Origin of the sequence: Thermobifida alba, from assembly GCF_023208015.1 — a bacterium.
Lineage (GTDB): Bacteria > Actinomycetota > Actinomycetes > Streptosporangiales > Streptosporangiaceae > Thermobifida > Thermobifida alba.
Genome location: NZ_CP051627.1, coordinates 4734545 through 4903256, shown reverse-complemented (window position 1 = coordinate 4903256; position 168712 = coordinate 4734545). Strand labels below are relative to the sequence as shown.

The 168712-nt window shown below is 72.1% G+C and carries 133 protein-coding genes, 3 tRNA genes and 1 pseudogene (1 of these 137 only partly in view); 48 read left to right on the top strand and 89 right to left on the bottom strand.

The features are described 5' to 3' along the window. Positions 1–40: 40 nt before the first annotated feature. From drmD to FOF52_RS21820, 3 genes are all read right to left on the bottom strand, one after another. Complete coding sequence (drmD, locus tag FOF52_RS21830; RefSeq protein WP_248591764.1) at positions 41–3181, bottom strand: DISARM system SNF2-like helicase DrmD; 3141 nt, start codon at positions 3179–3181, stop codon at positions 41–43. A gap of 151 nt (positions 3182–3332) precedes the next feature. Then, positions 3333–3578, bottom strand: coding sequence for a DUF397 domain-containing protein (locus FOF52_RS21825; protein WP_341849703.1), 246 nt, complete (start codon positions 3576–3578; stop codon positions 3333–3335). A 5-nt stretch (positions 3579–3583) separates the two neighbouring features. Further along, complete coding sequence (locus tag FOF52_RS21820) at positions 3584–4438, bottom strand: helix-turn-helix domain-containing protein (protein WP_248591762.1); 855 nt, start codon at positions 4436–4438, stop codon at positions 3584–3586. A 140-nt stretch (positions 4439–4578) separates the two neighbouring features. Between FOF52_RS21820 and FOF52_RS21815 the strand changes: the two genes are divergently transcribed. From FOF52_RS21815 to FOF52_RS21790, 6 genes are all read left to right on the top strand, one after another. Beyond that, positions 4579–4950 carry a hypothetical protein gene (locus FOF52_RS21815; protein WP_248591761.1) on the top strand — a complete coding sequence of 124 codons (372 nt, stop codon included), beginning with the start codon at positions 4579–4581 and terminating at the stop codon, positions 4948–4950. Further along, a complete protein-coding gene (locus tag FOF52_RS21810; RefSeq protein WP_248591760.1) occupies positions 4950–5453 on the top strand; it encodes an ATP-binding protein in 504 nt (167 codons plus the stop codon). Before FOF52_RS21815 ends, FOF52_RS21810 begins: the two co-directional genes overlap by 1 nt. A 928-nt stretch (positions 5454–6381) precedes the next feature. Continuing rightward, positions 6382–7299, top strand: coding sequence for a hypothetical protein (locus FOF52_RS21805; protein ID WP_248591759.1), 918 nt, complete (start codon positions 6382–6384; stop codon positions 7297–7299). 197 nt (positions 7300–7496) lie between these two features. Continuing rightward, complete coding sequence (locus tag FOF52_RS21800; protein ID WP_248591758.1) at positions 7497–8861, top strand: hypothetical protein; 1365 nt, start codon at positions 7497–7499, stop codon at positions 8859–8861. Next, positions 8858–9436 (top strand): hypothetical protein, encoded by a 579-nt coding sequence (locus FOF52_RS21795; RefSeq protein WP_248591757.1) that lies wholly within the window; start codon positions 8858–8860, stop codon positions 9434–9436. The genes FOF52_RS21800 and FOF52_RS21795 overlap by 4 nt, the downstream gene beginning before the upstream one ends. Then, positions 9433–11373 carry an AAA family ATPase gene (locus FOF52_RS21790; protein WP_248591756.1) on the top strand — a complete coding sequence of 647 codons (1941 nt, stop codon included), beginning with the start codon at positions 9433–9435 and terminating at the stop codon, positions 11371–11373. Before FOF52_RS21795 ends, FOF52_RS21790 begins: the two co-directional genes overlap by 4 nt. Here FOF52_RS21790 and FOF52_RS21785 read toward each other — a convergent pair. The 3 genes from FOF52_RS21785 to FOF52_RS21775 are packed head-to-tail and all read right to left on the bottom strand — an operon-like array spanning position 11325 to position 12405. Then, the gene (locus FOF52_RS21785; RefSeq protein WP_248591755.1) at positions 11325–11828 is read right to left on the bottom strand and encodes a DUF6082 family protein; all 504 of its coding nucleotides are present in this window, start codon (positions 11826–11828) and stop codon (positions 11325–11327) included. The two genes, FOF52_RS21790 and FOF52_RS21785, sit on opposite strands and share 49 nt — an antisense overlap. Further along, positions 11782–12222: a DUF6879 family protein gene (locus FOF52_RS21780; RefSeq protein ID WP_248591754.1), complete on the bottom strand. Its 441-nt coding sequence runs from the start codon at positions 12220–12222 to the stop codon at positions 11782–11784. The genes FOF52_RS21785 and FOF52_RS21780 overlap by 47 nt, the downstream gene beginning before the upstream one ends. After that, on the bottom strand, positions 12223–12405 hold the full coding sequence (locus FOF52_RS21775; RefSeq protein WP_248591753.1) for a hypothetical protein: 183 nt from the start codon (positions 12403–12405) through the stop codon (positions 12223–12225). 287 nt (positions 12406–12692) lie between these two features. Between FOF52_RS21775 and FOF52_RS21770 the strand changes: the two genes are divergently transcribed. From FOF52_RS21770 to FOF52_RS21760, 3 genes are all read left to right on the top strand, one after another. After that, positions 12693–14795, top strand: a complete 2103-nt coding sequence (locus FOF52_RS21770; RefSeq protein WP_248591752.1) for an McrB family protein — start codon at positions 12693–12695, stop codon at positions 14793–14795. Beyond that, positions 14795–16036 (top strand): McrC family protein, encoded by a 1242-nt coding sequence (locus FOF52_RS21765; protein ID WP_248591751.1) that lies wholly within the window; start codon positions 14795–14797, stop codon positions 16034–16036. Before FOF52_RS21770 ends, FOF52_RS21765 begins: the two co-directional genes overlap by 1 nt. Positions 16037–16600: 564 nt before the next feature. Continuing rightward, positions 16601–17311 (top strand): YoaK family protein, encoded by a 711-nt coding sequence (locus FOF52_RS21760; RefSeq protein WP_248591750.1) that lies wholly within the window; start codon positions 16601–16603, stop codon positions 17309–17311. A 368-nt stretch (positions 17312–17679) separates the two neighbouring features. Here FOF52_RS21760 and FOF52_RS21755 read toward each other — a convergent pair whose 3' ends face one another. The 16 genes from FOF52_RS21755 to FOF52_RS21680 all read right to left on the bottom strand — a co-directional run bounded on the left by FOF52_RS21755 (position 17680) and on the right by FOF52_RS21680 (position 49657). Then, a complete protein-coding gene (locus FOF52_RS21755; RefSeq protein ID WP_248591749.1) occupies positions 17680–19440 on the bottom strand; it encodes a fatty acyl-AMP ligase in 1761 nt (586 codons plus the stop codon). A gap of 50 nt (positions 19441–19490) precedes the next feature. Further along, positions 19491–20852: a cytochrome P450 gene (locus FOF52_RS21750; RefSeq protein ID WP_248591748.1), complete on the bottom strand. Its 1362-nt coding sequence runs from the start codon at positions 20850–20852 to the stop codon at positions 19491–19493. 262 nt (positions 20853–21114) lie between these two features. Further along, on the bottom strand, positions 21115–22257 hold the full coding sequence (locus tag FOF52_RS21745; protein ID WP_248591747.1) for a fatty acid desaturase family protein: 1143 nt from the start codon (positions 22255–22257) through the stop codon (positions 21115–21117). A 16-nt stretch (positions 22258–22273) separates the two neighbouring features. Beyond that, positions 22274–24889 carry an aminotransferase class III-fold pyridoxal phosphate-dependent enzyme gene (locus FOF52_RS21740; RefSeq protein ID WP_248591746.1) on the bottom strand — a complete coding sequence of 872 codons (2616 nt, stop codon included), beginning with the start codon at positions 24887–24889 and terminating at the stop codon, positions 22274–22276. Beyond that, on the bottom strand, positions 24890–27988 hold the full coding sequence (locus tag FOF52_RS21735) for a type I polyketide synthase (RefSeq protein WP_248591745.1): 3099 nt from the start codon (positions 27986–27988) through the stop codon (positions 24890–24892). Between the two features lie 5 nt (positions 27989–27993). Continuing rightward, positions 27994–33282 (bottom strand): type I polyketide synthase, encoded by a 5289-nt coding sequence (locus FOF52_RS21730; RefSeq protein WP_248591744.1) that lies wholly within the window; start codon positions 33280–33282, stop codon positions 27994–27996. Beyond that, on the bottom strand, positions 33279–33554 hold the full coding sequence (locus FOF52_RS21725; RefSeq protein ID WP_248591743.1) for an acyl carrier protein: 276 nt from the start codon (positions 33552–33554) through the stop codon (positions 33279–33281). Before FOF52_RS21725 ends, FOF52_RS21730 begins: the two co-directional genes overlap by 4 nt. Positions 33555–33643: 89 nt before the next feature. Further along, positions 33644–34636, bottom strand: a complete 993-nt coding sequence (locus FOF52_RS21720) for an SDR family NAD(P)-dependent oxidoreductase (RefSeq protein WP_248591742.1) — start codon at positions 34634–34636, stop codon at positions 33644–33646. Beyond that, positions 34633–35772 carry a hypothetical protein gene (locus FOF52_RS21715; RefSeq protein WP_248591741.1) on the bottom strand — a complete coding sequence of 380 codons (1140 nt, stop codon included), beginning with the start codon at positions 35770–35772 and terminating at the stop codon, positions 34633–34635. The genes FOF52_RS21720 and FOF52_RS21715 overlap by 4 nt, the downstream gene beginning before the upstream one ends. Beyond that, positions 35769–36290 carry an SRPBCC family protein gene (locus tag FOF52_RS21710; protein ID WP_248591740.1) on the bottom strand — a complete coding sequence of 174 codons (522 nt, stop codon included), beginning with the start codon at positions 36288–36290 and terminating at the stop codon, positions 35769–35771. The genes FOF52_RS21715 and FOF52_RS21710 overlap by 4 nt, the downstream gene beginning before the upstream one ends. A gap of 41 nt (positions 36291–36331) precedes the next feature. After that, positions 36332–38401 carry an MMPL family transporter gene (locus tag FOF52_RS21705; RefSeq protein WP_248591739.1) on the bottom strand — a complete coding sequence of 690 codons (2070 nt, stop codon included), beginning with the start codon at positions 38399–38401 and terminating at the stop codon, positions 36332–36334. 402 nt (positions 38402–38803) lie between these two features. After that, a complete protein-coding gene (locus FOF52_RS21700) occupies positions 38804–39181 on the bottom strand; it encodes a transposase (protein ID WP_248591738.1) in 378 nt (125 codons plus the stop codon). A gap of 458 nt (positions 39182–39639) precedes the next feature. Further along, complete coding sequence (locus tag FOF52_RS21695) at positions 39640–41775, bottom strand: DEAD/DEAH box helicase (RefSeq protein WP_248591737.1); 2136 nt, start codon at positions 41773–41775, stop codon at positions 39640–39642. After that, positions 41772–43109, bottom strand: coding sequence for a BREX system ATP-binding protein BrxD (gene brxD / locus FOF52_RS21690; protein WP_248591736.1), 1338 nt, complete (start codon positions 43107–43109; stop codon positions 41772–41774). The genes FOF52_RS21695 and brxD overlap by 4 nt, the downstream gene beginning before the upstream one ends. Next, positions 43110–45866 (bottom strand): BREX-2 system phosphatase PglZ, encoded by a 2757-nt coding sequence (gene pglZ, locus FOF52_RS21685; protein ID WP_248591735.1) that lies wholly within the window; start codon positions 45864–45866, stop codon positions 43110–43112. Continuing rightward, entirely contained in the window at positions 45863–49657 is a 3795-nt protein-coding gene (locus FOF52_RS21680; protein ID WP_248591734.1) for a BREX-2 system ATPase PglY family protein, read from the bottom strand. Before FOF52_RS21680 ends, pglZ begins: the two co-directional genes overlap by 4 nt. A gap of 348 nt (positions 49658–50005) precedes the next feature. Between FOF52_RS21680 and FOF52_RS21675 the strand changes: the two genes are divergently transcribed. The 4 genes from FOF52_RS21675 to FOF52_RS21660 all read left to right on the top strand — a co-directional run bounded on the left by FOF52_RS21675 (position 50006) and on the right by FOF52_RS21660 (position 62960). Further along, on the top strand, positions 50006–56425 hold the full coding sequence (locus FOF52_RS21675) for a hypothetical protein (RefSeq protein ID WP_248591733.1): 6420 nt from the start codon (positions 50006–50008) through the stop codon (positions 56423–56425). Further along, on the top strand, positions 56422–58689 hold the full coding sequence (locus FOF52_RS21670) for an MBL fold metallo-hydrolase (protein ID WP_282573788.1): 2268 nt from the start codon (positions 56422–56424) through the stop codon (positions 58687–58689). Before FOF52_RS21675 ends, FOF52_RS21670 begins: the two co-directional genes overlap by 4 nt. Before the next feature lie 216 nt (positions 58690–58905). Beyond that, a complete protein-coding gene (locus FOF52_RS21665; protein ID WP_248591732.1) occupies positions 58906–61428 on the top strand; it encodes an McrB family protein in 2523 nt (840 codons plus the stop codon). Next, positions 61425–62960 (top strand): McrC family protein, encoded by a 1536-nt coding sequence (locus FOF52_RS21660; protein WP_248591731.1) that lies wholly within the window; start codon positions 61425–61427, stop codon positions 62958–62960. Before FOF52_RS21665 ends, FOF52_RS21660 begins: the two co-directional genes overlap by 4 nt. Before the next feature lie 486 nt (positions 62961–63446). Here FOF52_RS21660 and pglW read toward each other — a convergent pair whose 3' ends face one another. Beyond that, positions 63447–67724, bottom strand: a complete 4278-nt coding sequence (gene pglW / locus FOF52_RS21655; RefSeq protein ID WP_248591730.1) for a BREX system serine/threonine kinase PglW — start codon at positions 67722–67724, stop codon at positions 63447–63449. Positions 67725–67854: 130 nt separating this feature from the next. Beyond that, positions 67855–68478 carry a dihydrofolate reductase family protein gene (locus tag FOF52_RS21650; protein ID WP_248591729.1) on the bottom strand — a complete coding sequence of 208 codons (624 nt, stop codon included), beginning with the start codon at positions 68476–68478 and terminating at the stop codon, positions 67855–67857. A gap of 364 nt (positions 68479–68842) precedes the next feature. On the opposite strand from FOF52_RS21650, the gene FOF52_RS21645 reads away from it, so the two are divergent. Then, complete coding sequence (locus tag FOF52_RS21645) at positions 68843–69763, top strand: type IV toxin-antitoxin system AbiEi family antitoxin domain-containing protein (RefSeq protein WP_248591728.1); 921 nt, start codon at positions 68843–68845, stop codon at positions 69761–69763. Positions 69764–69795: 32 nt separating this feature from the next. On the opposite strand, the gene FOF52_RS21640 is transcribed toward FOF52_RS21645, so the two are convergent. Next, on the bottom strand, positions 69796–70980 hold the full coding sequence (locus tag FOF52_RS21640) for a 3'-5' exonuclease (RefSeq protein WP_248591727.1): 1185 nt from the start codon (positions 70978–70980) through the stop codon (positions 69796–69798). Positions 70981–71313: 333 nt separating this feature from the next. Here FOF52_RS21640 and FOF52_RS21635 point away from each other — a divergent pair, with 333 nt between their 5' ends. The 6 genes from FOF52_RS21635 to FOF52_RS21610 all read left to right on the top strand — a co-directional run bounded on the left by FOF52_RS21635 (position 71314) and on the right by FOF52_RS21610 (position 76460). Next, the gene (locus FOF52_RS21635; RefSeq protein ID WP_248591726.1) at positions 71314–72717 is read left to right on the top strand and encodes a dihydrolipoyl dehydrogenase family protein; all 1404 of its coding nucleotides are present in this window, start codon (positions 71314–71316) and stop codon (positions 72715–72717) included. Positions 72718–72865: 148 nt separating this feature from the next. Next, entirely contained in the window at positions 72866–73153 is a 288-nt protein-coding gene (locus FOF52_RS21630) for a hypothetical protein (protein WP_248591725.1), read from the top strand. An 88-nt stretch (positions 73154–73241) separates the two neighbouring features. Next, the gene (locus FOF52_RS21625; RefSeq protein ID WP_248591724.1) at positions 73242–74162 is read left to right on the top strand and encodes a helix-turn-helix transcriptional regulator; all 921 of its coding nucleotides are present in this window, start codon (positions 73242–73244) and stop codon (positions 74160–74162) included. 248 nt (positions 74163–74410) lie between these two features. Further along, complete coding sequence (locus FOF52_RS21620; RefSeq protein ID WP_248591723.1) at positions 74411–74950, top strand: hypothetical protein; 540 nt, start codon at positions 74411–74413, stop codon at positions 74948–74950. Positions 74951–75010: 60 nt separating this feature from the next. After that, the gene (locus tag FOF52_RS21615) at positions 75011–75547 is read left to right on the top strand and encodes a hypothetical protein (RefSeq protein ID WP_248591722.1); all 537 of its coding nucleotides are present in this window, start codon (positions 75011–75013) and stop codon (positions 75545–75547) included. 166 nt (positions 75548–75713) lie between these two features. Then, positions 75714–76460 (top strand): hypothetical protein, encoded by a 747-nt coding sequence (locus FOF52_RS21610; RefSeq protein WP_248591721.1) that lies wholly within the window; start codon positions 75714–75716, stop codon positions 76458–76460. Positions 76461–76504: 44 nt separating this feature from the next. Here the strand turns inward: FOF52_RS21610 and FOF52_RS21605 are convergent, their stop codons facing one another. Continuing rightward, positions 76505–77254 (bottom strand): SDR family NAD(P)-dependent oxidoreductase, encoded by a 750-nt coding sequence (locus FOF52_RS21605; RefSeq protein WP_248591720.1) that lies wholly within the window; start codon positions 77252–77254, stop codon positions 76505–76507. A 126-nt stretch (positions 77255–77380) separates the two neighbouring features. After that, the gene (locus FOF52_RS21600) at positions 77381–77806 is read right to left on the bottom strand and encodes an OsmC family protein (protein ID WP_248591719.1); all 426 of its coding nucleotides are present in this window, start codon (positions 77804–77806) and stop codon (positions 77381–77383) included. A 405-nt stretch (positions 77807–78211) separates the two neighbouring features. Between FOF52_RS21600 and pfkB the strand changes: the two genes are divergently transcribed. From pfkB to FOF52_RS21580, 4 genes are all read left to right on the top strand, one after another. Continuing rightward, entirely contained in the window at positions 78212–79198 is a 987-nt protein-coding gene (gene pfkB, locus FOF52_RS21595) for a 1-phosphofructokinase (RefSeq protein ID WP_248591718.1), read from the top strand. A 96-nt stretch (positions 79199–79294) separates the two neighbouring features. Then, positions 79295–80206, top strand: coding sequence for a DUF72 domain-containing protein (locus tag FOF52_RS21590; RefSeq protein WP_248591717.1), 912 nt, complete (start codon positions 79295–79297; stop codon positions 80204–80206). A gap of 125 nt (positions 80207–80331) precedes the next feature. Next, positions 80332–80910: an LURP-one-related family protein gene (locus FOF52_RS21585; protein ID WP_248591716.1), complete on the top strand. Its 579-nt coding sequence runs from the start codon at positions 80332–80334 to the stop codon at positions 80908–80910. A 65-nt stretch (positions 80911–80975) separates the two neighbouring features. Continuing rightward, complete coding sequence (locus FOF52_RS21580; RefSeq protein WP_248591715.1) at positions 80976–81443, top strand: hypothetical protein; 468 nt, start codon at positions 80976–80978, stop codon at positions 81441–81443. A gap of 6 nt (positions 81444–81449) precedes the next feature. On the opposite strand, the gene FOF52_RS21575 is transcribed toward FOF52_RS21580, so the two are convergent. The 4 genes from FOF52_RS21575 to FOF52_RS21560 form a co-directional block, all read right to left on the bottom strand. Next, entirely contained in the window at positions 81450–82331 is an 882-nt protein-coding gene (locus tag FOF52_RS21575; protein ID WP_248591714.1) for an Fpg/Nei family DNA glycosylase, read from the bottom strand. Positions 82332–82444: 113 nt separating this feature from the next. Beyond that, on the bottom strand, positions 82445–85237 hold the full coding sequence (locus tag FOF52_RS21570) for an AAA domain-containing protein (RefSeq protein WP_248591713.1): 2793 nt from the start codon (positions 85235–85237) through the stop codon (positions 82445–82447). An 824-nt stretch (positions 85238–86061) separates the two neighbouring features. Further along, positions 86062–87153, bottom strand: a complete 1092-nt coding sequence (locus FOF52_RS21565; RefSeq protein WP_248591712.1) for a hypothetical protein — start codon at positions 87151–87153, stop codon at positions 86062–86064. Positions 87154–87356: 203 nt separating this feature from the next. Continuing rightward, positions 87357–88814 carry a PucR family transcriptional regulator gene (locus FOF52_RS21560; RefSeq protein WP_248591711.1) on the bottom strand — a complete coding sequence of 486 codons (1458 nt, stop codon included), beginning with the start codon at positions 88812–88814 and terminating at the stop codon, positions 87357–87359. A 174-nt stretch (positions 88815–88988) separates the two neighbouring features. Between FOF52_RS21560 and gabT the strand changes: the two genes are divergently transcribed. From gabT to FOF52_RS21545, 3 genes are all read left to right on the top strand, one after another. After that, positions 88989–90335 carry a 4-aminobutyrate--2-oxoglutarate transaminase gene (gabT, locus tag FOF52_RS21555; RefSeq protein WP_248591710.1) on the top strand — a complete coding sequence of 449 codons (1347 nt, stop codon included), beginning with the start codon at positions 88989–88991 and terminating at the stop codon, positions 90333–90335. A 133-nt stretch (positions 90336–90468) separates the two neighbouring features. Further along, complete coding sequence (locus FOF52_RS21550; RefSeq protein ID WP_248591709.1) at positions 90469–91275, top strand: carbon-nitrogen hydrolase family protein; 807 nt, start codon at positions 90469–90471, stop codon at positions 91273–91275. A gap of 222 nt (positions 91276–91497) precedes the next feature. Then, positions 91498–91749, top strand: coding sequence for a hypothetical protein (locus tag FOF52_RS21545; RefSeq protein ID WP_425265566.1), 252 nt, complete (start codon positions 91498–91500; stop codon positions 91747–91749). Between the two features lie 354 nt (positions 91750–92103). On the opposite strand, the gene FOF52_RS21540 is transcribed toward FOF52_RS21545, so the two are convergent. Continuing rightward, complete coding sequence (locus FOF52_RS21540) at positions 92104–93606, bottom strand: CoA-acylating methylmalonate-semialdehyde dehydrogenase (RefSeq protein WP_248591708.1); 1503 nt, start codon at positions 93604–93606, stop codon at positions 92104–92106. 77 nt (positions 93607–93683) lie between these two features. Beyond that, positions 93684–94973: an aspartate aminotransferase family protein gene (locus FOF52_RS21535; protein ID WP_248591707.1), complete on the bottom strand. Its 1290-nt coding sequence runs from the start codon at positions 94971–94973 to the stop codon at positions 93684–93686. Between the two features lie 114 nt (positions 94974–95087). On the opposite strand from FOF52_RS21535, the gene FOF52_RS21530 reads away from it, so the two are divergent. Continuing rightward, positions 95088–96698, top strand: coding sequence for a PucR family transcriptional regulator (locus FOF52_RS21530; RefSeq protein ID WP_248591706.1), 1611 nt, complete (start codon positions 95088–95090; stop codon positions 96696–96698). 115 nt (positions 96699–96813) lie between these two features. Continuing rightward, positions 96814–97308, top strand: a complete 495-nt coding sequence (locus FOF52_RS21525) for an Lrp/AsnC family transcriptional regulator (RefSeq protein ID WP_248591705.1) — start codon at positions 96814–96816, stop codon at positions 97306–97308. Between the two features lie 22 nt (positions 97309–97330). Here FOF52_RS21525 and FOF52_RS21520 read toward each other — a convergent pair whose 3' ends face one another. Together FOF52_RS21520 and rlmN are read right to left on the bottom strand one after the other, a co-directional pair. Continuing rightward, positions 97331–97798, bottom strand: a complete 468-nt coding sequence (locus tag FOF52_RS21520) for a VTT domain-containing protein (RefSeq protein WP_248591704.1) — start codon at positions 97796–97798, stop codon at positions 97331–97333. 19 nt (positions 97799–97817) lie between these two features. After that, positions 97818–98915: a dual-specificity RNA methyltransferase RlmN gene (gene rlmN, locus FOF52_RS21515; RefSeq protein ID WP_248591703.1), complete on the bottom strand. Its 1098-nt coding sequence runs from the start codon at positions 98913–98915 to the stop codon at positions 97818–97820. Between the two features lie 191 nt (positions 98916–99106). On the opposite strand from rlmN, the gene FOF52_RS21510 reads away from it, so the two are divergent. Both FOF52_RS21510 and FOF52_RS21505 read left to right on the top strand, forming a co-directional pair. Next, positions 99107–100189, top strand: coding sequence for a suppressor of fused domain protein (locus FOF52_RS21510; RefSeq protein WP_248591702.1), 1083 nt, complete (start codon positions 99107–99109; stop codon positions 100187–100189). A 56-nt stretch (positions 100190–100245) separates the two neighbouring features. Beyond that, positions 100246–100602, top strand: coding sequence for a hypothetical protein (locus FOF52_RS21505; protein WP_248591701.1), 357 nt, complete (start codon positions 100246–100248; stop codon positions 100600–100602). Between the two features lie 78 nt (positions 100603–100680). Here FOF52_RS21505 and FOF52_RS21500 read toward each other — a convergent pair whose 3' ends face one another. The 5 genes from FOF52_RS21500 to rpsB form a co-directional block, all read right to left on the bottom strand. After that, entirely contained in the window at positions 100681–101640 is a 960-nt protein-coding gene (locus FOF52_RS21500; RefSeq protein WP_425265510.1) for a phosphatidate cytidylyltransferase, read from the bottom strand. Positions 101641–101643: 3 nt separating this feature from the next. Beyond that, positions 101644–102201 (bottom strand): ribosome recycling factor, encoded by a 558-nt coding sequence (gene frr / locus FOF52_RS21495; protein WP_248591700.1) that lies wholly within the window; start codon positions 102199–102201, stop codon positions 101644–101646. A 55-nt stretch (positions 102202–102256) separates the two neighbouring features. Next, positions 102257–103015, bottom strand: a complete 759-nt coding sequence (gene pyrH / locus FOF52_RS21490) for a UMP kinase (protein ID WP_248591699.1) — start codon at positions 103013–103015, stop codon at positions 102257–102259. Positions 103016–103152: 137 nt separating this feature from the next. After that, positions 103153–103989: a translation elongation factor Ts gene (tsf, locus tag FOF52_RS21485; RefSeq protein WP_248591698.1), complete on the bottom strand. Its 837-nt coding sequence runs from the start codon at positions 103987–103989 to the stop codon at positions 103153–103155. A 56-nt stretch (positions 103990–104045) separates the two neighbouring features. Then, positions 104046–104906, bottom strand: a complete 861-nt coding sequence (rpsB, locus tag FOF52_RS21480) for a 30S ribosomal protein S2 (protein ID WP_248591697.1) — start codon at positions 104904–104906, stop codon at positions 104046–104048. Between the two features lie 143 nt (positions 104907–105049). On the opposite strand from rpsB, the pseudogene FOF52_RS21475 reads away from it, so the two are divergent. Next, positions 105050–105640, top strand: a pseudogene (locus tag FOF52_RS21475) (peptidoglycan DD-metalloendopeptidase family protein); the annotation flags it as partial. Positions 105641–105706: 66 nt separating this feature from the next. On the opposite strand, the gene FOF52_RS21470 reads toward FOF52_RS21475, so the two are convergent. The 17 genes from FOF52_RS21470 to FOF52_RS21390 all read right to left on the bottom strand — a co-directional run bounded on the left by FOF52_RS21470 (position 105707) and on the right by FOF52_RS21390 (position 121982). Beyond that, positions 105707–106630, bottom strand: coding sequence for a tyrosine recombinase XerC (locus tag FOF52_RS21470; protein ID WP_248591696.1), 924 nt, complete (start codon positions 106628–106630; stop codon positions 105707–105709). Between the two features lie 158 nt (positions 106631–106788). Beyond that, positions 106789–108672 (bottom strand): DUF4153 domain-containing protein, encoded by a 1884-nt coding sequence (locus FOF52_RS21465; protein WP_248591695.1) that lies wholly within the window; start codon positions 108670–108672, stop codon positions 106789–106791. Positions 108673–108882: 210 nt separating this feature from the next. Continuing rightward, positions 108883–109239, bottom strand: coding sequence for a RidA family protein (locus FOF52_RS21460; RefSeq protein WP_248591694.1), 357 nt, complete (start codon positions 109237–109239; stop codon positions 108883–108885). 23 nt (positions 109240–109262) lie between these two features. After that, a complete protein-coding gene (gene dprA / locus FOF52_RS21455; protein ID WP_248591693.1) occupies positions 109263–110435 on the bottom strand; it encodes a DNA-processing protein DprA in 1173 nt (390 codons plus the stop codon). Next, positions 110432–111967: a YifB family Mg chelatase-like AAA ATPase gene (locus tag FOF52_RS21450; protein WP_248591692.1), complete on the bottom strand. Its 1536-nt coding sequence runs from the start codon at positions 111965–111967 to the stop codon at positions 110432–110434. Before FOF52_RS21450 ends, dprA begins: the two co-directional genes overlap by 4 nt. Positions 111968–111969: 2 nt before the next feature. Then, on the bottom strand, positions 111970–112344 hold the full coding sequence (locus FOF52_RS21445) for a YraN family protein (RefSeq protein WP_248591691.1): 375 nt from the start codon (positions 112342–112344) through the stop codon (positions 111970–111972). 127 nt (positions 112345–112471) lie between these two features. Continuing rightward, positions 112472–112849: a hypothetical protein gene (locus FOF52_RS21440; RefSeq protein ID WP_248591690.1), complete on the bottom strand. Its 378-nt coding sequence runs from the start codon at positions 112847–112849 to the stop codon at positions 112472–112474. A gap of 84 nt (positions 112850–112933) precedes the next feature. Beyond that, entirely contained in the window at positions 112934–113257 is a 324-nt protein-coding gene (locus FOF52_RS21435) for a DUF2469 domain-containing protein (protein ID WP_248591689.1), read from the bottom strand. 134 nt (positions 113258–113391) lie between these two features. Continuing rightward, complete coding sequence (lepB, locus tag FOF52_RS21430; protein WP_248591688.1) at positions 113392–114225, bottom strand: signal peptidase I; 834 nt, start codon at positions 114223–114225, stop codon at positions 113392–113394. A 275-nt stretch (positions 114226–114500) separates the two neighbouring features. Continuing rightward, the gene (gene rplS, locus FOF52_RS21425; RefSeq protein WP_248591687.1) at positions 114501–114845 is read right to left on the bottom strand and encodes a 50S ribosomal protein L19; all 345 of its coding nucleotides are present in this window, start codon (positions 114843–114845) and stop codon (positions 114501–114503) included. Between the two features lie 164 nt (positions 114846–115009). Further along, positions 115010–115798, bottom strand: coding sequence for a tRNA (guanosine(37)-N1)-methyltransferase TrmD (gene trmD, locus FOF52_RS21420; RefSeq protein ID WP_248591686.1), 789 nt, complete (start codon positions 115796–115798; stop codon positions 115010–115012). Between the two features lie 21 nt (positions 115799–115819). After that, positions 115820–116332: a ribosome maturation factor RimM gene (gene rimM / locus FOF52_RS21415; RefSeq protein WP_248591685.1), complete on the bottom strand. Its 513-nt coding sequence runs from the start codon at positions 116330–116332 to the stop codon at positions 115820–115822. A 159-nt stretch (positions 116333–116491) separates the two neighbouring features. After that, entirely contained in the window at positions 116492–116734 is a 243-nt protein-coding gene (locus FOF52_RS21410; protein ID WP_248591684.1) for an RNA-binding protein, read from the bottom strand. A 1-nt stretch (position 116735) separates the two neighbouring features. Further along, the gene (rpsP, locus tag FOF52_RS21405) at positions 116736–117176 is read right to left on the bottom strand and encodes a 30S ribosomal protein S16 (protein ID WP_248591683.1); all 441 of its coding nucleotides are present in this window, start codon (positions 117174–117176) and stop codon (positions 116736–116738) included. A 250-nt stretch (positions 117177–117426) separates the two neighbouring features. Beyond that, the gene (gene ffh / locus FOF52_RS21400) at positions 117427–119025 is read right to left on the bottom strand and encodes a signal recognition particle protein (protein ID WP_248591682.1); all 1599 of its coding nucleotides are present in this window, start codon (positions 119023–119025) and stop codon (positions 117427–117429) included. A 94-nt stretch (positions 119026–119119) separates the two neighbouring features. Continuing rightward, positions 119120–120283 carry a LolA-like protein gene (locus FOF52_RS21395; protein ID WP_248591681.1) on the bottom strand — a complete coding sequence of 388 codons (1164 nt, stop codon included), beginning with the start codon at positions 120281–120283 and terminating at the stop codon, positions 119120–119122. A 379-nt stretch (positions 120284–120662) separates the two neighbouring features. After that, entirely contained in the window at positions 120663–121982 is a 1320-nt protein-coding gene (locus tag FOF52_RS21390) for an ammonium transporter (RefSeq protein ID WP_248591680.1), read from the bottom strand. A 339-nt stretch (positions 121983–122321) separates the two neighbouring features. Here FOF52_RS21390 and FOF52_RS21385 point away from each other — a divergent pair, with 339 nt between their 5' ends. Genes FOF52_RS21385 through FOF52_RS21375 form a run of 3 tightly spaced genes read left to right on the top strand, consistent with a single transcriptional unit; the run spans position 122322 to position 124567 of the window. Next, a complete protein-coding gene (locus FOF52_RS21385) occupies positions 122322–122831 on the top strand; it encodes a GbsR/MarR family transcriptional regulator (protein WP_248591679.1) in 510 nt (169 codons plus the stop codon). A 28-nt stretch (positions 122832–122859) separates the two neighbouring features. Then, the gene (locus FOF52_RS21380; RefSeq protein ID WP_248591678.1) at positions 122860–123780 is read left to right on the top strand and encodes an ABC transporter ATP-binding protein; all 921 of its coding nucleotides are present in this window, start codon (positions 122860–122862) and stop codon (positions 123778–123780) included. Next, positions 123770–124567, top strand: coding sequence for an ABC transporter permease subunit (locus FOF52_RS21375; RefSeq protein WP_248591677.1), 798 nt, complete (start codon positions 123770–123772; stop codon positions 124565–124567). Before FOF52_RS21380 ends, FOF52_RS21375 begins: the two co-directional genes overlap by 11 nt. Before the next feature lie 39 nt (positions 124568–124606). Here the strand turns inward: FOF52_RS21375 and ftsY are convergent, their stop codons facing one another. The 13 genes from ftsY to recG form a co-directional block, all read right to left on the bottom strand. Then, positions 124607–125788 (bottom strand): signal recognition particle-docking protein FtsY, encoded by a 1182-nt coding sequence (ftsY, locus tag FOF52_RS21370; RefSeq protein ID WP_248591676.1) that lies wholly within the window; start codon positions 125786–125788, stop codon positions 124607–124609. Between the two features lie 74 nt (positions 125789–125862). Next, positions 125863–126912 carry a FecCD family ABC transporter permease gene (locus FOF52_RS21365; protein WP_425265565.1) on the bottom strand — a complete coding sequence of 350 codons (1050 nt, stop codon included), beginning with the start codon at positions 126910–126912 and terminating at the stop codon, positions 125863–125865. 32 nt (positions 126913–126944) lie between these two features. After that, entirely contained in the window at positions 126945–127871 is a 927-nt protein-coding gene (locus FOF52_RS21360; RefSeq protein ID WP_248591675.1) for an ABC transporter substrate-binding protein, read from the bottom strand. A 338-nt stretch (positions 127872–128209) separates the two neighbouring features. Further along, positions 128210–131761, bottom strand: coding sequence for a chromosome segregation protein SMC (smc, locus tag FOF52_RS21355; protein ID WP_248591674.1), 3552 nt, complete (start codon positions 131759–131761; stop codon positions 128210–128212). A gap of 535 nt (positions 131762–132296) precedes the next feature. Continuing rightward, a complete protein-coding gene (locus FOF52_RS21350) occupies positions 132297–132488 on the bottom strand; it encodes a kinetochore protein SPC24 (RefSeq protein ID WP_248591673.1) in 192 nt (63 codons plus the stop codon). 347 nt (positions 132489–132835) lie between these two features. Next, positions 132836–133111, bottom strand: a complete 276-nt coding sequence (locus FOF52_RS21345; protein ID WP_248591672.1) for an acylphosphatase — start codon at positions 133109–133111, stop codon at positions 132836–132838. Between the two features lie 45 nt (positions 133112–133156). Beyond that, positions 133157–134047: a bifunctional DNA-formamidopyrimidine glycosylase/DNA-(apurinic or apyrimidinic site) lyase gene (gene mutM, locus FOF52_RS21340; RefSeq protein ID WP_248591671.1), complete on the bottom strand. Its 891-nt coding sequence runs from the start codon at positions 134045–134047 to the stop codon at positions 133157–133159. A gap of 4 nt (positions 134048–134051) precedes the next feature. Next, positions 134052–134774, bottom strand: coding sequence for a ribonuclease III (gene rnc / locus FOF52_RS21335; RefSeq protein WP_248591670.1), 723 nt, complete (start codon positions 134772–134774; stop codon positions 134052–134054). A 272-nt stretch (positions 134775–135046) separates the two neighbouring features. Further along, complete coding sequence (gene rpmF, locus FOF52_RS21330) at positions 135047–135223, bottom strand: 50S ribosomal protein L32 (RefSeq protein ID WP_248591669.1); 177 nt, start codon at positions 135221–135223, stop codon at positions 135047–135049. Between the two features lie 180 nt (positions 135224–135403). Continuing rightward, the gene (locus tag FOF52_RS21325; RefSeq protein ID WP_248591668.1) at positions 135404–135952 is read right to left on the bottom strand and encodes a YceD family protein; all 549 of its coding nucleotides are present in this window, start codon (positions 135950–135952) and stop codon (positions 135404–135406) included. Positions 135953–136164: 212 nt separating this feature from the next. Then, positions 136165–136659 carry a pantetheine-phosphate adenylyltransferase gene (coaD, locus tag FOF52_RS21320; protein ID WP_248591667.1) on the bottom strand — a complete coding sequence of 165 codons (495 nt, stop codon included), beginning with the start codon at positions 136657–136659 and terminating at the stop codon, positions 136165–136167. 66 nt (positions 136660–136725) lie between these two features. Continuing rightward, entirely contained in the window at positions 136726–137307 is a 582-nt protein-coding gene (gene rsmD / locus FOF52_RS21315; RefSeq protein WP_248591666.1) for a 16S rRNA (guanine(966)-N(2))-methyltransferase RsmD, read from the bottom strand. Between the two features lie 158 nt (positions 137308–137465). Then, entirely contained in the window at positions 137466–139664 is a 2199-nt protein-coding gene (gene recG, locus FOF52_RS21310; protein WP_248591665.1) for an ATP-dependent DNA helicase RecG, read from the bottom strand. Positions 139665–139992: 328 nt separating this feature from the next. Here recG and rpmB point away from each other — a divergent pair, with 328 nt between their 5' ends. Then, positions 139993–140181, top strand: coding sequence for a 50S ribosomal protein L28 (rpmB, locus tag FOF52_RS21305; protein ID WP_248591664.1), 189 nt, complete (start codon positions 139993–139995; stop codon positions 140179–140181). A gap of 310 nt (positions 140182–140491) precedes the next feature. Here the strand turns inward: rpmB and FOF52_RS21300 are convergent, their stop codons facing one another. Further along, entirely contained in the window at positions 140492–141184 is a 693-nt protein-coding gene (locus FOF52_RS21300; RefSeq protein WP_248591663.1) for a cellulose binding domain-containing protein, read from the bottom strand. Positions 141185–141426: 242 nt separating this feature from the next. Beyond that, on the bottom strand, positions 141427–142389 hold the full coding sequence (locus tag FOF52_RS21295) for a thiamine-phosphate kinase (RefSeq protein WP_248591662.1): 963 nt from the start codon (positions 142387–142389) through the stop codon (positions 141427–141429). Between the two features lie 140 nt (positions 142390–142529). Between FOF52_RS21295 and FOF52_RS21290 the strand changes: the two genes are divergently transcribed. Then, the gene (locus tag FOF52_RS21290) at positions 142530–142769 is read left to right on the top strand and encodes an Lrp/AsnC family transcriptional regulator (RefSeq protein WP_248591661.1); all 240 of its coding nucleotides are present in this window, start codon (positions 142530–142532) and stop codon (positions 142767–142769) included. Positions 142770–142791: 22 nt separating this feature from the next. Then, positions 142792–143262 (top strand): DUF3515 domain-containing protein, encoded by a 471-nt coding sequence (locus FOF52_RS21285; protein ID WP_248591660.1) that lies wholly within the window; start codon positions 142792–142794, stop codon positions 143260–143262. A gap of 81 nt (positions 143263–143343) precedes the next feature. Here the strand turns inward: FOF52_RS21285 and FOF52_RS21280 are convergent, their stop codons facing one another. Continuing rightward, entirely contained in the window at positions 143344–144021 is a 678-nt protein-coding gene (locus FOF52_RS21280) for a DUF3105 domain-containing protein (RefSeq protein ID WP_248591659.1), read from the bottom strand. A gap of 99 nt (positions 144022–144120) precedes the next feature. Here FOF52_RS21280 and FOF52_RS21275 point away from each other — a divergent pair, with 99 nt between their 5' ends. The 6 genes from FOF52_RS21275 to FOF52_RS21250 all read left to right on the top strand — a co-directional run bounded on the left by FOF52_RS21275 (position 144121) and on the right by FOF52_RS21250 (position 152156). Then, on the top strand, positions 144121–144789 hold the full coding sequence (locus FOF52_RS21275) for a DUF305 domain-containing protein (RefSeq protein ID WP_248591658.1): 669 nt from the start codon (positions 144121–144123) through the stop codon (positions 144787–144789). A 175-nt stretch (positions 144790–144964) separates the two neighbouring features. After that, complete coding sequence (locus FOF52_RS21270) at positions 144965–146416, top strand: cytochrome ubiquinol oxidase subunit I (protein ID WP_248591657.1); 1452 nt, start codon at positions 144965–144967, stop codon at positions 146414–146416. A gap of 9 nt (positions 146417–146425) precedes the next feature. After that, the gene (gene cydB / locus FOF52_RS21265; RefSeq protein ID WP_248591656.1) at positions 146426–147454 is read left to right on the top strand and encodes a cytochrome d ubiquinol oxidase subunit II; all 1029 of its coding nucleotides are present in this window, start codon (positions 146426–146428) and stop codon (positions 147452–147454) included. Between the two features lie 19 nt (positions 147455–147473). Then, complete coding sequence (cydD, locus tag FOF52_RS21260) at positions 147474–149285, top strand: thiol reductant ABC exporter subunit CydD (RefSeq protein WP_248591655.1); 1812 nt, start codon at positions 147474–147476, stop codon at positions 149283–149285. Continuing rightward, positions 149282–151069 carry a thiol reductant ABC exporter subunit CydC gene (cydC, locus tag FOF52_RS21255; protein WP_248591654.1) on the top strand — a complete coding sequence of 596 codons (1788 nt, stop codon included), beginning with the start codon at positions 149282–149284 and terminating at the stop codon, positions 151067–151069. The genes cydD and cydC overlap by 4 nt, the downstream gene beginning before the upstream one ends. Before the next feature lie 250 nt (positions 151070–151319). Continuing rightward, complete coding sequence (locus FOF52_RS21250; protein ID WP_248591653.1) at positions 151320–152156, top strand: EI24 domain-containing protein; 837 nt, start codon at positions 151320–151322, stop codon at positions 152154–152156. Between the two features lie 84 nt (positions 152157–152240). Here FOF52_RS21250 and FOF52_RS21245 read toward each other — a convergent pair whose 3' ends face one another. From FOF52_RS21245 to FOF52_RS21225, 5 genes are all read right to left on the bottom strand, one after another. Further along, positions 152241–153359: a D-alanine--D-alanine ligase family protein gene (locus FOF52_RS21245; RefSeq protein WP_425265564.1), complete on the bottom strand. Its 1119-nt coding sequence runs from the start codon at positions 153357–153359 to the stop codon at positions 152241–152243. A 65-nt stretch (positions 153360–153424) separates the two neighbouring features. Then, complete coding sequence (locus tag FOF52_RS21240; RefSeq protein WP_248591651.1) at positions 153425–154645, bottom strand: trans-sulfuration enzyme family protein; 1221 nt, start codon at positions 154643–154645, stop codon at positions 153425–153427. A 65-nt stretch (positions 154646–154710) separates the two neighbouring features. After that, complete coding sequence (locus FOF52_RS21235; protein WP_248591650.1) at positions 154711–155274, bottom strand: DUF3995 domain-containing protein; 564 nt, start codon at positions 155272–155274, stop codon at positions 154711–154713. A 132-nt stretch (positions 155275–155406) separates the two neighbouring features. Further along, on the bottom strand, positions 155407–156417 hold the full coding sequence (locus tag FOF52_RS21230) for an NAD(P)H-dependent glycerol-3-phosphate dehydrogenase (RefSeq protein ID WP_248591649.1): 1011 nt from the start codon (positions 156415–156417) through the stop codon (positions 155407–155409). Next, positions 156414–157166: a lysophospholipid acyltransferase family protein gene (locus FOF52_RS21225; protein WP_248591648.1), complete on the bottom strand. Its 753-nt coding sequence runs from the start codon at positions 157164–157166 to the stop codon at positions 156414–156416. Before FOF52_RS21225 ends, FOF52_RS21230 begins: the two co-directional genes overlap by 4 nt. A 162-nt stretch (positions 157167–157328) precedes the next feature. Between FOF52_RS21225 and cofC the strand changes: the two genes are divergently transcribed. Beyond that, the gene (cofC, locus tag FOF52_RS21220; RefSeq protein WP_248591647.1) at positions 157329–157994 is read left to right on the top strand and encodes a 2-phospho-L-lactate guanylyltransferase; all 666 of its coding nucleotides are present in this window, start codon (positions 157329–157331) and stop codon (positions 157992–157994) included. Between the two features lie 68 nt (positions 157995–158062). Here cofC and FOF52_RS21215 read toward each other — a convergent pair whose 3' ends face one another. The 4 genes from FOF52_RS21215 to leuC form a co-directional block, all read right to left on the bottom strand. Continuing rightward, positions 158063–158341, bottom strand: a complete 279-nt coding sequence (locus FOF52_RS21215) for an HU family DNA-binding protein (protein ID WP_248591646.1) — start codon at positions 158339–158341, stop codon at positions 158063–158065. 77 nt (positions 158342–158418) lie between these two features. Then, positions 158419–158688 (bottom strand): SCO5555 family protein, encoded by a 270-nt coding sequence (locus FOF52_RS21210; protein ID WP_248591645.1) that lies wholly within the window; start codon positions 158686–158688, stop codon positions 158419–158421. Next, on the bottom strand, positions 158667–159254 hold the full coding sequence (gene leuD / locus FOF52_RS21205; protein WP_248591644.1) for a 3-isopropylmalate dehydratase small subunit: 588 nt from the start codon (positions 159252–159254) through the stop codon (positions 158667–158669). The genes FOF52_RS21210 and leuD overlap by 22 nt, the downstream gene beginning before the upstream one ends. Before the next feature lie 30 nt (positions 159255–159284). Next, the gene (leuC, locus tag FOF52_RS21200; RefSeq protein ID WP_248591643.1) at positions 159285–160682 is read right to left on the bottom strand and encodes a 3-isopropylmalate dehydratase large subunit; all 1398 of its coding nucleotides are present in this window, start codon (positions 160680–160682) and stop codon (positions 159285–159287) included. Between the two features lie 202 nt (positions 160683–160884). On the opposite strand from leuC, the gene FOF52_RS21195 reads away from it, so the two are divergent. Further along, complete coding sequence (locus FOF52_RS21195) at positions 160885–161559, top strand: IclR family transcriptional regulator (protein WP_282574083.1); 675 nt, start codon at positions 160885–160887, stop codon at positions 161557–161559. Between the two features lie 33 nt (positions 161560–161592). Here FOF52_RS21195 and FOF52_RS21190 read toward each other — a convergent pair whose 3' ends face one another. The 6 genes from FOF52_RS21190 to FOF52_RS21165 all read right to left on the bottom strand — a co-directional run bounded on the left by FOF52_RS21190 (position 161593) and on the right by FOF52_RS21165 (position 165875). Then, on the bottom strand, positions 161593–162714 hold the full coding sequence (locus FOF52_RS21190; RefSeq protein WP_248591641.1) for a PQQ-dependent sugar dehydrogenase: 1122 nt from the start codon (positions 162712–162714) through the stop codon (positions 161593–161595). Positions 162715–162917: 203 nt separating this feature from the next. Further along, positions 162918–162993, bottom strand: a tRNA-Glu gene (locus FOF52_RS21185). Between the two features lie 121 nt (positions 162994–163114). Further along, positions 163115–163187, bottom strand: a tRNA-Glu gene (locus tag FOF52_RS21180). 61 nt (positions 163188–163248) lie between these two features. Beyond that, a tRNA-Gln gene (locus tag FOF52_RS21175) sits at positions 163249–163320 on the bottom strand. 131 nt (positions 163321–163451) lie between these two features. Further along, positions 163452–164885 carry a glutamate--tRNA ligase gene (gltX, locus tag FOF52_RS21170; protein WP_282573785.1) on the bottom strand — a complete coding sequence of 478 codons (1434 nt, stop codon included), beginning with the start codon at positions 164883–164885 and terminating at the stop codon, positions 163452–163454. Positions 164886–164894: 9 nt separating this feature from the next. Beyond that, a complete protein-coding gene (locus FOF52_RS21165; RefSeq protein ID WP_248591640.1) occupies positions 164895–165875 on the bottom strand; it encodes a TetR/AcrR family transcriptional regulator C-terminal domain-containing protein in 981 nt (326 codons plus the stop codon). Between the two features lie 259 nt (positions 165876–166134). On the opposite strand from FOF52_RS21165, the gene FOF52_RS21160 reads away from it, so the two are divergent. After that, on the top strand, positions 166135–167451 hold the full coding sequence (locus tag FOF52_RS21160; protein WP_248591639.1) for a DUF418 domain-containing protein: 1317 nt from the start codon (positions 166135–166137) through the stop codon (positions 167449–167451). Between the two features lie 206 nt (positions 167452–167657). Next, positions 167658–167948, top strand: a complete 291-nt coding sequence (locus tag FOF52_RS21155; protein ID WP_248591638.1) for a hypothetical protein — start codon at positions 167658–167660, stop codon at positions 167946–167948. A gap of 6 nt (positions 167949–167954) precedes the next feature. Here FOF52_RS21155 and FOF52_RS21150 read toward each other — a convergent pair whose 3' ends face one another. After that, a protein-coding gene (locus tag FOF52_RS21150; RefSeq protein ID WP_248591637.1) for a fumarylacetoacetate hydrolase family protein crosses the window boundary here: on the bottom strand, positions 167955–168712 show its 3' portion. The gene runs 40 nt beyond the window's last position; the window shows 758 of its 798 coding nt (coding positions 41–798); the start codon falls outside the window, past its right edge — the gene reads right to left on this strand; its stop codon occupies positions 167955–167957.

Here is a 168712-nt window from a genome sequence, read left to right as displayed (position 1 = left end):
GCTCAGCTCGGCTCTCCGTTTGAGCCGAGCTCCGGCCGCATCAGTTCCGCTTGGCCAGTGACGCGGGCACCAGGAAGGTGACGGCCGCCGGGAACCACCGGGGTTCGGGGTCGGCGTAGCGCCGCCGCAGGGCGGCGGTCTCCTGCTCCTTCTGCTCGGGGATGCCCTTCAGTTTAGCGCGTAGCGCCTCACGGTCGCGGTGGAGCTGGTCGCGTTCGGAGTCGGAGAGCTCGAAGAGGCTGGCCTGCTGCCACACGGGTTCGTCGGAGAGTACCTTCCTGATGGAATCGGCCAGTTCGTCGAGCACCTTGCCGATGGCGACGACCTCTTCGTCGCAGCGCCTGGCGATGGTCTTCTTCAAGCTTTCGGCACGCTGCTCGGCCCGCCTCTTCAACGCCCGGTTCAGCGGGTCGGCCAGGCCTGGCCAGAGCGCGATCAGACGCTCCCGCATCGATTCGGGCACCGGCTTGTCGGTGGCCGCTGCCAGCCACTGCTCGACCGTCTCCTCCTTGACGCGGGAGAACCGACCACTTTCGATGAGTCCGCCCGCCACGAGCACCTCCTCGTGGAGGCGGCTGCCCTCCGCCCCGGTGATGACGACACGGCCGTGCGCGACCACGGCGGGCACCCGCAGGAGGTCAGAGTCCACGATCCGGGCGGTGACCCGGGCCAGCCGCTCACCGTCGGACCACAACTCCCGGCGCAGCAGTGTCAGGCACAGGTCCACCAGGCGGTGCTTGAGATGCAGCAGCACCAGGTCGTTGCGGCCCACGACGGCGTCCGGGTCGAAGGTGACCGGCCGCTCCTCGCCGGTGACCGGGTGCATGAGCCCGTCGTTGCGGGCGCTCGCCCAGGCTCCGGCCAGATCGGGCAGGCGGAAGCAGCGCGCCGCCACTCCCTCGGGCGGCTCCACCTCGACCAAGTCCTTGCGGTGCGCCAGCCGCAGCCCGGTACGCACCACCTGTTCCAGGGTCTCGGGGGTCAGGTCGAGGCGTGTCCGGCTGCCGGTGAGTTCGTCGCTGAGCTTCTCCAACCGGCTGCGGATGTCGCGTTCGATGCGCAGCCGTGCTCTGGTCGCCTTCCGGGCGATCTCGGCGTCGGTCTGCGCCCAGTCGGTGCGGCGGCCCAGCATCTTCTGCTCCACCTGGACCGCGATGACGTCCCCGGCGCTGCCGAGGTCCTCGCGGATGCGGTCGACCTTCTCGGCGGCCATCCGCAGGAACCCCAGCTCGTCCTCCAGCGATCCGGTTTCGGCGTTCTCCCAACCGCGCGGGACGAAGTGCAGCACGTCCACCTGGTCCGCGGGCTGGCCGTGCCGGTCGATGCGGCCGTTGCGCTGCTCCAGGCGGTTGGGGTTCCACGGGATCTCCCAGTGCAGCAGCCGGTGGCAGCGCCGCTGGAGGTTGATGCCCTCGCTGGCCGCGTCGGTGGCGACGAGGATGCGCAGGTCGTCGAGTTCCGGGTCGTCGGTGAAGACGTTCTTGATCCGTTCGCGCTCCTCGACGTCCTGCCCGCCGTAGAGCAGCGCGATCCGCCGCCCGCCCGGTCCGCCGTACCCTGCGGCCAGGAGCTGTTCGTGCAGCCACCGCTGGGTGTCGCGGTACTCGGTGAAGACGATGACCCGTTCGGTGGTCCACTCCGCGTCTGTTCCCGGCCGCCCGTCCGCGAACAGGACGGGGTCGAGCCAGCGGCGCAGCGCGGCGAATTTCGCGTCGGGGCCGTTCTTGGCCTCAGCCGCCCAGTCCCTGAGCCGGTACAGTAGGCGCCGCTCGTGGTCGCTGAGCGGCGGGGCGCCGCGCCGAGCCGTGCGCAGCGCCTCGGCCTCGGCCTGCCGGTACTCCTCATCGTGTTCGGCGGTGGCCTCCAACTGCTCCGCCATGGGCACCAGAATCCGCTGCACGGTCGGCGCGGGCAACGGTTCACCGTCGTCCCTGGCCGTCATGGTGTCCAGATGGGTGGTGACGGTCTCGAAGAACGCCTTGGGTGAGGAGAACAGGCGCTTCTTCAGCAGGGTGGTGACGAAGTCGGCGGCGTGCCGCCCGCCCGGTCCACCGCGCCGGCGGCGGCTCTCGGCGTACTCGTTGAGCAGCGCCAGCGCCTCGCGTTCGGCTTCGCTGTGGTCCACCTCCAGGTAGGCGGGCTTACGTTCGGGGAACCGGCTGCTGCCGTCCCAGCGGGGCGGCAGGTCCCGTTTGAGGCGGCGGACCATGGCGCGGGCGAGTTGCTCGCGGGTGGGTTCCACACCCCGCGCGAACCGCTGGTCGTCCAGCAGTTCCAGCAGCGCGGTGAAGGACTCCCTGTAGCCGTTGTGCGGGGTCGCCGACAGGAACAGCCGGTGCTCGCAGTGCGGGGCAAGCTCCCGGATGGCGAGGGTGCGCAGCGAGTCCACCGCGTACCTGCCCCGCCCCGAGGGGGCGCAGGTGTGCACCTCGTCCACCACGAGCAGGTCGAAGGCCCGCGGATAGCCGGGTGTTTCGGGCAGGAACTCGCGGAGCATGCGGCGCGGGCGCTCCCGCTTCAACCAGTCGATGCTGACGATGAGCCGCGGGTAGTGGGTCCACGGGTTGGCGTAGAGCCCACGCTCCCGACGCAGCCGCTTGACCAGGGCCGTGTCGACCACGCGGAAGTCCAGCCCGAACTTGTCGCGCATCTCGTCGCGCCACTGGGTGGTGAGCCCGGCCGGGCAGACGATGAGCATGGTGCGGGCGCGGTGCCGCAGGCTCAGCTCCTGCATGACCAGGCCTGCCTCGATGGTCTTGCCCAGACCGACGTCGTCGGCGATGAGCAGGTTGGTGCGGGGCATGGACAGCGCCCGCACCACCGGTTCGAGCTGGTACTCCTCGATCTCGATACCGGAGCGGAACGGCGCCTGGAGAGCGGTGGTGTCGGCAGAAGCGATGGCCCCCCACCGCACCGCGTGCAGGAAGGCATCCAACTCGGCGGGTTCGTCGAAGCCGCGCGCCGGATCGGGCAGCGTTGTGGTCTCGTGGATCCGGGTGCCCGGCTCCAGTTCCCACAGCACCTCGATGCGATCGTCGGCCGCGTCGTCCTCGATGCTGATCAGGGAGACGACGTGCTGGGCCTTGGTCGTAGCCTTGGTCGCGTCGCTGGACGCGATGGACCCGACCCGCACCTCGGACACCACCCAGGTGCGGTTGCGGACTGTGACGAGCTTCCCCACCTCAAGGTCTGTCGTGGTGGACGGCTCTTCTGGAACGCTGTGGGCAGGGGCGGCTACGGTCATGGAAGCCTCGTCATACGGGGGATGGGGTGGGGAGTTCCGTCTCCTGTCTTATCAAGAGGATCCGCCGGAAAGCGACCGTTCGCCCAATTCAGAGCTGACCGGCACGCACGGAGCGGACAAACGCCTCCCACTCGGTGGAAGGGAAGGCCAGCACGGCGGCGTCGGGGTGCTTGGAGTCACGGAGGGCGGTGGTGCCGGGAAGGTTGGCGACTTCGACACAGTTGTTGTTGACACCGCTGTGACTACTCCTGCGCCAGTGCGGGAGAGAGACTTCGACACAGTTTTCATTGACTCCGCTGTAGCTGCTCTTCCGCCATGCCTGCTGCTTGGACACTCGACTCACTCTTCCAGGGCTTGGATGACGTCGTTGATGAACGCCAGCGATCGGGCTGGACTTAACGCCGATCCCTGTGCTCCGGCGAAGATGGTGTTGAGTTGCGCAAGCTCGTGATCTCCCTCGACGTAGAGGCTGGAAGTCGGTGTCTCGACGTGACCGATGCTCGCGTCCATCGGGTCAGGGAACTCCATGATGACAAAGCTCCCTACGGTCGCGGGATGCGCACCCTCCTCGAAGGGCAGCACGGAGATGTTGATGTTGTGCCGTGCTGCCATATGGGTGAGGTGCCGCAACTGTTGGACCATGACTCCGCGCGAACCAACCACACGCCGCAAGGCCGCTTCGTCGACGATCACCCAGTACTCAGGCGGGTCCACTCGATTGAGGATCTCCTGACGCTTCATCCGGCCTTCAAGACGCTTCGCGATCTCCTCATCGGAGCGGACCAGGTTGGCTCGGAAGATCGCCTCAGCGTAAGCCGGTGTCTGCAAGAGGCCGGGGATCACCTGACACTCGTAGGTCTTGATGACCGATGCTTCTGCCTCAAAGTCCGGCAACCCGCTGGGCAGTAGATCCCGGTACTTCGACCACCAGCCTCGTTGGTTGCCGAGTCGCGCGCACTCGTGCAGAGAGGCACGCATCTCCGGGTCATCCACCTTGTAGTAGTTGAGGAGCGCGTCCAAGTCTTCGGGCGTCACCTTCTTCCGCTCGCCGGTCTCGATCTTGGACACCTTGGTCTGTTGCCAGCCGAGCTTCTTAGCCACCACAGCGGTGGTCTCTCCCCTGGCCTCCCGGTACTTGCGCAACTGGGCGTTGAGCCGCCGTCGCCGGACGCTCGGGCTGTAGGTGGGCTGCATGCGCGGCATTCTAACTGTCCTCAGATTTTAGGTTAAACCTGATCTGCCTCTTGACTGTAAGGTTAAACCTAGTCAATATCGAAGCTGTCAGACGTTCCCCACCCTCTCAAGCAGAGGAAGGTTATGTAGGAGGTTTCACCATGTCCGTAACCAACCCCCCGCCCACCAGGCCCCCAACTCCGCAGGTCAACGCCCTCCAGGCCAACCCCCGTGCCGAGCTCCTCACCCGGCTCGCTGAGGCGGTCCGGTCCCTCGGGGGAACCGCCCTCGTCGCGCTGTCCGCCACCGCGCACCCGGTGCTCTACGTCCGCGCGTCCACCCGGCTGGTGCCGGTCGTGGTGGTGGAGGACGTCTCCGGTCACCGGTGGTTCATCTGGGGCCGTACCGGATCCGCGCACGTGACGAAGGTCGAGGAGGCCGCCGCCGCGCTGTGCGGGCACGACCGGCCGCCGGTCCGCTCCCGTGTCAACCTGGTGGCCGCGCGCCGCGCCCTGCTGCGGGGAGCGGCCTGATGACCGACACCCTCAACCCCCGCGACGGCTCCGAGCCTGGTTCCGGCCGCCTGTGTGTGGTCTCGGAGTTCTGGGAACTGCCCGGCGACCCCGCACTCTGTGCGGATCTGCGCCACCGCGTCCGTGCCAGCCTGGCCGGCTTTCCCCGCGTACTCGACGACGCCGAACTGGTGGCCGCGGAGTTGTTCGCCAACGCCTGCCGCCACTCCCGCAGCGGCGAGGGCGGCAAGGTGTCGGTGAGCCTGTCCGGCCTGCGCACCGGCCTGGTCCTGGTCTCGGTCGCCGACCAAGGCCCCAAACCTGACCCGCGCACCGGCCGCCCCCGCATCCCGCAGGCCCGACCAGCCGATGACCCGCTCACCCCGGACGGTCGGGGACTGCGCCTGGTCGCGGCCCTGGCCACCGACTGGGGCCACTGGCCCACCGAAAACGGCGGCCACACCGTCTGGGCCGTCTTCGAACCCCCCTTGCCCGCCTTCACCCACCTCCCCCACCGCCCCTAACCCCCGCACCCCCTGGTTCCCCACCACCAAGGACCCACCACCCCCGATGATCTTGACACCGTGGGGGCCATATCCGCCCGTTATCGCCCACTCACGTCAACATCAACACCCACCCCAGGGGGCGAGCCTCCACGCAGCCGCACCGCGTCAGCCGTCCGCGCCGCTCGCCCCACCCACCCTCGGGCACCTCGCACCCCGGGCCTTCCCACACCCCCTGGAGACGCCCGCCTTCCCAACCCCTCCCCCACCCCAGACCAGGTCAAGGCTGCCGGGCCTCCCGGCCGAAGACCACCCGCATCCGTGAAAGCCCACCCATGCCCACACCCGACACCAACCCCGCACCCCACCCGCCTGGAGCACCCAAAGCCGAAAACCCACACGTCTGCTTCGGCCGCGAGGCGCGGCAGCCTTGACCGCCGCTCCGGTACCGGAGGGACTCAACCCCCTCCCACCCAAAAACCCCGCCCTCCACCCCTGGGAGGACTCAACCCCCTACCACCCAGGAAGCCAGCCCTCCACCCCCGGAAGGACTCAACCCCCTACCCCCCAAAAACCCCGCCCCCCTGGGAGGACTCAACCCCCTCCCACCCAAAAACCCCGCCCTCCACCCCTGGGAGGACTCAACCCCCTACCACCCAAAAACCCCGCCCTCCACCCCCGGAAGGACTCAACCCCCTCCCACCCAAAAACCCCGCCCTCCACCCCCGGAAGGACTCAACCCCCTACCACCCAAAAACCCCGCCCTCCACCCCCGGAAGGACTCAACCCCTCACCGCCCAGGAACCCCGCCCCAGGCCCCGGCCTTCCCCCCTCCCCAACACCAGCCGCCTGGAGACGCCCGCCTTCCCAACCCCTCCCGCACCCCAGACCAGGCCAAAGCTGCCGGGCCTCCCGGCCGATGCCCACCCGCAACCGTGACAACCCGTCCATGACCACCCCCGATCTTGACGCCATGCCCAACCTCGACGCCGAACCTGACCCCAGTGCCATGCCCGACACCACACCCGCCGCCCCCGCCCCCGGCCCCTTCGACCCCCGCCACGAACCCCTACGGTTCGGCTACACCCTCACCGAACTCGACGACATCGCCGCAACCGCCGCCGCCACCGTCCACCACCGCAGCCACCTCAACCGCGACATCCGCGTCCAAGCCGCCTGGGAGGCCATCACCACCCACCTCTACGCAACCGACCAGGCCCCCACCCGCCACACCCTGCTCACCCTCGCCTGGACCGCCATCCGCCACGAAGCCCGCGCCGACTGCACCTTCCGCGGCTGGCAGCCCGGCTACCACGCGACCACCCGCCCCGGCTTCGAACGCTACTGGGCCTTGGCCGCCAACCCGCATCCCAACCCCGAGGCGGCCGTGGTGGACCGCCTCGCCCTCGCCCAGATCTGGCCCCGCCTACGCCCCCGCCACCGCCAACTCCTGCTCGCCCTCGCCGCCCACGACGACTACACCCAAGCCGCCCAGGCCGTGGGCCTGAAGTACCACAGCTACCTGTCCGCCCTCTCCCGAGCCCGCCGGGCCTTCCTCGCCCTGTGGCACGAACACGAGACCCCGTCCCGCCCCTGGGGCCACGACGTGCGCGGCAAACAGCCCACCACCCGCACCGTCACCGGCACCGTCCTGCGCCTGCGCCAACGCCGCAAAGCCCAACGCACCACCCCGCCCCAACCCTCCGGCCGCCGCAGAAAAGACATCGGCATCCCCGACACCGAACTCGCCCGCCGCTACCAAGCCGGCGAACCCCTCGCCGCCATCGCCCGCTCCGTCGGCCTCAGCAAAACCACCGTCCACACCCGCATCCAACCCCACCTCACCCGCCCCCACCCCCAGAACTGACCGGCGTTCCCGGGCCTCGACCGAACGCCCGCAGTCCTCGGCTCTGCATCTCTCTTTCCGAACAATTCAGAACACTCCTCCTGTTCTTTTTGTCCGCAAACCCAGAAACAGTCGGCACAGAATCCGCACCCTTCTACCCCTTTCGCCGTTTTCTGGGGATCATGGCCGTGTTCGTCGAAAAGCACCGAGGATGGCCATTGGACAACGCGGTCGAGGAACCCCCAGCCCCCGAACCCGTCGAAGACTCCGGCGCCGAGACCTACAGCCGCTACCGCTGGCAGGCCCGCGCAGCCGTCATCGACGCACTCAGGATGGTGGCCAGGGACGTCGAGGACGAACGAGCAGGGCGAGAACCCCCGGAACGCCGGATCGTCTGCGAACGCTTCGAGGACTGGGTGGTGTTCGACGGCGGCAACCGCGAATTCGTCTCGGCCAAACACCGAGAGCTCAGACGCGGCCCCTGGACTTTCTCCACCGTCGTCGATGACGGGGGCTTGGGGCACCTGTTCCGCACCTGGAACGAATTCGGCTCGGCAGTCCGCTGCCGCCTGGTGAGCAACATGGCCCTCCAGTCCGGAAAAGGCGACGTGCTGCCCGAGGTGTGCCGCCGACTCGGTTCCTCAATCCCGGACTCGGGCGATGGGGAGAAGATCTCCCACGCTGTGCGGAGCGTCGCCCAGCAGCTGATGGCGTTGAAACCAGAGACGACAGGTCTCCCCGAATCGGAGAGAACCCCGGCCCCGGGAAAGCGGAAACCCCGCGAACCCTCCCCCTGGCTGCTGGAGCGGACGCGGACTTTCCTCGGCTGTCTCTCCTTCGACCTGGAGGTTCTCGACCGGCAGCGAATCGCCTCCCTCGGAGCCCACGCCTACGTCAAACCCATGCTCAAACAGCTCGGGCTTCCCGAAGCTGATCCCGAGGCCATCTGGACCGCTGTCTTCGGCCTGGTGGACCCGTGCATGGAAGCGGCAGCAGAGACCGCCTGGGGAGAACTGGAACCCGTTCGCCCGGTCTTCTCCGCCGACCCGCTCTCCGACGAGAAGCGCACCGTCACCTCCCGGCAGGTGAGACAGGCCATCGTCACCGCGGCCTCCCGTCCCCGCGGCTACCGCCCCGTCCCCAGACTGGTCCCCAGGACCGTAGCCGGGGTGAAGATGCTCTGGGGCGGCTGCGGTCGCACTGCGATCGCACAGGCTGAGCGGCACATGGCTGCCTGGCGGCGGGTACGGGACAACGACGTTCCCCACCTTGCCGAGGAGATCGAGGAATACCAGGACGACCTCGCCGACCTGTTCGCTCGGTTGGAGAGCCGGACACGTGCCCACACGGTTCCCGGCGTCCAGTACGGCGCGGCCCTGTGGAGCGAACTACTGGAAACCCCAGACGACCAGCTTCCCGCCCCGCCAGTCGCCCTCAAGCGCAAACACGTCACCGGAGCAGTGGCTGACCTGGCCGACCGCTGCCTCCTGGATTTCGGCGGCGACGACGACGTCGATCCGAAAGCCGAACTCCACTCCGCGTCAGGGGAAAACATCCGCCGCTTGGCAGGAGGCGCCCGGTGAACGCCCGCTCCCGTGAGCACCGCCGAACGGCCGACGCCGCTCGGCGGCTCGCCGGACACGAACTCCGCATCCTGCTCATCGTGGCCGCGGCCGCCGAAACACACCCCGGGGGCATGACCGACGCCCTCACCCGCCTCGCCAAGTTCGACTTCCTCGTCCGCCACCCCGCGTTCGCCGCCGAGGCCCTCGACGGCCTCTCCCCGGACGACCCCCGACTGCACCTCTCCGAAGACGACGCTCCCCGGCGGGAGGACCGGTTCCTGCTCCCGTACCACTACGGCCCCTGGGACGAGCGGTACCTTCCGGTGGTCGGCGCGCTGATCGGCCGCGATCTGCTCACCGCCCGCCCGGTCTCCCTGTCTCAGATCTCTCGGGACCTGGTGCTGCTCCCCACTCCCTCCGGAAGGACCCTCGCCGAAGAAAGCGCCCGCTCCACCGTGTGGCGAGCGGTCGCCGACCGCTGTACGGCAGTCATCGACGCCGCCGGCTCCCTCAGCGCAGAGCAGCTGACCGCACTCATCGCCACTCACCTGCCCTGGTCCGGAACGCACCCCCTCGGAGAGGCGAACCGATGAGCACCCGATTCCGCGTCAACGCCATCGAGATCCACACCGACGCTTCCGACTCCCCCGACATCCGACGCTTCCCCCACCCTCTCACCGTCCTGACCGGCCCCACCGGAACAGGCAAGAGCACCGTCTTCGAACTGCTCCGCTTCGCCCTGGGAATGCGCCACCAAACCACCACGGTCATGAGCCGAGTCAGTTCCGTGACCGTGAATCTCACGGTCGGAAACGATGAGGTGAGTCTGAGCCGCCGTTTCCGTTCCCCGACCGAAGGCGAGAAAACCGTCACTGTCCGCAGAGGACAGCAGACGGACACCTACCCCGTCGAGTCCGAAGACGGCAGCGCGACCATCGGTTCCAAGCTGATGGAGTGGCTAGAGATTCCCACCGACGTGACCGTGCCGCACTCCGACAAGAGGATCCGCATCACCTTCGAGCACGTCTGGTCTTTCCTGCACACTTCCCAGTTCGAGATCGACCGCAGCATCGCACGGCACGATTCCCCCTCGAACGAGACCCGCCGCAGACGCGTCTTCGAGCTTCTCTTCAAGCTGATCAACCCAGAACGGTCCCGCCTGGAAGACCGGATCAAGAAGACGGAGAAAGCTCTGAAGCAGGCGAAGGAGCGGCACGGGGCGACCACTGACGTGATGAGACGGGCCCAGCTCCGCAGCCACGAGAAATTGCAGCACGATCTCGCGCAGAAAGCACGGAGGAAGAGGGAGCTCACCAGGGAACTGGACCAGCTTCGCGCACAGACAGCCGTGACCGACGACCGAGTGATCGCGTTGCGTCGCCTGCTCGCCGATGTCCGCCGCCGCCATCGGCAGGCCCGCGAGGCACTGGAGGCCCTGCAACTGGCCCAGGACAACCGTAGAGCTCGCCGGGAGCAGCTCCAGAACGTCATCTATCAGTTGGCCAGGGAGCAGGATGCCGGACACCGCCTCGCCGACATCGAATTCGTCCGCTGCCCCCGGTGCGCACAGCACCTCCCCGAAGAGCGGGCGGACGCAGGCACCTGCCCACTGTGCCTGCAACCGGAACCCGACGACAGCGACTCTCCCCGGAGCCGCGCACACCGCCGAAACTCCGACCACGGCAACAGTTCCCTGTTCTCCGACAACCCCACCGCCCAAATACACCAGTTAGAACAGCAGACATACGAACTCCACACCCTTCTGCAGCAGGGGAAGCAGGAGGAGGAACTACTCGAATCCCACCTTCGAGAACTGGAACTCGAAGCTGCCCGGCTCAGCACCGAGATCGATGATCTGAGCAGAAGCATCACCAACCCCAGGGTCGACGCGCTCGTCCTCACGACGCAGAAGCTGGCCCAGGTGACCGAACAGCTCCGCAACGACGAGGCAGAAATGAAGCTGTGGCAGGAGATCGAGGAGCTGAAGAGAGCCGAACAGGAACAGAAAGAGACCATAGATTCCCTGGAAAGCCGCCTGAAGAGCCTGGAAGAGGAGGACTGGGACTCCGTAGACACGACAGTCCACAAGTTGAGCGAACGGTATGCGGCGCTCTTGGGGGACATCGGCGCTCCCAACGTGGAGCAGGCCTACATCAACACGAAGAACTACCTCCCCTACATCAACGGCAAGAAATTCGACCAGTTCAGCATCGGCGGCAGCGGAATGCGGACGATTTTCATCGTCGCCTACTGGCTGACCCTGCTCGAATTCTCGTTGGAGCACTCCAACCTGAGGTTCCCGGCGTTCCTGCTGCTCGACAGTCCGCAGAAGTCCCTGGGGCCGCACGACCGGCTCAGCCGGAAACTGTACGAGCGCCTGGCCGGGATCACCGACTCCTACGGCGACCGGGTGCAGATCATCGTCCTCGACTCCGAACTCCCCGAAGGATTCGCCGCGCCTCCCGGGTACGAGAGGATCGACTACGACAATCCCGGAATCCGCGGCATCCCCCTGCACCATCCCGAGTGACCGGCAAGGCGGCACAGCGAGACCACGTCATCCCAGATCCGATGATCTTGGTCCTGGGGCCATGTCCGACCGCCGGCTATGCCCCCAGGGCCAAGGCCGTGTCGGTCACTTCCGATGAAGTCCTCGGCCTCGTCGCCGCCGGTCACCGCGATCCGGGCCTGCCGGGCCTTGGCCCAGAAGGCGTACATGTGCGGGCCGGTCATGAGGCGGCGGAGCGCACCGCGTAATTCGTCCAGCTCGATGGTCCTGGTCTCGTAGGCGACCTTCTGAAGATTGAGGACGAGATTGCAGTAGCGGTCCCTGCGGTTCTCCCCCACCCCCGGGTACAAATCGGGCCAGACCTGGAGCAGCTCCTCGTCGTCGATCGCCGTCTTGACCAGGTCGGTGTGGATCTGGCGCAGCGCCACCTCACTGCTGCGCAGCTGGTCCTCCAGGGCGGCGCTCAACGGCGACACCCGGCAGCGGCGTGCCGGGGTCGGCCCGCACCACCTCGGTGGTCTCGCCCATGCGGGCACGAATCCGGTAGGCCGGCAGCTCGTAGCGGAGGTAGTCGGTCAGCGGTTGGCGCAGCACCCGGATGCGCGCGAACTCGATGCCCCGCGACCGCACGTCCGCATACAGCGGCCGGTCGGCCTCGGCCTCCTCCCGCAGCAGCTCCACGGCCCGGTCGTGCTCGCCCTGTTCGTAGGCGCGCTGGGAGGCGCTGTTGACGTTCTCCCGGTAGGACTGCCAGCACTCGACCTTGAGGAACCGCTTCCCCAGCCGCGCCCAGGCGTGGGAGAACGCCGAGGCGAAAGCGTCGAGGTCGAGCCGTTCCCCACGATCCACTGCCCAACCGGGTGGTCGCACCTACTCCTCCGGAATACCGTTCCTGGCCGCCACCAGGGTGTTGCGTGGAATGCGGACGATCCGTTCGTTCGGCGCGCACCTGGCGTCGGGCAGCGGAGCCTCACCGAGTTCCTCGGTCGCGTCCACACCGATGACCGCGAAACCTCCGTCATCGGACTCCCCGCTGTCCGGCGGTCCGCTCACCCCGGTGGTGCCACCGAACTCCTTCGATCGGTGGCTGGTCCCCTGGAACCAGGCTGCGGGGGACCACTCCCGCTGGGCGCGATCGGCGTCAGCGATTTCGACCAGGTGCTGTTCCGGTGAAGCCTACGGGCCGACCGGACCCACGCGAACGTTCCGAATAAAAGACCTTCGTATTCCCCTCCACGGCTGTCCGAAATTCTCCATCGGATGTCGCGGCCGGGAATCTCGGGAAAAATGGCGGGAACCGCATTCCCCCGAGCGTTCCGACAACCGTGTTGGAGTCCCCCATGCTGACACCGAACAAACGGGTGCGGGCCACGATCGCCCGTACCGCACTGGAGATCCTGGCCGGTCTGGACGACGGCGAGAAACTCCACAAGGACACGCTGTGGACCCTCGTCGAGCAGCGCTACACGGACCTTGCCGAGGACTGGGCGGCTCACGTCAGCAAGGGGGAACCCCGTACCAGTCTCGTGTGGGGTTCCTCCGAACTGGCCGCCATCGGCTGGCTGGCCAAGGACGGCTGGGGCAACTGGCAGGCCACCGGCGCGGGGCGGTGGTCGCTGACGGAGTATCCGGACCTGGAGACGTGGTCGGCGGCCGTCGACCAGCGCTACCAGGGCTGGAACAGGAACCGGCCCCGGTTCGAGCAGGCGGAGAAGCTGCTCTCCCTGCTCCCCGAGGGCTCCTGGGTGGCGGCCGACACCCTCGCCGGCCAGCTCGGGGTTTCCGAAGAGCTCCTGGTGCAGCGGTTCTACCGGATGCGTCCCGAAGGCTGGCACCGACTCCTCAATGGTGAGGGGACGATCCCGAAGGAGGCCCGCCTCACCCCGAACGAACGGGCCGAGGCCGAGAAGCTCCTCGTCGAGAGCGGCACCGCGGGGCCGGACGGCCGCGCTCCCTCCCACCAGCGGCTCGACCGCGCCGACCTGGCGCAGTACCTGGACGCCGGCGACACCTCCGACTCCGACGAGGCCAAGCGCCGTGCGTGGCTGGTGCGCGGTTCCAACGTGCAGGGCGAGAACCTGGTGCGCTCCCTGTGGCTGCCGCGGGGCGTGTGCTCCCTGGCGGCCTCCCGGCTGCGGGAGCTGCCCGCCGGAAGCAACCGCGAGGACGTGCAGGCCGCGGTCGCCGAGGACTACGCGCACCTGAGCGCCGCCGAACGCTCCCGGCTGGCCGTGGAGTACCACGCCTTCCTCACCCGCATGCGCGGCGGCGACATCGTGCTCACCAACGACGGCTCCGCCGTCTACATCGGCGTCGTCGACGGTCCCGCGGGCTTCACCGCCAGCAGCGACAACCGCGCCAACCTGCAGCGCGCCGTCTCCTGGCGCAACCCGCACAGCCCGCTCGACTACGCCGACGCGCTGCCCGCCGACGCCGCCAACCGGATAGCCAACCCCGACACGACCGTCGTCGACCTCACCGAGTTCGTCGGCGACCTGGAGAAGCTGCTCGGCGAGGAACCCGAGCAGCCCGTCACCTCGCGGCCGTTCACCCTGCCCGACGCCACCGAGGCGCTGGCCGCAGAACTCCACCTGCCCGCGGAGTGGCTGCAGGAGTGCGTGGAACTGCTGCGCGACCGGCCGCAGCTGGTGTTCTACGGCCCGCCCGGCACCGGCAAGACCTACGTCGCCCAAGCGCTGGCCAAGCACCTGACCGGCGGCAAACCGGAGAACACGCAACTGGTGCAGTTCCACCCCGCCTACTCCTACGAGGACTTCTTCGAGGGCTACCGGCCGCGTCCCGGCGGCGACGGCCAGGCCGGCGGGTTCGAGCTGGTGCCGGGCCCGCTGCGCACCCTCGCCGACGCCGCCCGCAAACACCCCGACGAACCGTTCGTGCTGGTCATCGACGAGATCAACCGCGGCAACCTCGCCAAGGTCTTCGGGGAGCTGTACTTCCTGCTGGAGTACCGCGACCGGTCGGTCAACCTGCTCTACGGCTCCGACGGCGGCCTCGGCTTCACCCTGCCGAAGAACCTCGTCCTGCTCGCCACGATGAACACCGCCGACCGCTCCATCGCGCTCATCGACGCCGCGATGCGCCGCCGGTTCTGGTTCCGGGAACTGCACCCCAGCGCCGAACCGGCCGCCGGGGTCCTGGAGCGCTGGATCGCCGCCCGCGTGTCCGCGGGCCTCCCCGTGCACGGGGACGCGGCCCGGCTGCTGGCCGCCCTCAACGAACGCATCGAGGACCGCGACTTCCGCGTCGGCCCCGCCTACCTGATGCGTGCGGCCGTCCACGAGCACCCGCGCGGCCTGGAGCGGGTGTGGGAGCACCAGCTCCTGCCGCTGCTGGAGGAGCACCACTACGGTGACGACACCGACGTGGCCGGACGGTACGGGCTGGCCGCGCTGCGGAAACAGCTCGCCGGGGACGAGGACTGATGCCTCCGCTGGTCGTCTCGGTCACCGAGAACCGGTCGTGTTCCGGAGTGCGCCTGACCCCCGAACAGTACGAGGTCCTGCACGCGTCGGAACTGGTGTCCTCGGTGCGGAAGCAGCCGGACGGCACCTGGACCGTGACCGTGAAGCAGGGGGTGGCGGGCGCGGCCGTACTCGGCCGGGGAACCGGCGCGGTGGAGCTTCGCATCGAACCGAAGCTGCCGATCAAGCGGCTGCTGTTCCTTGTCGGCTACGCCCGGCGCGGCGTGGACTGGCGGATCGACGAGGTGCCGGTGGACGCCGAACCCGGCCTGCTGCCCGCCCTCGCGCACGTGTTCGGGCGGATGGCCGACCGCGTCCTCGCCGAGGGGGTGCTCATGGGCTACCGGTCGGTCGAGGAGCCGCTACCGGTGGTGCGCGGCCGCATCCGGGTGGCCGAGCAGGTGCGCCGCCGGTTCGGGGTCGCGCCGCCGGTGGAGGTCGGCTACGACGACCACACCCCCGACATTCCGGAGAACCGCATCCTGCTGACCGCCGCCCTCCGCCTGCTGGCCCTGCGGGGGATCGGCGATGCGGCGCGGTCCCTGCTGCGCCGGGTGCTGATCCGGCTGGACGGGGTCACCCCGCTGCCTCCCGGATCGTCCCCGGCCTGGCAGCCCACCCGGTTGAACGCCCGCTACCACTCCGTGCTCAGCCTGGCCCGCCTGGTGCTGGACGGCGAGTCCTGCGAACTGGAGGACGGCACCCGGGTGCGGGTGGAGGGCCTGGTCCTGACCATGTGGCAGGTCTACGAGGACTTCGTGACCCGGGCCGTGGCCGACGTCCTCGAACCGCACGGAGCACGCTGCCTGACCCAGGACACCCGGTTCCACCTCGACCGGGCACGGACGCTGCAACTCAGACCGGACCTCGTGGCCGAACGGAGCGGACCGGACGGAACCGTGCGCCCGTTCGCCGTCCTGGACGCCAAGTACAAGCAGGAGGCTCCCCGCGAGGACCTCTACCAGGTGCTGGCCTACTGCACGGTCCTCGACCTGGCCGAGGGGCACCTCGTCTACGCCGCGGACGCCAAGAATCCCGCGGCCGCCGACACCGTCCGCCGCGTCCACCGCCTGAACACTCCGGGCGGCATCACCGTCTACCAGCACGCCCTGGACCTGGACCGTCCCCCGGAGGAGGTGCTGGCGCAGATCCGGTCCATCGCGACGCGGATGCTCGGCGGCTCCCAGCCCCAACGCCGGTGATCTTTGCTGCTGAAACCACCAGCACCGAATACGGCTCCAGCACCAGATCTGCGGTCCATGCCCGGTGCGCACCCGTGAGGCGTCCTCACCGAAACTCACGTCTCGGACGTGGTGCGGAGCCTCGTTACGTCAGCGTTGACGCCCAGCCGCGCCGGTCGAAGCGCGCTGACCTGTTCGGCGCTCAGACTGGCGCCCCAGAAGGCACGGGATCGCGTGATGCGGCCGGTGGTCGTCTTCCCAGGGCCGGATTCGCACCTCGAAGTGACCCTGTGGCCCCGGTAAGGACCCCTGTGGTCGAAAAGCGGCGGCCTGTAGCGGCCACCTGGGCGGGCGACCCGTCCGTGCCCGGCTGCGGTACCGCGGATCGACGTCGCCGCGGACGAGGAGAGCTACCAGGACGGGCTCTCCTCGGACGGTACGGCGGCAGTTGTCGACGATCCCCGCCTCGACGGCACGCCCAGGGTGTTCGACCTGCGGACGGGAAACGAGGCCGCCGACGGGTCGGGGCCCGCAACGGTTCCCTTCCGGGATTAGCCCGCCCCGCGGCGCGGGCAGTGGCAGCGCATGACCAGTCAGTCTCCTGCGGCCCAGGCCCGGCTTCCCGGACTGCTGCTCGCGCTCACCTTCTCCACCGGAATCGTCGACGCGGTCAGCTTCCTCGGGCTGGACCAGGTCTTCACCGGCAACGTCACCGGCAACGTGCTGCTCCTCGGTATGGCGGCAGCAGGTTCCCCCGGTCTGTCCCCGCTGCGGCCCGCGGTGTCCCTGGTCGCCTTCGCGGCGGGCGCGACCCTGGCCGGGCGGGTGCTGCGGGTCGCGCCCGCCGCCTGGACGCACCGCACCACCGTGCTGTTCGCCCTGGTCGGTGCCATGCTCCTGCTCTGCTCCGGGGTCTGGCTGGGGTGGGGGGAGCGGCAGGGGGTGCTGTCGGCCGTGGTCACGGCGGCGCTCGGCCTGGCCATGGGCGCTCAGGCCGCCACGGCGCGCCGTCTGGCCGTGGCGGACCTGAACACGGTGGTGGTCACCGTGGCGTTCACCGGCCTGGCCGCCGAGTCGCCGCTGGGAGAGCGCACCCACCGGCGGTGGCGGCGCAGGGCGGGCTCCGTCGTACTGCTCGGCGCGGGCGCGGTCACCGGGGCGCTGCTGCTTCGCATCCATCCCGGCCTGGGCCTGCTGCTGTCCGCGACCGTTGTCCTGGCCGTGGCCGCGGCCGGCACCACGCTGGTGCCCCCCGCCCCGGAGGGCCCGGCACCCCACCGCCAGAACCCGCCCTGATCGAGGCGCCGGCAGAAGGGCCTGGGATGCTTCCCGGTCCCCCGCCGCCAAAGGCGGCCCGACCCGAAGCCCGCAGGAAACAAGGCGAGGAACGCAGCACAACCAGCAAACACGTGACGAGGAGAACCCGGGCACGTCTGCTGGAAGGATGCTCTGCCGGGCCAGGGGCAGCGGGGGCCGGGCTCTGTGGAGCCGGCTCTGGAAAGGCTGCCGGGCGTGCCAGGCCTGGAACGCCACGCCCGGTTCCCGGAAGCCTCCGGCAAACGCCTCTCAGGACCGGGAGAAGGCTGCCCCGCCCGGTCCGGGTGGGGCAGCCTTTCCCCAAAGTCCTGCCTGGGCTGTTCGGCGGTTCCGGGCTCTCTTCCGGGTCACGGGTTCCGGAGGCGGGCCAGCGCCTTGGTGAACTCCCCTGCGAGGTACCGGTCCCGGCACGCGCCCCGCTGGAGTTTCCCGCTCGTGGTCTTGGGGATCTTGCCGGGCCGGGTGAGGACGACGTCGTACACGTCGATCTCGTGGGTCCGGCGGATGCTCCGGGCGACCTCGGCCACGGCCGCGGGCAGGTCGGTGCCCGCGATCCGGTCGGCCCGCAGTTCGGCGACCACCACGAGGCGTTCCTCCTCACCGGGGGTGACGGCGAACGCTGCCACGTGGCCGACCCGGACCGGAGGCAGGGCCTGCTCCACGGTGTTCTCGATGTCCACCGGGTAGTGGTTGGTGCCGTGGATGATGAGGAGGTCTTTGAGCCTGGAGGTGATGTAGAGCTGCCCCTCGTGGACAAAGCCGAGGTCTCCGGTACGGAGCCAGTGGCGGTCCTTGACGGGGTCGTCGCGCAGTTCGGCTTCGAAGGTCTCCTGGGTCTCGCCGGCTCTGCCGTAGTAGCCCCGGCACACGTTGGGTCCGTGGACCCACACTTCGCCGACGTGCCCGTCGGGAAGGGCCGTCCACTGCTCCGGGTCGACGATCCGGACCTCCTGGAAGATCGGTGCGCCGCAGCCCACGAGGGAGGCGGCGTTCTGCCCCTGCCCCTCCTCCTTACTGACCGGTACCGCCCGGCCCGTGTTCAGGGCGTCCCGGTCGAAGTAGCGGCTGTCGGCCCCCTTGCCCACCCTCTGCATGGTGACCGGGAGGGTTGCTTCGGCCAGACCGTAGCCGGGCAGGTGGGCCCGGGGGTTGAAGCCGTACCGGGAGTAGACCTCGCTGAAGCGCCTCAGTGATGCCTCCCGGATGGGTTCGGCCCCGTTGACCAGGGCGCGCAGCGACGACAGGTCGAGGCCTGCGCGCTGCTCCTCGGGAACTCTGCCCACCGCGAAGTCGAGGCCGAAGTTGGGGGAGGCCGTGACGGTGCTGCGGTATTCGGAGACCAGTTTCAACCAGCGCACGGGGCGGTGCACGAAGGAGTAGGGGTCGAAGTACACGGCGTGCGCGCCGTAGGCGAGCGGGGTGGCCACGGTGAGGACCAGGCCCATGTCGTGGAAGAACGGAAGCCAGCTGACGATGTTCTCCCCGGGTTTCAGGGAGAGGAAGGTGTTGATCTGGGCGCAGGACGTCCACAGGTTGGCCGCGGTCACTTCGATGCCCGCGGGGTTCCGCGTCGACCCGGACGTGTACTGCAGGTAGGACGGTTCGTCCTGGTCCTGCTGGACGGGGTCGAACGGGGCAGGGGCCAGGTCGGAGGTGGTGATGACCCGGCCGGTGTCGACCTGCTCGGACAGGCGTTCCAGGGCGGGGAGGGAGGCGGTCGTGGTGATGCTGCCGACGGGTTTGCAGTCGGCGTAGACCGACACCAGCCGGGTGTCGGATCGGCGCAGGTCGGGGGCGTACAGCGGGATCCCGATCACCCCGGTGTAGAGGCAGCCGAGGAAGGCTGCGATGTAGTCGAGTCCCTGGGGGAGCAGCAGGGCGACGCGGTCGCCCGGTGCGGCGCACCGGGACAGTGCCGCGGCCGCGGCCGCGGCCCGCGTGTCGAGTTCGCGGTAGGTCAGGGTGTGCCTCACGCCTTCTCGGGTGGTGCCGTAGTCGACGAAGGTGCAGGCGGGTTCGTCGCCCCGGGTGGCGGCCCAGTGGCGGAAAGCCTCAACGAGGGTTGTTCCGGGGGGAGGGGAGAGTTGGGGGTCGCTGGTTCCGTACACGGCTGTCCTCTCGGATCGGTGGGGATTCTCGGGGAGGATGGGGGCTGGGTTCAGCGCCGTGTCACCCGGGCGGGGATTCCGCCTCGGGGGCGGAGGTTGATCAGCAGCAGTGGTTCGACCGGCCTGTCAGAGCACAGTTCCACGTCGACCCGCTGGGCCAGGGTGACGGTGAGGAGATGTCCCTCCATCAGGGCCAGGTGGCTTCCCACGCAAACGTGGTGCCCCGCGCCGAACGGCAGGTAGGACTGTTTGGGGAGGACGCGTTCGCGTTCCTTGGTGAAGCGGTCCGGGTCGAAGCGCTCCGGGTCGGGGTAGAGCTCTTCGCGCCGGTGCAGGGTGTAGGTGGAGATGAACACCTGGGTTCCCCGGGGGACATGGAATCCTGCCACGGTGGTGTCCCGTACGGCGGTGCGCATGAGGACCGCCCCCGGGGGGTAGAGGCGCATGGCCTCTTTGAACACGCGCAGGGAGTAGGGCAGGGAGGCGAGGTCGGCGAAGGTGGCCGGGCGGTCGCCGAGGACCGTGTCGATCTCTGCTCGGACCCGGGCGAGGACTTCGGGGTGCTGGGCCAGGAGGTAGAGGGTCCAGGCCTGCGCGTCGGCCGATGTTTCCTGGGAGGCCCCCCACACGGTGATCACTTCGTCGAGGAGCTGCTCCTCGGACATGGTGGTCCCGTCCTCGTAGCGGGCCTCCATGAGCAGGGTGAGCAGGTCACTGTAGGCTCCGGGATTCCTGCGGCGCTCTTCGACGAACGCGCCGAGGCGCTGCCGGACGTAGGCGATCTCTGCCCGGGCCCGCAGGTTCCTCGGGGTGGGGACCCGCATGGGGATGGGGAACAGGCTGGTGAGGGCGTACATCTCCCATTCGAAGACGGTGGTGATCGCGTCGGCGATCGCCCGGTCGTCCTCGATCCGCGAGCTGAACAGCAGGCGGGTGACGATGTTCATCGTCAGCGAGTTCATCTCGTCGAGGAGGTCGACTTCCGCCCGGTCTCCCCAGGTGTCGATGAGGTGTTCGGCTTCTGCCACGATGTGGTCCGCGTGCCGGCGCACGTTGCGCGGGGTGAAGTGCGGCAGGATGAGCCTGCGCTGCCTGGTGTGGAGTTCCCCTTGGCTGATGAGCAGCCCTTTTCCCATGACGGGGCCGAGTGCGTTGACCTGTCGGCGTCCTTTGTCGAAGTCGTCGGCTTTTTCGATGAGGACGTCGCGGATGGCGTCCGGGGAGTCGGCGACCGCGAAGGTCTGTCCTGCGACTTTGAAGCCCGCCAGGCCCGGCGAGTCCCGGCTGACCCGGGTGAGGACGCCGAGCAGGTCCCGGCGGAGGTGCCGGGCCCATCCCAGCACGGGAGGCCCGGGGAGCACCGGGAAGGCCTGGTGGGGGGCGGGGGGTACCGTCCTCCGGCTGGTCACCATGGTCGTCTCCTTGGGGTTGCGGGATGGGGGGTGTGGTGGCTCCGGTCCCTCTGCTGTCGGGTGGTGGTGCCCGCCCGCTGGCGGTGGGGGCGGTTGCTGGCGTGGTTGTGCCCCCAAACCGCCCGGGAGCGCTCCCAAGCCGGAGCTGCGCGGAGGGGTCCCGGTCCCGTTCCGGGGATGCGGCCCACCCCTCCGCGCCGCCGGCCGGTGAGCGCACTCCCCCGCCCGGGCCGCACCTTCGGAGGGGGATCGCACGCACCGGTCACTGGGCGCCTTCCGGACGGTCGAGGCCGCGCGGTTGGAGGGTCAGCAGCAGTCCGGCCTTCTGGTGCTGCCGGGCGGTGCGCCACAGGGTGGCGAGCGTCCGCGGCAGCCCGCGGCTCTCCGTGAGCCGGTAGGCGGAGTCGGGCGGCAGTGCGGCGACCAGCCTCCGATGGGCCTCCGGGTAAGCGTGGTAGGGCAGCCCGGGGAAGAGGTGGTGCAGGGCGTGCAGGCGCAGCCCGACCGGGGCCCACAGTTCCCGCACCGGGCGCCGGCCGGGGTAGTTGACGGTGTCCATCATCTGTTCGACCACGCTCATCTCTTCCTCGTCACCCAGGTAGCGGTGTGCGCCGAGGATGCGGAAGGAGTTGACCAGGGCGATCGAGGTGTAGAGCGCGTACCACTGGGCCAGCCGGTCCACGGGAAGCACTCCGGTCAGGAACAGGGCGGCGCAGGCGAGGACGAACACGAAGCAGGCGGCTTCCTGGGCGGTCCAGGAGATCCGCTCCGCCCGGTTGGCGGGCGGCCGCCCGTGGTACTCCAGGTCGATCTTGATCGTGGACATGCTCCGGTACAGGTACCGGCGGGTGGCGCCGGAGAACCAGGCGACGGGGGTCAGCAGGCCGAAGCGGATCGGGCCGAAGAACGGCAGGAGGAACGAGGCGGCGACCACGGTGACCGTGTGGCGGGGGGAGAGCCGTGCCAGGGGGAGGTATTCGGCGTCCCGTGGAGTCCCGTACCACCGCTTGTTGTGGTGCTCCCGGTGCTCTTCGTACATGAAGGCGGGGACCATCATGGGGATGCCGAACAGCAGGTTCCAGACCCTCCGGAACGTCCGGAAACTCGGCTTGCTCCGGAAGTGGGCGATTTCGTGGATGAAGGCGAAGCAGCGGTAGAGGGCGAACACCGAGACGAGGAAGAGCAGGATCCCCGGGAGCGTGAGGTAGCCGACGGGCCGGGCGGCCCAGAAGGCCGCGTATCCGACAGCCAGCGACACCAGGAAGTCGCTCCAGTAGATCCCCATCCTGTGGACGAAAAGGTCCTTCACCGCCCGGTGGGCGTCCCGCACCGAAAAGGCCATGGCGGCTTCGTAGCGCTTCCGGTCCTGGAGCACGGAGGGAAGCTGTTCTGAGGGGGTCGACATAGTTACCTCCGGGGGGTCAGAAGGAACGCCACAACCGCAGCGCGGCGTTCTCGAATCCGTGGACGGCGGCGAGTTCACGCAGCCGTGTCACCGAACCGGTGGTGAGCGTGGATCCGACACTCACCAGGTCTTCTTCACCGGACAGGGCGATGAGCATGGTCTCCGTCATGCACGCGTAGGCGTGGCCGCTTTCCAGGCCGTAGCGGACCCCCAGGTCCTGCAGTCCGGGGAGGGCGACGATCCCCCCGTCGAAGAGGAGGACGTCCGGGCGGTGCTCGGCCAGGGGCGGCACGTTGGAGGGTTCGGAGATGTCGCAGACGATGGCGTCCGGTGCGAACATCTCCGGGGTGAGCAGCGCATGCGGGGACGAGGTCGCGGTCACCACGATCCCGGAGCGGCGGACCGCCGCCTGGGCGTCGGTGCCCACGGTGACTGTCCCAGAGTCGATGAGGGCCTGCGCCGCGTCCTCGGGCGAGCGGGCCTCCGCCGCGATCTGCACCGCCGGGGACGTGCCGCCGTGCCGCCGCAGTTCCTCGGCGATCTGCACCGTCACCGCGTGCAGTGCCCTGCGGGCGCGTTGCGGCTGAGTGGGGTTGCCCACCAGGTCGAGCGTTCCGGCGTGGGCGGCGAGCTGCCGGGCGACCATCGAACCGATCGACCCGCTGGCACCGATGACGGCGACACGCGACACCCCCAGGTCGACGCCGCGCAGCTCCGCGGCGTCGAGGACCCCTTGGGCGGCGGAGGCGGCGGTGAAGGCGTTGCCCGTGGTGATCGGCACCGGGAAGTCGGGGAGGGTCGTGGCGTTGGCTGTCACGATCGACGAATAGGCGCCGAGGCCCACCAGTTCGGCCCCGCGTTCCACCCCCAGTTCGACGGCTTCGGCGATGACCCGGGTGGCCTTGCTGCCGGAGAACCCCAGGAGCCGTTCCGCCGTGTAGGGCAGGCCGATCAGTTCGCAGTGGGCGCGGGCCCCGGTGGCGGAGCGCACCGGGGCCGCTCCGACCACGAAGGGGGCGGGGTTGAGGATGCAGCTGGCCGCGTCGAACCTTTCCATCAGCCGGTCGAGTTCACCGGTGGTGAAGCGGTCGAGGCTCTCGTCGAGTTCGCGGAGCATGTCCGTGTGCAGGGGGTGGACGACGAACGCGAAGCGCCGCTCTTCCGGCTCCGGGGGGTGGTAGGGCGGGGTCCCCCGGTAGGGGTGGGCGGGGGCGCGCCCCGGTTCCGGGCGGCGCCCTGCGAGGTGCCCGACCAGTGTCCCGGCGTCGTTGTTCCACACCAGTCGGACGGCGCGCCGCAGCCCTTCCAGGAAGTGGTCGCACTCCTCCTCGGTCGCGGTGAGGGGGGGTTCCACGCGCAGGACCCGGGCGCCGAAGAGGGTGGGGGCCAGCCGGATGCGTTCAGCGTTGAGCAGGTACCCGCACAGCACCATGGCGAGGTTCTCGTCGGCGGCGAGCGAGCCGAGCAGGCCTTGGCCGCCGAACGCGTTGATGTCGTCGGTGAACTCCACACCCAGGAGGAATCCCTCGCCGCGGACGTCCGTGATCACGCCGGGGTAGTCGTCGCGGATCTTCTCCAGTCCTTCCCGGAGGCGTTCCCCGAGGGCTTCGACCCTGCGGAGGAGTGCGTGGTCGTCGTCCGTGAGCAGCTCCAGGACTCGGAGTCCGACCCTGGCGGACAGCGAGTTGCCGCCGAAGGTGGAGGTGTGCCGGAAGGCGAAGCCTTCGGTGACCAGGTCGGAGCGGGTCAGTACCGCGGCGGTGGGGAGGACGCCGCCGCCCAGTGCCTTGGCCAGGGTCATGATGTCGGGTGAGACCCCGTGCCGTTCCGCGGCGAAGAGCCGGCCGGTGCGTCCCAGCCCGGTCTGGACTTCGTCGAGGATGAACAGGGTTCCGTGTTCGGTGCACAGGTCCCGGGCCTTCTGGAGGTATCCGGGGGGTGCGACGTTCACCCCGCCCTCCCCCTGGATCGGTTCGACGATGAAGGCGGCGAACTCTCCGCCTTCCAGGGCCTGTTCCAGCGCGTCGGCGTCCCCGAAGGGGATCTGGGTGAAGCCTTCGATGGGGGCGCCGAACTCCTCCTGGTAGGAGGGGCGGCCGGTGGCGGAGAGCGCTCCCAGGGTCTTGCCGTGGAAGGAGTGGTCGGTGGAGAGCACTCTGAGGCGGCCGGTCGCCGAGCGGGCGATCTTGATGGCCACTTCGACCGATTCAGCGCCGCTGTTGGCGAAGACGACGCGGTCGAGGCCTCGGGGGGCGAGCTCGGTGAGGCGTCCGGCGAGCTCGCCGGCGGCCCGGAGCAGGGAGGGCTGGGCGAACACCGGTTCCGCGGATTCCCGGAACGCGGCCATGGCGGACCAGATCCGCTCAGGGGTGTGGCCGAACGGGAGTGCCCCGTAGGCGCCGGTGAAGTCCAGGTAGCGGTTGCCTTCCGCGTCCCACAGCCAGCTTCCTTCGCCGCGGACGTAGGCGGTGTCCAGGCCGACGCCGTGCAGCATCCGGGCCAGTTGCGGGTTGACGTGCCGGGTGAACGGTTCGTCCCGCCACCTGCGCACCGCCTTGGCTGCCCTTCCCCTCTTCTGCAGCAGTTCGGCCAGGTGGCGCCGCCGCGCTCCGCTGTCGGCGTTGCTGTTCATCTATTCGGTTCCTTCCAGGCGGGCGATCGCGAGTTCGATCTCGGCGTCGCTCATCTCGTCCATCCGGTCCAGCAGCTGGTCCAGTTCGGCGTCGTCCGGTGCCGTCTCCTGCTCTTCCTGTCCGCCGCCTCCGGCCAGTTCCTCCGCGAGCGCGTACAGGGAGCCCGCTTCGAAGAAGGCGGCGAGGGGGAACTCGGTGCCGTAGCGCCGTTCCAGTCGGTTGCGGATCTCGACGACCACCAGGGATTCGATGTCCCAGTCGGTCAGTGGCGCCGCCGGGTCGACCTGTTCCACCGGCACTTCCACGGCGTCGGCCAGCCAGCCCCGGAGCACGCCCAGAAGTTCTGCGCGGTCCAGGCGCACGGGGGCCGCCTCCTGGCCGGTCTGTTCGGGGGCCTGCCCGGTGTTCTGGTCTGCGGACGGGGTGAACCAGTGCCGGCGCCGCTGCCACGGATAGGTGGGCAGGGCGACCCGGTTGCGGGCGGGGCGGGCCACCCGCGTCCAGTCGATGTCGCAGCCCGCCTCGTAGAGGTGGGCGAGCGCCCCGGTGAGGGTTGCGGCGGCGGACGTGCCGCGGCGCATGGTCGCCACGGGCGGGACGCGGGGGCGGACCCCCCGGTCGTCGAACGTCCGCTGCAGGTCGGTGGAGAGCACCGTGTGGGGGGCGCATTCGATGACGACGCTGGTGGCGACGTCGCCGAGTGAGGCGACGGCGTCGGCGAACCGGACGGGGGCGCGCAGGTTCCGGGCCCAGTAGCGGGCGTCCAGCCGCTCCACGGGGCGGCCGGTGACCGTGGAGTGGAAGTCCAGGTCCACGGTTCTTGCGGGCAGGTCGGCGAGGGCCGCTTCGAGGAGGGTGTCGGAGCCGTCCAGCAGGGGGCTGTGGAAGGCGTAGTCGACGGGCAGGGGGATGCAGCGGACCCCTTCGTCCCGCAGCCGGGCACGGATCTCTTCGATGGGGCCGCGCGGACCGGCGAGGACGGTGGAGGCGGGGCCGTTGACGGCGGCGACGCCGACCCGGTCGTACCGGGCGGCCCACGCCGCGGCCTGCTCCTCGTCGAGGGCGACGCTGATCATGCGGCCTCCCCGGGCGGCGTCCATGACCTGGGCCCGGCGGTCGAGCACGGTGAACATTTCCTCTCTGGTGAGGGCCCCCGCTGCCACCGCGGCGGGGAGTTCGCCCATGCTGTGCCCGATCACCGCGGTGGGGTGCACGCCCCGTCGGCGCAGCCAGGAGGTGAGGGCGAGCTGGACGGCGGCGACCGCCATCTGCGCGGGGCCGGTCTGCTCCAGCAGCTCCTCCTCGTCGCTGAGGAGGTCGATAAGGGGGTGTCCGGTGATCTTCCGGACAGCGGCGTCGCAGGCCTCCAGTTCCTCTGCCGTGTCGGGGAGTGCCAGCAGTTCCGCGCCCATTCCGGGCCATTGGCTTCCCTGGCCGCTGAAGACGAGGACGACCTGGGGTGGTTCTTCCGCCGGCTCTGCGGGGGGTCTGGGCGCGACGAGCCGGTCCCGCAGTTCCTGCACGGATGCGGCGGTGTCGGCGGTTCGCAGTGGGAGGTGGGAGCGCCGGTTCATGGCGGCCGCGCACACGTCGCGGGCCGTGGCCTCGTCTGCCCCGTCGAGGAGGTCGGCGTAGCTCGACCGCAGTTGCCGCAGGGCTTCGGGGCTGCGCGCGGACAGGGGCAGCAGGAGGGGCCCGGTCCAGCGGGGGGCGGGAGGACGGTCGAGGGTTCCGGGGTGTTCTATGACGACGTGGGCGTTGGCGCCTCCGAAGCCGAAGGAGCTGACGGCGGCCCGGGGCGGGCGGCCCCGGTCGGGCAGGTCGGTCGGCTCCGATGCGACCCGGAGCCGGTCCCCCGGCGGGATCTCCGGGTTGAGCCGGGTGAAGCCGGGCTGTGCGGGGACGGTTCCGTGTTCGAGGACCAGGATCGCCTTCATCATCCCGGCCACCCCGGCGGCGGCCTCCAGGTGCCCGATGTGGCGTTTGACTGATCCCAGCAGGCAGGGGCCGGGCCCGGTGCCGTAGACCTCTTCCAGGGCCTCCATTTCCAGGGGGTCGCCCAGGGGGGTGCCGGTGCCGTGGCCTTCGACGTAGTCGATGTCGGAGCCGTCGAGTCCCGCATCGCGGAGGGCACGGGCGAGCACGGCCGCCTGCGCCCTGGGGTTGGGGGCGGTGAGCCCGTTGGTGCGGCCGTCGTGGTTGACGGCGCTTCCCCTGATCAGGGCACGGATCGGGAGGCCTTGGCGGCGTGCGTCGGATTCCCGGGCCAGGATCAGGATGCCGCACCCTTCGCCGCGGACGATGCCTTCGGCTCCTTCCTCGTAGCTGAGGCAGCGTCCACCGGGGGCGAGGGGGAGGACCCGTTCGGTCAACCGTGTGGAGTAGGGGTCGACGATGGCGTTGACCCCGCCGGCGATCGCGTAGTCGCAGTCGCCTGCGCGCAGGGCGCGGACCGCCAGGTGCACGGCGGTCAGGGAGGAGGAGCAGGCGGTGTCCACGGCCAGGCTGGGGCCGCTCAGGTCCAGGAGGTAGGAGAGCCGGTTGGCCACGATGCTGTGGGCGACGCCCGGGGCGGTGTAGACGTCGGGCTCCACGTCGTTGCGGGCCAGGGACAGCAGGTAGTCGTTGTTGTAGATGCCCATGTAGACGCCGGTTGCCGAGCCGCGCAGCCGGTCTGCGGGCAGTCCCGCGTCCTCCAGTGCTTCCCAGGAGGCTTCCAGCACGAGGCGCTGCTGGGGGTCCAGCCGGTCGGCCTCGTCCGGGGTCATGCCGAAGAAGGCCGAGTCGAAGGAGTCGATCTCGTCCAGGCGGGCCGCTCTGCGCCAGCGGTGGTGCCCGCCGCGGCGGCCGTCGGGGTTGGGGCCGATCCATCCGACGGCTTCCCTCCCTTCCACCAGGAGGCTCCACAGTTCTTCGGGCGATTCGACGTCCGGCGGCAGCCGCAGTCCCATGCCGAGGACCGCGACGGGCTCGGAGATGCCGTTCCGCTGCTGCTGGAGGGCGTGTTCCGCCTCCTCGCGGAGCCGTTCTGCCTCCTGGACCTTCCGCAGGGCCCCGGCCAGCAGGCGCCGGTGCTCCGGGGACAGTGCGTTGACCATGCCGATCAACTCTCCTTCTCTGCGAGGTGGCGGCTGAGTTCGCTGATGAGCTCCTCGTCGGTGAGGGCGAAGGGGTCCGGTTCACCGGCGGGCGCGGGGCGGGCGGCGGGAGCGGTCCGGGGGACTCCGGCCGTCGGCGGGTCCGTGCGGCCCTGGATGCGGTCGAGCAGCTCTTCGGCGAGGTCGGCCACCGTGGGGCGGGACCAGAGCAGCGCGGTGGGCAGCCGCAGTCGGAACACTTCTTCCAGGGTGTTACGCAGGTTGACGGCGAGCAGCGAGTCCAGGCCCAGGTCCTGGAAGGAGTCGTGGAGGGGGACGTCTCCGGCCCCGGTGCCCAGTGCTTCCCCGGCGAGCCTGCGCACTTCCTCTTGGATGCGCCGCAGCCGCCGTTCGCGGTTCGGGAGGCGCTGCAGTTCTTCCCGGAGGCGGCTCTCGGACGGTCCCGGGCTCCGGGTTCCCGGGGCCGCGGCCAGTTCGGCGGCGACGGGGCCGATGGCTGCCGCGGCGTGTTCGGTGACGTGCGCGGCGACCAGGCTGGGGGATGCGTGCCGGAAGGCGCGGGTGAGGAAGTCCATGCCGTCCTGCGGTGTCCACAGGTGCAGGCCTGCGGCTTGCAGGCGGGAGCGGTGGTCTCCGGCCAGGCCGATGGTCCACGGCCCCCAGGCGATGCTCTGGGCGGGCAGGCCGAGTTCGGCGCGTACCCGCGCAACCGCGTCCAGGGCGGCGTTGGCTGCGGCGTAGGCGGTCTGTCCGGGTGATCCGACGACTCCGGCCAGGGAGGAGAAGAGGACGAACAGGTCGAGTGGGTGGCCTGCGGTGGCCGTGTGGAGGTTCCACGCCCCGGCGACCTTGCCGGAGAGGGCCGTGGCGAGGTGCTCGCCGGTGGTTTCGGTGAACACCGCGTCGGCGAGCACTCCTGCGCAGTGGAACACTCCGCCGAGCGGCAGCGGAGTCACCTGGCCGTCGCTTTCCGGGCCGATCCGCCCCAGCAGGGCGGAGACTGCTTCGGCTTGGGCGGCGTCGACCTGGACGGTGTGGACCTGCGTTGCTGCCGCGCCCAGTTCCCGCAGCACTTCGGCGGTGGAGCCGGACGGCCTGCGGCGGCCGGCCAGGATGACGGCCCCCGCCTTCTGCGCCACCAGCCACCGGGCGACGGCGAGTCCCAGGGAGCCGAGCCCGCCGGTCACCAGGTAGGCGCGGTCCGCGCGGATGGGGGTGCTCCCCCGGTCGGGGGGCGGCAGGGCCGCGTCCACCAGGCGGGGTGTCTCGACGGTGCCGCCGCGGATCCTCGCTTGGCGGGGCGGATTCGCGGCACACAGCAGGCTCGCGAGGGCGGCAGCGGCTTCCACAGGGCTGGACGCCTCCGCTTCCACCAGGTGGATGTTTCCCCTGGGGTGTTCGTTGATGGCGGTGCGGACAGCTCCTGCGACCGCGGCCGCGGCGATCCGGGCGCTGGGCCGGTCGGCGGGGGCAAGGGCGAGGACCACGGCCCTCCGGTCGGCCCCCGACGCGGTCTCCTTGAGGTGGGTGTGGAGGAAGCTCAGTGCGGCACCGGCCGCCCGGTGGGCGGAGTCGGCCGGGTCTGCGTCCGGTCCGGGGAGGGGGCAGACGAACACGTCGGTTTGGGGTCCGGCAGGGGTGGCGGTGTGGGGGCTGGGGCCGTGGGCGGCGGTCAGCCGTCCTGCGGCGGCCCGGACCAGTTCCGCGGCCAGCTTCTCCCCGCTGTCCGGGTCTTCGCCTTCGGCGAGCACCACCTGCACGGTCCGGTCCTGCGCCGTGGCAGTGGCGAACGGCTGCCAGGCGAGGTGCCGGGCCTGGGCGGCGGTGCGGTCCGCGCGGTGGACGAACCTGGCGGACAGTCCTTCAAAGGCCGCCACCGGTGCGCCGTCCGGGTCCAGCAGCACCAGGTCGGCGGTCACCGCGGTCTCCTGTCTGCTGCGCAGCCGCACCCGGCATTCGGCGATCCGCGCCGCCTTGCCGCCGCGGAGCAGCATGCGGGTCAGGCCGACGGGGACGGCGAGACCGGGAAGGTCACCGACGAGCGCTTCCAGGATGTGGAAGCACGAGTCCAGTACTGCGGGCGGGAGCAGGGCGTCGGCGTGGTCTCCGGCCCGGGGTTCGCGGAGTGTCCCCGAGGCGAGTCCGCCGCCGCTCCTGACCTGGAGCACGCCTCGGAAGGCGGGGCCGTAGTCGAGGCCCCGCTGGGCGAGCCTCCGGTACAGTTCCGCGCCGTCGAGGACGTCGGCGTCCGCGGGCGGGGGCTCGGGCACGTGCACCGGGTCGAAGCGGCTTTCCGTCCGGTAGCGGTAGCGGAGGTGGCGGCGCGGGGTGTTTCCGTCGGCGGACAGCACTTCGCCCGTGCCGTCGCTGCCGGGGCCGCGGAGAACCAGTTGCGGCCGCTGGTCCTCCCGTTCCGGCAGTCCGGTGAGTTCGGTGATGTCGAGGTCGAGGAGTTCGACGGGGCCTTGTGCCGAGCGGGCGGCTGCTTCCGCGGCGGCGGAGATCCACACCGCGCCGGGGACCACGGGGCGTCCGTCGACGCTGTGGTCGGCGAGGTAGGGGGCTTCGCGGTGGAGGCATCCGAGGGGGTGCAGCGTGGTCCCGGGCTCGGGAAGGTAGGGGGTGGCGGCACCGAGCAGGGGGGCGGGTGCCGGGGTGCCGGGGGCGGTGCCCCGTGCCGGGGCGAGGGGGATCTGCCGGTGCCGCCACCCGTGCGCGGGCAGCGGCACGGGCGGGAGTTCCCGGGTGACCGGCCACCGCGGGTCGGCTCCGGCTGTGTAGAGCGTGGCCAGGGCGCGCAGCACTGCCGTGTGCTCGTCTTCTCCGCGGTGTCCGGAGGCGGGGGGTGCAGGGTGTTCCGCGCCGGTCCCGGTGGTGAGGACGTCGGTGACGGCGCCGACCAGGTGGGGGTGGGGGGAGACTTCCAGGGCGAGGGTGGGTGTTCCTGTGGTGAGGCGGCGGACTGTTTCTGCCAGCCGGGCCGGCTCCTTGAGGGTGCGCGCCCAGTACTGGGGGGTGAGTTCTGTGCCGGCCACGGCATGCGTGGTGACGGTGGAGAAGAGGAGGACGCTCCCTTCGGTGGGGGTGATCTGGCCGATCTGTGCGATGAATCCGGACAGCAGCGGTGCGGCTAGGGGGCCGTGGACGGCCGGGGCCGGCACGGTTTCGGCTTCTCCTCCGAGGGCGCGGATCCGTTCTGCGAGCGCGCGCACCGCGGCTGCTTCTCCGGTCACGGTGGTGGAGCGGGGCGTGTCGTAGGCGGTGACTCCCAGTCGACCGCCGTACTCCGCGGCAGCCAGGCGCACCTTCTCGGGGTCCAGGTCGGTGACGAGCACCGCCCCGCGGTCGCCGAGCCTGTGCGCGAGGGTCCCGAGTGCGGTGGCGACACGGGCGGCGTCGGCCAGGGTGAGGGCGCCCGCGACGTGCGCGGCGGCGACCTCTCCCACGCCGTGTCCGACAACCCCGGACGGCGGTATCCCCCAGTCCTGCCACATCCGTGCCAGGGCCACCTGCACGGCGAACAGCCGGCCTTGGTCCGTGTCGGTGCTTTGGCGGGCCGCGGCGCTGCCGGGTTCCTGTTCGGCCCCGCCGGCCGCGGCGAGAGCGGCGCGGGCCTCGTCCCAGGCCCTGCGGAACACGGGTGAGGCCGCGGCCAGCCGCTCCTCCATCCCTTCCCGCAGGGTGGCGTTTCCGGGGAAGAGGTAGACGACCTGGGGTTTGCGGCCCGGCCCGGTCTCGGGCGGTCCGACGAGGCGGGGGTGCGGGGCGCCGCGGCTGAGCGCGGTCAGCGCCTGGACCGCCTGCTCGGTGGTGTCGGCGACGATCGCGGCCCGGGTCCGGTGGTGGTCCCTGCGGTGGGCCGCGGTTGCCGCGATGTTCTCCAGGGGGGTGGTCTGTTCCGCGCCGGCGAGAAAGTCCGCCCACCTGCGGGCGGTCTGCCGGAGGAGTTCGGGTGTGGGGGCCGAGACGGGGAGCAGGTGGGGGCGGGGCTCGGCGCCTGCGGGTTCGGGGCCGGTGGCGGATGCCGGGGGGACCCACTCCTCCAGGACGGCGTGGGCGTTGGTCCCTCCGAATCCGAAGGAGCTCACCCCGGCGCGGCGCGGCCGGCCCTGCGGTTCGGGCCATGCTTCCCCGGTGTCCTGCACGGTGACGGCGATCCGATCCAGGCGCAGATACGGGTTGGGTTTCTCGAAGTGCAGGACGGGGGGCAGGCGGCGGTGGGTCAGCGACAGCACGACCTTGATCAGTCCTGCGATCCCCGCCCCCGCTTCGAGGTGGCCGATGTTGGATTTGACCGAGCCGATCCGCAGCTCCCCTCCGGGGGTGCGGCCCTGGGCGAGGACTTCGGCGAGGGCCGACACCTCGATGGGGTCCCCCAGGGCGGTTCCGGTTCCGTGGGCTTCGACGTAGTCGACCGTCTCGGGGGCGATTCCGGCTTCGGCGTACACACGGCGCAGCAGTTCTTCCTGGCTGTACCGGTTCGGGGCGAAGATCCCGTTGGAGCGGCCGTCCTGGTTCACTCCGACGCCGCGGACGACGGCGTGCACGCGGTCGTGGTCGGCGAGGGCGTCGGCCAGCCGTTTGACCACGACGACGCCTGCGCCCTCGCTGCGGACGTAGCCGTCGGCCCGGTGGTCGAAGGGTTTGCAGCGCCCGTCGGAGGCCATGAAGTTGCCCGCGGCGAAGCTCGCGGTCATGGCGGGGTTGAGGAGCACGTTCACGCCGCCGACCACGGCCAGGTCGCTCTGCCCGGAGCGCAGCGACTCGATCCCGGCGGCCAGGGCGACCAGCGCCGAGGAGCACGCCGTGTCGATGGTGAGGCTGGGGCCGCGCAGGTCCAGGACGTAGGAGAGCCGGTTGGCGATGATGCCCAGGGCGGACCCGGTGGTCTTGTAGGGGTTGGCTTCCGTTCCGGGGACGACGGTGTTGGCGCCGTGGTCGAAGCTCGCGGCGCCGGCGAAGACGCCGGTGCGGGAGCCCCGCAGCGACGCGGCGGGGATTCCGGCGTGCTGCAGTGCCTCGTAGGCGACCTCCAGGAGCATTCTCTGCTGGGGGTCCATGTGGCGTGCCTCGACGGCGGGGATGCCGAAGAAGTCGGGGTCGAACCGGTCGAGTCCGTCGACCAGTCCAGCCCACCGGGTTCCCGCGTCGGCGGCGGAGACGCCGAGGCGTTCCGGGGGGACCTCGCTGATCCCGTCTCCCCTTTCCTCCATCAGCCGCCAGAAGCTGTCGAGGTCCGGGGCTTTGGGGAAGCGGCAGGCCATGCCGATGACGGCGTACCCTTCGGCGGTCACGGGGCGCCTCCGTGCTCGGTCCTGTCCGCCAGGCAGCGGGCGATGAACCCGGCGGCTGAGGAGATGTTCGGGTGGTCGTAGAAGAGGGTCGGGGGCAGGACCAGGTCGTAGGAGTCCTCCAGGTCCGCGACGACTTCGACCGCTTTCACCGAGGAGAGCCCCAGATCGGAGAACGAGGCTTCCACGTCGAGGTCCTCCTCGTTTTTCTCCAGGATTCCGGCGATCTTTTCTCGAATGGCTTTCTGGACTTCGTTGAACGAGATTTCCGTCATTGGCTGTGGCATGAATTTCCCTTGAAAAGGCACAGGGGTGACCGGGGACAGAACAGGGAGGTGGAGTTTTTCTGGGTTTTCTGGGTGGATCAGAAGATCCCGTGGCGCCTCCCCCAGGAGACCACCGACCGGATCGACTCCTCCATCGATCCCGGTGCGACGCCGAGGTGTTCCCGAGACTTCCTGGAGTCGTAATAGAGGTTTCGGTTCAGGTAGACGAGGTTCTCCGGGGACACCAGGGGCCTGCGTTCCGGGTCTTTGACGAGGAGGATGAACGGTAGGGAGGCGTAGGCGGCCGCGGCGAGGACCCGGGGAGGGACCGTTCTGCGAGGGGGGCGGACCCCGGCAGCTCCGGCGATGGACGAGATCAGTTCCAGAAACGTCATGTTCTGGGTGGCGACAATGTACCTTTCCCCGACCGTTCCCTTTTCGAAGGCCCGGATCTGGGCGGTGACGAATTCTTCTGCGGCGACCATGGAAAACCCTCCGGGAGGGGCGAAGGGGAGTTTTCCACGGCAGACCGCACCCACGAAAGCGGGCCAGGCGCTGCGCCCGTCCCCTCCCGGGGCCATCACGGCGCCGGGGTTGAGGATGACCGCGTCGAGTCCGCGGCGCACCTCGTCCAGGACGCGCTGCTCCCCGGCGTGCTTGGTCCTCGGGTAGGGGTGGCGGAAAAGGTGGCCGTTGAACGGGAAGTCCTCGTCGGCGGGCTGCTCCGACGGTGGCAGGCCGATCGCGGAGACCGACGAGGTGTGGACGACCCGGGCCCCGGCTCTGCGTGCCTCCCGCATGACGTTGGCGGTGCCAAGCACGTTGACCTCGTACATGGCCCGGGCTGCCGCGGTGGTCAGCGTGGCGACGCCGGCCAGGTGGAAGACCCCCTCGATCCCGCGCATGGCCCTGGCCACGGCCTCGGGGTCGCGGACGTCGGCGGTGCGGGTCTCGAAGTGGTCGGCCAGGTCGGACAGGGTCCCCGGGGACTCTCCGGGGCGGGCCAGGGCGACCACCCGCTCCCCCCGTTCCACCAGGGCGCGGACCATGGTCGAGCCGAGGCAGCCGAACGCTCCTGTCACCAGGATCATGGTGCCGCCAATTCCTTTTCGAACATGGCGTACCGGCGGTGGGGCCGGAGCCCGGCGGTGTGCTGGATGAGCCGGTTCATCGTCCGGTTGGAGTCGTGGACCCAGGTCGTGTGGACGCGTTCGTAGCCCCCGTCGACCGCCCCCTGGAGGATCTGTCCGAAGAGGACGGGGGAGATTCCCATGGGCACCTCTGGCAGCACCCCGGCCAGGAGCACCACCATTCCCCTGGTCCTGCGTACCAGGGAGCGGATGCGGAGCAGGTCCCAGGGGCGCAGGGAGCCGTTGAGCCGCAGGAGCAGCTCGTTGAGGTCGGGGAGGGACAGGACGAATCCCACCGTGCGGCCCTCCCATTCGATGAAGCTGACGAGGCGCTCGTCGAGGAAGGGTTTGAGTTGCCCCACGATGCCCGCGAACACGTCCTGCGGGTACGGCACGATCTCGGAGTTGTCGTGGAAGGACCGGTTGAACAGGTTCCGGACCAGTTCCAGTTCCGCGTCCAGGGCGGCCCGGTCCATCCGCCGCACAGTCACTCCCAGCTGCTCGGCGGCTCGCTGCCCGGCGCCGATGACCGCGGGAGCCAGACGGCGGAGGTGCCCGGCTTCCAGGCAGTAGGTGTTCATCCCGAACGCGTACCGGTATCCGGCCTTCTCCACCAGTTCCCGGTCGCTGGGGCGGCCACCGGGCTGGAACGCTGCCGGGGGCCCGTCGAACCCTTCGACGAGCAGGCCCATCTCCTGGCCGCTGTAGTAGTTGTAGGGGCCGAGAATCCGGGTCATGCCCTGCTCGGCGAGCCACTGCTCCGCGTGGGACAGCAGGAGCCGGGCTGCTTCGCCGTCTCCTTCGGGGGTGTCAAGGAATCCGAAGAAGCCGGTGTGTCCTCCGAACTTCCTGTTGTAGGCGGGGTACACCGTCGCGGCGACGCGTCCGACGGGTTTCCGCCCTTCCAGGAGGACGAAGTGTTCGATCGCGGCGTGCCGGTAGAGAGGGTTGGCGGACCGGTCGAGGGCTGCCCTGGCATCCGACTTCAGCGGGGGGACCCATGTGGGGTCGCCAGCCCGGCTGCGGCGGGGTACCGACACCCATGCTCGGACCAGGGTGCGGTCCGTCCCGACGGGGACCACGGTTCTCTGGCTCATGGGCTCTGGCGTTCTCCGAGCAGTTCTGCCATCCGGCGGTGGCGGTGGCGGAACATGCGGTTCAGTTCTGCTTTGATCAGGGTCCGGTCCAGGAGGGGGCCGAGGCGGGTGGCGTACTCGACGTGGTCGGTGTAGTGGGTGCCTTCCCGGTCCGGGCGGCACGAGTGGGTGTGCCGGAAGTAGCGGAAGATGCCTCTGGTCTGCAGGTCGACGAACTGCTGCGGACGGTTGACCTCGTCGAGGTAGGCCACCCACCGGATCGGCAGCACTTTGGCCAGGTAGATGGAGAAGGCGACCGATTCCCCGGGGGCGAGGTCCTTCGCCGACTGGCCGAGCACGCGGACCCGGTAGGGCATGATCGAGGTGAACCCGGTCTCGCTCAGGCAGAAGTCGAACACTTCTTCGGGCGGGGCGGCGAGCCGGACCGAGTGTTCGACGGCGCAGGTGCGCCCGGGTCGGCGGTCGGTGTGCGCTCCGCTGAGCAGACCGCGTTCCAAGTGGAATTTCGGGGCTTCCATCGTTCTTCAGCTCTCCAAGTCTGGGGAAGGCCTGTTCCCGGTCAGCCCGTGGCCTGCTCGGCCTTCTGCACCGCGGCTGTCGGCGGCTCGGCCTTCTCCGCGGGGCCATGCGGGTCGAAGTGGGGGATGAGGCGGTCCAGCCAGCGGGGCATCCACCAGTTGGCCTTGCCCAGGGCGGCGAACGCGGCGGGGATGATGAGCATCCGCACCACGGTGGCGTCCACCGCGACGGCAACCGCGAGTCCCAGGCCGAGCATCTTCAGCAGCGGCTCCTGGGCGAAGGCGAAGCCGAGGAACACGCTGACCATGATGAGCGCGGCCGAGGTGATGACGCGGGCGGTCTGGGACATCCCGTTGGCGAGGGCCTGGCGGTTGTCGCCGGTCCGGACGTACTCCTCACGGACCCTTCCCATGAGGAAGACCTCGTAGTCCATGCTCAGGCCGAACACGATGGCGAACAGCACGATCGGCACGAACGAGGCGATCGCCTGCGTCTCGTCCAGACCGAACAGGGACAGTCCCCACCCCCACTGGAACACGATGACGAGGGCTCCGAAGGACGCTCCGATGCCGAGCAGGTTGAAGACGGCGGCGGTCACGGCGATACCGATGGAGCGGAACACGACGAGCAGGAGGAGCATCGAGAAGCCGACCACGGCCAGGACGACGACGGGGATGGCGTCTTCCAGTACTTCGGTCAGGTCGGAGTAGACGGCGGTGGGACCGGTGACGAGGATGTCCGCCTCGCCGCTGTCGAGGCCGGCGAATTCGCCGCGGATCCGTTCGATCATGTCGGTCACGGCGGGGTCGGCGGGCGAGACCGTGGGAATCGCCTGGAGGACGACGGCTTCACCGTCGGCGGAGGGCAGGGCGTCGGTGACGGCTTCGGTATAGGCGTCCGCTTCCAGGATCCGGGTCACGTCCTGCAGGAGCGCGGTGTTCTGCTCCGGGTCGGGGCCGCTGATCATAACGGTGAGCGGTCCGTTGTGGCCGGGGCCGAGTTCGTCGGTGATCAGATCGTAGGCGCTGCGGGCGTCGGTTCCTTCGGCGGTGCTGCCGGAGTCGGGCATGCTCAGTTCCATGCTGGCCGCGGGCACGCTCAGCGCGGCGAGGATGAGGGTGCCCAGGGCAAGGTAGCGCCAGGGGCGGTCGGCGACGTGCAGGGCCCACCGCCGCCACCGGGACGCGGTGTCCTGCCCCGCTTCCGGTGCGGTGGTGTCCGCGGCGGCGGCCTTCCACCGCCGCGGCATGAAGCGGTGCCCGCCGAGTCCCAGCACCGCCGGGACCAGGGTGATGGAGGCGAGGACCGAGACGCAGACGACCGAGGCGCACACGGTGGCGAGCGCGGTGATCGCGGGGATTCCGCTGAGGTAGAGACCGGCGACCGCGATGATCACGGTGAGTCCGGCGAACATGACGTTGCGGCCGGAGGTGGTGACGGCGTTGCCCACCGCGTCGAGGACGTCGTGCCCTCGGGTCAGTTCTTCCCGGTAGCGGCTGACGACGAGGAGCGCGTAGTCGATGCCGATGCCCAGTCCGAGCATCATGCCGACGTCCGGTGCTTCCGCGGGGATCTCATAGTGGACCGCGGCGACGTGGAGGAGGGCGGTGACGACGCCGACGCTGCACAGCGCGGTGAGGATGGGGAGCCCGGCGGCCAGCAGCGAGCCGAAGATGACGACGAGCAGGACGAGTGCCACGCCAAGGCCGACCATTTCGGCTTTCCCGGTTTCGGCGCCGCTGGTGGCGAAGCCGAGCTCCCCGCCCGCGTAGGCTTCGACTCCTGCGTCCCGGGCCGGTTCGAGGGCGTCGCTGAGCTCCTGGAACCCTTCGGCGCCGATGTCTCCTACGGGGACGTCGTAGAAGACGTCGGCGTAGGCGGTCGCGGTGTCGCCGCTGACCGCCAGCGGGGACTGGGACGGATCAGTGACCCCGGTGACGTTGTCGAGGTCGGCTACCTGCTGGAGCGCGGTGGCGACCGCCGCCATCCGCTCCGCTTCGGCCAGGGTTCCCTCGTCGACGTGGAACACGACCTGGGCGGTGGCCCCGGACAGCTCGGGGTAGTGTTCGCCGAGGCGTTCACGGGCTTCTTCGGCTTCCGACCCGGGCACCGAGATCGTGTCACTGGTCTGGCCCCCGTAGAAGGTGAAAAGCGTGAACGAGCCTCCTATGACAAGGGCCCAGACGAGGAAAACCGTCCAGACGTGCTCAGCACAATAGCGACCCAGACGATAAAGGCGGCTCGATTTCACGCCGTCATCACCATTCCCCTTGGGATGTAGGACGGAGACACAGGCCCGTCCAGCAGGACACGTGGGGAAAGTACCAGGAGCTTCAGACCGGCACAAGAGATGAAAATAAGCGCTCGCCGCCCTGCTCTCTATCTCTTGGAGTTCTGTTTCATCTCAGTAGGAGACATTGGTTCAATAATGAACAAGAACAACGTGTTTCTTCTACTGTGAAAGGTGTGACACCGGTTTTCTCGTGTGACCGAGGCGGCTTGCGTTCCGGGGTCAGCTGCTCCGTGCGGCGCTTGCGGCCGGGACCCTCTCAGAGCGCTGGTACGCCAGGTCGAGGACGGTCCTGATCCATTCCCTTTCGTGCGGGGCCAGGTCGAGCTCCTCGGTCCGGCGCTCCAGGGAGGTGCAGATCCCCGCCTCGGCCCACTCCCTGAAGCGCCGGTGAGCGGTGGAGGGGGAGACACCGAAAACCCCGGGGAGCTCCTGCCAGCCGCACCCGCTGGAGACGACGAAGACCACGGCGGTGAGGACCTTCCTGTTGTCGGCCCGCCTGGGTCCTCCTCCCTGGGGGCGGGGCTTCTGCCTCGGCAGCAGCGGTTCGACCGCGTTCCAGAAGAAGTCCGGGACCAGTTGCTCGGAGAGTGCTCTCATTCTCTTCCGTCCTTACCTAACGACACACGGAGGAACCAACTGAGATGCTTTCGGAGCCGGGTCGAGGGTTTCTCGGACCAGAACTTTGACCTGGAGTCCTTTCTCCCCCATTCACACGGACGCACATCCCGGTGACGCTCCGTTTCTCCACGAACACAGAATACCCTTCGTCTCTCCATTCTTGTCTGTTGACTTCTGCTTCCCCCGGAGGGATGCCACCCGCCCCCGACCCCTTGGAGCTGGCATCGGAAATCATTTTCTCCCAGCAGTTTCAGAACATAATTCCGTTCTGATTCTTTGATTTCGGAGTCCGAAACTTCGTGTTTCGGTCTGCTGGGTCGGTGACCGGGGCACGGGGCGCCGCGCGCTGCAGCCGTCCACCATGGCTCTGGTGCCATTTCGGCACGCGATTATGGCTCCAGGGACATGACCGCGGTGCCACGGGCGGACCGCCCGGTTCACTCCCCCACCACGAACCGGGTCGGCTCCGCCAGCACCGCCCGCGCCCCCGCCACGTCGGCCAACCGGGCCGCGAGAGTGCGTTCGGCGAGGTGGCGCGGGAGCGCGGCGGTGAACTTCAACCCCTCCAGGGCCCTGTCGTCCACCTGCGGCAACGCGACCCGGTCGACCGCGGCCTCCCGGACCGCCCGCCAGCGGGCCGGGTCGGTGTCGCCGCACAGCCGCAGACCGGTGTCGCCGACCCGCTGGGCGGGGTCGACGAGTCCGGTGAGGGTGGCGCGCAGGGTGAGGTTGGCGCGCGTGCCCGCCCACGTCCACCAGCGCACGCCGCCGCCGCCGCGGGTGACGACGGTGCCGTCGGCGTGGACGTGGTCGGCGTGCCGGTCGCGGGCCTTGGCCAGGGCGTCGGCGGCGCGCCGGGTCAGCTTCACCGGCGGGTCGGCGCCCAGCAGCACCTCGCGCACCGCCCGGGCCAGTTCGAACGACCAGCCGGTGTGGCCCGCGGCGTCCCAGCGCGCGCTCCCGCCGCCGTCGTCGACCGGGTCCACGAAGCAGCGCCGCCGCTTCCAGTCCACCCAGGTCACCGCCCAACTGCGGCCCGCCAGCAGCAGCCTGCGCGGCCCCTCCCCCGGTTCGGCCGCCGCGAGCAGCGCCGGGTTGGTGCGGCCGATCTCGGTGCGGCCGTGCAGCACCGTGAACTCCGGGGGCGCGGTGAACACCCCGGTGAGTTCGGCGAAGTGCCGCCGCCCGAACCGGCGCTCCGCCTCGGGGCCGACCAGGAGCATGCCGCCGTCGCGGGTGAGGAAGCCCTCGCGCAGCAGGTGGGCGAGGACCGGTTCGCCGTGGCCGAACGGTTCCAGGCCGTCCCACCACTCCGCCCACAGCCGCTCGCCGACCTGCGACTCCTGCAGGCACAGCGCCAGCAGCTGCTGGGCGACGATGTGCCGGGGCTCCGGGGTGGGGTGCACGGGTTCCACCCAGTGCCGCCCCCACAGGCGCAGCAGTCCGGCGGCGCCCAGCAGTCCGGGTTCGTGGAGCGCGAGGAACAGGCAGTTGCGGGTGGTGTCGGCGCGGCGGCCGGTGCGGCCGATGCGCTGCAGGAAGGAGGCGACCGTGCCGGGCGCGTTGACCTGGACGACCCGGTCCAGGTCGCCGACGTCGATGCCGAGCTCCAGGGTGGAGGTGGCGACGATGACGCAGTCGCGGGCCTCGGCGAACGCCTGCTCGGCGCGGCGGCGTTCGTCGACGGACAGGGAGGCGTGCGACAGGAACACGGTGGTGCCCCTGGCGCGCAGGGCCGCGCCGATGCGTTCCACGAGTTGCCGCGAGTCGCAGAACACCAGCCGCTTCTCCCCGCGGTGCAGGGCCGCGATGACGGTGGCGGCGTTCTCGGGGGAGCCCACGTAGTCGAGTTCCACCTCCCCGGGCGGCGGGCCCTGGTCCGGCGGTGGGGCGGTGGGCGGCCGCACCCCGGGGGCGACCACCCGGCCGGGGCGTGTCCCGGCGCCGCTGCCCTGCAGCCAGGTGAGCAGGTCGCGGGGGTTGCCGACGGTGGCGGACAGCCCCACGCGCTGCACGGGCCGCCCGCACAGCCGGGTGAGGCGCTCCAGGACGGCGAGCAGGTGCCAGCCGCGGTCGTCGGACGCGAACGCGTGCACCTCGTCGACGACGACGGCGCGCACCCCGCCGAGGAAGGCGCGGTGGTCGACCTTGGTGCTCACCAGCATCGCCTCCAGCGACTCGGGCGTGGTGAGCAGGACGTCGGGGCGGTCGCGTAGGATGCGTCGGCGGGCGGCCGCGGTGACGTCGCCGTGCCACAGGGCGGCGGTGCGGCCCAGCCACCCGGCGTAGCTCTGCACACGCGGCAGCAGGTTGTTGAGCAGGGCTTTCAGCGGGCACACGTACAGCAGCGACACGCCGTCCCAGCCGTCGCGGGCCATCGCGGTGAGCAGCGGGAAGAGCGCCGCCTCGGTTTTGCCGCCGGCGGTGGGCGCGAGCAGCACCGCGTCCTCCCCGGCGGTGAGCGGCGCGAGCGCCTCGCGTTGCAGGGGGCGCAGCGCGGGCCAGCCCAGCGTGTTGACGACGTGGTGGGTGAGGGTGGGGTGGAGCAGGTCGAGGCTGCTGGCCGCGGTCACAGGTCGAGTTCCACCTCGTCGGCGGAGGAGGCGCGCCGGGTCCAGGCGTTGCGTTCGGTGTCGGTGAGGTCGCCCGCGCGCACGGTGAGCCGGTAGTGGACGCGGGGGTCGAAGTCGGCGATGTCGTTGACCCGGTCGCTGACGTCGACGAGTTTGCGCAGGAACAGGCGGGGCGCCACGCCGATCCGGCCGCCGAGCTCCCCGGCGACGGCTTCGGCGAGGTCGCGCACGTAGGCGTCGTCGACGCGGTCGCGCACCCGGTCGGGCTGCTCGGCGCCGGCGGCGTAGAGGTCGCGCACGGCGGTGCCGAGCCGGTGCAGGCGGTGCAGGTCGAAGCCGGGCAGGCGGATCTGCGCGGCCCGCAGGTTGTCGTGGCGCGGGTCGGCCATGAAGTCGGTGGCGAGGCGCTGCGCGAGCGGGGCGAGGCGCTGCACGCCCTGCGGCCCGTCGTAGAAGGCGGGCGTGCCGGTGATGACGAGGTACAGGCCGGGGAAGCGTCCGGCGGCGATCTCGTCGAGGAGCTGCCGCAGCGCGTTGAGGGCCTTGTCGCGGGTGTCGGAGCGGGCCCGTTGCAGGGTTTCCAGTTCGTCGAGGACGACGAGCAGCCCGGGGTGGCCGCAGTCGCGCAGCAGGGTCAGCAGGCCCTGGAGGGCGGCGAGTGCGCCGAAGTGGTCGAGGTCGCCCTTGATTCCTGCGTAGCGTTTCGCGGCGGCCGCCACGTTGGGCTGTCCGCCGAGCCAGGCGACCAGCGCGTCGGCGGTCGCTTTCTCGCCTTCGGACTGGGCGCGGTGGTAGCCGCGCAGCGCCAGCGCGAACCCGGGGCTGCTGCGCGCCACGGCGGCGAGCCGCTGCTCCAGGAGGGCGGCGACCTCGGCGGTCAGGGCCTGCTCGTCGGGGCCGTCGGCGCCGGTGGGCACCGTGCCCCGGTCGAGGACGTCCTCTTCGAGGGTGTAGACCCAGTTGTCGATGATCTCCCGCAGGGCGCTGGGCGGCTGGGTGGCGGTGGCGAGGCGTTCGGTGAGCCGCCGGTAGACGGCTTCCAGCCGGTGCAGGGGGGTCTCGGTCTCGGAGACCTGGATCTCGGTGACGGCGAACCCGGCGCGTTTGGCGCGTTCGGCGAGCCAGCGGGAGAAGAACGTCTTGCCGGCCCCGTACTCGCCGCGCACCGCCTTGAATCCGGCGCTGCCCGCGGCCACCGCCGCGAGTTCGCCGTCGAGGACGGTCTCGAAGCGGTCGAGGCCGACCGCGAACAGGTCGAGACCGGACTGCGGCACGGTGCCGCGGCGCAGTGCGTCGAGGACCTCGCGGCGGCGGGCGGCGCTGACGGCGTTCACCTAGGACGCCCCTTCCGGGAACTGCTCCTTGAGCAGGGGGATGTTGAGTTCCACGGCGCGGTCGGCGTCGGTGAGCACGAGTACCGGGAACATTTCCACGTTCAGTACCTTCGCGACCATCTTCAGGAACCGCACCGCGCGGAACGGTTCCTTGCCCGCTTCTTTGGCGACCCGTTCGACGGGCAGGCGGGGCCGGTCGCCGCCGACCGCGGCGAGCGTGTCGATGACGGCCGCGATCTCCTCCTTGGCGGGGCTGCGCGGCGCCTGGCCGTGGATTTCGGTGAAGACCGAGGAGTCCACGACGCGCCGGCCCAGGGTGCGGACGGCTTCTTCGGGGGCGAACAGCGCGTCGTCCTGGACGGCCTGCGGGCGCCCCTTCCGGGCGGCGGGCCGGGGCGGGCCGGCGGGGGCGTGCCGGGTGGGTGCGGCCAGTTCCCGGTTCCACCAGGCGGGTTCGTGCTGGGTGGGGCGCAGTGGATGCCGGTGCCACTCGGAGGGGATGAGGCTCCGGTCGGGGACGAACACGAGCACGGGGATGACCATCTCCGCGGTGGAGATGCCGCCGTGGTAGCCGGCCCGGCGGGAGGTGTAGCGGATCCGTTCGTCCCAGGGCACGACGATGCTGCCGCCTCCGGCGAGCACCCGGTCGCCGGTGACGAGCAGTTCCCGGTCGCCGGGGGTTCCGGTGCGGTAGCGGGCGGCTTCGCCGTCGCCGGTTCTGCGGTTCTCGTCGCGGTCCCACACGTGGCCGTGGTCGGAGGTGAGGATGACGGGTCGTCCGGCGCGTTTGGCGGCGTCCAGCAGCGCGGGGAGTTTGCCGATGCGGCTGGTCCGCCAGGCGGCGGTGTCGCTTTCGCGGCCCTTGGCCAGGGAGTCGTCGACGATGTTGAGGACGGCGGCGACGACCCGCTCGGGGTCGCCGATGGCCTCGTAGACCTCGGTGGGCAGCCGGTCCCCGGCGCCGGCGGCGAGGTCCCGCTGGTAGAGCAGGGTGCTGGGCCGCCCTCCCCACGACGCCTGCCGCCACAGCGCGGCGAACCCGGCACGTTCCTCGCTCTGGCCGCCGGTGGTGAGGGCGCCGCACAGCAGCGAGGTCCGCGAGCAGGTGGTGATGGACGGCAGGGTGGCCAGCGCGCCCTCGCGTCCGCGTTCACTGCGGGCGGCTTCGAGAAGCTGCCCGTCCGCGGTGATCTCCTCGGCGAGCTGCACGGCGACCTCGGCGCTCATCCCGTCGAGCACCACGATCAGCGGGGCGCGTTTCTTCGCCACCGGCAGGGCGACGCGGTGCAGCAGGTTCTCGGCGAGCAGCAGGTGGTCGGTGTGCGACGACACCTCGGTCCACGCGGCGACCCGGCGGGCGAACGTCTCGTCGACGGCGGCGCGCCGGTCGCGGACGCGCGCGTACAACTGGCGGTAGGCCGCGCCGAGCGCGGGGCTGTCGGTGTGGGTGGTGTGCAGGGTGCTGGCGGCGCGGTCCACCCAGGCGGTGTCGGCGAGGTGTGCCGCGACCCCGTCGGCGACGGTGTTGCGGGGCGGCTGCTCGGAGGCGAGCCAGCGCAGCAGGCGCACGGCGTTGAGCGCGCCGGTGAACTCCGGTGCGGTGGGGTCGCAGCGCCGGTGGTCCCGGAGCCGGGCGAACGCCTCCTCGACGGGGGCGAGGTCGTGGGGGTCGGGGTCGGGCGCGTCGGGGCGGACCAGGAGGCTGATCTGCGCGCCGAGCGCGGCGAGGCGGGCCTGGAGCCCGGTGGCCAGGACGCGGCTGTTCTCGGCGGCCGCGTCCGCGCCGACGGCGGCGAGGATCTCCTCGGCGCGCGCGCTGGCGCCGATGGCGGCGTCGTGTTCGGCGCCGTCCATCAGACGCAGCAGGGCGGCCTCGCAGCTGTCGGCGAACCGCCGCAGGTCGTCGACGCTGGGCGGGGGTGCGCCGAGGAAGCGTTCCTCGACGCGGATGCGTGCCTCCGCCATGCCGGGCAGGCCGGCGGTGTCGGCGTCGAGCAGTTCCCGCAGGACCAGTCCGACCGGCAGCGCGTCGTAGACCTGCTGCCGGTCGAGGAGGCGGAACACGACCCGGGCGACCGCGCCGACGTGCTCCTCCAGGGCGCGGCGCAGCCCGTCGCGCTCTTCCGCGGGCAGGGTGGTGAAGCGGGTGACGCGGACGGGGTCCCTGGTCCAGTCGAGGAGGGCGGCGGCGTCGAGCCGGTCGGCGGCGTGGTGGCCGAAGCGGACGGCGGCCACCCGGTGCAGGGCGTCGTCGAGTTTGAGGACGGTGGTGCCCCGGCGCCACTCGGCTCCGGTGCCGACGTCGTAGAGGGCGTTGGCGAGCCACGCCAGCTCGCGGGAGTGCAGGCGCGGGTCGAGCATGCGCAGCCCGAACTCGTCGGCGAGCAGCTCCCAGCTGTTGACGGCGGTGACCTCGTGTCCGACGATCCGGGACAGCAGGGAGTCGCCGAGGTCCCTGGTGGTGCACGGGGTGAGCAGCACCAGGTATTCGGCGTCGCGGGGGCGGCCCAGTTCGGCGAGGACGGCGAGCACGGTGGGGGCGGGGGCGACGCGGGCGCGGACCGTGCGGCCCCGGTGCTCGACGGTGATCTCGTCGGGTCCGGACCATTCGGGGGCGGCGCGCAGCGCGACCGCGCGGGCCGCCGCCGAGGCGTGGCCGCGTTCGGCGCGCCGTTCCTGGCGGGCCAGGGCGCGCCGCAGCGCGCCGCGGACCGCGTCGACGGTGACGGGCGGGGCGGTTGTGGCGGGGGCGGTCACCGGCGCACCACCCGCACGGTGATCTCGATGTCGGCGTCGTCGGGGATGCCGAGCCGGCCGCGCAGGCGGGTGACGGCGGCGGCCACGTCCTGTCCGGGGGTCAGGACGGCGCTGGCCTCGGCGGCGACCTCCCCGATGACCGGGTCGGGGTGGACGACGGGCGGGGCCACTCCGCCTCCCCCGGTCGGCCCGGAGCCGTGGACGACCGGGTCCTGCTTCTTCGTCACGCTCCTGCGGATCAGCTCGAACGCCCTGCCGGCCACCCGGTCCAGTTCGGTGGCGAGCTTCTTCTCCTGTTCGTTGTGGCGTGCCGCCGTCCGCAGCGTCTGCAGCAGTGCGGCGGCCTCCGACGCGTGCTCGCCTCCGCCGTCGACGAGGTCGAGCAGGGTGTCGAAGGTCTCCCAGCGGGCGCTGTCCAGCGCCGCCGCGACGTTTCCGGCGGTCTCCATGCTGACCTTGTAGACCGCGGCGTCCCCCGGCAGGTCGGCGCGGGCCAGCGCGGTGACCAGTTCGGTGTCGTCGGCGAGGGCGCGCAGTCGGCCCAGCAGCTCGTAAGTGGCCTGGGCGGTGCGCAGCCGGGGCGCCTCCTCGTCCACGCCGAGCAGGACCGCGCGCCGCTGCAGCTGGGTCAGCAGCGTCTCGGTGGCGGCGAGCCAGGTGCTGCCGCGCTCCTTGAGCTGTTCGGCGAGCCGCTGCACGGCCCGGGCGTTGCGGACCGGCTGCGGTTCCAGGCCGAACAGCTGCCTGGCGCGCCGGTTGGCGGCGTCGAAGTCCTCCTCGGAGGGCAGCGGTTGGCGGCGCAGCACGATGTCGCCGTCGAGCCTGCCGATCTCGGCGCCGGTGTAGCGTTTGCCCGCGCGGATCCACGCCCGGTCGGACTGCACCGCGTAGACCAGCACGAGCAGGTCGACGATGTCGTCGGGCAGTCCCTTGCCCTCGCCGCGTTCGCGGATCCACTTCTTCAGGTCGCGGACCCGGATGTCGGTGGTGTCGGGCTGCTCGGTGCGGGCCGCGTCGTCCAGCGCGGTGAGCCAGGTGTCGCGCAGGATGAATACCTCGCTGACCGTGGCGATCTCCAGCGGCTGGGCGACGCGGCGCAGCACCGGGAGTTCGCTCTTGGCCGCGGGCTCGTACCGCTGCAACCGGTCGGCCTTGGCGTTCTCCACGGCCTGCAGGACGGCGGTGAGGTCGCTGCGGCGCACCTCCCGCCTGGCTCCGGTGACGGCGGAGAAGTCGGGGTGCTCGGGGTAGAGGTGGTCGAGGAGCTTCCCGGCGATGCGGTGCAGGGCGTCGCGGAGCTGGCTGCCCGCCTCGATGACGATGTCGACGTTGGGCAGCAGCGCCTCGACGTGCTGCGGGACGCGTTCGCCGAGGTCGGTGTCGTCGGCGTTGGTGGCGCCGTAGACGCCGCGCAGCAGGTCCCGCAGCTGCTCCCGGATCCGGTGGGCCTGGTTGTCGAGCTGCTGGCGGGCCTCGCGGCGGTCCTCCGAACTCCAGTCGGGGGCCTTCTCCTCGATGACGCCGTCCTGCAGCAGGTGCTCCATCATCAGCAGCCGCCGCGCGTCCTGCTGCCGGCTGTCGGACAGGAAGTGCGGGAGCCAGGCGAGGGTGGCGGGCGGCTCGGTGAACTCCTCGCGCAGCTCCTGGACGCGCTGCCGGTCCTCGACGGGCCGGTGGGCGCCCTCGTCGAAGGGGTAGTCGACGACGACGCGCACCGCGCCGGGGGTTTCCGGGACGAACCGCTGCCGCATCAGGGAGTCCTCGGAGCGGACGTTGCCGAAGTCGAGTTCCACGGTGCGCAGGGTGCCGCGCCAGGTGATCTCGGTGCGGGTGGCGTCGGGGTCGAGCCCCAGCTCCTCCCAGAGCAGCCGTTTGAACAGCCGCCGCATGGCCTGGTCGTTGGCGGCGTTGTAGCTGCTGCGCATCAGCGACTCGGTGTCGACGCGCAGCAGGTTGAGGGTGACGGTGGGGTTGTCGCCGGGGCCGACGCGGACCTCGCCGAACTGGGTGCCGAGCTCCCGGAAGAACGCGGCGGTCCTGGTGACGTCCTGGCCGGTGCGGCGCGCGGGGATGATGCCGTGGTTGAGGGCGATCATCCGGCTGACGGTGACCTCCTTGAGCGCGGGCACGTTCGGCACCAGCGAGGCCAGCAGCATGGTCTTGACGAGCAGGTCCTCGGCGCGGAACGGGTGGCGCACGTCCAGGCCGGCCGCGTCCTCCTCGGTGAGCTTGTGGCGGCGCAGCAGCCAGGGGCGCACCTTGTTGCGGTAGAAGTCGCGGATCTTCTCGTACTCGGCGCTGAGCCGGTCGTGGAAGGGGCGGTCCTCGCCTTCGACGAGGACGTCGAAGACCGCGCCGAGCGGCACGAGCTGTCCCACGGGCAGGCTGGTGCGGTGGTTGACCAGCAGTTGCCGCATGAGTTTGAGGGCGCTGCGCTGGCGTTGCAGGGCCGCCGACAGGTCCACCATGACGTGCAGCAGGGCGGGGCTGAACGGGTAGAGGGCGCGGAAGTCCTCCCAGGTGTCGGCTTCGCCGCCGGGCGAGTCGAGGAGGGTGTCGCGCACCTCGGGGCGGGTGTTGCGCATGCGTTCGAAGGCGGCGCTGATCTCGTCGGCGGCCTCGGGGGTGGCGGGGCGCAGCAGCCGGTGCCGCACCACCTCGGTGAGGTTGCCGTCCTCCAGTTTGATGTGGCCGAACCGGCCGTCCCAGTACTTGAGGGTGTCGAACAGGCCGCCGGTGGCGCCGGTGACGTTCGTGCCGACGAGGTCGCGCAGGTCGCGCTGGCGCGGCACGAAGCTGATGACGGGCGCGGGCCGGTAGGACTCGGAGGACTCCACCAGTTTGGACATCTTCTGCGCCTCGGCGTTGATCTGCGCCTCGTCGCCGCCGAGGAAGCGGGTGAAGCGCAGGATCAGTTCGTCGAGCAGCAGCACGACGGCGTCGTAGCCGAGTTCCTCCTTGGCGTGGCGGCTGATGACGGACAGGCCGTCGTCGAGGGTGACGAAGGCTTCCCGGTCGCCGTGGACGACGTCGGTGTAGCGCCTGAAGTGGCTGCCGAGCAGGGCGCTGACCAGTCCGTTGCGGAGTCTGACCTGGTCGGGGTCGGTGGTCCCGGCGGGCACGGCGAACGCCTCGTCGAGCTTGTCGGGGGTCCACCGGGCGGCCGCGGCCCAGCGGGTGCTGCCCCACGCGCTGGAGGCGGCGGAGCTCTCGGGGGCGGGCAGGTCGGCGATGAACTTCTCGTCGCCGAGTTTGGCGCGCAGGTCGCGGGCGTCGGCGAGCAGGCCGTCGGCCCGGTAGACGGGCGGGACGGGGGCGTCGGGGTGCAGGCGGCGCACGGTGCGCACGTAGCCGCCGAGGATGGCCGCCTCGATGGATTCGGCGTCCACCAGGTGGCTGGTGACGAGCAGGAACTTCTTGCCCTCCAGCCAGTCGTCGTGCTTGGCGAGGACGTCGGGCATCCGCGCCAGGCCGCGTGCGACGGGGTCGTGGTTGAGGATGGCGTGCAGCACCGCCATGAAGTGGCTCTTGCCGGAGCCGAAGGAGCCGTTGAGGTAGGTGGCGCGGGACTGCCGCTGGGCGAGCGCGCCCTTGATGGTGGTGAGCGCCTCGTCGAAGTTGCGGGCGAGCTGCGGGGTGACGACGTAGTCGCGGAGCGCCTGGGCCTGCTTCTCCTCGTCCACGCCTTCGGAGACCTTGAACACCAGGTCGCCGTCGTGGATGGCTTCGGGGATCTCGATGAGGTCGCCGATGAACCGTTTGCCGCTGGCGGTGGAGGGAGACGTCGTCATCGCCGAGGGGACCCTTCTCGCACTTCAGGGGATGTGGGCTGCGCGCGGCCGGTGGGGGCACCGGACCGTGCGGCACGCCTCTCCAAGAGTATGGCCGTCACCGACGACAGCGCCCGCCCGCCGACGGAGAGGACATGCGGACTCATTCTATGTGTTGACGACGATTTCATCACTGTTTTCCGCAATTAAGCATCACACTCCCTTCCGTCCCGTTCGGCCGCCCTTCCCCCACGGCGCGGGAGAAGGGCGGCACTCTCCGTGACCCCCCCTTTTTTCCTCATCCTTCGGGTTGATCGCGGTCCTTTTCTCTGCTTCCGTGAGATTCCAGTGAGCAGAAGGACAAGAGGTATGGCGAGTCGCAACTCCGAGGACGACCAGGGACTCGACGCTCTTCACACCTGCTCCCCCGGGTGTGACGCGGCCTTTCAGAACGCGCTCGGCAGCGCTGCGGCGGACGCGGACGGCGCCGGCCTGGACACCGGAGCCTTCCGGCCGGTCCGGCTCGACGTGCGGCAGTTCCGCGACCTGCTGGACGCGCTGCCCCCGCCCGTCGACTCCCCGCCCCTGCAGCGGCCCTGGTCCTCCGGGACACGGGTCCTCTTGGAGGAGGCGAAAACACTCCACCACTCCCTGTACCGCCGCTCCTCGGAGGAGGAGCGCAGACGCTACCTGCTGCTGCGGGCGTACCCGGTGGCCTCGTTGACCCGCGACCCCGGCTCGCTGGGGCTCGACGCGGACGCCTGCGCGGCCCTGCTGTCGGGACCGGACGGCGCCCGCGAGGTCGTCGCCTCCCGCTCCGGCCTGCTCTCCTGCCTGGAACTCGTCGGCCGCCTTCCGGACGTGGCGCGCCTGCTCGCCCTGCAGATGGCCGTCCTGAGCTGCCGTCCGGCCCCTCCGCTCGCGGTCGGGCTGCTGCTCGCGGACCCGGCGGCCCCGTCCGACGTCGCCGGCAAGGCAGCGGCCGCATGGCAGGCCATGCGCCGCCACCGCCCCGACCTTCCGGAGCACCCGCTGTCCCTGCCGCGCCTCACCGAGCTCGCCGCCGAGGCGGCCCAGCGCCTCGCGGCGGAGGCCGCGGACCCCGCGCCCGCGGCCTCCGCCGAGGAGTCCGCCGCCTCCCCCGCCCCGCCGACCGCCCCCGTTCCGGAGACCTCCGTGCAGTCCACCTCTCCCGGCCTCGACGCGCTGGCCGCCGACCTGGACCGGCTGTCCGCCTCGTTCGAGGCCGCCGCCGGAGCGGCCCGCCGGGTCCACGACGCGGTGGCCGAACGGCGCCGCCCCGACTCCGCCGACCTGGACCGGCTCACCCGCCTGGTCGCCGACCTGGACCGGATCGGCGCCGCGGTGTGCGCGGTCACCGGCCGCACCGCCCTCCCCGCGTCGCTGGCGGAACTGGCGGCCGAGTTCGACGCGGCCCGCGCCCACGCCGCACGGGCGGGCCTGCTGTCCCGGTTCGCCACACTGACCGGGCCGGCGACGCTGGAGTCGGTGCTCAGCGGAATCCGCACCGCCGCCCGGACCGCGGACGAGGCCGCGGTGGAGTGGTTGCGGCTGCTCGCCGAACTCGTCGACCGGCAGCGGCAGAACCCCTACGACTCGGCCCTGCTCCACCTGGGCACGGAACTCGGGGAGCGCATCCCGCAGGAGTGGGGTTCCGTGGTGATGGCCGCGCTGTCCGGGCAGCTCTCCCTGGGCGGGCCCGCCGCCGCGCCGGGACCGGCCGTCACAGCCGCCGGGGTGCCGGAGGAGGTTCCCGCGGCCGGACCCGCGTCTCCCGAAGCGGAGGCGGCCGCCGCCGGACCTTCGGACGCCGGCGACGTCCCCGCACCCGAGCCCCTCGACGACGCGCTGGCCGAGCTCGACGCGGTGCTGGCCGCCGAGTCCGCCCCTCCCCCGCCGCCCGACACGGCCGCCGCGGAACCCGCCGAGGACCCCGACCGCCCTCTCCCCGAAGCGACCCCCGCCCCTGTCCCGGAGACCGTCTCCGACGCCGCCCCGGAGACGACCCCCGACGCGACCGCTCCGGCCCCTGACCCCGCCCCGCAGGACACCGGACCGGCGGCTCCCGAGCCGGGCCCGTCGGCCGCCGCCTCCCGGCCCGCCCCGGAACACGCCCCGGAACCGGCCGCTCCCCCGGCCGCCGCACCGGACGACGAGCGGTCCACGGACCCTGCCGCCCAGGCCCCCGCCCTCCTCCCCGTGGCCGCCCCGGCTCCGGCCCGCCGCACCCCCGCCCTCGTCCGACACGAGCAGCAGGCCCTCCAGCAGCGCCGGTTCGCGCTCGCCGGATGGCTGAACCGCGCCGCCGGACTGCCGGAGAACATCGCCGCCATCCGCGACGCCGCCGCCTGCGCCGAACAGCTCCGCGGCACCACCGGGCCGATGGTCGAGGCGTTCCGCGTCCGCGCCGAGGCCCTGGCCGACGACCTGCCCGACGACCCCGCCGACCGGCTGCTGGCGTGGGCCGCGGCGATCCGCGCCGTCCTGGTCGCGCCCATCACCGAGGCGTTCCAGCTCATCGTGCAGACCTCCGCCGTCACCTCGGGCCGCCCGGCCCTGCAGACGATCGGCGAGGCGTTCCGCACCGCCGCCCAGTCCGGCGTCTACCTGGACCTGTCGCACACCGGGGAACTGCTGCGCGACGCCGACCTCGCCCGGCAGGAGCACGAGGACGCGGTGCACCGGGCCGCCGTGCTCCGGGAGAACGCCCGTTCCCGCACCATCAACTACCAGGCCGCCAGCGCCCTGTGGCGGCAGATGGTCTCCCCGGGCGGGGCGCTGTGGGACCTGCTCGACATTCCCGCCTCCAACAACGCCGCCCGGCTGGGCGAGTGCCGCCGCCTGGTGTCGGAACTGCTCGTCCCCGACGCCGTCGACAACCTGATCGACCGCCTGTACCGGGAGTCCCGCCGGGGCGTCCCCAACAAGAAGCGGCACCAGACGATCATCGCGGGCGCCCGCACCGCGCTGCGCAAGTACACCGAGGACGTCCGCGACGCCGCCAACGAGTGGATCACCGCGGTCGACCACATGCGTGCCCTCGACGACTCGCACGGCCACGGCCCGGCCGGACGCGGCCTCGGCGACCTGCGCCAGGTCATGGTGGAGCAGTACGAGCGGGCCGCCGCCGAACTGGACGCCCTGGTCGACGGCGACAACCCGCTGCTGGGCGCGGCGGCGCGCGGTGCCCGGCACCTGCTCGACGACGTGCACGCGCTGCTGCGCGGCCGTGTCCCCCAGGCGGGCGGGCTCGCCCCCACGCTGGTCCTCAACCGGGACGTGCTGCTCGTCCCCCGCATCCGGGTGTCGCCGTCCGGGGAGGTCGCCGCCCCGCCGACCCTGGAGGAACTGGCGGAGGTGCTGCGCGACGACCGCGACCCGGCCGACGTGTGCGGGCAGCGCATCGAACGCGGCGACCTGGTCGGCGCGGAACTGGTCGCCGACCTGGTCCGCGTCGACGACCCCGCCCTGGCGGACCGGCTGGTGGAACAGGTGTCGGCCCGGGTGGACGAGGAGTGGTCGCGGCTGCGGGAGGCGTGCGAGGCGTTCCAGACCGACGCGGCGATGCGCTGGCGCAACGGCGCGCTGTCGGAGGAGGAGTTCGCGCGGCTGCGCGGTGGTGTGGAGCTGCTGCTCTCCGGGTCCGAACGCCGCGACTTCGACGTGATGGCCGCGGAACTGGACGGGCTGCGCGCGGAGGCCGACCGGCTGTGCGAGGCCCGCATCTCCGGGCGGCGGGAGGAGGTGCGTCGCGCCGCCGAGACCTCCGACCAGGTCGCCCGCTACGCCGACCGGCTCCGCCGCTACCTGGACCACGGCCAGGTCACCAGCGCCGACGAGACGCTCGCCCAGTTGCGGGCCAACCGGGGGTTCGTGGTGCGCCGCGACGAGGAGGTCGACCACTTCTCCGCGTTCTACCCGGCCTTCCCGAAGGCGTTGGAGCGGACGCAGCGCCGGGTCCGCCGGGGCGAGCACCCGCTCCAGGCGGTCTTCGACGAACTGCTGCGGCACCTGAACCGCAGGTCCGGCGACGAGCCCGCACCGGTCGCCGAGCACCCGGAGCTGTTCGCCGACCTGCTGGCGGCGCACAGCTCCCACCGGGAGCGCACCACGGCGGGAGACGCGCTGCGCCAGTGGCGCACAGTGGCGCAGGGCGCGAAGAGCTCCGGCAACCTCAAGAGCGCGGTGGAGAAGATCCTGCTGCTGCTCGGCGTGGAGGGCACCGTCCCCGTCGACCCGCTGGCCACCCAGCCGCAGCACCGGGAGCGGCTGCTGCGGATGTCGCTGACCGGGGTGAAGCTGACCGGTGACCCGCTGCTCCCGGCGTTCGGTTCCAAGATGGTCCGCCCCGGCCCCGCGGGCAGCGAACTGCTGCTGCACCTGGTGTGGAAGCGGCCCGAGCCGCGCGAGATGTTCCAGTGGCTGAGCGAGGTGCCCCGCGACCGCACGGTCCTGGTCCTCTACTTCGGGCTGCTCACCTACGAGCAGCGCCAGGAACTGGCGTCCCTGGCGCGCGGCAACCCCGACCCGGTGGTGGCGGTGGTCGACGACGCGGTCGTCAGCTACCTGGCGGCGCTGGCCAAACCGGAGTGGTCGACCACGGTGCGGCTGATCGCGCCGTTCACCGCGACCCGGCCCTTCCAGGCGGAGCGGATGATCCCCGAGGAGATGTTCTACGGCCGTGAGGAGGACCTCAACGCGGTGATGGCGCCCTCGGGCGCGCACTTCGTCTACGGCGGCCGCCAGCTCGGCAAGTCGGTGCTGCTGGCCGAGGCGGGCCGCCGGCTGCGGGCGCAGAGCGACCGGCCGGTGGTGGTGCAGCTCGACATCTACGAGATCGGCCGGTCGGAGTTGCAGATCGCGGCGTTCTGGGCGCGGTTGGGCGGCGCGCTGCCCGAGCACGGGATCGTGCCGGAGTCCGCACCGGTCCCGGCGACCCGGCAGGAGGTGTGCGACGCGGTCCGCCGCTGGTCGCGCGCCCACCCGGACCGGCGGCTGCTGATGTTCTTCGACGAGGCCGACGAGTTCCTCAACCTGGACGCGCGCGAGCACCAGTTCGCGAACGTGGTGGCGCTGCGGGAGCTGATGAACGCCACCGACAACCGGGTCAAGGCGGTCTTCGCGGGCCTGCACAAGATCGCGCGGTTCCGCAGCTACCCGAACCAGCCGTTCGCGAACCTGGGCGAGCCGCTGGGCATCGGCCCGCTCGCCTTCCAGGACGCGTTCGACCTGCTGACCAGGCCGCTGCGCACGCTCGGCTTCCACCTGCCGGAGGACCTGGCGGTCAACATCATCGCGCAGGCCAACAACGCCCCGGCGATCGTGCAGTACTTCGGCGACCTGCTGCTGAAGCGGCTGCGCCGGTCGACGGTGGAGCTGCCCTACGAGGTGACGGTGGAGGACGTGCAGGCGGTCCGCGACGACACCGACCTGGACAAGGCGTTCCGGGACCGGTTCGAGTGGACGCTGGACCTGGACCGCCGTTACAAGGTGATCGCCTACGCGGTGGCGCTGCGGACGATGGACGCGCGCGACTCCACCGTGGACGAGAAGGACCTGTTGGCCGAGTGCCGGTTCTGGTGGCCGACCGCGTTCGACGGCTGCTCGCCCGACGAGTTCGGCGCGCTGCTGGAGGAGTGCGTGGACCTGGGCGTGCTCGCCGAGGAGGACGGGGAGTTCCGGTTGCGGACCCCGCACATCCTCAACCTGCTGGGCGGCCGCGGCAGGGTGGAGCGGGAACTGCAGGAGGCGGACTCCACCTACCAGTTGCCCGACGACAGTTTCGACCCCGCCTACTACCGCGCCTACTACGCCGACGGCCCGGAGCTGTCGCCGTTGACGGCGGCGCAGGCGGCGCGGCTCGGTCAGCCCGACGGCCGCCCCCGGCTGGTGGTGGGCTCCGACGCGCTGCAGCTGTCGCGGGTGCCGCGGGTGCTGGCGGACGCGGTCGCGAAGGTGCAGGGCCGCTGCCACCACGTGCGTCCCGGCGGGGTGGAGTTCGCGGAGGCGGTGCGGCTGGCGGGAGGCCGCGACGTGGTGCTGGTCGAGTTGGCCGAGCCCGTGGAGGCGGCGCTGGCGCAGGTCGCGGCGGCCGAGGCGGCACTGCGCGCGGACGCGGGCGGCGGGTTGAACGTCGTGCTGCTGGCCAGTCCCGTGCACGCGCCGCTGATCAGCGGCGCGCTGGGCCGTCCCGTCTCGGAGCCGCAGGCCGAGACCCTGTCCCGGGTCGACGTGGTGGAGCTGCGCCGCTTCGGCCGGTCGGGGGTGGGCCAGTGGCGGCTGCTGGACGACTTCGAGCCGATCGCCAAGGAGGCCTTCCACGAGCCACTGTTCCGGGTCACCGGGGGGTGGCCGAGCCTGGTGAACGAGGTGGTCCGGGAGGTCGTGGGCGGCGAGCGACGCACCCCGCAGGAGGCCTTGGCGCAGGTCGAAGCGCACCTGCTGGCCGATCCGGACGCTTTCGTGGCGAGCACGGGCGTCACCGCCCACCCCGCGGTGCTGGCGGCGTGGGCGCAGATCGCCGAGCACTCCGAGATGGCCGAGCCCGAGGACGGTCTGGTGCTGCTGCTGGAACTGGCCGAGGAGGAGCGGCCGGGCCTGTTCGACGCGGCCGGGCACGGCGCGATCGACCTGCTGGGGCTGGTCTGGGTACTGCGCGGCCTCGGCGCACTGGTGCCGGTGGACGGCGGCCGCCTGGCCCCGGAGCCGGTGCTGCTGGCGGCCTACCGGTCCTCCCGGTTCGCCGCGGTCTTCGAGGAGGGCCGGTGAGCGTGACCGTCGGTACGACCGCGGAGGTGACCGCGCTGCACCTGGCGGCGTCGGTGGTGTGGGAGCGGCCGGCGTTCACCGGCCCGGAGCGGAGCGCCGCCGAACTGGCGGAGGCCCGCCCCGAGTGGCTGCTGAGCCTGCTGGTGCGGGTGCCCGCGCTGCGGGCGGCGGTGCGCGCTCGGGCCCCGGAACCGGTGTGGGCGGCCGCAGCCGACGGGATGTCGGAGGCGGAGGCGCTGGGACGGCTGCTGCTGCACCCCGCCCCGGGGGTGGCGGCGTCGGCGGCCGTGCTGGCGGAGTCGCTGCTCGCGGTCGAACCGGGGACCGAAGAGGCGGACCCGCGGGCGCGGGAGTCCGCTTCTCCGCCCGTTCCCGCAGCGGAGGACCGCAGCACGCACAACGGTGTCGGGGAAGCGGCGTCCCCCGCTGATTCCTTCGGCGGCAACCCGGCCAAGCGCATCAAGTGGTTGGAGCGTGCCCGGGCCGATCTGCGCAGACGTGTCAAGAAACTCGACCGGCAACGGCAAACCGCCGAGGCCGAACGGGCCGCCGCCCGCACCGAGGCCGCGGTCGAGCGTGCCCGCGCCGAGGAACTGGCGGTGGAACTCGACGACGCCGAACGGCGGTGGGAGTCCGCGCTGGCCGACCACACCGATCCGCGCGTGCTCGCCGGTCGGCTGGTGGGCGTGTGGGACGCCGCCGAACCGGGCCGCGCCGAGGACGACCACGCGGGCCGCGACCCGCGCCGGCGCGAGCACGGCGACCTGGCCGTGGACGGGCGGCGGCTGCCGTTCCACGCCGCGGCGAAACGCGCGGGCCTGTCCGTGGAGGCGCTGGTGGCGGCGCTGCGCGCGCTGGCCGTGCCCGAACCGGAACCGGAGAGCGCCCCGCCCGGCCTGGTCCTGGCGGTGGGCGGGACGCGGGAGCTGCGGGTCACCCAGTTGGGCGGCGGCACCGGCATCGGCGGCTCGTGCGTGCTGGTGGAGACCGCGTCCACCCGCATCCTGGTGGACGCGGGCCTGACCATGGCGAACGGCTCCGCCGCCGGTCCGGCGGGGCTCGCCGACCTGGACGGCCGCCGCGTCGACGCGGTCGTGGTCACCCACGCCCACAACGACCACGGCGGCTACGTGCCCGCGCTGCTGGCCGAACGCGGCCCGTTCCCGGTGGTCGCCACCCCGGAGACCGCGGAGCTGCTGCCGACGATGTGGCGGGACACCGCCAGGATCACCAGCGGGAAGGCGGAGGAGCGCGCCCGCCACGGCGACACGGGCACGGCCGTGCTGTACGGGCTGGCGGAGGCCGACGCGGCGCGGCGGGCGCTGCTGCGGCTGCCGGTCGGCGTGGAGCACCGGGTCGGCGACGTCGTCGTGGAACTGTTCCCCGCCGGGCACATCCTGGGCGCGGCGGGCGTGGTGCTGCGCGCGGGGGACCGGCGGGTGGTGGTCACCGGCGACATCTCCGGTTTCGGCCAGCACACCGTGTCCGGGTACGCGCTGCCGGAGTCGGCGCGCGGCGCGGACCTGCTGGTGTTGGAATCCACCTGCTGCGACATGGACCTGCCCAGCCGGGAGGACGGGGTGGCGCGCCTGCTGTCCACGGTCCGGGAGGTGTGGGAGCAGCACGGCCGGGTGCTGATCCCCGCGATGGCGCTGGGCCGCGCCCAGGAGGTGGCGGGCCTGCTGGGCGCCCACCTGCCGGACGTGCCGGTGCTGGTGGACGGCCTGGCCGCGCGTATCGCCCGCCAGTACGAGCAGGCCGCGGCCGCCGGGACGGCCCCGCTGGACCTGTTCGGCGGCCAGGTGCGGCCGGTGGACGCGCGGCGGCGCGCCGAGGAGGTCGCGCGGCTGCGGCGCGGCGTGGTGATCAGCCCGTCCGCGAACCTGACCGGCGGCCCGGTCGTGGAGTGGGCGCGGGCGATCCTGCCGGACCCGAGCAGTGCGGTGCTCATTCCCGGGCACACCGACGAGGAGACCCCGGGCGGCATGCTGGAACGGCTGCGCGACGGCGGCGACCGGCGGCTGCCCCTGGACGGGAGGGGCTGGTCGGAGGAGGTCGTGGTGCGGGCGCGCGTGGCGGACATGAAACTGTCGGCGCACGCGGACCGGCGGGGCCTGCTGGAGATCGTGGCCGAGGCGGCCCCGGAGCGGGTGAGCCTGGTCCACGGCAGGCCGGGCGCGCAGCGCCGGTTCGGCGCGGTGCTGGCCTCGCGGGGGTATGCGTGGAGCCAGGGCGTGGAGGGCAGGACCGCGGTACTGGGGTGACCGGGCTCCGGCGCTCCCTGCCCCAGGGCCATTCCGGCGACCGCCGGTGGCACTGGGGACAGGGTCGCGGAGTTTCCGCTGAATCTTCGACATAATTCTCATCAATTGTTCGGACTCCGACAAAAAGAGAATTCGTCCGTCTTCTGTCCCACGCTTCGGGCATGATGTGCCTCGCGTGCACGCCTTCCGTGAATTCCCCAAAAGATCGGAGGCCCCGTGGACAGCGCACCGGAACCGGACGAGGAACTGTCGGCGTCCCCCGCCACCGGGAAGAACGAACTCGTCGCCTTCGACGGCTGGCTGTGGGAGTTCCAGCCCTCCCCCGGATGGGTGCTCATTCCGAAGAGCAGCACCGTCATCCACCACTCCGAGGACTGCCAGCACGTCCGCGTCGCGGCGGACTACCGGCGCGTCCCCGACCCCGACCGCACCCTGGGCCGCGGACTCCTCGAGGCCCAGCGGACCGGTAAGAGGGCGGCTCAGGAGTTCGCCCGCTCCCACGGCCTGGTCAACGACCAGGGCACTCCCCTGTACGTCTGTGTGCGGTGCGTGCTGCGTCTGGTGCACAAGAACGCTCGGGGGATGAACTTCCGCCCTCTGAAGAGGCGGCTCAGCCGGGCTCTGAGGGCGTTCGACCGCGCTTCCCACGCCCGTGACGTCGCCGAGGCCGGGCAGCAGATCGAACGGGTGCAGCGGGAGTTCCCCCTGGCTGACTGGTCCGAGATGCCGGTGGAACGCTACGCGCTCGGTCACCCCGACCGGCCGGACAACTTCTGCCGACTCGTCGAGTTCCAGACTCCCGCGCTCGGCAGCATCAGCGGCGGCAGTGCGGGCAAGCACATCATCTACTACCGCAAGAACGAGCAGCGGTGGCACCACGACGCCGCCTTCGCCGACGTGAACGAGGCGTGGCAGGACCTCCGCGGCGGGTTCGTGGCGGCGTTCGCCGCCACAGCGGAGGGACGGGTCTCCGACATCGACGGCATCAGGGCACTGCGGTCCGGACCGGCGATGGCCAGCAAGACGCTCTTCTGCTACTTCCCCGACCGCCTGCTGCCCGTCTACTCCCGTGACCACCGGCGGCACTTCATCGAACTGCTCAGCGGCGAGAAGGCCACCGACCTCGACGTCTTCACGTCGCACCAGCACCTCAAGGAACTCGTCGACACTCACCACGTCCTGTCCGAATGGCACCCGATCGAGGTGATGCGCTTCCTGTACTGGTGGGCTGATCCGCGCGCGAGCATCACCACGCTGCACGTCGCGCCGGCCCGACCGGACCGGTACTGGGACGACTGTCTGAGAGGCGGCTACATCTGCGTCGGCGGGGACACGGTGGGGGACCTCACCGCCTACGCTTCCGAAGAGGACCTCGCCGCGGCGTTCGCGCGCTCCCGGCCCGACGCCCCCATGGGAGGCCGCGCCGAGGAGGCCCGGAAATCGGCTTCGGAGCTGTGGCTGCTCACCCAACTGCAACCGGGTGACCGGATCGTCGCCCACCAGGGTGCGGACCGGGTCCTGGCTGTCGGCACGGTGACCGACGACGGCTACGTCTGGCGCGCCGACCGCCCGGAGTTCCGGCACACGGTGTCCGTCGAATGGGACACGTCCTACCGGCAGACCCTGCCCAGGCCGGAGAAACGCTGGACGTCGGCCGTCGTGGGCACCGTTTCGGCCTCCCTGTGGAGGACGATCGAACGGAACGCCGCACACCCCGGTGCCACGTCCCGGCCGGACGCCGCCCCCGCCGCCGCAGTCCCCCTCCCACCGCCGGAGCCCCTGTTCGAGAAGCTCACCGTCGAACTGGAACGCAAGGGCCAGGCCGTGCTGTACGGCCCGCCGGGCACCGGCAAGACCTTCACCGTGCTGCGGTTCGCACTGTGGTGGCTCGCCCAACGGGTGGCTCCCCACCTGGACCCGCTGGCCGACTACGGCACCGGGGAGTTCCGCGACGCAATCACCGAACTGTCCCGGCCCGGCGAGCACGGGACGGGGCACCTGACGCAGATCACCTTCCACCCCGCCTACGGGTACGAGGACTTCATCGAGGGGTTCCGTCCAGTCCGGGGCGACGGCGACGGGTTGCGGCTGGAACTGGTCGACGGGGTCTTCAAACGGGTGTGCCGGGCCGCAGAGGCGAACCCGGGCCTGCCCTACCTGGTGGTGGTCGACGAGATCAACCGCGGCGACCTGCCCCGGATCTTCGGCGAGCTGATCACCCTGGTCGAACGGGACAAACGCGGCCTGCCCGTGGTGCTGCCGCAGAGCGGGGAGAAGTTCACGGTCCCGTCCAACGTCCACCTCCTCGGCACCATGAACACCGCCGACCGCAGCATCCGCCTGCTCGACGCGGCGCTGCGCCGCCGGTTCGCCTTCGTCGAACTGCTGCCCGACCCGGAAGTGCTGGCCGACAGCCACGTGGGCCGTGTGGACCTCGGCGACCTGCTGCGCAGACTCAACGAGCGGGTGGTGGCGGAGTTCGGCCGGGAACGCCAGATCGGCCACTCCTTCTTCCTTCCCGGCGGCAGGGTCGTCGACGACGAGGCCACCCTGGCCGCGGTGATCCGCGCCGAGGTGCTGCCCATCCTGCAGGAGTACGCCTACGACGACTACACCCTGCTGGCCGGACTCCTCGGACAGCGGATCGTGGACGCGGCGAACTACCGGCTGCACGACCTCACCGACGAGGAACTCGTGGCGGCCCTCTACGCCGAACTGCTGGTGAAGAGCAAACGATGACGGAGGAGATCACCCTCACCGAGTACCAGTCCCTCACCATCAGCGGCCTGTCGCCCACCGAGGCCGACCAGTCCCTGGCCCAGGACCGTGAGCTGCGCAAACGGCTGCGGCTGGACTGGCTCGCGGACGGGAACCTGAAAATCCGGGCCACCTCGTACGTCGGGGTGGTGGAACTGGACTGCGCGCGTGTTCGCGTGGTGCCCAAACTGGCGGGCGACGAACTGAACGTCCTGCGGATGGTCGACTACACGGACAGATTGAACTCCCTGCCCTCACTGGACCTGCTCCGGTCGCTGCCAGTTGAGGGACTGCACCTGCGCGACCTGGTGTGCCAACTGCTCACCGTCGAATGCGAGAACCTACTGGCCCGCGGGCCGCGCCGCGACTACGTGCGCCGGGAGGAAGCCCTTCCCGCCGTGCGCGGGCGGCTGCTGCCCGACCGCCAGGTACTGCGCCAGTTCGGCCGTCTGGACCGGTTGGAGTGCCGGTTCGAGGAGTTCGACAGCGACATCCTGGACAACCGGCTGTGCGCGTCCGGGCTGGCGGTCGCGGCCCGCACCGCCGACGACGCGGGTGTGCGGGCGCGGGCCCGCCGGGTGGCCGCCGACTTCGCCGCGCTGAGCCCGCCCGCCAGGCTGGACCCGCGCGAAGTGCGTCCCAGGCTGGACTACCACCGTCACAACAGCCACTACCGCGCCGCACACCACTGGGCGCTGAGTCTGCTGGGCAGGGGTGGTTTCGCCGACCTCTACAGCAGCGACATCGGCAGGGGGCGGGTCTTCCTCGTCGACATGAACACGCTGTTCGAGAGGTTCATCACCCAACTGCTGCGGGAGGGGGCGAAAAACAGCGGGATCACGGCCCACGGCCAGTACAGGAACCGCAGGGTGATCCGCGACGAGGCGACCGGACGCTGCTACACCGAGGTCCGCCCCGACGTCCTGCTGACCCGCAGCGCGGGATCGGATGCCTGGCAACTGCCCGTCGACATCAAGTACAAGCTCTACGCGGACCGCAGGATCAGCCAGGGCGACCTGTACCAGCTGTTCCTCTACGCGTCCGCGTTGAGCAGCGGGACTACCCCGGCGGCGGCCTGCGCGCTGTATCCGACAACGGCCGACACGCCACCGGTCGGCCTGTCGGTACGGCATGTCGACGGTTCCCCGCTCGCCCGGATCAGGACCGTGGCCGTCAACCTGCCCGCGCTTCTGGAGAACCTGGACGACACGGCGGGCCACGACCTCCGCGGTCCTCGGAGCCGTCCCGTAGTCCACGCGGCCGTGTCGCCACCGCCCTCCCGCACGTCCGGCCGCGACGGTGGCGGCACGGCCGGGGCCGTGACCCGGCGAATCCTGGTGGCCCACTCGTCCCGGCACCGTTCCCACCCGCACACCGACTCAAGCGAATTCCGCCGAACCACAAAGGGAACCTCCGGAGAATTGTCCGTGTCCGATTTCGGAGGACATTTTCCGATGGTCGTGAGAAACCTCCGTTCCACGGAAGTTTCGGCGGTCCTGCGCTCCGGGGAATGACGGTGCACTTCCCACTCCTCCCCGGAATCACCTCATACGTCATTGCGACGTTTTCGGAGGTACGGCCAGAAACCTGCTCCGCCGCCTGCGGCGGGTTCAGTCCCATGCCGCACACGAAGGCGTCGGGTGGACGGTGCTGGCCAACAGCCGGGCCAGGCAGATCCACCGTCCGCCGGGTTTCCGGTGACCGTCGGCCCGGTCTTCGGGTGTCAACCTCCTCCCGGGAGGCGGAAGGCACCGCCGAGGCCGACTTCTGTTCCCCCGGGCAGAGAGGTGTTCAAACGCAGACTCATCGGCGGCCTGTGGAGGACACGCGCGGCCACGTCGGGACGGCCCACCGACGCGGGTGCTGCGCACCACGACGCGATCCGCTAGGAGGGTGCGCCGCCTGACCGGGTGCAACGCCGCTCCGAGGAACTCCACCGTGTCCTGCGCGAAGACGTCAGTCCCCGGAATCGGTGGTCCAGCCCCCGGGGCTCCTCCTGATCACCCCGCCAGCGCCGTCTCCGTCGCGCCGAAACCGCGGGGCAGCCGCACCTGCTCCGCCTCGGTGATCGCGCCCGCCGACTCGTCGTCGAGGCGGGCCGGGCGCCGCGGATCGCCCATCGGGCACAGCAGCCACAGGCCGTGCGGCGCGGTGCCGCTCTCCCGGGCCTGCTGGGCGAGGGTGCGCAGCAGGTCGCGGCCTGCCGGGTAGCGGGCCAGCGGGGTGGCGCCGTGCAGGAAGACGGGACGGTCGGGGCCCGCCGCGCGGACACGGTCGCCGAGGATCGCGCACGCCTCGGCGACCATGTTGCCGAACTCCGGGGGCCCGCCGGGGACGTCGGCGGCGACCACCACGTCCCACGGGGGTCCGCCGTACTGCTCGATCATCTCGGTGAGGATCCGCACGAACTCCGCGGCGACGTCGAACGCGGCGACGTCGGGGCGGTCGGCCAGCAGCGCCGCCACCCGTTCGGCGTCCCCCAGCGACGTCTTGACGGCGAGGTAGCCGCCCCGGGCCGCCGCCTGGTCGAGACGGCGGCTCGCCCGCTCGTGCTCTCCCGGGGCCTCCAGCACACCGCCGGTGGTGGAGGTGTGCGTGGCGGACCGGGAGCTGACCACGGCGGGCAGGTACCAGTACTCGGTGCCGTCGGGGGCGCGGCGGCTGGCGAGGTTGTGGAAGCGTTTCCGCAGCTGCGTGCGCAGCTCGTGCTCGTTGGGCAGGTCCAGCTGCGGGAACCGGGCCCGTACCCGGTCGAGGATCTGCTGCGGGGTGACGCCGGGGGCGCCGAGGTAGCTGACGGCCTGGGCGACGTCGAGTGCCCGCATGAGGCCCAGCGACCGCGGATACAGTTCCAGGCGCGCGGTGACCCGGGCGTTCTCCGAGGCCGCGGCGGCCAGGGTGACCAGGTCGACGTCGGACAGCGGCGTCATCCCCCGCTTGGTGGGGACGGCGCGCAGTGCGGCACGCACGTCCGCCGGAGCGGGCAGCGGGGCGGTGTCGTCGAACCGCACCAGCCGGTCGGCCTCGCGGCCCAGCGCCACCGCGTAGTCGAGCAGGTCGGCTTCGACCGGGACGTTCGGGTCGTCGTCGACGACCTGGGCGACGAGCACACTCGCGGTGTCGGTGTGCGAACGGACCCGCCGCAGCACGAACGCGGGCTCCTCCAGGCGTTCCTCGCACTCGGCCACCACCCGCACCGCCGCCAGGGCGTAGGCGGCGCGGGTCTCGGGGATCTCGGCGGTGGTGCCGCGCAGGCTGAGCAGTTCGTCGGCGATCTGCCGCACCTCGCGGAGGCGGCCGTGCCGGGCGAGGATCGCCACGATGTCGTCGCGCACCGCCGTGCGCAGGACGCTCTTCTCCCAGTGCCGACGCGCGGCCGCCAGGTGCCGCGACACCGACACCTGTTTCAGGCCGAGCCGTTCGGCGACCTCCTTCTGGGTGCGCCACACCGGTTGGGCGAGGGCGTCCTCGGGCAGGCCGAGCAGCTCCCGGGCGGTGCGCACCCAGTCGCGGTTCTTGTCGGTGGTCTTCGGCAGGAACTGGCGGATCACCTTGTCGAGGCTGGCCTGCTGCTTGGCCAGGGTCCTGTCGTCGGTGTCGCCGTCCACGGACAGTTTCGCGCTGACCGGCACGACGGGCTCGGCCTGCGCCAGCTTCCTGCGCCACCGGTTGACCTGGCCGGCCAGTTCGTTGCGGGCCCGCAGGGGCACCCCGCGCATGCGGCGGATCTCGGCGACCGGTTTCTCCAGCAGGTCGCCGACCGTCTCGCAGCGCAGCAGGCGGACGGCCGCGTCCAGGGCGTCGGGGCTGAGTCCCGCCTGGTACAGCGGGGTTGTGGAGGTGGCGTTCTCGGCGTTGCGCCGGCGGGTGGTCTCGTCGTCCGCCGCGGCCGCGGCGGCGCTGTCGGGGGTGGTGACCGGCCGGTCCTCGACCTCCTGGAAGGCCCGTTCCCAGGCGTCGCGCATCTCCGCGAGCGTGTCGAACCGGTTCTCGGGCCTGCGGTGCAGGGCACGCCGGAAGAAGCTGGTGAGCGGCCTGCGGACCTGGTCGGGGAAGTCCTCCTCGCTCAACCGGGGGTGCTGGACGTCGTCGGGCAGGAAACGCGGTTCGACGCCGTCCTCGCTCCACACCGGGAGCTCGCCGGAGGCCATCTCGTGCAGGGTGACCGCGATGGCGTAGCGTTCGGCGGCGCTGTCGTAGCCGCGTTCCTTCCCCTCGGGGTCGAGGAACGGGTCGAGGTAGCCGGGGGTTCCGGCCCGGGTGTCCCTGGTGGGGGTCCCCGCCAGGGAGAAGTCGAACAGCACCAGTTCGCGGCTCTTCTTGTTGCGTTCGCGCACCCCCAGGTTGGCGGGTTTGATGTCGCGGTGGAAGACCCGCTGGTCCTCCAGGTAGTCGGCGACCTCGAACAGGTCGACGCCGAAGCGGCGCAGCTCCTCGACGCCGAGCCCGCCCTCCAGGCGCAGGTAGTCGGCGAGGGTGAGGTCTCCGGCGAGTTCGAGCTGCAGAGCGGTGCGTTCGCCGATGGCCAGGACCGGGTCCTCGCCGACCGTCGCGACGATCCGGCGGTCGCGCAGCTTCTGGAGCTGTTCGGCCTCCCGGCGCAGCTTGTCCGCGGCGCTGTCGCTGACCGCCACCTTGAAGACGCGCTGCTCGCCGTCGCGTGCCACGAGCAGCGCGCGGGAGGTGGCGCCCCTGCCGAGGACGCTCTCCACCTTCCAGCCCTCGACGACCTCCTGGCCCTTGACCGCGACGAGCGGGTCGGTGACGACGTCGGGACGGGTCAGGAACTCCTCGATCTCGTCGATGCGGCGGAGGAACTCGCGGGGGGAGCGGGTGCGTTCGGCGGGGGTGCGCCGGGTGGCCTCGCGCACCAGGGTGTCCATGGCCGGGAGGATGTCGTCGTCGACCGCGGCGGGGGCGAGTTCGCCGTGCTCCCGGATGTGTCCGCTGACCTCCTGGCGGTTCTGGCCCGGCGGGCGGCCGGTGAAGACGAGGAAGGCCAGCGCGCCCAGGCCGAACATGTCGAGCGCGCGCGGGTCGCCGTCGAAGGCGGGGAACTCGGGGGCGAGGTAGGCCTGCGCGGCGGCCTCGACGTGGTCGGCCAGGGCGCGCACCGCCGTGGCCTCTCCCAGGTGGTGGGTGGCGGTCCGGGTGGTGTGCCCGCTGCTGCCGAACGCGGTGCCCCGGCGCGCGGCGACCTGCCAGTCGGCGATGCGCAGCCGCGGGTAGTTGCCGTCGAGTTCCACCCAGACGCTGCGGGCGGCCAGGGCGCGGTGGAACAGCCGGTTGCGGTGGGCGTGGTTGACCGCCTCGGCGAGCTGGCGGACCATCTCGATGCGGGTGTAGGCGTCCAGGTCGGCGCCGTTCTCCTGCATGTAGTGGTCGAGGCGCTGCCAGTTCTTGCGGTGCTCGAACACGATCGCCGGGCCGCGGCCGTCGATCACCTCGTAGTGTTCGGCCTTGACGATGCCTTCGTGTGCGACGCCGTCGAGGGAGCGGAACTCGCGTTCGGCGGCCCGCCGCACCGACTCCCTGGCCGTGTCGTCCTCGGCGGTGCCGTAGTGGTAGACGCGCACCCGGCCCTGCTTGCTCTTGAGCACCGTGTGCTGGCCGAGGTAGTCGGTCCAGGTGGGGCCGCTGTCGAACGCCCGGCCGTCCAGGACGTAGGAGCCGACCTCCAGGCTGCGGGGGATGGACTTCGCCCCGATCTCCTCCATCAGCCGGGTGATGGAGCGGAAGAACACGTGGTCGGGGCCGCGGCGTCCGGTGTGCCGGTCGAGCAGCCCGCTCCAGATGCCGGGCAGCCCGGTCTGCTTCTCCAGCTTCTCGCGGCCGTAGACGTGCTGCCGCTGGATGTCGTCGAACTCGCAGCGCAGGTCGGGGGCGGACAGGAAGACGGCGGGCGTGAAGTACGGCGACCGGTAGTCGTGGATCCGGAGCCTGCGGGCCGCGCGCTCCAGTTGGCTCTTGAGTTCCTTGGCCTTCTGGTTGGTGAGGTGGAGCGGGTTGTCGATGGTGCGGACGCGGTCGCCGTAGAACGTCCACGTGCCGCCGCGGTTGGCGGCCCGCCCCGGGTGGCTCTTGATCTCGACGAGGAACGCCCCGGCCGGGGTGACGACGAACAGGTCGCACTCGCGGATCTGCCCGGAGTCCGCGGTGAAGGAGAAGCACTGCCAGGCGCGGTAGGGCTCGCGCTGCGGCATCAGCGCCCGGATGTGTTCGAGGGCCTCCTGCTCCCACACGTGCTCGGAGCGCTGCCCCCACCACCGGTCGGCCATCGACACGCCTCCCTGCCACGACTACTACGGGCGAAGAATAGCCCCTGGCGGGGACAGGCGCCGTGCGAAGCGGGCAACCGTGGACGGACCGGGCCACGCGGTACGGCCGGGAGCGGCCGACGGGGTCCGCTCAGGGCTCCGCAGTGCCGACTTCGCCGGTGTGCACCTGCCCGGCGGGGCGGTAGGTGTGGAGCACGACGCCGGTTCCGGTCGTCGCCGTGTCGACGAGGCTCAGCGCCTTCGGTGCGGTCCCCTCCGGGAACAGGCGTTGGCCGCGCCCCAGGAGCACCGGGCAGATCCACAACCGGTACTCGTCGACGAGGTCGTGGGCGACGAGTGTGCGCAGCAGGCCGCCGCTGCCGTGGACCTGGACCTCCCGGGCGGTGCGGCGTTTCAGCTCGGCGACCCGCGCGGGCAGGTCGTCGGCGAGCAGGGTGGTATCGGCCCACTCGGCGCGGTCCAGGGTGCGGGAGGCGACGTACTTGGGCAGGGTGTTCAGCGGCCCGGCGACCGGGTCGTCGGCGTCGGTGACGCGCGGCCAGTACGCCGCGAAGATCTCGTAGGTCCTGCGTCCCAGGAGGAAGGCGTCGGCCCGGGCGAACCATTCGGCGATGCGCCCGTTCATGTCCTCGTCGACGTAGGGGGCCAGCCAGCCGCCCAGGTCGAATCCGCCCTCGCGGTCCTCGTCGGGCCCTCCCGGCGCCTGCATGACGCCGTCCAGGGACAGGAACGTGGTGGCGGTCAGCGTGCCCATGGCGGGGCTCCCTCCGAGCTGTGACAGGTCGCCCGCCCGCTACCCGCGTCCCCGGTCGGCTATCCGGGTGTCTCGGGAAACCCCGGGTGCTCTCCTCCCCGGCGCCGTCAGGGCGGCCGGGGGCGGTGCCGCGGACGGGGCCGCCCCCGGTCGGCCGGGCGGTCAGTCCGGCGCCGGTCCGTCCTCGGGGCCGCGCGCTGAGTCCCCGTCCGCGCGCCCCTGCCGGAGAGCCCCGGACGGCCGGGGCCCGGGACGGACGGCCGTGCCCGGTCCCGGCAGCTCCTCGACGGGTGGGCCGGCGGGGTTGTCCACAGCCCGCGAATCCGGTCGGCCGCACCCCGGGGACGGGACGCATGATCGGCGCATGGACACGATTCGGGCCGCGAGCGCGTTCGCGGCCGCACAGTACGGGGTCATCAGCCGGAGGCAGGCGCTGCGCCACGGCGTCACCGGCCCGCTGCTGCGCTCCCTGGTGCGCCAGGGCGCGTGGCTCCCGCTGCACCGGGACGTCTACCTGGTCGGGGAGCACACGTCCGCCACCGAGCGGGGCCGTCTGCTGGCCGCGGTGACGGCGGCGCAGCTGGCGTGGGGGCCCGCGGCGGTCGCCAGCACGCACACCGCCGCCCGCCTGTGGCGGCTGCGGGGGCTGCCGCCCTGGCCGGGGGACGTGCACCTGACCGTGCCCGCGTCACGGTCCCGGCGCGGCGGGGGCGGGGTCGTCGAGCACTTCTGGGCCACCGGTCCCGGCGAGGTCACCGTGTACGGTCCGCTGCGGGTGACCACGCCGCAGCGGACCCTGCGCGACGTGCTGGTGGACACCGACCGCGCCACCGCTGTGTGCCTGCTCGACTCCGCTCTCAACCAGGGGCTCGTCCGCGCCGCGGACCTGCCCGCGCTCGCCGCCGCCAACGCCGGCCGCCCCGGCAGCGCCCGTTCCCGGCCGTGGTGGACGCTGGCCGACGGCCGGGCGCGGAGTCCGCTGGAGACCCGGATCAGGCTGGTGTGCGTCGACGGCGGCGTGCCGCCCGACGCTGTGCGGCACCCGTTCCACGACGCGCGGGGCCGTCTCGTCGCCGTCGGCGCCCTGTGGTGGGAGGACCGTCGGCTGCTCGTCGAGGCCGACGAAGGAGGGCGGTCCGAGCCGGCGGGGGCCCCGCGCCGCGACCGTCGCCGCGACGCCCTGGAACTCGCCGTCCCCGGTATCCGCATCGTCCGCTTCACCTGGTCCGACCTGCGCGATCCGGACCGGATCCTGAGTGTCGTCCGCGGCCTGCGCGTCCGGTGACCGGGGTCGCGCGGACGGGGCCGCCGCTGCGTTCAGACCACCCACACCACGTACTGCCAGGCCACGGCGAGCACGAGCAGGACGGTCACGAACAGGACGGTTTTCATCTCCCACCTCGGCTTCTCCAACTCCTTGCGGGAGCCGGCCTCCGGCGGGTCGATGACGAGGTCCTCCGGGGTGGTGTCGCCGGGCTCGGCGAACTGGACGCGGTACTCCTCCGGGGTCAGTTCGCGCGGCCGCCACACCTGCCGCCAGTCGGGCGCCGCGGTCCCGCCGTGTCCGCCGACCCCCACGGCGACCGTACCGGCCGTGCCGCCGCTGGTCGCGCCGACGCGCTGGGGGAGCCGCGCGAGCGCCTCGCGGTGCACCTCGCGGGCGGTGTGCTGGGTGAGTCCGGCGCGGGCGGCCAGCATCGCCAGCCGCTCGGCGTGCTCCGCCGGAACCGTGCCGTCGGCGGTGAACTGCTCCAGCGCCATGCGGTAGTTGGCGAGCCCGTCCGGGCGGGGGTGCGGCGCGTTGTTCATCAGGGGCAGTCGCGCGGCCAGTGCGTCGAGGTCGTCCTCGGCCGCCCGGCGGGGGATGGCGGCGCGCGGTGCGACGTCGCCCCCGCAGGCCAGCATCGGCAGGGCCGCCGACACGGGCCCCTCCCAGCCCAGCGGCTGGGGGGCGGTGGTGAGCAGGGTCGCCAGCATCGCGGCGAGGCAGCGGGCGTCCTCCAGGGCGTGGTGCTCTGCGACCGGCCACTGCCCCGTCAGGGTCCGGCACAGCGAGTCGAAGCGGTGGTCGGGGTGCTTCAGGTGGGTGCGGAAGGCGGTCAGGGTGCACAGGCCCGGCAGGTTGGTCAGGGGGATGCCGAGGAGGTCGAACTCGGCGGCGAGGAACCGTTCGGCGGCGAAGAGGTCGTGGCCGACGACGACGGCGTCGCCGAGGTAGCTGACCAGGTCCCCGGCGATCTGCTCGAATCCGGGCACGCCCACCATCCAGGCGTCGGTGATCCCGTGGAGTTCGGTGTTGCCCACGGGGATCCCCGGGTTGACGAGGGTGGCGTACTCGTCGAGGACGGTGCCGTCGCCGCGCATCCGTACCACGGCCACCTCGCACAGGCGCGCCCCCCAGTCCACGTCCAGGCCGGTCGTCTGCAGGGCGAGGACGGCGAAGGTGAGCTCACGCGGGTCGGCTCCACCGTCCCTGGTGAGACGGCCGTAGTGAAAAACCATGGGGGACCTCCGGGGGATGACGTGACCCAAGGATCGTAGACCCGGCGCCCCTCGAAGCGGGTGGAAACCGGATTGTCGGACCTCCGTGGTTTCGTCCGGCATCGCCCCCGGTGGCGGTGTGGGAGCAGTCCCGGGGGCTGGACCACGGTCCCCGCGCGAAACCGCGCCTGCCTCCCCAGCCGTCCCGGGCGATGGCCTGCGCGGACGCGGGCGGTCGTCCGGGGTGTCGTCGCGCCCCCCGCGTACCGCTGCCGTGCGGCCCCGCCGTTTCCCGGTTCCGTCCCGTGTCAGCGGGTAGCCGCCTGGACAGACCCGTGGGAGGGGAGGGGCGTGGTGCGTTCTTTCGATGTCGTGATCCTGGGTGCCGGCGCCGGAGCGAAACTGGTCTGGAACGGGGTGCGGGGCCGCTCGGTGGCCGTGGTGGAACCGGCTCTGGTCGGCGGCCGCTGCCCGTTCCTCGCCTGTGTGCCGAGCAAGGCGATGCTGCGGGCCGCCACCGCGTGGCGGCTGGCCCGGGAGGGCAGGTTCACCGGGCTGTTCACCGGCGCGGTCCCGGCACGGGAGGCCTACTCCCGGGCGGTGGCCCACCGGGAGCGTCTGGTCAACGGGCGGGACGACGGCGCGGCCGCCGCCGCGCTGGAACGGACCGGGGCCGAACTGCTGCGCGGCCGGGGCCGTGTCGTCCGGCCCGGCGTGGTGGAGGTGGCGGACACCGAGGTCGGCTACCGCGACCTGGTGCTCAACACTGGTTCGGTCCCCGAGGTCCCCGACGTTCCCGGGCTCGCCGAGTGCCCGACGTGGACCAGCGAGCAGGCGATGAGCACCGACGAGTATCCCGAGTCCCTCCTGGTGCTGGGCGGCGGTGCGGTGGGCTGCGAGACGGCGTACCTGTTCGCCGCGTTCGGGTGCGCGGTGACGCTCGTCCAGCGCGGCCCCCGCCTGATCCCGCGGGAGGAGGACGAGGCGTCCGAGGAGGTGGCGCAGGCCCTGGAACGGGTCGGGGTCCGGGTGCTGCGGAACACGACGCCGACCGGGGCCCGGCGGCACGGGGGCGGCGCCCGGGTGCGGCTGGCCGACGGACGGACGGTGGAGGCCTCCCGGATCCTGTTCGCGACGGGTCGGAGACCGGACACCTCCGGTCTGGGCCTGGAGGTGCTGGGGCTTCACCCGGAACCGGGGGCGCCCCTGACCGTCGACGACCGCTGCCGGGTCGCGGGTGCGCAGAACCTGTGGGCGGTCGGTGACGTCACGGGGGTCTCGCCGTTCACCCACACCGCGCACTACCAGGGGCGGGTCGTCGCGGCCAACCTGTCCGGGCACGTCGTGCGCGCCGACTACCGCGGGGTGCCGCGCACGGTCTACACCGATCCGGTGCTGGCCTCGGTCGGGCACACCGAGGCGTCGGCCCGCGCGGCGGGTGTCGACCCGCTCGTCGCCGCCTTCCCGGTCTCCGGCACGGTCCGCTCGGCCATCGACGACGCGCGGGAAGGCTGGGTGAAACTGGTGGCGGACTCCGCGCGCGGCGTCCTCGTCGGGGCGACCGCCGTGGGCGGACGGGCGGAGGAGTGGATCTCGGAGGTCTCCCAGGCGGTGCGCGCCGAACTTCCGGTGGCGACCCTGGTGGACACCGTGCACCCGTTCCCGACCTTCAGCGAGGCGTTGGAGGGGCCGCTGTGGGAGCTCGCCTCCCGCCTGCCCCGTGCCGTCGCCCCCGCCGCGGTGAGTGGAGCGGGCTGAGCCGCCGCGGGACCGGTCTGTCCGGCAGTGGGGGTCTCCTCCTGGAATACTGGGTTTCCCGTGTCCTGCCCCGGTTGAGGTGGTTCACGGGCCCCCCGGATCGGCCGCTGCCGAGCCGCGCCCCTTCGACAGGTCGGGAGTCCCGCAGTTGACCGGTAAGGAGCTCAACCCCTCCGCACACCAGAAGAGCGAGGTCCGCGAAGTGCTGCGGACGCTGGTGGCGGACGGGTGGACGCTCCACGGCGAGGGCCACTGGGGGCGGCTGCGCTGTCCGTGCGGCTGTTCCCGCATCCAGGTGCCGGGCACGCCCCGCAACCCCGGCCAGGCGGCCCGGCGCATTCTCCGGGAGGCGCGGCGTTGCCCGCTGCCCCCCGACGACCCGAGGCGCGCTCCCGTACGGGAGGAGCCGGACGGCCGCCCCGCCCAGCCTCGTTGACGTTCGTCAACAGCGGTGCGAGACTGGAGGGCGGCCGGGCGCCCGCCCTCCCCCACCAGTCGCGCCCGCCCTCCGGAAAGGGAACGCGTTGCCCGACTACGAGTTCGTCTTCGTTGTGGACGGGATCAGCCTCGACGACCACGCCGCCGTCGGCGCCCTCACCGACGAACTGGACGCCGTACTGTCCTGCTCCCACGGGGTGCACCGCATGACGGTCTCGGGCAGCGGACCGGATGCGGTCGCCGCCGCCGGGGCCGTGGTGGCGCGTGCCCGGACACTCGCTCCCGCGATGCGGATCCTGCGCCTGGACCCCGACCTGGTCGGCGTGTCCGACATCGCCGAGCGCACCGGCCGCAGCCGCCAGAACGTCACCCAGTGGGTGCACGGGCAGCGCCGCGACAAAGCCCCCTTCCCCGCCCCGGAGGGCACCGTCGGCCGGTCCCTGGTGTGGCTGTGGTCGGAGGTCAACGCCTGGCTGCGCGGGATCGGCCTGGACGACGGCGAGAACCGGCCCACCCGGGCCGAGGCCACCGAGATCGACTGGCTGCTGCGGCACGGCGCACGGCCGATCCGGGTCAGCCTCGACGTGGACTTCGACATGCTGCCCGGCCGCGAGGACACCCCGGACATCGCCACACGCCTGGTGGAGCACGCCCGCCACACCCCCCGCTTCATCGAGTACCTGCTGCGGCATCCGCAGGTCCGGGACGCCCGGGGCCGCCACACCGTCGTGGTGTGCTCGCCCGACGACCAGGCCGCGGCGGTCTTCGCCCGCCTGCGCGCCCACGGCCGCCCGGTGGTGGTCGCGACCATCACCACCGGGGTCTTCGCCCAGGTCGTCAGCGCGGCCCGGCGGCCGGGAAGCGTCCCGGTGGAACTGCCGGCGGGGGCGACGGTGCGCGACTGGATCGGCCTGGTCGCCCTCTACCCGGACCGGGAGTTCTCCGCTGGAGCCGACGACCTGGGCGCGGTCGCGGAGGGCGACCCCCTGGAGTTCGCGTCACGGTGACGTCCCTTGGGAAACCGCGCTGCCCGCCCCGGGCTCCGCGGGGAGCCGGCAAAGCGGCCGCCCCCGTGGCGGAGGGGCACCACTGCAGTCGGAAGGGACGCCGCCGGACGTGATGCGGGGGTTCCGGGAGCGGAGGGCGGAGCTGGAGCCGTGGCGCCAGGCGGCCATGGCCGCGGGAGACGGGGAACGCGGATCGCTCCGGTGTTCTGCCGGCCGCCTCGGCCGAGGAGCAGCGCGACCACCGCACCGTGGCCGACATCCTGTGGGCCCCGGCCCGCGACAGCGCGGAGTTCACGCTCGCCGCAGCCGAGGAACCCTCCGCGCGGATCCGGCCCTACCCCGACGACGAGGACGGGGAGGACGAGGAGACCGCCCACGCCCAGCACGATCCGGTGCACCGGAAGGTCCACGTCCTCCAGGGGTGTCCACCTGACGCTCCTACGCCCGGCACGGCAGGCTTCCCGTGGGGCCCGGATCGGCGCCGGCCAGGCTCTCGACACCGCCGACGCGATCGGCCAGTCCGTACGCGGACGGCTTCCCCGGGAATCGCGCCCCCCGACCCCTCCGAACCGTTCGTCGACGCCGCGAAGGACATCCTCCGTACCGGCCTGGACCCGCTCCACACGGTCCCGGACCGCGCCGGGGCCGTCGCCGCGGTCCGCGCCCGGTCCGAACACCAGGCCGCCCTCCTCGCCGGGGCCCTGCTGCCGCACCGGGTCCGGGAACGCGGCTGGAGCGCCGCCGACCTGCGCGCCGCCCACGGCGTTCGGCGGGTCCGCGCCACCTGACCCGGCGGGCGTGCCCCGGCGGCGCTCCCCGCGGGGCGCCGAACCCGGTACGGTCGGACCGTGAGCGGTGAGCGCAGCGCGTACCTGATGGTGATCGGCGACCGGGAGGCGCTGGCGTGGGTGCTGTCCACCCGGCAGACCGCGTTCCCCGCCGCGCGGGCGGGCCAGGCCTCCCGGCTGTCCGCCGGGGACGAACTGCTCATCTACACCACCCGCGGCTGCTTCCGCAATCCCACCCGTGACCGGGGCCGCGTCGTCGCGCTCGCCACCGTGGCCGCCCCCGTCACCCGCGACACCGCCCCGGTGCGGTTCGGCGACCGCGAGTACCCGCTGCGCTGCCCGCTGCGCGTCACCGAACTGGCGCCGTTCGGCACGGGACCGGTCCTCGCCGACCACGTGGCGGCACTGCACGCCTTCCCCGACCCCCGCTCGTGGAGCGTGCGGCTGCGCCGCCCCCTGGTGCTGCTCGACGCGCACGACCGCGATCTCCTGGTCGGCCTGCTGCGTCCGGACCTCGTCCCCCTCGACGACGCCCTTGCCGAGTACCTGCGCCGCGGCGCCCCGGTCCGGCGGTCCCACCGGGCCGCGCCTCCGTGAGGACCGTCCCCGGCCGTCGTCCCGGACCCGGTTTCCGGTCCTCCGGTCCCGTGGTCACCGGTGCGCCGGAACCCCGGTGACGACGGGGGTTCTGAGCGCCGTGGTCGATAATGGTCCGACGGTCATTGTTCCGCCCGACATCGCACGGAATGGGATTCAGACACCAATGGACCCGGACGCCACCCAGGTACTGACCTGGACCGGAGAATTCGCCACCCCCGAGGACCCCATCCCGCAGTGGGAGGCTGACGCGCGCAGCCAGCTGCACACGGCGCTGGAGCAGCTCACCGGACCGCTGGAGGACCTCGTGGCCAGGGACGCCAACGAGGGCGACACCCGTCTGCTGATCACCGACTTCCTCAGCGAGGGACTGGGGTACAACAAGTACGACGAGGTGACCACCGAGTACCGCACCAAGAACGACGCCGTCGACTACGGGCTGAAAGTCGGGGACGAGGTCTTCGCCCTGGTCGAGGCGAAGCGGTGCGGCCAGGACATCAGCGCGCGCAACCTGCGCCCGGCGCGGCTCAGCGCCGCGGCCGAGGGCGTCCAGTGGCTGGTGCTCACCAACGGCCGGGCGTGGCAGGTCTACCACGCGGAGACGGCCGAGGACTCCCCCATGCTGATCCTGGAGGTCGACCTGCTGGGGGAGGCCGAGCCGAAGACCAAGGTGGACGCCCTGTTCCACCTGAGCCGGGCCGCCGTCGCCAACGGGCGGCTGAACACCCTGCTGGAGTGGCGTCGGGCGTTGGCCGGCGCACCGCTGGCCGAGGTGGTGCAGAGCCCGACCGTGGTCGAGGCCATCCGCTCCGAGGTGCGCCGCCGCACCGAGCACGTCGGCCACATCGGGGACTTCGACGACGTCCTGCGCGCCCTGCGCGAGGAGGTCATCCCCCAGCGGCTGCTGGACTGACCCGTGCCGCCGCCCCGCCGCGGACCTGCGGCGGGGCGGCGTGGTCAGCGGGCCAGGTAGCCGCCGTCGACCGCGTAGTAGGAGCCGGTGACGAAGCTCGACGCGTCGCTGGCGAGCCAGCCGACCAGTTCGGCGACCTCCTCGGCGGTGCCCAGGCGGCCGACCGGGTGCCGGGCGAGGAGCTCGGCCTCCTTCGCCTCGTCGAGCCCGGCCTCCAGCAGCGGGGTGCGGACGAACCCCGGGCCGACGGCGTTGACCCGGATCCGTTCGGCGGCGTGGTCGAGTGCCGCCGCCCTGGTGAGGCCGACCACCCCGTGCTTGGCCGCGACGTAGGCGCCGGCCAGGGGGTGTCCGACCTGTCCCAGGACCGACGTGATGTTGACGATCGAACCGCCGCCGCCGTGGCGCATCGCCCGGATCGCGGCACGTGTGCCGTGGAAGACCCCGTCGAGGTTGACGCTCATCACCCTGCGCCAGCTCTCGGTGTCGTAGTCGCCCACCGGAACCGGATCGCCGCTGACGCCCGCGTTGTTGACCATGACGTGCACCGCCCCGAACCGTTCGACGGCCGTGTCGACCAGGGCGTCGACAGAGCCCGGGTCGGTGACGTCGGTGCGTACCGCGAGTGTGTCGCCCCCGACCGCGCGCGCGGCGCGGGCGGCGGCTTCCGCGTCGATGTCGGCGAGGACGACCCGTGCTCCCGAGGCGGCGAGCACCCTGGCGCACGCCAGTCCGATTCCTGATGCCGCGCCCGTGACCACCGCGACTCTGCCGTCGAGTCCGTAGTCGACCACCCGTTCGTTCGCCTCCTTTCCTCCGGTCCCGCCGGAGGGCCCCGCCCCCCGGTCCCCGGACGCGCCGTACGCCGAAGCGGGCGGCCCCACGAGTCCGCCGGACCGCCCGCTTCCTCCCGCTCCCGGTCAGGCCAGGGCGGCGTCCAGGGTGATGGGCGTGGCCGCCAGGGCCTTGCTGACCGGGCAGCCCTCCTTGGCGCCCTCGGCCGCCTTGACGAAGTCGTCGGCGGAGATGCCGGGGACCTCGCCGCGGACGACCAGGTGGATGCCCTTGATGCCCTCACCCGGCTGGAAGGTGACCTGGGCCTGGGTGTTCAGCTTGGTCGCCGGGGTGCCGGCCTTGGCCAGGGCGTTGCTCAGGGCCATGGAGAAGCAGGAGGAGTGGGCGGCGGCGATCAGCTCCTCGGGACTGGTGAGGCCGCCGTGGGACTCGGCGCGGGCCTTCCAGGTGACCTGCTGCTCGGGCAGGTCGGAGGAGTCGAAGAAGACGGTTCCGCTGCCCTCGAACAGGGTTCCCTGCCACTCGGTGTGGGCGTTGGAGACGATCGGCATGGCAGACTCCCGAATCTCGGTTTCTGTTCCGTACTGGACTGTGGCTGTTCGACCGGGTGCGCGGTGCTTGCCCGGTCCGGCGCACCGGTAGTGCGCCCGGGAACGATCATTCCTGATCCGTGTCGGCTTCCGGTACGGCAGGGGCCCGCAACGCCTCCGTGTCGTGTTCGGTCCGGTCGGCTTCCGGACGGTGGAGGGCGCGGTCCCGGCCCGCCCCTAACCCGCCGCGGGGTCGTTGGCGCCCGTGCGGGACGGCGTGCCCGGTACGGCCACAATTCACCCCCGGTCCCCGATTGGTTTAGACCTTTCCGTCTACGATGGGAGCGGCCCCCCGGGCCGGCGAGCGCCCGGGCCCGGACCGGGAGCCGCCGGGATCGACCACCGCCGACCCAGAAGAGAGCGCGCATGATCCTCACAGTCACGCCCAATCCCAGTGTCGACCGCACCCTGGAGATCGACGCCTATGTCCGCGGCGCGGTGCTGCGCATCCACACCGCCATGGCGCACGCGGGAGGCAAGGGCGTCAACGTCTCCCGCGCCCTGCGCAACCACGGCGCCCAGACCGTCGCGGTGCTCCCCGTGGGCGGCGCCGAGGGAGCCCAGCTCACCGCCCTGCTGGGCGAGCACGGCATCGCCGCGGTGACGGTTCCCGTGGCGGCCGTGACCCGGTGCAACATCACCACCGCCGAGGCCGACGGCACCACCACCCAGCTCAACGTCGCCGGGGCGGCCCTCAGCGAGGCCGAGGTCGCGGCGCTGCTGCGGGCGGCCGAGTCCCAGCTGCGGCACCGTCCGGCGTGGCTGGTGGCGGGCGGCAGCCTGCCCCAGGGCGCCCCCGCCGACTTCTACGTGCGGCTGTCGGCGCTGGCGCGCCGGTACGGCGTCCCGATCGCCGTGGACACCTCCGGTGCGCCGCTGGTCGAGACGGTGCGGGCGGGCGCGGCCGACCTGCTCAAGCCCAACCACCACGAACTCGCCGAGCTGCTGGGACGGGAACTGACCACGCTCGGCGAGGTCGTGGACGCCACCCGCGAGGTGCTGTCCTGGGGCAACGGCGCGGCGCTGGTGACGCTGGGCGACTGCGGGGCGCTGCTGGTGGAGCCGGAACGCGTCTGGTGGGCGGGCGGGCCGCCGGTCGTGCCGCGCAGCACCGTGGGCGCCGGGGACAGCGCCCTGGCGGGCTACCTGTTCGACGACGCCGCGCCCGAGGACCGGCTGCGGCGCGCGGTGGCCTGGGGGAGCGCGGCGGTCTCGCTGCCCGGCACGACCATTCCCGGCCCCGGCGACGTGAGCGACGACGGTGTCGTGGTGGTCGCCGAACCCGACCCGTCCCTGCCCGTCTCCGACCTGCCCGCGAAGCTGGGCTCGGGAGCCGCGCGCAGCTCGGCGTGAGCGGGGCGGCCGCGCCGTGTCCGCCGTCCCGTCCCGCTTCCCGGGACGGCGACCCCAGCCTCGCGTCCAACCGGTCACCCTGGGTAACTTCGTCCCATGAGCGACATCAGAACAGGCACCGCGTCGTGGACGGACCCCTCACTGATCGAGTCCGGCTGGTACCCGGACGAGGCCACCACCCCCGAGCGGCGGCTCGGCCACTACGCCTCCCGGTTCCCGATCGTGGAGGTCGACTCCACCTACTACGCGCTTCCCAGCGAGTCGGTCTCACGGCTGTGGGTGGAGCGCACCCCCGACGGCTTCACCTTCAACATCAAGGCCTTCTCCCTGTTCACCCACCATCCCACCCGGGTGTCGGCGCTCCCGGTGGAGCTGCACGGGGCGGCGGCCAACGCCATCAACCGCAAGGGCAACCTCTACCTGCGCGACGCGTCGCGGGCTCTGGTGGACCAGGTGTGGGAGCGCTTCCGGGCCGCGTTGGAGCCGCTGCGGCGCTCCGGCCGGCTCGGCGCGGTGCTCTTCCAGTTCCCGCAGTGGTTCCCCTACGGCGAAGCCAACCTGCGCTACCTGCTGGAGTGCCGGGACCGGTGCGCGCCGCTGCGGGTGTGCGTGGAGTTCCGCAACCGCACCTGGCTGGACGCCGAGCACCGGGAGCGGACCCTGGGCTTCCTGCGCGAGCACGACCTGCCCTACGTGTGCGTGGACATGCCGCAGGGCCACACCAGTTCGGTCCCGCCCCTCGCCGAGGCCGTCTCCGACCTGGCGGTGGTGCGCTTCCACGGCCGCTCCGAGCACTGGACCAGCGGTGACAAGCGGCGGCGGTTCGGGTACCGCTACTCCGACGAGGAGCTGGCCGAGTGGGTGCCCCGGGTGGGCGCCCTCGCCGAGCGGGCCTCCTCGGTGCACGTGCTGTTCAACAACTGCCTGCGCGACTACGCCGTGCGCAACGCCGAGCGGTTCACGGAGCTGCTGCGCGCGGCCGGCCTGCCGGTGCGTCCCGCGCCGTGACCTCCCCCGCCGCAGAAGGTAACGAAAACGCATCGACGCCCCGAACCAGGAACCCGGTGGCCCGTCCGCCCATCGGAAGGTGCGGTTTCCCTCCCGAAACCGGACACTCCCGAACGAAGGCGAACATGGACTTCCACCAGCTTCAGAGCCTGCCGCGGATGATCATGCGACAGCGCATCCGCCCCGTGGTCAACCAGTACGAGTTCCGCGCCGTCAACCCCGACGGCAGCGAGGGGCAGCTCCTGGCGTTCGCCCAGCAGAAGCGGTTGGCCTTCAGGGAGCAGGTCACCCTCTACACCGACGACAGCAAGCAGTCGCCGGTCCTGGGCTTCAAGGCGCGCAACGTCATCGACCTGGGCGCCACCTACGACGTCTTCGATGCCTCCGGCGCCCCCATCGGCCTGTTCCGCAAGGACTTCAAGCAGTCCCTGCTGCGTTCCACCTGGCACCTGGAGCAGCCGGGCCTGGCCCAGACCACCGGGCAGGAGCGCAACGTCGCGCTCGCCGTGCTGCGCCGCTTCGTCGACGCGCTCTCCTTCGTGCCCTACCACTTCGACTTCGTCCGCGACGGGAGCGTCGTGTTCTCGGTGGACAAGAGGTGGGGCATCCGCGACCGCTACACCATCGAGATCCCCGATCCGCACGTCGACCGGCGGCTGGTGATCGCCATGTCGGTGGCGATCGACGCGCTCCAGGGCCGCTGACCCCGGCGATAATGGTCCTTCGACCCCGTTGTCACGGGCACGGTCATCGAAGGAGTGGCACAGCAGTGGACGTCCACGCGCTGGCGGGCCGCGTCAGGAACTCCGGTTACGGGCCCGCCAGCGCCGAAGCGGTGCGGCGGCAGACCGCGGCGATCGCCGAACGGCTGGCCGCCTACGCGGCGGACTTCGGCTACAACCCCGCCGCGCTGGAACCGGAGCAGGCCGACGTGCTGGCGGAGGTCTACCTCTCCGAGCGCGACGTACCCGTGGTCGAGGCCGAGCACATCCGGGAGCTGTACGAGGCGCACGAGGTCGACGCGATCCCGTACAACGACGACATCGCGGTGCTGGCGGTCGACCCGGACCTGTGGGACGACTACGCGGTGATGAGCGCGGCGGAGGCCCTGAGCAGAGGCCTGCACGCGGTCTACCACGCGCGTCTGCTCGCCGAGCGGCTGGCCGGCGCGGAACTCACCGACGACCTCGCCGAGGAGATCGCCTGGGAGGTCACCAGCGAGGTCTCCCCGCGCTGAGGCGGCTCAGCCCGTCTGGCAGCCCGGGCACCAGTACAGGGTGCGGCCGGCCAGTTCGGCGGAGCGGACCGTGGTCCCGCAGACCCGGCAGGGCTGTCCGGCGCGGTAGGCCACGTAGCAGGCGTCCTCGCGGGGCGGCGGGTTCAGCGCGGGGTTGTCGCGGTGTTCGGGGCGGGTGGTGATGATCCGGCCGTCGCGCACTCCGTCGTGCAGCAGGCGGACCAGGTCCGCCCAGAGCGCGTCCCACCGGGTGCGGTCCAGGTCGCGTCCGGCGCGGTAGGGGTCGATCCCCGTGCGGAACAGCGACTCGGCGCGGTAGATGTTGCCCACGCCGGAGACGACGTCCTGCCGCATCAGCAGCACCGCGATCGCGCTGCGGGATCTGCTGACCGTCCGCCACACCCGTTCGGGGTCGGCGTCGTCGCGCAGCGGGTCGGGGCCGAGCCTGGCCTGGACCGCCCGTTTGCCCTCGGGGTCCAGCACCTCGCAGGCGGAGGGGCCGCGCAGGTCGGCCCAGCCGTCGGCGCCCACGAGGCGCAGCCGCACCGCTCCGGTGGGCGGCGGCGGGATCACGTACCCGTCCGGGTCGCGGCGGAGCGTCCGCTCCGTGTCCGCTTCGGTGCGCGGGGCGCCCAGGCTGCGCTCGCCCCCGGCGTCACCGAAGGTCCACGCCCCGTACAGGCCGAGGTGGACGCGGAGCCACTCGCCCGAGTCGAAGCCCAGGAAGAGGTGTTTGCCGTGGGCCTCGGCCTCGCCCAGCACCCGGCCGTCGATCCGCCGCGCCCCGTCGGTGAAACGCCCCTGCGGACTGGTGGCGCGCAACCGCTGCCCGCCGTAGGCCTTGGTGAAGTGGATCGCCAACCGGTGCAGCGTGTGGCCCTCGGGCACCGTGCCGTCGCCTCCTCCCCGTCGTGGCCGCGGTGTGCGGCTCTCCCGGCGCTTCGCACCCTATCGGCCCCGTCCGCGACCGGGTCCCCCTCCCCGGGGCCGCGCACCGGCCGTCAGACCATGCCGAGCAGGACCTCCTTGGCCAGGTCCGCCGGATCGTGGAGGCAGCGCCAGAGGGGGACGCGGAGCACCGGGAGGTCGGTCACCTCCCGCAGCCGCTGCTGCCGGTCGAGCAGGCGGCGCAGTCCGCGGCCGTCCCGGGTGCGGTCCACCAGGACCAGGACCCTTCCGCCGGGCGCCGTCACGCACAGGTCCACGCGGTAGCCCGCCACCACGGCGTCGGTCTCGACCTCGGCGGACAGGTCGTTGAGGGCGCGCAGCAGCGGACTCGGCACAGCCTCCGCGTCGGCCTCCGCCGTGCCCGTCGCGGCCGTCTCGGCCACGGCCTCGGGCACGCCGCCGCCGGCCGTCCAGAAGCCGCGGTCCCCCACCACGACGAGCTGCGCGACCACCCCGGTCAGCACGGGATGCCACCACTGGGCGCCGGCCAGCGTCCGCGCCACCGTACGGTGCGGGGTGGCCCCGCTCAGCACGGGGGAGACCACCAGCGCGTCGCACGGCCGCAGGCCGAAGGCGTGCGGGGGTTCGATCCGGATCCCGCGGGAGTAGCGGCGGCGGCCGGTGAGTCTGCGCAGCAGCGCGCGCTGCCCGTGGAACGGGCTGGTCACGCCCACGGTCGCCCCTTCGGGCAGCCGCACGTCCAACGCGGTCAGCACGGCCGCCACCCGGTGCGCCTCCGCGCGGTTGACGTAGGAGCCGCCGTCCTCCGCCTCGTACTCGCCGACCACGTCGTGCCACTGCACCGGCCGGGCGGCGTCGCCGGGCAGGTTCCAGGGGTCGGTGAGCACGGTCGTCCTGCCGCCGTAGCAGCACCGGTCGGCCAGCGCCGCGATCGCGGGCTGGCACCGGTCGTGTTCGTCGAGCCAGAGCACCCGTCCCCCCGTCTCGGTGCGGATGCGGGCCAGCGCCCGGTAGGCGGGGACCGCGGCCGCTCCGTGTCCCCGCCCGTCCGTTCCGGTGGCGGGCGCGGCCGGGTCGCCGATGACCAGTGCGCGGCGGGCCCGGTAGAGCAGCGGGAGCACCTCGCCGATGCCGCACCGCTCCGCCCGCTCGACGATCACCAGGTCGAACATGCCCGCCCGGGGCGGCAGGTCGCGGGCCCGGCCCACCGCGACCGACCAGACCGGGGCGGTCGCCCCCGCCTGGTCGGGGCCGTCCGTTGCGCGGCTGTGGCGTGCTCGCGCCTGGACCGCCAGGTACGCGGCGCTGGACCGCCGGTGCGCCTCCAGCGCCGCCACCAGGTCGGCGTACAGCTCCTCCAGCGCGGTCGCGCGGCGCCGGATGTCGAGGGTGTTGCGCCACTCCTGCTCCACCCGGGCGATCTGGCACACCCGGGCCAGGAGCGCCGGATCGGTCGCGGCGGCCAGTCTGCGCCGCGCGCCGGAACGCCGCAGCGGGCGGAACGGGAACCGCTGGGTGGCCTGTTCGGCCCAGCGCAGCCACTCCCGGGGGCTGCTGCCGCGGAACAGCGCCCTGGGGTCCCAGCCCGCCGCGATGATCTGTCCGCGCGCCTCCGCCAGCAGCGCCAGGTCCCGCTCGATGCGCGCGATCGCGTCGATGGCGGCGCGGGCGACGCACACTGCGGCCCAGTCCCGGTACAGCGCCGCCCGCGCCGCGGTCTCCTCCTCGCTGCGCGTGCGGCGCTCCTGGAGGGTGCCGTGGACGGCGCCGTGGGAACGTCCGCCGCTCGGCCCGCCCACGAGCAGGTGCGCCGTCTCCAGCTCGGTTCGGACGTCGACGGTGAAGGCGTCGGCGGAGGCGGTGTCGGAGGCGACAAAGAGGACGTTCTGCCCGGAGGCGACGGCGGTGTGCGCGGCCGCGGTCGCCAGTGTCCCGGCGCCGTTGCCGGGCGGGGCGGCCACGACGGTGAGCCGTCGGCTCATCGCCGACTCCACCGCCCGGTGGTGGGCCTCGCTCATCGGGGCCGCGCTGATGGGGATGGCCGGTTCGGCCTGTCCCGGTTCGGGCACGTGGGCGAGGCTGGCCAGTGCGGTGTCGCCGAACCGGGCCAGGTCCAGGCCCTCGACCGCGGCGAGGTCGGCGAGGAGGGAGCGCGGGTCGGGGTGGCCGGACCGCTCGAAGGCGGCCGGGCCGCAGGCCCGGCGTGCCAGCGGGACGGGGGGTGTGGCGGTGACGAGCACGGGCCGCTGGTCCGCGGCGCTGGTGCGGTCCAGGTACTCGCCCAGGTCCGCGGTGTCGATCCAGCCGTCGCCGTCGCGGTCGGGCGCGGCCCCCCGCAGCGCCCTGGCCACGCCCAGGCTGAGCGGGCCGGCGCTGTGCTGTCCGCCTCCCGCCGCCGCGAGGACGGTGCAGCCCTCCCTGGGGAAGGCCCGCCGCAGTTCGAGTTGGGGGACCGTCGGGGTGAAACCGTCCGGCCCGTCGTCGAACCAGCCGCTGTAGCCGCAGTCGAGCAGCACGACGGTGGCGCGGGCCGGGGAGGACTGGATCACCTCGCTCACGGCGTCCAGCCGCACGGCTCCGGAGGCGAACCGGCGTCCCCGGGCGGCGGGGAAGCACAGTCGGCCGTCGCCGTCCCGGACCACGGTGCCGTGCAGTGCGAGCAGGAGGACGTCGGTCGGCTCCGCCACCGCGAAGAAGGAGCGCAACTCCTCCAGCATCCGGGTGCGCCCCGGGTCGTCCAGGGCCCGCACCTCGTCGAACGCCGCGTCGGTCAGCGCCGACCCCAGCGCCTCGACGCCCGACCGGACCCCGGCCCCGTACCCGGGTGCGTCACCGGGGACTGCGGTGGCCGCGACAAGCAGCGCCCTGCGCGTCCGAGGTCTCATCGCCCTCCCGCTCCGTACCGTGCCCCCGGCGTGAACGGTGGCGGAAATGTGTGGAATAACCGCACGTGGCACCTCTGTTCCCACTGACCGACCCAACCGGACCGTCAAGTGACGAATTAGTCACCCAAAGCGACTTATCGCATTCTCGCGATCGGTCGTCCCACGTGTGATGCGTATGCGAAAAATTTCCGGACGATTTTCCGCAGCGGAACGCATCGCCACGTGTGAACAACGGTAATCCCGGGTAGAGAGCGTTCGCGCCGTCCGGGCCGAGGTCATTCCATACCGTGATCCGTTTCCGACTGCGCGGCCGTCACCGTACCGCGTCGAGGGCCCCGGGGCGGCGGCTCATCCTCCCGTTTCCCGGGCTCCACCCCGTCGCCGCGGTTCACTCCCGTCCCAGGCAGTGCAGCGCGTGCAGCACCCGTTCCAGGATGGCCCGGTCCGGGCGGTGCCGGTTCGGATCACGGGGGGCGGGCAGGCGTTTCCGTCCGCTGCCGCGCCTGGGCAGCGGCAGCGCGGGAGAAGGCGGACACCCTTGTCCGCATTCGTCCGAGACACGGGCAGAATGGGCGATCAGCCCGATATGTTCGCCAAGAATGCACGGGACCGTACTCTTCTCCTCGCTCGCCCCGGACACCGCGCTCCTTCCTGTCGGCACGGCGCTCCGGAGCGAATGCCCCGGCTCCGCCGTGGAATTTCCCGTTCTGGGACACAGCGAGAGTACGCGCGGCGCACGGCTTCCCGCAGAGATTCCGACAAAAAAGAGGAATCACGCCATAGATCGCTTACCTCTGCGCCACCCCGTGAAAGAGACGGAAGATTCAGTCCTCCTGCGGCGGAGAAACCGCGTCACCGTCCGTCCCACTTTCGGACCGGACGGTTTCCTCCGCCCGGCGGACCGGAAGCACGAGCACCAGCCCTGCTCCCAGGACGATCAGGAACGGGAGGGCGTAGCGCAGGAAGTCGGCCGCCCGCTCGACGGCGTCGCCCCCGGCGGGCGCCGTGTCCAGCCGCTCCAGCAGGTTGGTCAGCGTGGCCGCGGCACTGTCGCCGTCCCGGGCCGCCGCGGTGATCCGGGACAGGCTGTCCCCGGTCAGGCCGAACCGGCTGCCCGCCGCCGTGCCGCTCGCGGAACCGGCGACGACGTGCCCGTCCCCGTCCACCAGGTAGACGACGACGGGCGCGTCGCGCTCCCCCTGCACCAGCTCCGCGACGTTGCCGGCGCCCCGGCGCACCACCGCGCCCTCGTATCCGACCGCCTCGCTGGGCAGCAGCGCCACCCGCACCGGTTCGGCCAGCGAGGCGAACCGCTCGGCGAGGTCGTCGACCTGCTGCGCGGTGAGGTCGGTCGCCAGCCCGGGGGCCACGTACAGCGTCGTCTCCGCCAGGGCCTGCGCGGCCGTGGGGATGACCTCTCCGCGCAGGACCACGGCCAGGGCCTCCATGTGGACGAGCAGGTCGTCGGCGTCGACCCGGTGGCTCACGCCGGTCGGCGCCCGCCCGCCCCGGGGTGCGCCGCCGGTGACCGTGTCGACCCGGAAGGCGCCGTCCTGCCAGCTGTAGAGGACCGCGGTCCACCGGTCCCCCTGCGCGTGCAGCTGCTCGGCGAGCTCCCCCGGGGCGGTGTGCGGCTCCGGGAGCACGGCGACCCGGACGGACCGGTCGTGTTCGAAGCTTTCGGCCACGGCCTCGGGGGTGACCTCGGGCAGCACCTCGGTGACCCGGTCGTGGACGTAGGGTTGCGGGGCCTCCCAGGCTTCGCGGATCTCGGCGAGGCAGACGCGGTCCGCGGCGTCCGACAGTTCCGCCGCGACCGTCGGGTCCTGTCCGGCCGCGGCGGCCGGGGCGCCTGCCCACACGCCCGCCAGCACACTCGCTCCCACCACCGCCGTTCGCAGCGCACGCCCGACCATCGTCCTCCCGACTCCGACACCCTCGCGTTCCGAGCCCCACCCTCTTGTGACCTTGAACACAGATCACCCGGTCGGTCATTCCGCCAACGGGACCGGAGCACCAACAGAACATGAGGTCAGCGGCCTTTGTGTGAACAGTCCGCCGGTTTCGGGGCACGGGAGGGCAAGGGAGCGGCAAACCGGGACGGACCGGCCGCGGCGGATCACTCCCGCTCGGCCATCCGCAGCGCGAGCCACAACTCGGCCCGGTAGTCGGGGTCGTCGAGGTCGCCGGGAAGCAGCTCCCGGATGCGCGCGATCCGGTAGCGCAGCGTGTGCCGGTGGACCCCCAGGGACTCGGCAGCGGCGTCCCAGCGTCCCGAGGCGGCCAGGTAGGCGCGGAGCGAGGCCAGCAGTTCGGGGGCGGACCGGTGCGCGCGCAGCGGAGCGAGCAGCCGCCGGGCCGTTCCGGTCCCGGCGGGGGTGTCCAGCAGGCCGAGGAATCCGCCTGGCAGGTCGGCGTGGCGGACCAGCGCGGCGTAGTCGCGCCGGGCGGCCTCCAGGGCCCGTTCCGCCTGGGCCAGCGCCTCCGGCAGCCTGTCGTAGCCGCACTCCTCGCTCACGCCCACCGGTCCCCCGGTGAACGCGGCCAGGCGTCCCCCCGGATCGGAGCGGGCGCTGCCCAGGAACGTGAAGCGGCCGTCGGCCGCGGCCGCCAGTCCGTCCTCCTCGACACGCCCCCAGGACACGGCGGCGGGGCTCTCCTCGGCGGCCACGACGACCACCGGCTCCGCCGGAAGCGCCGCGCGCAGCGCCGCGGTCCCCGGGCCGGACACGGTCACGGCCCCGCTCAGCAGCGCGTCCAGCAGGCCGCCGCGCAGCCGGTCCGAGGTGGCGGGGTTGCCGCGTTCCAACTCCAGGGAGAGCAGGGAGCTGGCGGCGTTGACCAGGGTCCGTTCGTCCGAGCCGAGCGGATGGGAGCTGCCCACCGCGAGGAAGCCGCGCACCCGCCCCGACACCCCCAGCGGCTGCACGGTGACGTGTCCGGAGCCCGCCGCCAGCGAGGCGCTGGCGGGCTGCCGCAGCTCCCGCAGCCGCCGCACCTCCTCGGCGAGTCCCGGGGCGTGGGAGGCGGCCTCGGCGGGGCGGGCGTGCAGCGGTGAACCGTCGGGGGTGAGCAGCAGCGCCCACCCTCCGGCCAGTTCCGCGCCGAGCCGGTCCACCACCGCCTCGGCGCCGCGCAGCGCGGCCCGGGTCAGCTGGCGCTGCGCGGCGAACGCCTTGGTCAGCCCCTCGTACTCCTCCCGGGCCAGCAGCCGGGAGACCTCTTTGCCGACAGCGATGAACGGGGTCGGGCGGGGCACCGCGATCAGCGGCAGCCCGAACCTCGCGACCGCCTCGACCAGGGTGGACGGCACCTGCTCGTGGACGACGCCGAGCCCGAAGCCGAGTCCGGCGACCCCGCGGTCGACCAGGCGTCGTACGTAGCACGCGGCGTCGGTCTCGTGGCTCCACCGCAGGCCGGTGGTCAACAGCAGCTCCCCGCCCTCCAGGTACGGGGTGGGGTCGGTGAGTTCACTGACGGCCACCCAGCGCACCGGGGTGTCCAGCTTGTCGGCACCGTTGAGCAGCCGCAGCCGCAACCGCGGGGTGCGCAGGATCGCTCCCAGGGAAGGCGGCACGCTCACTCCTCGTTCGACCGGGTCCGGACCGTCAGGACAGCGGTTCTGCCAAAAAGGCCAAGAACATCCTGGAATTCTATCCATACCGGCGAGGGAACAGGGGGGTTGTTCGGCCTACTGTCGATCCAGCAACCACGAATGGTCGAGCCACAACCACGAGGAGGGCAGGGAACCATGGCCACCGAGCACGCGGATCTCCCGCAGCAGCGCCGGATCGTCACCGAGATCCCCGGTCCCAAGTCGCGTGCGCTGCACGAGCGCCGCGTCGCGGCCGTCGCCCAGGGGGTGGGCAGCTCCCTGCCGGTCTATGTGGAGCGCGCCGGCGGCGGCATCGTCGAGGACGTGGACGGCAACCGCCTCATCGACTTCGGCGCCGGCATCGCCGTGACCAACGTGGGCAACGCCAACCCGCGGGTGGTGGCCCGCGCCAGCGAGCAGCTGGCCCGCTTCACGCACACCTGCTTCATGGTCAACCCCTACGAGGGCTACGTCGAGGTGTGCGAGGCGCTCAACCGGCTCACCCCCGGCGACCACGAGAAGCGCTCCATCCTGGTGAACTCGGGCGCCGAGGCGGTGGAGAACGCGGTCAAGATCGCGCGCAGCGCCACCGGGCGCCAGGCGGTGGTGGTGTTCGACCACGCCTACCACGGCCGCACCAACCTGACGATGGCGCTGACCGCCAAGAACATGCCCTACAAGCAGGGCTTCGGCCCCTTCGCGGGCGAGGTCTACCGGATGCCGATGGCCTACCCCTTCCGCTGGCCGACCGGCCCCGACAACTGCGGCCCCGAGGCCGCGGCCCAGGCCATCGACCTGATCACCAAGCAGATCGGCCCGGAGAACGTGGCCGCGGTGCTGATCGAGCCCATCCAGGGCGAGGGCGGCTTCATCGTGCCGGGCGAGGGCTTCCTGCCCGCGCTGGTGGAGTTCTGCCGGGCGCACGGCATCGTGTTCATCGCCGACGAGGTGCAGACCGGGTTCGCGCGCACCGGCGCCCTGTTCGCCTGCGAACACGAGGGGATCGTGCCGGACCTGATCACCACCGCCAAGGGGATCGCGGGCGGCCTGCCGCTGGCCGCGGTGACCGGGCGCGCCGAACTCATGGACGCCGTGCACGGCGGCGGTCTGGGCGGCACCTACGGCGGCAACCCGGCCGCGTGCGCGGCGGCGCTCGCCTCGCTGGAGACGATCGAGAGCGAGAAGCTGGTGGAGCGTTCCCGGGCCATCGGCGAGGTGCTGCTGTCCCGGCTGCGCGCGCTCGCCGAACGGTACGACGTCATCGGCGACGTGCGGGGGCGCGGCGCGATGGTCGCGCTCGAACTGGTGGCGGGCGCGGGCGACAAGACGCCCAACCCGGAGGCGCTCGCCTCGATCGTCAAGCACTGCCACGCCAACGGCCTGATCCTGCTGACCGCGGGCACCTACGGCAACGTCATCCGGCTGCTGCCGCCCCTGGTCATCGGCGACGACCTGCTCGAAGAGGGCCTGTCCATCCTGGAGGAGGCCTTCGCCCGGCTCTAGGGCCGGTTCCCGGGGCCGGGGACGGGTGGAGACGAGTGGGGGCCGTCTCCCCGTTCCCGGCCCCGTTGTCCCGGTGGTCCCGTGCAGCGCGTAGGGTCGCGGTCAACGGAACGCTCACACACGGGGAGTCGGCATGGTCGCGGTGGCCGTCGCGCAGTTCGCACCGGGAACGGACAAGCGGGTGAACCTGGCCCGAGCGGCCGAACTGGTGCGCTCGGCCGCCGATCGGGGGGCGCGGGTGGTGGTGCTGCCCGAGTACGCGATGTTCACCGCCCCGGCCATCGACCACCGGTTCGTGGAGTCGGCCGAGCCCCTGGACGGGCGCTACGTGTCGGGGCTGCGGGAGCTGGCGCGGGAGCAGGGCGTGTACGTCGTGGCCGGGGTGAACGAGGCGCTGGACGAGCCGGGGCGCTTCGCCAACACCACGGTGGCCGTCGGCCCCGACGCCGCACTGGTGGCCCGCTACCGCAAGCTGCACCTGTACGACGCCTTCGGGTTCACCGAGTCGGCGGTGGTGCGTCCGGGGGAGGTCACCGCCCCCGCGGTGTTCTCCGTCGACGGGCTCGTCTTCGGCTTGCAGACCTGTTACGACCTGCGTTTCCCCGAGGTCACGCGCAGGCTCGCCGACGCCGGGGCACAGGTGGTGGCGGTGGGCGCGGCATGGGTTCCGGGGCCGTTGAAGGAGGAGCACTGGCGCCTCCTGGTACGCGCCCGGGCCGTCGAGAACACCCTCTACGTCGCGGCGGCGGGGCAGAGTGCGCCGATGGGATCGGGCAACAGCATGGTCGTGGACCCGATGGGCGTGGTGGTGACGTCCCTGGGCGAGCAGGAGGGCGTCGCCGTGGCGGAGGCGGATCCCGCACGGGTGGCGCAGGTCCGCGAGGTCAATCCCGCCCTGGCGCTGCGGCGCTTCTCCGTCGAGCCGAAATACCCCGCGTGACACTGGATTTCAGTGGTCTGTGCCTGCTTGAGGCCGAAGATCCGATACGCAGCCCCGATTTTGACTACGCAGAGTCAGCGCCACTAAGCTCAAGGTCACAGTTTTGGCTCTGCTTTATCCAGCGAGCACACCCTGTCTGGTTGAATCCAATCACCGACACCTGTCTGTCTGTTTGATCCGCGACTGTCCTGTGCCACGGGGGGAGTAGGGACGTTGAGCGGTCTGAGCATCATGTGCGAGCGCGGTGCGCCCGCAGACGAGGACGACGGTTACGTCGTCGCACCGGAAGGACTCAGCGACGCGCAGGTCATGGGGGATGCCTGCGTCGTCTGCCACGCGAGATGGCCGCGGCCGCGCCAGCAACTGGGGGTGCTGCCCGACGGCACCCGGGTCTACGGGTGCTCCGAGTGCGCCCGACTGGCCGCCGACCACCACACCGACCCCTTCGACCGCCACCTGCTCGCCACGCACTGACCGGAGGGTGTTCGGCTCCGCCGCGGGCGCCCTCCCGCCGGGGAGGAGGAGGCACGGCGGCACCGGCCGCCGCACCTCGACGGGGCGCGGTGGCAGGGTGGAAGGAGTACTCCGGGCTGGGGGGAGAGGCTGCCCGGAGCACCCCTTCACCGTGCGCCCTAATCCCGGAGGGGGGAGAGGAATCGGGCGCATCTCCTCGTGGTCCGCGCCGCTCACCGGGGCACGGACGAAACGGCAGTCCCCGGAGCGGCGAACCGGCAACCACGATACTCCGAGCAGCGGGCAACTGATCACCACTGGGAGAATCCGCTGTCGATTCGTGCGCGAGACCGCCGTTTCGACGGTTGCGGAGCCTCAGCCGTTGGTGGGAAAGCCGAGGTTGACCCCGCCGTGACTGGGGTCGAGCCAGCGCGCGGTGACCGCCTTGGTGCGGGTGTAGAAGTGCACGCCCTCCGTTCCGTGCGCGTGTGAATCGCCGAACAGCGAGTTCTTCCAGCCGCCGAAGGAGTAGTAGGCCATCGGCACCGGGATGGGCACGTTGATGCCGACCATGCCCACCTCCACCTCGTTCTGGAAGCGCCGCGCCGCGCCGCCGTCGTTGGTGAAGATCGCGGTCCCGTTGCCGTAGGGGTTGGCGTTGACGAGGTCGACCGCCTCCTCGTAGGAGTCGACCCGCAGGATCGACAGCACCGGCCCGAAGATCTCGTCGCGGTAGCACGACATCTCGGGGGTGACGTGGTCCAGCACCGACGGGCCCAGCCAGAACCCGCCGCGTTCGCCGCCGAGCACCGGGTGCACGCGGCCGTCGACCGCCAGGGTCGCGCCCTCGCGCACCCCCGCCTCCAGGTAGGAGGCGACCCGGTCGCGGTGCTCGCGCGTCACCAGCGGCCCCATCTCGCTGCGCGCGTCGTCCCCGGGGCCCACCCGCAGCCGCTCCACCCGCTGCCTGATCCCGGCCAGCAGGTCGTCGGCGATCCCGCCGACGGCCACGACCGCCGAGATCGCCATGCACCGCTCCCCCGCCGAGCCGAACCCCGCCGAGACCGCGGCGTCGGCGGCCAGGTCCAGGTCGGCGTCGGGCAGCACCACCATGTGGTTCTTGGCCCCGCCCAGCGCCTGCACCCGTTTGCCGTGGGCCGCCGCGGTGGCGTAGACGTAGCGCGCGATCGGCGTGGAACCGACGAAGCTGACCGCTTTGACGTCCTCGTGGACCAGCAGCGCGTCGACCGCCTCCTTCGCGCCGTGCACCACGTTGAACACGCCGTCGGGCAGCCCCGCCTCGGCCCACAGCTCGGCCAGGCGGACCGGGGCCGAGGGGTCCTTCTCGCTCGGCTTGAGCACGAAGGTGTTGCCGCAGGCGATGGCGACGGGGAACAGCCACATCGGCACCATCGCGGGGAAGTTGAACGGGGAGATCGCGGTGACCACGCCCAGCGGCTGCAGGATGGAGTAGGCGTCGACCCGGGTGGAGACGTTCTCCGAGTAGCCGCCCTTGAGCAGGTGCGGGATGCCGCAGGCGAACTCCACGACCTCCAGCCCGCGGGAGACCTCGCCCAGCGCGTCGGAGACGACCTTGCCGTGCTCGGCGCTGATGATGCGGGCCAGTTCGTCGCGGTGGGCGCGGACCAGCTCGCGGAAGGCGAACATGATCTCGGTGCGCCGGGACAGCGAGGTGTCCCGCCAGGCCGGGAAGGCCTCCCTGGCGGCCGCCACCGCGGCGGCCACCTCGTCCGGTCCGGCGAGGTCGACCGTTCCCGAGACGCGCCCGGTGGCCGGGTTGTAGATGTCGCCGCGGCGTTCGGACGGCCCCTGCCAGGGCTTGCCGCCGATCCAGTGTGAGACGTGCTTGACAGACAACGGAACCTTCTTCGTCGACGAGAGGGTGTGCGGGGCGGGGGCACGGCCCGGGTGCGGAGGGGCCGCGCCCCGTCGGTTCAGGCGGCCGCGTCGTTGACCGAGGTGACGGCCTCGACGAGGATGTCCGCCCCCTCCTCGGCCTCCTCCCGGGTGAGGGTGAGCGGCGGCGCCATGCGCAGGGTGTGGCCGTGCAGTCCGCCCTTGCCGACGAGCAGGCCGCGGCTGCGGGTCTCCTCCAGCACGGCGGCGGCCAGTTCGGGAGCGGGGGCGCCGGAGGCCGGGTCGGCCATGTCGATGGCGAACATCAGTCCCCTGCCGCGCACCGCGCCCACCGCGGGCAGTCCCCTCAGCGGGGCGAGCCGGTCCAGCACCAGCGGCCCCAGCCGTGCCGCGTTGGCCTGCAGGTCGTGGTCGAGCACGTAGTCGAGGGTGGCGTTGGCCGCGGCGGTGGCGATCGGATTGCCGCCGAAGGTGGCGACCCCGTTGGCGGGCAGGGCGTCCATCAGGTCCCCGCGGGCCACCACGCCGCCGATGGCGAACCCGTTGCCCAGCCCCTTGGCGAAGGTCATCGCGTCGGGGGTGACGCCGTGGTTGCCGATCCCCCAGAAGCTGGAGCCGGTGCGTCCCCAACCGGTCTGCACCTCGTCGGAGACGAACAGGATGCCCTGTTCGTCGAGGACCTCCCGGTAGGCCGCGAACAGCCCGTCCGGGGGCATCGCGAACCCGCCGACCCCCTGGACGGGCTCGGCGATCAGGCAGGCCACGTTCGGAGCCGTGGTGCTGAGCACCTCCCGCAGGTCGGCCACGCACACGTCGATGTACTCGGCGTCGGACAGGTGCGCGAAGGCCGGGTGGGAGCGGTCGGTGCCGTGCAGGTAGTGCACGTTGAGCGGGGACAGCGAGGAGTTCTTCCAGCCCCGGTTGCCGGTGACCGCGATGGTGCCGTAGGAGCGTCCGTGGTAGCTGTTGCGCAGGGCCAGCACCTGGTCGCTGCCGCGTGCGTGGGTGGCCAGCAGCAGCGCCGTCTCGTTGGCCTCGGTGCCGGAGTTGGTGAAGAACACCTTCGCGTCGGGGATGCCGGAGAGGCGGGCGATCTTCTCGGCCAGCTCCACCTGTCCGCGCAGCAGGTACAGGGTGGAGGTGTGCACGACGCCGCGGGCCAGCTGGGCCTCCACGGCCTCCCGGACCTCCGCCACGTCGTAGCCGAGCATGTTGGTGACGATCCCGGCGAAGAAGTCCAGGTAGGTGTTGCCGTCGGCGTCGACGACCCGGTTCCCCTTGCCGCTGACGATCTCGATGGGCGTCTCGTAGTACAGGGCCAGCCACGAGGGCATGACCGCGCGGTGGCGCGCGAGCAGTTCCGACATGCCCCCAGTCTCACCGCTGCCTCCCGCCTTGGCCAGCGGCACAGTGGCGATTTCCGGCCCCTCCGGTTGACATGGTGTCAACCGTCCGGCGGCTGCTGTCTGTACACTCGGCCCGTGCTGCCCTCCCTCGCCGACGTGCTCGACCTGCCCGTGGTGCGGCGTGCCCGCCCCCGGGTCGTGACGGGGGCGGACCGGCTCGACGCGCCCGTGCGCTGGGTGCACGTCGCCGAGGTCACCGACCTGGCCCACCTGCTGCGCGGCGGCGAACTGGTGCTGACCACCGGGATCGCGCTGCCCGACGACACCGAGGCGCTGCGCCGCTACGTCACCGACCTCGCCGGGGCCGGGGTCAGCGGGATCGCCGTGGAGCTGGGGCGCAAGTACCGGCGGCGGCTGCCCGACGCGCTGGTGGAGGCGGCCCGCCAGGCGGGCGTGCCCGTGATCTGCCTGCACCGCGAGACCCGGTTCGTGGAGATCACCGAGGCGGTGCACCGCCGCGTGCTCAGCGAGCAGTTGGAGGAGCTGCGCGCCTCGGAACGGCTGCACACCGTCTTCACCGACCTGTCCGTGGAGGGCGCGCCGCCCGACCGGGTGCTGCGGGAGGTGGCCCGGCTGTCGGGCTGCCCCGTGCTCCTGGAGAACCTCTCCCACCAGGTGCTGGCCTGCGACCTCAACGGCGAGGACCCCGGCATCCTGTTGGCCTCCTGGGAGAGCAGGTCCCGGTCGGTGCGGTCCACCAGGCGCACCGTCCACGAACCGGCGACGGGCTGGCTGGTCACCACGGTGGGCGCGCGCGGCCAGGACTGGGGGCGGCTCATCCTGGTCTGCGGCGCCTCCCCCACCTCCCTGCAGACCACGCTGGTGGAGCGCGCGGCGACGACGCTGGCACTGGGGCGGCTGCTGGAACGCCACCAGGAGAGTCTGGAACGCCAGACCCACCGCACGATCATCGCGGGCATCATCGACCGCTCCTACACCGATCCGGAGGAGGCGCTGGTCCGGGCACGCGCCGTCGGCGTTCCGCTGGCCGGCCGCACCCTGGTCGCCCTGGTGCTGCGGCTGCGCGACGCCGGCACCGGGCTGGCCGTGCAGGCCCGGCTCGCCGACACCGCCGAGGGTGTCGCCCGGGTCTGCCGGGAACTGCGGCTGCCCGCCCTGGTGGGCTCGCTCGACGACCTCCGGGTGGGCGTCCTGCTGTCCCTGTCGGCCGCCGAGGACGTGGAGCGCTGCCTGGACCGGCTCGCCCCGCTGGTCCACGAGCGCGTCGGCCCCGGGACGGTGATCGCGGTGGGGTCTCCCGCCGACGACATCCGCCGGGTGCGGGCCTCCTTCCTGGAGGCCCGGCAGGTGGGCGACGTGGCCGTGCACCGGGCGGCCGACCGCCCCTACCACCGGCTTCCGGACCTGCGTCTGCGTGGGCTGCTGCACCTGCTGCGCGACGACGAGCGGGTGCAGACCTACGTGGAGCGCGAGGTGGGGCCGCTGCTGGCCCACGACGCCCGGCACGGCGAGGACCTGACCTCGGTGCTGCGGCACTACCTGGACGCCGGCCGGAACAAGGCGCTGGCCGCGTCCCGGGCGCACCTGTCGCGCCCCGCCTTCTACGGGAGACTGAGACGCATCTCACATATTCTCGGTGCGGACCTGGAATCGGTGGAGACCTGCCTGTCCCTGCACGTCGCGCTCCTCGCCTTGGACTCCGTACGCGACCAGTTCCCTCGATAGGGTTTTCGTGACCACCACGAAACTTACGGAAACTTTTGATTCCGTTGCCAGGAGTACCCTGGACAACCAATTCCTGAAGTTTGACTGATATAAGCAACCGATAGCGGAGGAACAGGTGGCCGAAGGACCGGAGTCAGCGCCCGCACCGCGCCGCAACGGCGGCGGAGTGGTCCTCGACGACACCGCCAAGCGGATCATCGAGCAGCTCCAGCAGGACGGACGGCGCTCCTACGCGGCGATCGGCAAGGCGGTCGGCCTGTCCGAAGCCGCGGTCCGACAGCGTGTCCAGCGCCTCCTGGAGGGCGGAGTGGTCCAGGTGGTGGGCGTGACCGACCCCATGATGCTGGGCTTCAAACGCCAGGCGATGATCGGCGTCCGCTGCAACGGCGACCCCAACGCCGTGGCCGACGCGATCTCCGACCTGGACGGCGTCGAGTACGTCGTCATCACCGCCGGCTCCCTGGACCTGCTGGTGGAGGTCGTGGCCGAGGACGACGACCAGCTGCTGAAGATCCTCAGCCGCATCCGCGCGGTCCCCACCGTCACCGCCACCGAGACCTTCCTCTACCTGAAGCTGCGCAAACAGACCTACGCCTGGGGAACGCGCTAGCACCGCCCCGGACGCACCGGCGTCACAGCAGGGCCGCCACCGCACCGGGCGCGTAGACCAGCAGCGCGAACCGGACAGTACGGGTCGCCAGGGTCACCGCCGCGAAGACCGCCAACGGCATCCGGACCGTCCCCGCCAGCACCGAGATCACCGTGAACGGCGGCACACTGGCCAGGGAGCTGAGCGCGAGCAGTCCCGCCGTCCACACCGGGCGCCCCCGAGCCCTGTCCCGCCAGCGCGCGACGCGCGCGCTCCACCTCCCGGGCGTCCGGCCCCTGCGGCGCAGCCAGGAAACGGTGAGCACCCCCCGCCCCAGGTAGTAGTAGGCCGTCTTGCCCAGGGTCTGCCCCGCTCCCGCGGCCACCGCGGCCGCCAGCAGCCACCCGCCGTCCGTCAACGCGGCCACACCGAGCAGGTAGACCTCGATGTTGAGGAACGGCAGCAGCGCGGAGACCAGCGCGACGAGGAAGGCCAGGAGGCTCTCGGCCACGTGAGCAGCCCGGCCCCGGTCAGGCTCCGGAGGCGGCGAGCTGGCCGCAGGCGCCGTCGATCTCCTGCCCGCGGGTGTCGCGGACCGTCACCGAGACGCCGCGCGCCTGGAGTCTGCGTACGAACTCCCGTTCGTCCTCGGGGCGGGACGCGGTCCACTTGGACCCCGGTGTGGGGTTCAACGGGATCAGGTTGACGTGCGCCAACCGCCCCGCCAGCAGCCTGCCGAGCAGGTCGGCGCGCCAGGGCTGGTCGTTGATGTCCCGGATCAGGGCGTACTCGATGGACACCCGGCGCCCCGTGGTGTCGGCGTACCGCCAGGCGGCGTCCAGGACCTCGGCGACCTTCCACCGGTTGTTGACCGGAACGAGTTCGTCGCGCAGCTCGTCGTCGGGAGCGTGCAGGGAGACCGCGAGCCGCACCTGGAGGCGCTCCGCGGTGAGCTTCTCGATCGCCGGGACCAGCCCCACCGTGGAGACGGTGACGCCCCGCTGGGAGATGCCCAGACCGTCGGGCACCGGGTCGGTGATCCGGCGCACCGACTCCAGCACCCGCCGGTAGTTGGCCAGCGGCTCGCCCATCCCCATGAAGACGATGTTGCTGATCCGGCCGGGACCGCCCGCGACCTCGCCGCGCGCCAGGTCACGGGCGACCGAGACGACCTGGTCGACGATCTCGCCGGTGGACAGGTTGCGGGTGAGCCCGGCCTGCCCGGTGGCGCAGAACGGGCAGTTCATACCGCAGCCCGCCTGGGACGACACGCACAGGGTGACCCGGTCCGGGTAGCGCATCAGCACCGACTCGAACAGCACCCCGTCGAAGGCCCGCCACAGCGTCTTGCGGGTCATTCCGCCGTCGCAGGTGACGTGCTTGACCGGGGTGAGCAGGCGGGGCAGCAGCGCCTCGCCCAGCCGTTCGCGCGAGGCGGCCGGCAGGTCCGTCATCCGCGTGGCGTCCGACTCCAGGCGGCCGAAGTAGTGCTGGGCCAACTGCTTGGCGCGGAACGGCTTCTCCCCCAGGCCGGCGACCACCTCCCGACGCTCGTCGGGACCGAGGTCGGCGAGGTGCCGGGGGGGTTTGGCCCGGCGCGGCGCTACGAAGGTGAGCTCAGCAGGCATGGCTTCAGGTCCAGGTCGCAAAAGGGTGTCTGTCGGCGGTCGGGCCGGTGGAAACGGGCGGTGCGCGGTAATTTGGAGCCGACCACGGCGCTTTCACCCCAAGACGGCGTGTTCCCCCAACCGGCACTGTCGTCCATACTATGCGGCGCAGGCAGGCCCTCGCGCGGTGACCGAGTGACGAGGAGGAGTGTGTGGCCCCGACCCAGGTTCTCCTCGACGAGACCAGCCCCTACCGCAGTCGCCGGGTCATCGTCGAGTACGACACCCACACCACCGCCGCCTACCTACTGGACCCGCGCGGCCAGGTGCGCGTCCCGGTATGGCTGGCCAACCACGAGATCGCGCCGGAGAGCAGCGACCCCTCCGGCCTGTACGCGGGCCGGGCGCCGCTGATGCCCGCGGCCCACACCAAGCACCCGCAGGGCCGCGCGCCCCTGGACCCCTCCCGGCTGCGGGTGGTGTGGTTCGAGGAGGGCGACGGGGTCGCCCTGCTGGACGAGGAGGGGCTGCTGGCGATCATCCCGGGATGGGCCGAGGCCGACCGCGGCCTGCCCGGCTACTCGCGCGACGCGATCGGCCGCAGCGCCTACGCCTGGGCCCTGGACGACGTGGCGGCGCAGCTGTGGCCCCGGGTGGTGCACGCCGAGGCGTACTGGTCCTGGCGTGCCGCCCCCGGCGCCTGGCGCAGCGTGCAGCGCTCGGTGTTCAACCACCTCAGAAAGGTGGGGCCCACCGGGCACTACTGGGACGTCTCCGACGGCTACGACCCGCTGATCCGCGTCTCCGAACGGCCCCCCACCCCGGAGCGGCCCTACACGGTGCTGAGCACCGTGGGCATGTGCGGCCAGCGGATGCCCACCCTGGACCGCTACATGGCGGACACCTCCGCCTACGCGCGCATCGAACTGGCGTTGGCGACCACCGCCCCGGCCCATCTGGCGGCACGGATCTTCCGTTGGCTGGGCACCTTCCCGTGGCGGGCGGTCACCTGGTTCGGTCCCGGCCACAGCATCAAGTGGCTGGACAACGACGAGGACTCCCCGCTGCGCGGCAACCACGCGGCGGTGCTGCTGGTCTCCGACCCCGGTGTGCTGGCCGGTCCCGACTGGGCTCCCCCGCCCGACCTGTCGGGGCTGACGTTCCACGGCGACCCGGTGAACTGGCTGTGGGTGGTCCCCATCACCCGCCCCGAGCACCTCTTCGCCAAGGAGCACGACACCGAGACCCTCCTCGCCAAACTCGCCGCGGAGGGGCGCAGTTGGATCCTGGGCTGAGCCCACGGTCTAGCCTGGTTTCCTGCCTGACCTCACGTGGACGGAAGGAAGATCGGTTGTTTCCCTTGCTCGAACGCGGCACCCACGCCTATCTGAGCACCCTGCTCCGGCTGGCCCAGCAGGAGGGACTGCTGACCTTCCACGAGGACCAGGGGCGGGACGGCTACCGGATCACCACGCGGGCGGGCCGTTCCGTGACGCTCTCCCCCGACCAGGTGGTGCCGTTCTGCGAGGGCCTGTGCGCGGCCCACACGGCGCTCGCCGACGAACCGCTGGGTTCCGTGGCCCGCGCCATCGACGAGGGGCTGGGCACCGTCTCCTGCACGGCCTGCCGGGCGCCCAACCCCAAGCACGCGCTGCGCTGCCGTATCTGCGGCCAGCGCCTGCTGGAGGAGCCCCCGGCGCGGCTGTGAGCCCCGAGGGGCGGCACCGCCGCGGAGACGGGCGACGGGGCCGCGGCACGGAGGTGGCGCGGCCCCACGGGCCCCGGTTCAGCCCGCGACCGGGACGAGCAGACTCAGCACGATCCACGCCACCGGCCCGGCGATGAGCAGCGAGTCGACCCGGTCCAGCAGTCCGCCGTGGCCGGGCATGAAGGAGCCCATGTCCTTGAGGCCGAAGTCGCGTTTGATGAGCGACTCGATCAGGTCGCCCACGGTCGCCGCGAGGACCACGGCGGCGCCGAGCACCAGTCCCGCCCAGACGGGGCCGTCCAGCATGAGGCCGACGGTGAGCGCACCGGCGACCATGCAGCTCAGGACCGACCCGGCGAAGCCCTCCCACGTCTTGTTGGGGCTGATCACCGGCGCCATCTTGTGCCGGCCGAACAGGATGCCCGCGAAGTAGCCGCCGATGTCGCTGCTGATCGTCACCACGATGAAGGCGATGAGCCGCCAGCGGCCGTCCGGCTCGGCGAGCAGCAGCAGCCAGGTGCTCAACAGCAGCGGCAGATAGAGCAGGGTGAACAGGGTGGCCGTGGAGTCCTGGACGTACCCCTCGGCCCCGCCGCGCAGCCGCCACACCAGTCCCAGGATCGCCGCGACCGCGAGCGTCCCGACCAGCCAGAGCGGGCCACCGAAGAAGGCCGCGGCCTGCATGGCCACGCCGCCGGCGACGACGGGGACCAGCGTCAGGTGGACGTCCCGGGAGGCGAAGGCCCTCCGCAGCTCCCGCACCCCCAGCACCACCGCGGCCGAGGTGATGAGGACGAACAGGGGGGGATACGGCACGATCGCGAGGTAGACGAGCGCGCCCAGCGCCAGCCCGCTGGCGATGGCCAGGGGCAGGTTGCGCCCGGTACGCACGGGCTGACCGCCGGGTTTGTGCAGGGTGAAGCGCTTCTCGTGGGAGTCAGTGGAGCTGTTCGCCCCTCGCCCGGTTCCGTCGGACGAGGGCGCGTCCTCACCACCCCGCTCCGGCGTCGCGCCCTCGAAGGAGTCGGAGTTGGACAAGGATCAGACCTCAAGCAGCTCTGTTTCCTTGTGCTTCAGCAGGTCGTCGACCTCCGCGACGTACTTGTGGGTGAGCGCCTCCAACTCCTTCTGGGCGCGGTGGCCCTCGTCCTCTCCGATCTCACCGGCTTTGACGGCCTTGTCGATGGCGTCCTTGGCGTGCCTGCGCACGTTGCGGATGGACGTCCTGCCGTCCTCGGCCTTGCCCCGCACGATCTTGACGTACTCCCGGCGGCGCTCCTCCGACAGCTCGGGGAAGACCACGCGGATGATGTTGCCGTCGTTGGTGGGGTTGACGCCCAGGTCGCTCTCGCGGATCGCCTTCTCTATGGCCGGCATCGCCGCCTTGTCGAACGGGGAGACGACCACCATGCGAGGTTCGGGCACCTGGAACGAGGCGAGCTGGTTGACCGGGGTCATCGCTCCGTAGTACTCGACGGTGATCCGGCTGAAGGTCGCTGGGCTGGGACGCCCGGTACGGATCGAGGCGAAGTCTTCCTTGGTGACGAGGACGGCCTTCTCCATTTTCTCCTCTGCTTCGAGGAGGGTCTCTTCGATCATTTCGGGACTCCCGTGTGTCGCTTTGCCGGAGTAGTACGAGGACTGGGCAGACCGGTCAGACGTCCGCAGGACACACGATCGTGCCGATCTTCTCCCCCTGTACCGCGCGGAGGATGTTGCCCTGGCCCATCAGGTCGAAGACCACGATCGGCAGACCGTTGTCCATGCACAGGCTCACCGCTGTGGCGTCCATGACCTTCAGGCCGCGGGTGAGCACTTCGTTGTAGTCGAGACGGTCGAACCTGACCGCCGAAGGGTTCTTACGCGGATCGGAATCGTAGACCCCGTCGACCTGCGTCCCCTTGAGCACGGCCTGCGCGCCGATCTCCAGCGCCCGCTGTGCGGCGGCGGTGTCGGTGGAGAAGAAGGGCGCTCCGAGACCCGCTCCGAAGATGACGACGCGGCCCTTCTCCAGGTGCCGGATCGCGCGCCGCGGGATGTAGGCCTCGGCGACCTGGCTCATGTGGATGGCGGTCTGCACCCGGGTCTCGATTCCCAGCCGCTCCAGGAAGTCCTGCAGCGCCAGGCAGTTGATGACGGTGCCGAGCATGCCCATGTAGTCGGCACGGCTGCGTTCCATGCCGTCCTGGGACAGTTCGGCGCCCCGGAACATGTTGCCGCCGCCGATGACGACGGCCACCTGGATGCCCTTGGAGACCGCCTCGGCGATCGCCTGGGCGATGTAACCGACGACCTTGGGAGAGATGCCGAGCTGCTCGTCGCCTGCGAACGCCTCCCCCGACAGCTTGAGCACCACGCGCTTCCATCCACCGTCGCGCCTGGCCACGACGTGCTGTCCCTCGTTGTCCGGCACGGAGATCGGCCCCCTTCTGGTTCCGCCGGTGGTTGTACTGCGCGAACCCGCTGGGTGTCCAGGAGGCTCACACACCGTCCAGATCTGACGGAGGTGTCGGGGGACGTCGCCCCGACACCTCCATCATCGCAGAAGCTCTAGGCCTGACCGACCTTGAAGCGGACGAAGCGGCGCACGGTCACACCGGCCTCGTCGACGACCTTCTGGACCGTCTTCTTGTTGTCCTTGACGAACGGCTGACCGAGCAGCGTCACATCCTTGAGGAAACCATTGACCCGGCCCTCGACGATCTTGGGCAGTGCCTGCTCGGGCTTGCCCTCCTCGCGGGCGGTGGCCTCGGCGATGCGGCGCTCGTTCTCGATGACCTCGGCGGGCACGTCGTCACGGCCGACGTACTTCGGCGCCAGGGCGGCGATCTGCTGCGCCAGGTCCTTGGCGACCTCGGCGTCGGCCTTGTCCAGCTCGACCAGCACCCCGAGGGTGGGCGGCAGGTCGGGGTCGGACTTGTGCATGTAGCTGGCCACGTAGGCGCCCTCGACCTTGGCGAAGCGCCGGATCTCCAGCTTCTCGCCGATGACCGCGCTGTGCTCCTCGATCACCTGGGCGACGGTCTTGCCGTCGGCGTAGTCGGCGGTGAGCAGCGACGGCACGTCACCGGGGTTGGTGCGCGCCACGAACGCGGCGAGGTCGGCGGCCAGCGCCTGGAACTTCTCGTTCTTGGCGACGAAGTCGGTCTCGCAGTTGAGCTCCAGCAGGACGGCGGAGGTGTCGCCGTCCTGGGCCAGGGCGACCAGGCCGTTGGCCGCGGTGCGCTCGGCACGCTTGCCGACGTCCTTGGCGCCCTTGATCCGCAGGGCCTCGATGGCCTTGTCGAAGTCGCCGGCTGCCTCCTCCAGGGCCTTCTTGCAGGCCATCATGCCAGCGCCGGTGAGCTCGCGCAGCCTCTTCACGTCGGCGGCGGTGTAGTTCGCCATAGCTTCGGTATCTCTATCCGCTCGGTGTGGATGGAAAGGACTGTGAGAGGAGGAGCCTAGGCTTCCTCAGTGCTCTTGGCCTCGGTGTTCTTGGCCTCGGCGGCCTGGCCCTCGGCGGCAGGAGTCGCCTGCTCGTCCGAAGCCTCGCTCTTGCCCTCCAGGAGCTCGCGCTCCCACTCGGCCAGCGGCTCCTCGGCGCCCTTCGCCTCGCCCGGCGCCCCGCCGGAGCGGATCATCAGTCCCTCGGCGACGGCGTCGGCGACCACCCGGGTCAGCAGGCTGACGCTGCGGATCGCGTCGTCGTTGCCCGGGATCGGGTAGTCGACCTCGTCGGGGTCGCAGTTGGTGTCGAGGATCGCCACGACCGGGATGTTGAGCTTGCGGGCCTCGCTGATCGCGATGTGCTCCTTCTTGGTGTCCACGATCCACACCGCGCTGGGAACGCGGGCCATGTCGCGGATACCGCCGAGGGTGCGCTCCAGCTTCTCCTTCTCCCGCCGCAGTCCGAGGAGCTCCTTCTTGGTGCGGCCGGAGGAGGCGACGTCCTCGAAGTCGATCTCCTCAAGTTCCTTGAGGCGCTGCAGACGCTTGTGCACGGTGGAGAAGTTGGTGAGCATGCCGCCCAGCCAGCGCTGGTTGACGTACGGCATGCCGACGCGGCGGGCCTGCTCGTAGATGGCTTCCTGGGCCTGCTTCTTCGTGCCGACGAACAGGATGGTGCCGCCGTGGGCGACCGTCTCCTTGACGAACTCGTAGGCGCGGTCGATGTAGGACAGCGACTTCTGCAGGTCGATGATGTAGATGCCGTTGCGCTCGGTGAAGATGAAGCGCTTCATCTTCGGGTTCCAGCGACGGGTCTGGTGCCCGAAGTGGACGCCGCTCTCCAGCAACTGGCGAATCGTCACGACTGTGGCCATGACTTCGGCCCTCCTTGTGCGGCGGGCGTTCGCCCGCCTCCGGTTGTTCCTGACGCCCCGACCGGGCCGCCGCGCCGCCGCTCGGGCGTGACGCGGACCGTGAGTCCGGCCCCTCCGCTCGGGGAGGCTCGGGGACGTGCGTGATGTGCGGTCCGCCAACGGACCACCCAAAGAATTCTAGCCGCCCGGCGGGCGGGGCGTGTTTCCGCTCCGCCGGACCCGCCGCCCGGGGAGCGCCGTCCACAGGAGGGGAAGTCACCTGGCGACGTCCCGGCGGCCTCCGCGACGCTGGGTCCATGACGTCCCCACTCCGTGTCCTCGCCGTCCTGTCCCTGCTGTCCCTGCTGGTCGCCGTCCTCCCGGTTCCGCCGGCCCGTGCCGACACCGGTCCGTGGACCTGGCCGCTGCCCGGGACGCCCACGGTGCTGCGGGGGTTCGACCCGCCCGCACAGCGCTGGCTTCCCGGCCACCGCGGAGTGGACCTCGCCGCCGCCCCGGGCGACACCGTGCTGGCCGCCGGATGGGGGCGGGTGGGGTTCGCCGGGACCGTGGGAGGCGTCCCCGTGGTGACCGTCGTGCACGGCACGACGCGCACCACCTACCTCCCGGCGGCTCCCCTGGTCGGGCGCGGCGAGGAGGTCCGCGCCGGGCAGGCGATCGGCACGCTCCCCGCCCGCCCCCGGCACTGCGCGCCGCGGCACTGCCTGCACTGGGGGCTGCTGCGCGGCCGCGACTACCTCGACCCGCTCGCCCTGCTGGGGAAGGCGGCCGTGCGGCTGCTGCCGCTGCCCCGGGACCGGTCAGGCCCGGGGGTGGGCCTGGTGGTAGACGCGGGTCAGCCGTTCGACGGAGACGTGCGTGTAGAGCTGAGTGCTGGCCAGCGAGGCGTGCCCGAGGATCTCCTGGACGCTGCGCAGGTCGGCGCCGCCGTTGAGCAGGTGGGTGGCGGCGCTGTGCCGCAGTCCGTGCGGGCCGGTGCGCGCCACCGCCTCGGTGCTGTCGTGGACGTCGCGGCGTGCGCTACGCACCCCCAGTCTGCCGCCGCGCGCCCCGAGGAACAGCGCGCGGCCGCTGGCGGCCGTGGCCCACCTGGGGCGTCCCGTGCGCAGCCAGCGGTCCACCGCCTCCAGGGCGGGTGCGCCGACGGGGACGACCCGTTCCCGGTTCCCCTTGCCGAGCACCCGCACCGTGCGCCGCTCCCGGTCCACGTCGTCCAGGTCCAGTCCGCACAGTTCCGCCACGCGGATGCCGGTGCCGTAGAGGACCTCCACCACCGCGCGGCGCCGCAGCGCGAGCGGCGACTCCCCGTCGCCCCCCGCCGCGGCGCACACCTCGGCGGCCTGGGCCTCGTCCAGCACCGCGGGCAGTGTGCGGCGCCGTCGGGGGCCGGCCAGGCGCGGTCCCGGATCGGTGTCCAGGAGCCCGGTGCGGTGCAGATAGGAGGTGAACACCCGGACCGCGGCGGTCCGCCGCGCCAGGGTGGCCCGGCTCGCTCCGGCCTCGTGCAGCGCGCTCAGCCATCCGCGCAGCGTCGCCAGGTCGAGGTCTGCCACGGTGCGTCCGCCGCCCGCGTGCTCCAGGTGCCCCAGCAGGCCGCGCACGTCCGCGAGGTAGGCGCGCACCGTGTGGGGTGAGCGGCCGAGTTCGACGCGCAGGTACCGCTCGAAGTCGGAGAGGACGTCGACGGAAGCGTTCCCGAAGGGGGTCCAACCGGTGTCGGCCATGCGTCCAGCTTCGCCGACCTCCGCCCGGAACGGAACCGGCACGCGCCGGACGCAGACACCCCGTCCTCGGATCGGGCGGGCCGGCCCGCGGTGGCGGGGCGCTGCGGTCCCCCGTCGCAGAGTCCCTGCGGCGGGGGACCACACCGTGGGGTAGGGCGTCAGCGGTAGAGGTGGGTGTGCGGGCGCCACCCGAGCGCCGCGGAGTCGCCGCACTCCTCGAAGGCCGTCAGGATCTCGGGGTCGTCCAGCGCCTCCTCCAGCAGGGCGTCCGCCCGCCGTCGGGAGGCGTTCCAGTCGGTCCAGGAGGTGCCCGTGTCCAGCCTCTCCCTCAGCTGTATCCGGTCCGCCTCCGGGATGTAGGCGCAGTCGGCCCGCTGGACGATCCGCGCCAGCGCGGGCACGGCGTCGTCGGACAGTCCGTTCAGGTAGAACATGTCGATCCTGGCGACGGGCATATCCACGTGGCTCTCGGCGATCCGCAGGTCGGGGTCGGAGTAGGCGAACAGCGCCAGGCCCGCACCGGTCAGCGCGACCACGGCCCGGGGCAGCCATCCGCTCCTGCCGCCGAACGTGTCGATCGCCCCCGCGACGACGACGAGGACGAAGACCGCGCCGATCCACCAGATGGCGGCTTCCGCCAGGACGCGCAGCCGGGTGAGCCCGAACGTCTCGGCGTACAGGTCGAGCCGGTTCAGCGCCGAGGCCAGCAGCAGCAGGGTCAGCAGGCAGAGCACGCCGAGCAGGGCGTTGCGCAACCGGCGCTCCCCGCCGTGCACGGTACGCAGCAGCCAGCACACCGCGGCGATGACCCCCAGGACGAGGAAACCGACCGTGAGGAGCTGGAAGAAGCCCTGCCGGGCGTACTCGGCGTAGGTGAGGTCGGTGGCGCGTTGCACGTACTCCTCACCGCCGAACAGGGTCGCCGCCTGTACCGCGATGAAGGACAGGAAGAGCAGGTTGAGCGCGCCCAGGGGCAGGAGCCAGGCCGTCATCGGCACCGGGGTGCGCGGCTTCGGCCGCTTCGCGGCGTCCCCCTCGGGCTGCTCCGTTCGCGCCGGACGCAGTGCGGTCAGGGCTGCCGCACCGGTTCCCAGGGCGAACAGCACGAACATCGTGCCCCTGAAGGGAAGTCCCTCGAAGTAGGTGAGGATGATCCTGGCGAAGACCGGGTCGGCCGCCATGAGAAGTCCGCCGAAGACGAGGAGCAGCAGGGCCGTCACGCTGATACCGATCAGGACGGGCTGCCAGCCGCGTCGGTTTCCGCCCGGGGACGGCGCGGCGGCGAGGAACCGCGGCGTGGCGGGCAGGTTGCGCAGCAGCGCGAGGGCGCCGTACAGCGTCCCCGGCCAGTTCGCCCGGGCTTCGGGAGCCCGGACGGCCACGGCGAGGGAGGCCAGGGCGAACGCTCCGGCCAGCGAGCCGGTGACGACCCAGTCGGCGGCGCGCACGGCGACGGTGCTCAGCAGGATTGCGGCCAGGGTCCCGTAGCAGAGCGCCCACGGGGTCCAGCCGGCGCGGATCACGGAGGCGACGGAGAGGGCCGCTACGATCCCGGCGACGAGTGTTCCCAGGCCGGGACCGTTCACCGGCAGGAACAGCGCGGCGCCGGCTCCCGCGGCGAGCACCGCGGCCGGCAGCCAGGCGGGAGTGGACGGCAGCGGCCTTCTGGGACGGGGAGGCCGCGGATAGGGGGGATAGGGGGAGGGGTGGGGCTGCGCGCCCCAGTGCTGCCGGGGCCAGGGGCCGTGGCCTCCCGGGGGCGGTGCCCCGTACTGCGGCCCGGCCCAGGGGGGCTGTTGGGGCTGCCCCGGTCCGCCCCCGGGGGCGACGGGCCGCTCCTGTCGTGCCTGTTCCGTTTCGGCGGGGGTCTCATCGACGCCCTCGGACTCCGCCGCTGAGGAGGCGTCCGGTCGGGACCCGGCGGAGTCCACCGGCTCCTCGTGTGCCCCGGACGCTCTGTCGGCCTCCTTACCGTCCTCGCACGAGGCGTCCTCGTGCCCGCGCGCGTCGTCGGAGTCCGGTTTCTCCCTGTTTTCCCCCATGGCATCCTCTCTGCGTCATCAGCAGTTCCCCCTGGTCGGATGCCACACCCGGGGGAAAAGTTCCTTTGTGTCGGTGATCTGCGACTTTGCGTGACCAGAGGCGCCGGGATGCGGCGGTGCCCCGCTCTCCCGTCGCGGACCGAGCGTCCCCGACAGGGGCGCGGGAGGAAGCCGGTGGGCGTTCTGACCGGCACCTCCCGCTCTCCACCGTCACGGCGTGGGGCGGACCGCCACCGCATCGATCTCCACCAGGTAGCGGGGATCCACCAGACCGCTGACCTCGACCAGGGTGGCCGCCGGACGGGGTTCGTGGACCAGCCGCTCGGCGAGAACCGCGCGCAGCACGGGAAGGTCGGCGATGTGGCGCAGGTAGTAGGTGAACTTGACGACGTGCCGCAGGTCGGCTCCGTGGGGTGCCAGGGCCGCTTCGATGTTGGCCAGAACCTGTCGCGCCTGCTCGGTGACGTCCCCCTCGGCCACACTGCCGTCCGCGGCCTCGGGCACCTGACCGGAGACGAAGATCAGCGGTCCTTCAGCGATTCGGGCGGGACTGTAGTTCTTGCTCACATCGGCACCCTATCTCCCTGCCCTCAGGAACGGCGCTCATCGGAGGTCCTGCGCCGCCAGCCCGTCGCCGTACGCTCGACGTGCCCCGCCGCCGCGAGCAGGCCGAGGTGCCGCAGCGCGGCGTCGGGGCTCAGACCGCCGGCCGCCGCGACCACCGCCACACCGGCGCTTCCCCGTTCGGGGAGAGCGTCCAGCAGCCGCCTGGCGGTGTCGTCGAGAAGCTCCGTGCCCACCCGGACGCCGCTCTCGGCCGGCGGCTCCGTCCCGACCGGGCTGAGCTGTTCGATGACGTCGCGGGCGCTGGTCACGCACACCGCCTGGTAGTCGCGGAGCAGGCGGTGGCAGCCCGCCGACAGGGCCGAGGTCACCGGTCCGGGCACCGCCATCAGGGTGCGGCCCAGTTCCTGGGCGTGGGCTGCGGTGTTCATGGCCCCGCTGCGCTGTCCCGCCTCGACCACCACGGTCCCCGGGGTGAGCGCGGCGATGAGCCGGTTGCGCACCAGGAAGGCGTGGCGGGTCGGGGTGGTGCCGGGCGGATGCTCACTGACCAGGACCCCGTGCCCGGTGATCTCGGCGAAGAGCTGCTCGTGCCCTCGCGGATAGCCCACGTCGACACCGCAGGCCAGCACGGCCACGGTGGCCGTGCCCCCGGCCAGCGCGCCCCGGTGGGCCGCGCCGTCGATGCCGTAGGCGCCCCCCGACACCACGCACCAGCCGCGTTCGGCGAGGGTGTGGGACAGTCCCGAGGTCACGTGCAGTCCGTAGGCGGAGGCCGCCCGGGACCCCACCACGGAGACCGCGCGCAGGCAGGCGTTGCGCAGGTCGTGGGCGCCGCGCACCCACAGCGCGTGGGGGCGGCGTTCGGCCAGCGTGTCGAGTTGGCTGGGCCATTCGGGGTCGCCGGGGAGCACCAGCCTGGCCCCGTACTCGGCCGCCCGTGTGAGCATCCGGTCGACGTCGGTTCCACGGGCGCGGGCACGCCACCGCTCCAGCCGGCCCTGGAGGGCGGCGGCACACCCCTCGGGCGCGTCCAGCGGGGCGCCCGCGCGCAGCGCCGCCCACACCTGGGCGGCGGGCTGGGTCCGCAGGAGTGCGCCGAGGACCGGGTCCCCGGGTTCGGCGACCGCGCTCAGCCCGGCGCGAGCCGCCGCGTCCTCGGCCGAGGGGGGCGCGGCGGGAGGCCCGTCGGCGGTCACTGCGCGGCCCCCGTCCACAGGGCGAACGCGTATCCGACGTCGTCGGGGGTCGGCGTGTCCCTGCCGCCCAGGTCGGCGACAGTCCACGCCAGTCTGAGGATGCGGTCGGCGCCGCGTGCGCTCAGCGCTCCGCGGTCCATGGCCTCCCCCAGGACGCGCAGCGCCTCCGGCTGCGGGGCGAAGCGGCGACGCAGCTCCGCCCCGGGCACCATCGCGTTGCAGGACCAGGGGGTGTCCCGCAGACGGTGGGCCGCGCGTTCCCGCGCCTGGGCCACCCGGACGGCGACGGTTGCGGAGGACTCCACGAAAGCCCGGTCGGCGAGGAGTTCGGCCCGGGACACCGGTTGGAGTTCGACCTTGAGGTCGATCCGGTCGAGCAGCGGCCCCGAGAGGCGGCCGAGGTAGCGCCTCCGTGCGGCCGACGGGCACACGCAGTTGGCTCCGGACTTGCCGCAGGGGCACGGGTTGGCCGCCATGACCAGCAGGAACCGCGCGGGGAAACGCGCGGTGGCGGCGGCTCGGGCGACCACCACCTCCCCGCTCTCCAGTGGCTGCCGCAGACAGTCCAGCACTCCCCGGGCGAACTCGGGGGCCTCGTCCAGGAAGAGCAGTCCGCGGTGGGCGAGGCTGACCGCGCCGGGCCGCAGGACGCCGCTGCCGCCGCCGATGACGGCGGCGCGGGTGGCGGTGTGGTGGGGGGCGCAGAAGGGCGGCCGCGTGATCAGCGGCTCGTCGCGGGGCAGGGTGCCCGCCACCGAGTGGATGGCGGTGACCTCGATAGCCTCGTCGGTGTCGAGACGGGGCATGATCGTGGGCATCCGTTCGGCCAGCAGGCTCTTGCCGGTGCCCGGCGGCCCCAGCAGGAACAGGTTGTGTCCGCCCGCCGCGGCGATCTCCACCGCCTTGCGGGCCACGGGCTGGCCGAGGACGTCGGCGAGGTCGGGGCGGGGCCGGTCCGCGCCCTCCCGTTCCGCCGCAACGGGGGCGACCGGTTCGGGGGCGGGTTCCGGGGTGGTGTGGCCGCCCCTGAGCCGGCTGACGAGTTCGGCGAGGGAGCCCACCGCCAGGACGTCGGCCCCGGCCACGAGCCGGGCCTCCTCCGCGTTGGCCCGTGCGACGACGAACGAACGACGGCCGCGCAGGGTCTCGGCCAGCATCATGGGCAGCACTCCGTGGACCGGGCGGGTGCGGCCGTCGAGGCTGAGTTCGGCCAGGAACGCGGTCTCGCCGACCTCGTCGGCGGGGACGACGCCGCTGGCGGCGAGGATCGCCACGGCGATGCTGAGGTCGAATCCGCTGCCTCGTTTGGGCAGACTGGCCGGGGACAGGCTGACGGTGATGTGGGTCTCGGGCCAGTACTCGCCGCTGTTGACGACGGCGGCCCTGATCCGGTCCCGGGCCTCGCGCAGCGCGGCGTCGGGAAGGCCGACCAGGGTGAGCCCGGCTTTCCCGGTGCCGATGTGGGCCTCCACCTCGACGCCGTAGCCCTCGACCCCGAGCAGGGAGACGGAGCGGGTGCGCGCCAGCACCATCGTCAGGCCACCCCCCGCTGGTGGCGGAGGAACCACCGGTCGCCGGGCAGGACCAGCAGCCCCAGCACGTCGACCCGGATCCGCGCGGGATGGCCGTGCTCCCGTGCCCACCGGTGCCCCAGGGCACGCAGCCGGGCGCGTTTGGCCTCGTCCACCGCCTCCGTCGGAGTGCCGAAACGCCTTCCGGAGCGGGTCTTGACCTCGACGACGACCAGGGTCCGGCCCTGGCGTGCGATGATGTCGACCTCACCGGCCCGGCACCGCCAGTTGCGGTGCAGGACCCGCAGGCCCGTCCGGGTCAGATAGTCCGCGGCGAGCTCCTCGCCGCGCCGTCCCAACTCCTGCCGCCGGTCCGCCGACCGTGACCGTGTGCGCACGCGCACCACCTCCCGCATCCACGGTGGCGGATGGAGGCGGGGTGTCGGCAGGGGCTTTTCCGGGCTGTGGACAACCTTCTGGAGCCCGTGGCCGGCCTTCTCCGGGGGCCGGGGCTCCCCGGTGCGTTCAGGGGCTCTCCGGACCGCTCGCGGGCGGCTCCGGGCGGGTGTCGACCTCGCCGTCGGGTTTCCCGTGCACGGCGTTGGCCACGGTGGTGACGCGCCAGGGCTTTCCCGGTTCGGCTCGGGCCGCCTGGACTCCGGGCGCGTCCTGCGGGGCCTCGGCAGCCGGGGTGCCCGCGCTGACCGCCGACGGAAGGGCCCCTTCGCCGTGTCGGCCGGTCCGGCCGGGAGCCGTCGCTCCGGTTCCGGCCCCCGAGGTTCCGAGTTCTTCGTTGCGTCGCACCGCCTCCTGCCCGCGGGGGGACTCCGGGCTGGCGGGGAGGGGTTCGGTGCGGGCCTGGTTGGTCCGGGCCGCGTCGCTGCCGGGTTGCTGCTCTTCCACTGTCTCTCTCCCCGATCGTGCGGTCGGTTTCCCGACAGCCACTACCCGGGGGAGAGGCATCCGACCACGGACGCCGCCCTCAGCTCAGTCGGAGGAGCCGTGCGGGGGGATCTCCAGGTCGGCCTTGGTGATCTCCTCCACGTTGACGTCCTTGAAGGTCACCACGCGGACGTTCTTGACGAACCTGGCCGGCCGGTACATGTCCCAGACCCAGGCGTCCTGCATCGTGACCTCGAAGTACATCTCGCCGTTGTCGGCGGAACGCGGCTGCAGGTCGACATGGTTGGTGAGATAGAAGCGGCGTTCGGTCTCCACCACGTAGCTGAACAGTCCCACGACGTCCCGGTACTCGCGGTAGAGCTGCAACTCCATCTCGGCTTCGTACTTCTCCAGGTCTTCAGAACTCATCACACAGCTCGCTTTCGTCGTGCCGTTCCAGTGCGGTGACCCGACCTCCTTTATCGGTCACGCGGCGGGACGCCCGTGCTCCCGCTCGGCCGAGCGGGAGCACGCCCACAGCACCATAGTGGTGCACGTGTCAACTACCCGTGGCTGCTCCCGGCAATGCCCGGGTCCCCACCGCGTCGCGAGCGACGTGCCAGGCTCCGTCCGAGCAGGTGGAGGGGGACCGCTCCGGCCACGCCCAGCGCCAGCGGGACCGCCGCCGCGGCCTGGTCCGCGGCCTCGTCGTGCAACTCGTCGAACGCGTCGGAGGAGGAGAGCGTTCCGATGTTCTCCACCGGCCAGACGATGACGAAGGCGTGGCCGACCACGGACTCCTCCGGGATGCTGCCGCCCCCGTTGTCGCTCTGGTGCATGCGCGAGTCGTAGGAGATGGCACGGTGGTCGCCCATCACCCACAGGTGCCCCTCGGGGACGGTGACCGGACCGAACTCCTGGTGGGTGGCCAGGCTGTCCGGGTAGAGGTAGTCCTCGTCCACTGCCACGCCGTTCACCATGAGCCGGTTCTGCTCGTCACAGCACTCGACGGTGTCGCCGGGCAGGCCGATGACCCGTTTGATGTAGTCCTTGCCGGTGGGGGCGGCACCCAGCTGCTGGCCGACCCAGGTGAAGAACCGGGAGATCGGGTTGCCGTCCGGGACGACCGCGACCTCGCTGCCCTCGTCCCAGTTCCCTCCCCCGTTGAAGACGATGACATCGCCGCGTTCGATGTCGCGGAACTGGTAGACCAGTTTGTTGACCAGCACCCGGTCCCCGACGAGGAGGGTCTCCTCCATCGACCTGGACGGGATGTGGAAGGGCTGGACCACCCACCTCTGGATGACGAACGCCAGTACCAGGGCGACCACGATCAGTATGGGGAGTTCCTTCCAGAAGGACCCCTGGCTGTCCTCGCCCTTCTTCTTCGCGCTCATGGTGCCATCCGGATTCTCTGCGGTGTCGTCGCGCTTCCCGGCCGTTGCCTCGGAAAGCACACCGGCTCCCCCGTGCGGTGACACGGGGGAGCCAGGGTCGCCGGCCGGATCGCCCTCGTCGGGGCGGTCGGCGGCGTCGTCTGTTTCGTCGTTCCCGGCCTGGCCGGACCGTTCGTCGTTGCTCATCGGATCTGAAGCCTAGCCGAGCGCGACGACTTCTGTCGGCAGTGACGCCGCGATCGGAGTGGACGCGTACCGCGGCGTCGGCCGGACGGTCAGCGGCGCTCGCGGATGCGGGCGGCCTTGCCGCGCAGGTTGCGCAGGTAGTAGAGCTTGGCGCGGCGGACCCGGCCGCGGGCGGCGACCTCGATCTTCTCAAGCACCGGGCTGTGCACCGGGAAGGTCCGCTCCACTCCGACGGCGTAGCTGATCTTGCGGACGGTGAAGGTCTCGCGGATTCCCGACCCCTGCCGCCGGATCACCACGCCCTTGAAGACCTGGACACGGGTCCGGTTGCCCTCGGTGACCCGAACGTGGACGTTCAGCGTGTCGCCCGGACGGAAGTCAGGCACGTCGGAGCGCAACTGGGCCTTCTCAAGCTCCTGAATGGCGGTGTGCATCTCAGCGGTTCCTCATCGACAGCGCGCCGCGCCGACGGGTTGCGCTCGCGCGGGCGGATCTGCTGGGTGGAATACGTCGTCCCTGTCGGTCCGGACCCGGTGTCTGCGATGAAACCCGGGCGCGCGGAACGCCGACACGAGTCGACGGTCAGGGACAACCCTCCCTAGTCTGCCACAGATTCCGACGTCCCCTGCAACCGCACCTCCGCGAGGACCTCGCGATCGCGCCGGTCAAGAGTGTCGGGGTCGAGACGGTCGAGCAGGTCGGGGCGGTTGCGGGCGGTCTTGCGCAGCGCCTCGTCGCGCCGCCAGCGGTCCACCGCGCCGTGGTGTCCGGACAGCAGTACGGGCGGCACCTCCTGGCCGCGCCAGACCGCGGGCTTGGTGTAGACCGGCCCCTCCACCAGGTTGTCCATCATCCCCGGGGCGAAGGAGTCCTGCGCCACGGACTCCGCGTTGCCGAGCACTCCCGGCAGGAGGCGGGAGACGGCCTCCACCATCACCAGGGTCGCGGCCTCTCCCCCGTTGAGCACGTAGTCGCCGATGCTGAGCTCCTCGACCGGCATTCTGCGCGCCGCGTCCACCGCGACCCGCGCGTCGATGCCCTCGTAGCGCCCGCAGGCGAAGACCAGCCAGGGTTCCGCGGCCAGCCGGACCGCGTCCTGCTGGGTGAAGGGCAGCCCGCTGGGCGTCGGCAGGACCAGTCGGGGGGTCGCGCCGTCGGCGTCGCCGGTGACCGCGTCCAGCGCCTCCCCCCAGGGCTCCGGCTTCATCACCATGCCGGGGCCGCCTCCGTACGGCGTGTCGTCGACGGTGTGGTGCCGGTCGTAGGTCCACCGGCGCAGGTCGTGCAGGCGCACGTCGATCAGTCCGGACCGGCGGGCCTTGCCGATCAGGGACAGGTCGAGCGGGGCGAAGTAGTCGGGGAAGATCGTGATGATGTCGATGCGCATGGGACGTGGCGGCCTTTCCGGCTACTGACCGAGTTCGAGCAGGCCCGGGGGCGGATCGATGACGACGCGGCCCGCCTCGGTGTCGACCTCGGGCACCAGGGCGCGCACGAACGGCACGAGGACCTCCGTGCCCGCCTCACCGGTGATCACCAGCGTGTCCTGGGCGTGGTGCAGGATGTCCACGATCTCGCCGACGGCCTCGCCCGCGGTGGTCTCCACCCGCAGGCCGATGAGCTCGTGGTCGTGGAACTCGTCGGGATCGTCCAACGGGGGCACCTCGGAGGAGTCCACCACCAGGAAGACTCCGCGCAGCTCCTCGGCCGCGGTGCGGTCGGCGACCTCCGCGAAACGCACCAGCAGCCGGTCGCCGTGCCGCCGCACCGCCGTGATCGTGAGCGGTCCGACGCCATCGGGGTCGGTGGCGAGCGTCCTTCCCACCACGAAGCGTTCCTCGGGCGCGTCGGTACGCACCTCGACGGCCACCTCGCCTCTGACTCCGTGCGGGCGGCCGATTCGGCCGACGACGAGACGCACATCTTCTCCTAGGCACGTGTCGCGCGTCGCGGCGGACGCCGCTGGACACGCCGTTCGAGGGGCATGCGGGAAAGCGAGCGCGCGGACAGGGCACCGCCCTGTCCGCGCGCTCGCGTCGCTGACGGGGACACCGGCCGCTCCGGTGTCACGTGGCGCGAGTCAGCGCACCTCGTTCAGGTCCAGCAGGTCGACCCGGACGTACCGGCCGCCGGCCAGCGAACCGATGACGGTCCGCAGCGACTTGGCGGTACGGCCGTTGCGACCGATCACCTTTCCGAGGTCGTCGGGATGGACCCGGACTTCGAGCACCTTGCCCTTGCGGAGTCTGCGGGACCGCACGTGGACGTCGTCAGGGTGTTCAACGATTCCCCTGACGAGGTGCTCCAGCGCCTCTTCCAGCACGTCAGGCCTCGCCCTCGGACTTCTCCGCGGTGTTCTCGGCCGGCTTCTCGTCGGCCTTCTTGGACTTGCCGCCCTTGTTCTCGCTGCCGGGCAGGACGAGCTCCTTCAGCACGGCCTGGAAGGCGGCCTCCTGGGCTTCCTTGTCCTTGGGCTCGGCGACCTTGAGCGGCTTGCTCGGGGCGGGCAGGCCCTTGTACTTCTGCCAGTCGCCGGTGAGCTTGAGGATGTGCTGCACCGGACCGGTGGGCTGGGCCCCCACGGACAACCAGTACTGCACCCGCTCGGAGTCCACCTCGATGAGGCTCGGCTCCTCCTTCGGGTGGTACTTGCCGATCTCCTCGATCGCCTTTCCGTCGCGCTTGGTGCGCGCGTCGGCCACGATGATCCGGTACTGCGGCGTACGGATCTTCCCCATACGCTTGAGCTTGATCTTGACAGCCACTGGTGTGGTCTCTCCCGGTTAAGGCGGAAACACCCTGGTCGGAACACCGCGTGGGGCTGCGGTGCCGCGCCGGGTGGGACGTGGGCGCGAGGAGTGAGGTAGAGGGCTGACTCCGCACGCCGTTAGTCGACACCAATTGTGCCAGATGATCGGACGCGGGATGCGCAGGATCCGGTCCCGTGGCGTGGCCGCGCGCCGCGGGACCGGGAGCCGGAGCGGCGGCGCGGCCGCCGTCCCCGGCTCCCGTCGCTCACTTGTTCTTGGGCAGTTTGAAGTTGGACAGGTCCGGGATCTTCCCGCCGCCGAAGCCGGGCGGCAGCTGCGGCGCCCCGCCGCCGAAGCCCGGGGGCAGCCCGGTGTCCGCGGGCTGCTCGGTGCGCTTGCGCTCGCGCTGTGCGGCGCGCTCGGCCTCCTGCTGGCGGGCCTTCATGGGGTTGCCGCTGCGCTGCCGGTTCTTCTTGCCCTTCTTCCCGGCCTTGGCCGCCTTCTTCCGACCGCCGCCCACACCCGGCATGCCGGGCATTCCCGGCATCCCGGGGAGGCCGCCGCCCTGCTTCAGCTGGCGGAGCATCTTCTGCGCCTCGAAGAACCGGGTGACCAGTCCGCTGACCTCGCTGACCTGGGTTCCCGAGCCGTTGGCGATGCGCAGCCGGCGGGACCCGTTGATGATCTTGGGATTGGCCCGCTCGGCCGGGGTCATCGACCGGATGATGGCCGCGGTGCGGTCCAGCTCGCGTTCGTCGATGTTCTCGATCTGCTCCCGCATCTGCCCCATGCCGGGCATCATCTGCAGCAGCTTCCCGATGGGCCCGAGCCTGCGGATCATCGTCATCTGCTCAAGGAAGTCGTCGAGCGTGAAGTCCTCGTCGGAGGCCAGCGTGCTGGCCATCTTCTCGACTTCGGCTTCCTCGAAGGTGCGCTGCGCCTGCTCGATCAGGGTGAGCACGTCACCCATGTCGAGAATGCGCGAGGCCATGCGGTCGGGGTGGAAGAGGTCGAAGTCCTCAAGCTTCTCGCCGCTGGAGGCGAACATGATGGGCCGGCCGGTGATGTGCCGGATCGACAGTGCGGCGCCACCCCGGGCGTCGCCGTCCAGCTTGGTCAGCGCGACCGCGTCGTAGCCGACGCCGTCCAGGAACGCCTGCGCCGTGTTGACCGCGTCCTGACCGATCATCGCGTCGACGACGAAGAGGATCTCGTCGGGGGAGACCGCGTCGCGGATGTCGGCCGCCTGCCGCATCATCTCCTCGTCGACGCCCAGCCGGCCCGCGGTGTCGATGATGACGACGTTGTGGTTGTTGTTCCGTGCGTAGTCGATGGAGGAGCGCGCCACCTCGACCGGGTCGCCGACTCCGTTGCCCGGCTCGGGCGCGTACACCGCGACCTTCGCCCGCTCCCCCAGGACCTGGAGCTGGGTGACCGCGTTGGGCCGCTGCAGGTCGGCCGCGACCAGCAGCGGAGTGTTGCGCTGGTCGGCGAGCCACCGGGCGAGCTTGCCCGCCAGGGTCGTCTTACCCGAACCCTGCAGACCCGCCAGCATGATGACCGTCGGCGGGTTCTTGGCGAACCGGATCGTGCGGGTCTCGCCCCCCAGGACCTCGATGAGCTCCTCGTTGACGATCTTGACGACCTGCTGGGCCGGGTTCAGCGCCTTGGAGACCTCCGTACCGCGCGCCCGCTCCTTGATCCGCGCGATGAACTCGCGGACGACGGGCAGCGCGACATCGGCCTCCAGCAGGGCGAGACGGATCTCGCGCGCGGTCGCGTTGATGTCCTCCTCGGAGAGACGGCCTTTGCCGCGCAGCGAGGAGAAGACCGTGGTCAGGCGGTCGGAAAGCGTCTCGAACACGGGTGAGCCCTGTCCTTTGTGTCTCTCGGGTCAGACTCTCAGGTTACCCGCCGGAAGCCGGGGGCCGCGCCGACCGTCCGGCGGCCCCGACGGGTCAGGAGTCCTCGCCCTCCTCCGCGGCCTCCTCCCCGGCGTCGCCGGAGAGGGTGGCCTCCCGCTGCTCCTTGATGGCCGCGACCAGCTCCTCCCGGGCGTCCCCGGAGAGCGCACGGGTGGACAGCAGGGCCTCGAAGCTGATGGTGTAGGTGACCGGGTCGGCGCTGGGCGCGAGCGCGTAGTCGATCGAGCAGGAGAGTTCGACGGTGCCCCCGGCCTCCAGCGTGCCGGACTTGTTGCACGTCTTCTCGCCCAGCTCGTCGTTGTTGAAGTAGCCGTCCATGCGGACGAGGATGGAGCCCTCGGAGGCTCCGCTGGTCTCCTCGATCGTGCCGATCATGGTGCACGCGCCGCCGGTCTGGCAGTCGCCGCCGAGCTCCTCGGCCCAGGCCACCTCCAGGCGGGCGTCCCGGGCGGAGCCCAGCTCGTCCTCGGCGTAGGTGATGAGGTCGTCGTAGAGCTGCTCCACGGTGGCGGTGTCGACCTCGGCGAAGCTGGCGTCGATGCGGCTGCTGACCCCCTCCCCCTCCGCCGGGGCGAGCTCCTCGACCTGCATCCGGACCAGCTGGTGCGGCGCCTCCGAGGTGATCCAGACCGTGCCGCCGGACAGCTCGACACGGTAGACGACGACCCCGTCGAGCTTCTCCTCCACCACCTCGGCGTCGTCGCCGGGGGCCAGGAGGCGCAGGCTCTCCGCGAGCCCCGCGGGAGTCAGCACGCCGCCGGGGTCGAGTCCGAACTGCTCGTGGGTGATCCGCACCCAGTTGTCGGAGTAGGCGTCGCTGTCGGGGTTGAAGACGTCGTGGGTCAGCCAGTAGTCGTCGTCCGCCTTGACGAAGAGCTTGCCGTCAGCCTCGAAGTAGCTGGCCTCGTCGTCCGTCCCGGCCTGGAAGGTCCCCAGGGCGGCCCCGGCGTCGGTGACGGTGAGGGAGGTGTTCACCACGTCGCTGGTGTCCTCGGGGTCGGAGAACTGCCCCTGGAGCTGGATCGCGGGGGCCTCCTCCAGTGCGGTCAGCGCCTCCTCGAAGACGGGCCCCGCGCTGACCGGGGTCGGGGACGGGGACGGGTCCGGATCCCCTCCCGACCCCAGACCGAGCAACCCGCATCCGGTGGTGCTGAGTGCGAACACGGTCGCTGCCGCGACGGGGGTCGTCGTCCTCACTGCTCGCCACGGCATGCGAATCGCCCGCGCCATTGTGCCTCCTGGCCCTAACCGAAGGGGGGTGGGGGTGTACTCGAAAATTTTGGACGTACCGGGGTCCGTTCTGGTTCTGGGGGAACCCGGAAACCCGGAGAATCGTGCCGTCCGCGCTTCGTCCGCCACCGGGCGCGCGGGGACCGGTCCCGACCGGCACGGCGTCGAATCGAGTTCCGAGCCTATCCAACCTCGGCGCTGTTCTCGCAGTCGACGGCGTGCGGAGCGCCCCTCGGGGGGTCGCATCCCGCACGGACGGCGGCGGGGCCGGCGAGGAGAGTACCTCACCGGCCCCGCCGGCCCCCGCCGCGTCGCGGTACGGGGTGCGACCTCGTCGTCGGGGACGCTAGACCTGCACCCGCGCCGGGGGCTTCTCCTCGCCCGGAGGCGTCGGCGAGGAGAGCTCTGCGGCGTCGAGCTCGTCGAAGGCGTAGGCGGACTCGGAGTGGAGTTCGACGTCCAGTCCGTTCGTCTCGACGTGCTCGGGGATGCGGAAGCCCAGGGCCAGGTCGATGACCTTGGCGATGATCCAGGTGACCGCGAAGGAGTAGACGGTCGTGGCCGCGACCGCGATGAACTGCACCAGGAGGAACATCGGGCTGCCGCCGAAGAAGACCCCGTCGGGCGCGCCCCCGCCCACCACCGAGGAGGCGAACAGGCCCAGGGCCAGCGAGCCGATGACGCCGCCGACCATGTGGATGCCCACCACGTCGAGGGCGTCGTCGTACCTGAACTTGAACTTCCAGCTGATCGCGTAGGCGCAGACGGCGCCGGCGAGCAGTCCCAGCACGACGGACCAGACCGGGGTCAGGTTGGCGGCGGCCGGGGTGATCGCGACCAGCCCGGCGACGGCGCCGGAGGCGAAGCCGAGCGCGGTCACCCTGCCGTAGCGGACCCGTTCGACCAGCATCCACGCGGCGGTGGCGGCGGCGGTGCAGACCTGGGTGTTGACCAGGGCCAGGCCGGCCGTCTCGGTGGCGCCGTAGGCGGAGCCGGCGTTGAAGCCGAACCAGCCGAACCACAGCAGCGCCGCGCCCAGCAGGACGAACGGCAGGTTGTGCGGGCGCATGGACTCGGAGCCGAACCCCTTGCGGCGGCCCAGGACGAAGGTCAGGGCGAGCGCGGCGGCGCCGGCGTTGATGTGCACCGCGGTGCCGCCCGCGAAGTCGACGACGCCGACGCCGAACCAGGTCTCCAGCTGGTCGAACCAGCCGCCGCCCCACACCCAGCGGGCGACGGGGAAGTACACGAGCAGGGACCAGACCGGGACGAAGAGGAGCCAGGCGCCGAACTTGGCGCGGTCGGCGATGGCCCCGCTGATCAGGGCGACGGTGATGATGGCGAACATCATCTGGAAGCCGACGTCGACCAGGATCGGGTAGCCGCCCTCCTCGTCGACCGCGTTGACGAAGCCGCCGGAGCCGAAGTCACCGAGGCCGCCGATGAGGTGGGTGAGCGGGCCGTAGCCCGCACCGTAGGTGAGCGAGTAGCCGACCAGTACCCACAGGACACTGACGACGGCGATGCTGGCGAAACTCATCAGCATCATGTTGAGGACGCTCTTGGCCCGCGACATGCCTCCGTAGAAGAAGGCCAGGCCCGGGGTCATGAGCATCACGAGTGCCGCGCTGGTCAACAGCCACGCGGTGGTGCCGGTGTCTAACACGTCGCCTCCACGATTCTCCGTGCGGGGGGATCTGATGGTGTCGGAAAGGTGTGGTCCGCTCGGGCACGTCCTCGGGCTCGACGACCAGTTCCACGTCCGAAAGCTTCCGATCTGCGTGTTAATCGGCGTATCCGGGACTGTTGCGTGCGCGTAAAGACACCGGACGGCGCGTTACGGGTGTGTGAACCGCCACGTCCCGGTGCGGCGGCCCCTCTCCCTCCGCGATGTCGGCGGTGGCGCCGCCCTCCGCGCGGCGGGCCGCGCGCTCCCCGCCGCCCGGGGCACCGACAGCCGCGAAGGACTCTTGATTATTCGGAACGTTCAGCAAATACTGAACTCATGGTTCACGGCGACGACGCTCCCCCCGACTCCCCGCGCGACCCCACCGACCAGGAACGGCACTACGTCGAGGAGGTCGCCGTCGTCCTGGAGCAGATGGGCCTGGTGCGTATGCACGGCCGGGTGATCGGCTGGCTGCTCGTCTGCGATCCGCCGGAGCAGAGCGCTCCCGACATCAGCGCGGCACTGCAGGCGAGCAAGGGGTCGATCAGCCCGGCGCTGCGCTTCCTGCGCACCGCCGGCTGGATCGAGAAGGTCGCCAAGCCCGGACAACGACGCGACTACTACCGCATCACCCCCAACGCGTGGAGCACGATGCTCCGCCAGCAGGCGCCCGTCTACGCGGTCTTCACCGAACTGGCCGCCCGCGGCCTCACCGAGTTCCGCGACGAACCCCCGGGACGCCTGGCCCGCCTCCGCGAGATGCACCAGTTCTTCACCTGGGTCCAGGAAGAGATTCCCCACCTGGTGGAGCGCTGGCTCGCCTGGCAGCGGGAACACCCGCTCTGAACCCTCGTCACGGAAAGGGGAGACCTCCGTGCACGCATCCCCGGACCCCGTCATCGAAACCCGCGGCCTCACCAAGGACTACGGCAGCCGCCGGGCCCTGTTCGGCCTGGACCTGAGGGTCCGCGCCGGCGAGGTCTTCGGCTTCCTCGGCCCCAACGGCGCGGGCAAGTCGACCACCATCCGCATCCTGCTCGACCTCATCCGCCGCTCCGCGGGCGAGGTCCTCGTCCTGGGCCGCGACCCGCGCACCGACGGCGTCGAGATCCGCCGCCGGGTCGGCTACCTGCCCGGGGACCTCGTCTTCACCAGCCGCCGTCCCGCCCGGGACCTGCTCGCCTACCTCGGCGACCTGCGCGGCGGGGTGCCCGCCGCGCAGGTCGACGCACTCGCCGAACGCCTCGACCTGGACCTGTCCCGCCCCCTGCGCAGCCTGTCCAAGGGCAACCGGCAGAAGGTCGGCCTGGTCCAGGCGTTCATGCACCGCCCCGAACTGCTCGTCCTGGACGAGCCCACCAGCGGACTGGACCCGCTGCTGCAACGGGAGTTCCTGGCGATGGTGCGGGAGGCCCGGGCCGACGGCCGGACCGTGTTCATGTCCTCCCACGTGCTCAGCGAGGTGCAGGACGTCGCCGACCGCGCCGCCGTCCTGCGCGGGGGACGGCTCGTCGCCACCGAGGACATGGACGCGCTGCGCCGACGCGCCGCGCGCCGGGTCCGCATCCGCTTCGCCGCGCCGGTCGCCGCCGCCGAGTTCGCCGGCCTGGCGGGCGTGCGGGACCTCGACGTCGACGGCGACACCGTGCACTGCGTCGTCGACGGCAGCCCCGACGCGCTGGTCAAACAGGCCGCACGGCACACCGTGCTGGAGCTCGACAGCGCCGAACCCGACCTGGAGGAGCTGTTCTTCACCTACTACACCGATCAGGAGGAGGTCGGCGATGCGGCGTAACGTCTTCGGCCGGTTCCTGCGCGACCACCTGCGCACCCTCGTCGGCTGGAGCGTCGGCGTCGCCGCCGTGACCGCGCTGTACAGCGCCTTCTGGCCGTCGATGCGCGACTCCGGCGACGCGATGGACGCCTACCTGGAGTCGCTGCCCGAGGGGCTCATGGAGTCGATGGGGTGGAGCAGCCTGGCCACGGTCGAGGGCTACCTGGGCGCCACCGTGTTCGGACTGCTCACCCCGGTGCTGCTGGTGATCGCCGCGGTCACGCTCGGGGCGCGGGCGATCGCCGGGGCCGAGGAGGCCCAGGAACTGGAGCTGCTGCTGGCCCATCCGGTCACCCGGACCGCTGTCCTGGTGCAGCGGTCCGCCGCCGCGGCGGTGTTCGTCGCCGTCCTCGGGGCGGTCGTGTTCGGCACGCTGCTGGTGCTCGGTCCGGCCATCGACGTCGACCTGCCGGTCGACCGGCTGCTCGCCGCCTGTGTCTCCGTGACTCTGATCGCCCTGGTCTACGGGGCGGTCGCGCTGGCGGTGGGGGCGGCCACGGGGCGCCGGGCCCCCGCGTTGGGCGCCGCCGCCGTGCTGGCGGTCGTGGGCTACCTCGGCAACACCTTCGCCCGGCAGGTGGCGGAACTGGAGTGGCTGCGCTTCGGGTCGGCCTTCCACTACGCGATGGACCCCGACCCGCTGCTCCACGGTTTCGACCTCGGCCGCACCGCGCTGCTGCTGGCCGTCCCGGTGGTGCTGGCCGCGCTCGGCGCGCTCGCCTTCACCCGCCGCGACGTCGGGGTGTGACCTGTCCGTCGCGGCGCGGACGGTCCGCGCCGCGACGGGTCAGGGCGTCTCCAGGATCGCGTCGACGAACGCCTCCGGGTCGAAGGGCGCGAGGTCGTCGGGGCCCTCGCCGAGCCCGACGAGTTTGACCGGCACGCCGAGTTCCCGCTGCACCTGGATGATGATGCCGCCCTTGGCGGTGCCGTCCATCTTGGTCAGCACGATCCCGGTGACGTTGACGACCTCGGCGAACACCCGGGCCTGCCGCAGGCCGTTCTGCCCGGTGGTGGCGTCCAGCACCAGCAGGACCTCGTCCACCTGGGACTTCTTCTCCACGACCCGCTTGACCTTGCCCAGCTCGTCCATCAGGCCGGTCTTGGTGTGCAGACGTCCGGCGGTGTCGATGATGACGGTGCCGACGCCCTCCTCGAGGCCCTTGGCGACCGCGTCGAAGGCCACGCTGGCGGGGTCCGCGCCCTCCTCCTTGCGCACCACCGTGGCGCCCACGCGCTCGCCCCAGGTCTGCAGCTGCTCCGCCGCGGCCGCCCGGAAGGTGTCGGCCGCGCCTAGCAGGACGCTGCCCCCGTCCCCGACGACGACCCGGGCCAGTTTGCCCGCGGTGGTGGTCTTGCCGACCCCGTTCACCCCGACCATCAGGATCACGGCCGGGCGCTCGCCGTGCGGTTCGGTCCGCACCGTGCGGTCCAGGTCCGGGTTGATGTGCGCGAGCAGTTCCGCCCGCAGCAGCTTGCGGACCTCGTCGGCGTCGCGGGTGCCCATCACCCTGACCCGGGTGCGCAGCCCCTCGGTGATCTGCGTGGCCGAGGTGACCCCGACGTCGGCGGTGATGAGGATCTCCTCGATCTCCTCCCAGGTGTCCTCGTCGAGCTTGTCGCCGGCCAGCAGGTTCAGCAGACCGCGGCCGAAGACGTTCTGCGACTGGGCCAGGCGGGCGCGCAGCCGCACCAGCCGTCCGGCCGAGGGAGGCGGGAGTTCGATCTGCGGCACCGGGGGCGGAGCCGGCACCACGGGCGCCTCGGGCTCGGCGACCGCCGTGCCCCCCTCGGCCTCCTCGGGTTCGAGGACCGCCGTGGCCCCCGCCCCCGAACTGCCCTCGGATCGTTCGACCTCGGGTTTCTTCTCGGCCGGCCCCACCTGGCGCCGGGGGATGACCAGCAGCGCGCCGCCGACCGCCACGAGCGCGACGACGAAGATGGCGATGACAACAATCGTGTAGTCCATAGCGCTTTCAGTCTCCCAGACCACCGGCGGTTTCCCGGTATCCCCCGAGGGGAGTCCGCCGGTCCGCGGGGCGCTTAGCGCGCACGCGCCCGGGTGGCGCGCAGCACGAGGACGAAGAAGGGGGCGCCGACGAACGCGGTCACCACGCCGAGGGGGAGTTCGGCGGGGGCGACCAGGGTGCGCGCCGCGATGTCCGCCACGATCAGGAACGCCCCGCCGAACAGCAGCGACACCGGGAGGATGCGGCGGTAGCCGGGGCCGGCGAGGCGGCGCACGATGTGCGGGACCACGATGCCCACGAACCCGATCAGTCCGCTCACCGCCACGGCCGAGGCGGTGGCCAGCGACGCGGCGGAGATCACGACCAGGCGCACCAGGGCGGGACGCACCCCCAGGCTGACGGCCTTCTCGTCGCCGAGCGCGAGCAGGTCGAGCAGGAAGCCGCTGCCCAGCAGCACCGCCACCGCCACGGCCGCGTACGGCGCGACCAGCCACAGGTCGTCCCAGCCGCCGTAGCCCAGGCCGCCGAGCATCCAGGTGTAGACGCGCTGCAGTTCGTCGATGCGCGACTGCTGGACGAAGGTCTGCGCCGCGGTCAGGAAGGACGACACCGCCACCCCCGCCAGCAGCAGGGACGCGGTGCTTCCGCCTCCGGCGGTGCGGCCCAGCAGGTAGGCGGTCATGACGCCGAGCAGCGCCCCGGCGAACGCGGCCACCGGGATCAGCGGCAGTCCGTTCGGCGCGGCTCCGCCGCCGTACACGATGACCAGGGTCGCGCCCAGGCCAGCCCCGCTGGCCGCGCCCAGCAGGTAGGGGTCGGCCAGCGGGTTGCGGAACACGCCCTGGTAGGCGGCGCCCGCGCTGGCGAGCAGTCCGCCCACCAGCGCGCCCAGCACGACCCGGGGCATCCGCAGCTGCTCCAGGACGGCCCGCTGCTGGTCGGTCAGCGCCGACTCCACCCCCAGGAACGGCAGGTGGCTGAGGAGTTCCCGGATGATCTCGGCCGGGGCGAGGGAGGCCGCGCCGGCGCTGATGCCCAGGAGCATCGCGCCGAACAGCGCGGCCAGCCCGGCCCCGAGCCACAGCGGGCCGGCCGCGGCCCGGCGGCCGGCCCCCGTCCGCAGACCCGTCCGCAGACCCGTCAGGGTCACACCGGTCATTCGGCGCGGGCCGCCTCGATGGCCTCGGCCACGTCCTCGGCGAAATCGGCGACGCGCGGCCCCCACCGGGAGGAGGTGTCGGCGTCCACCTCGACCACGTTCTGCTCCTGCACGGCGGTCACCGAGTCGAAGGCGGGCCGTCCCCGGACGTCCTCCACGCCGCCGGGGTAGGAGACGAAGATCAGGTCGGGGTCCTGTTCGACGACGAACTCGGCGGACAGCTGCGGGTAGCCGCCCGCGGTGTCCGGGGCCTGGTCGGCGATGTTGGTGAGGCCGAACAGCCCGTAGACCTGTCCGATGAAGGTGTCGGAGGTGACCGAGTACAGCTGGGCGTCGATCTCGTGGTAGTAGCTCAGCTCCGCCGCGTCGTCCCCGATGTCGGCGACGATGCCGTCGATGCGCTCGCGCAGCCCGTCGGCTGCGGCCGCACCCTCCTCGGTGTTGCCGGTGGCCTCGCCCAGCAGTTCCATCTGGGCGTAGGTGTCGTCCAGGGTCTGGGCGGCGGGCAGCAGCAGGACCGGGATCGCCAGCTTCTCCAGCTGTTCGGTGATGTCGCCGCCGTCCTCGGAGAGCACCACCAGGTCGGGTTCGTACTCGGCGACGGCCTCGACGTTGGGGGTGAACCCGGACAGGTCGGTGGTGGGGGCCTCCGGCGGGTAGTAGGAGTACTCGTCGACGGCGACGACCTGCTCGCCCGCGCCGACCTCGAACAGGATCTCGGTGAGCGAGGGCGACAGCGAGACGATGCGCTCGGGCATCGCCTCCAGGGTGACCTCGCCGCGCGCGTCGGTGACGGTCACCGGGAAGTCCCCGGCCGCGGACGACTGCTCGGCGGCCGGTTCGTCGGAGGGGGAACCGCCGCAGGCGGTGAGAGCGATCAGCAGGGGCAGCGAGAATGCCGTGAGGCTGCGTGCGACACGCACCTAGGGCTCCTTACAGCAGAGGTAGGGAGAACAGAGCCCGCAACAGACGGACCGTCCTTCCCACGAGGACAGTGGACGCCGACGAGCACGTGAGGCGACCTGGCTCCACCCCGTTTCCGCCGGGGCGGACACGGAGTGTCACAGTTGCGGAGACAGCGCCGGTTTCGGGTCCGGACTTCGCTCACGTGACGCCATCGCCCCGCATCGGTGCGATTCCGTTATGCGGTGCGACCAGGCCATCTTAGGACTTGTCGGACTGCGTCGGAGCGGCGGGGTGGGCCGGGACGCGGCGCGGGAGCCCCCGCGCCGTCGGCCGCCGTCCTCGCGGCCCGGCCGGGTCAGCTCGCCGCGCGGTCCAGCTTCTGGCTGATCACCTGGGAGATCCCGTCGCCCTGCATCGTCACGCCGTACAGCGCGTCGGCGACCTCCATCGTGCGCTTCTGGTGGGTGATGACGATCAGCTGGGAGGTGGCGCGCAGCTCCTCGAAGATCACCAGCAACCGCTGCAGGTTGGTGTCGTCCAGTGCGGCCTCCACCTCGTCCATCACGTAGAACGGGGACGGGCGGGCCCTGAAGATGGCGACCAGGAAGGCCACCGCCGTCAGGGACCGCTCCCCGCCGGAGAGCAGGGAGAGGCGTTTGACCTTCTTCCCGGGCGGGCGGGCCTCGACCTCGACCCCGGTGGTGAGCATGTCGTCGGGGTCGGTGAGGACGAGGCGCCCCTCACCGCCGGGGAAGAGGCGGGCGAAGATGCGGGAGAACTCCCGTTCGACGTCGGCGTAGGCGGCGGAGAACACCTCCTGGACCCGGTCGTCGACCTCCTTGACCACGGTCAGCAGGTCGCGGCGGGTCTTCTTCAGGTCCTCCAGCTGGGCGGTGAGGAAGTTGTGCCGCTCCTCCAGCGCAGCGAACTCCTCCAGGGCCAGCGGGTTGATCCTGCCGAGCTGGCCGAGTTGGCGTTCCGCCGTCCTGGCGCGCTTCTCCTGCACCTCGCGCACGTAGGGCACCGGGACGGCCTCGTCCTCCCCGGCGTCGGCGGGCGGGGGGACCGGCAGGTGCGGGCCGTACTCGGCCAGGAGCGTCTCCACCTCCATGCCCCACTCCTCCAGGGCACGCGTCTCCAGCTGTTCCAGCCGCAGGCGGCGCTCGGCACGGGCCACCTCTCCGCTGTGCACCACGGTGAGCAGCTTCTCCAGTTCGACCGAGAGTTCGCGGACCCGGGTCCGGACGGTCTTGAGTTCGGCCTCGCGGGCGTCGCGCTGCTCCTCGGCGAGACGGCGTTCGCCGTCGGCCGCGGCCAGGGAGACCGTGATGCGGGCCAGTGCCTGGGCCGCTCCGTCGGTGACCGCCTCGGCGACCCTGGCCGCCGCGGCGCGGCGCCGTCTGCGGAGGGCCGCCTCCTGGCGGGCCCGGCGTTCGGCCGCCGCCGTGCGCAGCAGCGCCTCGGCGCGTCCGGTGATGGCGCGCACCCGCTCCTCGGCGGTGCGCACCGCCAGGCGTGCCTCCATCTCCACCGACCGCAGCCGGGTGGCCTCCGCCGCGAGCTGGTCGCGGCGCGCGGTGTCGGGCTCCCCGTCGTCGACGGGTTCGTCCTCCGCCTGCTCCAGCCGCTCCTGGAGTTCGGCGAGCGCCAGCAGGTCCGCTTCGCGGCCCTGCGCGGCCCGGTGTGCGGCGGCGGCGTACCGTTCGGCCTCCTGCACGGCCGCGCGGGCCTGGCCGCCGAGCTTGCCGACCTGCTGGGCGACCTCGTTGCGGCGGCGGTCGGCGCTGCGGCGGCGGGCGTTGACCGCCTCGACGGCGGCCGCCGCCCGGTCCCGTTCGGCCCTGGCGTCGGCGAGGTCGGCGGCGGCCCGTTTGCAGGTCTCCTCGGCGGCGGCGAGCTGTTCGACCGCCTCGTCCACGGCCGCGCGCACCTCCAGCAGGCTGGGCCCGGCGGTGGAGCCGCCGTGCACGAACGCGGAGGTGAACACGTCGCCGTCGGGGGTGACGGCGCGCAGGTCGGGGCGTTCGGCCAGCACCCGCGCGGCCGTGCCCGGGTCGGGGACCAGCACGGTGCGGGCGAGCAGCGCGGTCACCGCGTCCCGCAGGTGCGGCGGCACGCTCACCGAGTCCAGGGCGTAGCGGGCGCCCGGCGGAGGTTCGGGCCACCGCTGCCGGGGCTCGATGTCCCCCGCGTCGGCCACGACGATTCCGGCGCGCCCGGCGTCCCGTTGTTTGAGCAGGTCGATGGCTGCGCGGGCGGCGTCGTGGGTGTCCAGGACCACCGCGTCGGAGGCCGCCCCCAGCGCCGCGGCGATCGCGCTCTCATCGCCCGCTTCGACGTCGAGCAGGGCGGCGAGCGAACCGACCAGTCCCGGGGTCTTCTCGTCGGAGGCGAGCAGTGCGGCGCCGCCGTCACGGCGTTCCAGCCCCATCTCCAGCGCGTCCCGGCGCGCCTCCAAGGCGGCGCGTTCGCGTTCGGCAGCCCGTTCGACGTCGCGCAGCCGGTTGAGGCGGCTCTCCGCCGCGGCCAGTTCCTCGCGGGCCTGCTCCTCGACCTCGTCCAGTTCGCTGTCGCCCAGTTCCAGTCCCGCGGCCTCGGCGCGGGCCTCCTCGAAGGCCTCCTGGGCCTCGGCCGCACGCCGGCGGGCCTCCGCCGCGGCCTGGTCGAGTCGCTCGATCTCGGCCTGTCCGGCCTCCAGTTTGCTGCGCAGCGCCTCCAGGCGGCCGCGGAGCCGGGCCAGCCCCTCACGGCGGTCGGCGGCGGCCCGCGCGGCCGCGGCGACGCGCTGCTCCTCGTCGCGCAGGGCCGCCTCGGCCTCGGCCCGTTCCACGACGACGCTTTCCATCCGGGTGCGCGCGTCGTCCAGGTGGGCCTGCAGCTCCTCCTCCTGGGCGCGGATCTCCGCGGCCTCCCGTTCCAGTTCCTCGGGGTCGCGGCCGCGGTACTCCTCCTCCCCCGCCGCGGCGAGGTTGCGGTGGCGCTCGGTGGCCAGGCCGGCGACCGCGCTGAGCCGCTCCTTGAGCCGGGACAGGGCGTGGTAGGTCTCCTGGGCGCGGGCCAGCAGCGGGGCGGCCTCGGCTGCGGCCTGCTCAAGCTGCGCCTCGCGCTCCTGGGCCTGGGCCAGGGCCTGTTCCGCGGCGGCGCGGCGGTCGCGGACCTCGGCCTCGTCGGCCTCCTCCTTGGCCAGGGTCCGGCGCAGGGTGGCGATGTCGTCGGCGAGCAGTCGGAGCCGGGCGTCGCGCAGTTCGGCCTGGATGACGGCGGCTCTGCGGGCCAGTTCGGCCTGGCGGCCCAGGGGTTTGAGCTGGCGGCGCAGTTCGGCGGCCAGGTCGCTGACCCGGTCGAGGTTGCCCTGCATCGCGGAGAGCTTCCGCAGCGCCTTCTCCTTGCGCTTGCGGTGCTTGAGGATTCCGGCGGCCTCCTCGATGAGGGCGCGGCGTTCCTCCGGTCCCGCGTGCAGGACGGTGTCGAGTTGCCCCTGGCCGACGATGACGTGCATCTCCCGGCCGATGCCCGAGTCGCTGAGGAGCTCCTGGATGTCGAGCAGGCGGCAGGTGTCGCCGTTGATGGCGTACTCCGAGCCCCCGTTGCGGAACATGGTCCGCCTGATGGTGACCTCGGAGTAGTCGATGGGCAGCGCGCCGTCGGTGTTGTCGATGGTGAGGCTGACCTCGGCGCGGCCGAGCGGGGGCCGGGAGGACGTCCCCGCGAAGATGACGTCCTCCATCTTGCCGCCGCGCAGTGTCTTCGCGCCCTGCTCCCCCATGACCCACGCCAGGGCGTCGACCACGTTGGACTTTCCGGAGCCGTTGGGGCCCACCACACAGGTGATGCCGGGTTCGAAACGGAGGGTGGTGGCCGACGCGAAGGATTTGAACCCGCGCAGTGTGAGGGTCTTCAAATACACGGTCGCGCGTCCACCTCCGCTGGCCTCCCGACTCCGTCGTTGTCAAGAGTGCCATGTTCCGGGGAGCGCACGGGACGCTCTCCAGACCGTCGTGACCTCTGTCTTCGCCTTTTCGCGGGCGGTCACGGGACGCGGGACGGGAGGTCGGTCCGACCACGGCACCGCAAGCGGTTTCTCCTTCGCGGCGAAAAGGCCCGTTTCGGGCGTTCGACGGGACGAAGGATCGGTTCCAGGACGGAAAGGATCGGGAGGCGGCGGGGTCACCAGGATCGTCTTCCCCCGTCGCGCCCCGCCGGTCCGGTCCGGATGCGGTCGCATGCAGCGCCGCCAGGACCGGACGCGTCGACAAACACGGGAGGAATTCGATCGTCCAGGATTACCGGAAAGGATCTCAGGGTAAATCCTGGATAATTCCAGTGGAAAGAAAGATCTTCTCAGCGGTCAGCGGCTTCCCCGGGGTCTCCGGGGCGCCAGGAGTCACTGTTCACAGGCGCCCTTCGACCAGTGGGACACGCGCAGCGCTGACGGAGCCGCGTCAGGCCAGAGCCGGCTCGCGCTCGGAGGTGGAGACGGTGACGTCCGTGAGCGTCTCGGTGAGCCGGTCGTTCTGGGCCTGGAGTCGGACGACCTCGTCTTCGAGGTCGCGTACTCGCTTCTGCAGGCGCCGCAGTTCCTGGACCATACGGGGGTCCGGGCCTCCGACGTGACCGAACAGAGCTTTTGCCATGATGCGGGTCCTCCACACTGAGTGACCTGACGGGAATTGCACAGAAGAATGAGAACACGGCCGGGTGCTGGAAAAGCCTGGTCACCCTGGCGTGAACGTGGATAAGCGCATTATGTACCTTCCAGCGTCTCACCGTGCGAGCCGTCGGTCAAGAATTGGACGGAAAAGCCGACGACGACCGTGGCTGGCGGCGTCGTTGGGCATGCGAGGTCCCACGATCCTTTGGTGATCCCCCGGTGGGCGGTGAACCGGTGTTCGCCGTGGAGGGAGTCGGCCCTCCGGAAGCGGAACGGTCCCGTGTCGCACGCCGGGAGCTCACGCGAATCGTGTCCCCAAGTCCAGGATACTCACCGCTCCTCGAATCCGGTGAAAGAACCCCTATGGTTTGTCCAACGCTCAATGACCGAATCGACCCGGCCGGGTGTCTGTCCGCCGCGCAGGAGCGCGAGCAACTGCTCGCAGGCCGCGCGCTCCCCTTCCGCGACCACCTCGACCCTGCCGTCGGCCAGGTTCGTCGCGGCCCCGGTGAGTCCCAGCTCCAGCGCGCGCGCACGCACCCACCACCGGAAGCCCACACCCTGCACGCGTCCACGCACCCACGCGGTCATACGAATGTCACCCATCGGCTACCCCTGCTCACTTCCGACCGGCCGCACGGGACAAGGGGATCACACGCGCGCGTCACGCGGTTTCGGCTGGCACCGCGGACAACTGTACGACGAGCGGTTCATGAACGTCTCCCGCCGGATCGGCGTGCCGCAGCGGGCACACGGGCGGTCCCGGCGCCCGTAGGCGTTGAGGCTGCGTTCGAAGTAGCCGCTCTCCCCGTTGACGTTCACGTAGAGGCTGTCGAAGGACGTCCCGCCCTGGGCCAGCGCCGCGACCATCACCTCGCGGACCGCGGCGAGCAGCGCGTCCACCTGGGGTCGGCGCAGCGTCTCGGTGGGCCTGGCCCAGTGCAGCCGGGACATCCACAGCGCCTCGTCGGCGTAGATGTTGCCGATGCCGCTGACCAGGGACTGGTCCAGCAGCGCCCGTTTGAGACCGGTGCGCCTGCGGCGCAGCGCCGCGGCGAACGCGTCGTCGTCGAAGGCGGGATCCAGCGGGTCCCGTGCGATGTGGGTGATCACCGAGGGCACCCCCTCCCCGGCGCCGTCGTCGACGAGCCGGTCCACCAGCAGGTGGCCGAAGGTGCGCTGGTCGACGAAGCGCAGCTCCCGGGGCTCGTCCACACCGTCGCCCGACCGCGCCACCAGCGGCAGCCGCACCCGCAGGTGCCGTTCGTCGGCGGCGCCGCGCGGCTGGACCAGCAGCTGTCCGCTCATCCCCAGGTGGGCCAGGAGCGCGTCCCCGGAGTCCAGGGTCAGCCACAGGTACTTGCCGCGCCGCCGCACCTCGGCGACCGTGCGCCCGGCCAGGCGGGCGGTGAAGTCCGCGGCCCCCGGGGCGTGGCGCCGCACCGAACGCGGATGCAGGACCGCGACCTCGCCGAAGGACGTCCCGGCGACCCACTTCTCCAGGCCGCGCCGCACCACCTCGACCTCGGGCAGTTCCGGCATCCCGTCAGCTCTCCCGTGCGCTGTTCCCGGCGGCGGCCCGGATCGCCTTCCAGGCCGACTCCGCGGCCTGCTGTTCGGCCTCCTTCTTGCTGCGCCCCTCGCCCGAGCCGTAGGTCTGCCCGGCGACCCGCACCGTGGCGCGGAAGGTCTTCTGGTGGTCCGGTCCGCTCTCCTCGACCAGGTACTCGGGCACGCCGAGCAGTTCGGCGGCGGTGAGCTCCTGCAGGGAGGTCTTCCAGTCCAGGCCGGCGCCCAGGCCCGAGGCGCGGGCGATCAGCGGGTCGAACAACCGGTGCACCAGCGCGGACGCCTCGTCCAGTCCGCGGTCCAGGTAGACGGCTCCGATCAGGGCCTCCAGGGTGTCGGCCAGGATCGAGGACTTGTCGCGGCCGCCCGTGGCCTCCTCACCGCGGCCCAGCCGCACGTAGCGGCCGATGCCCAGGCTCCTCGCCACGTCGGCGAGCGCCCGCATGTTGACCACCGCGGCGCGCAGCTTGGCCAGCTGCCCCTCGGGGAGGTCCGGGTGGGTGCGGTAGAGGGTGTCGGTGACCACCAGGCCGAGCACGGAGTCCCCCAGGAACTCCAACCGCTCGTTGGTGGGCAGACCGCCGTTCTCGTAGGCGTAGGACCGGTGGGTGAGGGCGCGGGTGAGGATGTCGGGGGCGACCTCGATCCCGACCGACTGCTGGAACTCGGTGACTTCGGTTGCGGAGAGCTGCGTTCCCATCGGCTTCACATTCCTGTGCGGACCGTGCGGGGCCCCGTCTGGCGGGAACCGCCGCAGGACGGACTGACCGTTCGGATCGGCTGCGGAACCGGGACCCGGTCCGGTCGGGAACGCTCGAAGGCGAGGTGGACGTCGTGGGATGAGCACGGCGACCACCACGACCTCGGGAATTCCCGTACCGCTCCGGACGACGCCCGCGCCGGTTCTGCGGACCGTTCGCGGGCATACGGAGCGGCGGGCCCGACCACGTTCTCGGACCCGCCTTCACGCTGTCACGCCGGGTTGACGACCTGGCGGTTGTTGTAGGTGCCGCACGTGGGGCAGGCGACGTGCGGGAGCTTGGGGTCACGGCAGCGCGGGCAGCTGATCAGCACCGGGCGCGCCGCCTTCCACTGGGAGCGACGGATGCGAGTGTTGCTCCGCGACATCTTCCGCTTCGGGACGGCCACTTCAATCCTCCTGGGTCACCCCCGCGCTCGCGGGAGCTCACTTTCCTGGGTCACCCCCGCGGTCGCGGGGGCACGTGTGCTCCTCGGCGACCTGCCCGCCCGCAGCGGAGGAGAGGTCCCGGTAGCACGGAGTTGCCGGGCTTCGCCGGCCAACCCGCCCGACGCCCGTCGGCGGTGCGTTCATCCCCCTCCGGAGTCCTCGCGCAGTCGACGCAACGCCTCCCACCGGGGATCGAGGTCCTCGCCGTGGCTGTGCCCGGGGTCGACGTCGGCGAGTCTGACGCCGCACTCCGCGCACAGGCCGGGGCAGTCGTCCCGGCACAGCGGCGACTGCGGCAGCGCGAGCACCACCACGTCGCGGATCACCGGTTCGAGGTCGAGCAGATCGCCCTCAAGATAGTAGTCCTCGTCCTCGTCACCGGCGTCCACCTCGTCCACGGGCTCGTACCCGTCGTCGTCGGACGGGTAGCGGAACAGCTCCTGGAAGCCGACCTCCAACGCCTCGGAGACCGGGTCCAGGCAGCGGGAGCACTCGGCGGTGTACCGGGTCCGCGCCTCCCCCGTCACGAGGACGCCCTCCATGACGGCCTCGAACCGCAGGGACAGTTCGATGTCGCTGCCCTCGGGCACGCCGGCCATCCCCACGGCCAGCGGCGCAGGGGCGGGGACGACACGCTCCTCGGACCGCATCGAACCGGCTTGCCTGCCGAGCGGCCGGGTGTCGACCACGAGCGGGGAACGGGAATCCAGACGAGACAGGGTGATCGCGCTTTCGGTTGAGACGGATCCCACACCGGGTGGGAACGGGGACTGACCACGGCGGCGACCGGCCGCCGGCGCCGCGGGGCCGTCCCGCGGACACGACATGACCGCGGAGATGGGCCGGTCATCGATTCTACCGGCGCGGTCCCCTCGTCCCAAATCACCGCAGGGCGGAACCGTCAGTCCCGCTTCGCGGCCAGCTCGGCGTACTTGGCGCGCAGCCGCTCCTCCACGTAGCTCGGGACCAGCGCGCTGACGTCCCCGTTGTACTGGGCGATCTCGCGGACCAGGCTGGAGCTGAGGAACGAGTACTTGGGGTTGGCCGTCAAGAACAGCGTGTCCACCCCCGAGAGCTGGTAGTTCATCTGCGCGATCTGCAGCTCGTAGTCGAAGTCGCTGACCGAGCGCAGGCTCCGCACGATGGCGGAGACGTCGTTGGCCCTGCAGAAGTCGACGAGCAGCCCGTCGAACTTGGCCACCGAGACGTTGTCGAACTCCCGGGTCGCCTCCCGGAGCATGTCGAGCTTCTCGTCCGCCGTGAAGAGCCCCCGTTTGTTGACGTTCACCAGGACCGCGACGATGACTTCCTCGTTCTGCTGCGCCACCCGACTGATGATGTCGATGTGGCCGTTGGTGACGGGATCGAAGGATCCGGGGCAGACGACACGGCGCACGGGACCGCTCCTCTCTGACTGGTCTGCGGATCAGCGAGCCGGTATCACAGGATTCTGCCCAGCTGGTCAGCTCGGGCCGGGGAGGCTCGCGGCGTGACCGTACCAAAGGGATGTTTCACCGTATTGACGCGCCTTGCCCTCCAGGTAGCCGTCGGGCCAACGGAAGGCGTCTCCCCGGGAGGAGCGCTCCACGACGACCAGCGCGTCGTCGGCCAGCCAGCCGTGGTCGCGCAGCGCCGCCAGCACCGCGGCGACCTGGTCGTCGCCGACCGAGTAGGGCGGATCGGCGACCACCAGGTCGTAGGGGCCGTCCTCGGCGCCCCGGGCCAGGACCCGTTCCACCCGGTCGACGACCAGGCGCGCCCCGGCCAGTCCGGTCCGGGCGATGTTGCGGCGGATGACCGCGGCCGCACGCCGGTCCGCCTCCACCAGCAGGGCGTGCGCGGCGCCGCGGGAGAGCGCCTCCAGGCCGATCGCCCCCGACCCCGCGTACAGGTCGAGCACCCGCAGCCCGGCGAGGGTCCCCAGGGCGGACAGCACCGAGGCGAACAGGGCCTCGCGCACCCGGTCGCTGGTGGGCCGGGTGGCCCGTCCCTCGGGCGCGGCGATCCTGCGTCCCCCCGCGGCTCCGGCGATGATGCGGGTCATCTCGTGTGCTCCTCGTCCGTGCGCTCCTGCCCCGTCAACCCTAGGGCGTCACCGGGCGGACGCCCTCGGAGCGGGCCCCGGAAGAATTCCCGGGTGGCCCCGCCCCCGGAGTCCTCCTCCGCTCCCCGGGGTGGGCCGGGGCGCGCCCCGAGAGCCGGTCAGGCCTTCTCCAGGTATTCCGCGCGGTCGTCGCCGAGGCGCTCCTCCAGGGTCCGGGCCAGCACGGGATGCGCGGCCAGCTCTGGGTCCGCCTCGACCAGGGCGGTCGCCTCCTCCCGCGCCCGGCCGATGAGCTCCTCGTCCTGGGTGATGGTGAGCAGCCGCAGGGTGGCGCTGCGGCCGGACTGGGCCGCCCCCAGGACGTCGCCCTCGCGGCGCTGCTCCAGGTCCAGCCGGGACAGTTCGAAGCCGTCGGTGGTGGAGGCCACCGCATCCAGGCGTTCCCGCGCGGGGCTGCCCTCCTCGGCGTCGGTGACCAGCAGGCACAGTCCCGGCAGACTGCCCCGGCCCACCCGGCCGCGCAGCTGGTGCAGCTGGGAGACGCCGAACCGGTCGGCGTCCATGATCATCATCACGGTGGCGTTGGGCACGTTCACCCCGACCTCGACCACGGTGGTCGCAACCAGCACGTCGACCTCGCCCGCGGCGAAGGCCCGCATGACCTTGTCCTTGTCGTCGGGGGCGAGGCGGCCGTGCAGCGCGGCCAGCCGCAGTCCCGCCAGCGGCCCCCGCTCCACCTCCGCGAGCAGGTCGACCACGGCCAGCGGGGCACGCCGTCCCTGCGCCTCCCCGACCTCCGTGTCGGAGACGAGCTGCCCGGTCTCGTCGGGCTCCTCCCCCTCCCCGCCGATGCGCGGGCAGACGACGTAGACCTGCCGCCCCTGGGCGACCTCCTCGCGGATGCGCTCCCAGGCGCGGGTCAGGAAGTGTGGCTTGTCCCGGGCGGGGACCACGTGGGTGGCCACGGGCGAGCGTCCGGCGGGAAGCTGTTTGAGCGCGACGACGTCGAGGTCGCCGTAGACGGTCATGGCCACCGTGCGCGGGATCGGGGTCGCGGTCATGACCAGCACGTGCGGTCGGCCGTCGGCGGACTTGTCGCGCAGCGCGTCGCGCTGTTCGACCCCGAAGCGGTGCTGCTCGTCCACGACCACCAGGCCGAGGTCGGCGAAGGAGACCTGCTCCTGGAGCAGGGCGTGGGTGCCGATGACGATGCCCGCCCGTCCCGAGGCGGCGTCCAGCAGCGCCTCGCGGCGGGCCGCCGCCCCCAGCGACCCGGTGAGCAGGGCGACCCGGGTGGCGTGCTCGGCGCCGTCGAGCTGCCCCGCCCGGGCGAGCGGGCCGAGCATCGCGGTGATGGAGCGGTGGTGCTGCTGGGCCAGCACCTCAGTGGGAGCTAGCAGCGCCGCCTGCCCTCCGGCGTCCACCACCTGGAGCATGGCGCGCAGCGCGACCAGGGTCTTGCCCGCGCCGACGTCGCCCTGCAGCAGCCGGTGCATGGGGTGGTCGGAGGCGAGGTCGGCGGCGATCACCTCGCCGACCTCGCGCTGCCCCTCGGTGAGGGTGAAGGGCAGGCCCGCGTCGAAGGCGTCCAGCAGCGCTCCGGAAACGCGCGGGCGGGCGCGGGCGGGCTGCCGCTGGGCCGCGCGCCGCCGCTGGGCCAGCGCCACCTGCACCACGAAGGCCTCGTCCCACTTCAGCCGTCTGCGCGCCGCGCGCACGTCGTCCCAGTCGGCGGGGGTGTGCAGGAGCCGGTAGGCCTCGGCCAGTCCGACGAGGCGGTGCCGGGCGCGCAGGTCGGCGGGCAGCGGGTCGGGCAGGTCGTCCAGCGTGTCGAGCACGGTGGCCACGGCCTTGGCGATCTTCCACGAGGTGACCTTCTCCGCCGCCGGGTAGATGGGGATGAGCGCGTCCGCGTAGGCGCGGGCCCGCTCCTGCGCCCCGTCCTCGGTCTCGAACAGCTCGTACTCGGGGTGGGCCAGCTGGCGGCGTCCCCGGTAGACGGAGACCTTCCCGGCGAACAGTCCGCGCCGGCCGGGCAGCAGCCGGTCGCGGTGCCAGCCGGCACGATGGAAGAAGAGCAGGGACAGTTGGCCGTGGCCGTCGGTGACGGTGGCCTCGAAGATGGAGCCGCGCCGGTTGCGCATCGGCCGGGTGGCGCCCCTGAGGACCTCGGCGACCACGGTGACCTGCTCCCCCTCGGCCAGTCCGGCCAGGTCGGTGAGCTCGCCGCGGCGGTCGTAGCGCCGGGGGTGGTGCCGCAGCAGGTCGCCGACGGTGTGCAGGTCCAGAGCGGTGGCCAGGACCTTCGCGGTCCGGTCGCCGAGTCTCTTGGCCAACGGCTCGTGCAGGTCTGTCATGCTCTTCCCCCGACTTCCCGGACCGCGTTCCCGCCCGCGCGGCCCGCCACTGTGGCATCTTACGGATCGTCGCCGGGCTATACTTGATGGAGCGATTATCTTGGGACGGCTCCTCAGCGGGGGACTTCCTGGGGCCGGATTTCCCTTCCGGTTGGCAATCCGGTGTTCGTCCGAAGGTGCGGCTCTCCCGGTTTGGTGGGTCCGCTTCGCCTTCGGGTACGCTTCCACGGTTGGCGCCCAGCGCCGAACCGCTTGCCCATCAGACCTCTCTCGGGTCATCGACGTGCGTGCGAGCACAGCCCGGCCCGAGCGCGTGAATGGAGTTACCGTGGCTTCCGTCTGTGACATCTGCAGCAAGGGACCAGGGTTCGGGAACCGTATCTCGCACTCGCACCGCCGTACCCGCCGCCGCTGGAACCCGAACATCCAGACCGTCCGCACCCGCGTGGGCGGCACGCCGAAGCGGCTGCACGTGTGCACCTCCTGCCTCAAGGCCGGCAAGGTCGAGCGTTCCTGAACATCCCATCCCGCCGCACCGCGCGCGCCCACCGTCTTCGAGCGTCACAGACGAACCGTCGTGGCGCTCGACTGCTCTGCGGGCCCGTTCCGTCCGGACCGCGGGCTCCTCGGCCGCGCGGTGGTGGCGGCGTCCCCCCTTCCGTGACGTGTGCCCCGGGCTGCCGGGTGCCTGCGCGGGGGACGGTTCGCCTCCGGGGTGGCGCGTCGTCCGCGGCCGCCCCGGCGCCGGTGGGGCCCGGTACCGCGGCCGCCCCCGCCGGAACGCTGCTCCCGCCGGGCTGCCTCTCCTGTGCGGAGCCGAAGAGCGGTCAGAGGGAGCAGGACGCGCCGTTGAGGGAGCAGCTCTCCGGCGTGTGGCTGCGCCCCCGCGCGGTGAAACTGACGGTGGTCGACTGTCCCGGGGGAATCCCGCCCGCCCAGGACGGCTGACGGGCGACGAAACCGCCCGGGACCGATTCCCACTCGCTTCCCCACGCCGAGACCACCTGGGCGTCGCTGAAGCCGACCTGCAGCTCCCACCCCTCCAGGACACCGCTTCCGGTGTTGGTGATGGTCAGCTGCCCCATGAAGTGGTCCTCGTCGTAGACGACCTTCTGGTAGGAGACCTGGGGCGTCCCGGTCGCGCTCTGCGGAACGGACACGGGCGGCGGCGGAGGGCTGGGGGCCCCCTCCTGGCGGCCCGGGGCGGCGGCCGCACCGTCCGTCTCGTCCCGCTGCCCCGCCGGAGGGGAGGGCTCCTCCTCGTCCTCTCCCTCCACCGTGATCTCCACCTGGGTGGAGGCGGCCGCCTGGGTGCCGGTGCCGTCCCCGGTGTCGGGGGCGGGTGCGGCCGACGCGGTGACGCCCGGGACCGGCGGGTCCTGGCTCGGTTCCGCGAAACGCAGGTAGATCTGGGTGGTGCTGTAGCTGAACAGCAGGGCGCCGACGATCACCCCGGAGAAGACGACGACACGCAGCGGGCGCGGCGGGGACACCCGTTTGGGTACGGTGCTTCCCAGCACGTGGCCCACTGTGGCCAGCGGACCGCCGCCGGGAGGCTCCGCACGGTGCGCGCCCCGCCGCTCCCGTCCCAGTCCGTGCCTCCGCATAGATTCCGTGCCTTTCCGAGTTCCGGTCGACCGACTCCTCGCTCGGGGGGATCTCTGATGACAGACGAGCCGTCGGTCGCCAGAGCTTAGCGCGACCAGTCTCCCAAAACCGGAATCTTGCCTTTGGGTGACCTACCCATGACTGACCGTCGTTACTACCGGAAATGGTCCCATCCGGGGAGTTCGGGGGCCGCCCCGTCCACGGTGACCCCACGCCCCTCGGCCACCGTGCCGACGACGGTCCACTCGGGGGGCAGCGCGGTGCCCGCGGGGAAGGTGGCGGCCAGCGCGTGGTCCTCTCCTCCGGCGAGCATGTAGTCGAGCGGGGAGCGGGGGGCGGCACCGGCCCGGGCGAGCGCCTCGACCGCCTCCACCAGCGCGGCGGGCGGGCGCAGGGCCGCTTGGCGCAGGGCCACCGCCACGCCGGACGCCGCGGCGATGTGGCCGAGGTCCTGCACCAGTCCGTCGCTGACGTCGATCATGGCGGTGGCCCCCGACTCCGCCGCGGCCGGACCGGCCGCGTACGGCGGCGCGGGCCTGCGGTGCGCGGCCACGCAGGCCGGCTGCTCCTCGGCGATCCCGGCCCGGAGCAGGTCCAGTCCGGCGGCGGAGAGCCCGAGGTCGCCGGTGACCGCGACGAGGTCGCCGACGGCGGCCCCGTCGCGGCGGACGGGAGGGACTCCCCGCAGGTCGCCCAGCGCGGTGACGGCGATGGTGAGGGTGTCGGAGCTGACGACGTCTCCGCCCACCACCGCGGCCCCGGCGGCCGCGCACTCGGCGCGCAGCCCCTCGCTGAGCTCCTCCGCCCAGACGGTGGGCAGGTCGGCGGGGGCGGCGAAACCCACGAGCAGCGCGGTGGGCCTGGCGCCCATGGCGGCGACGTCGGCGAGGTTCTGCGCGGCGGCCTTGTGGCCGACGTCACGCGCGCTGGACCAGTCCCGGCGGAAGTGCCGCCCCTCCACGAGCAGGTCCGTGGTGGCGACGACGCGGCCGTCGGGTGCGGCGACGACGGCCGCGTCGTCGCCGGGGCCGAGGAGGACGTCGTCGGTGGCGGGAAATCTGGCGGTGATCCGGGCGATCAACCCGAATTCCCCGAGGGTTCCAATGGTGCTCGACACAGTTCTCAGGGTACGGTGGCGCTCCGGCACACTGGTCTAGACCCGCTCTCCGTCCGCCGGACGGACGTCTCCGCGGAACGGTCCGCGGGTCCTGCACGACGATCACACGCTCGAACGAAGAGTCGCGGAGGCTTTATCGCATGGTGCAGGCGTACATCTTGATCCAGACCGAGGTCGGCAGGGCGGAACGGGTCATGCCGGACATCTCCGGTGTCGAGGGGGTCACCCGGGTCGACTACGTCACCGGGCCCTACGATGTGATCGTGCGGGCGCAGGCCGAGGACATGGACGCGTTGGGGCGTCTGGTCATCGCGCGGATCCAGCGGATCGACGGCATCGCCCGCACGCTGACCTGCCCGGTCGTGAACGTGGAGTCCTGACCCGGTCTGGAGCCGATACCCGATGCGACGTGCGGCCCGCGCGGTGTTGCGTGTCCCGGTGCTGGCGGTGCTGTTGGCGCTGGCCGCCGGGTGCGGCGCGGTGCGGATGGAGCCGCCCGAGCCCGACGCGCGGACCGCTGGACTGTGCCGGACGATGATGGCGCGCCTGCCCGACACCCTCTACGGCCAGGACCGCGTCCCCGTGGTGCCCGACTCCGATCTGGTGGCGGCCTGGGGGTCGCCGACCATCGCGGTGCGCTGCGGGGTGGAGCGGCCCGCGGGCCTGCGGCCCGAGTCGCAGCTGCTGTCGGTCAACGACATCCCGTGGCTGCCGGAGCCCGCGGCCTCGCCGACCCTGTTCACGGCGGTGGGGCGCGAGGCGTATGTGGAACTGACCCTGCCCGCCACCTACACCCCCTCCGCCGTCGCGTTGACGACGCTCAGCGAGCTGATCGAGGAGGAGATCCCGGCGCTGCCCCCGGGGAGGCTGTGAGGGCGGTCCGTACGACGGCGCCGCGGCCCCTCCCGGGCCGCGGCGCGGACCGTCCGGTGCACGGCCCCGGGACCGTGCCGGTCACTGCTCGCTCTGCTCCATGGTCTGGACGTCTCCGAGGAGGGCGTCCCACGCCTCCTGCGGGTCGGCCTCGGTGAGGTGGACCGCCCCCGAGCAGGCGGCGCCCGGCTCCGGTGTCTGGGGGCCGCGCTCGTAGGCGCGCAGGAAGCTGTTCAGCCGGTGGTCGTCGGCGCTGTCCACGCCCAGCTGCAGTCCCCAGGCGGAGGCCACGATGGGGGAGTCCATCTCGCCCTCGTACGGGCTGACCAGGATGTAGCTGCCGGGGCTGTAGAGCGCCTCCAGCTTCTCGACCTCCGCCTCGGGCAGGTCGGGCCGGTAGGTGATCCAGACCGCGCCGTGCTCCAGCGAGTGGACGGCGTGGAGGTCGCGGAGCGGCTCGTCGTAGACACCGCAGTTCTGCCAGGCCGCGTGGTGGTTGCCGCCGACCGGGGGGCTCTGCTCGTAGTCCACTTCCTCGGTGACGTGCTCGCGGGTCAGGCCGGAGTACTCCTGGAGGCCCTCGATGTTGCGGTTGCGGTAGTCGAGGTAGAACAGGTAGCCGATGCCTCCCGCCACCAGGGCGACCACCGCGACGATGACCGTGATCTTGGTGATCTTGCGGTTGCGGGCCTCGCGTTCCCGCCGCGCACGCATCTCCAGCGCTACCTGGCGTCGCCGTTCCGCTGAACTCTTGCCCACCCGTGACTCCTAGTAGCCGACATCGGTCAGGAATGTAAACATTGTCACCTATGCTCCCGAGGAGGAACATACGCACCAATCAACGCTCTTTCCTCCAGGATGGTTCCGTTGGGTAACGAAGGCGATGACAGGTCCGTAACGGCCTCACTACCGCGGGTACCGCGGCGTGTCCCGCTCCCGGTCGTGGTCTTCCTGGTCGTGCTCGCCGCGGCGGCCGGTCTTCTGGTCAACCGCTCCGACACGCCGCTGGACTCCTCCGCGGACGCGGGCTTCCTGCGCGACATGAGCGCGCACCACGCCCAGGCGGTGGAGATGGCGCTGATCATCTACGACAAGACCGAGGAGCCCATGCTGAAGACGGTGGCCTACGACATGGCCGTCACCCAGCAGGGCCAGATCGGGCGCATGGACGGCTGGCTGGCCGCCTGGGACCTGCCCATGCGCGGCAGCCAGCCGCCCATGACCTGGATGGCCGGCCACGACCACGGGGGAGGCGGCGGCGAGGTGCCGGACCGGATGCCGGGCCTGGCCACGGAGGAGCAGATGGAGGCGCTGCGGGCGGCCTCGGGCGTGGAGGCGGAGATCCTGTTCCTGGAGCTGATGATCGAGCACCACCGGGGCGGGGTGGACATGGCCGAGGCGGCGGTGGAGCTGGCCGCCGAGGAGAAGGTGGTCTCACTGGCCCAGGGCATGATCGACGCCCAGGAGAGCGAGATCGACCTGATGAACGACATGCTGGTGGAGCGCGGGGCCGAACCGGTGGAGTGAGGACCGCGTCCCGGGGCCGGCGGACGGGCGTCCGCCGGCCCGTCGTCTTTCCCGGCCCCTCCGCGGTCTCCCGTGACCCCTGCCGTAATCTACTACACGTCGTAGAACTACAAGTTGTAGTAGTACACTGTGTAGTAGTTCAGGCCCCGGGGCCGTCCTGCTTTCGGAGAGGCGTATGGACGCACTAGACCTCGCACGGTGGCAGTTCGGGATCACCACCGTCTACCACTTCCTGTTCGTCCCGTTGACGATCGGCCTGTCCGTCATCGTCGCCGGCCTGCAGACGGCCTGGTACCGCACCGGCAGGCACGAATACCTGCAGGCGACCAAGTTCTTCGGCAAGCTCTTCCTGATCAACTTCGCCATGGGCGTGGTCACCGGCATCGTCCAGGAGTTCCAGTTCGGCATGAACTGGAGCGAGTACTCGCGCTTCGTCGGCGACGTGTTCGGCGCGCCCCTGGCCATGGAGGCCCTGCTCGCCTTCTTCCTGGAGTCCACCTTCATCGGACTGTGGATCTTCGGCTGGGACAAACTGCCCCGCAAGGTCCACCTGGCCACCATCTGGGCCGCGGCCGTCGGCACCAACCTGTCCGCCTACTTCATCCTCGCCGCCAACGCCTGGATGCGGAACCCGGTGGGCTTCGAGATCAACCCCGAGACCGGACGCGCCCAGCTCACCAGCATCTGGGCGGTGCTCTCCAACGACCAGGCGTGGTCGACCTACCTGCACACGGTCGCCGGATCGTTCATCGCGGCGGGCCTGTTCGTGGTCGCGGTCAGCGCCTTCAAACTGATGCGCGCCCGCTTCCACGGCGACACCGGCACCCCCGGCCAGGCCCCCCACCGCAGCGAACCCGAACTGTTCCGCAAGACCCTGCGCGCCGGCCTGGCCGTCACCGCGGCCGCCGGCCTGGTGGTCGCCCTCTCCGGCCACCACCAGGCCCAGCTCATGGCCCAGTACGAGCCGATGAAGCTGGCCAGCGCCGAGGCGCTGTGGGAGGACGAGGACGGCGCGGGCTTCTCGCTGTTCGCGGTCGGCGACGTGGTCGACGGACGCAACCACGTCAACATCCAGATCCCCCACCTGCTGAGCCTCCTGGCCACCGACAGCCTCGACGGCAACGTCCAGGGCATCAACGACGTGCAGGAACGCTACGAGGACGCCTACGGCCCGGGCTCCTACGTGCCCAACGTCCCCGTCATCTACTGGTCGTTCCGGCTGATGATGGGCCTGGGGCTGGGCGGTGTCGCCGTGGCGGTCGCGGGGCTGTGGCTGACCCGCCGCGGCCGGCTGCCCGAGCAGCGCTGGATGTACTGGGTCGCGGTCCTCGCCCTGCCCGCCGCGCTGGCCGCCAACATCTGCGGCTGGATCCTCACCGAGATGGGCCGCCAGCCCTGGACGGTCGTGGGCGAACTGCTCACCGCGGCCAGCGTCTCGCCCGGGGTCTCCCTGACCGAGGTCGCCCTCTCGCTGAGCCTGTTCACCCTGATCTACGGCGTGCTCGCGGTGGTCGAGGCCGGGCTGCTGTGGCGCTACGTCAAGGCGGGTCCCGCCCACGTCGTGCCGCCCAGGGACGACGACTCCGCAGAGGACCACGACGCCCCCGTCCCCGCGTTCGTCTACTAGGAGCCCGGCATGGATCTCGCAGTCATCTGGTTCGCCGCCATCGCGGTGCTGTGGATCGGCTACTTCGTCCTGGAGGGGTTCGACTTCGGGGTGGGCATCCTGCTGCCCTTCCTCGGCAGGACCAACACCGACCGCCGTGTCATGATCAACGCGATCGGCCCGGTCTGGGACGGCAACGAGGTGTGGGTGCTCACCGCGGGCGGAGCGATGTTCGCCGCCTTCCCCGCCTGGTACGCCTCCCTGTTCAGCGGCTTCTACCTGCCGCTGCTGGTGGTCCTGCTCGCGCTGATCGCCCGCGGGGTGGCGTTCGAGTACCGCGGCAAGGTCGACGACGAGCGCTGGCGCGCCCGCTGGGACCAGGCGATCTTCTGGGGCAGCGCCCTGCCCGCCCTGCTGTGGGGCGTCGCCTTCGCCAACATCGTGCGCGGCGTGCCCATGGACGCCGACCACATCGTCACCGCCGGCCTGCTCGACCTGCTCAACCCGTACGCGCTGCTCGGCGGGCTCACCACGCTGTCGCTGTTCACCCTGCACGGCGCGATGTTCCTGAGCCTCAAGACCGGAGGCGAGGTGCGGGCCCAGGCCCGCCGCGCGGTCCCGGCGATCGCGCTGGTCGCGGTGCCCGCCGCCAGCGGGTTCCTGCTGTGGACCCAGGTCTCCTACGGCACGACGTGGACGCTGCCGCTGGCCGCCGTGGCCGCCACCGCCCTGATCGCCGCCGTCGTGCTGTCGCTGCGGGGGCGGGAGGGCTGGTCGTTCACCGCGACCGCGACGACCATCGCCACCGCGACCGTGGTGCTGTTCGGCTCGCTGTTCCCGAACGTGCTGCCCTCCACCACCAACCCGCTGTACAGCCTGACCGTGGAGAACGCCTCCTCGGCCGACTACACGCTGACCGTGATGACGTGGGTGGCGGTGATCTTCCTGCCCCTGGTGCTCGCGTACCAGAGTTGGAGCTACTGGGTGTTCCGCAAGCGCATCACCCGGGAACACATCGAGCCGACGCCCGCCTACACCGCCCACTCGGGCACCGCCTGATCCGCAAGGGAAGCACCGTATGAAACCCCTCGACCCCCGGCTGGTGCGCACCGCCGGCGCGGTCCGCGTCCACCTCGCCGTGACCGTGCTGTGCGGGGTGGCCGTGACCGGACTGGTCCTGGCCCAGGCCTGGCTCGTCGCACGCGTCATCTCCGGCGCCGCCGCGGGCGAGGGGCTCACCGAACTGTCCTGGGCGGTCGCCGCCGTCGCGGCGGTCGCCCTGGGCCGGGCCGCGCTGTCCTACGGCACCGAGGCCGCCGCCCTGCACTCGGCGGCCCGCGCCAAGTCGCAACTGCGCCGACGCCTGATCGCCCACGTGACGGGCGTCGCACCGGCCGGAGCCCCCGAACCGTCCCCGGGACAGCCGGGCCGGGGAGCGGTCTGGCTGTCCGGGCACAACGGTCCCGACGACGGCGAGGGGGACGGCCCTCCGCGCGCCGGAGAACTGGCCACCCTCGCCACCCGCGGCCTGGACGCACTGGACGACTACTTCGCCCGGTACCTCCCGCAACTGGTGCTCGCGGTCCTCGTCCCCCTCGCCGTCCTGGCCGTGGTGGCCCGGGCCGACTGGATCTCGGCCCTCGTCATCGGCCTGACCCTGCCCCTCATCCCGATCTTCATGGCGCTGGTCGGATGGCACACCCAGGCCCGCACCCAGCGCCAGTGGCGTCTGCTGAACCGGCTCGGCGGCCACTTCCTGGACGTGGTGGAGGGCCTGCCCACCCTCGCCGTCTTCCGCCGCGCCAAGGCGCAGGCCGCCATCATCCGCCGGATCACCGACGAGCACCGGCGGGCCACCATGGGCACCCTGCGGATCGCGTTCCTGTCCGCGCTGGTGCTGGAACTGCTGTCCACGCTCGCGGTGGCGCTGGTGGCCGTCGAGATCGGCCTGCGCCTGATGTACGGCATGGTCGACTACCAGACCGCGCTGCTGGTGCTGATCCTCGCCCCCGAGGCGTACCTGCCGCTGCGCGAGGTGGGGGCCCGCTTCCACTCCAGCATGGAGGGGGTCGCCGCCGCCGAGCAGGTCTTCGCCGTCCTGGACGAGCGCCTCGACCAGGACGGCGCCCGGACCGGCCCCGAGGCCGCGCCGGCCCGGGAGGCGGCCTCCCGCGCCCTGGTCCGCCCCTGCCTCGACGGCTGCGCCGCCCCCCGCATCCGCCTGGACGACGTCTCGCTGACCTACCCGGGACGCACCGTCCCGGCGCTGTCGGGGGTCTCCCTGGTGATCCGCCCGGGACAGCGGATCCTGCTCACCGGCCCCAGCGGATCGGGCAAGAGCTCCCTGCTGGCGTTGCTGCTGCGCTTCGTCGACCCCACCGGGGGCGAGATCCGCGTGGAGCGGCCCAGCGGCGCGGGGTCCGCCCCGCTGGGCCACGTCCCCGCCGACCAGTGGCGGCAGCTCATCGCCTGGGTGCCCCAGCACCCCTACCTGTTCGACGACACGGTCCTGGACAACATCCGGCTGGGCCGGCCGGAGGCGAGCGTCGCCGAGGTGCGCCGCGCCGCCGAACTCGCCGAGGCGCACGACTTCGTCTCCACCCTGCCCCAGGGCTACGGCACCCGGCTGGGGGAGCGCGGCGCGCGGCTGTCCGCCGGACAGCGCCAGCGCATCGCCCTGGCCCGCGCCTTCCTGCGGGACGCGCCGATCGTGCTGCTGGACGAGCCCACCGCGCACCTCGACCCGGACAACGCCGCCGCGGTGCGCCGCGCCGTGGCCCGCCTGCTGGAGGGCCGCACCGGACTCGTCGTCGCGCACGACACCGGATGGTCCGAACTGGTCGACGAGACCGTGCACATCACCGGCGGCCGGATCGGAGCCCCGCTATGAGTCCCACGTCACCCAGGCACACGTCCCGGCCGCTGGCGCGGATGGTCGCACTGGCCCGCCCGCGCGGGACGAGGTTCGCGCTCGGCGTGCTGCTGGGCGCGCTGACCACCGCCGCCGGGGTGGGCCTGCTCAGCGTGGCGGCGTGGCTGCTGGCCACCGCCGCCACCCACCCGCCGATCACCGCGCTCGGCGTCGCGGTGGTCGCCACCCGGGCGCTGGGCGTGACCCGCGGCGTGGCCCGCTACCTGGAGCGCCTGGTCACCCACGACGCGGCGTTCCGCACCCTCGCCGACGTGCGGGTGCGGGTGTACGAGCGGCTGGCCCGCAGCGAGCCGGTCCGCCGCTTCCGCTCCGGTGACCTGGTGTCGCGCCTGGTCAACGACACCGACGCCACCCAGGACCTGCTGGTGCGCGGTCTCACCCCGCCGCTGGTCTCCGTCGTGGTGGGCGGCGCGGTCGTGGCGCTGAGCACGGCCCTGTTCGTGCCGGGCGGCCTGCTGCTGGCCGCGGGCCTGGTGCTGGGCGGGCTGGCCGTCCCGCTGTTCGCGGCCGCGCTGGGCCGCGGGGCGGGCCGCCGCCAGGCCGCGGCGCGCGGGGAGCTGTCCACCGCCCTGGTCGACACCCTCCACGGCGCCCCCGACCTGATCGCCTACGGGGCGATGGAGCGGGCCGTGCGCCGGGTGGAGCGCGCCGACGCCGAACTGACCCGGCTGGCCCGGCGCGACGCCGTGGTCCTGGGCCTGGGCTCGGGGGCGAGCGCGCTGGTCGCCGGGTTGACCGTGTGGGCCACCCTGCTGCTGGGCGTGGCCGCGGTGGCGGGCGGCACGCTGGGCGCGATCCCGTTCGCGGTGGTCGTGCTCACCGCGCTCGCGGCCTTCGAGATCGTCGCACCGCTGCCCGCGGTGGCGGCGAAGCTGGAGGCGATCCGCTCCAGCGGGGCCCGCCTGTTCGACGTGCTGGACACCGAGCCCGCGGTGCGGGTGGTCGACGGCTCCGCCGACCGGCCGGAACCGCCCGGGGAGGGCGGGGCGACGCTGCGGGTGCGGGGCCTGCGGGTGCGCTACGGTCCCGACGAGCCGTGGGCGCTGGACGGGATCGACCTCGACCTGCCCCCGGGCAGGCGGATCGCCGTGCTCGGCCCGAGCGGCTCCGGCAAGAGCACGCTGGCGTCGGTGCTGTTCCGTTTCCGCGACCCCGACGCGGGGACGGTGACGCTGGACGGCGCCGACATCACCGGCCTTCCGGCCGACGAGGTGCGCCGCTTCGTCAGCGGGGTGCCGCAGGACCCGCACATCTTCGCCAGCACCCTGCGGGAGAACCTGCGGCTGGCGCGGCCGGGAGCCGACGACGCGCACCTGTGGGCGGCGCTGGAGCGGGCGCGGCTCGCCGAGGACGTGCGCGCGACCATGCCCGACGGGCTGAACACCGAGGTGGGCGCGCACGGGGCGCGGCTCAGCGGCGGTATGCGGCAGCGGCTGGCACTGGCGCGGGCGCTGCTGGCGAGTCCCCGCATCCTGGTGCTGGACGAGCCCACCACGCACCTGGACCCCGACACCCGCGACGCCGTGCTCGACGACCTGCTGGCGGCCTCCGAGGGCTGCTCCACCGTGCTGATCACCCACGACCTGGCCCGGCTGGAGCGGATGGACGAGATCTACGTGATCGTCGACGGCCGGGTGGTGCAGCGCGGCTCCCACACCGAACTGCTGGCGGAGAGGGGCTGGTACCGCAGCGCCCACGGCCTGGGCGAGCCCCCGCGGGGCGGCCTGCGGGCGGTGCGGTGACCGCGAAGCCCCCCGGTCCGCCGGGGGAACCGGGATCGGTGCTCGTCCTCCTCGGCGGGACCGGGCCGCTCCGGTGCCGACGCCCGCCGGGGAAGGGCGCGGGAGCGCGAGGGCGGAGCGTCCCGCCGCGCCGCCCGAACCGGCACGGCCGCGGTCCCGTCCGCCACCGTTCGCGGCTTGCGCGCCGTATCCGCCGTTCTTCCTCCGCCGCACCGGAACCGGAGTCCTCACGCGGCGCTATTGTCGCCCCGTGACCCTTCTGCGCGAGATCTTCACCGGAATCGGCACGCTGCTCCGTGGATTCGGCATGATCCTGCGGCGGCCGAAGCTGTTCCTCCTGGGAGCGCTGCCTCCCCTGCTCACCTCCGTCCTGTTCCTGGTCGTCCTGATCGCGCTCCTGGCGCGGATCGACGACCTCACCGCCTGGATGACGCCGTTCGCCGACGGCTGGGCCGACGGCTGGACCACCGCCCTGCGGGTGGCCCTCGGCATCGTCCTCGTCGCCGCGTCCGTGCTGCTCATGGTCATCGGCTTCACCACGGTCACCCTCGCCCTCGGCTCCCCCCTCTACGACATGATCGCCGAGGAGGTCGAGGAGGAGCTGGGCGACGCTCCCGAGCCGCTGGACGAGCCGCTGCTGACGTCGGTCATGCGGGCGCTGCGCATCTCGCTGGCGCTGATCCTCATCTCCGCCGCCGCAGCGGTCCCGCTGTTCGTCGCCGGTTTCATCCCGGTGGTGGGGCAGACGGTGGTGCCGGTGGTCTCCGCGCTGGTCGGCGGCTGGCTGCTGGGCGCGGAACTGATCGGCTCGGCGTTCGAGCGGCGCGGCCTGCTGCGGCTGCGGGACCGGTTCGCGGGCCTGCGGCGGCGGAGACTGTACTCGCTGGGCTTCGCGGTGCCCGTGTTCCTGCTGCTGTCGATCCCGTTCGTGGCGGTCCTGGTGTTCCCCGCGGCCGCGGCGGGCGGCACCATCCTGGCCCGCGGCCTGCTGCCCCCGGCCCCGCCGCCCCGGCCCGAGCAGGCCGCTCCCCCGGAGCACGCCGGCCCCCCGCACCAGCCCGGACCGTCCCGCCCGGACAGCCGCTGACCCCGGTGCGGCAGGACGCGCGCAGCCCCGGGCGCCACGGTGACCGTGGCGCCCGGGGCTGCGGTGTCCGCGGGCGCGGCCCGCTCAGCGCAGTCCGGTGCGGCGGTTGAGGGCGGTGCGGATCAGCCGGTCCACCAGGGCCGGGTAGTCCAGGCCGCTGGCCGCCCACATCTGCGGGAACGCCGAGGAGGGAGTGAACCCCGGCATGGTGTTGAGCTCGTTGACGTAGATCTCGCCGTCGTCGCCGTAGAAGAAGTCCACCCGGGCCAGCCCTTCGCAGCCCAGCGCGTCGAAGGCGTCGGCGGCCAGGCGGCGCACCCGCCGGGTCACCTCGTCGGGCAGGTCCGCCGGAATGCTGAGGCTGCTGCTGGACAGGTACTTGGCCTCGAAGTCGTAGAAGTCGTAGCCCTCCGCCACGTGGATCTCGGCGGGCAGCGACACGTCGGGCTCGCCGCCGTCGAGGCTCTCCAGCACCCCGCACTCGATCTCGCGGCCCCGGATGCCCGCCTCCACGATGACCTTGGGGTCGTGGGCGCGGGCCGCCTCGATCGCCTCGGTGACCGCGGCGGTGTCGGTGGCGTCGGGCACCCGGCTGATGCCGATGCTGGACCCGGCGCGCGCGGGCTTGACGAAGACCACCCCGCCGAGCGCGGCGACGTTGTCCAGGACGCGCTTGCGGTCGCGGGTCCACGCCCGGTCGCTGACCGCCAGGTACGGGCCGGTCTTCAGGCCCTGCCCGGTGAGCAGCGCCTTCATGAACACCTTGTCCATGGAGGCGGCGCTGGCGAAGACGCCCGCCCCCGCGTAGCGCACCTCGGCCATCTCCAGCAGCCCCTGGATGGTGCCGTCCTCCCCGAAGGGGCCGTGCAGCAGCGGCAGCACCACGTCCACCTGCCCCACCAGGCGCGGCACGGCGTCCGGGGGGACCTCCAGGAAGGCGCCGGGGGTGTCGAGGGCCAGGGCCAGCTTCGCTCCGGTGTCGGGCACGCTGGGCAGCCGGCCGTCGACGATCGCCAGCTCGCCGGGATCGGCGGTGACGACCCGCCAGTCGCCGTCGCGGGTGATCCCGATGGGGACGACCTCGTAGCGGTCGGTGTCGATGACGGACATCACGCCTCCCGCGGTCACGCAGGAGATCTCGTGTTCGGAACTGCGTCCGCCGAAGACGACGGCGACCCGGATCTTTTGCTGCTCAGACATGATGCATGACCTTATCTCGCCGCACCGCAAACCTGACAACGGTCACGACCGACGAAACACGGGATTTGTCACTCCTTGACGGGCAATTCATCCAGGGCGCGCAGCGCGTCGGCGATCAGGTCCGCCGGGTCCTCCAGTCCGATGGAGAACCGCACCGCGCCCGGTTCGATCCCGGCCGCGCGCAGCGCCTCGTCCGGCATCTGCCGGTGCGTCGTGGAGGCGGCGTGGCTGACGATCGTGTGCGTGCCGCCCAGCGAGGGGGCGATGGTCGCCAGGCGCAGGCCGTCGGCGAACGCCGTCCCGGCGTCCCGGCCGCCGTGCGGGGTGACCGTGACGACCGCGCCGTAGCGGGTGCCTTCGGGGCCGGCGTCGAACAGTTTCCGCGCCAGTTCGTGGCCCTGGTGGCCGGGCAGGCTCGGGTGGTCGACGCGGGCCACGGCCGGGTGGCGCAGCATCGCGGCGGCGAACTCGGCGGCCGTGGCGCACTGGCGGGCCATGCGCAGCGGCAGCGTCTCCAGACCGCGGTGCAGCAGGAACGCCTCGTCGGCGGCCAGGTGCGGCCCCAGGTCGACCCGCGCCTCGCGGATGCGGTCCATCAGGTCGGGGCGGGCCACCGCCACTCCCCCGGTTGCGTCGGAGTGGCCGCCGAGGTACTTGGTGGCGGAGTGCAGCACCACGTCGGCGCCGTGCTCCAGCGGGCGGCACACCACCGGGGAGGCGAAGGTGGAGTCCACCACGAGCAGCGTGTCGGCCTCGCGGGCGACGGCGGCGAGCGCGGGCAGGTCCGAGACGAGCATCGACGGGTTGGACAGGGTCTCGGTGTAGACGAGCGCGGTCTCGGGGCGTACCGCGGCGCGCACCGCGGCGGCGTCGGTGATGTCGACGAAGTCGACGTCCACACCGAACCGGCGCAGCAGGACGTCCAGCAGCTTGTAGGTGTTGCCGTACAGGGCCCGGGAGGCCACCACGTGCGCGCCCGCCCGGGTCAGGGCCAGCAGTGCGGTGCTGATGGCGGCCATGCCGGAGGCGAAGCCCTGCCCGTGTACCTCGCGGTCGAGCCGGCCCCCCTCCAGGGCGGCCACCGCGGCGGCGAACGCGTCGCTGTTGGGGGAGTCGATGCGCGCGTAGGAGTACCTGCCACCGCCGTACAGGCTTTCGGCGTACTCCTGGGAGTTCTCGAAGGCGTAGGTGGAGGCGCGGTACACCGGGATGCGCATCGGGACTCCGACCGACCGGTCGTCCCTGGACAGCCCGACCGCGCGGGTGTGCTCTCCGTACCGCTGTGTCATGCGCGCCCCCTCAGGAAGTCCTCCCCCATTGTGCCGCCACCCGGGTTCCCGCGGGGCACGGGGGCTCACGGCCGCGGGCCGCGCTCCTCCACGGGGGCGGAACCCGCTTCGGGAGCGGTCCTCTGGAAGAGGTACGTGGCGATCCCGTAGAGCACTCCGCCCAGCAGCCAGTAGGGGCTCCACAGCAGCAGGTGCCACAGCAGCACCCGGCGGAAGGAGTCGGAGGCCTCGACGACGCCGCCGAGCATGAGCAGTTGCTGGACCAGGCTGGCGCCCCCGTACAGGCACAGCAGGACGGTCGCCCCCCAGCCTCCGGTGAGGACCAGTCGGCGGGGAAGGCGGCGGCCCCACCCCTGGGTGAGCGCCAGCGCGCCGGGCACACCCGCGAGCTTGAGGAGAGCCGAGGCCCACACCGCGGTCACGACGAGGGGGTCGCCCGCGAGCGCCGGGCCGGTCACGGACTCCCCGATGGTGTCCAGCAGGGCGGTGCCGCCGAGGGCCCAGTAGAAGCTGAGCGCCGCGAAGAGCAGCGCCCACAGCGCCGCCGCGTGGGCGGGCCACCGGGGCGCCCCGGTGGCGTTCCGCGCGGGGGGACGGTGGTTCCGCGCGGCATCGGGGGAAGGGGGCATGAGGCTTCACCTGCGCCGTAGTCGTGTCGGTCCGTGCCGCCGTCCGGTCGGCCGTCACCGGATGCGCCCACGACCCTACCGTGGGCGCCCCCGTCCTCTCCGATCCGTGACCGCCGGAGACCGCGGGCGGTCTCAGACCCCGTAGCGCTCGGGTTTGGCGCTGCGGGACATGAACGCCAGCAGCGCGTCGGCGGGCGGCAGCCCGTGGTGCATCATCGCCACCACGGCCTCGGTGATGGGCATGTCCACCCCGTGGGCGCGGGCCAGGGCCAGGATCGACTCGGAGGACTTGACGCCCTCGGCGGTCTGCCTCGTCTCGGCGACGGCCTCCTCCAGGGTCATGCCGGCGCCCAGCTTCTCCCCGAAGGTGCGGTTGCGGGAGAGCGGCGAGCTGCACGTGGCCACCAGGTCGCCCAGTCCGGCCAGTCCGGCGAGGGTGTGCTCGTCGGCGCCGAGGGCGACTGCCAGGCGCACGGTCTCGGCCAGGCCCCGGGTGATCAGGGCGGCCTTGGCGTTGTCGCCGAAGCCCATGCCCACGGCCACGCCCACCGCCAGCGCGATGACGTTCTTGACCGCCCCGCCCAGCTCCACGCCGATGACGTCGGTGTTGGTGTAGGGGCGGAAGTAGCCGGACTTGCAGAGGTGCTGCAGGCGGGTGGCCGTCTGCTCGTCGGTGCAGGCGACCACGGCCGTGGCGGGCTGCCGTTCGGCGATCTCCCGGGCCAGGTTCGGTCCGGACAGCACCGCGATGCGGTGGTCGGGCAGCTTCAGCACCTCCGCGATGACCTCGCTCATCCGGCGCGACGTGCCGACCTCGATCCCCTTCATCAGGCTGACGACGACGGCGTCGGGCGGCACGGCCTCCGCCCAGGCCGCCAGGTTGGCGCGGAGTGTCTGCGCGGGCACCGCGATGACCACGAAGTCGGCGCCCGCCAGCGCCTCCGCCACGTCGTCGGTGGCGCGCAGCCGCGGGTTGAGGGCGATCCCCGGCAGGTAGTCGGGGTTCTCGTGGCGGGTGTTGACCGCCTCGGCCACCGCCGCGCGCCTGCCCCACAGCACCGTCTCCGCGACTCCCGCGTCGGCCACCACGTTCGCGAAGGCCGTCCCCCACGATCCGCTGCCGAGCACCGCCACCCTGGTCACTTCGCGCCTCCGCCGTCGCCCTGGCCCAGTTCCTGTCCGCGCGCCTTCCTGGGGTCGTAGGGCTCCGACGGCGGCTGCTCGCCGCGGATGCGCGCCTGGATCTCGGTGATGGCGGCCATGATGTCGGCGGTCGCCTCGCGCAGGGTGGTCGCGGTCAGCGGCTGGCCGCGGTAGGCGGACAGGTCCACCGGCGGTCCGGCGACCACCTCGACGGGGGTGCGGGGGAAGAGCCGGAGCTTCTTGGTGCCGTAGGGCAGGATGTGCTGCTCCCCCCAGTGGGCGACCGGGATCACCGGGACACCGGTGCGCAGCGCGAGCCGCGCCACCCCGGTCTTGGCGGTCATGGGCCACAGGTCGGGGTCGCGGGTGCAGGTGCCCTCCGGGTAGAAGATCACCGCGGCGCCGTGCTCGGTCAGCGCCTCCTCGGCCTCGCGCAGCGCCTTGGCCGCGTCGGTGGTGCCCCGGTGGACGGGGATCTGGCCGAGTCTGCGCACCGCCGGTCCCACGACGGGGATGCGGAAGACGCCCTCCTTGGCGGTGAAGGTCGGCCAGCGGCGTCCCGCGACGTAGAGGAAGTGCGCGACCGTCAGCGGGTCGGCTACCGACAGGTGGTTGGCCGCGATGATCACGCCCCCCTCGCGGGGGATGTGCTCCTGGCCGCGCCAGGTGCGCTTGGTGATGGCGGCGATGAGCGGACGCACGACGCTGACGGCGACCGCCTTCAACCAGCGCGACTCGCGGCGTTTCATGTGGACTCCTCCGATCGGTTGACGTTCCGGCGCCCGCCCCGTCGCGGGTGTCCGCGTGGCCCTCCGGCTCTCCATTGTCGGGGGTGCGGGAAGGTCCCGTGCCCGGCCTCGGCGGCTGGGACATACTCTCTTCTACCGGTTCCTACTCGACCGGGCGGGGGGATGGTGGACGCTGAACTCACACGTCAGCGCTGGTCGGTGGTGGTACCGGTGAAGCGGCTGGCCGAGGCCAAGTCCCGGCTCGCCGAGTTCGTCGGCGTCCGTCGGGCGGACCTGGCGCTGGCGGTGGCCTGCGACACGGTGCGCGCCGTCGCGGCGACCCCGGGGGTGGCGGCGGTCTTCGTGGTCACCGAGGATGCCACGGCGGCCGCGGCGGTGGAACGGTTCGGGGCCTCGGTGGTCACCGGGGAGCCCGGGACGGGGCTCAACGCCGCGCTGCGGTACGGCGCGCGGCGGGCCCGGCAGGTCCTCCCGGACGCCGGGGTGTGCGCGCTCTCGGCCGACCTCCCGGCGCTGCGTCCGGACGAACTCGCCCGGGTGCTGGCCGCGGCGGCGGCCCACCCCACCTTCTTCCTCGCCGACGCCCACGGGGTGGGGACCACGCTGTACGGAGCGGCGCCCCGGGCGGTGTTCGCCCCCGCCTTCGAGGGGTGGTCGCGGCTGCGGCACCGGGAGGGCGGCGCGGTGGAACTGGACCTGGAGGGGGTCGGCACGGTCCGCCACGACGTGGACACCCCCGAGGACCTGCGGGTCGCCGCGCGACTCGGGGTGGGGCCGCACACCGCGGCGCTGCTGGCCTCCCTCGGGGTGGCGCCGGTCGGCGGCTGAGGAGGCCCACAACAGCCGCTGCCCGGGGTCCTGTGGCGGACCCCGGGCAGCGGTACGGTCGAACGTCGTTACTTCTCGCCGTTCACCAAGGCCTTGAAATCAGCGCCGGGACGGAACTTCGGAACGAAGCTCGCGGGGACGTTGATGGTGGCCCCGGTGGAGGGGTTGCGGGCGGTGCGGGCCGCTCGTTCGGCCTTCTCAAAGACCCCGAACCCCGTGATGGCCACCTTGTCACCCTTGGCGACGGTCTGCTGGATCGTTTCCAGCACGGCGTTGACGGCTTCGGTGGCGGTCTTCTTGTCCCCCAGCCGCCCCGAAATCGCGTCGATCAGATCACGCTTGTTCATGGTTCCTCCGGTTCCCCCTTGCTCGCTTGAAACTAGGGGAAACCGGGGGCCGGACACAAACACAAACGCCTGTCAGATCAGCGTGTCGGGGCTTCTTTCGCCGTCGTGGCCAGCTCGACCAGCATGCGGTCGAGGCGTTCCGACGCCTGAACCGGGTCCCTTTTGGCCCGTTCCGTCACCATCAAAAGCTTACGAATCACCGGAATTCGGACAGATTCCGGAAGAGCGTTGGCCTGGCGGTGAGCCTCTTTGAGCCGCTGTGCCAAATCTCGGTAAAATTCCCGCTCCGCCGCGAATTCCGGGTCCTCGTCAGCTTCGGACGGCTCTACTGGGTGACCGGGAGCCACGGCTTGCGGCGCTTCTCGTACTCGGCGATGGCGTCGGTGTGGCGCAGCGTCAGGTCGATGTCGTCGAGCCCCTCCATGAGGCGCCACCGGGTGTAGTCGTCCAGTTCGAACGGCTCGACCAGGTCCCCGGCGCGCACCTGGCGCTCCACCAGGTCGACCGTGACCTCGGTGGCGGGGTCGGCCTCGACCATCTCCCACAGCTGCTCGATGACCGGCTGCGGCAGCACGACGGTCAGCAGTCCTCCCTTGAGGGAGTTGCCGCGGAAGATGTCGGCGAAGCGGGAGGACAGCACCGCCTTGAAGCCGTAGTTCTGCAGCGCCCACACGGCGTGCTCCCGGGAGGAGCCGGTGCCGAAGTCGGGTCCGGCGATCAGCACGGTGCCGTCCTTGTACTCCGGCTTGTTCAGCACGAACTCGGGGTCGGCACGCCAGGCGGCGAACAGGCCGTCCTCGAACCCGGTGCGGCTGACCCGCTTGAGGTAGACGGCGGGGATGATCTGGTCAGTGTCCACGTTGCTGTAGCGCAGCGGCACGGCGCGGCCGGTGTGGACGGTGAACTTCTCCATGATGACGTGTCCTCGGAAGTCGCGGGCGGGCTACAGGTCGGCGGGCGAGGAGAGCGTGCCGCGCACCGCGGTGGCGGCGGCGACCAGCGGCGACACCAGGTGGGTGCGGCCGCCCTTGCCCTGCCGGCCCTCGAAGTTGCGGTTGGAGGTGGAGGCGCTGCGCTCCCCCGGTTTGAGCGTGTCGGGGTTCATGCCCAGGCACATCGAGCAGCCCGCCTCGCGCCACTCGGCCCCGGCGGACTTGAAGACCTCGTCCAGGCCCTCGGCCGCGGCCTGCTCCTTGACCCGTTGGGAGCCGGGGACGACCAGCATGCGCACGTTGTCGGCCACCTTGCGGCCCCTGATGACCTCGGCGGCGGCGCGCAGGTCCTCGATCCGCCCGTTGGTGCAGGAGCCGACGAAGACGGTGTCGACCCTGATCTCGCGCATCGGGGTGCCGGGCTTCAGGTCCATGTAGGCCAGCGCCTTCTCGGCGGCGGCGCGTTCGGTGGGGTCGGTGAAGGAGGCCGGGTCGGGCACCGCGGAGTCCAGCGGGACGCCCTGGCCGGGGTTGGTGCCCCAGGTGACGAACGGGCTGAGCTCGTCGGCGTTGAGGTGGACCTCCTTGTCGAAGACCGCGTCCTCGTCGGTGACCAGGCTCTTCCAGTACTCGACCGCCTGGTCCCACAGCTCGCCCTGGGGGGCGTGCGGGCGGCCCTTGATGTAGTCGAAGGTGGTCTGGTCGGGAGCGATCATGCCGGCGCGGGCGCCCGCCTCGATCGACATGTTGCAGATGGTCATGCGGGCTTCCATGGACAGCGCCCGGATGGCCTCGCCCCGGTACTCGATCACGTAGCCCTGGCCGCCGCCGGTGCCGATCTTGGCGATCACCGCGAGGATGATGTCCTTGGCGGTCACGCCCGGCTTGAGGCTGCCGGAGACGTTGACGGCCATGGTCTTGAACGGCGTCATCGGCAGGGTCTGGGTGGCCATGACGTGCTCGACCTGGCTGGTGCCGATACCGAAGGCCAGCGCGCCGAACGCGCCGTGCGTGCTGGTGTGGCTGTCGCCGCAGACGATGGTCATGCCCGGCTGGGTGAGGCCCAGCTGGGGGCCGATGACGTGCACGATGCCCTGGTCGATGTCGCCCATCTGGTGCAGGCGCACACCGAAGTCGGAGGCGTTCTTGCGCAGGGTCTCGACCTGGGTGCGCGACACCGGGTCGGCGATCGGCAGGAAGATGTTCTCGGTGGGGACGTTGTGGTCCTCGGTGGCGATGGTGAGGTCCGGGCGGCGCAGCGTCCGGTTGGCCAGGCGGAGTCCCTCGAACGCCTGGGGGCTGGTCACCTCGTGCACCAGGTGCAGGTCGATGTAGAGCAGGTCGGGCTCACCCTCGGCGCGCCTGACGACGTGCTCCTCCCAGACCTTTTCGGCCATCGTGCGGGCCATGTGCGACGCCTCCTCGCGTCTCGACGGTTGTCGTGGGGTTCTCGCCGCCGTACGCCGGTCCCCTCGGCGACCGGCGCGGAAATCCTCCCCGCGCTGTCCGCACGTACGGGCTGGCGGATTTGCATTCCAAATAGCGAGACGGCAATATCAAGCCATGGACAACTCTAGCCCATCCAGTGGCGTAGGTGTGTTGGACAAGACGATGTCGGTCCTCGACGCCCTGGAGTCCGGCCCCGCCTCGCTGGCGCAGCTGGTGCGGATCACGGGCCTGGCGCGGCCCACCGCGCACCGGCTGGCGGTCGCGCTGGAGCGGCACCGCATGGTCACCCGCGACAGCCAGGGGCGTTTCGTCCTCGGCCCCCGGCTCAACGAGTTGTCCATCGCCACCGGCGAGGACCGCCTGCTGGCCATCGCCACCCCGGTGCTCGCCCAACTGCGCGACCTCACCGGGGAGAGCGCACAACTGTACCGCCGCCAGGGCGACGTCCGGGTGTGCGTGGCGGCGGCCGAACGCGCCAGCGGCCTGCGCGACACCGTCCCGGTCGGCAGCGAACTGCCCATGAACGCGGGGTCGGCTGCCCAGGTCCTGCTGGCCTGGGAGGACTCCGAGCGGATCCGCCGCGCCCTGCGCGGCGCGCACTTCACCGCGGCGACCCTGTCCCAGGTGCGCCGCCGCCGCTGGGCGCAGAGCGTGGGGGAACGCGAACCGGGGGTGGCCTCGGTCTCGGCGCCCGTCACCGCCCCGGGCGGACGCATCATCGCCGCGGTCTCCGTCTCCGGGCCGCTGGAGCGGCTGACCCGCTCCCCCGGCCGCCTGCACGCCTCCGCGGTGCTGGCCGCCGCCGAGCGGATCAGCGAGGCCCTACGCAGCGTCTGACCCCGACGGTACCCGCTCCGTCCCCTCCCGCGGTCATCCGCGGAGGGGGATGCGCAGCAGCACGTCGTCGTCGGCGCCCGGATCTCCCCGGCCGTCGTGGTTGCTGGTGGTGACCCAGATCGCCCGCCCTCCCGGCTCGGTCTCCACCGCGCGCAGCCGACCGTGGTCGCCGACGAGGAGGGCCTCGGGCGAGCGGACCGGGTCGGCGGCGTCGCCGGTCAGCGGGACCCGCCACAGGCGCTCCCCCCGCAGCGCCGCGACCCACAGCGCGCCGCCCGCGACCGCCGCCCCGCTGGGGGACGCCTCGTCGGTGCTCCAGGTGACGACCGGGTCGACGTACTCCGGCGCGCCGCCCGCTCCCTCGACCTCCGGCCAGCCGTGGTTGCCGCCGGCCTCGACCACGTTGACCTCGTCGAAGGTGTTCTGGCCGAACTCGGTGGCGTACAGGACGCCGTCCGCGTCCCAGGCCAGCCCCTGCACGTTGCGGTGCCCGTAACTGTGCACGAGGTTGCCGAAGGGGGCGTCCGCGACCGGTTCGCCGTCGGGCGTCATCCGCAGGATCTTGCCCGCCAGGGAGTCGGTGTCCTGGGCGAGCTCCTCGCGGCCCGCGTCCCCGGTCCCCGCGTACAGCGTCCCGTCGGGGCCGAACGCGATCCGTCCGCCGTTGTGGCGGCCGGCCCTGGGGATGCCGGCCACGACCACCTCGGCCGCACCGAGCCCGCGGTCGGGGTCGTAGGGCATCCGGACGATCCGGTTGTCGTCCTCGGTGGTGAGGTAGGCGTAGACCAGCGGGTTCTCGGCGAAGTCCGGCGGGACCGCGAGGCCCAGCAGGCCGCCCTCCCCTCCGGGCGCCACCCCCTCGACGGTCCCGACCCCGCTCACGGCGCCGTCGGGTCCGATCCGCAGGACGCGCCCGGAGTCCCGCTCCGACACCAGGGCCGCACCATCGGGCAGGAACGCGATCGCCCAGGGCACCCGCAGCCCGGTGGCGACGACGGCCGCCTCCCCGAGCCGCGCGCTCCCCTGCGCAGACGTCTCCCCCGGGGTGGCCGCCGGGGCCGGGGGCGCGGGGTCGCCGTCCCGTCCGGGGCCGCCCGCGCAGCCCGCCGCCAGCAGCAGCGCGGCCGCGGCCGCGACCAGCCCTCGTCCGTCCATGCCGTGCCTCTTCCGTGTCGTGGACCGACCTCGGTGGCCGCCTGCCCGTCCGGCGCACGGGCACACCCCGGCCGCGGGGAGGTCCCGCGTGGGGCGGGGCGCGGACGGCCCCGGTCCGGCGGGCACCTCCGGAGGGGCGGGGAAGCGCCGGGACCGCTCCGGAAAAGCAGAACGCTCCGTCTCGATCGAGACGGAGCGTCATATGGTACCCCCGACCGGATTTGAACCGGCGTTACCGCCTTGAGAGGGCGGCGTCCTAGGCCGCTAGACGACGGGGGCCTGAGACGTCCGGGCATCACCCTGCCGGAACCGTCAGGAGTGATGTCCCTGTCCTCGGGACCGGAGATCGTCCCGGTCCCAGAAAAAAACTCCCACACGGGTGAGAGTTCTCTCTGCGAAGTACCCCCGACCGGATTTGAACCGGCGTTACCGCCTTGAGAGGGCGGCGTCCTAGGCCGCTAGACGACGGGGGCCGTGGACGACTCGAAGTCGTGGTGGAGGTTCAGCACGGATGGCTTCCGAGGAGGACCACCGCTGGGGTACCAGGACTCGAACCTAGACTAACTGAACCAGAATCAGTCGTGCTGCCAATTACACCATACCCCAGTGCTCATCGGAGACCGGCCGCTCGGGCCGTTCCCCTTGGCGCAGCCATAACTTTAGCGGACATCTGGCGTGCTCGCGAACGGACGGCCGTCCGGGCGGGGTGGGACGGCGCCGGACCGCCCCACCCGGCCTCACTCCCCGGCGCTCCGGAGCTTGGCCAGAGCGGTGCGCAGCCGCTCCTGGACCCGCCCCCGGCCGAGCAGTTCCAGCGACTCGAACAGCGGCAGCCCGACGGTGCGCCCGGTGACCGCGACCCGCACCGGGGCCTGGGCCTTGCCGAGTTTGAGCCCCTGCGCCGCGGCGACCTCCTCCAGGGCCGCCTTGAGCGGCTCGGCCCGCCACTCCAGGTCCGGGTCGTCGAAGCGCTCCAGGGACGCGGTGAGCATCTCCTCGCCCACCCCCGGCTTCATGGCCTTGGCCCAGCTCCTCTCGTCCTCCACCGGCCGGTCCAGGAAGAGGAAGTCGACGTACTCGACGATCTCGCTGAGCACCGACACCCGGCTCTGCGCCAGCGGCGCGACGGCCTCGAACGCCTGGGCGTCGAAGTTCTCCGCCGGCCACGGCGCGCTCTCCGAGCCCAGCCACGGGGCGCAGCGCTCGATGAACTCGGTCGCGTCGAGCGCGCGGATGTACTCGCCGTTGAAGGCGCGCAGCTTCTTCTCGTCGAAGAAGGCGCTGGAGCTGTTGACGTCCTCCAGCCGGAACAGCGGGACCATCTGGTCGAACGGCATGATCTCGCGGTCCTCGCCGGGCCCCCAGCCGAGCAGCATCAGGTAGTTGACCATCGCCTCGGGCAGGTACCCCTCGGCGAGGTAGTCCTCCAGCGCGACCTTGTCGCGGCGCTTGGACAGCTTCTGCCGCTTCTCGTTGACGATCACCGGCAGGTGCGCCCACACCGGCGGGGTGCGGTCCAGCGCCTCCCACAGCAGCTGCTGCTTGGGGGTGTTGGACAGGTGCTCCTCGCCGCGCACGACGTGGGTGATGTTCATCTCGACGTCGTCGACCACGTTGGCCAGCACGAACAGCGGGGAGCCGTCGGCGCGCGCGATCACGAAGTCCTCGATCGCGCTGTGCTCGAACTCGACCCGCCCCCGGATCCTGTCGTCGACCACGGTGGCACCGCCGTCGGGGACGCGGAAGCGCAGCGCCCGGCCCGGCCCCGGCTCCAGCCCGCGGTCCCGGCAGTACCCGTCGTAGCCGAGGTGGGGGTTGCCGCGGCGCTCCTGGACCTGTTCGCGGGTGCAGTCGCAGTAGTAGGCGCGGCCCTTCCGGTACAGCGCCTCGGCGACCTCCCGGTGCTTCTCGGCGTAGGCCGACTGGAAGTAGGGGCCCTCGAAGTGCGGGTCCCGTTCGTCGATGCCGAGGGCGGACAGGGCGCGCAGGATGCCCTCGGTCCACTCGGGCCGGTTGCGCGCGGCGTCGGTGTCCTCGATCCGCAGGACGAATCTGCCGTCCGGCTGCTGCAGGGCGAGCGCCCAGTTGAACAGCGCCGAGCGTGCGCCGCCGACGTGGAACATCCCCGTCGGGGAGGGCGCGAAGCGGGTGCGAATAGCCTTGTCAGTCACGGCTTCAGCCTATCGAGGGGAGTCGTCCGCAGCGGCGTGCCGCGGGGCGCCCGCACCGCCCGGCCCCAGGAAGCCCTCCAGCCCGTCGAGCAGGCGCCGCAGGCCGAAGTCGAAGACGGCGTCGATGTCGGGCGGCTCGGGGGCGGAGAACAGGGCCGGGTAGTCCCCGCTCTCCTCGAACTCCGCGAGGCGCTCCTCCTGGGCCCGCCACCACTCGGCCGCGCTGAGGCCGGTCTCGCCCTCCTCCGTCTCGGCGCAGAACTGGCCGGCCATGCCGAGGACGTAGCCGGTGAGGGAGACCACCGCGTGGAGGGCGGTCGACGGATCGTGGCCGTGCGAGGTGAGCAGCCGCACCATCCACTCGGTCCGGGCGATGGCTCCCCCGGTCAGCAGCGGGCGCGGCAGCGAGACCACCCGGGCCATCCAGGGGTGGCGCCGGAACATCGCCCAGTGGCTGCGGGCGGCCAGTTCCAGTCCGTCGCGCCAGTTCCCCGGCGGGTCGGGCAGGGCGTGCTCGGCGAACACCGTGTCGGCCATGAGCAGGACGAGGTCGTCCTTGGCGGAGACGTACCGGTACAGGGCCATGGTGGTGACGCCGAGCCGGGCGGCCACCCGGCGCATGGAGAGCCCGTCGATGCCCTCGGCGTCGGCGACGCCGATCGCGGCGCGCACGATCGCCGCGGGGCTGAGTCCCGTCTCGGCGCCGCGGGGCCGGGGACGGCGGGGACGTGGGCCGCTCCCCCTCCGCCGCGGGTCGCCCGTCTCCCGCACCACGCTGCCCACGCCGCGCCGGGGGAGGATCAGCCCCTCGTCGCGCAGGACCGCGAGGGCCCGGGTGGCCGTGGCCATGGCGACTCCCCAGCGCCGGGTGATCTCGCGGGTGGAGGGGACGCGGTCCCCGGGGCGGAGCTCACCGGACTCGATGCGCGCGCGGATGTCGGCCGCGATCCGCGCGTAGGGCGGTTCCCGGCGGGCGGCGGGGTCGTTCACGAGCGTTCCTCCCGGGCTTCCGAAAGCCGTCGGTGCACTAGTGCACCACGATGGGGGCGGCGATCGGTGGAACCGTGTCGCCACTCCGCGCCACCTGCCCCTCCGGTCGCTTTCCGCGAAAGTTTCCCTCTTTCGGTGTACTAGTGCACCGAGGCGGACACCTCTGGATTGAAAGCCATTTTTCCCATTTTCGTTTATCTCATACACTAAACGGGTGGAACAGCGGGGACGGACTCCGCACGACGAGAGAAGGTGAGTCATGGCCAGCCGCGACCCTTCTGGAGGACCGGCGTCGAGTGGTCCGGTCTCCGGCGCACACCAGCCCGTCCCGCCGGGCCCCTCCCCCGCCTCGGCCCCGCTGCGCTCCCCGGTCCGCTCCGGGGAGCGGGCGCTGGCTCCCGACCTGGCGCGCGGCCTCATGCTGCTGCTGATCGTGCTGGCCAACTCCGTCTGGTACCTGTGGGCCGCCGACTCCTCCGAGTTGGTCGCCCACCCGGTGGACGGTTCCCCGGCCGACCGGATCGTGCAGGGCGTCCTCATCACCGTGGTGGACGGCCGCACCTATCCCATGTTCGCCTTCCTGTTCGGCTACGGCATGGTGCAGCTGTGGCTCCGCCAGCGCGCCGCCGGCGTCGCCGAGAAGGACGTGCGCGCCCTGCTGCGCCGCCGCAACCTGTGGCTGATGGCCTTCGGCCTGGTCCACGCCGCCCTGCTGTGGTTCGGCGACGTCCTCGGCGCCTACGGCTTCGTCGGCCTGCTCTTCGGCTGGCTCTTCCTGCGCCGCGCCGACCGCACCCTGCTCGTCTGGGCCGCCGCCCTCACCGGCCTGCTCGCGGCCGTGACGGCACTGGCCCTGCTGGGCGGGTTCGTGGCCCCGCAGACCCCGCCCTCCTCCGGGGACGACCCCGTCGAACTGCTGGTGCCCTCGTCCGCGCTCAACGGCGTGGAGGACTACCCGACCTCGGTCCTGCTGCGCATCGCTCCGTGGTTCTTCCTGGTGGTGGGCCAGGGACTGCTGACCCTCACCATCCCGATCGCGGTGCTGCTGGCCTTCTGGGCCGCCCGCCGCCGCGTCCTGGAGGAGCCCGGCGAGCACCTGCGCCTGCTGCGCGCCACCGCCCTGGTCGGCATCCCCCTGGGCTGGCTCGGCGGTCTGCCGCACGCCCTGTACCACCTGGGCTTCCTGGACCTGCCTCCGCTGATGGGCGACGCGCTGGTCTCCGTCGCCTCGGCCACCGGGCTGGCCACCGGGCTCGGCTACGTGGCCCTGTTCGGCCTCCTCGCGCACCGGCTGAGCCGCCGTTCGACCGCCGGTCCGGTCGTCACCGCCCTGGCCGCCACCGGCCGGCGCTCCCTGTCCTGCTACCTGGCCCAGTCCCTGCTGTGCGCCCCGGTCCTGGCCGCCTGGGGACTGGGCCTGGGCGCCCACCTGCACAGCGCCACCATGGCCCTGTACGCCACCGGCGTCTGGCTCGTCACCGTTCTCCTCGCCTTCCTGCAGGAGCGCGCCGGACGGCGCGGACCCGCCGAGGTGCTGCTCCGCCGGCTCGCCTACCGCAGGCCGCTGCACAGCTGAGACACGGGTGCGGGGGCCCGCGCCGCCGCATGGCGCGGGCCCCCGCCACGGAATGTCCGGGACGCCTGCGGGGCGGACTGCCGGAGCGTCCCACCGGGCCTGGTCCCCGCCCGGCCGCGGTGGCAGGATCGGCGGGGGGAGTCCCGTCGCCGCCGGGCCGCTCCCCGCCGAAGCGATCCCGCCGACGTTTCCGGAGGACACCGGTCATGGACGCCCCCCGCGAGGACGACGCCGCCTCCGCCCGCCGTCCGGGACGCGCCGTGCCGTACTTCGCGGCCGTCTTCCTGGCCTACGGGGTGTTCTCGGTCCCCCAGTTCAGGTTTCTCCTGGTCTGCCTGGCCGTGGTGGTCCTGGCCGCCGTCGGGATCGCGACGCACCGCTCCCGCCCGTCCCTGGCCGGGAGGGCGACCGCGGCCTCCGGAGTACTGGCCCTGCTGCTCCTCGCGCTCCAGCTCGGCCTGGGGCTGCTGCTCGCCGCCCCCTTCGTCGACCGCTGAGGCGGCTCAGTCGCGGGCGACCACCGGGTTGCTCAGCTCGCCGATCCGCTCGACCGCCACGTTCATGCGCTGGCCCACCCGGACCGGTCCGACCCCCGCGGGGGTCCCGGTGAGGATGACGTCGCCGGGCAGCAGCGTCATGAAGGAGCTCACGTAGGCGATGATCTCGGGGATGCCGTGGATCATCTGCGCGGTGTTGCCGTCCTGGCGGACCTCGCCGTCCACGGTGGTGGTGACGCGCAGCTGCGCCGCCTCCTCCAGGCTCAGTCCGGTCTCGATCCACGGGCCGAGCGGACAGAAGGAGTCGAACCCCTTGGCGCGGGTCCACTGCTTGTCGGTCTGCTGCAGGTCGCGGGCGGTGACGTCGTTGCCGACGGTGTAGCCGAAGATGACGTCCTTGACGCGGTCGAGCGGGACCTCCCGGCAGAGCCGGCCGATGACCACGGCCAGTTCCCCCTCGTAGTCCACCCGGGAGGAGACCTCCGGGTGGAAGACCGGGTCGTGGGGTCCGACCACGGCGGTCGAGGGCTTGAGGAAGACGACCGGCTCCTCGCTCCCCTCCCCGGTGATGTGCCTCATCTCCGCGACGTGGTCGGCGTAGTTCTTGCCGATGCACACGACCTTGGTGGGCAGCACCGGGGAGAGCAGCCGGACGTCTTCGAGTTTGACGCGCTCTCCGGTGAGCTGGATCTGTCCCAGCAGCGGGTGGCCCTTCATCCGGGAGACGAACTGGTTTCCCTCGTCGTCGGTGTCGACCAGGCCGA

What these genes read in the sequence shown, in the direction of transcription:
- FOF52_RS21820 (WP_248591762.1), bottom strand. Translation starts at nt 4,438, where the DNA reads ATGCAGCCCACCTACAGCCCGAGCGTCCGGCGACGGCGGCTCAACGCC.
- FOF52_RS21815 (WP_248591761.1), top strand. Translation starts at nt 4,579, where the DNA reads ATGTCCGTAACCAACCCCCCGCCCACCAGGCCCCCAACTCCGCAGGTC.
- FOF52_RS21810 (WP_248591760.1), top strand. Translation starts at nt 4,950, where the DNA reads ATGACCGACACCCTCAACCCCCGCGACGGCTCCGAGCCTGGTTCCGGC.
- FOF52_RS21805 (WP_248591759.1), top strand. Translation starts at nt 6,382, where the DNA reads ATGACCACCCCCGATCTTGACGCCATGCCCAACCTCGACGCCGAACCT.
- FOF52_RS21790 (WP_248591756.1), top strand. Translation starts at nt 9,433, where the DNA reads ATGAGCACCCGATTCCGCGTCAACGCCATCGAGATCCACACCGACGCT.
- FOF52_RS21770 (WP_248591752.1), top strand. Translation starts at nt 12,693, where the DNA reads ATGCTGACACCGAACAAACGGGTGCGGGCCACGATCGCCCGTACCGCA.
- FOF52_RS21765 (WP_248591751.1), top strand. Translation starts at nt 14,795, where the DNA reads ATGCCTCCGCTGGTCGTCTCGGTCACCGAGAACCGGTCGTGTTCCGGA.
- FOF52_RS21760 (WP_248591750.1), top strand. Translation starts at nt 16,601, where the DNA reads ATGACCAGTCAGTCTCCTGCGGCCCAGGCCCGGCTTCCCGGACTGCTG.
- FOF52_RS21750 (WP_248591748.1), bottom strand. Translation starts at nt 20,852, where the DNA reads ATGGTGACCAGCCGGAGGACGGTACCCCCCGCCCCCCACCAGGCCTTC.
- FOF52_RS21745 (WP_248591747.1), bottom strand. Translation starts at nt 22,257, where the DNA reads ATGTCGACCCCCTCAGAACAGCTTCCCTCCGTGCTCCAGGACCGGAAG.
- FOF52_RS21740 (WP_248591746.1), bottom strand. Translation starts at nt 24,889, where the DNA reads ATGAACAGCAACGCCGACAGCGGAGCGCGGCGGCGCCACCTGGCCGAA.
- FOF52_RS21735 (WP_248591745.1), bottom strand. Translation starts at nt 27,988, where the DNA reads ATGGTCAACGCACTGTCCCCGGAGCACCGGCGCCTGCTGGCCGGGGCC.
- FOF52_RS21725 (WP_248591743.1), bottom strand. Translation starts at nt 33,554, where the DNA reads ATGACGGAAATCTCGTTCAACGAAGTCCAGAAAGCCATTCGAGAAAAG.
- FOF52_RS21720 (WP_248591742.1), bottom strand. Translation starts at nt 34,636, where the DNA reads ATGATCCTGGTGACAGGAGCGTTCGGCTGCCTCGGCTCGACCATGGTC.
- FOF52_RS21715 (WP_248591741.1), bottom strand. Translation starts at nt 35,772, where the DNA reads ATGAGCCAGAGAACCGTGGTCCCCGTCGGGACGGACCGCACCCTGGTC.
- FOF52_RS21710 (WP_248591740.1), bottom strand. Translation starts at nt 36,290, where the DNA reads ATGGAAGCCCCGAAATTCCACTTGGAACGCGGTCTGCTCAGCGGAGCG.
- FOF52_RS21700 (WP_248591738.1), bottom strand. Translation starts at nt 39,181, where the DNA reads ATGAGAGCACTCTCCGAGCAACTGGTCCCGGACTTCTTCTGGAACGCG.
- FOF52_RS21680 (WP_248591734.1), bottom strand. Translation starts at nt 49,657, where the DNA reads ATGACGACGTCTCCCTCCACCGCCAGCGGCAAACGGTTCATCGGCGAC.
- FOF52_RS21675 (WP_248591733.1), top strand. Translation starts at nt 50,006, where the DNA reads ATGGCGAGTCGCAACTCCGAGGACGACCAGGGACTCGACGCTCTTCAC.
- FOF52_RS21660 (WP_248591731.1), top strand. Translation starts at nt 61,425, where the DNA reads ATGACGGAGGAGATCACCCTCACCGAGTACCAGTCCCTCACCATCAGC.
- pglW (WP_248591730.1), bottom strand. Translation starts at nt 67,724, where the DNA reads ATGGCCGACCGGTGGTGGGGGCAGCGCTCCGAGCACGTGTGGGAGCAG.
- FOF52_RS21650 (WP_248591729.1), bottom strand. Translation starts at nt 68,478, where the DNA reads ATGGGCACGCTGACCGCCACCACGTTCCTGTCCCTGGACGGCGTCATG.
- FOF52_RS21645 (WP_248591728.1), top strand. Translation starts at nt 68,843, where the DNA reads ATGGACACGATTCGGGCCGCGAGCGCGTTCGCGGCCGCACAGTACGGG.
- FOF52_RS21640 (WP_248591727.1), bottom strand. Translation starts at nt 70,980, where the DNA reads ATGGTTTTTCACTACGGCCGTCTCACCAGGGACGGTGGAGCCGACCCG.
- FOF52_RS21610 (WP_248591721.1), top strand. Translation starts at nt 75,714, where the DNA reads ATGGACCCGGACGCCACCCAGGTACTGACCTGGACCGGAGAATTCGCC.
- FOF52_RS21600 (WP_248591719.1), bottom strand. Translation starts at nt 77,806, where the DNA reads ATGCCGATCGTCTCCAACGCCCACACCGAGTGGCAGGGAACCCTGTTC.
- pfkB (WP_248591718.1), top strand. Translation starts at nt 78,212, where the DNA reads ATGATCCTCACAGTCACGCCCAATCCCAGTGTCGACCGCACCCTGGAG.
- FOF52_RS21590 (WP_248591717.1), top strand. Translation starts at nt 79,295, where the DNA reads ATGAGCGACATCAGAACAGGCACCGCGTCGTGGACGGACCCCTCACTG.
- FOF52_RS21585 (WP_248591716.1), top strand. Translation starts at nt 80,332, where the DNA reads ATGGACTTCCACCAGCTTCAGAGCCTGCCGCGGATGATCATGCGACAG.
- FOF52_RS21570 (WP_248591713.1), bottom strand. Translation starts at nt 85,237, where the DNA reads ATGAGACCTCGGACGCGCAGGGCGCTGCTTGTCGCGGCCACCGCAGTC.
- FOF52_RS21565 (WP_248591712.1), bottom strand. Translation starts at nt 87,153, where the DNA reads ATGGTCGGGCGTGCGCTGCGAACGGCGGTGGTGGGAGCGAGTGTGCTG.
- gabT (WP_248591710.1), top strand. Translation starts at nt 88,989, where the DNA reads ATGGCCACCGAGCACGCGGATCTCCCGCAGCAGCGCCGGATCGTCACC.
- FOF52_RS21550 (WP_248591709.1), top strand. Translation starts at nt 90,469, where the DNA reads ATGGTCGCGGTGGCCGTCGCGCAGTTCGCACCGGGAACGGACAAGCGG.
- FOF52_RS21535 (WP_248591707.1), bottom strand. Translation starts at nt 94,973, where the DNA reads ATGTCGGAACTGCTCGCGCGCCACCGCGCGGTCATGCCCTCGTGGCTG.
- rlmN (WP_248591703.1), bottom strand. Translation starts at nt 98,915, where the DNA reads ATGCCTGCTGAGCTCACCTTCGTAGCGCCGCGCCGGGCCAAACCCCCC.
- frr (WP_248591700.1), bottom strand. Translation starts at nt 102,201, where the DNA reads ATGATCGAAGAGACCCTCCTCGAAGCAGAGGAGAAAATGGAGAAGGCC.
- tsf (WP_248591698.1), bottom strand. Translation starts at nt 103,989, where the DNA reads ATGGCGAACTACACCGCCGCCGACGTGAAGAGGCTGCGCGAGCTCACC.
- rpsB (WP_248591697.1), bottom strand. Translation starts at nt 104,906, where the DNA reads ATGGCCACAGTCGTGACGATTCGCCAGTTGCTGGAGAGCGGCGTCCAC.
- FOF52_RS21470 (WP_248591696.1), bottom strand. Translation starts at nt 106,630, where the DNA reads ATGGCCGACACCGGTTGGACCCCCTTCGGGAACGCTTCCGTCGACGTC.
- FOF52_RS21465 (WP_248591695.1), bottom strand. Translation starts at nt 108,672, where the DNA reads ATGGGGGAAAACAGGGAGAAACCGGACTCCGACGACGCGCGCGGGCAC.
- FOF52_RS21450 (WP_248591692.1), bottom strand. Translation starts at nt 111,967, where the DNA reads ATGGTGCTGGCGCGCACCCGCTCCGTCTCCCTGCTCGGGGTCGAGGGC.
- FOF52_RS21435 (WP_248591689.1), bottom strand. Translation starts at nt 113,257, where the DNA reads ATGAGTTCTGAAGACCTGGAGAAGTACGAAGCCGAGATGGAGTTGCAG.
- lepB (WP_248591688.1), bottom strand. Translation starts at nt 114,225, where the DNA reads ATGAGCGCGAAGAAGAAGGGCGAGGACAGCCAGGGGTCCTTCTGGAAG.
- rplS (WP_248591687.1), bottom strand. Translation starts at nt 114,845, where the DNA reads ATGCACACCGCCATTCAGGAGCTTGAGAAGGCCCAGTTGCGCTCCGAC.
- trmD (WP_248591686.1), bottom strand. Translation starts at nt 115,798, where the DNA reads ATGCGCATCGACATCATCACGATCTTCCCCGACTACTTCGCCCCGCTC.
- FOF52_RS21385 (WP_248591679.1), top strand. Translation starts at nt 122,322, where the DNA reads ATGGTTCACGGCGACGACGCTCCCCCCGACTCCCCGCGCGACCCCACC.
- FOF52_RS21375 (WP_248591677.1), top strand. Translation starts at nt 123,770, where the DNA reads ATGCGGCGTAACGTCTTCGGCCGGTTCCTGCGCGACCACCTGCGCACC.
- ftsY (WP_248591676.1), bottom strand. Translation starts at nt 125,788, where the DNA reads ATGGACTACACGATTGTTGTCATCGCCATCTTCGTCGTCGCGCTCGTG.
- FOF52_RS21350 (WP_248591673.1), bottom strand. Translation starts at nt 132,488, where the DNA reads ATGGCAAAAGCTCTGTTCGGTCACGTCGGAGGCCCGGACCCCCGTATG.
- FOF52_RS21345 (WP_248591672.1), bottom strand. Translation starts at nt 133,111, where the DNA reads ATGGGTGACATTCGTATGACCGCGTGGGTGCGTGGACGCGTGCAGGGT.
- mutM (WP_248591671.1), bottom strand. Translation starts at nt 134,047, where the DNA reads ATGCCGGAACTGCCCGAGGTCGAGGTGGTGCGGCGCGGCCTGGAGAAG.
- rnc (WP_248591670.1), bottom strand. Translation starts at nt 134,774, where the DNA reads ATGGGAACGCAGCTCTCCGCAACCGAAGTCACCGAGTTCCAGCAGTCG.
- rsmD (WP_248591666.1), bottom strand. Translation starts at nt 137,307, where the DNA reads ATGACCCGCATCATCGCCGGAGCCGCGGGGGGACGCAGGATCGCCGCG.
- recG (WP_248591665.1), bottom strand. Translation starts at nt 139,664, where the DNA reads ATGACAGACCTGCACGAGCCGTTGGCCAAGAGACTCGGCGACCGGACC.
- FOF52_RS21290 (WP_248591661.1), top strand. Translation starts at nt 142,530, where the DNA reads ATGGTGCAGGCGTACATCTTGATCCAGACCGAGGTCGGCAGGGCGGAA.
- FOF52_RS21285 (WP_248591660.1), top strand. Translation starts at nt 142,792, where the DNA reads ATGCGACGTGCGGCCCGCGCGGTGTTGCGTGTCCCGGTGCTGGCGGTG.
- FOF52_RS21275 (WP_248591658.1), top strand. Translation starts at nt 144,121, where the DNA reads ATGGTTCCGTTGGGTAACGAAGGCGATGACAGGTCCGTAACGGCCTCA.
- FOF52_RS21270 (WP_248591657.1), top strand. Translation starts at nt 144,965, where the DNA reads ATGGACGCACTAGACCTCGCACGGTGGCAGTTCGGGATCACCACCGTC.
- cydB (WP_248591656.1), top strand. Translation starts at nt 146,426, where the DNA reads ATGGATCTCGCAGTCATCTGGTTCGCCGCCATCGCGGTGCTGTGGATC.
- cydD (WP_248591655.1), top strand. Translation starts at nt 147,474, where the DNA reads ATGAAACCCCTCGACCCCCGGCTGGTGCGCACCGCCGGCGCGGTCCGC.
- cydC (WP_248591654.1), top strand. Translation starts at nt 149,282, where the DNA reads ATGAGTCCCACGTCACCCAGGCACACGTCCCGGCCGCTGGCGCGGATG.
- FOF52_RS21240 (WP_248591651.1), bottom strand. Translation starts at nt 154,645, where the DNA reads ATGACACAGCGGTACGGAGAGCACACCCGCGCGGTCGGGCTGTCCAGG.
- FOF52_RS21235 (WP_248591650.1), bottom strand. Translation starts at nt 155,274, where the DNA reads ATGCCCCCTTCCCCCGATGCCGCGCGGAACCACCGTCCCCCCGCGCGG.
- FOF52_RS21225 (WP_248591648.1), bottom strand. Translation starts at nt 157,166, where the DNA reads ATGAAACGCCGCGAGTCGCGCTGGTTGAAGGCGGTCGCCGTCAGCGTC.
- cofC (WP_248591647.1), top strand. Translation starts at nt 157,329, where the DNA reads ATGGTGGACGCTGAACTCACACGTCAGCGCTGGTCGGTGGTGGTACCG.
- FOF52_RS21215 (WP_248591646.1), bottom strand. Translation starts at nt 158,341, where the DNA reads ATGAACAAGCGTGATCTGATCGACGCGATTTCGGGGCGGCTGGGGGAC.
- leuD (WP_248591644.1), bottom strand. Translation starts at nt 159,254, where the DNA reads ATGGAGAAGTTCACCGTCCACACCGGCCGCGCCGTGCCGCTGCGCTAC.
- leuC (WP_248591643.1), bottom strand. Translation starts at nt 160,682, where the DNA reads ATGGCCCGCACGATGGCCGAAAAGGTCTGGGAGGAGCACGTCGTCAGG.
- FOF52_RS21195 (WP_282574083.1), top strand. Translation starts at nt 160,885, where the DNA reads ATGTCGGTCCTCGACGCCCTGGAGTCCGGCCCCGCCTCGCTGGCGCAG.
- FOF52_RS21190 (WP_248591641.1), bottom strand. Translation starts at nt 162,714, where the DNA reads ATGGACGGACGAGGGCTGGTCGCGGCCGCGGCCGCGCTGCTGCTGGCG.
- FOF52_RS21160 (WP_248591639.1), top strand. Translation starts at nt 166,135, where the DNA reads ATGGCCAGCCGCGACCCTTCTGGAGGACCGGCGTCGAGTGGTCCGGTC.
- FOF52_RS21155 (WP_248591638.1), top strand. Translation starts at nt 167,658, where the DNA reads ATGGACGCCCCCCGCGAGGACGACGCCGCCTCCGCCCGCCGTCCGGGA.